This window comes from Chloroflexaceae bacterium (assembly GCA_025057155.1).
Lineage (GTDB): Bacteria > Chloroflexota > Chloroflexia > Chloroflexales > Chloroflexaceae > JACAEO01.
This window is the reverse complement of the sequence record JANWYD010000004.1, coordinates 1-230,686: the sequence shown is the minus strand read 5'-3', so window position 1 is coordinate 230,686 and position 230,686 is coordinate 1. Positions and strand designations below refer to the sequence as shown.

General features: G+C 66.0%; 182 protein-coding genes, 2 tRNA genes, 2 pseudogenes and 1 CRISPR repeat array. Of the genes and pseudogenes, 82 read left to right on the top strand and 104 right to left on the bottom strand.

Annotation, left to right across the window (positions count from 1 at the left end):
* The first annotated feature begins 505 nt into the window (after positions 1-505).
* From NZU74_04900 to NZU74_04855, 10 genes are all read left to right on the top strand, one after another.
* The gene (locus tag NZU74_04900) at positions 506-1,609 is read left to right on the top strand and encodes an STAS domain-containing protein (GenBank protein ID MCS6880649.1); all 1,104 of its coding nucleotides are present in this window, start codon (positions 506-508) and stop codon (positions 1,607-1,609) included.
* Between the two features lie 22 nt (positions 1,610-1,631).
* Positions 1,632-2,066, top strand: a complete 435-nt coding sequence (locus NZU74_04895; GenBank protein ID MCS6880648.1) for a hypothetical protein — start codon at positions 1,632-1,634, stop codon at positions 2,064-2,066.
* 158 nt (positions 2,067-2,224) lie between these two features.
* Positions 2,225-3,571, top strand: coding sequence for a threonine synthase (gene thrC / locus NZU74_04890; protein ID MCS6880647.1), 1,347 nt, complete (start codon positions 2,225-2,227; stop codon positions 3,569-3,571).
* Positions 3,572-3,743: 172 nt separating this feature from the next.
* The gene (locus NZU74_04885) at positions 3,744-4,250 is read left to right on the top strand and encodes a hypothetical protein (GenBank protein MCS6880646.1); all 507 of its coding nucleotides are present in this window, start codon (positions 3,744-3,746) and stop codon (positions 4,248-4,250) included.
* 41 nt (positions 4,251-4,291) lie between these two features.
* Positions 4,292-5,482 (top strand): 23S rRNA (uracil(1939)-C(5))-methyltransferase RlmD, encoded by a 1,191-nt coding sequence (gene rlmD, locus NZU74_04880; protein MCS6880645.1) that lies wholly within the window; start codon positions 4,292-4,294, stop codon positions 5,480-5,482.
* Between the two features lie 256 nt (positions 5,483-5,738).
* Positions 5,739-6,254 (top strand): VCBS repeat-containing protein, encoded by a 516-nt coding sequence (locus tag NZU74_04875; protein ID MCS6880644.1) that lies wholly within the window; start codon positions 5,739-5,741, stop codon positions 6,252-6,254.
* The gene (locus NZU74_04870) at positions 6,251-8,014 is read left to right on the top strand and encodes a peptidoglycan DD-metalloendopeptidase family protein (protein MCS6880643.1); all 1,764 of its coding nucleotides are present in this window, start codon (positions 6,251-6,253) and stop codon (positions 8,012-8,014) included. Before NZU74_04875 ends, NZU74_04870 begins: the two co-directional genes overlap by 4 nt.
* A gap of 177 nt (positions 8,015-8,191) precedes the next feature.
* Positions 8,192-8,710 carry a PspC domain-containing protein gene (locus NZU74_04865; GenBank protein MCS6880642.1) on the top strand — a complete coding sequence of 173 codons (519 nt, stop codon included), beginning with the start codon at positions 8,192-8,194 and terminating at the stop codon, positions 8,708-8,710.
* Positions 8,711-8,761: 51 nt separating this feature from the next.
* Positions 8,762-9,130: a ribosome silencing factor gene (gene rsfS, locus NZU74_04860; GenBank protein ID MCS6880641.1), complete on the top strand. Its 369-nt coding sequence runs from the start codon at positions 8,762-8,764 to the stop codon at positions 9,128-9,130.
* A 43-nt stretch (positions 9,131-9,173) separates the two neighbouring features.
* Entirely contained in the window at positions 9,174-9,890 is a 717-nt protein-coding gene (locus tag NZU74_04855) for an SDR family oxidoreductase (GenBank protein MCS6880640.1), read from the top strand.
* 335 nt (positions 9,891-10,225) lie between these two features.
* Here NZU74_04855 and NZU74_04850 read toward each other — a convergent pair whose 3' ends face one another.
* Together NZU74_04850 and nifJ are read right to left on the bottom strand one after the other, a co-directional pair.
* A complete protein-coding gene (locus NZU74_04850; protein ID MCS6880639.1) occupies positions 10,226-11,299 on the bottom strand; it encodes a dihydroorotate dehydrogenase-like protein in 1,074 nt (357 codons plus the stop codon).
* A 153-nt stretch (positions 11,300-11,452) separates the two neighbouring features.
* Positions 11,453-15,091 carry a pyruvate:ferredoxin (flavodoxin) oxidoreductase gene (nifJ, locus tag NZU74_04845; protein MCS6880638.1) on the bottom strand — a complete coding sequence of 1,213 codons (3,639 nt, stop codon included), beginning with the start codon at positions 15,089-15,091 and terminating at the stop codon, positions 11,453-11,455.
* Positions 15,092-15,528: 437 nt separating this feature from the next.
* Between nifJ and NZU74_04840 the strand changes: the two genes are divergently transcribed.
* A complete protein-coding gene (locus NZU74_04840; protein ID MCS6880637.1) occupies positions 15,529-16,176 on the top strand; it encodes a DUF2064 domain-containing protein in 648 nt (215 codons plus the stop codon).
* Positions 16,177-16,287: 111 nt separating this feature from the next.
* Complete coding sequence (locus NZU74_04835) at positions 16,288-17,355, top strand: nucleoside hydrolase (protein MCS6880636.1); 1,068 nt, start codon at positions 16,288-16,290, stop codon at positions 17,353-17,355.
* A 76-nt stretch (positions 17,356-17,431) separates the two neighbouring features.
* On the opposite strand, the gene NZU74_04830 is transcribed toward NZU74_04835, so the two are convergent.
* From NZU74_04830 to NZU74_04820, 3 genes are all read right to left on the bottom strand, one after another.
* On the bottom strand, positions 17,432-17,569 hold the full coding sequence (locus tag NZU74_04830; GenBank protein MCS6880635.1) for a hypothetical protein: 138 nt from the start codon (positions 17,567-17,569) through the stop codon (positions 17,432-17,434).
* Entirely contained in the window at positions 17,570-18,277 is a 708-nt protein-coding gene (locus tag NZU74_04825; GenBank protein MCS6880634.1) for a zinc metallopeptidase, read from the bottom strand.
* A gap of 167 nt (positions 18,278-18,444) precedes the next feature.
* Positions 18,445-18,663 carry a hypothetical protein gene (locus NZU74_04820; protein ID MCS6880633.1) on the bottom strand — a complete coding sequence of 73 codons (219 nt, stop codon included), beginning with the start codon at positions 18,661-18,663 and terminating at the stop codon, positions 18,445-18,447.
* 156 nt (positions 18,664-18,819) lie between these two features.
* On the opposite strand from NZU74_04820, the gene NZU74_04815 reads away from it, so the two are divergent.
* Positions 18,820-19,608 carry a helical backbone metal receptor gene (locus NZU74_04815; protein MCS6880632.1) on the top strand — a complete coding sequence of 263 codons (789 nt, stop codon included), beginning with the start codon at positions 18,820-18,822 and terminating at the stop codon, positions 19,606-19,608.
* A gap of 52 nt (positions 19,609-19,660) precedes the next feature.
* Here NZU74_04815 and NZU74_04810 read toward each other — a convergent pair whose 3' ends face one another.
* From NZU74_04810 to xpt, 10 genes and pseudogenes are all read right to left on the bottom strand, one after another.
* Positions 19,661-22,678, bottom strand: coding sequence for a DUF6519 domain-containing protein (locus tag NZU74_04810; GenBank protein ID MCS6880631.1), 3,018 nt, complete (start codon positions 22,676-22,678; stop codon positions 19,661-19,663).
* A gap of 100 nt (positions 22,679-22,778) precedes the next feature.
* Positions 22,779-25,670, bottom strand: coding sequence for a hypothetical protein (locus NZU74_04805; protein ID MCS6880630.1), 2,892 nt, complete (start codon positions 25,668-25,670; stop codon positions 22,779-22,781).
* Entirely contained in the window at positions 25,667-28,435 is a 2,769-nt protein-coding gene (locus tag NZU74_04800; protein ID MCS6880629.1) for a putative baseplate assembly protein, read from the bottom strand. Before NZU74_04800 ends, NZU74_04805 begins: the two co-directional genes overlap by 4 nt.
* A 266-nt stretch (positions 28,436-28,701) precedes the next feature.
* Positions 28,702-31,185, bottom strand: a complete 2,484-nt coding sequence (locus tag NZU74_04795; GenBank protein ID MCS6880628.1) for a putative baseplate assembly protein — start codon at positions 31,183-31,185, stop codon at positions 28,702-28,704.
* 172 nt (positions 31,186-31,357) lie between these two features.
* Complete coding sequence (locus NZU74_04790; protein ID MCS6880627.1) at positions 31,358-31,717, bottom strand: GPW/gp25 family protein; 360 nt, start codon at positions 31,715-31,717, stop codon at positions 31,358-31,360.
* Positions 31,718-31,719: 2 nt separating this feature from the next.
* Complete coding sequence (locus tag NZU74_04785) at positions 31,720-32,040, bottom strand: DUF4280 domain-containing protein (GenBank protein MCS6880626.1); 321 nt, start codon at positions 32,038-32,040, stop codon at positions 31,720-31,722.
* Positions 32,040-32,564 (bottom strand): phage baseplate assembly protein V, encoded by a 525-nt coding sequence (locus NZU74_04780; GenBank protein MCS6880625.1) that lies wholly within the window; start codon positions 32,562-32,564, stop codon positions 32,040-32,042. Before NZU74_04780 ends, NZU74_04785 begins: the two co-directional genes overlap by 1 nt.
* Positions 32,561-33,682, bottom strand: a complete 1,122-nt coding sequence (locus NZU74_04775) for a hypothetical protein (GenBank protein ID MCS6880624.1) — start codon at positions 33,680-33,682, stop codon at positions 32,561-32,563. Before NZU74_04775 ends, NZU74_04780 begins: the two co-directional genes overlap by 4 nt.
* Positions 33,683-33,925: 243 nt before the next feature.
* On the bottom strand, positions 33,926-34,225 hold the full coding sequence (locus tag NZU74_04770) for a hypothetical protein (GenBank protein MCS6880623.1): 300 nt from the start codon (positions 34,223-34,225) through the stop codon (positions 33,926-33,928).
* A gap of 328 nt (positions 34,226-34,553) precedes the next feature.
* A pseudogene (xpt, locus tag NZU74_04765) lies at positions 34,554-35,135 on the bottom strand (xanthine phosphoribosyltransferase).
* 572 nt (positions 35,136-35,707) lie between these two features.
* Between xpt and NZU74_04760 the strand changes: the two are divergent.
* Entirely contained in the window at positions 35,708-37,132 is a 1,425-nt protein-coding gene (locus NZU74_04760) for an NAD-dependent malic enzyme (protein ID MCS6880622.1), read from the top strand.
* Positions 37,133-37,260: 128 nt separating this feature from the next.
* Here NZU74_04760 and NZU74_04755 read toward each other — a convergent pair whose 3' ends face one another.
* The 18 genes from NZU74_04755 to mraZ form a co-directional block, all read right to left on the bottom strand.
* Positions 37,261-37,485, bottom strand: coding sequence for a hypothetical protein (locus NZU74_04755; GenBank protein MCS6880621.1), 225 nt, complete (start codon positions 37,483-37,485; stop codon positions 37,261-37,263).
* 299 nt (positions 37,486-37,784) lie between these two features.
* The gene (ftsZ, locus tag NZU74_04750; GenBank protein MCS6880620.1) at positions 37,785-38,951 is read right to left on the bottom strand and encodes a cell division protein FtsZ; all 1,167 of its coding nucleotides are present in this window, start codon (positions 38,949-38,951) and stop codon (positions 37,785-37,787) included.
* A 73-nt stretch (positions 38,952-39,024) separates the two neighbouring features.
* A complete protein-coding gene (gene ftsA, locus NZU74_04745) occupies positions 39,025-40,275 on the bottom strand; it encodes a cell division protein FtsA (protein ID MCS6880619.1) in 1,251 nt (416 codons plus the stop codon).
* Between the two features lie 70 nt (positions 40,276-40,345).
* A complete protein-coding gene (locus NZU74_04740; GenBank protein MCS6880618.1) occupies positions 40,346-41,230 on the bottom strand; it encodes an FtsQ-type POTRA domain-containing protein in 885 nt (294 codons plus the stop codon).
* Positions 41,231-41,282: 52 nt separating this feature from the next.
* Positions 41,283-42,359 (bottom strand): D-alanine--D-alanine ligase, encoded by a 1,077-nt coding sequence (locus tag NZU74_04735; protein ID MCS6880617.1) that lies wholly within the window; start codon positions 42,357-42,359, stop codon positions 41,283-41,285.
* A gap of 293 nt (positions 42,360-42,652) precedes the next feature.
* Complete coding sequence (murB, locus tag NZU74_04730; GenBank protein ID MCS6880616.1) at positions 42,653-43,552, bottom strand: UDP-N-acetylmuramate dehydrogenase; 900 nt, start codon at positions 43,550-43,552, stop codon at positions 42,653-42,655.
* Between the two features lie 77 nt (positions 43,553-43,629).
* A complete protein-coding gene (gene murC / locus NZU74_04725; GenBank protein ID MCS6880615.1) occupies positions 43,630-45,039 on the bottom strand; it encodes a UDP-N-acetylmuramate--L-alanine ligase in 1,410 nt (469 codons plus the stop codon).
* 93 nt (positions 45,040-45,132) lie between these two features.
* A complete protein-coding gene (locus NZU74_04720) occupies positions 45,133-45,789 on the bottom strand; it encodes a hypothetical protein (protein ID MCS6880614.1) in 657 nt (218 codons plus the stop codon).
* Complete coding sequence (locus tag NZU74_04715) at positions 45,789-46,910, bottom strand: UDP-N-acetylglucosamine--N-acetylmuramyl-(pentapeptide) pyrophosphoryl-undecaprenol N-acetylglucosamine transferase (GenBank protein MCS6880613.1); 1,122 nt, start codon at positions 46,908-46,910, stop codon at positions 45,789-45,791. The genes NZU74_04720 and NZU74_04715 overlap by 1 nt, the downstream gene beginning before the upstream one ends.
* Positions 46,867-48,126, bottom strand: a complete 1,260-nt coding sequence (gene ftsW / locus NZU74_04710; protein MCS6880612.1) for a putative lipid II flippase FtsW — start codon at positions 48,124-48,126, stop codon at positions 46,867-46,869. The genes NZU74_04715 and ftsW overlap by 44 nt, the downstream gene beginning before the upstream one ends.
* A gap of 27 nt (positions 48,127-48,153) precedes the next feature.
* Positions 48,154-49,035 (bottom strand): rhomboid family intramembrane serine protease, encoded by an 882-nt coding sequence (locus NZU74_04705; GenBank protein MCS6880611.1) that lies wholly within the window; start codon positions 49,033-49,035, stop codon positions 48,154-48,156.
* A gap of 180 nt (positions 49,036-49,215) precedes the next feature.
* Positions 49,216-50,688, bottom strand: coding sequence for a UDP-N-acetylmuramoyl-L-alanine--D-glutamate ligase (gene murD / locus NZU74_04700; GenBank protein ID MCS6880610.1), 1,473 nt, complete (start codon positions 50,686-50,688; stop codon positions 49,216-49,218).
* The gene (gene mraY, locus NZU74_04695) at positions 50,688-51,785 is read right to left on the bottom strand and encodes a phospho-N-acetylmuramoyl-pentapeptide-transferase (protein MCS6880609.1); all 1,098 of its coding nucleotides are present in this window, start codon (positions 51,783-51,785) and stop codon (positions 50,688-50,690) included. The genes murD and mraY overlap by 1 nt, the downstream gene beginning before the upstream one ends.
* 1 nt (position 51,786) lies before the next feature.
* Positions 51,787-53,310: a UDP-N-acetylmuramoyl-tripeptide--D-alanyl-D-alanine ligase gene (locus NZU74_04690; protein MCS6880608.1), complete on the bottom strand. Its 1,524-nt coding sequence runs from the start codon at positions 53,308-53,310 to the stop codon at positions 51,787-51,789.
* A 78-nt stretch (positions 53,311-53,388) separates the two neighbouring features.
* The gene (locus NZU74_04685; protein MCS6880607.1) at positions 53,389-55,200 is read right to left on the bottom strand and encodes a penicillin-binding protein 2; all 1,812 of its coding nucleotides are present in this window, start codon (positions 55,198-55,200) and stop codon (positions 53,389-53,391) included.
* Positions 55,201-55,280: 80 nt separating this feature from the next.
* Positions 55,281-55,670, bottom strand: a complete 390-nt coding sequence (locus NZU74_04680; GenBank protein ID MCS6880606.1) for a hypothetical protein — start codon at positions 55,668-55,670, stop codon at positions 55,281-55,283.
* A gap of 36 nt (positions 55,671-55,706) precedes the next feature.
* Entirely contained in the window at positions 55,707-56,762 is a 1,056-nt protein-coding gene (gene rsmH / locus NZU74_04675) for a 16S rRNA (cytosine(1402)-N(4))-methyltransferase RsmH (protein MCS6880605.1), read from the bottom strand.
* 140 nt (positions 56,763-56,902) lie between these two features.
* Positions 56,903-57,334 carry a division/cell wall cluster transcriptional repressor MraZ gene (gene mraZ / locus NZU74_04670; GenBank protein ID MCS6880604.1) on the bottom strand — a complete coding sequence of 144 codons (432 nt, stop codon included), beginning with the start codon at positions 57,332-57,334 and terminating at the stop codon, positions 56,903-56,905.
* Between the two features lie 568 nt (positions 57,335-57,902).
* Between mraZ and NZU74_04665 the strand changes: the two genes are divergently transcribed.
* The 4 genes from NZU74_04665 to NZU74_04650 all read left to right on the top strand — a co-directional run bounded on the left by NZU74_04665 (position 57,903) and on the right by NZU74_04650 (position 62,268).
* A complete protein-coding gene (locus tag NZU74_04665; GenBank protein ID MCS6880603.1) occupies positions 57,903-58,571 on the top strand; it encodes a response regulator transcription factor in 669 nt (222 codons plus the stop codon).
* 365 nt (positions 58,572-58,936) lie between these two features.
* The gene (gene htpX / locus NZU74_04660; protein MCS6880602.1) at positions 58,937-59,821 is read left to right on the top strand and encodes a zinc metalloprotease HtpX; all 885 of its coding nucleotides are present in this window, start codon (positions 58,937-58,939) and stop codon (positions 59,819-59,821) included.
* Positions 59,822-60,374: 553 nt separating this feature from the next.
* Positions 60,375-61,838 carry a family 10 glycosylhydrolase gene (locus NZU74_04655; GenBank protein MCS6880601.1) on the top strand — a complete coding sequence of 488 codons (1,464 nt, stop codon included), beginning with the start codon at positions 60,375-60,377 and terminating at the stop codon, positions 61,836-61,838.
* Positions 61,839-61,941: 103 nt separating this feature from the next.
* A complete protein-coding gene (locus NZU74_04650; GenBank protein MCS6880600.1) occupies positions 61,942-62,268 on the top strand; it encodes a hypothetical protein in 327 nt (108 codons plus the stop codon).
* A 47-nt stretch (positions 62,269-62,315) separates the two neighbouring features.
* Here the strand turns inward: NZU74_04650 and NZU74_04645 are convergent, their stop codons facing one another.
* From NZU74_04645 to NZU74_04630, 4 genes are all read right to left on the bottom strand, one after another.
* Positions 62,316-63,431, bottom strand: coding sequence for a hypothetical protein (locus tag NZU74_04645; protein MCS6880599.1), 1,116 nt, complete (start codon positions 63,429-63,431; stop codon positions 62,316-62,318).
* 154 nt (positions 63,432-63,585) lie between these two features.
* A complete protein-coding gene (locus NZU74_04640; GenBank protein MCS6880598.1) occupies positions 63,586-64,590 on the bottom strand; it encodes a S1 family peptidase in 1,005 nt (334 codons plus the stop codon).
* Positions 64,591-65,057: 467 nt separating this feature from the next.
* A complete protein-coding gene (locus NZU74_04635) occupies positions 65,058-65,690 on the bottom strand; it encodes a hypothetical protein (GenBank protein MCS6880597.1) in 633 nt (210 codons plus the stop codon).
* A 636-nt stretch (positions 65,691-66,326) separates the two neighbouring features.
* On the bottom strand, positions 66,327-68,042 hold the full coding sequence (locus tag NZU74_04630) for a hypothetical protein (protein ID MCS6880596.1): 1,716 nt from the start codon (positions 68,040-68,042) through the stop codon (positions 66,327-66,329).
* A 989-nt stretch (positions 68,043-69,031) separates the two neighbouring features.
* On the opposite strand from NZU74_04630, the gene NZU74_04625 reads away from it, so the two are divergent.
* Positions 69,032-71,119, top strand: coding sequence for a polysaccharide deacetylase family protein (locus tag NZU74_04625; protein MCS6880595.1), 2,088 nt, complete (start codon positions 69,032-69,034; stop codon positions 71,117-71,119).
* A 56-nt stretch (positions 71,120-71,175) separates the two neighbouring features.
* On the opposite strand, the gene NZU74_04620 is transcribed toward NZU74_04625, so the two are convergent.
* On the bottom strand, positions 71,176-73,395 hold the full coding sequence (locus tag NZU74_04620; GenBank protein MCS6880594.1) for a CapA family protein: 2,220 nt from the start codon (positions 73,393-73,395) through the stop codon (positions 71,176-71,178).
* A gap of 425 nt (positions 73,396-73,820) precedes the next feature.
* Between NZU74_04620 and NZU74_04615 the strand changes: the two genes are divergently transcribed.
* Positions 73,821-74,855, top strand: coding sequence for a phosphodiester glycosidase family protein (locus NZU74_04615; protein ID MCS6880593.1), 1,035 nt, complete (start codon positions 73,821-73,823; stop codon positions 74,853-74,855).
* 68 nt (positions 74,856-74,923) lie between these two features.
* On the opposite strand, the gene NZU74_04610 is transcribed toward NZU74_04615, so the two are convergent.
* On the bottom strand, positions 74,924-76,513 hold the full coding sequence (locus NZU74_04610; GenBank protein MCS6880592.1) for an LCP family protein: 1,590 nt from the start codon (positions 76,511-76,513) through the stop codon (positions 74,924-74,926).
* A gap of 72 nt (positions 76,514-76,585) precedes the next feature.
* Here NZU74_04610 and NZU74_04605 point away from each other — a divergent pair, with 72 nt between their 5' ends.
* Positions 76,586-78,919 carry a prolyl oligopeptidase family serine peptidase gene (locus NZU74_04605; GenBank protein ID MCS6880591.1) on the top strand — a complete coding sequence of 778 codons (2,334 nt, stop codon included), beginning with the start codon at positions 76,586-76,588 and terminating at the stop codon, positions 78,917-78,919.
* 57 nt (positions 78,920-78,976) lie between these two features.
* Entirely contained in the window at positions 78,977-81,169 is a 2,193-nt protein-coding gene (locus tag NZU74_04600; GenBank protein ID MCS6880590.1) for a Gmad2 immunoglobulin-like domain-containing protein, read from the top strand.
* Between the two features lie 84 nt (positions 81,170-81,253).
* Here NZU74_04600 and NZU74_04595 read toward each other — a convergent pair whose 3' ends face one another.
* Both NZU74_04595 and NZU74_04590 read right to left on the bottom strand, forming a co-directional pair.
* Positions 81,254-81,502 carry a hypothetical protein gene (locus NZU74_04595; GenBank protein MCS6880589.1) on the bottom strand — a complete coding sequence of 83 codons (249 nt, stop codon included), beginning with the start codon at positions 81,500-81,502 and terminating at the stop codon, positions 81,254-81,256.
* 328 nt (positions 81,503-81,830) lie between these two features.
* The gene (locus NZU74_04590) at positions 81,831-83,660 is read right to left on the bottom strand and encodes an NFACT family protein (GenBank protein MCS6880588.1); all 1,830 of its coding nucleotides are present in this window, start codon (positions 83,658-83,660) and stop codon (positions 81,831-81,833) included.
* 132 nt (positions 83,661-83,792) lie between these two features.
* Between NZU74_04590 and NZU74_04585 the strand changes: the two genes are divergently transcribed.
* From NZU74_04585 to NZU74_04575, 3 genes are all read left to right on the top strand, one after another.
* Positions 83,793-84,425, top strand: coding sequence for a guanylate kinase (locus NZU74_04585; protein ID MCS6880587.1), 633 nt, complete (start codon positions 83,793-83,795; stop codon positions 84,423-84,425).
* 10 nt (positions 84,426-84,435) lie between these two features.
* On the top strand, positions 84,436-84,987 hold the full coding sequence (locus NZU74_04580) for a GatB/YqeY domain-containing protein (GenBank protein ID MCS6880586.1): 552 nt from the start codon (positions 84,436-84,438) through the stop codon (positions 84,985-84,987).
* A 76-nt stretch (positions 84,988-85,063) separates the two neighbouring features.
* Positions 85,064-87,253, top strand: a complete 2,190-nt coding sequence (locus tag NZU74_04575) for an HDIG domain-containing protein (GenBank protein ID MCS6880585.1) — start codon at positions 85,064-85,066, stop codon at positions 87,251-87,253.
* Here the strand turns inward: NZU74_04575 and tsaD are convergent.
* The 5 genes from tsaD to NZU74_04550 form a co-directional block, all read right to left on the bottom strand.
* Complete coding sequence (tsaD, locus tag NZU74_04570) at positions 87,246-88,307, bottom strand: tRNA (adenosine(37)-N6)-threonylcarbamoyltransferase complex transferase subunit TsaD (GenBank protein MCS6880584.1); 1,062 nt, start codon at positions 88,305-88,307, stop codon at positions 87,246-87,248. The genes NZU74_04575 and tsaD overlap by 8 nt on opposite strands.
* A gap of 226 nt (positions 88,308-88,533) precedes the next feature.
* Complete coding sequence (gene cobS, locus NZU74_04565; protein ID MCS6880583.1) at positions 88,534-89,328, bottom strand: adenosylcobinamide-GDP ribazoletransferase; 795 nt, start codon at positions 89,326-89,328, stop codon at positions 88,534-88,536.
* A gap of 33 nt (positions 89,329-89,361) precedes the next feature.
* Complete coding sequence (locus NZU74_04560; GenBank protein ID MCS6880582.1) at positions 89,362-89,976, bottom strand: histidine phosphatase family protein; 615 nt, start codon at positions 89,974-89,976, stop codon at positions 89,362-89,364.
* Positions 89,977-90,107: 131 nt separating this feature from the next.
* Positions 90,108-91,064, bottom strand: a complete 957-nt coding sequence (locus tag NZU74_04555; GenBank protein ID MCS6880581.1) for an NAD-dependent epimerase/dehydratase family protein — start codon at positions 91,062-91,064, stop codon at positions 90,108-90,110.
* Between the two features lie 265 nt (positions 91,065-91,329).
* Positions 91,330-92,373: a [LysW]-lysine hydrolase gene (locus NZU74_04550; GenBank protein MCS6880580.1), complete on the bottom strand. Its 1,044-nt coding sequence runs from the start codon at positions 92,371-92,373 to the stop codon at positions 91,330-91,332.
* 116 nt (positions 92,374-92,489) lie between these two features.
* Between NZU74_04550 and NZU74_04545 the strand changes: the two genes are divergently transcribed.
* Entirely contained in the window at positions 92,490-94,688 is a 2,199-nt protein-coding gene (locus tag NZU74_04545; protein MCS6880579.1) for a heterodisulfide reductase-related iron-sulfur binding cluster, read from the top strand.
* Between the two features lie 211 nt (positions 94,689-94,899).
* Here the strand turns inward: NZU74_04545 and NZU74_04540 are convergent, their stop codons facing one another.
* From NZU74_04540 to NZU74_04525, 4 genes are all read right to left on the bottom strand, one after another.
* Entirely contained in the window at positions 94,900-96,498 is a 1,599-nt protein-coding gene (locus tag NZU74_04540; GenBank protein MCS6880578.1) for an ATP-dependent DNA ligase, read from the bottom strand.
* Between the two features lie 165 nt (positions 96,499-96,663).
* Positions 96,664-97,680, bottom strand: coding sequence for a ligase-associated DNA damage response exonuclease (locus tag NZU74_04535; protein MCS6880577.1), 1,017 nt, complete (start codon positions 97,678-97,680; stop codon positions 96,664-96,666).
* A gap of 198 nt (positions 97,681-97,878) precedes the next feature.
* Positions 97,879-98,190: an RNA-binding protein gene (locus tag NZU74_04530; protein ID MCS6880576.1), complete on the bottom strand. Its 312-nt coding sequence runs from the start codon at positions 98,188-98,190 to the stop codon at positions 97,879-97,881.
* A 483-nt stretch (positions 98,191-98,673) separates the two neighbouring features.
* A complete protein-coding gene (locus NZU74_04525) occupies positions 98,674-100,713 on the bottom strand; it encodes a S9 family peptidase (GenBank protein MCS6880575.1) in 2,040 nt (679 codons plus the stop codon).
* A 711-nt stretch (positions 100,714-101,424) separates the two neighbouring features.
* Here NZU74_04525 and NZU74_04520 point away from each other — a divergent pair.
* Both NZU74_04520 and NZU74_04515 read left to right on the top strand, forming a co-directional pair.
* Positions 101,425-102,150, top strand: coding sequence for an XRE family transcriptional regulator (locus NZU74_04520; GenBank protein ID MCS6880574.1), 726 nt, complete (start codon positions 101,425-101,427; stop codon positions 102,148-102,150).
* Positions 102,151-102,364: 214 nt separating this feature from the next.
* Positions 102,365-103,519 carry an iron-containing alcohol dehydrogenase gene (locus NZU74_04515; GenBank protein ID MCS6880573.1) on the top strand — a complete coding sequence of 385 codons (1,155 nt, stop codon included), beginning with the start codon at positions 102,365-102,367 and terminating at the stop codon, positions 103,517-103,519.
* A 191-nt stretch (positions 103,520-103,710) separates the two neighbouring features.
* Here the strand turns inward: NZU74_04515 and NZU74_04510 are convergent, their stop codons facing one another.
* The 4 genes from NZU74_04510 to NZU74_04495 form a co-directional block, all read right to left on the bottom strand.
* Positions 103,711-104,796, bottom strand: a complete 1,086-nt coding sequence (locus NZU74_04510; protein MCS6880572.1) for a sugar phosphate nucleotidyltransferase — start codon at positions 104,794-104,796, stop codon at positions 103,711-103,713.
* Between the two features lie 209 nt (positions 104,797-105,005).
* The gene (locus tag NZU74_04505) at positions 105,006-105,584 is read right to left on the bottom strand and encodes a response regulator (protein ID MCS6880571.1); all 579 of its coding nucleotides are present in this window, start codon (positions 105,582-105,584) and stop codon (positions 105,006-105,008) included.
* 223 nt (positions 105,585-105,807) lie between these two features.
* Entirely contained in the window at positions 105,808-106,890 is a 1,083-nt protein-coding gene (locus tag NZU74_04500; protein ID MCS6880570.1) for a dipeptide epimerase, read from the bottom strand.
* A 98-nt stretch (positions 106,891-106,988) separates the two neighbouring features.
* Positions 106,989-107,945: a DMT family transporter gene (locus tag NZU74_04495; protein MCS6880569.1), complete on the bottom strand. Its 957-nt coding sequence runs from the start codon at positions 107,943-107,945 to the stop codon at positions 106,989-106,991.
* 184 nt (positions 107,946-108,129) lie between these two features.
* Between NZU74_04495 and alr the strand changes: the two genes are divergently transcribed.
* Positions 108,130-110,670 (top strand): alanine racemase, encoded by a 2,541-nt coding sequence (gene alr, locus NZU74_04490; GenBank protein MCS6880568.1) that lies wholly within the window; start codon positions 108,130-108,132, stop codon positions 110,668-110,670.
* Between the two features lie 72 nt (positions 110,671-110,742).
* Here the strand turns inward: alr and NZU74_04485 are convergent, their stop codons facing one another.
* From NZU74_04485 to NZU74_04465, 5 genes are all read right to left on the bottom strand, one after another.
* Positions 110,743-111,459, bottom strand: a complete 717-nt coding sequence (locus tag NZU74_04485) for an ABC transporter ATP-binding protein (GenBank protein ID MCS6880567.1) — start codon at positions 111,457-111,459, stop codon at positions 110,743-110,745.
* Positions 111,460-111,673: 214 nt separating this feature from the next.
* On the bottom strand, positions 111,674-112,459 hold the full coding sequence (locus NZU74_04480) for an ABC transporter ATP-binding protein (GenBank protein ID MCS6880566.1): 786 nt from the start codon (positions 112,457-112,459) through the stop codon (positions 111,674-111,676).
* Positions 112,460-112,635: 176 nt separating this feature from the next.
* Positions 112,636-113,982 (bottom strand): branched-chain amino acid ABC transporter permease, encoded by a 1,347-nt coding sequence (locus NZU74_04475; protein MCS6880565.1) that lies wholly within the window; start codon positions 113,980-113,982, stop codon positions 112,636-112,638.
* Positions 113,983-114,102: 120 nt separating this feature from the next.
* Positions 114,103-115,275, bottom strand: a complete 1,173-nt coding sequence (locus NZU74_04470) for a branched-chain amino acid ABC transporter permease (GenBank protein MCS6880564.1) — start codon at positions 115,273-115,275, stop codon at positions 114,103-114,105.
* Between the two features lie 75 nt (positions 115,276-115,350).
* Positions 115,351-116,709: a branched-chain amino acid ABC transporter substrate-binding protein gene (locus NZU74_04465; protein MCS6880563.1), complete on the bottom strand. Its 1,359-nt coding sequence runs from the start codon at positions 116,707-116,709 to the stop codon at positions 115,351-115,353.
* A 498-nt stretch (positions 116,710-117,207) separates the two neighbouring features.
* Between NZU74_04465 and NZU74_04460 the strand changes: the two genes are divergently transcribed.
* The 3 genes from NZU74_04460 (at position 117,208) to NZU74_04450 (ending at position 119,426) form a co-directional block, all read left to right on the top strand.
* Complete coding sequence (locus tag NZU74_04460; GenBank protein MCS6880562.1) at positions 117,208-117,798, top strand: hypothetical protein; 591 nt, start codon at positions 117,208-117,210, stop codon at positions 117,796-117,798.
* A complete protein-coding gene (locus NZU74_04455; GenBank protein MCS6880561.1) occupies positions 117,795-118,538 on the top strand; it encodes a YggS family pyridoxal phosphate-dependent enzyme in 744 nt (247 codons plus the stop codon). Before NZU74_04460 ends, NZU74_04455 begins: the two co-directional genes overlap by 4 nt.
* 396 nt (positions 118,539-118,934) lie before the next feature.
* Entirely contained in the window at positions 118,935-119,426 is a 492-nt protein-coding gene (locus tag NZU74_04450; protein ID MCS6880560.1) for a Uma2 family endonuclease, read from the top strand.
* Between the two features lie 109 nt (positions 119,427-119,535).
* Here NZU74_04450 and NZU74_04445 read toward each other — a convergent pair whose 3' ends face one another.
* The 4 genes from NZU74_04445 to rpsF form a co-directional block, all read right to left on the bottom strand.
* The gene (locus NZU74_04445; protein MCS6880559.1) at positions 119,536-120,450 is read right to left on the bottom strand and encodes a PH domain-containing protein; all 915 of its coding nucleotides are present in this window, start codon (positions 120,448-120,450) and stop codon (positions 119,536-119,538) included.
* A 21-nt stretch (positions 120,451-120,471) separates the two neighbouring features.
* Positions 120,472-122,052, bottom strand: coding sequence for a peptidylprolyl isomerase (locus NZU74_04440; GenBank protein MCS6880558.1), 1,581 nt, complete (start codon positions 122,050-122,052; stop codon positions 120,472-120,474).
* A 197-nt stretch (positions 122,053-122,249) separates the two neighbouring features.
* Positions 122,250-122,699 (bottom strand): single-stranded DNA-binding protein, encoded by a 450-nt coding sequence (locus NZU74_04435; GenBank protein MCS6880557.1) that lies wholly within the window; start codon positions 122,697-122,699, stop codon positions 122,250-122,252.
* Between the two features lie 49 nt (positions 122,700-122,748).
* Positions 122,749-123,171, bottom strand: coding sequence for a 30S ribosomal protein S6 (gene rpsF / locus NZU74_04430; protein MCS6880556.1), 423 nt, complete (start codon positions 123,169-123,171; stop codon positions 122,749-122,751).
* 280 nt (positions 123,172-123,451) lie between these two features.
* Here rpsF and NZU74_04425 point away from each other — a divergent pair, with 280 nt between their 5' ends.
* Positions 123,452-125,602, top strand: a complete 2,151-nt coding sequence (locus NZU74_04425; protein ID MCS6880555.1) for a hypothetical protein — start codon at positions 123,452-123,454, stop codon at positions 125,600-125,602.
* A 60-nt stretch (positions 125,603-125,662) separates the two neighbouring features.
* Here NZU74_04425 and NZU74_04420 read toward each other — a convergent pair whose 3' ends face one another.
* The 6 genes from NZU74_04420 to NZU74_04395 form a co-directional block, all read right to left on the bottom strand.
* On the bottom strand, positions 125,663-127,033 hold the full coding sequence (locus NZU74_04420) for a CdaR family protein (GenBank protein ID MCS6880554.1): 1,371 nt from the start codon (positions 127,031-127,033) through the stop codon (positions 125,663-125,665).
* 150 nt (positions 127,034-127,183) lie between these two features.
* Positions 127,184-128,002 (bottom strand): diadenylate cyclase CdaA, encoded by an 819-nt coding sequence (gene cdaA / locus NZU74_04415; GenBank protein MCS6880553.1) that lies wholly within the window; start codon positions 128,000-128,002, stop codon positions 127,184-127,186.
* Positions 128,003-128,233: 231 nt separating this feature from the next.
* Positions 128,234-130,000 (bottom strand): dynamin family protein, encoded by a 1,767-nt coding sequence (locus tag NZU74_04410; GenBank protein ID MCS6880552.1) that lies wholly within the window; start codon positions 129,998-130,000, stop codon positions 128,234-128,236.
* Between the two features lie 275 nt (positions 130,001-130,275).
* Positions 130,276-130,620: a hypothetical protein gene (locus NZU74_04405; GenBank protein ID MCS6880551.1), complete on the bottom strand. Its 345-nt coding sequence runs from the start codon at positions 130,618-130,620 to the stop codon at positions 130,276-130,278.
* A gap of 235 nt (positions 130,621-130,855) precedes the next feature.
* Positions 130,856-131,302 carry a response regulator gene (locus NZU74_04400; protein MCS6880550.1) on the bottom strand — a complete coding sequence of 149 codons (447 nt, stop codon included), beginning with the start codon at positions 131,300-131,302 and terminating at the stop codon, positions 130,856-130,858.
* A gap of 333 nt (positions 131,303-131,635) precedes the next feature.
* Positions 131,636-133,063 carry an ATP-binding protein gene (locus NZU74_04395; GenBank protein ID MCS6880549.1) on the bottom strand — a complete coding sequence of 476 codons (1,428 nt, stop codon included), beginning with the start codon at positions 133,061-133,063 and terminating at the stop codon, positions 131,636-131,638.
* A 145-nt stretch (positions 133,064-133,208) separates the two neighbouring features.
* Here NZU74_04395 and NZU74_04390 point away from each other — a divergent pair, with 145 nt between their 5' ends.
* The 3 genes from NZU74_04390 (at position 133,209) to NZU74_04380 (ending at position 134,971) form a co-directional block, all read left to right on the top strand.
* Complete coding sequence (locus tag NZU74_04390; GenBank protein ID MCS6880548.1) at positions 133,209-134,057, top strand: response regulator transcription factor; 849 nt, start codon at positions 133,209-133,211, stop codon at positions 134,055-134,057.
* Positions 134,058-134,061: 4 nt separating this feature from the next.
* Positions 134,062-134,499 carry a SufE family protein gene (locus NZU74_04385; protein MCS6880547.1) on the top strand — a complete coding sequence of 146 codons (438 nt, stop codon included), beginning with the start codon at positions 134,062-134,064 and terminating at the stop codon, positions 134,497-134,499.
* Positions 134,500-134,779: 280 nt separating this feature from the next.
* Complete coding sequence (locus NZU74_04380) at positions 134,780-134,971, top strand: hypothetical protein (GenBank protein MCS6880546.1); 192 nt, start codon at positions 134,780-134,782, stop codon at positions 134,969-134,971.
* A 29-nt stretch (positions 134,972-135,000) separates the two neighbouring features.
* Here the strand turns inward: NZU74_04380 and NZU74_04375 are convergent, their stop codons facing one another.
* From NZU74_04375 to NZU74_04365, 3 genes are all read right to left on the bottom strand, one after another.
* On the bottom strand, positions 135,001-136,164 hold the full coding sequence (locus NZU74_04375; protein MCS6880545.1) for a glycosyltransferase family 9 protein: 1,164 nt from the start codon (positions 136,162-136,164) through the stop codon (positions 135,001-135,003).
* A gap of 6 nt (positions 136,165-136,170) precedes the next feature.
* Positions 136,171-137,478 carry a CpXC domain-containing protein gene (locus NZU74_04370; protein ID MCS6880544.1) on the bottom strand — a complete coding sequence of 436 codons (1,308 nt, stop codon included), beginning with the start codon at positions 137,476-137,478 and terminating at the stop codon, positions 136,171-136,173.
* Between the two features lie 241 nt (positions 137,479-137,719).
* A complete protein-coding gene (locus NZU74_04365; GenBank protein ID MCS6880543.1) occupies positions 137,720-138,349 on the bottom strand; it encodes a class I SAM-dependent methyltransferase in 630 nt (209 codons plus the stop codon).
* A gap of 384 nt (positions 138,350-138,733) precedes the next feature.
* Here NZU74_04365 and NZU74_04360 point away from each other — a divergent pair, with 384 nt between their 5' ends.
* The 3 genes from NZU74_04360 to NZU74_04350 all read left to right on the top strand — a co-directional run bounded on the left by NZU74_04360 (position 138,734) and on the right by NZU74_04350 (position 142,416).
* Complete coding sequence (locus NZU74_04360; protein ID MCS6880542.1) at positions 138,734-139,702, top strand: quinone oxidoreductase; 969 nt, start codon at positions 138,734-138,736, stop codon at positions 139,700-139,702.
* A gap of 10 nt (positions 139,703-139,712) precedes the next feature.
* Positions 139,713-141,113 carry an aspartate kinase gene (locus tag NZU74_04355; GenBank protein MCS6880541.1) on the top strand — a complete coding sequence of 467 codons (1,401 nt, stop codon included), beginning with the start codon at positions 139,713-139,715 and terminating at the stop codon, positions 141,111-141,113.
* 145 nt (positions 141,114-141,258) lie between these two features.
* Entirely contained in the window at positions 141,259-142,416 is a 1,158-nt protein-coding gene (locus NZU74_04350) for a glycosyltransferase family 1 protein (protein ID MCS6880540.1), read from the top strand.
* 73 nt (positions 142,417-142,489) lie between these two features.
* Here NZU74_04350 and NZU74_04345 read toward each other — a convergent pair whose 3' ends face one another.
* From NZU74_04345 to NZU74_04315, 7 genes are all read right to left on the bottom strand, one after another.
* The gene (locus NZU74_04345; GenBank protein MCS6880539.1) at positions 142,490-143,680 is read right to left on the bottom strand and encodes an NAD-dependent epimerase/dehydratase family protein; all 1,191 of its coding nucleotides are present in this window, start codon (positions 143,678-143,680) and stop codon (positions 142,490-142,492) included.
* A gap of 349 nt (positions 143,681-144,029) precedes the next feature.
* Positions 144,030-144,947, bottom strand: coding sequence for an MBL fold metallo-hydrolase (locus NZU74_04340; GenBank protein MCS6880538.1), 918 nt, complete (start codon positions 144,945-144,947; stop codon positions 144,030-144,032).
* A gap of 82 nt (positions 144,948-145,029) precedes the next feature.
* Complete coding sequence (locus tag NZU74_04335; GenBank protein ID MCS6880537.1) at positions 145,030-145,737, bottom strand: hypothetical protein; 708 nt, start codon at positions 145,735-145,737, stop codon at positions 145,030-145,032.
* A 352-nt stretch (positions 145,738-146,089) separates the two neighbouring features.
* Complete coding sequence (locus NZU74_04330) at positions 146,090-148,150, bottom strand: molybdopterin oxidoreductase family protein (protein ID MCS6880536.1); 2,061 nt, start codon at positions 148,148-148,150, stop codon at positions 146,090-146,092.
* 125 nt (positions 148,151-148,275) lie between these two features.
* Complete coding sequence (locus NZU74_04325; protein MCS6880535.1) at positions 148,276-148,806, bottom strand: methylated-DNA--[protein]-cysteine S-methyltransferase; 531 nt, start codon at positions 148,804-148,806, stop codon at positions 148,276-148,278.
* Positions 148,803-149,159 carry a DMT family transporter gene (locus NZU74_04320; GenBank protein MCS6880534.1) on the bottom strand — a complete coding sequence of 119 codons (357 nt, stop codon included), beginning with the start codon at positions 149,157-149,159 and terminating at the stop codon, positions 148,803-148,805. The genes NZU74_04325 and NZU74_04320 overlap by 4 nt, the downstream gene beginning before the upstream one ends.
* A gap of 15 nt (positions 149,160-149,174) precedes the next feature.
* Positions 149,175-149,639, bottom strand: a complete 465-nt coding sequence (locus tag NZU74_04315) for a DMT family transporter (GenBank protein ID MCS6880533.1) — start codon at positions 149,637-149,639, stop codon at positions 149,175-149,177.
* A gap of 546 nt (positions 149,640-150,185) precedes the next feature.
* On the opposite strand from NZU74_04315, the gene NZU74_04310 reads away from it, so the two are divergent.
* Positions 150,186-150,560 (top strand): hypothetical protein, encoded by a 375-nt coding sequence (locus tag NZU74_04310; GenBank protein ID MCS6880532.1) that lies wholly within the window; start codon positions 150,186-150,188, stop codon positions 150,558-150,560.
* 37 nt (positions 150,561-150,597) lie between these two features.
* Here NZU74_04310 and NZU74_04305 read toward each other — a convergent pair.
* A tRNA-Gln gene (locus NZU74_04305) sits at positions 150,598-150,671 on the bottom strand.
* Positions 150,672-150,677: 6 nt separating this feature from the next.
* Positions 150,678-150,764: transfer RNA gene (locus tag NZU74_04300), tRNA-Leu, on the bottom strand.
* Positions 150,765-151,108: 344 nt separating this feature from the next.
* Here NZU74_04300 and NZU74_04295 point away from each other — a divergent pair.
* The 5 genes from NZU74_04295 to NZU74_04275 all read left to right on the top strand — a co-directional run bounded on the left by NZU74_04295 (position 151,109) and on the right by NZU74_04275 (position 157,053).
* Positions 151,109-151,348, top strand: coding sequence for a zinc ribbon domain-containing protein (locus NZU74_04295; protein ID MCS6880531.1), 240 nt, complete (start codon positions 151,109-151,111; stop codon positions 151,346-151,348).
* 160 nt (positions 151,349-151,508) lie between these two features.
* Entirely contained in the window at positions 151,509-152,282 is a 774-nt protein-coding gene (gene cysE / locus NZU74_04290) for a serine O-acetyltransferase (GenBank protein MCS6880530.1), read from the top strand.
* Between the two features lie 204 nt (positions 152,283-152,486).
* Complete coding sequence (gene cysS / locus NZU74_04285) at positions 152,487-153,902, top strand: cysteine--tRNA ligase (protein MCS6880529.1); 1,416 nt, start codon at positions 152,487-152,489, stop codon at positions 153,900-153,902.
* Positions 153,887-154,876 (top strand): 50S ribosomal protein L11 methyltransferase, encoded by a 990-nt coding sequence (locus tag NZU74_04280; protein ID MCS6880528.1) that lies wholly within the window; start codon positions 153,887-153,889, stop codon positions 154,874-154,876. The genes cysS and NZU74_04280 overlap by 16 nt, the downstream gene beginning before the upstream one ends.
* Positions 154,877-155,637: 761 nt before the next feature.
* Positions 155,638-157,053: a DUF1080 domain-containing protein gene (locus NZU74_04275; protein ID MCS6880527.1), complete on the top strand. Its 1,416-nt coding sequence runs from the start codon at positions 155,638-155,640 to the stop codon at positions 157,051-157,053.
* Positions 157,054-157,058: 5 nt separating this feature from the next.
* On the opposite strand, the gene dnaE is transcribed toward NZU74_04275, so the two are convergent.
* The 3 genes from dnaE to NZU74_04260 form a co-directional block, all read right to left on the bottom strand.
* Positions 157,059-160,829 (bottom strand): DNA polymerase III subunit alpha, encoded by a 3,771-nt coding sequence (gene dnaE, locus NZU74_04270; protein MCS6880526.1) that lies wholly within the window; start codon positions 160,827-160,829, stop codon positions 157,059-157,061.
* 497 nt (positions 160,830-161,326) lie between these two features.
* Positions 161,327-162,577: an ABC transporter permease gene (locus NZU74_04265; protein ID MCS6880525.1), complete on the bottom strand. Its 1,251-nt coding sequence runs from the start codon at positions 162,575-162,577 to the stop codon at positions 161,327-161,329.
* Between the two features lie 171 nt (positions 162,578-162,748).
* Positions 162,749-163,957, bottom strand: coding sequence for a hypothetical protein (locus NZU74_04260; protein ID MCS6880524.1), 1,209 nt, complete (start codon positions 163,955-163,957; stop codon positions 162,749-162,751).
* Between the two features lie 721 nt (positions 163,958-164,678).
* Between NZU74_04260 and sppA the strand changes: the two genes are divergently transcribed.
* Complete coding sequence (sppA, locus tag NZU74_04255; GenBank protein ID MCS6880523.1) at positions 164,679-166,406, top strand: signal peptide peptidase SppA; 1,728 nt, start codon at positions 164,679-164,681, stop codon at positions 166,404-166,406.
* A 204-nt stretch (positions 166,407-166,610) separates the two neighbouring features.
* On the opposite strand, the gene NZU74_04250 is transcribed toward sppA, so the two are convergent.
* The 6 genes from NZU74_04250 to carA form a co-directional block, all read right to left on the bottom strand.
* Entirely contained in the window at positions 166,611-168,065 is a 1,455-nt protein-coding gene (locus NZU74_04250; GenBank protein MCS6880522.1) for an MFS transporter, read from the bottom strand.
* A gap of 117 nt (positions 168,066-168,182) precedes the next feature.
* On the bottom strand, positions 168,183-168,341 hold the full coding sequence (locus NZU74_04245) for a Flp family type IVb pilin (GenBank protein ID MCS6880521.1): 159 nt from the start codon (positions 168,339-168,341) through the stop codon (positions 168,183-168,185).
* A 90-nt stretch (positions 168,342-168,431) separates the two neighbouring features.
* Positions 168,432-168,590: a Flp family type IVb pilin gene (locus tag NZU74_04240; protein ID MCS6880520.1), complete on the bottom strand. Its 159-nt coding sequence runs from the start codon at positions 168,588-168,590 to the stop codon at positions 168,432-168,434.
* A gap of 283 nt (positions 168,591-168,873) precedes the next feature.
* Entirely contained in the window at positions 168,874-169,215 is a 342-nt protein-coding gene (locus NZU74_04235; GenBank protein MCS6880519.1) for a hypothetical protein, read from the bottom strand.
* Between the two features lie 128 nt (positions 169,216-169,343).
* A complete protein-coding gene (locus NZU74_04230) occupies positions 169,344-170,195 on the bottom strand; it encodes a DNA methyltransferase (GenBank protein ID MCS6880518.1) in 852 nt (283 codons plus the stop codon).
* A 92-nt stretch (positions 170,196-170,287) separates the two neighbouring features.
* Positions 170,288-171,406, bottom strand: a complete 1,119-nt coding sequence (gene carA, locus NZU74_04225) for a glutamine-hydrolyzing carbamoyl-phosphate synthase small subunit (GenBank protein ID MCS6880517.1) — start codon at positions 171,404-171,406, stop codon at positions 170,288-170,290.
* 192 nt (positions 171,407-171,598) lie between these two features.
* Between carA and NZU74_04220 the strand changes: the two genes are divergently transcribed.
* The 3 genes and pseudogenes from NZU74_04220 to NZU74_04210 all read left to right on the top strand — a co-directional run bounded on the left by NZU74_04220 (position 171,599) and on the right by NZU74_04210 (position 177,473).
* Positions 171,599-172,720 carry a glycosyltransferase gene (locus NZU74_04220; GenBank protein ID MCS6880516.1) on the top strand — a complete coding sequence of 374 codons (1,122 nt, stop codon included), beginning with the start codon at positions 171,599-171,601 and terminating at the stop codon, positions 172,718-172,720.
* Positions 172,721-172,900: 180 nt separating this feature from the next.
* A pseudogene (locus NZU74_04215) lies at positions 172,901-174,379 on the top strand (amidase).
* A gap of 103 nt (positions 174,380-174,482) precedes the next feature.
* Positions 174,483-174,694: a CRISPR direct-repeat array (repeat unit 29 nt; unit sequence GACTCGCCCCCGCGGGAGAGGGAACAGAG).
* Between the two features lie 571 nt (positions 174,695-175,265).
* Complete coding sequence (locus NZU74_04210; protein MCS6880515.1) at positions 175,266-177,473, top strand: UvrD-helicase domain-containing protein; 2,208 nt, start codon at positions 175,266-175,268, stop codon at positions 177,471-177,473.
* A gap of 51 nt (positions 177,474-177,524) precedes the next feature.
* Here the strand turns inward: NZU74_04210 and NZU74_04205 are convergent, their stop codons facing one another.
* A complete protein-coding gene (locus NZU74_04205) occupies positions 177,525-178,406 on the bottom strand; it encodes a LysR substrate-binding domain-containing protein (protein MCS6880514.1) in 882 nt (293 codons plus the stop codon).
* A gap of 308 nt (positions 178,407-178,714) precedes the next feature.
* Between NZU74_04205 and NZU74_04200 the strand changes: the two genes are divergently transcribed.
* The 6 genes from NZU74_04200 (at position 178,715) to NZU74_04175 (ending at position 188,132) form a co-directional block, all read left to right on the top strand.
* The gene (locus tag NZU74_04200; GenBank protein ID MCS6880513.1) at positions 178,715-180,124 is read left to right on the top strand and encodes a VanW family protein; all 1,410 of its coding nucleotides are present in this window, start codon (positions 178,715-178,717) and stop codon (positions 180,122-180,124) included.
* Positions 180,125-180,233: 109 nt separating this feature from the next.
* Positions 180,234-181,295 (top strand): class I mannose-6-phosphate isomerase, encoded by a 1,062-nt coding sequence (locus NZU74_04195; GenBank protein ID MCS6880512.1) that lies wholly within the window; start codon positions 180,234-180,236, stop codon positions 181,293-181,295.
* A 111-nt stretch (positions 181,296-181,406) separates the two neighbouring features.
* Positions 181,407-182,156: a 16S rRNA (uracil(1498)-N(3))-methyltransferase gene (locus tag NZU74_04190; protein MCS6880511.1), complete on the top strand. Its 750-nt coding sequence runs from the start codon at positions 181,407-181,409 to the stop codon at positions 182,154-182,156.
* A 7-nt stretch (positions 182,157-182,163) separates the two neighbouring features.
* Positions 182,164-183,531 (top strand): S41 family peptidase, encoded by a 1,368-nt coding sequence (locus tag NZU74_04185; GenBank protein ID MCS6880510.1) that lies wholly within the window; start codon positions 182,164-182,166, stop codon positions 183,529-183,531.
* A gap of 613 nt (positions 183,532-184,144) precedes the next feature.
* On the top strand, positions 184,145-186,037 hold the full coding sequence (locus NZU74_04180) for a protein kinase (protein MCS6880509.1): 1,893 nt from the start codon (positions 184,145-184,147) through the stop codon (positions 186,035-186,037).
* Between the two features lie 421 nt (positions 186,038-186,458).
* Positions 186,459-188,132 carry a cellulase family glycosylhydrolase gene (locus NZU74_04175; protein ID MCS6880508.1) on the top strand — a complete coding sequence of 558 codons (1,674 nt, stop codon included), beginning with the start codon at positions 186,459-186,461 and terminating at the stop codon, positions 188,130-188,132.
* A 131-nt stretch (positions 188,133-188,263) separates the two neighbouring features.
* Here NZU74_04175 and NZU74_04170 read toward each other — a convergent pair whose 3' ends face one another.
* Together NZU74_04170 and NZU74_04165 are read right to left on the bottom strand one after the other, a co-directional pair.
* The gene (locus NZU74_04170) at positions 188,264-188,866 is read right to left on the bottom strand and encodes a class I SAM-dependent methyltransferase (protein ID MCS6880507.1); all 603 of its coding nucleotides are present in this window, start codon (positions 188,864-188,866) and stop codon (positions 188,264-188,266) included.
* Positions 188,863-189,678, bottom strand: a complete 816-nt coding sequence (locus NZU74_04165) for a hypothetical protein (GenBank protein MCS6880506.1) — start codon at positions 189,676-189,678, stop codon at positions 188,863-188,865. The genes NZU74_04170 and NZU74_04165 overlap by 4 nt, the downstream gene beginning before the upstream one ends.
* Positions 189,679-190,541: 863 nt before the next feature.
* On the opposite strand from NZU74_04165, the gene NZU74_04160 reads away from it, so the two are divergent.
* The 6 genes from NZU74_04160 (at position 190,542) to NZU74_04135 (ending at position 195,235) form a co-directional block, all read left to right on the top strand.
* On the top strand, positions 190,542-191,063 hold the full coding sequence (locus tag NZU74_04160) for an STAS domain-containing protein (protein MCS6880505.1): 522 nt from the start codon (positions 190,542-190,544) through the stop codon (positions 191,061-191,063).
* Between the two features lie 29 nt (positions 191,064-191,092).
* Positions 191,093-192,613, top strand: a complete 1,521-nt coding sequence (locus NZU74_04155; protein MCS6880504.1) for a SpoIIE family protein phosphatase — start codon at positions 191,093-191,095, stop codon at positions 192,611-192,613.
* A complete protein-coding gene (locus NZU74_04150) occupies positions 192,610-193,062 on the top strand; it encodes an ATP-binding protein (GenBank protein MCS6880503.1) in 453 nt (150 codons plus the stop codon). Before NZU74_04155 ends, NZU74_04150 begins: the two co-directional genes overlap by 4 nt.
* Entirely contained in the window at positions 193,059-193,475 is a 417-nt protein-coding gene (locus NZU74_04145; protein MCS6880502.1) for a response regulator, read from the top strand. Before NZU74_04150 ends, NZU74_04145 begins: the two co-directional genes overlap by 4 nt.
* Positions 193,476-193,745: 270 nt before the next feature.
* Complete coding sequence (locus tag NZU74_04140; GenBank protein MCS6880501.1) at positions 193,746-194,510, top strand: Maf family protein; 765 nt, start codon at positions 193,746-193,748, stop codon at positions 194,508-194,510.
* Entirely contained in the window at positions 194,489-195,235 is a 747-nt protein-coding gene (locus NZU74_04135) for a response regulator transcription factor (protein ID MCS6880500.1), read from the top strand. Before NZU74_04140 ends, NZU74_04135 begins: the two co-directional genes overlap by 22 nt.
* Before the next feature lie 58 nt (positions 195,236-195,293).
* Here NZU74_04135 and NZU74_04130 read toward each other — a convergent pair whose 3' ends face one another.
* From NZU74_04130 to NZU74_04115, 4 genes are all read right to left on the bottom strand, one after another.
* Positions 195,294-195,863, bottom strand: a complete 570-nt coding sequence (locus NZU74_04130; GenBank protein ID MCS6880499.1) for a CDP-alcohol phosphatidyltransferase family protein — start codon at positions 195,861-195,863, stop codon at positions 195,294-195,296.
* 112 nt (positions 195,864-195,975) lie between these two features.
* Complete coding sequence (locus NZU74_04125; protein MCS6880498.1) at positions 195,976-196,653, bottom strand: DUF4013 domain-containing protein; 678 nt, start codon at positions 196,651-196,653, stop codon at positions 195,976-195,978.
* A gap of 316 nt (positions 196,654-196,969) precedes the next feature.
* Entirely contained in the window at positions 196,970-197,677 is a 708-nt protein-coding gene (locus NZU74_04120; GenBank protein MCS6880497.1) for a hypothetical protein, read from the bottom strand.
* A gap of 90 nt (positions 197,678-197,767) precedes the next feature.
* Positions 197,768-198,364: a sigma-70 family RNA polymerase sigma factor gene (locus tag NZU74_04115; protein MCS6880496.1), complete on the bottom strand. Its 597-nt coding sequence runs from the start codon at positions 198,362-198,364 to the stop codon at positions 197,768-197,770.
* Positions 198,365-198,619: 255 nt separating this feature from the next.
* Between NZU74_04115 and NZU74_04110 the strand changes: the two genes are divergently transcribed.
* From NZU74_04110 to NZU74_04090, 5 genes are all read left to right on the top strand, one after another.
* Positions 198,620-199,186: a helix-turn-helix domain-containing protein gene (locus NZU74_04110; GenBank protein MCS6880495.1), complete on the top strand. Its 567-nt coding sequence runs from the start codon at positions 198,620-198,622 to the stop codon at positions 199,184-199,186.
* Between the two features lie 271 nt (positions 199,187-199,457).
* The gene (locus NZU74_04105) at positions 199,458-200,312 is read left to right on the top strand and encodes a CPBP family intramembrane metalloprotease (protein MCS6880494.1); all 855 of its coding nucleotides are present in this window, start codon (positions 199,458-199,460) and stop codon (positions 200,310-200,312) included.
* An 84-nt stretch (positions 200,313-200,396) separates the two neighbouring features.
* Positions 200,397-201,698 (top strand): chlorophyllide a reductase subunit Y, encoded by a 1,302-nt coding sequence (bchY, locus tag NZU74_04100; protein ID MCS6880493.1) that lies wholly within the window; start codon positions 200,397-200,399, stop codon positions 201,696-201,698.
* A gap of 12 nt (positions 201,699-201,710) precedes the next feature.
* Entirely contained in the window at positions 201,711-203,219 is a 1,509-nt protein-coding gene (locus NZU74_04095) for a chlorophyllide reductase subunit Z (protein MCS6880492.1), read from the top strand.
* Between the two features lie 85 nt (positions 203,220-203,304).
* Complete coding sequence (locus tag NZU74_04090; GenBank protein ID MCS6880491.1) at positions 203,305-205,314, top strand: DUF2723 domain-containing protein; 2,010 nt, start codon at positions 203,305-203,307, stop codon at positions 205,312-205,314.
* 66 nt (positions 205,315-205,380) lie between these two features.
* Here the strand turns inward: NZU74_04090 and NZU74_04085 are convergent, their stop codons facing one another.
* The 3 genes from NZU74_04085 to NZU74_04075 all read right to left on the bottom strand — a co-directional run bounded on the left by NZU74_04085 (position 205,381) and on the right by NZU74_04075 (position 208,385).
* Positions 205,381-206,337 (bottom strand): stage II sporulation protein M, encoded by a 957-nt coding sequence (locus NZU74_04085; protein MCS6880490.1) that lies wholly within the window; start codon positions 206,335-206,337, stop codon positions 205,381-205,383.
* A gap of 211 nt (positions 206,338-206,548) precedes the next feature.
* Positions 206,549-207,358, bottom strand: a complete 810-nt coding sequence (locus NZU74_04080; GenBank protein MCS6880489.1) for an isopentenyl phosphate kinase — start codon at positions 207,356-207,358, stop codon at positions 206,549-206,551.
* Between the two features lie 58 nt (positions 207,359-207,416).
* Complete coding sequence (locus NZU74_04075; GenBank protein MCS6880488.1) at positions 207,417-208,385, bottom strand: decaprenyl-phosphate phosphoribosyltransferase; 969 nt, start codon at positions 208,383-208,385, stop codon at positions 207,417-207,419.
* A gap of 360 nt (positions 208,386-208,745) precedes the next feature.
* On the opposite strand from NZU74_04075, the gene rdgB reads away from it, so the two are divergent.
* The 3 genes from rdgB (at position 208,746) to NZU74_04060 (ending at position 211,515) form a co-directional block, all read left to right on the top strand.
* The gene (gene rdgB, locus NZU74_04070; GenBank protein ID MCS6880487.1) at positions 208,746-209,354 is read left to right on the top strand and encodes an RdgB/HAM1 family non-canonical purine NTP pyrophosphatase; all 609 of its coding nucleotides are present in this window, start codon (positions 208,746-208,748) and stop codon (positions 209,352-209,354) included.
* Positions 209,355-209,746: 392 nt separating this feature from the next.
* Entirely contained in the window at positions 209,747-210,571 is an 825-nt protein-coding gene (locus tag NZU74_04065) for an MBL fold metallo-hydrolase (GenBank protein MCS6880486.1), read from the top strand.
* A 17-nt stretch (positions 210,572-210,588) separates the two neighbouring features.
* Positions 210,589-211,515 carry a branched-chain amino acid transaminase gene (locus tag NZU74_04060; GenBank protein MCS6880485.1) on the top strand — a complete coding sequence of 309 codons (927 nt, stop codon included), beginning with the start codon at positions 210,589-210,591 and terminating at the stop codon, positions 211,513-211,515.
* Positions 211,516-211,616: 101 nt separating this feature from the next.
* Here NZU74_04060 and rpmB read toward each other — a convergent pair whose 3' ends face one another.
* Complete coding sequence (gene rpmB, locus NZU74_04055) at positions 211,617-211,802, bottom strand: 50S ribosomal protein L28 (GenBank protein ID MCS6880484.1); 186 nt, start codon at positions 211,800-211,802, stop codon at positions 211,617-211,619.
* 86 nt (positions 211,803-211,888) lie between these two features.
* Here rpmB and NZU74_04050 point away from each other — a divergent pair, with 86 nt between their 5' ends.
* From NZU74_04050 to NZU74_03995, 12 genes are all read left to right on the top strand, one after another.
* Positions 211,889-212,737, top strand: coding sequence for a DegV family protein (locus NZU74_04050; GenBank protein MCS6880483.1), 849 nt, complete (start codon positions 211,889-211,891; stop codon positions 212,735-212,737).
* A 52-nt stretch (positions 212,738-212,789) separates the two neighbouring features.
* Complete coding sequence (recG, locus tag NZU74_04045) at positions 212,790-215,324, top strand: ATP-dependent DNA helicase RecG (GenBank protein ID MCS6880482.1); 2,535 nt, start codon at positions 212,790-212,792, stop codon at positions 215,322-215,324.
* A gap of 118 nt (positions 215,325-215,442) precedes the next feature.
* Positions 215,443-216,321: a 2-oxo acid dehydrogenase subunit E2 gene (locus NZU74_04040; protein MCS6880481.1), complete on the top strand. Its 879-nt coding sequence runs from the start codon at positions 215,443-215,445 to the stop codon at positions 216,319-216,321.
* Positions 216,322-216,410: 89 nt separating this feature from the next.
* The gene (locus NZU74_04035; GenBank protein ID MCS6880480.1) at positions 216,411-216,677 is read left to right on the top strand and encodes a hypothetical protein; all 267 of its coding nucleotides are present in this window, start codon (positions 216,411-216,413) and stop codon (positions 216,675-216,677) included.
* A 22-nt stretch (positions 216,678-216,699) separates the two neighbouring features.
* A complete protein-coding gene (locus tag NZU74_04030) occupies positions 216,700-217,173 on the top strand; it encodes an SRPBCC family protein (protein ID MCS6880479.1) in 474 nt (157 codons plus the stop codon).
* A gap of 42 nt (positions 217,174-217,215) precedes the next feature.
* Positions 217,216-217,449: a hypothetical protein gene (locus NZU74_04025; GenBank protein MCS6880478.1), complete on the top strand. Its 234-nt coding sequence runs from the start codon at positions 217,216-217,218 to the stop codon at positions 217,447-217,449.
* 275 nt (positions 217,450-217,724) lie between these two features.
* A complete protein-coding gene (locus tag NZU74_04020) occupies positions 217,725-218,531 on the top strand; it encodes a hypothetical protein (protein MCS6880477.1) in 807 nt (268 codons plus the stop codon).
* A 21-nt stretch (positions 218,532-218,552) separates the two neighbouring features.
* Complete coding sequence (locus tag NZU74_04015) at positions 218,553-219,218, top strand: hypothetical protein (protein ID MCS6880476.1); 666 nt, start codon at positions 218,553-218,555, stop codon at positions 219,216-219,218.
* Between the two features lies 1 nt (position 219,219).
* The gene (locus NZU74_04010; GenBank protein ID MCS6880475.1) at positions 219,220-221,898 is read left to right on the top strand and encodes a hypothetical protein; all 2,679 of its coding nucleotides are present in this window, start codon (positions 219,220-219,222) and stop codon (positions 221,896-221,898) included.
* Complete coding sequence (locus NZU74_04005) at positions 221,895-222,557, top strand: hypothetical protein (protein MCS6880474.1); 663 nt, start codon at positions 221,895-221,897, stop codon at positions 222,555-222,557. Before NZU74_04010 ends, NZU74_04005 begins: the two co-directional genes overlap by 4 nt.
* Positions 222,558-222,595: 38 nt before the next feature.
* Complete coding sequence (locus tag NZU74_04000; GenBank protein ID MCS6880473.1) at positions 222,596-224,695, top strand: glutamate mutase L; 2,100 nt, start codon at positions 222,596-222,598, stop codon at positions 224,693-224,695.
* 107 nt (positions 224,696-224,802) lie between these two features.
* The gene (locus NZU74_03995) at positions 224,803-225,552 is read left to right on the top strand and encodes a methyltransferase domain-containing protein (GenBank protein ID MCS6880472.1); all 750 of its coding nucleotides are present in this window, start codon (positions 224,803-224,805) and stop codon (positions 225,550-225,552) included.
* A 28-nt stretch (positions 225,553-225,580) separates the two neighbouring features.
* Here the strand turns inward: NZU74_03995 and NZU74_03990 are convergent, their stop codons facing one another.
* From NZU74_03990 to NZU74_03980, 3 genes are all read right to left on the bottom strand, one after another.
* The gene (locus NZU74_03990; GenBank protein MCS6880471.1) at positions 225,581-227,554 is read right to left on the bottom strand and encodes a hypothetical protein; all 1,974 of its coding nucleotides are present in this window, start codon (positions 227,552-227,554) and stop codon (positions 225,581-225,583) included.
* Positions 227,499-228,545: a phenylalanine--tRNA ligase subunit alpha gene (pheS, locus tag NZU74_03985; protein ID MCS6880470.1), complete on the bottom strand. Its 1,047-nt coding sequence runs from the start codon at positions 228,543-228,545 to the stop codon at positions 227,499-227,501. The genes NZU74_03990 and pheS overlap by 56 nt, the downstream gene beginning before the upstream one ends.
* Positions 228,546-229,152: 607 nt before the next feature.
* Positions 229,153-229,416: a hypothetical protein gene (locus tag NZU74_03980; protein MCS6880469.1), complete on the bottom strand. Its 264-nt coding sequence runs from the start codon at positions 229,414-229,416 to the stop codon at positions 229,153-229,155.
* Between the two features lie 675 nt (positions 229,417-230,091).
* On the opposite strand from NZU74_03980, the gene NZU74_03975 reads away from it, so the two are divergent.
* The coding region (locus tag NZU74_03975; GenBank protein MCS6880468.1) for an AAA family ATPase at positions 230,092-230,686 on the top strand (595 nt) is incomplete at its 3' end.

Genomic DNA, 230,686 nt, shown 5'->3' with positions numbered 1-230,686 from the left:
GCAGGTTCTGCTGCGAGGAGGTTTGGAAGGCCCGCACCCCTCCGAGCTTTGCGCTTCCCGGTGCGGCGAGGCTTCGCCGGGCCGCACCAGGAAGTGAGGATCTTTGGGGGCTGGCCAGCCCCCGCGCCCCCGCCAGAGGCACGGTGACACGGTAGAAAGAATAAACTCAAGGCTATAATCAGGGTATGAACTACGTTTTTCGCTCAACCCACCCCCTCCCCATTCTCAGGTGTAGGGTTTTTCCGGCCCATCCTCGCGTCACATTCGCCATCCGGGCCATTGGGACGCCCAACGCCCCCCTCTCCCGCGCGCGGGAGAGGGGAGGCCAGAGCCGCGCTCGGGGCCGTCCCAATGCGGTAGCGACGGTATTCGCCCGGGTGTTCTGTCCGCCCTTAAACCCCGCCGGGGGAGGGCGTCCGGCTCCTCCCCCTGTTGGGGGGAGACTGGGGAGGAGGGCGGAAATGCAAGGAAACTTACGTCACAGACTAATGATGAAGAGATGACAATGACGCGGTTCATTCAAACGCTCACTGAAGTCGCGACACCTGATCCCGACACCAGGCGCCGGGGCCGGATCTTGATCACAATCTGTCTCGGCATTATCGTCGTTCTGCTAACGGTCGGGGTGGGGCTGACGCTGCTGCAACCGATGCCCCGGCGGTTCGTCAATCTTGGACTTGCAGTGCTGGTCTTTGCCAGCGCGGGGGCGCTGGCGCGCAAGGGTTTTGTCACTGCGGGAGCGTATGTTCTGATCGTGCTCAGCATCCTCGGCACATTGAGCGGTTTGTTTCTTAATCCGACCTCTCCTTTCAACCTGTTTTATCTGCTTATCGGCGTGTTGTTGTCCAGCATTCTGCTGCCTCCGAATCAGATCTGGATCGTGCTGGGGATGTTAATCGCTGGAGTCCTGGGCGCCTCTGCGCTGGTTCCCGAGGCGACCAGGCAGGCGATCAATCTGCCGCTGGCCATCGGGCATCTCACCGTGCTGCTGGTCGTCAGCGCCTTTATTGCCTTTATCGGGGCGCTGAACCTGCAGCGCGCGCTGCGAGAGGCCGAAAGCACCCGGCGTCAACTCGAAACGACCAACCAGCAGTTGTCCGAAATGAACGCCACGTTAGAGAAGCGGGTCACGGAACGCACGGCGAGGCTGCACCAGATGGTCGAGGAACAGCGCGCCATGGCGTCCCGGCTCGCCGAAAGTCTCCAGGCTCAGCAGCAGTTGAACCAGATGTTTATGGCGGTGGCGACGCCGGTGATTCCAGTAAGTGATGAGACACTGGTGATCCCGTTGATCGGCAACATTAATGAAGGCCGCGCGCACAACCTGTTAACAACGGCCCTCCAGGCGCTTGAGGAGCAGCAGGCCCGCGTCCTGATCCTTGATGTGACCGGTGTGGCGATTGTTGACACACAGGTCGCCGAAGTGCTGTTACAGGTAGCCCGGGCTGCCCGGCTGATGGGCGCCGAGACGATCCTGGCAGGCATCCGCCCCGAACTGGCGCAGACGCTTGTAAGCCTGGGCGCGGATCTCGGCAACCTGCGCACCGCCGCCAGGTTGCAGACCGCCCTGTCGCTGATTCCCAACGGGAAAGGCGAGGCAAGCAGGTAAGCCGAAGGACCAAGACATCACCATGGAGAGCCGCACCTCACTTCCGGGCCGTCTCTGGGCGCGCTGGTGGCACCTCTGGGGCCTCAGCCTGTGCTACATGGGGCATACCACCCACGATCGCTCCTTCTACCACGCCGGAGTCGGCTCGTTTCGGCGCGCCATCCGTTGCTGGCCGGAGTTCGCTCCGGCGTACTACCAGCGCGGCCTCATCCGCGGACGCGAACTGGGGGAGTACGCCGCCGCCGTTGCCGATCTGGAGCGGGCCAGCGCCCTGCGCCCGGAGTGGCCCGAACCCTATCTGCAACGCGGCCTGTTCCATCGCTTCAACGGCAGACCCGCGGAGGCCCTCGCCGACCTGCGGCGCTTCGTCGAACTGGCCCCGGAGGGCTACTGGCGCGATGAGGCCGGCAGGCAGATCGCCGCCATCGAAGCCGAGAACGCCGGGGGCGTGGTATAATCCTCGGCGAAGGTCGCTGCAAGGCGATAAGGTCTGTACAATCGTTCATGCGTCGCATTTCGGGCGCGCCTTAAGCTATGCGCCCTGAACAAACTTTACGTCCTCTGCGGCAAGTATCAGAAGACCCTGTGCATTGAAACCTCGCCGGCAGGTCTCCCATGCCTACGTACCGCGCCTGGTTCGCCGCTCAAGACGATCCCGACGAACGCTACCCGCTGACCGAGGTGGTCTACTACTCGCGCTCCGGCGGGTTGCTCGAGGTGCAGCACGATCTCGACGCTCTGCGCCAGGTAAGCGCTGAGGAGTGGAAGCAACTCTTTGACCGCCGCTGGATGCGCACCGCCTGGCCGTATGGTTCTGGCGTCTGGGGCAAGAAGGAGTGGGTCTGCCCCGAACTGGACGACGAGAACATCGTCAGCATGTTCGAAGGCGGCACCAACCTCTTCTGGGCCGAACGCTTCGGGCGCGAGATCGGCGTTGAGGACTTCTGGATCAAGATGTGCGGCAACAGCCATACCGGGTCCTTCAAGGACCTGGGGATGACCGTGCTGGTGAGCGTCGTCAAGCAGATGATCCGCGAAGGCAAGCCCATCCGCGCAGTGGCCTGCGCCTCCACCGGCGACACTTCAGCCGCCCTGGCGGCTTACGGCGCCGCCGCTGGCATTCCGACAATTGTCTTTCTGCCGCGCGGCAAGGTCAGCGTGGCCCAACTGGTGCAGCCCATCGCCCACGGGGCCACTGTCATCTCCCTCGACACCGACTTCGACGGCTGCATGCGCATTGTGCGCGAGATTACCGCCGATCCTGACAATGGCCTCTACCTGGCCAATTCGCTCAACTCGTTGCGTATCGAGGGCCAGAAGACGGTCGGGATCGAGATTGTGCAGCAGTTCGACTGGGAAGTGCCAGACTGGATTGTCATCCCTGGCGGCAACCTCGGCAATACCTTCGCCCTGGGCAAGGGCCTGCTAATGATGTACGACCTGGGACTGATCTCGCGCCTGCCGCGCATCGCCTGCGCCCAGGCCGAGCATGCCAACCCGCTCTATCGCGCCTACCGCAACGACTGGCGCTACGAGCCGATCACTGCCGGGACCACTGCGGCCTCGGCCATCCAGATTGGCGCGCCGGTCAGTATCAACCGGGCCATCAGCACTCTGCAGCGCTTCAACGGCGTGGTCGAGCAGGCCAGCGAGCAGGAGCTTGCCGATGCCGCCGCCCGCGCCGATCGCACCGGGGCCTACGCCTGCCCCCATACCGGCGTGGCCCTTGCAGCGGCGATCAAGCTGGTTGAGCAGGGCGTGATCCGGCGCAGCGACCGGGTGGTGGTGGTCTCAACCGCTCACGGGCTGAAGTTCAGCCGTTTCAAGGTCGAGTACCACGAAGGCCAGTTGCGCGAAGTGGTCAGCACCTATGCCAACCCGCCCATCGAACTGCCACCTGATATAGACGCCGTGCGCCGCGTGCTCGATGAACGCATGGCCGCGGCGGAACGGGGCAGCTAGGGGGATTTTGGATTTTGGATTGGGTATGCGTCGTTGGATGGGGTCGGCGGGGCGCCGATGCCTGCGCTGGCAGCCTCGAACGGGCGCGATGCCTGCTGCCCGGCAGCGGGTTGAAGAAATCCCGTTTCTTGTTTTCGCGCTGCGGCGCAACCGCGGCGCACGTAAAGCGTGTATGGTCATTACAGGCTACGCCCGGCGCGTCAGCGCCTCGCTCAATCCCCGGCAGATCATTGCTCCCGAAGTGGCCGCCGGCGGCGACCCGGCGGAAATCGCCGCCCTCTGTCTGGCCGCGGTTGATGCGGAGTTTGCCGGGCGCGCCCGCGAGGGTGACGTGCTGGTCGTAGATGGAGACCTCTTCGGCGGCGAGGGCGCCGAGGCGGCGGTGCTGGCCCTGCAAGCCGTGGGCGTCGCGGCGCTGATCTGCCGGGAGGCCGCGGCGGAGGTGGTCGCCGCTGGCGAAGATTATGGCCTGCCCATATTGAGGCTGCCTGCCGCCGCGGCACGGCTGGCCGAAGGGGCGCTGCTGCGGCTGGACTTCGAGCGCGGTCGCCTCGACGGTGATGGGGTTGTGTGGCCCTTCACCCCGCTGGCGCCCGCGGCTCTGGCGAGGGCGCGCCGGGCGCAGATGCTGGCGCGCATGCGCCGCGTGGTCGAGGAGGAGGGCCTGGCCGAAGGGTAGCGCAACCCTCCCGGTTGCGGACGGGGTCCTGGAGAACCAGCATGCGCGCGAAAGAGTTCCGGCGCCTGGTGACCGACCTGGCCCGGTCCGGGGAGGCGGTCCTGCCCCGTTGCCGGCATGCCGTCGAATGCGGCGGCTGCGCATTTCAGGACCGGGCCTACTCGGCCCAGATCGCTGCCAAACGGACTGCGCTCGGGCGCGTCTTCACGGAAGTCGGCGCGCCGACGATGACCGCAGCCGGGGACCTGGAGCTGGTCCCTTCGCCTGACCCCTTCGGTTATCGCACGCGCATGGACTATGTGACCACCAGGGGGCGCTTCGGGTTGCGGGCGCGGGGACGCTTCAGCCAGGTGGTGGATCTGGAGGAGTGCCATCTCATTCCTCCTGTGGCTTTCGCGGCGGCCCGCGCGGTGTGGGCCAAGGCTCGCGCCCTCGATCTGCCCGACTACGACGTGCGGCGTCACGAGGGCTTTTTGCGCTACATCGTCGTGCGCCGCAGCCCCGATAATGAACTGCTGCTGGCGACGGTTACCGCTGCCGGCGAGCCGGAAGAAGCCATGGAGCGCCTGGCCGCCGCGGCGCTGGAGCAGCCCGGTGTGGTCGGCTTTCACTGGCTGCGTAACGACAGCCTGACGGACCTCTCCTTCGGCGTGGCGGTGCGCCACTGGGGCGCCGCGACGCTGAGCATGCGCGTCGGGCGCCTGCGCCTGGCAATAGGCCCCAATACCTTCTTCCAGAACAATGTGCATCTCCTGGAGCGCCTTCTGGACGACGTGAGCGCCGCGGTCGAGCCCGGGTCGCGCGCCGTAGCCGACCTGTACGGCGGCGTGGGCCTCATCGCGCTGACCCTGGCTCCGCGCGCGGCCAGCGTGGTCTGCGTAGAAGCGATAGAGGAGAGCGCGACCCTGGCGCGTGAAAATGCCGCGTCGAACGGCGTCGCCAACGTCCAGATCATCGCCGCTGACGTAGCGGCGTATCTGCGCGCTCAGGGGCCGGGCGCCTTCGACGTAATGGTGCTCGACCCGCCTCGCACCGGTCTGGGTCCCGATGTCTGCCGCGAAGTGCTGCGGATCGGGCCGCGGCGCATTGTCTACGTCTCGTGCAATCCGCTCTCTCAGATCGAAGATCTGCGCATGCTCGCTCCCGTTTACGCCGCGCGTTTCCTGCGCGGTTACGATATGTTCCCCCACACCCCTCATGTAGAAACGCTCGCCGTGCTTGACCGGGCGTGATAGCGACGTTGTTGGAAACGTCCGTCGCGCACGGGGCTCGTCTCAGACGCTCAACGCCGTACCGGATTGACAGGAGTAGAACAAAAGTTCTATAATAAAACAGCCCTCTTGAAAGCAAGGCATGGAGAAAGCACGGTTCTCCCTTAAGCCGGCTTTTCGTTCACTCCGGGCCGCTGTGAGGCGCTGTTGGGCGGCAACGGGATCAACCGGCCAGGAGGGCGCGGTCTGCTCAAACCCCGAGGAAAGGAGGTGACGTATGGCAGTGACGAGCAGAGAATTGGCGGGAAGGTTGCCCGCGGCGCCCCGGCGTCCGGGACTGGGCGTGGCCTACGTTTTAACGTTCCTGCTTGCGGCGCTGGCCGTCCACGTGCTGGTGGGCGCGGTAGTGGAGCGCGCGCGAATCGCCCTTGACGATCTGCGTTATGGCCGGCCCCGCACAGCCCACGTGACGGGGTACGTCGGCCACGGCGCGGAGGGCGCCGGTCGCCCGACGCACATTGTGGCCATGAACCTGGACCGGCAGGTTGTCGTACTTGAACTGCCGGGGAGCGATCCGCAGCAGGCCCGTAGTCTACCGGGTCCGTACCTGTTCGGCTCGCGCCAGGATCTTGAGCCTGTGGTATTATCTCTTCTGGACATGGACGGTGACGGCCTGAACGATCTGGTCCTCACGGTCAGCAACGAACGGGTCGTCTACCTTAATCGCGAGGGCGCATTCCGTCTGCCCACGGCGGAGGAGCAGGCGCTGCTGGCGCAGGAGCAACTTCCGTGAGCGCTTCCGACGACCAGGATCGTCCGGTGGATCGCCAGCGGCGTAAGCTACGTCTCGCTCTGGAGAGCAAGGATGTCGTCCCCAGGAAACTGCCTCCGCAGCCGCTCAGCGACTGGTTCGCCGAAGATGAAGCCGCCTTTCCCACCTTCGCCGAAACCCGTCTCGAGCGTCCGGACCGGCGCGTCAGCGACCCCGATCTGAAGGGAGAGCGATCCGTAGGGCCGCCCCGCGACGGGCGCTACACCTCTGCGCGCGTTCCGCGGCGCGCCGATAGCGAGGATTCGCCGGCGCCCGATGGCAGGCCACGGGCGGAATACAGACGCCCGGCGCCGCCTCCGGAGGCCAGGCCCGCGCCGCCGTTCGAGCCGATCGAAACATCGCCTGCCGGGCGTAGCGACGCCGCGAATCGAGCACGACCGTTTGACGACGAACGGCGCGTCGTCGTGCGGGCAGAGAGCGCGCGCACCCGCACAGATGTGCGCCACCTTCCCTCTGAGGATGCCAGGCCCGCCAGGAAGCCAGCGGGAGCCGCGCACCTGGCACGAGCGCGAGAAATGCCCGGAGCCGGTCACGCGCCTGACCCCGTAGAATGGATCGGCGCGTGGCTGGGCCCACTGGTGCCGTCCGGCACTTCCGGCGCCGGGCATTGGGGCAGGGTTGCCCTCGTTGCCGTGGCAAGCCTGGCGGTCATCCTCGCGCTGCGTGGCGGGCCGGGGGATACGCCCCTGGGCCGCTGGGTGCAGGCGCAGCTCAACGGCTACGACGGCAGCGGAGCGATCACCGGCGCCGTGGCGCGCCCGATCGGCGATTACACCGTCGAAGGGCCGCCGAGCCTTACCCCGCAGCAGATTGACGCCATTCTGCGCTCGTATGGCTCTCCCGCCACGGGCACCGGTAAGGACTGGTACAACCTCGGCCTGAAATACGGGATCGACCCTGCCTTCGCCGTCGCCTTTTTCATTCACGAGAGCGGCGCCGGCACCAACCCCAACTGGGCCGGGCTTAAACCAGGAGGCGGCACGACACATAACATCGGCAACATCATCTGTGCCGGCTACCCGACCTGCTACGGGCGCTTTCGCGACTACGGCTCCTGGGCCGAGGGCATCGAAGACTGGTATCGCCTGATCTCCGTCGAGTACATTCAGGGGCGCGGCGTCCGTACTGTTGCCGAGATCATTCCGATATACGCCCCGGCCTTCGAGAATGATGTTCAGGGATATATCAACGTCGTACAGCGCCTGGTGGACGAGTGGCGGACGCAGTTCAACGCTTCCGCATACTCGCTGCGCGGGCGCGGCCTGCCCGACGAGGCCCGCCCGCAGGGGAACCCGCTGCGGGCGCCGAACACCGTCGTAACGCAGGGCTACGGCGTCGGTACGCACGCCCCCGCAGAGGTCTGGGGCGCGATCGATCTGGCGCTCGATGGCGACGGCGATGGCAGGGCCGATCCTGAGGGTACATGGGAGCGTCCGGTCTACGCCACCCATAGCGGCGTGGTTACGGTCACTGCCAACAGCCACCCGGGAGGCAACCACGTCTGGGTAACCAATGCCGCCTACCGCACCGGCTATGCCCATCTCGCCTCCTTCGCCGTAAGCGATGGTCAGGAAGTGCGCCGTGGCGATTTGATCGGTTACATCGGCTCTACGGGGATGTCGTCAGGTCCCCACCTGGATTACCAGGTCTGGGTGCGGCAGGACGCGCGATGGGTGAACGTTAATCCCCTGGAGTACGGCGCGCTGGAGCCGCTGCCATAGCCGCGCGCCAGGAGAAACTACGGAACAAAGGCGCGCGGGCTTCCCATACCGCACAACCCTTCCATCCATCATCCGGTTGTCGAGTTGCCGGACGGGCTGCAACATTAACCGTTCCCTTACCGTCGTATGCACGGTGATAATGAAGCGACCAACTGCGAATAGCTGTAGGAGCGCGCAATGCAGCCCCGTCTGAGGCGGAGCGCCACCGAGTCAATGGTGGCGGGCGTTTGTGGCGGTCTCGCCGAGTATTTCAATATTGACCCGGCGATCGTGCGCCTGATCTTTGTAGTGGTAACCCTCACCAGCGGGCTCGGATTGCCGGCCTATCTGATCCTGTGGGTGGTGATGCCCAGGGCGGCGCCGGCCAGCATGCGGCAGCTTTCGGGTGCTATGGAACAATCGGCGCAACGCGCCCGCACCGGCGGTGGCGAAGCACCCGATGAGGCGCCGGTTCCGTCTCTCGAACAGTTCGCTGGCCAGCCATCAGGCATGGAAGGCAGCGCCGAGCAGCCGGCGCCACCGCCGGAATCCGCCGGTCAGCCCGAACGTCGCCACGCTCGCTGGCGCACCCTCGGGCTGATCCTCATCGGGATTGGCGGACTGGTCCTGCTGGATCAGTTCGGTATAGATACGTCCTTGCTCTTTCCCGCGCTGCTGATCGTCGCCGGGGTGATCCTGTTGCAACGCCAGCGCTGAGGCTTGCCAAACTGTGTACGATCCGGTATAACGAATCAACAGACTATAACCGTGGCGCTAGAAAGGAGCATTGCTATCGAGACCGGAACTATTGCCCGCCGCGTCGTCGAGCTGGCCGAAGACAAGCAGGCTAATGAGATTGTGCTGCTCGACATTCGCCCGCAAAGCGTTATCGCCGATTATTTCGTGATTTGCTCCGGGGAAAATGATCGCCAGATCCGGGCAATTGTAGACCACATTGACGAAAAGGTGCACCAGGAGTTTGGACTGAACCCGCGCCGCGAAGGCACCCCCGAAACCGGTTGGATCGTGCTCGACTACGACGATGTCGTCGTTCACGTGTTCAGCCCGGCCCAGCGCGAGTATTACCGCCTGGAGCGGTTGTGGAGCAAGGTGCCCCCTGTGGTCGTAGTGCAATGAGACCCGCTGATGAGCGTTAAACGAGATAAGGTTCTTGGAGCATATGAGTCTGAGCGGTAAGGTGGCAATCGTAACGGGCGGAACCGGCGCCCTGGGCAGCGCAGTGGTTGATACGCTACTCAACGCCGGCGCCGCCGTGGCTGTTCCCTATCGCCGCGCCGGTGAACTGGACGCCCTGCGCGAGCGCCTGGGGCGCTCCGGTGACGCTGCACTGTCCGGCGCGCAGGTGGATCTGACGGATGAACAGGGCGTGCGGGCGTACTACGATCAGGTCGCGGCAACGGCGGGCGGTCTGGATATTCTGGTGAACGTAGCCGGCGGCTTCGACGGGGGCAAGCCCGTGCACGAGACCGATTGGGCGCTCTGGCAGCAACAACTCGATATCAATCTCAAGACGGCCGTGATCTCGTGCGCCGCGGCGACACCGCATTTGATCAGCCGCGGAGGCGGGGCCATCGTCAATGTGAGCACTCGCACCGCCACGCAGGCCGGCGCCAACCTGGCCGCCTATGCCGCCTCGAAACGGGCGGTGCTGCAACTGACCGAGGCCCTTGCCGCCGAGTTGCGCGACTACAACATCACTGTCAACTCGATCCTTCCCAGTACTATTGACACGCCCGCCAACCGCCGCGCCGCCCCGCAGGCCAACCACAGTCGCTGGGTGCCGCCGGAGGCCATCGCACGGGTCATCCTCTTCCTCGTCGGTCCCGACGCGCGGATCGTTAGCGGCGCCCACATACCGGTCTATGGCAAGGCGTAATCCCGGGGGTGGGGCGCCAGGAGCCGCTCCCCTTGTTGAAGGAGCAGGGGCTTCTCTGCGCGCGTCACCCCTCGCTGTCCAGGGCAACGGTCTCGTATGCTCAGACAGCGCGGCAGACCTTGTGGCGCCACAGCGCACCGGGTGAGATGAGCAACCGGCATCTCCGTGCTTACTGAGCAGCAGACCCGCAGGGGCGACCGGCCGGTCGCCCCTGCGGGTCTCTGGAACAAGCGGGTCAAAACCTGCTCCTGCAGGCTCAAGTCGCACAGGACCTGCGCGCAAGGGAAAGATGCGCGTCAGGATCGGCAACGGCAAAGATCATCCCGAAGGCGCCATCACTCCTCCACGGGCGTATCGAGGAAGGGGTAGAGCATGCCGCTGGTGAGCGTGGAATGGGCCGAAGACCCTTCGCTGAAGCGGAACGAGCCAAGCACCTTCATGTAGTTGGCGCGCTCGAAGGCGGCCGGCTCGGCCACGGCAATCTGTGACATGCTGCCCTGCATCAGGGTGATCGAGTCGTACTCGTGCTCGACCATCCAGGCCTGCAGGTCGGCAATGATGCTGCGCACAATCTGCTGATAATTGCCCCGTAGCAGCGCCGAGGCCATCTGCGTCACCTTCGCACCGGCCATCATCGCCTTCAGCACATCGAAGGCCGTGTGCACTCCGCCCGAAATGGCGAAGTCGGTATGCACGCGCCCGTGGAGGATGGCGACCTCGCGCAGGGGGAGGCGCAGATCCTCCGAGGTGCTCAGGCGCAGATTTGGCACCACAGTGAGGTTTTCCAGATCGAAATCGGGCTGGTAGAAGCGGTTGAAAAACACCAGCCCATTGGCCCCGGCCTCGACCAGGCGCCGGGCGAAGTTAGGCAGGGCGGTGAAGTACGGGCTGATCTTCACCGCCAGAGGGATGCGCAACTCGGCCCGCACCGCCCGCACCAGTTCGATGTAGGTCTGCTCGAGCTGGACGCTGGTCAGATCCGGGTCGGTGGGAATGTAATAGATATTGAGTTCGAGAGCATCAGCCCCGGCCTCCTCGATCAGCTTGGCGTAGTGGACCCAGCCGCCCTTCGAGACGCCATTGAGGCTGCCGATGACCGGAATGCCGACGGAACGTTTCAAGCGGCTGACGTGCTCCAGGTACTGCTCTGGCCCGATGCTGTAGCGCCCGGTATCGGGCAGATAGCTCAGCGCCTCAGCGAAACTCTCGGCCCCGTGGCTGAGCAAGTAGTCAATCTCCAGACTGGCGTGGATGATCTGCTCCTCAAAGAGTGAGGACATTACTACCGCCGAAGCGCCGGCTTCTTCCAGGCGCTGCACCGTCTCCACGCGGTTTGAAAGCGGCGAGGAGGCGATCACGATCGGGGTTTTCAGGTGCAGGCCGAGGTACTGGGTGCTCAGGTCAACCATCGCAGTAGCTCCTGGATAGGAGAATCCAGAGGACCAGGAATCGGCGGATGAGGGGTCAGGAGCGCTAAGGTCAGCACTGGTCGGTATCCGCCCGTCACACTCCTGGTTCCCCTATCTGCCGGGTTCCTGGTTCCCCCGGCTCTCCAACTTGTCCTAAACTTCCTTATCCAGCATTTGCTCGAGCCGATGATAGTGCTCGGCGTTGGTGCGCATCGCTTCGGCGATCAACTCCTCGGCGCGGTGCGGGTCGCTGCGCTGGAGGATCTGGAAGCGACCCTCTCCCGCAATGTACTGCTCAATCGAAATCGAGGGCGCCTTCGAGTCGATGGTAAGGGGGTTCTTACCCTCGCGGGCCAGGGCCGGGTTATAGCGGTAAAGGGTCCACATCCCCGACTGCACGGCCAGTTTCTGCTGGTCGAGGCCACGGCGCATATCAATGCCGTGGGCGATGCAGTGACTGTAGGCGATGATCAACGACGGGCCTTCGTAGGCGTCGGCCTCGAGCACCGCGCGCAGGGTCTGCACGTCGTCATAGCCCATCGCCACCCGCGCGACATAGACATTGCCATAGGCCATGGCGAGCAAGCCCAGGTCCTTCTTAGGAGTGGTTTTACCTTTGGCGGCAAACTTCGCCACGGCGCCGAGGGGCGTCGCCTTACTGGCCTGCCCGCCGGTGTTGGAGTACACCTCGGTGTCGAGCACCAGAATATTAACGTTGCGCCCCGAGGCCAGTACGTGATCCAGACCGCCGTAGCCGATGTCGTAGGCCCAGCCGTCGCCGCCAATGATCCACACCGAACGGCGCACCAGCACCTCGGCCAGAGAGTCCAGATCGCGCAGCAGCGGCGTGTCAGCGTCCGGTCTGCCCGCCAGTTCGGCGGCGATGCGCTGCTTGAGCAGGGCCACCCGTTCGCGCTGGGCGCGAACGCCGGCCTCGTCGTGCTGATCGGCGGTCAGCAACGCTTCGACCAGATCGGGGCCAAGGCGCCCGGCGAGGCGGGTGAGCAACTCCCCGGCATACTCGCGCTGCTTGTCGATCGTTAGACGCATGCCCAGGCCGAACTCGGCATTGTCCTCGAAGAGCGAGTTAGACCAGGCCGGGCCGCGGCCTTCGCGGTTCACCGTCCAGGGCGTGGTGGGCAGGTTGCCGCCGTAGATTGACGAGCACCCTGTGGCATTGGCGATCACCGAGCGATCGCCGAAGAGCTGGCTGACCAGTTTGACGTAGGGCGTTTCGCCACAGCCCGCGCAGGCGCCGGAGAACTCGAAGAGCGGGAGCAGCAACTGCGAGTTCTTCACCGTGTTAAGCTGGAGCTGGGTCCGGTCCACCTCGGGGATGTTGAGGAAGAACTCCCAGTTGGCGGCCTCTTGCTGGCGCAGGGGAGCCTGAGGGGCCATGTTGATGGCCTTGCGCCCGGTCTGGCGCTTATCCTTCACCGGGCAGGCCTCGACGCACAGGGCGCAGCCGGTGCAATCCTCCGGAGCGACCTGGAGGGTGAACTTGTAGCCCGGAAACTCCCTGAAGCGCGCGTCGGCGCTCTTGAAGGCGGACGGCGCGCCGGCAAGGGCCTCGGGAGCGTAGATCTTCGGGCGGATCACCGCGTGGGGGCAGACGAAGGCGCACTTATTGCACTGGATGCAGATGTCCGGCTCCCAGACAGGGATCTCAATGGCGATGTTGCGCTTCTCCCAGCGAGCAGTGCCGGTGGGATAGGTGCCGTCGAAGGGCAGCTTGCTGACGGGCAGGTCGTCACCGTGCAGGCTGATCATCGCCCCGAGCACCTCGCGCACGAAGGGCGGCGCGCCGGGAGTGACCGGCGGGCGCATATGGTAGCCGTTCTGCTCTGGATCGACCGGCGGGATCGGCACTTCGTAGAGCCGGCTGAGGGTCTGATCAACGGCCATGTAGTTCTGTTTGACCACCGCATCGCCGCGCCGTCCGTAGGTCTTCTTGATGCTGCGCTTGATCTGAGCGATGGCCTCGTCGCGGGGCAGCACGCCGCTGATGGCGAAGAAGCAGGTCTGCATCACCGTATTGATGCGCCCGCGCATGCCAGTGGCCGCTGCAACTGAGGTGGCGTCAATCACCCAGAAGTGCAGACTTTTCTCGCGGATAGTCTGGCGCACCTCAACCGGCAGTCTGGACCAGACCTCATCGGGGCCGTAGGGGCTATTGAGCAGGAAGACGCCGCCGGGGCGGGCGTAGCGCAGCACCTCGAAGCGTTCGAGGAAGCTGAACTGGTGGCAGGCGACGAAGTGGGCCTGGCCGTCGCCGATCAGGTAGGGGGCGCGGATCGGCTCGGGGCCAAAGCGGAGGTGCGAAATCGTCACCGAACCGGACTTCTTCGAGTCGTACACGAAGTAGCCCTGGGCCTCGTAGTCGGTCTCCTCGCCGATGATCTTGATGCTGTTCTTATTGGCCCCCACCGTGCCATCGGAGCCAAGGCCCCAGAAGACACAACGGACCGTGCTCTCCGGCTCGACATCGAAGCTGCTGTCGTAGGGCAGGCTCGTGCCGGTCACGTCGTCGTTGATGCCGATGGTGAAGCGGTCGCGCGGATGGGGCGCATCAAGTTCATCGAAGACGGCCTTGACCATGCCGGGGGTGAACTCCTTGGAAGAGAGGCCGTAGCGCCCGCCGATGATGGTGGGAAACGGCCGATGGGGGCCGCCGCCATTGTGGAAGTGACCGCTGCCATAGCCATAGACCGCCGAGACCACGTCGAGGAAGAGCGGCTCGCCAGCGCTGCCCGGTTCCTTGGTGCGATCAAGGACGGCGATGGCGCGCGTGGTAGGCGGCAGCGCGGCCACGAAGGCCTCGGCGGCGAAAGGCCGGTAGAGTCGCACCCGCACGACGCCTACCTTCTCGCCGCGGGCGGCCAGGAAGCGGACCACCTCTTCGGTCACCTCGCCACCGGAACCCATAATCACAATCACCCGCTCGGCATCGGGCGCGCCGGCATAGTCGAAGAGATTGTAGCGGCGCCCGGTCAGGGCGAAGAACTGGTCCATCGTCTGCTGGACGACGCCGGGGCAGGCGATGTAGAAGGGGTTCACGCTCTCACGGGCCTGGAAGTAGACATCAGGGTTCTGGGCCGTGCCGCGCAGGACCGGATGCTCGGGCGAGAGGGCGCGCGCCCGGTGCGCCCGCACCAGCTCATCGTCAATCATTGCCCGGATGACGCTGACGTCCAGGGGCGTGATCTTGTTGACCTCGTGCGAGGTGCGGAACCCGTCGAAGAAATGCACGAAGGGCACGCGCGATTGCAGCGTAGCGGCGTGGGCAATCAGCGCCAGATCCTGAGCCTCCTGAACCGAGCCGGAGGAGAGCAACGCCCAGCCGGTAGCGCGCACTGCCATGACGTCAGAGTGGTCGCCGAAAATTGACAATCCCTGCGCGGCAAGCGATCGGGCAGCAACGTGGAAGACCGTCGGGGTAAGTTCGCCGGCGATCTTGTACATGTTAGGGATCATTAAGAGCAGACCCTGGGAGGCGGTAAAGGTGGTGGTCAGCGCGCCGGTCTGCATCGCGCCGTGGAGGGCGCCGGCGGCGCCGCCCTCGGACTGCATCTCGTAGACGGTAGGAACAGTACCCCAGAGGTTCGGTTTGCCCGCCGCGGCGAAGGCGTCCGCCATCTCACCCATCGGCGTGGAGGGGGTGATCGGGTAGATCGCCACCACCTCGCTCAGCATATATGCCACATTTGCCGCGGCCTCATTGCCGTCAATGGTTATTTGCGGGATCGGTTCGGCAACGCCAACAGCGCTTTCAAGGTCCGGACGTACATCCATGAGGATGCCTCCTCTGTGAGTATCGAGCAACAAGCATCGTAACAAGGCTAGTATAGGATTTGCGCCGCCTTGCACGAGGTAAAGGCCGTGCAACCTTTGGTAACGATCTCTTTTCTTCCTGTCGAATATGGCATGCGCAACAATATGCAGTGAGCGGCGTGTGCACGACCTATGCGACAACTCAGCCTTCGCATCGAGAACCACCGGTCGATGTATAACGCGCTGTGTTATACTGCTTCCCACAGGGTGACATTTCGCTCATCCCCTCCGCTGCAGGAGAGTGGAACAGCGAGTACGATAGCGGTACTCGATGGTTCGTGCGGCAGGTTCCTGAACGGGAAGGTCCGAGAGGTCAGGGATCCTCGCGGCAAGCCGTGTACCAGAACGATCACCAGCGGCGTGGCGGCGGGTTATTCACGGCATACAGGGAGCAGACTATGACACCAACACTGATCGTCCTTGCCGATACGTTGCGGCGCAGGGATCTGGCTCGTCCCCTTGGCCCGGCAGCCATGTCGCTGTTCGAGGCGCTTATCAGCGATACCGTTGATGTGGCACGGGAGATCAATGGCGCGCGGGTGCTGATTGCCCGGGCTCCGCACGTGGGGCTGGATGTGCTCCCCTCGGCAGACGTGACGGTACGCACGCTGGCGGGAGCGGGACCGAAGTTCCTCGCCGCGCTGCTCAAGGAGACGCTGGAGGGAGGTGAGCCGACGGTGGTGGTCGGCGGCGATCTCCCTCATTTGCCGCCGTGGCGCCTGCGCGACGCGCTCACCCACCTGGCTGCGGGGGCCGGGGTGGTGGTTGGCCCTCAAGATCGCGAGGGGTGGTATCTCCTGGGATTGAGGAGCGCCGAACCACTGCTGCTCCGCACGCTACCCGCGCGGGACGAGAATCCCGAGGCGCTGCTCTGCGCCGCCCGCGGGCTGGACCTTTCCGTCGCCATCCTTCCGAGCTGGTTCGGCGTCAACGACCTGGCCGATCTGGAGGCCCTGGCCAGCATGTTGCGAGACATGCCCGCAACGGTGGCCAGGCGCACCCGTGCGGTGCTGGCCGGCGAGAACGCCCGCGCCGTCGGCGGTTGACGAGATTGTCATTTGTGACGCTGGTTACAGTCAGCCTCCTCCCATCACGTCCCGGTATACTGGTTGCACCATCATCCCGTGACAATACGGCAATACGGAGGAAAGCCGAGTATGAGGCAGGAACCGCACAGCGCGACGACGCCGATGCCCGTATTCATCGACACCGATGTCGGCTGTGATGACGCCCTGGCCATCGCCTGGCTACTGCGCCGTCCCGAGGTCAAGGTGGTCGGGATGAGCAGCGTTTTTGGCAACAGCAGCGTCCAGAATACGACCGCAAATCTCCTCACGCTTCTCGATGCGCTGGGACGCGAGGCGCCGGTGACGATGGGCGCCTCGGCCCCGCTGGTCTATCCCCGCACCAGCGCCGGCGCGCTGACCCACGGCCCCGACGGGCTGTGGGGGGCGCAGCGCCCTCACGATCTGGAAACGCTACCTGCGGGCGCGCCCGGGGCCATCGCCGCAGCGGCGCGCGCGCACCCCGGCCTGACGATCATCGCCCTGGGGCCCCTCACGAACATTGCCCGCGCTGTACAGGCCTACCCTGAAGATCTGGTCGGGGTGCGGCTGGTAGCCCTGGCCGGCGCCCACGGCGCCGGCTCGATTACGCCCGCCGCCGAGTTTAACGCCTTCGCCGATCCGCACGCCCTGGCGCTGGTGCTCGAAAGCTCCCTGCACGTCGAACTGGTCACCCGCGACGCCTTCCGGGCTCTGGAACTGGACCGGACGTTCGCCATGCGGTTACAGCACGAAGGTGGCGCGGTCGGGCGCTTCCTCGGCCAGATATTCGAGAGCTATGCCCGGGCCGTGAACCGCCAGATGGCGCCCGTTCCCGTTCCTGATGCCGCGGCGGCCATCTATGCTGTGCATCCCGACCTGGGTGTGGCCGTACCCGCGACCGTGCGGGTCGTGACCGAGGGTGAACTGACCCGCGGTCAGACGATTATAGCTCTGAGCGAACAACATCAGGCCATGCTGGCGCTTGGAACCCACGGGGTTGAGCACCTGGCGATGAACGTGACGGCGCCTGATTTTGACTATCTGGAGGCGCTGCGCCAGGCCAGCGCTCGCGCGCCGCGGAACGCTCAGGTAGTGCTGGAGATTGATGCGCGGACAATGGCGGAGATGCTGGAAGCCGGCCTGATGGAATGGGGAATGGAGCGCGCGGTTGGCAGGTAGGCGCCCGTAGGGAGAGGCGCGGCAATCGGGCTTCCCTACATTGAAGCCGCAGGGCAACCCTGCGGCTTCGTTCGATTCAGGCTTCGAGTTTCTTTTGCGCGTCCATCGCGCCAAGGATCTTGTTGGTGAGGTAGCTGGCCAGCCAGGCTGCGGCGAGGCCCAGGAGTAGATTGAGCAACCCATAGACGAGCCGGCGGCGCAGATCTTCGTCCATTTAGTCCTCCCGTCGTCCTGCAAGCAAAGTGGCAAAGTAGAGCAACTGAGCGATCGCCTGCGCGGCCGCGGCCACATAGGTCAGCGCGGCGGCGTTGAGCACAGCGTTTACCCCGTTCATTTCCTGGCTGGTGACCAGGCCATTGCGCTGCAACATCGCTCTGGCGCGGGCGCTGGCGTTGAATTCAACCGGCAGGGTAACCAGGGTAAACACGACGGCGGCGGAGAAGAGGATCAAGCCGACGGTTGCGAGGGTGTAGCCGAAGCCGCTGCCGGAGAAGGCGGTTAGCATCAACCCGATGAAGAACAGAATAACCCCCAGGTTCGAACCGAGGTTGGCGATTCCGACGATGCCGGCCCGCGCCCGCAGCCAGAAATAGCCCTCCTGATCCTGAGCGGCATGGCCGAGTTCGTGGGCGACAATGGCCATCGCGGCGACCGAGGGCTGTAAGGAGCCGTCGGAGAGCCGCATCACTGCACCGCGCGGATCGTAGTGATCGGTGAGCATGCCGCCGATGCGCTCCACCTGAACATGGGAGAGATTTTCGTTTCGCATCAGCGTCTGAGCCACATCGAAGCCGTTCAGACCGCGAGCGTTGGGCACCTGCGACCACTTGCGATAGGCCGCCTGGACGCGAAACTGCGCCCACAGCGCCAGGAGCAAAGCTGGCAGGGTAAATACGAAGTAGAGGGGATCAAACCACATCATTATTGCATCTCCGTTCGACTAACGAAGCAATTATCGCGTAAATAGTATACCATTCCAGACGCACGGCACTCATAAGAGCAGCATAAGAACAGAGCGGGAGACATGCAAAACGTGACGTTCCGCTGGTGCAAACCAGAGGGTTGCACCAGCGGAGGAACCATCTGCCCCTACAATGGTGAGCCTTCACCCTCAGTGGGGGGAGAGGGCGCTGGCGGAGGGGGAGGAAGATAGCGCCGGACGACCTGCCGTTCGGCGAGACGCTGCCCGAGCACAACCAGTCCCCCTGCCGCCGCGCCGAGAACGAACCCTACCAGGATGCCCCGCAACAGCGGCCATTCATCCACCTCGGGGATAAGGCGCGCAACGTCTTCGGCGATGGTACTCACATGTAACTCCTGGGCCCCGGTCACGACAGCGGCAGTATAGCACGGGGAGCGGGTTGGCGGCAACTAGGGCGCTGAGGCGCTGAGGCACTGAAGGGGTTTACGCCTGCCGAACAGGCGCTCACCGCAGGGGAGCTAAGGAGTGCAAAGGAGCCAGCTATGCTGACCGACGCCCTTGGGCGGCGGATCGAACTCAACGGGCCGCCGCAGCGGATCGTCTCGCTCGTGCCAAGTATGACGGAGTGGCTGTTCAGCGTGGGCCTGGGGGCGCGCGTTGTTGGCGTCACCGAGTACTGCATCGAGCCTGCGGCGGGGCTGGCCGGGCTGCCGCGCCTGCGCGGCACCAAGAACCCCGACCGGGCGCGGATCGTCGCCCTGCGGCCCGACCTGGTGATCGCCGACCAGGAGGAGAACCGCGAGCGCGATGTTCTGGCCCTTGCTGCCGCCGGCATTCAGGTGTACGTAACCGCCATTCGCAGCGTGGCCGATGTGCCGGAGCAACTCGGGCGCCTGGCCCTGGCCCTGGGGGCGGCTGACCAGGCTGCTCCCGCCCTGGAGGAACTGCGCGCGGCAATCGAGGCGGCGGAGCGCGCCCTGCCCGCCACGCCGCGCCCGACCATCGCCTTTATCTGGCGCGACCCGTGGATGGCAGTTGGCGCCGAGACCTACGCTGGCGATCTGCTACGGCTCGGCGGCGCCGCCAACTGCGCTCTCCAACTCCCTGGTCGCTACCCGCGCGCGCCGCTTGACGCATTCATGGCCCTGCGCCCGGAGGTGATCCTCCTGCCGAGCGAGCCGTACCCCTTTAGTGAGCGTGACCTTGAAGCCTTCGCGCCCTACGCCGATGTACCCGCGGTGCGCGAGGGGCGCATCGTTTTCTGTGATGGGACGCTGCTCACCTGGCCCGGCCCGCGGACGATCACCGCGCTGCGGGTGATGCGCGCGTAGGGCCGAAGGATTGGGCCTGGCGCAGCCAGGCCCAATCCTTTGGCCCTGCCGATTATCCATCGGCAATGCTCAATTCCTGATTGGCGACCCGATCGCTCAGGCGCGCGATGTCGCGTAGCAGCGGGACCCGCTCGCTGGCGCCGTGGTTAGCGACGTAGATGGTCGAATCGGCAATGATGGTCGCGGTCACATCGGGCGCGCCTGTGAGGCCGGCGCTCGCGGCCGCGCCGGTGAACTCGTTGCTCTGCATGCTCAGGTGGCGGCACACCAGCAGGCTCTGCGCGCCTTCAAAGACGTTGTCGCTCCACGGGCAGCGGCTGAACAGGTCGAAGGGGAAGATGAAGCTCTCCTGCGCCATCGCCGCCTCTTGCAACGCCCTGACGATGTCGCGGCTGACCGCCACGCGCGCGATCTGATTGCCGCGCAGGTACAGCGTGCCCAGGAAGCCGGCGTTGAACCGGATCTGGTTTTCGCGCAGGCGCCCGAACAACTGCTTGATGATGTCAACATTCAGCAGTTCATTGACCTCTGAAGGCGGCGTGGGCGGGCCGTAGAGGCTGAGGACCCCGGCGATGTCGTTGTCTGTCAGCCGGTAACGGTCGTCCTGGTCCAGAACGTCAATGCTCGACTGTAATAACTGCAGCCCGGCTTCGTCCATGCGCCGGGCCTGCTCCAGGATGATCGCTGTGCCAGGGCGAACCTTTCCCGCGGCGCGCCGGATATCCAGCAGCAGGTCGAAGATCGTGCTCAGCCGCAGCACATCGGCCGCAAGGGCCAGGATTAGTTTGGCGTAACTGAGCCGCTCGCCCTGGCTCTGCCCGGCGAACTGGCGCAAGGCCTGTTGCAGAGCGCTCTGGATCTCCCTGCGGGTGCGCGGGTCCAGGGTGATCAGAGCCTGGGCGGCCTGCAGCGCGCCCCGGCGAAAGGCGGACAGGCGGAACTCACCCTGCTCGGGGAGGTTGAACGGCTTTGACAGGTCTTCGGCCTGGCTGCGGGCGAAGAGATCGCGCGCGGGCGCCAGGCTATCTAGCAGCAATGCTTCGAAGACGTTCCCCTCCAGGTGCACCCGGTCGGCGTTCATGATCTGGAGCAACGCGCCGTCCTTGTCGGTGACGCCCGACATCTGGCAGGCGCGCACCTCGATGCCGGAGCAATGTTGCATGACTATGGCGCCGTCGCCGGCCACGGGAAAGGCGATGTCAAGGGCCAGATCACGCATGATAACCGACGTGAGGCCAACGAAGCGGATCGGCTCGCGCAGCGTCAGGCGGCTGCCCGGGCCACAGCCGGCGACGCTGAGGTGCAGTTCAGGCTCATTGGGGTTGCGCTCGATGCCGATTGCGCCAATCTCCTGATCTCCCGGGCGCAGGCAGATGCAGATGTTGCGCTCCCCGCGCCCGATCAGGTCCCTGAGGGCCTCATCCAGGCGCTGGTAGTCGCCGCCCGGACCCACGCAGACGCAGCAGCCGCCCCGGGCCAGACTCAGGTTTGCGCCGAAACGCAACACCTGACCGGGTACCGGCGCACCGCCCGCATCGAGCAACACTGCCGTCACCTGCTGCGCCCCGGTCGCGCCCAGCGTCCAGCCGCACTCGGCGATGCCGTCGGGTCCCGTGGTGAGCACTGGCTGGGCAGCGGTGAGGCTGCCCCCGCCCTGGGTGACGGTGAAGCGCACTCGCGCGCCGATCACCGGCGTCGCGCCGTTGAGCACCCGCGCGCGCAGCGGCTGCGGCAGGGGCTGCCCCGACATGGCCTCCTGGCCGTCGCCGCCCACGTAGAGCAGCGTCATCAGTCGGGTGAGCGGGGGGAAGAGTTGGCGGCAATCCTGCGCAACGGTGAAGGCGCCGCCGCTGCGGTTGAGAACGGCCAGTTTGCAGTAATGGTGCGCGATGCCCGCGCGGGGCTGGGGGATCGGGTCGTTGCCCGCGTCGCGGGGCCACTCCACATCGGCGGTGACGGTGCGCGCCGGGATGAGCCAGTAGTCGCCGACGCGGTAGCGACCGGCTGAGAGACGGATCTGCACTCCGTCCTCCAGTTCCAGCCATGTGTTCAGCGCGGGATTGGCGAGCACGCCGTCCCAGCGCCGCGCCTTCGGAAGGTTGGGCCGCCCGGCGACGCTGGGCGGGAAATCGGCGATCTTCACGCCTGTCCAGTTCGGGTCGGTGGTGTCGAGGGTCAGGATCTGGTCCTCGGCGTTCGCCAGGCGCACCAGGATGCCCGCTTCGCCGCGCAACTCGCGTTGCTCATCAATTACCTCGACATACTGGCCGGCGGCGAAGCGCAGCACCTCGTCGCGCCCGATGCTGGCCACGGTCAGGGCTTCGGGTTTGCTGGCCTCCTGAGCCAGCCAGCGGGTGACGATGGCGCCGTTGTCGCGGCTCCATTTGAGGCGCGTAATCTTGCCGTTGGCGTCTACCGCGTGCACCTCGACACGGTAGAGCTGGTTCTCCAGTCGGCGGTAGCCGGCGCCCTCGGGCACGACGCACGGCCCCGGCGCGGTGGCGCTCTCCGCGGCCCGGGCGCTCAGTCTGCCGTTCTGGCTCTGGTCGAGCAGGGCCTTCCATTCCGCCGGTTCGCTGACACAGGTGATGGGATTAAGAAACGGGCCGAGGAGCTTCACCTGCCAGACGGTGCGGGTGCGGGTGGCCGTGTCCGGCCCATTGAGGGCGACCTCGCGGATGTGTTCGTCCTCCAGCGCGGTGATGTGGCGCTGCCAGACGTCCAGGTAGGCCAGGTAGAAGCCGTCGGCCAGGCCGCTCAGGGCCATGCCCGGCAGGTCGGGTTGTTGATCGAGGGCAACCGGGGCCTCATTCTCGCAGAGGATGCCGTTGACGTAGTAGCGTCCGGCGCCGATGGCGGGCATGGCGCCGCCGGTGAGCGCGAAGCCGGCCGCGTCCAGGGGCGCGCCGCAGGCGCCGATTACATCGGCGGCCTCGGTCTCGACGCGATGGGCGGTGATGTCAATCTGCTCGTTCCAGTCGGCGTCGAGTTGCACCCGGCCCTGTTGCAGCCGCACGCCGCTGTAGTGCTTTTCGGGCCTGAAGGTCGATCGGGTAAAATCGCCTTTCATAGCGCTCCTTATTTCGGATTGTGGATTGTAGATTGCCACCTATGGCGTTCCAGTGAGACTGGCGATGATGCGAACGCAGTCTGTGCAACAGGAATAGGTGTTATGTCACAAAGAAGATCCCGGCTTCGAGGCCGAAGCGCAGGTACTCTTCCAGGCTGGTTCGCAGGTTGGCGAGGCGTTGGGGTTGCTTCAAGAAGGCGAAGGCGCCCATTTCGGCGCCATCTTCCGCGCCGGTGCGGATCTCCTCCGCGCAGGTCGGGCCGAGTTGCCCGTAGGCGGGATCGCCGTAGCGGGTGGAGGTGAAGGCGGGCCGCAGCCGGCCTAGCACGCTCCGGGTGATGCTCTCGGCCTGGGCCGCGGTCAGCGCGGCGCCGAGGCGGGCGGCTTCGGCCTCCAGGGCGGCCGCAACGGCCAGCTCCGGCTGGCAGCGGAAGCGGCGCGGGGTCTGCGCGCCGGGCGGGACGTAGCTGAAGCGCGCGCAGCCGGCCTGCCGGCGCGCGACGTGGACGCGGTGGCTGAAGATCGTCTCCGAGGCCAGGGTAAGTTCCTTGACGTGCGCCGGCCCCAGCACGGTCACCCGTTCCAGGGTCGTGGGCGGGCCGGGCAGGGCGCCGGCAGCGTCGCCGCCGATCGCCGGCAGGAAGAGCGGCCCCGCAAGCCCCAACTCGGCCAGGGTGGTGTTGTCTCCGGGGGCGTGATCAAAGGCCGGCACGACCCCGCCGGCGCCGGGGAGGATCACCAGGCGATCGGGGTCGCTCAGGCTGCCGACGAGGGCCCGGGCGAAGGCGGGTGCGGCGCTGACGGCGCGCAGGGCGGCGCCGAGGCGATTGCGGGCCTGGATCAGCGTGGTGGGGGACGGGGTGAGGGTGATGGTGTGCGCCTCCGCGCCAAAGGCCGCGGTCACGGCGGGCGCCGGGGCGCTCAGGGCCGGAAACGGCGCCAGCGGGCCGCTGATGACGGCGAGCCGTTGCGCTGCCGTGTCGCGGCTAAGGCCCAGCAACCTGGCGGAGGGGTCGCCTTCCGCGGCATCAATGGTCACCTCAGCCGGAACGCCAGGAAGGATGACCAGCCGGTTGTCCACCGTAATGACACGGGCCTCGCCAAAGGCGCGCGTCGGGCGAACGTTGCGGATGGCGCTCTGCAGCCGGTCGCGGGCCTGGGTGAGATTGGCCGGCGCCGCGCTCAGGGTGACGGGATGCGGCCCATCGCCGCCGATGGTGACGCGCAGCGCCGGCGCGGCCGGCAGACCTGCGGGAAACGCACTGAGATCGCCCGACACCAGGGCCGGCGTCAGTTCAGCCGGGTGGCCGCGGAGGGGCGACTCGATGATGCTATCCTGGACGCGCAGGGCCGCCATCTGCTCCGGCAGGCGCAGCGGCCCGGTGATGGAGCGGGTCACGTTCAGGGTCAGGGCGGTGTTGGCGGCGCCAACGAGCACCGCCGGCAACACCGGTTGGAGCGGCTCGCCGGCGGCATCGAGCCGGCCGCCCGGCACGAGCGTGCAGTGAACGAGATCGAGCTGGCGCAGACTGGCATCGTCCACCACCGTCAGGTTGCCGGCGACGAGCAGGCCGTTGAGGGCCAGGCGCGCGCGCTGGTTGCCCGTCACGCTAAGATTGCCGATGAGGGCCGGGCGCCGGCGATTGGCGGCCTGGATCACCAGGTCGTTGGCGGCCAGAGAGAGGCTCAGGTTTTCGGTGTAGGTGCGGTTGTCGTCAATCTGGATCACCGCCGCGGGATGGCCGTCGAGCGCCCACTGGTTGAGGGCGGCCTGGATGGTTCCAAAGGCGCTCGCCGAGACGCGGTAGAGTCGCCCGAGGGCCTCGGGAACAGCAACCGTGTTGTGGTATGCCGTTGGCGAAGGATCTCCAGGGCGCGGGGCGAAACGCCGGTCGTAGGGGCCGCCGCCCAGGTCGCCGCTGAAGCCATAGGCGTAGCTGACGGCGACGTCAGCGGGCGGGCTGGTCAGATTGCGCAGCACCGCCAGGCGGCCCAGGGCCGGGTCCACGGCCACCTTCGTCTCGAAGGCGAAGCCATCGCTGGCGCGGGTGAAGCTCCGGCTTAAGGGCGGTTGCCAGCCAGGGGCGCTCCAACCGCTTAGATCGCAGATGCTGATCTCCTCCGGCGCGAGGGCCGCGCCGTCGAAAAACACCTCAATCACCGGCTGGCGCGGGTCGAGATAGGCGCTGACCGGGGCGCCCTGGCCGCTGGTCAGGGCGTGGCGGTAATGCTCCAGGTCATCGTAGAGGGCGCGGCGGCGCAGGCGCCCCGGCACGTTGGCCTCGCCGGCCAGGTGGGTGATGGTGGTCTCGGTTTGCGGGCGGTTGAAGAGCGGCGCGTCGTTGCCGAGGGGGCTGAAGGTGTAGCGCCCGTCGGGCGGGTCAGCCACGGCGCGGGGGGTGGCGCGGGTGACGAAGTAGGCCTGCAGCCGCCACAGGAAGATGCCCACGTTGGGGATGTTGTGCTTGCCGCGGCCGCTGGCGATGCGCCGCACATCGGCGGTGCGGGCGCTGGCGTCGAAGGGCGTGTCAATCAACTCCAGCTCGTTCGTCTGGCGCAGGTCGGGGGTGCGCAGGTTGTGGGGCCGGAGGTGGTTGAGGTACTGGGTCGTACCCAGCAACTCGAAGAACTCGACCACCCGCGCGTTCCACAGCGTGGCGTCGCGCGCCAGTTGTTCGAGCATCGCCGGCGTACCCTTGCGCCGGCGGTAGCCGAGGGTGTTGGCGATAAAGGCGCGGCGGGTGAAGCCGGGGGCCTCGAAGTCGTGGAGGCCGCGCACCCCCAGCAGGTCGCCGATGTAGGGCGTCACCCACTCATCGGCGGTCTCGATGAACCAGTTGGCGTAGAGCCGGGCGATGTCTTCTTCGACAATCCCGATCTCGCGGGCGATGATCGCCAGCAGCGCCTTGAGGGGGTAGCCCTGCTCGGCGTCGCGCAGGCGGTAGATCGCCGGCAGGAGCTGGTAGAGCCGTTCGCTGGTGTACCTGGTCATCGCGCGGCCTCCGTGAGATCAATGCCGCGAGGGTCGAGCAGCAGCAACTGCGCCGGGCGAACGTTGCACGTTCCGGGTGGCGCGGCAGGGTCGCAGCGCGCGCGGGCGGCGAGGAGCGGCGTCTGGCGAGCGGGCGTCTGGCCGCGCAGGTAGAACTGGTCGAGGAAGACGGCCTGCACGCCCTCGACGGCCTGGATGAGCGCCAGAACCTCGCTCTCGTGGGCCGGCTGGCCGAAGGCGCGGCGCTCGAAGGCGTAGGCGTCGCGGAGGGTCGCGGTGACGGCCGCCAGCACCTTATCGGCGAGGTAGGCCGGGTCAATCAGCACGCGCGCCTTGAGGCGGAAGTAGAGCGGCTCGTAGGAGGCGACGATCAGCCGTTGCGCCGTGTCACGGGCGGCGTCCATGGCCGCGGCCAGGTTCGCGAAGAGCTTCGAACGCGGATCGATGGTGTGGTCCACGCCGTTGCTGGCGGCGGCGGCAATGGTGACGTGCACCACGCGCCGTTCACCGTCCCACAGCCAGGTGGCCTGGGCCTTGCCGATGCCGGCGAAGGCCCGGGCGAAATCCTCGAAATCGCGGAGCGAGACGATGCGATCCAGGGTCAGCACGGTGAAGGGGGCGTTCTGGCGGGCCTGGTCGCGCGATTCGGGGTCGGCCGCGCCGGTGGGGGCCAGCGGGTTGGTCACCTTCTGCACCCCCAGGGGCCGGGTGATCAGCAGCGAGAGCTGGCCGGCGCGCACCATGCCCGGCGCGCCGATCCCGGTGCGATAGGTCGCCACGACGTTTTCGTTGCCGGTGGGCAGCCGCGCCCCGGTGAGACCGTCGCCGAAGGTCAGGGTGACGTTGCCCGCGTCATCAATGCGGGTGATGTAGGCGCGCTCGCGCGGCGGCAGGCGGTAGAGCGCGGGCGCCTCCCGCCACAGCACATCGTTCACCCGCACCTGTAGCGTGCTCTCGGCGCCGGCGGGCGTCGCCGCGGAGACATAGGTCAGCGGTTTCTGTTTGAGGGTGAAGGACTGGAAGCCGCGCGCTCCGTCGCCGCTGCCCAGGACCTCCTGGCGGGTTTCGCCGTGGGTGGCGGCGGCAACATTGCCGTAGATGATTACCGTGGCCCGATCGTAGGCGCGCAGGAGCGCATCGGCAAGCACGATCTCGGTAGGGTCGCTGCCGGGAACGACTTCTTTGATCACCACCGCTTCGCTGACAACGGGATCGTCGTCGTGGGAGGGAACCAGTTCCAGGGCGCGGCCGGCCGCGGCGGGGGAGTTGAACGTGACGCTACCGGTAAAGCCGTTCCTGTCGGTCAGTTTCCAGGTCTGCTGTCCCGAAGGCAGGGTGGCCGGCGCTTCCTCCAGCACCGGGCTGTCGCCGGACTGGAGGGCGACCTTGCCGATGCCGTCGGCGGCGATCAGTTCGAGTGGCCGCACCACACGGACGCGCATGCGTTTACCGCTGACGACGAGGGTGCGCCCGGGGGGCAGGTCGGGCAGCGACCGATCCAGGGTGATCCGGTTGCCCTGCAGCGGATCGCGGATGGGCCGGGGGGCCAGGGGCAGTTCTTCGCTCTGGGCGTACACACTGGCGCTACGCGGCGAGAAACGGTTGATGTTCTCGCCGGAGATGCTCAGGCGCGTGGTCTTCAGGCTAAGGGTGTAGTCGGTTCTGGTTTCCTCGGCGACGGTTTGCACCGCATACACCTCGGCCCACTCCGCCGTGGCCAGCACCACCCAGCTTCCCGGCGTGATCTGGCCGTAGACCGCGTCGAGGTTGATAGCTGTCGTACCCGCGGCAAAGGGGGCCTCGGCCCAGCTTTGTTGCCGTCCGGCATACGGGCCTTGCTGGAACACGGGTGGGCCGCTTGCCTGCGGAACGAGTTCGCCGACGCGCAGGGAGGCGGGCAGGGTGTTCCAGGCGGGGGCGTTATGGCCGAAGAGGTTGGCGCGCAGGCGCAGGGCGTAGACGCGGGGATTGAGCTTCGGCGGCTCCTTGTAGGGAGTGAAGGAACCCAGGCCGCGCTCCAGTTCGACCACGGTATAGGCGGCCTCCGGGTCAGCCGCGGGTACCGGCTTCACCGCGGTGACGCGGCGGAAATCCCAGTTTTCGTTGCCGGCGTCCTTCCGGCGCTCGTCGCCGATGAGCAGCACGGCGTCGCCGGGCTTGAGGCCGGTGGCGGTTCCTTTGAGGTACAGGCGGTCCTCGGCGAAGCCCGGCTGCGCCAGGCGGAAGGTCTGGGGACGAAGCTGGTTCCACTCGCGGCGCGCCTCGATTTGCTCAACCGTCTCGAAGGTCTGCGCCTGCTCGTCCGGGCCAGGCAGGCTCTGCACCTTGACGCCAACGGGGAGATTGACCACGGCGGGAGCAGTGGGAGCGGTCTCCAGTTCAAAGGCCAGGTAGGTGCTGGCGGCCACGCCGGGGCGCAGTTCATAGCCAATCGCCCGCGCCAGTTCCAGCACCGACATGCGCTCGGTAGCGGTGCGCAGATAGCCCTCGTTGGCGATGCGCTCCTGGTAGAAGGTCAGCACGTCGAGCATGGCGGCGGCGGCGTCGCACAGGGCGATGCTCGGGTCGTCATCGGCGCGGGTGGTGAGGGTGGGAAGGCCCCCCGGGCTGGCCAGGCCGGCGAGCATGCTGCGCTTGAAGGCGCCGTGGGCGCCAACGCGGTACACCAGGGCCGACAGGCCGGGCGGGTTCGCCGGGTTCCGCGGGGTCAGCCGGGTGAGGCCCTCGCAGCAGCCGCACGGGTTCAGTTGAAGGTCAGCAGGCATGTGATTCTCACATGATAATCATGGTTTCACGGGCACGTTACCGTTCCCAGGGTTCTGCTCCCCCTCTCTGCCTACCCCCGCTGGGGGAGGCGCCCGGTTGTCCCCCGGCGGGGGAGGGTTAGGGAGGGGGAAACCAGGTTTCCCCACGCCCCTGCCCGACAGGGAACCGTTGTAGCGCGACCCTCCGCGTTCCGGGCGGGGAAACCAGGTTTCCCCGCGCCCCGGCCCGGTGGAAGGGCAGAGGACCGCTACACCCTGCCCTATGTTCACGCCATCACCTCAAACTCGATCTTCCCGTTTTCGGGGAAGTTCGGGTCGTTATCCAGGCGAATGACCTCGTAGGGTCCGACGGTGAGCACCCTGGCGGCCAGTTCGCCGCGGGCGGGTTGGCCCCGGCGCTGGAACTTGCGCGCCTCCACCGTGGCGACCCCCTCCACCGCCAGCGCCGCCGCGTAGAGCCGGCTCAGGTAGAGCGGCTGGCCAAAGGTGAAGTTGTCGGGATGGAAGAAGCCACGGCGACCGTCGGGCAGCGTGCCGTTGCTGAAGGCCCGTAGCAGCGCCTGCCTCACGTCGGCGGGGAAGTGCCCGGGCGCGACGCAGATCCGCAGGACGATGTCCAGCGACACGGGAACGGGATCGGTGATCTCCAGGTCGTAACCGGCCAGGCGGTAGCGATTAAGGTAATCGCGCAGGTCGGCCTCGAAACGCGCGTCCACCGGCAGACCGCCCCGGCGGTCCACGGTCACGAAGGCGGTGTACCAGCTACCCGTCCAGCGGTAGCTCGCGGCGGCGCGCTGCACATCGGCGCGGCGCTGGGTGACCTCGACGTAGTCGGCGGGGGTGACGGCCCGCTCCTGCACCCGAAAGGCCGGTGGCGCGAATTGGCGCGCCTGCTCCATCGCCTCGGGCTCGACGCCGCCTGCGGCGGGCAGGGGGTTCCACACCCGCGTGATGTCCTGGTCGGTATGGACGATCCGGGCAATGGCGCCCGCGCCGACGTTCCCGACGGTTCCGTTGCCAACGCGGTACTCGGCCTTGAAGCGCGCCCCCGGCGCGGGACGCTGGCCCAGGATGTCGTCGCCAAAGCGCAGATGGGCCGCGCCGTCACGCTCGACTTCGACCACGAACTCGGTTGCGAACCGGTCGCTGGCGAGCAGGTCGCGCTGAGGGGTCCATACCGTCGTGCCGTCCAGCAGGCGGATGGCGGGCCGGGTGTGGCGCATCTCCCAGCGCATGGCGGCGCTGGCCGGCGCGGCCGGGTCGAAGAGGATCAGCCGGTCGCGATCCTCCGGGTCGGGTACGTGGCCCTGCCGGGTCAGCGGGCCGCGCTGGAGGCGCGGGCGATAGACCCCGCTGGCGGGGACGGGGTCCAGGTCCTCCAACGGGGCAATGCGCAGCCCGTGATCGGCCAGGACAACATTGCCCCGTGCCAGGCTGACATCGCCGAGGGGCTCGTCGCGCTCGGAGATGGCCGAGAGGCAGAGGGGGAACGGCAGAGCGTCTTCGAGGGCCCAGGCGACCTCGAGCACCTCCAGAGGCGGATCGGCGGGATTGGCGCGGGGGATCGGCGGGCCGCCGGGGTTCACCGGGTCGAGCGTATACAACTCGTCCCGGGCAGGCGCGACGGCGGTCAGCCGGACGGCGTGGCGATGGGCCGGATCGGCATCCTGAGGCAGGCCGGTAGTGGGGCTTTTCACTTCCTCAAAGATCAGGACCATCCCCGCCTGGAGGGTCAGGCCGGGCCGGCGCACCAGGGTGGCGCGGGTCGCGCCGGCAGGCAGGCAGCATTCCGCGTCGCCCCAGGTATGGAAGCGGATCGCGCTGCGAGCGGCTTGCAGGGTGATGGGGTGCAGCGTCTCGAAGACCTCGGGGCGCTCTTCGGCCAGTACCCGCTTCAGGGCGCCCGGAGCGACGCGCGGGTCATCGCCCGCACCACGGGTCAGCAGTTGCGTGCCGGCCTCCAGGGTCAGGCCGGCGCCGGCGTACTCGAAGCAGACCCAGGCGCGGGCATTGCAGCCGTCGTGCATGAAATAATCCAGCAGGCGAGCGTGGCGGCGCAGCGAGATGCGCTGGCGAGCCGTGCCCAGGTACGCCTCGGTCGCCACGGCGTCCTGGTAGTAGCTGAGGTGGTCGCCAACGTAGGCCAGCGTCTCGACCAGCATCATCAACACGTCGGCGGGGTTGCGCTCCTGCCAGCCGGGCATAATCACGCTCAGGCGGTCGAGCATAAGCTGGCGGAAGCTGGCGTAATCCTTCGCCAGGTAGTTAATCTCCGGCTCCGGCAGGGCTTCCGGCGGGCAGTCTTCAGCTGGCGCGCAGTCGAAGTCGGCGGGGCAGTCCACCTTGAAGGAGAAGCGCACCTCGACGAGCTGGCGGTCAAAGCCGGGGGGCGGGCGCAGGTCGGTGAGCGCGGCCACCAGGCGCAGGGTATAGGTGGAGAAATCGCCCGGCTGGTTGACGGTAACGCTGATCACCCTGCCGGCGACGGCGACGTTGGCGACCCGCACGTCGCCCTCGGCGACCACTCGCTCCACGCCGGAGTCGCCCTCGGCCACGGTCGCGCCGCGCACCCGCGCGCCCCCGATGATGAGCGCTGCCCCGGTGAAGGGCAGGGCGACGGGGTTGATGCAGACGACACGCAGGGTCCTCTGATCATCGGCGACTTCGAGATAGTCAATGCCGTTAAGGTCCGGCTTGCCGATGATCATCTGGCGGCGGGCCTGGTTTTCGCAGCGATACTGGGTCGCCATGCGGATTGGACACTCCTGTTGCGTCTTCGGGGCTTCGCCCCACGACAAAGGGATGAAAGGAACGTTTCCCGGGAGGGCGCAGCCCTCCCGGACCCTCCCCGCCGGGAGGCGCGCAACCACGGGAGGCAAGCGGCCTTTCCCCGCAGGGCTACGCCCTCCCGTCCTCCTCAGATCAAACCTGGCGCTCGAAACGGGCCACCTGGCGCTGCTGGGTGCGGCGCACCACATACTGGACCGTTACCTGCACCGTCGCTTCCTGGCTCTCGACCCGCACCGCCTCGACCAGGATCACCTCGCCCAGCCATTGCTGGAGCGCCCCCTGCACCGCCAGTTGTACGGTGGCGCCGAGGCTTTCGCTGTTCGGCTCGAAGACCAGTTGCAGCAGGCCGCTGCCGAAGGTCGGGCGGTTGACCCGTTCGCCGGGGGTGGTGAAGAGGACCTGTTCGATCAGGTCGCGGATATGCTCGTCCGGCGTGGTGCTCGCGGTGCGGCCGCGGCCGTCGAAGTGAAAAGGATAATCCACCTGAACCATGGTCACTGTCCCCTGACCCGCGTCTGGGTCATCACAATGGTGAGCGGCGTGCCGTTGGGCGCGCAGATGGCCTGGCTGTCCTGGAGCAGCACGGGCTGGCCGCTCACGCGCACCCGCAGGGCGGCGGTCACCCACTGGGCGGTCAGGCAGGGGCTGGGCGCGCCGGAGACGTTAAAGGGGCAGCCGGCCACCGTATACGGGGCGGCCTGGGTGACCACGGGCTGCCCGGCGACGCGCACGCGCGGGTTGGGCGCGGTGGGTTGGGCCTGGCCGGCGTGGGCGCAGAGCACGCCGGCGCCCTGGTGCAGCAGGAAACCGGGCATCACGTCACCTCCAGCGCACCGTTGTTGATCGAGACCTGCGGGCCGGTCAGGGTGATCGTGCCGCCCATGCCGTTGTCAATCTCAATGCCGGTGGCGCTGAGTTTGAGCTTCTGGCCCCCAGACGTCTCCAGGGTAATGCCGCCGATGCCGGGGGTGTCGTCGAGCAGAATGCTGTTGCCGCCCTCGGTCTTGATCAGCAACTTCTTGTAGGGCGGCGCCAGCAGCACCGGCGGCATCTCGGCGGCCGACCCCCACCAGCAGCCCGACCAGATCGGATAATCCGGGTCGCCGTACTCGAACTCGATCCACACCCCCGCACCGACCGCAGGCAGGGCCAGGAAGCCCATACCGCTGCCGCCGAAGGGGGCGCAGGGCATGGCCCAGCCACTCTCGCGCTCACCCAGCACATCGGGCACGCGGGCCTTGATCCGCCCCATCATCAAGGGGTCCTGAATATCGGTCACCACGCCGCGGTACTTGCCGAAGAACGGCGTCGCGTCCCTTTCGACCATCTCATCGCTCATGAAACCCTCACCACCGGTAGCAGCGTGCCCGTGCCTTCGCGGCTCAGGGTAAACTCCTGGGTGTACTTGCCAACCTCGATCTCGTGGGTGACGCGACGGACGTAGTACAGGCCATCGTGTTTCAGCCCGGCCCCGCGCACGCCAACCAGGCGGCGCGCCCGCAGCACATGCCCGTAGCGCACCGTCTCAAGCTGGCCAGTGGCGCTGAGCGCCTCGGGCGCGCGGGAGGTCGCGGCGAGGGCGGTAGTGGCGGCCTGGCCGGGGTTCTGGCTGGCGGTGCGGCGCAGCAGCGTGGTGCGGCGGGGTGCAGCGGGCGAGGCGGCCAGCGGCGGCACGCGCAGCGACGGCAGCGGCGGGATGCGGATGCTCGTTTTGGTGATCGGTTCAACGATACTGCCCTGCGCCCCGACCGGGGCCAGGGCGTCGTTGGTGAAGCTCAGGCTATTGACATTGGTGGCCGTGCCCATATTGACCGTCAGCGCCGGCTGGGGCAGACCGAGGCGATTCTCCGGCCCGAAGTAGGCCGTGGTAGCGCCCAGGGTCAACGGCTCAAGGTAGAAAACGAAGCCATTGCGCGCGGCCATGCGCCGGATGAAGCGCAGATCGGTCTCGTGCTGCCGCGGCACGCGATGGAGTTCGATTGGCACGTCGGTGGTGGGCCGGGCCTGGGGAACAATCCCGTACTGCGCGTACCGCGCCAGGATCTCGGTCACGATCAAGAAATCGGGCCGGTTGGGGTACTCGGCATTCTTCTCCTCCAGGTCGAGCAGCACACTGATGTCGCGTCCCGAGACCGTCAGGGTGGACGTGCCCGATTCGGCGCCGGGACTCACCTGATGGTGGTAGATCACCCCGTCAATTAGCGGCTCCAGTCTGGCGCCGAGGAGCACGCCGATCACCACGCGCCGGTCGGGATCAAGCGCCCCGCCGGCGAGCAAGCCATACTCACCGAGCCTGTCCTTGCCCAGGGTGAAGGTGATCTGGAAGCCGTCCTGGCCCTCGGCATCATTGATCACCCTGACGCGCTGCAGCGCATTCATCACGCTGGCCGGCGCGGGCAGGGGCACGGTCTTGCCGAGGAGCAGAACGAGGCGAATGCCGAGCTGGCTGGCGAACATTCAGGTGTTCCTCCTCGCATCAAACCCTGTTTGCCAGGGTGGAGCGATTTCTTTCAGAGGGGCCTCCGGCCCCTCCGAACCTCCCCCGGGCGGGTGCGGCGCCGCGCCTCCCGCCTGGCGGGATGGGCTCAGCTTCCGTGCCGGCCCCTCCAAACCTCCCTCGGGCGAGTGCGGCGCCGCGCCCCCTCCCTCTCCACCTACGGTGGAGAGGGAGGGGGTTGGGGGGAGGGTGAGGACCAGACCTCACAACCCCGGCAAGGCGATCCGCACCACGCGGCCCAGTTCCTCCAGTTCGGCGGGATGCAGCGCGCCGTTCGCGTCGCACACCTGCCAGAAGAGCGTCGGGTCGCCCAGGTAGCGGGCAGTGAGATTATCGAGGCGTTCGCCCTGGGTGACCGTATGCTCCACCAGGGTCGTCGCGGCCCCGGCGTCGGGGATGAAGCGCCGGCGCTTGTAGACGATCACCCGCTCGCGCTGATCGGCGTCGCGCGTGGTCAGGCGGGCGTCGGCGACGGTTGCGTAGCGGCTGGTTGGTTCAAACATGGCGCTCCCGCTTGTTCATGACAATGAAAGAGTTTTTTTCTGGGAAGGCTGCGCCCTCCCGGACCCTCCCGCCAGGGGCGCGACGGCGAAGCCCTCCTTCACCCTCCCGCCAGGGGCGCGACGGCGCAGCCCTCCTTCACCCTCCCGCCAGGGGCGCGACGGCGCAGCCCTCCTTCACCCTCCGGCAGGGGTACGGGGAAACCCGGTTTCCCCACCTTCATGGTGTACCGGGGGGGGGGGCGCCCGCCCCCCCCCCCCCCCCCCGGGCGGCCCCGCGCCGCCCCCCAGCCCCCCCCCCCCCCCGGCGCCCCCGCCCACCCCCCCCGCCCCCCCGCAGGACGACTCGCCCGGCCTCCAGGCGTTCGACCTGGACCAGGGCGGCCACGGGCACGCCGAGGGCTTCCAGGGGCGCGCGGCCCCCCTGGAAGCATTTCTCGACCACGAAGCCGGCCGCCGCCAGGGTGGCCCCGGCCTCGACCACCAGTTCAGCCAGGGCCAGGGCGGTGCGACCGTTGGCGAGGAAGTCGTCAACCAGGGCCACGCGGGCAGAAGGTGGCAGGTAGCGCGCCGAGATGACCAGGCGGGCCTGGCCGCCACGGGTCGGCGAGGGGACCAGGCGCGACAGGGCGGGGGCTTCGACCTCGGGGGCGTATTTTTTGGCGTAGACCATGGGCACGTCCAGCGCCAGGGCGGTGACGAGGGCGGGAGCGATGCCGCCGGCCTCGGCGGTCAACACCAGTTCGGGGCGCAGGGGGGCCAGGCGCTCGGCGAGGGCTGCGCCGATTGCGCGCATGAGCGCGGTGTCAATGCGGTGGTTGAGGAAGTGGTCAATGCACAGGATGCGGTCATCGAGCACCGTGGCTTCGGCGACGACGCGCCGCGCCAGCGGTTCAAAGGGGGCGTTGAACATCTCCTGCAAGTCGTCTGGAAGCTGCATAGCGCGTGCCGGCGCAACCGTTTGTGCAATCTGGAACGCAATTGCGCGGTTCTATTGACTATGGTACCATATACGAATGCGCCGTCGCATATTCCGCGACGAGCGTTTTTGTATCCGGTGTCCCGGAGGACGGTGCTGGGGGAGCGCAGCCCTTCCAGACCCTCCCGCGCGGGGCCTGTCTTCATGGAGAGCCTGCCTGAATAACCAGGGCGTCGGCTAACATTCCGGGAGGGCGCGTTCTCAGGTGCAGGGTTTTTCGAGCGAGCAGGGGTTTTCGGCATTCCCATGCGCTTACGATCCTCCCCCCCCGCCCCCCTCTCCCGCTCAGGGAGTTGGGCGTCCCAATGCCCCGGATGGCGCATGCGACGCGAGGATGCGCCGGAAAACCCTACACCTGAGAAGGGAGGGCGCGCCCTCCCGGACCTTTCCGCAGGAGGTATCTGGACAGGTTCTCAGGATGCTCCAGGGGAGGCGACCTTCTAAACCCTGCCGCTGGCATGGTTTTCAAGGCAACGCGTTTGGACGCAGGAAGAGAGAGGGTGCTTATGACGATGGGAGTGGCCTATACCCTTACGCTACGCTGTCAGATCGAGAATCGCCCCGGAATGCTCGGCCGGCTGACCACCCGCATCGGCGAGGTAGGCGGCGATATCGGCGCAATTGATATTGTCCGGGCTGAGCGCAGCGTAATGGTACGCGACATCACCGTCCGCGTGCAGGACGAGGAGCATGGAGCCACCCTCGTCGCAGCGATCAACGACCTGGCGGGAATCCAGGTGCTGCAGGTGAGCGACCGGGTCTTTCTGGCGCATCTAGGAGGCAAGCTGACGACGCAGAGTCGCGTGCCGTTGAAGACCCGCGATGACCTGTCGATTGCCTACACCCCGGGTGTAGCGCGGGTATGCAAGGCGATTGCCGATGAGCCGGAGAAGGTGTTCGCGCTGACCTGGAAGGCCAACAGCGTGGCGGTGGTGAGTGATGGAAGCGCGGTGCTGGGGCTGGGCAACCTGGGGCCGGAGGCGGCGCTGCCGGTGATGGAGGGCAAGGCCATCCTCTTCAAGGAACTGGCGAACATTGATGCCGTGCCCATCTGCCTGCGGTCGCAAGATCCGGAGATCATCGTACAGACGGTCGAGCAACTGGCCCCCAATTTCGGCGGCATCAACCTGGAGGATATTGCCGCGCCGAACTGCTTTCTGATCGAGGGGCGTCTGCACGAGAGCCTGGACATTCCGGTGATGCACGACGACCAGCACGGCACGGCGGTGGTGGTGCTGGCGGCGCTGAGTAACGCTCTGCGGCTGGTGGGCAAGCGCCTGGGCGAGGTGCGGGCGGTAGTGAACGGGGTCGGCGCAGCCGGCACGGCAATCATTCGCGGGTTGCTCGAAGCCGGGATCGGCGAGATCATCGCAGTGGACCGGCACGGGATTCTGCGTGAGGGCGACGACGCCACCCAGACCCCTATGCAGCGCATCGTCGCCTCGCAGACGAACCGCGACGGCCGCCGGGGGCAGTTGCGCGAGGCCCTGGAGGGCGCCGACGTGTTTATCGGCGTTTCGAAGGGTAATCTCCTGACCCCTGACATGGTGCGGAGGATGGCGCCGGATCCGATCGTCTTCGCTCTGGCCAATCCCATTCCCGAAGGCGACCCGGAGATGCTGCGCCAGTATGCCCGCGTGGTGGCGACGGGCCGCTCTGACCAGCCTAACCAGATCAACAACGTGTTGAGCTTCCCTGGCATCTTCCGTGGAGCCCTGGATGTGCACGCCCGCCATATGACCACTGCCATGCGCCTGGCAGCCGCCGAGGCCCTGGCCAGCGTGATTCCACCCGAGGAGGTCAGTGAGGAGTACATCATCCCCAGCGTATTTAACCGCCAGGTGGTGCCGGTCATCGCCCACGCCGTGGCGATGGCGGCGATTAAGGAAGGCGTGGCCCGGCGCGATCATTTGCCTGCCGGGGGTGATTAGAACACTGATGGAAATGATGCTTGGAAGGCCCTGAACCAGGCCACAGGGTTTGCACTACCTACGGTGCTCAACCAGGGAACACGTGGGCTGCTTGCCAACAGCGTTTGAGAAGGCCGGGCCTTCCCCCTTCAGGCGGTATTGATGCGCCGAGGCGGGCGGGGGGCGCGCAGAGCGCGCTCGCGGCCGCCGCGCGCGGCGGCTGCTTGCGGGTTCGCGGGCTTGATGACGGGACCTTGCTCCTGCCGGGTGCGCCCCATCGAACGCCAGTACGTCAGGTCGCGTAACGGAGGCGCCGGCGGCGGGTCAGGGTGCGGGTTGAACTCGCGGCTGCTGTACCAGCGACGTGGCTTCATCGGGGAACTCCACTGCGAACTCCGGAACGCCTGGCGACACCCGTTGTAAAATCCTTTACACCATACGAGCCTGGCTACTACGAATTCGTATCGTACCATGCGCTTAAGGTGACAACGGGGAGGGGTTTTCACCCCTCCCCGTTGTAAAGTTGGACGCGTATTATAGCGAGGTACGGCGGGATTGTCAAGCAGCGAATTGCCATCACCAGGGCTGTCGCCCTCCCACAGCCTCCCGCAGGCAGGGGTGTAAGGAAACGGGGTTTCCCCACCCCCCCCACCCTCCGGTGTAGGACGACGTGCTACTTGCGATGGCGGTTCCGCAGGAAGGGCGGAATGTCAAGATCATCGCCGCTACTGAAGCTAGGAGCGATGCGCGGCTGCGGCGCGGGTTGCGGATGGCGCGACACTGGAGCAGGCTGGGGGTAGTGCGCGGTGGCGTGGCCGGCGCTGGTCGCCACGGTAGGGTAGGAGCGCGAACGCTGCGTGCTGGCATTCGGCTTGCTCAGGTCAAAGCCGGTAGCGATCAGCGTGACCTTGATCTCGCCGGGCGGGAAGGTCGGGTCAATCACTGCACCGACCATAATGTGCGCGTCGGGGTCCACCTGCTTGGCGACGATATCGGCGGCCTCGTAGACTTCAAGAATGCCGAGATCCTCGCCGCCGGTCACATTGAAGAGCACGCCCTTGGCGCCGTCAATGCTGACTTCAAGCAAGGGGCTGGCGATGGCCTGGTTCACCGCATCAACGGCGCGGCTGTCGCCCTTGCCATAGCCGATGGCCATCAGCGCCGACCCCTGCTGGGCCATGATCGTCTTGACATCGGCGAAATCGAGATTGATCAAGCCACGCTGGGTAATCAGGTCGGCGATGCCCTGGATGCCCTGGCGCAGCACATTGTCGGCCATCTGGAAGGCCTGGGTGAAGGAGGTGTTCTTGCTGGCCATCTGGAGCAGGCGATCATTGGGAATGACGATCAGAGTATCAACCACGGGGCGCAACTGTTCGATGCCGGCCTCAGCCAGTTTGCGGCGATGGTTGCCCTCGAAGGTGAAGGGGCGGGTGACCACGCCCACGGTGAGCGCGCCGAGGTCGTGGGCGATGCCCGCGATGATGGGCGAAGCGCCGGTGCCAGTGCCGCCGCCCATGCCGGCGGCCACGAAGACCATATCCGCCCCCTTGAGCTGCTCGTAGATGTCTTCCTGGTTCTCCTCGGCGGCCTTCTGGCCGATCACCGGGTTGCCTCCCGAACCCAGCCCGCGGGTGAGCTTATCGCCGATACGGATGCGGGTCGGCGCCAGGGAATGCATCAGCGCCTGCACGTCGGTGTTGACGGTAATGAACTCGACCCCCTGCACCCCGTCGGCGATCATGCGATCCACGGCATTGCTGCCTCCACCTCCGACTCCTACGACCTTGATCTGAGCGAAATCCTCAAGCGTCAGGCCATTGTTGGTGCGGTCAACCATTGTTATTCCTCCTGGTAGATGATGGTCGAATACCATGGTGCAATCGAGAGAATTGCACCACGGGGCAGGCCCTTCAGGGCAGAAACTCTCGCAACCAGCCCTTGAAACGTTCGTAGACATTACCCCAGCCTTGCCGCTCCTCCGAACGATGGGCAGGTCCGAGCATCGAGAGTCCGTGGCGCGCCCCCCAGCGGAGCAGACCTACGCCGGTAGCGTAGGTGGGGCTGTCAAGGGAGTCGGCCAGGCCGCTGAGATCGGCGGGCACGCCGATGCGCACTGGCATGCCCAGCATTTCGCGCACCAGCTCGTCGAAGCGATGCAACTGGGCCGCTCCGCCGGTAAGGACGATGCCTGCCGGGAGCAGGCCCTCGTAGCCGCTGCGCTTGATCTCGTTGTATATAAGTTCCACCACCTGCTCGGCCCGGGCCTGGATGATCTCGTTGAGCAGGCGCCGGCTTATTTTCTGTTTTTCACCGACCGTCAGGGTGTCAATCTCGACCGTGTCGCCCTCTTCACCCTCGCGCGACGGCTCCTCGGCGATGGCGCTGCCGTAGCGGATCTTCAGATACTCGGCGGTGTTGTGAGGCGTATGCAGCACGTAGGTGATGTCGTTGGTAAAGTGATTGCCGCCCACCGAGATGACGCTGGTGTGCCAGACTCCGCCCTGCACGAAGATGGCGATGTCGGTGGTGCCGCCGCCGATGTCAACGAGCATGACCCCGCGATCCTTGTCCTCGTCGGTAAGCACCGCCTCGCCGGAGGCCAGCGGTTGCAGCACCAGGTCGTCAATCTCCAACCCCGCCTTTTGCACACTGCGGATGAGGTTCTGGATGGCCATCACCTCGCCGGTGACAATATGGGTTTCGACCTCCAGGCGAAAGCCGCTCATGCCGATGGGGTCGCGGATGCCCTCATTGCCGTCCACCACGTAGGCGCGGGGGATCACGTGGATAATCTCGCGCTGGGTGGGAATGGCGACCGCCTGGGCCGACTCGACCGCTCGCGCGACGTCGTTGCGGGTGATCTCGCGGTCGGGTCGCTGCACCGCCACCACGCCGCGGCTGTTGAGCGAGGAGATGTGGCGGCCGCTCACGCCCACGAAGGCGGTAGCGACACGGTAGCCGCTCAGGCGTTCGGCCTTCTCGACGCTGGCGGCGATGGCATTGACGGCGTCGTCAATGTTGACCACCACGCCTTTGTCGAGTCCTTTGCTCGGGGTGAGGCCAACCCCAAGGATGTTGAGTTTGCCCGCGTCGGATACCTGGGCCACAATGGTGCAGACTTTGGTGGTGCCGACATCAATTCCAACGATGGTCCGGTGCATAGCGTTCTCTCATCTTTTCGCAGTTGGCGCGCAACCGCGGAAAGGGTTGCCCTCTTCCACGCTCAGGACCCTAGGGGGCCGGAGTGCTGACCGGGGCCGGCGTGGCAGGCGCCCGGTTCTGGTAGAACGGGTTCGACGGACGTAGATCGAGATAGGTAAATGCAGTTTGATCTTGTAACAATACGTTCAATATGGCCAGTTTACGATCAAGATTCTCACTTCGTCCAAAGACGATCGTCTGTCCAAGGGGGCCGCGCACGAACACGCCCAGGCCATAGTCCCAGCCGATCTGGACCGGAGTGAAGCCCAGTTCCACCGGCAGGCGCAGGGCCAGTTCCTGGGCCAGGTGTACGGCGTCAACATCCACCAGGTCGTTGGGCTTCAATTCGAGGTGCGAGTGGTCAGCGATGACCAGCACGTCGTCGGCGGCGCTTTCGCGGGCCAGACCGAGGACCTTGCCGGTTCCATCCACCAGGTAGTGCATGCCGCCCGCCTGCCAGCGCACTTCCGGGCGACGTTCGACGATACGGATGCGCATCACATCGGGCAGGGCCAGGTCAACCGAAGCCGAGGCGATGTAGGCGTTCTCGTGCAGGCGCGCGGCGACGGCCGCGGGTTTGACGAACCAGATAGGCCGCCCGAACGCGTCGGCCAGGTCGGCCACCAGTTCGGCTTCGAGGATGCGGTTGCCCTCGACGCGGATCTGCCTTACGCTGAAGCGCGGGGAGGTGAGGGCATAGGCCATGATGCCGACGGCGACGATGCAGATCGCCAGGGAGAGGAGCCGGCCATTCGCGAGCCAGGATGTCAGCAGGCGACGGGCGCCCGGCACAGCCTGCTGGCCTGACACCAGCGCTGCCGGCAGCCGCCGCGGCGTCGGAGGGGGTGGCGCGGCCCGCCGTTGCTGGCGGCGCGCCGCGATGCGTTCACGGGTATTGGGGGTGTTATATTCCATAGTCCGATTGTCGCCTTTTGATTGCCGATTGCGAGAGAAGCCAGGTTGAGCGTTATCCGGGCCGCGTGGCCCGGCGTTGCTCGTGGCGCTCCAGCGCCAGTTGAATGAGCCGGTCGAGCAGTTCGGGATAGGCCAGTCCGCTGGCGGCCCACAACTGCGGGTACATGCTGATCGGTGTAAAGCCGGGCATGGTGTTGACCTCGTTCACCCAGAGGACGCCGGTCTCGCGGTTGAGCAGAAAATCAACCCGCGACAGGCCGGCGCCATCAATGGCCAGAAAGGCTCGCAGGGCCAGGTCGCGGGCCTGTTCAGCCAGATCAGCCTCCAGCGGAGCGGGGATCAACAGGCGCGAGTCCCCGGCAAGATACTTGGCGGTGTAGTCGTACCATTCGCCCGACGGCACGATCTCACCGGCCACACTGGCTTGGGGCGCGTCGTTGCCGAGCACGCTCACCTCGATCTCGCGGGCCGGGATGCCCTGCTCCACAACGATGCGCCGATCGTAGCGTGCCGCCTCGGCCAGGGCCGCCCGCAGGCTGTCGCGATCCCGCGCCTTGCTGACGCCAACGCTGCTGCCCATGTTTGCCGGCTTGACGAAGACTGGATAGCGCAGCGCCGCTTCGACCCGCGCGCAGACGGCCTCGACATCGGCCAGGTCCACGCGGCGTACCAGAAGCCACGGGAGTAATGGCAGGCCCGCGGCGGCGAAGGCGGCCTTCATCAGGGCCTTGTCCATCCCCACCGCGCTCGCGGCCACGCCGCAGCCGACGTAGGGCAGGCCCGCCAGTTCCAGCAGGCCCTGCACCGTGCCATCCTCGCCCATCGGCCCGTGCAGCACGGGGAAGACCACGTCTACCTGGCCGGCGGCGTGCAGGAGGTTAAAGTCTTCGATCACCGGCCCGGCAACGTCGGCGGAGAGGTTCACGCCTGCCGGCAGCCGGGCAGGATCAGCAGCGGCGACCAGGGCGGCATGGGCGCCCGCGCCAGCCAGCCAGCGGCCCTCTCTGGTGATCCCCACCGGTAATACCTCGTAGCGCGCAGGGTCCAGATTGGTCATAATGGCGTGAGAGGAGACCAGGGAGACCTCGTGTTCGCCGCTCTGGCCGCCGAAGAGGACGGCGACGGTCATTTTGCCGGACATGCGTTGCTTCTCCTGGGATCAGTCTGTTGATCGCCCTGACCGGGAATGATCGATCCCCTGAGGATGCCGAGCCGCCTGGCTCGCGCTACCATCGTTGGGGTCAATCTTTGCGAGAAACGCTAGAGCGTCTGGCGGAACCCGCATGCCCCGATCCGGTTGAGAGCGATGGGGAAACCGGGTTACCTCATTGCCCCTGCCCGTTGAGGGCGATCTGGTTGTTGCCGGGACCCGCACGCTCCGGTAAGAGAGGAACCCGATGCTTTTTTTCCACGTCCTCGCCCTCACAACACGCACACCTCCAGCTCCAGGGCGACGCCGAACTGGCGCAGCACTTCACTCCGGGCGAGGTCAATCAGGGTCATGATGTCGGCGGCGGTGGCACCGCCGGTATTGACGATATAGTTGGCGTGAACGGGGCTGATAATCGCCCCGCCCGCCCGGCGTCCCTTTAACCCTGCGCGCTCGATGAGGCGCCCGGCGCTGTCGCCGGGCGGGTTCTTGAAGACGCTGCCGCAGGAGCTTCCGGCGGGAGTTTTGCGCTTGCGTTCAGCAGCAATGCGTTGCATGGAGGCCATGAGCCTGGCCGGGTCGTCGCGGGTGAGCCGGAAGGTGGCCGAGAGCACCAGGGGCGGGAGCGCGCCTGGAGACATGCAGGCCTCTTTGAGGGCGCTGGTGCGGTAGCTGTAGGCCAGCCGTTCGACGGGCCAGGTTTCAACCACGTTGTCCACCAGCACCTCAGCGCTGAGCAGCACACTGGCGGTATCGCCGCCGTAGCACCCGGCATTGCCGACCACAGCCCCGCCGACGGCCCCCGGCAGCCCCTCGGCCCACTCCAGGCCGGCCCAGCCCATAGCGGCGAGGCGGCGGGCCAGACCGGCCATCGGCGCGCCGGCTTCGACGTTCAAGGCGGCGGTATCGCCGTGTTCGTCAATCCGCCACTGCTGGGCCCGATACACCGCGACCAGGCCGGGATAGCCCGCGTCGCGCACCAGGAGATTGGTGCCGCGCCCCACCCAGATCGTGGCAAGCGCATGCTCCCGCGCCCAGGCCGCCAGGGCCAGCGCCTCGGCGCGGGCACCGATTTCGGCATAGTAGCGGGCGACGCCGCCAGCGCGCCAGGAAGTGTGGCGGTCCATCGGCTCGTGTTCGCGGATGGGGAGCGGAGCGGTGGTGAGATTCATTTTGGATTTTGGATTTTAGATTTTGGATTTTAGATTGGGCGTGGTGCTTCTGGATTATGGCGCGCTACGGCACTCAATCATCTGGCACGCAAATGCTCCAGCAGCAGGACACCGACGCGGTCGCCATCGCCGGCGCCAAGGGTGAGCACGACATCGCCCGATTGCACCTCGACGGCGAGGAGGCGGGCGGCGGCTTCGAGGCCACCAGCGTAGCGAGCGTCGAGGCCGAGGGCGGCGACCCGTTCGGCCAGGGCGCGGGCAAGGCCCGGGGCGTCGCCCTGCTCGCGAGCGGCGTATACATCGCCAACGCGCACCAGATCGGCAGCGGCGCAGGCGGCGGGCCACTCATCGAGCAGGGCGGCGGTGCGGCTGAAGGTGTGCGGCTGCAGGTAGAGCACCAGCCGCCGACCTGGAAAGCGCATCCGCGCCGCTTCCAGCGTCGCGCGGGCCTCGGTAGGGTGGTGAGCGTAGTCATCAACTACGGTAACGCCCGCAGCTTCGCCCTTGATCTCGAAGCGCCGCGCCGTGCCGCGGAAAGCGGCGAGGGCGCGCGCGCCAGCGTCGAGGGGCGCCTGAAGCAGCGCGCAGACGGCCAGGGCCGCCAGGGCATTGCGGACGTTATGGGAACCGGGCAGGCGCAGGCTGAGGCTGCCAAGGCGCTGCTGGGCGAAGCGTTGCCGGTTGTAGCGCCACAGATCGAAGCGCACGCCGCCGTCAGCAGTGGGCGCCACGCCGCTGGCCGACCAGTCGAATGGCGCCAGGCGGCACGAGACCGGATCGGCGGCCATGGCCTCCTCGATGCCGTAGAGCATCGCCCCGGCCAGACCGAGGCCAAGGGCCCCCGGATCATCGCTGCAGAGCACCACCCGGTCGGGGGAAGGCGCCAGGGCGGCGAAGCGGGCGAAGGCCGCGGCGTACTCCTCGGCGGAGGGGTAGATGTCGGGATGATCCCACTCTACGTTAGTGATCACCGCGATGGCGGGGCGCAGGGCCAGGAAAACCCGGTCGTACTCATCGGCCTCGATCACCAGAGGCGCCTCGGGGCGGCCCCAGGCGGCGTTGCCACCCAGGTCAGGGACTTCGGCGCCGATCAGGTAGCCCGCCTCGATACCGGCCCCGCGCAGGGCCACGGCGATCATGGCGCTGGTGGTCGTCTTGCCATGGGTGCCGGCGACGGCCACCACCAGCCGTTGCCGCGACCACTCGCGCCACAGGTCGGCCCGACCGAGCACGGGAATGCCCGCGTCGCGCGCCGCGACGAGCTCCAGATGGTCGGGACGCACGGCGGCGGTGGCCAGCACTGCATCAGCGCCGGCGACGTGGGCCGGAGCGTGGCCCTGGTAGATTACGGCCCCGCGGACGGCCAGGGCCGCGGTAAGGCGGTTGGCATTCAGATCCGACCCGCTGACGGTGTGGCCCTGGTCGAGCAAGATCGCAGCAATGGCGCTCATGCCCGACCCGGCGATGCCGATGATGTGGTAATGCATGCCTTTGTGCGCGCCCCTCCGAGCGTGCAGGGCAACCGGGTTTCCCCACGCCCCCACCCGATGGCAGAGATTGACCCTTTCGCGCCTCCCGGCTCAGGGTTTCCAGACCTTCGGGAAGTTGACAATCACCAGGATGATCAAGATCAGAAAGAAGATCGTAATCAGCGACGGGATGAAGGCGCGCACGTCGGGCAGGGTGTTCAGGAAGCTGTCCAACGGAGCGAGCCGGGCGCCGCCAGCCTCCCGATACTCTGTCCAGAAGTTCACCGCCGCGTTGGACCAGAGCAGAACCACCAGCGCGCCCGCGAAGAGACCCAGAGGCTGGGCTAGCGGCTCTTTAGGGCTGGGGTTGCCGCGCCAGCCGGCGGTCTTGTTGAAGAAGAAGCCCAGGAACACCAGAGCCACGAAGGTGATCAACCGGAAGAAGAGCGGGATCTGCAACGTCGGGCTGATCAGCGGATCGAGTTGCGGTGCGGCGTCAGGGTCCTGGCCGAGCAAGAAGGCGATCAGGGCGGGGCCATTCTGCCAGAGGCGGTTGATGACCCCGATCACGAAGTTGCCACCCTGCACCGTGAGCACATAGGCGGCAATCGTCCAGAGGGTCACGGTAAGCATGTTGCGAAAGCCCTGCTGGAAGCCCCAGTAGCCGCCGATGGCGAGGACGATCAACAAGAGGGCCGCCCCGGTAAGGGTCAGGGTGATCGAAGCCTGGGCGATTGGTATAAGCTGGCCTGCTCTAGAAAGATCCATCAGCCACCCCTCCTTGCAGCGAGACCAAGCAGTGCCTCAGCCAGGTTCTGCGCGGCGTCAGGCCGGGCCAGCTCCCGACTGCGAGCAGCCATCCGCGCGCGTTCTGCCGGATCGCGGACCAGGCGGAGAATGGTCTGGTAAAGCGGCCCTGCCTGCGGCGGCCCGCTGCCGAGCATTTCCCCGTCGGGCACCTTAACCGCGGCGCCGCGACGCACCAGATAATCCGCATTTTCATCTTGATGAACATACGGGTACGGAACCAGGACAGCCGGGAGTCCCGCGGCGGGCAACTCTGCAAGGGTGGAGGCGCCGCTCCGACACACGGCCAGGTCGGCCGCCCCGAAAGCGCGCACCATTGAATGCGACCCGGCATTGCTGCTGAGATAGGGAAAGAGCCGGTAGCGGGCCTGCAAGCCGGCCGGGAGGCGCTCTGCCGCTTCCCGCAGCCAGACCTCATCGCCTTCGCGGCCGCAGACGTGGATGATCTGGCAGTGGGCGAGCAGATCCGGCAGCAAGGCCTCCATCGCCCGGTTGAGGCTGCGCGCGCCGCGACTCCCGCCGTACACCAGCAGCACCGGCAGATCGTCCGAGAGGTCGAAGGCCCGCCGGCAGGTTGCCCGGTCCTGGGCGAACAACTCCGGGCGCACCGGGTAGCCAGTGACCAGGGCGCGGGGATGGCCGGGCCGCAGGCCGAGGCGCGGCAGAGACTCCTCGACGCTCGTCGCCGTAAGGGTGGCGATGCGTGAGAGGAAGCGCACGGCCAGCCCGGGCACAACGTCGGGCAGATAGATCAGGGTAGGCACGCCGCGGCTGCGCGCGGCGAGGAACAGCGGCACGCAGACGTAGCCACCGGTGCCCAGAATGGCCGCCGGGCGCACCTCGGCGAGCAGGCGCCGGGCCGCGCGCACGCCAGCGGCGATGGTCACAACTCCACGGAGCATACCCAACGGCCCGCGCCCGCGCAGGGCCGCCGCGGGCAGCCCCCGGAAGGGCAACCGGCTCTCGCTGGCCACGATGCGTTCCTCCATACCACCGACGCTCCCCACATACACCAGATGCGGCGCCTCGTAGCCTGGCCTAGCGGCGGCGATAGCCGCGGCGACCGCCAGAGCCGGGTACACGTGACCGCCCGTGCCCCCGCCAGACAAAACGATGCTGCAGGGCGAGGAAAGCGGGGAAGCGCCGAAGAGGCGGGGCATCGGTAATCTCCTGCGAGTGGTGCTGCACAGTATGTTTCGAGATGTTCAACAGGATGCCAACGGCGATCATGCTGGTGTAGAGCGACGTATTGCCATATGAAAGAAACGGCAGCGTCAACCCGGTGAAGGGCAACAGCGAGGTAGTCACCCCGATATTGATCAGCGCCTGGAGGCAGATCCAGCTCGTGACGCCCACGGCCACCAGGGCGGCGAAGGGGTTTGGCGCGCGCCCGGCGATGCGAAACCCGCGATAGGTGAAGACCACGAAGGCCGCAATCACCGCCAGGGCGCCGATCAATCCCAGTTCTTCGCCAATGATAGCAAAAATGGTATCGGTATAGGCCTGCGGCAGCCACTGGAACTTCTGGCGCCCCTGGCCCAGCCCCTGGCCGAAGATGCCCCCGCTGCCCAGGGCCAGCATGGCATGAATAGGCTGGAAGCCGAAGGTGTCGTAGTACTTCCAGGGGTCGAGAAAGGCCAGGATGCGATAGTTGCGCACTCCCATCACAAAGACCAGGAACCAGAAGGCCCCCACCCCCAGCGCGGCGGCGCCGGCCACGTGCCAGAGATTGGCGCCGGCGGCGAAGTAGATCACCCCGCCGATCAGCACCAGCACGACCGTGGTGCCCAGGTCGGGCTGGAGCATCACCAGGCCGCAGACCAGGCCGAGCATCACACTGAAGGGGATCAAACCATAGGTCACATTGCTCAGCTTCTCGCTGCGCCGTGAGAGCCAGTCGGCGAAGTAGATGATAATCGCCAGCTTGGCCAGTTCGGCGGGCTGGACGCTGACCAGGCCGAGCACGCCTTCGCCAAAACGGATCCACGAGCGCGAGTTATTCACCTTCGTCATCGAATCGGGCAGGATCAGCACCAGGAAGAGCAGCAGGAGCGCCGCCGCCATAAGATGCACCGAATACCTTCGCCAGATTCGATAATCGATCCGAATAGCGACATACATTCCGATCGCGCCAATGATAGCGCCGATCGTCTGGCGCACCAGATAATAGTACTGATTCTGGTGATCGCGGAAAGCCTCAATAAAGCTCGCGCTATAGACCATCACCAGGCCCAGAGCCACCAGTGAGCCTACAGTGGCGAGCAGCACATAATCCGGTCGGGAGGTGCGTTCGGTCACAGGTTCCCCCTGATTGCCCAGGCGCGCTCATCTGGCCCCCGGCAGGAGCACGGCGAGCGCGATCATCGCGATGCACAGCGCCGCCGCGACGGCCCATCCCCACGGCGGCGCGCTGCGGACCAGCAGCGGCGCGGAGAAACGCGGATCCAGCCGCAGACGCGGCGCCAGGGCCAGCGCCGCCAGCGCGCCCACGATCAGCCCGCCCAGGTGTCCCCAGTTGTCAATCACCCCCGCGGAGGAAAAGCCGATGATCAGGTTGATCACCGCAATCGCGACCATGCTCTGCAGTTGGGCGCGCCCGAACTCGCCCAGGATGGCGCGGTTCAGGAAGTAGAAGATCCCCAGGCCGCCGATCAGCCCGAAGATCGCCCCGCTGGCCCCGACAGCGGGTGCGGGTGAGAGCAGGTACGACGCCACGCTCCCGCCGATCCCGGCCAGGAAGTAGAGGGCCAGGAAGCGCGGCGTGCCGTAGATCCGTTCCGTTTCGGGGCCAAGGACGTAGAGGGCGAAACTGTTGAAGAAGATATGCACCAGGTTGGCGTGCAGAAACGTGGCGCTGACGAGGCGCCAGTACTGGCCGGCATCAATCAGGCTGTTCTCCTTGGCCCCCAGCGCGAGCAACGCCCGCAGATCGGGCTGAAACAGGGCCCCGCTGAGCAGGACGCTCAGGCCGTACATCAACAGAATCGCCGCCATTAACACCCAGGTAGCCCGGGGCCGCCTGGCCAGCAACACTGGCGTCCGTGGCGGAGGCGGCCCGGCCGCTTGCAGCGGCGGGTCGCTTCCTGGCGGAGAGGGGCGGGGATCCTCATCTTCAGGCTCTTCCGTGAACCGGCGCGTCCCGAATTCCTCTTGCAGGCGCCGCAGAACCCCGTTCAGGTCATCGGATTCGTCAGGTGGTTGTGTCATAGGCTACAGCATAGCCGGAACGGGAACCGGCGGCAACTGGAGGGTCGGAGCGTCGTTCGGCCTCTTCACCGGCCCTCTCCCGCTGGTGGAAGGGGCAGGCCCAACGGGGGAAGGCAGGAGAGAGGGGCTGGCCGGAACCTCGTGTTACGCAAGACCGCGCAGCGACCCCGGATCGCAGCTTTACAACTCGCCCACCAGACGCCGAAATTCCTCGCCGCGATGGAACTCATTGCGGAACATGCCGAAACTGGCGCAGCCGGGCGAGAGGAGCACCGTATCGCCGGGCGCGGCGAGGCTGCGGGCCGTCTGGATCGCCGTCGCGAAGTCGTCATACGGCCCGGCGATAAGCGGCGGGTCGGAGGCTGCGGCGCGCACGGCCTCGAGCAGGCGCGGCGTGGCGCTGCCCTCCAGCAGAACCAGGGCCCTGACCCGCCGGGCAATCGCCGCGCCCAGGGCGGCGAACTCAAGTTGCTTATCGGCGCCCCCGGCGATCAACACCACCGGCGGGGCGATGGTCTCCAGCGCGGCGAGGGCGGCAGCGGGATTGGTGGCGGTCGTGTCGTTGACGTAGCGCACCCCGTCGAGTTCGCGCACCAGTTCCAGACGATGCTCGACGCCGCCGAAGCCGCGCAGGGCGGCGCGAAGGGAAGCGGCGGCGACCCCGAAGGCCCGCGCCAGGGCGGCGGCCATCATCGCGTTGGCTAGATTGTGCGCTCCGGGCAGTCGCACCTCGTCGCGGGCGAAGAGCGCTTCACCTCCCGGCGGCGAGGGCGGGCCAAAGGCGCCGTCCGGGTCGTCCCAGATCACCTGATCATCACGCAACACCACGGTCGCCGCGGGACGTCGCGACGAGCGGGGGTAGCGGCAGGCGGCCCCTGACCAGGCCGGGCCGGCGCAGACCTGGATCAGCCGGCCGCCCGGGTCGGGAGGCGGAAAATACTCGACCGACGCATCATCAGCGCCATTGAGCGCCACGACCCCATCGGCGGTCTGATGCCAGTAGATCTGGCGCTTGGCAGCGGCATAGGCCTCCATCGAGCCGTGCCAGTTCAGGTGGTCGGGCGAGAGATTGGTGACCAGCGCATAGGGCGGACTGAGGCCGGCGGCGCCGAGGCGCTCAAGCTGAAAGCTCGACAGTTCCAGCACTACGGGCGTGGCAGGGCCGATGTTATCGAGGGCCGCCAGGGCCGAGACGCGCATGTTCCCCGCCGCCACCGTATCGGGAAAGTCTTCGCGCAGCATCGCGGCGAGAAGCAGAGCCGTGGTGGTCTTGCCCTTGGTGCCCGTAACGCCGAGAATGGGGCCGCGACAGGCGCGAAAGAAGAGGGTCATCTCCGTCTCGACCGGCGTCCCGGCGGCGCGAGCCAGGGCCAGCCAGGGCGAGTCGGGACGAACGGCAGGATTGGCGACGATCAGATCGTGGGAAGTGAAATCCTCGGCGCGGTGTTCGCCAAGGGCATAAGTTACGCTGGCCCCGATCCGGGCGGCGGCGGCGTTCAGGAGGGCCAGGGGCGCGGCCAGCGCTTCGGGGGAGGCCAGGTCGGTAACGGTGATCGCCGCCCCCTGACGCAACAACCACTGTGCGACCCCCAGACCGCCGCCGTGGACCCCCAGGCCCATCACCAGCACGCGCTTGCCGCGAAGGTCTATCATTACGGGTTGGTCTCAACCACGAGGGTGGTTGGATTCTGTTCGGCCTGTTTTGGCGCCGGCGGAGCAAAGAGAATGGCCAGCGAGATGCCGATCATTGCCGCGACCGTGGCGATCAACACGAACCGCTGAGTCACCTGCACCTGGCTCCAGCCGAGCAACTCGAAGTGATGGTGCAGCGGCGCCATCTTGAAGATGCGGCGGCCCTGGCCATAACGCCACTTCGTCCATTTGAAGTAGCCGGTCTGGATGATCACCGACAGCGCCTCGATGACGAAGACGAAGCCGACTACCGGCAGCAGGAGCCACTGCTGCGACTGCAGGGCGACCAGGGCGAGGGTTGCGCCGAGGGACAGCGCGCCGAGATCGCCCATGAAGACCTGCGCCGGGTGGGCGTTGTACCAGAGAAAGGCGGCGCAGGCCCCGACCAGGGTGAAACTAAAGGCCATCAGGTTAGTGAGGCGCGGCTCGGCCAGGAAGGTCATCACCCCATAGGCGCCGAAGGCCAGGGTCAGGTTCCAGCCGGCGAGGCTATCGAGGCCATCGGTGAGGTTTACCGCATTGGCGATGAAGACGATAATCAGCGTAGCGATGGGGATGAAGAACACCCCGATATCGCGCTCGCCAACGAAGGGGATCTGCAAGCGCCCTTCGTGTCCAAGGCCGAACGGCGGCGGCAGGTAGAGAGCCAGCGAGGCGATGAAGGCCACCGCCATCATCAGCCAGAACTTATAACGAACAGTAAAGCCATAGGTTCTGGAGCGCGAGCCGGTCAGGGTCATCCAGTCATCCACCCCGCCGAGCACGGCGAAGCTCACCAGCACAGCCAGGGGCAGCAGCATTGACCAGCGATCCACCAGATTGAACAGCACGGTGAGTATCACGACCGTGCTGACGATCATGATGCCGCCCATTGTCGGGGTGCCCGTTTTAGCCAGGTGGCTCTGGGGGCCGTCGGCGCGGATCTGTTTGCCGAGTTTATGCCGGCGGGCAAACGGCACGTACCACGCGCCGACGATCAGGGTCAGCGCGAACGCGGCTGCGGCAAGCAGCAGCGCGCGGGCCATATCCTGCACCAGCACCGCACGTAGGACGTCCACCTCACTCCTCCTCCAGTCGCCGTTGTAAAGCTGCGACGATGCGTTCCATCTCCATGGCCCGCGAGCCTTTGACCAGCACGCGAACGCCGGGGGCCAGCAGCGGGCGTGCAGCGGCGACTACTTCTTCGTGACGGCTGCAGACCAGCACCCGTTCGGGAGGCATGCCAGACTTCAGGGCCTCATCGGCGATCCAGCGCCCTCGCTGCCCAAGGGTGATCAGGCGCTCGGCGACGCTGGCGACCCGGCGCCCGACGCGGCGGTGCCCCTCTTCTTCGACGGCGCCAAGTTCCAGCATATCGCCGAGGATGGCAATGCGGGGACCATCGAGGTCGGCCAGCACATCGAGGGCCGCGAGGGTCGAGAGTGGCGCGGCATTGTAGGTGTCGTCAATCAGGGTCGCGCCGGCGGGGGTTGTCATCACGTTGACGCGCGAGTCGGCTTGCCGGTCACAGAGACCCTCGATAATCTCGTGCCAGCTCAGACCGAGCACCAGGCCAGCGCTCGCCGCGGCCAGGGCGGTGTACACATGATGTTTGCCGATCATGGGCAAACGGAGCGGCACGCTGGCGCCGGCGTGATGGGCGACAAAGGCGATGCCCTCCAGGCCGAAGCTGGCGATCGCCTCGGCGCGCAGGTCGGCATCGGGAGAGCAGCCATAGGTAAAGACGCGGGCCGGCGTAGCCGCGGCCATGGCCCGCACGCGCGGATCATCGGCGTTGAGAATAGCCCAGCCCTCGGCGGGCAGACTCTCGGGCAACTCGCTCTTGGCCCAGCCGATGGCCTCGAGGCTGCCGAGGCGCTCCAGATGCGACGGGCCGACATTGGTGACGATCCCGACCTGGGGCCGGGCGAGGGCCGCCAGGAAGCGGATCTCGCCCGGCGCCCACATCCCCATCTCCAGCACGGCGACATCGTGGTCGGGCGTTAACCGGAGCAGGGTGGTCGGAAGGGTGGCCTCGCTATTAAAACTGCGTTTACTTTTTAAGGTTCGGAAGCGGCGGCTCAACACAGCCGCCACGACCTCCTTGGTGGAGGTCTTGCCCACGCTTCCGGTGATACCAACAACGGTAGGCGTGAGCTTTCGGCGATGGTAGACGGCCAGGCGCTGAACAGCCATCAGCGGGTCGTCTACGGCGATGAGCAGGCACGCATCGGGCGGCGCCTCGGCCAGGCCATCGGCGGTGGCAGGTTCGACGATGACCCAGGGGCGGGCGACCCCGTCAAGGGTCGCGCGTCGAGCCTCGACCGCGGCGCGGGTGACCAGGGCCCCCCGCGCGCCGCGCGCCAGCACATCGGGCAGAAAATTGTGTCCATCGGTGCGTTCGCCCGCCAGGGCGAGGAAGAGCGTTCCCGGCTCCACTTCCCGCGAGTCGGTCACCGCCTCGCCGAAGCTCACCGTTTGCCAGAAGGCCGGGAGCGACGGCGTCGCGCGCGACCAGCGCGGCTGCACCCCGATCAAGACATCAATCAACGGCAGCACCTTGCCCTCCAGTCCCGGCAGAAACCAGGGAAAAACCGAGGGCAATTATAGTCCATGTTCTCCTTCCCCATTCGCCGCGGCGCAGCCGCGCCTAATGAGAAGAAGCTGATAAACCGGCGCCCGCTAGGATTGCCCCGGACTGACCAGGGCCGGATCGGGCGGGAGGCGTTCGTAACGCAGCAATTCGTCCATCACCTTATAGAAGACGGGGATGGCCGTGCCGACGCCCCAGATGTCATCTTTGGGCCGATCAATCTTCACCAGTACGGCGAAGTGGGCATTATCGAGCGGACCGAAGCCCAGCACCGAGCCGATGGTGTAGTTGGGGTCGTAGCCCCCACCCTCGATAGGAATGCTGGAGGTGCCCGTCTTCGCGCCCACCTGATAGCCGGGCACGAGCCAGGCATCGGCATAACTGCCGGTGATCGGCGCCCAGACCACGGGCGCGTAATGGTTGGCCGAGTGCACCAGCATCCGCCGCACCGTCCAGGCCACGCCTGGCTCTACCGGCCGTCCCGCCTCCACCGGCTCGGTGTCGGTGCAGACGGGGCCATCGCAGCGGCGTTCAACCACATAGGGCCGCATCATCACGCCATCATTGGCGATGGCCGCCATGGCCTGCACCATCTGCAATGGAGTGACGGAGATGCCCTGGCCGTAGGCGTTGGTCAGGAAGTTCAGGTCGTTGTAGGTCGGGCTGCCCCAGCTATTGATGATCCCCTGCTCCTCGCCGCCGAGCTCAACCCCGGTGGGGCGCCCGAAGCCGAAATCGCGCAGGAGCGCGTAAAACTTCTCAGGACCGATCAGTTCGTTCAATTGCAGCGCGCCGACGTTGCTGGAGAAGTACAGCACCCCTTCGGGCGTGAGCGGGCCATTGGCGCCGCTGTTCCAGTTGCTGAGCGAGTAGCCGTAGCGGTAGATCACGCCGGTGTCGTTCACGGTGGTATCGGCGGTAAAGGCCCGCGCCTGCAACCCGGCGGCCACGGTGACGATCTTGAAGGTGCTGCCTGGTTCATAGAGATTGTTGACCGCCGGATTGCGTCCGTAGATCTCCGGCGGGTAGTCGCCGTAGCGGTTCGGGTCAAAGATGGGCCAGCTCGCCATGCCGCGAATGGCGCCGGTGCGCGGGTCCATGACGATAATCGAGCCGCCGTCGGCGTCATGCTCCTCAACCGCCTTCTTCAACTCACGCTCGATCATGTACTGGATAAAGGGATCGAGGGTGGTCTGGATGTTGATCCCGTGGCGGGGCGGCACGGTGCGCGAGGGGGCGATGGCGATAGGATTGCGGGCGCCGTCGAATTCGGCCTCCAGGGTGCCGGTAATGCCTTTAAGCTGCGAGTTGTAGAAGGCCTCGATCCCGCTGATGCCATCGCCGTTGAAGTTCACCGCACCGACCACGTGGGCGGCGAGGGTTCCCTGCGGATAGACCCGCCGCGGCTCATACTCCAGCCGCAGGCCCGGTTCGTTGAGCGTCTCGATCTGGGCGGCCACCTCGGGTTCGAGCCAGCGGGCCACCGGCAGCCAGTAGCGATCGGTGGCAGTAAGGGCAGCCAGGATCTCTTCGACCGGCTTGCCGACGAGGGTGGAAAGGGTCAGGGCGAGACGGGGCGCCCGTTCCTGGTTCACCTGCGACGGCACCACCCAGAGGCTCTCGCGATCAACATCTATCGCCAGCACGTTCCCCTGGCGATCGGTAATCGTGCCCCGGGTCGGCATCAGGGTGATCTGCCGGGCAATTTCGCGATTGGCCAGGTCGCGCAACTCGGCGTGGCGCAACACCTGCAACTCGCCAAGGCGCAGCACGATGCGGGCCATCAACACCAGGCACAGGAAGAGCAGCAGATTGATGCGCCAGCGCGAGAGGCGCACCCACGGTCTGCCAGCGGCGACCGCAGCGGACTGGTTGAAACGCGATGTGCTCTGGACGCTCATGAACCTTTTACCCAGACGTTGCCGGAGTCACAGGATCCGGGCTTGCAGCAGGGCAACCCGGAGGGTCGCCCTACATCCTGTCAATCGGAACCAGTATCAGGCGCAACGGGCGTGCTCTCCGCCACGGCGGGCAATTCGATGTAGCGGATCTGCCTGTCCTGCACCGGCATCATGCCGATCTGCTCGGCGCGGCGGCGGATGCGTTCGAGCGACTGCGCGCGGGCCTGCCGCTCCTGCAGCCGGGTGCGTTCGCGCAGCAGGCTGACTTTCTGCGCCTCAAGGGTGCTGATGGCGTACCCGCGGGTGGCGACCACGCCGGTCTGCACCAGCACGATCAGGCTCATCAGGCACAGGAGGATCACCATGCCAAGCAGGTAGCGCGCGCCATCAAGGCGCAGGTAGCGAGGCAGGGCCAGGCGCCGTGCACGGGCGCTTTCAATGGATGAGAGACGACGCGTGTTGACGGCCATCTGCGAGCTCCTGTTCCTGTACGCTAGCGCGGGCGCTCACGCGCGCCGTTCGGCGACCCGCAGGCGAGCGCTGCGGGCGCGAGGGTTGGCGGCCACCTCGGACGGCGCCGCTTCGATGGGCTTACGGGTAATGATTGTCAGGCGGGGCGGGCGCTCGCCAGCGCTGCCGCCATAGCCTGACTCGGCGCGGAAGAACTGCTTGACGATGCGATCTTCAAGTGAATGGAAGCTGATCACCGCCAGGCGGCCGCCGGGGCGCAACAACTCCACGGCCTGAGGCAGCGCCGCCTCGAGTTGCTCGAGTTCGCGGTTCACCGCGATCCGCAGCGCCTGAAAGGTGCGCGTGGCCGGGTGAATCCGCTCGCGCCCGCCCCGTCCGACCGCGCGGAGCACCAGGCTGGCCAGGTCGGCGGTGGTCGTGATGGGCGCCTGGCGTCGCCGTTCGACGATCAGGCGGGCGATGCGGCGCGAGGCGCGCTCTTCGCCGTAGCGATAGATCAGATCGGCCAGTTCACGCTCATCGAGCCGGTTGACCAGATCGGCGGCGGTCGGGCCGCCGGTGGGGTCCATGCGCATATCGAGGGGCCCCTCGGCGGAGAAACTGAAGCCGCGTTCGGGAGTGTCGAGCTGGTATGACGAGACGCCCAGGTCGAGCAGAACGGCATCAACCGGCGCGAAGCCGTAGGCCGTCGCAATGGATTGAAGATCAACAAAGCGGCCGTGATGCAGCACAAAGCTGCCCGGAGGCAGACCGGCGGCGTCAAGGCGAGCGCGGGCCGCAGCGAGGGCCGCCGGATCAGCGTCAATCCCCAGGAGCCGGCCGCCGGGCTGGGCCGCGCGGAGCAGCGCCAGGGCGTGCCCGCCGCCGCCCACTGTCGCGTCAATCACCAGGGCCCCCGGCGCCGGGCGCAGCGCCTCAAGCACCGCCTCCAGCAGCACCGGAACGTGGTGGAAGGGGGCTGGCCGGGACTCGTCCAGCGCCCATCTGATGGCGCGACCGGCCGGCAGCCAGGGCGCGCGGGCGCGGGCCAGCCCCGGCGCCGGAAGGCGGCGGGGAGCGAACGTCAGTTGCCAGCTATTGCTCCTGAACATACGGCCCTTTCACGTCCAGTGCGTCGCCCGACCCTGCCAGAACCAGTTCCTGTCGAACGGCCCACAAGCCTCATCCCAAAGTTGCACCGGGACGCCATTAACGCCAATCCAAAATCCAAAATCCAAAATCCAAAATGGCATCAGATTCCCAGATTGGCCCATTGTTCGGCAATCGCCGCGCCATTGTCGGCCAGATTGGCCTGCACCTCGCGCCAGCGCTCGCTCGACCAGAGTTCAAAATAGGTGTTCATCCCGGTAATCACGACCTGTTCGGCCAGCCCGGCGTATTCGCGCAGGTTCTGGGGAATGAGGATGCGGCCCTGACGGTCAATCTCCACTTCGGCGGCGGAGCCGAAGAGGATGCGGCGCATGTTGCGCGCCTCGGCGCTGGAAATTGGCAGGCTGCTGATACGCTCCGAGAGTTGCTGCCAGATCGGGCGCGGAAACCCCTGCAAGCACACATCGAAGCCCCGCGTCAACACAAATCCCTCGCCCAGTTCCTCGCGGAAGCGGGCGGGAATGGCAACGCGGCCCTTCTCGTCAATGGTGTGCTCGAACTCGCCCAGGAACATTGACCCGGCCCCGGACGTTCGCATCACCATGGTGTGACACCCATACTGATGCAAACGTGTGTTCTATCCCCACTTTATCCCACTTTTCCCCACTGTGCCCCACATTATAACCCACTGGCCCCACCATTTCAAGCATTTTTCGGCAACAATTGCCCTTCAGATGTAAATGTCATCTTTATGTTAACTTTACACGGTAACGACAAGGGATCGTAATCTGTTATCAAAGTGCGGGTGAAGCTGTCAGAAGCGCTCTGCCTGCGTTGCCATCCCCGGATGCGCTGTCGGCCCCTGAACCGGGGGGGACAGAGACAGAGCGCCGCAAACGGTGACGAACCTGCACACCTTGCCCAACCATCCTTCAACTGGCGATCAGCGGCTGATGCGGCGCCGTTGCGCCCTCGCAAGGCGAGGAACGTCGAGGCCGGGAGGCCTTGCTCTCCCAAACCCTTCCGAAGGTGGTATCATGGCCTTGAAGACTCGGTTTTCGCGGTTCTCGCGAGGATACCGGCTGTGTCCTGCACCGCGCGATTGAGCGGGCGCCATTCCAGAGCGGGCCAGTGAGGAGCCTATGACCACGAGCAGCGAGCAGATCACCATTCTGATTGCCGATGACCACACCATGTTCCGCCAGGGACTGCGCGAGCTGCTGGAGCGCAAGGGCGGCTTCAAGGTGGTGGCCGAGGTGAGCGATGGTCTCGCCGCGGTGGCTCAGGCCCGCCAGCACCGGCCTGACATCGCCCTCCTCGACATCTCCATGCCCGGCATCACCGGCATCGAGGCGGCGCGGCAGATCGCCGCCATCAGTCCGCGCACCCGCACCGTGGTGCTGACGATGCACCGCGACGAGCGAACGGTGCTCGAGGCCCTGCGCGCCGGGGCCAACGCCTATCTGCTCAAAGACGCCGACTCGAGCGAACTGATCGAGGCCATTCAGGTGGTCCACCGCGGCGAGGCGACCCTGGCCGGCAGCGCCGCGGCTCGCGTGCTCGACCTGCTGCGGCGCGGCGATGCAACTCCGGTGGCCGCCGATCTGCTTACCCCCCGCGAGCGCGACATTCTGGCCCTGGTGGCGCAGGGCGATGATAATCGCGCCATCGCCCTCAAACTGAGCCTGTCCGAAAAGACGGTCGGCAATCGCCTGAGCGAGATCTTCCAGAAGCTCGGCGTGAGCAATCGCACCCAGGCGGCCATCGTCGCCGTGCAGCGCGGTCTGGTCCCCCCGCCGGACATGCTCTGAGGGGCCGGCAGCTCCTGTTTCCCCTTCCGCTCCTGACACTGGGGATAGCCCGAAGGGTTGTCCTCACGGGCCTGTCCGGGACAGGGACCAATGATGAGATTCTCCCCCTGGCACGTAGGGATCAGCGCTCTTTTGTTCATCCCAGGCATCAGGTATATCTACTACCAGACGCAGCGCGCCTTCTCGCCGTTGAGGAGGCTCGGAGGAGCTTCGCCCCTCCGCAATTCTCTCTTGCCGGTGTGGCGGAGCAATGGCGCGCGTCGCACCGGCAAGGGACAAGCAGAGAGGGTCTGCGCTTCTCCCGCTGAGACGAAGTCTCCTCTGGCAACGGACTGATAGTAGTGAGAATGCTCTGGAGCGATGCTATGCAAATCTGGAACACTTTCAAGACAACTATTCTGCTGGCCGGCCTGACGGCGCTGTTCATTGTCATCGGCGGCGCCCTGGGCGGGCAGGCGGGTATGATCATCGCCCTGGTGATCGCCGTGGCGATGAATATGGGCGCCTGGTGGTTCTCCGATAAACTGGCCCTGCGGATGAGCGGAGCCCGCGAAGTCAGCCCGGCCGAGGCGCCGGAACTGCACCAGATGGTCGAGGTGCTTTCACAGCGGGCGGGCATCCCCAAGCCGCGGGTCTACATCATTGAGAGCGAGACGCCCAACGCCTTTGCCACGGGCCGCAATCCCGCCAATGGCGCGGTCGCGGTAACCACCGGCATCGCGCGCCTGCTCACCCGCGATGAGCTGGCCGGGGTCATCGCCCACGAACTGGCCCATATCAAGCATCGCGACACGCTGATCTCCAGCATCGCCGCAACCATCGCAGGCGCTATCACGATGCTCGCCGATATGGCGATGTGGGGGATGATGTTCGCCGGCCTCACCGGGCAGAGTGATGAGGAAGAGGGCGGTGGCATCGCCGAGATGGTCGGTGGCATCCTGATGATGATCCTTGCGCCCATCGCCGCGGTGATCATTCAGATGGCCATCTCGCGCTCCCGCGAGTACCTGGCCGACGCTGGCGGCGCGCGCATCCTCGGTGATCCGCTCCCCCTGGCCAGCGCCCTGGAGAAGCTAGAGTGGGCCGCAGGGCGCCTGCCAATGGAGACCAGCCCTGCCACCTCGCACATGTACATCGTCAACCCCCTGGTGGGCGGGCTGGCCGGTCTGTTCCGCACCCACCCCGACACGGCGGAGCGGATCGCCCGGCTGCGCAGCATGGCCACTCGCACCCCCATGATGGCTGCCTGAAGTCCAGCGAGCAGAAAATCGAGCGGCGGGTCCGGGAGGGGCAATGCTCCTCCCGGACCCGCCGCTTTTGTCCTATGAACTACTCAGAGTCGCCCCGCATTCTGAACGCTGCTCCGGCGAATGGCGCCTGCGGAGCGTCGGGCGCCTTCGCCGGTCTAGATGGGCAGGAATTCGGGGGCGGAACCCGTGCGCCATTTCGGGCTTTTTACCTGGGAGCGCAGCGCCTTCCCAGACGCTCCCGCGCAGGGCTTGCTTGCGCCACAGTTGACAAGAACCCCGCGCCTATGCATAATGCCGCAACAAAAATCCGCCCGGAGGAGGCCCTATGCGCGCATCCCCCATCCGCCGTCTTCTCAGGTATAGGGTTTTCCGGCGCATCCTCGCGTCGCATACGCCATCCAGGGCATCGGGACGCCCAACTCCCCCCTCTCCCGCGCGCGAGAGAGGGTGGCGGGGGAGTGAGGGTCGTAAGCGCGCTGGAATGCCGAAAACCCCTTCTCGCTCGAAAAACCCTACACCTGAGAGCATCCGCCGTCGCCCTTATGTTGCGCTCGTGCTGACCACCTTCCTGTTCCTCGTGATGCTTCTTGCCCCATCCGCCTCCCGCCCGGCGGCGGCCCAGGCGCCGCTCGCGCAACTGCGCGCCTTCTGGGTGGATAACCTTAACCCTGGCTTCTACAACCACCCGCAGGTTGACGAACTGGTCGAGAACGTCGTGCGCGCCGGCGCCAACGTCATCTTCGTGCAGGCTCGCCGTCACGGCGACGCCTGGTACAACCGGGCCTTCGAGCCGCGGGGCGCCGACCCGCGCCTGGCGCCGGCCCACGAGTTCGATCCCCTGGAGTACCTGATTGAAAAGGCCCATTCGCGCGGCGTGCAGGTCCACGCCTGGCTGGTCATTTCGGTGACCTGTCGCCCGTCTGATCCGCTCTGGAACCACCCGCAGCACGTCTGCACCGCCCACGGCCCGGAAGCCAGGGGCGCCGAACGCTGGACCACGGCGACCTACAGCGGCATTCAGGTGGGAGACCTGGATTTTGGGCATCCCGAATCCATCACCTACCTGGAACGGCTGGTCCAGCACCTGCTGCGAGCATACCCGGCGCTGGACGGGATCCACTGGGACTACATTCGCTTCGCCGGCAAGGAGTACGGTTACAACCAGGTGAGTGTGGAGCGCTTCAATCAGGCCCAGGGCCGGCCTCTCGACAACCGCCCCACGCCTGACGATCCGGCCTGGTCGCAGTGGCGGCGCGACCGGGTGAGCGAACTGGCCCGGCGGTTGTACCTGCGCGCCAAGGCCGAAAACCCGGCCATTCAGGTCAGTGCGGCGACCATCGCCTGGGGGGGCCTGGGCAACAACGGCGAGTGGTGGCGCTCGGCGGCCTATGATCGCGTCTTCCAGGACTGGCCGGCCTGGCTCGAGGAGGGCATCCTCGACTTCGCCGTTCCGATGTACTACTTCGCCGAGGGGAACCCCCGGTCGCGCGACTGGTACGACGGCTGGTTGCGCTTCAGCCGCGAGCGGGCGGGGCGGCGGGCGATTGTGCCCGGCATCGGCGCGTGGCTCAACACGCCTGAGCAGAACGTGAGCCAGGTGCAGCGGGCGCTGGCCGCCGACGATCGGGGGCGCGGCACGGCGGGGGTGGCGTTCTTCTCCTACGCCAGGCCCTTCGCCGGTTCCAACGACACCGCGCGGCGAGCGTTTATGGACCAGTTGCGCGCGACCGTGTTCGCGCAGCCGGCCGTGGTCCCGGCCTGGCCGTGGATCGTCGCGCCCACCGGCGGCCATCTGCAAGGCATCGCTGTTATTGACGGGCAGATCGCCCCTGGCGCCAGGGTGACGCTCTTCCACAACGGCGCCTGGCTCCGGGACCTTACCGCGGCGGGCGACGGCTGGTTCGGAGCCGTCGAACTGCCGCCCGGTCTCTACAGCATTGCCTTCACTCATCCCGATGGGCGCCAGGCATGGCGTGAAGGGGTGGAGGTGCGGCCAGGGCTGGTTACCAGCCTGTAGGCATTCCTTATCATTTCGGATTGCGGATAAGCCGCCTTTACGCGAAGGCGACGGACAGTAAGGAGTTTTCAAGAGGACCATGGTCACGCACGAACACCACGTCATGCAGCGAGCAGGAATGAATGCGACGGGCGCGGAAGAGTGGGTGTGCCCCGATTGCGGCCACCGGCTGGAGATTCAGCTTCGACCGGTCTGGCGCATCCAGGTGCTGACGCCGGGGAACACTCGGGCTACTCACTGCGGCGGTCTCGCCGGGACGGCGATGGCGCCATCCCCGGTCGCAGACAAGCTGCACCCCTTCGCGGCAAGCGAAAACCAGGGATCCGGCGGCGCCAGCCCGGACGATGATCGGGGACACGACTGGCTCCGCCCCTGGCTCAAGGCGCTCAAGGCGCTTGAAGACGAAGGCCTCGACCTGACCGGTTTTTAACTGCGGCGCCCGGCAGCGGGGAGATGGAGCAACCAGGTCGCCCCTGCTTACGGCAACACCCGCAACCGCGGCCCTGCCACCGCGGTCGGGGCGGTCATATCGGCCAGCATGGCTACCAGAAGCGTGTGATAGCGCCCCACCGGCGGCAATTCAAAGGTCAGTTCCAGCGGCACGGCCTCGACCGTGGGATCCAGATGTCCGCGCGCGCTCTGGAGCAGGGTTGTCGCTCCGGTTTCGAGATTGGAGGCAACCACGAACACGATGTAGGATGCCGGCGCGCCTGGCCCTCCGCCAGGCGCGGTTACATGGAGGGTCGAACGGGCGCATAGCCGGGTCACGCCAGCCGGCGACGGGTCAGGCAGGCGCTCCAGAGCGAGTTCGTCGAGGAACAATTCATACAGCCCGCCACGCGCCAGTTCGTGCTGCGGGGCCGGCGCCTGGGCGAAGAAGCGCACCAACCGCCCTTCTCCAGGCAGGGGTTCCGAACCGAGCGGCTCGCCCTCGCGGATAATGCGCTGGTCGAGTATGTCGCCAGTAGCGTCGAGATGCACTTCGATCACCACATTCGCGGCTGTCTCTTCCGGAGATTCGGTCAAGCCGGTTGGCGAAACGTGCGCGGCGCCGCTCTCTGCCAGCATTCTAGCCTGTTCGATCCAGCCGCGTTTCGCAATCGACTCCGCCGGTCGCTTAAGCAATTCGCCCAGCTCTTCGGGCGTACTGGCCGCCAGTCGGGCAAAAGTGCCAATTCCGGCCTTGCGCAGTCGCTGCGCCGTCGTGGCGGTGATACCGTTGATGCGGGTCAGATCGTCAACCGGCGTCTCCGGCGCTACGGCTCCAGCCGCATCGCCTGGAGCCGACGCCCCGGTGAGGGTCGCCTCGGAAACCTCAGCCGGCGGACGGCCAGCCTCGGAGGTTTCACTCAGTCCAACCATCTGGATCATCCATTCCAGCAATTCCTGGCCAGGCAGACCTGACCAGACCATCGAGATGCCACGCTCTTCCTGATCGGCCCGCGTCTCCCAGACGAGAGCCTCTCCCTCCACGGTTGCCGAGTGAATGGTGACGTGGAACGCTGCCCGTTCGCGCCAGACTGTCGGCGGACTGTGGCCTTCTGATGGATCCGGCCCGCTCCGGGCCGGGGGCGTTTCCTCAGATTCGCTCATTGCTCGCTCCTGTTCGCATATGAGAGGCTCATCTGCGCATCCGACAAGCGCCAGTACACGAATGGTCGGCGAGGAGGATTTCTGGGATGGCGAAGCCATCCCAGACCCTGCCGTTCGCGACGGCGGGTTTTGCCATATTTCGCAGGCGCGCGGCTCACGCCAGGTCCACCGCCAGCGCGTCGAGGACCGCCTGCATATCCATGCCCTGACCGCGGGTGCCATCGCGCAGACCGGCGTAGTGCACGGCAACGGCCCGCTGCGTGGCGGCGTCGAGCCACCACGATCCCGAGTCGCCCGGCATACTGACCAGAGCCGTACTGCGATCAAGGGGGTAGCGGCTGATGGTGACCACGCGCTGGATAAGCCGCAACCAGTTGCCCTGGTAGGTCATCTTGCCGTACCCTTCAATGCCGGTGACCACGCCAGAGGTTCTGCCGCTGGTCAAGCCGGATTTGACGACCTGCATCCCCAACTGCGGCCTGGTCACTCCGGCGACCGTGCCGATCTCGAGCTGGAAGTTTTCCCATCGCTCGGAGCGGGGGTCAATCAGCTCAGCCACGGCCACATCCAGGGAGAAAGAGCCGGTCACGGGGGCCGAGAGCCGCTCGCGCGCCGCGCGAGCAACGATGGCCGTCTGGGGTTTGCCCGAACGCAAGATTGGCTGGTAGATCGGCTGGCCAGTACGGGCGTTCCGGGTGGCGTAGAGCACGTGCCAGTTGCTCAGGATCATCGGGGCGCCTGTCTGGCGATCGCGAACGATCCCGCCGAGGGTGCCATGAATATCGGCGAAGGCCGAAATGCCCAGCCCGCCGCAGAGCCGCGCGCGGGGCGCTGTGCGCGCACCGGACGGAACCTCCGCCAGGAGGGGCACACTGTACTCGGCTTCGATCACGTCGGTTTCGAACTGCCCGATGCGCCGGGGCAACACTTTGAGCTTCAGGGCCTCAAGTTCATCCAGGGTGTATTTTTTGGTCACATGAAAGCGCAGGCTCACGCTCTCAGTGTCCCAGAAGCGCCGCCGCGTAACCGGATCGGTACGCCGGGGGAACCCGAAGTCAATCAGATTGATACTGTACTCAGGGCTAAGTAGATACTCCTGAACCATGCCCTGCAAGCTGAGACGGGCCTGTTCGATCTGGCGCGGGTCAACGCTTATCATAGGGAGGAGCTTTCTTCAGGCAGGGGGTGCGAGGAGTCTCACAGGTGTAAGGTTTTTTTGAATGAAAAGGGCGTTTTTCGTATTCCTACCCGCTAACGACCCTCACCCCCTTGGGCCCCCTCTCCCGCGCACGGGTTTAGGGGCGGACAGAACGCATGAGCGTAGATGTGTTTCATGGCGCCGGGATGCGCCGTTTCACCCTTTCCTCCTGCCCCTCTCCCGCGTGCGGGAGAGGGGAGGCCAGAGCCGTGCTCGGGGCCGTCCGAATGCGGGAGCGGCAGTGTTCGCTCGGGTGTTCCGTCCGCCCTTAAACGCGCGCTGGAGAGGGGAGCCCGGGCGTTCCAATGCCCCATACGGGCAATGTGCTGTACGGGCTTGCCATAAACCTCTACCCGTATGATGCGGGGAACCCGAGGTTCCCCGCATCCATGCTCGCGCGGAAGGACGTTCGACGCCTGCGGGCATGCCTAGCGGTACACGTCGAAGCGGACCGGGCCCTGGTAGCGCGAGTGCGAACCGAGGGTGAAGAGCGAGCTGTCGAACTCGTAGACCAGGGCGGCGTAGCCCGCGAAGGGAGGCGCCAGTTCGCCATTGCAGCCGGTGATGCGGCCGCGCAGGTTCACCTCGTGGATGCCCTCATGCTCCGGCTTGAGTTCGATGATGTCCACGTACCAGGCCTGGCCGGGCACGAAGTTGCTGGTACGCGAGCCGGAGAGGGCAAGCTCCTTTGACAGGGTCGTAACGTTGTTGGTGTCCCACGAGATGGTGTAGGGCAGAGCGAAGTTGGACAGGATGGACGCGGAGGTCGGCACGGGGAAGAACTCGTTCAGGTAGAGGATCGAGGCGACGTAGACGGTCTCACCCAGCCGCACGACCTGGTTGGGGGCGGGGAAGGGTGGAACGGGGGGCTTGAACGGACCGTAGGCATACATGTCCCACCACAGGGCCGGGCCGGCAATCTGAGGCGCTCCCCCGGCCATCATCTCGTCGTGGATGGCCTGGAGCTTCGCTTCAATCGCGGCGCGGATCTGCTCGGCCGACACCTCGATGGCGCCGCTCCGGCTCACTGCCAACTCGCCACGGGTTGCCACTGCTGTCATCGTTACACCTCCAGTTTGATACGTCTCGAGCGATGCCCGCTGCATCGTCACGGAAGCCAGGATAGGAAGCTCCGCTCACCGGCGTCTCAGTTACGTTGCTAACGGCCACACAAATCCGGCTCGCCGCTGATCAAGTGGAGTGATGAGTCATCTCTGAACGCTGCTTGCTGATCTTCACCGCGGAGGACGCGGAGGGTTACAGAGTCAGTCTGGGGTTGCAAGGGCCATTCGCAGAGCGACTGGATGGTCGTGGCGGGGGGCGGGGAAACCGGGTTTCCCCAGCTCCCAACCCGAAGGGTTGCGTTACCGTCGAAGCGCCCTCAGGCGGGGGCGTGGAGAAACCTGGTTGCGCCACCCTTCTCACCTTGAGCGAGAAGTGAAAGTTTCTGGAAGGGCCTGTCCTTCCCGTTCCGGGTGGTTCGTGACCGACCGGCGAGCGACGCTCTCGCACCCGTTGAGCGTTTCGTGAGCACCGGACGAGCGGGACCACGGGCGGCGATTGCGCATTCAGCGCGCCGTGAGCGTTTCCAAGAGCAGGCAAGGCTCGTCTGAGCGGAAGCTGTGCGAACAGCGGGCGAGCGTGGCCGGGAGATGGGGAAGGAGGCGGAGAGGAGCAGCGGAGCGGGCCGCCGGGGGCTATTCGACCGCGATAACCTGGCGGTAGAACTGTTCGAGTTCGGGAGAGGGATCCAGGCCCAGTTCGGTGCGCAGGGCATTGAGGCAGATCTGGTACTGGCGCACTGCCAGATGGCGCAGGCCCTGGGCCACATAGGCGCGCATCAGCAGCAGGTGGGCCTCTTCATCGCAGCGCTCCTGGGCGAGAATGCGCTGGGCGTACAGGATGGACGTAGCGAACTCGCGCTGGCCGGCGTAGTAACTGGCCAGGCGGTGCAGGGCCTCGCTGATCATGGCCTGATAGGTATGGCGCAACTCTTCGGCCCAGGCTTCGTAACGCTCTTCCTCCAGAAACTCGCCACGTACCAGATCCACCGCGGTTGCATAGGCATTCATCGCTGCCGCATGCTCGCCCGCCGCCAGGTGCGTCCGGGCCGCGGAGATGAGGCGCGTAAACTCCTCGGCGTCAATCCACATCATCGCCTCAGGATTCAGGTAATAGCAGTCATTGGCAAACATGACAATCGCCAGGTCGGGAGCCACGCGTTTGAGGGACTGGCGCAGACAGTAGATCGCCTGGTGCAGGCTGCGCCGGGCGAGGTCCGGCTCTGACTCGTGCCAGAACAGTTCGGCCAGCAACTCTTTCGGCGCCGGCGTAGCCCGACGGACGGCCAGGTACTTAAAGATGGTCCGGGCGCGGCTGCTCTCCCAGCGCTCCACCGGCTGGTCGTCAATCGTCACGCGGAAATGGCCGAAACACGTGACGGCGATCCTGGCCCCGCTGTGGGGCTGTGGAGACGGACGAAGCTCGACCTCAGGCGACATGCTGGCGGGAGGATCTGACGGATGGGAGGGAGAAGAAGAAAGAACCTGGGGAGTGGGGAGGGGTTCGGCGGAGGGAGCAGTATCTGGCGCGGGCGGCAGCGTCGCCGGTGAGGAGGGCGAAGCGCTGGCGAACGGTAGCGGGGGCGCCGTAGGAACCGGCGTCACAACGGGCGGCAAGGTTGCCGGACGGACCTGACCCGCCCGTAAGCCGCGCCACCAGCGCGCCACGCGCTGTCCCAGCGACATGGACGGCACTAGAAGTTCGGAGGCGGGCCCTGGCCCCAGGGTCAGCATCGGCGCCTGGACCGAACACAGACGTTCGCCGGTGTGAGCGCGCAGATCGGCGGCGGCCTGGGCCAGGCGTTTTTGCAGATCGCGTTGCACGGCCTGCGTGACCTCGGTGGCGGTGCCGGGTGCGATTAGACCGTGTTTGTACAGGTCTTGCCAGCGCAGGATCTCCAGGCACAGATGCGCCGCAGTCTTCAGGTCCGATGTCTGGTTGGCGGCCCCGCGCAACTCCAGTGCGCGCGCCGCATGCATCAGGAAGCCAGCGCTCCGCTGATAGTCGCCCTGCAGCACCATCAGCATGGCCATCTGCCAGGCGGTCAACCCGACCCCAAGGATGTCCTGCGCGGTTTCAGCGATGCGAATGGCTGCCGATACGCGGGCGATGGCCAGGGCCGTATCACCCACGCACCAGTGCGCCAGCGCCTGGCCGCTTAAGGAGCGCCACATCCCCGGCTGGTCGTTGTGGGCGCGAAACTCGGTCTCGGCGATTGCTAACGACTGGAGCGCCAGCAACCATTCAGAATGTTCAAGAAGCTCAATTGCTCGGTGGTAGTGTTCCCATCCCGGATGTTGCAGGCGCTCTCGCGAGTCGGGCGGAAAGCGCGACCGGGAGCCATCGCTCATACGCACCTCCTCTCGAGATGGAATGTTTCTGTTGTCGTTGTCCGACAGTCGAGTCGGCGACTTATATAACGATCCTGCAATCAACGGCTGTTAAGAAAACGGCTGGAGACCGGAAATTTGGGAAAGGCTGCGTCCTCCCAGGAGAATGCTGCTTCATCCCGTTGTGATCGGGCGAAGGCGCCCGGCGCCTCACAGGATAAAGAGACGGCTGTAGGGGCGTGGAGAAACCAGGTTTCCTCGCGCTCCTGTCCGATGGAAGTGTAGGGAGAGCTTCGTCTTTCCCGGCACACTCCTTGACGCCGCTTTACCAGTCGGTGAACAGAGTCTCCTTGCATTTCCGGCCTCCGCCCGGCCTCCCCCGGCAAGAGGCGACGCCAGGCGTCCTCACTTTAGCGAGGGAGGGGGCAGGGACGGACAGAACGCATGAGCTTCGAGGAGGTTTATGATGCCGGGATACACGATGTCATCCTCACTCTCTCCCCCTTCGGTTACGCTCAGGGCAGGCCTCTGCCGCGCGGGAGCGGAGAGGGCAGACCCGCGCATCAGGGCGTCCCGATGAGGCAGAGACCACTCTGGCTCGGAGGTTCTGTCAGCCCGCGAAGCGAGAGGGGACTGGGAATGGGGCGGATGTTTACCGAAAAACCCGGTTCACGGACTCATCGAGCGCCTGTGTTGATGTTGCCAAAGACAGGCAGGGATACATGAATAAGGTAGTCCTGCGGACACATTTCTTGCAGTTGCAGCCGCCAGGCTTTGCCATCTAAAGCCGGGAAACAGCGTCATGAAACCTGTTTTTGCAGTGCCTGCGCCGTAATGGCAACCCGGAAGGTTGCCCACAGTGTTGCTCCAGCAGCCAGCAAGGTTCCTCTCTTAAAACCCCTGACAGAAATTCATGCGCCAGGGCTAGTAAAGTTCTTGTTGGTATGCTATAGTAGCTCTACAAGTGTCAACCTTCACCGAGACAACCGTTAACGAATATGAGCTCTGCTGTGATCCCCTTTCAGCTGAGCGTCAGCGGGCGTGGTCCGGCGAACTATGTGGTGCGGGCCTTTGCTGCCGGGCGGGGGGCCGAGGCGCCCCTGGCCCTGCCCGACCCGCAGGCGGACCCCGATGCGCTGAGCCTGGCCGTCGGGCGGTCCTTATTTCCCAATCCGGTGCGGCAGTTGTTGATTGACGTGGCCCGGGGCGCCGACGAGGCCGGCGCGCGCATTCAGATCCAGCTCTATGCTGCGCCGGACCTGGCCGACCTGCCATGGGAACTGGCCACTCTCGGCCAGAGTCGCCTCTGGCGCCCCGCCGTGCGCGAGGATTACACGCTGGTGCGGTCGGGAGAACTGCGCCCGCCGCCGCGCCCTTTGCCCCTCAGCGGCCCGGTTCGCCTGTTGATCGCCTGCGCGCCCGATGCCGAAACGGCCATCGCCCCCCTGGGCCACGCCCTCGCCGAGGCCGCACGCTCCGGGCGCATGGTGATTGACCTGTTGCGCGACGCTGACCCCCTCGCCCTGCGCGAGGCCCTGGCCGAAGAACCCTGCCACATGCTGCACATCATCGCCGCTGATGCCTGGGGCCAGGGAGACGCCGCGCGTCTGCGGCTCGGACGAGGTCTGGACGGGGCAGGGCTGGCCAGCATGCTCTCCGACCATGCCGATCTGCGCCTGGTGACGCTGGCGGCCAGCGCCGACGCCGATGCTGCGGCTCTGAGCGCGGTGGCCAACCGCCTGCACGACGATCTTGGCATCAGCGCCATCGCCCTTGGCGGTCTCGATACCGCGCAGGTTGCAGCGTTCTGCGGGCCGTGCTACACGGCCATCGCCGCAGGCGACCCTGTGGATCTGGCGGTTACCGATGGGCGGGCAGCGCTGGAGGGCCAAGCGGGGGCATGGGGCGCGCCGCGCCTCTGGCTCGTGCCGGGCACTGAGGCGCTGTTCACGTTCGTTCCCCGTCCGGCGCGCGCGGAACCACCGCCAGAGGTTGCTGCCACACCCCCGCGCATGCCCGTCGGCGCGCCCCTGCGCCCGCGCCGCGCCGCGATGGCGATGAGTCGCGCCCTGCAAGCGGCGCGCGCGTTTGTGGTGGATACGACCACGGTGGGCAAGCCGATGAAACACCCGCCTCGGGCAGCACACTCGCACAATCCGCTGCTCCAGCCGCAACTGATCGCTCTGGCCGCAGCCATTCTGGTGCTGATCACCCTGGTGAGCCGGGTGCTGCCATCGAACGCTGCCGGGGACGAAAAACCAGGTCTGACGCCTGTGCCTACCCTGGGCCCGTCGGCCCGGCCGGGTCCGCCGCCCGGTCCCGCCAGCGTCCCCGAACCGCGAACCTTCTTCAGCACCGTGGTCGCCTCCGGTGACACTCTGGAAAGCGTCGCCCGGCGCGCCGGCAGCGACCCTGCCGCTCTCGCCGCCCTCAATCGTCTGGCGCCAGGCGAAGCGCTGCGCCCTGGACGGCCCCTGGTCGTGCCGGTCTACCACGACGGCGAGAGTCTGCCACCTGCGCCGATCATTAAACAGGGCAACCCCGACCAGCCACTGGTGGCGATGACCTTCGATATTGAAATTGACGACGCCAGCCTCTACGCCATCCTCGACGCGCTCGACGCGCGCCAGATCAAGGGCACCTTTTTCGTGACCGGTCGCTGGGTAAAGTCGTTCCCGGAGGCGGCGAAGGCGATCGTGCGTCGCGGCCACGAGCTTGGCAATCACTCGTTGACCCACCCGGCCTTCTCGGCCATTGGCGCCGACGGCGCGGTCAACGAACTGGCGGAAACGGAGCGCATCGTGCGCGAGATCACCGGGGCCAGCACTCGCCCGTACTTCCGCTTCCCCTACGGCGACTCCACCCCGCAGATGGTCGAGACGATCGGCCGGGCCGGCTACATCGCCTACCACTGGAGCGCCGACGACGCAGGCCTTCCAGCCTGGCTGGAGCGCGTCGCGGCTGATCCCGCCCAGGCCAGGGGGGCCATTCTCTTGCTGCACGGACGCCACAGCAGCGCCGCGGCGCTGCCCGGCTACCTCGATCGCATGAAGGCTCTGGGGTTGCAGCCGACTACGTTAAGCGCGGTATTGCGGTAGGGGAAAACGATGCAGGGCAAACCTGAGGCTTGCCCTGCGTTGCCTTGCTCGAAACGTTACTCCTCCAACAGACGCCGCAGCAACGCGTCGTCATCTTCGTCCGGGGCGGGCGGCGGCGGAACGGGCGGCGCCTGGCGGACGGTCGTGCCAGTATGGGCCGAGGCGCGGGTTTCTCGGGGCCCGCGGGCAGACGCATGCTGAACAGGGGAAGCAGGGGCCTGACCCAGCCGTTCAAAGGCGCTGCGTCGGCGCCGGTAGGCGCGCCGCCGTCGGGCGCCGTGGCGGCGGAAGGAGCGCCAGTCGGCCACCGCGAACCCCACCAGGGTTGCCAGCGCCACCAGCAGCGCGGCCAGAGCCAGCATCGGCAACCACCAGCCATCCCCGTTAAACCTCCAGTTGAACGGGCCACCGAACCACCCGCGCCCGCCATCCGCGGCGCTGCGCGGCGCTCCATCACCGTTCCGACCGGCGCGGTCCGTCCCCGCCGGGGCGTTCAGGTCAGTCGCCGGAGCGCCGGGGCAGAGCATAGCCACGCCACCGGCGGCCAGCAACTCGCGCCCGAGCAGGCCGAGGCGCACCTGATCGGTCAACGGCGCGCCGGGAGGGACGTTGGGCGCGACTTCAAAGCGGGCGCGCTCGAAGTACTGCACCGTCACGGGCGCGCCCGTCTCGGGATGATACTCGTTGAGCGGGCCGGAGATGGGATAGCCGAAGATGGGCAGACCGCCGAACTGCTCGTAGAAGGCCCGAAAGCGCGGATCGGCGAAGGCGTCTGCTGCTGCGAGATCGGCGCGCCGCTGGAGCGCCACGCCGGGGTAGCGGCGGGTGAAGGTCTCGACGCCGAGGAGCGAGCCAGAGACGCGATAGGGCCACGGCTCGGCGGCGTGGAGTTCGAGACGCTGCCGCTCGGTGTAGAGCACCGGCACGGGCGTGGCGCAATCACCGGCAGGCTCAGTCACCGGCGGCCCCAGGGGCAACCCCAGCACGGCGATCGCGTCAGTTAGCGGTCGAGGGACCGTTTCGCCCAGTGTGGCGTAGTGCTGGGCAAAGTCGCCGGTGAGCGGCGTTTCTGGCGTTTCGGCCAGGGTGGTCGAAGGGCATACCGGAATGATCGCGCCGGGCGCAGGCGGCTCCGGCGACACCTGCCGCAGGCCGCCGGGATCGCGCATAATCGTTCGCACGTGGGCGATCACGTCGTCGGCGCTGCCAGGCTGAATGGGCGCCGGGCGCGTGTCATTGTCAATGTGAATGATGGGCAGATAGCGGTAGCCCGTCACGCGCACGTGGCCGTCGGCGCCGCGGGCCAGCCCGACGTAGAAGATCACTGACGTGGCCGAGTAGGAGCTGGACTGAAAGGCGCCCTGGGAGGCCAGAAAGTTCGCCAGGGAGTAGATTACCAGCGTCTTGCGCCCGCCAACGTCAAGAATGTCCACCGGTTGCAGGGTATGCGACTGCGCGCCAATGATCACGTCGGCCCCGGCCTCGGCCATGCGCCGCGCGGCATCAATCTGGCTCTCGTGGGGGTAGAACTGATACTCGAAGCCGAAGTGCGCCGCGACCAGCACCAGGTCGGTCTCCCGGTCAGCCTGGGCGATGGCGTCGAGGATGCTCTGGCGCACGCCCCCCTGCTGGCCGTACTCAGTCGACTCGTACAGCAGATTGACCTGCCCGTGGGGATCGGGGATGCCGTTGGTGCCCCAGGTGGCTGAAATAAAGCCAATTGTCAGGCTAACGCCGTCGCGGGTGAGGGTCAGCGGCAAATACGGCGGGCGGACGGCGCCAACCGGGGCCGTGCCGTGTTGCAGGATGCCATTAGCCTCCAGCACGCGCAGGGTGGCGTCGATGCCTTCAGGGCCGCGGTCGAGAATATGGTTGTTGGCAGTGGAGACCACGTCAATCCCGGCGTTGCGCAGCGCCGTAGCCAGGGCCGGATTGAAGTTGAACAGGGGATAGCCGCTGATAGGGGAGCCTTCGAGCATCGCTCCATCGAAGTTGGTATACGCCAGGTCGGCAGCCTGGAGGAAGGGGCGCACGACATCGAAGAGCACGTCGTAGCCCTGGCTCTCGCCGACGGCCTGGATGTTGTCGTGGGGAAAAGTATCGCCGGTGGCTGCAATGGTGAAGTGGGTCTCGGAACCATCGCCCGCGCCGCACAGATTGGCGGCGAGCAGGGGCTGGTCAAGCCCGTCGGCGGGCTGGGCGCGAGCGAGCGCGCCCGGCGGCAGGGCAACGAGCAGCGCGAGCAGCAGCAGGGCGAGGGAGATTGGGCGAGCCATGCGCGCCTCCTCCGGCAGATGATCAGAACTTTTGTGCTATAATATCACATAACCGCGGTTCACGCCTACGTTACCATGTAGCACTGACGCAAGTATGCCCTCGGCAGGAGATCTGGAGCGGCTACGCCATCCGAGGGATTGGGTTTTTTGCCGGTTCTGGCAGCATAGGCGCGAGAAACAGCGAAAACCGGAGGCCAGGACTTGACCATCTGTAATATATGTTCACATCTGCCGAACACATTTGCACTGCAGAGGCTGTGAAGGGCTTCAAAAAGTTCACCCTCTACGTTCATCCGCGTGCTCGGCGGCGCATCTGAACATGCACCCTCTGCATCAACCTTACGCTATCATTCCGAGGTGACACGGGGAGGGCTGCGTTCCGTCTCGAAAAATCCTTTCGCCTCCTGATGGCACAGAGTGCTCGAATGTCGCGGCGAACCATCTATTTTATTGCCCAGATGTTCCTCGCCATCCTGGGGGCGTACTTCCTGTTTGCCTGGTTCACGCCTGACGCCACGGTGCTCTCGCGCTATGGGCTGACGGCGGCCATGGCGAGCCAGGCCGGAACGGAAGGTCTGGTTGACCATCTGGCGCCGCGGCGGGCGCCCCTGGCTGCCCACGAACGCCTGGAAGCGTTCAACCGCGAGAGCGCCCTGCAAGAGCGAGCCGGCGAGGGCCGGGTGGAATTTTACCGGCGCGGCGTCGGCGGCGGCGAGCTGTTGTACGCCGTGGCGCGCCTAGATGAGCGCGTGCACGTCGAGGTGATCAACGCCGACGGGGCCATTCCCGGCAGCGACGCCAGCGGCGACACCATCTGGCTCGATGGGCGGCGGCACCTGCAACCAGTAGTGGAGATGGTCCGCGCACCCTTCGCCGTCCGCGAGGGCATGGACCTCCTCTGGGCAATGGCCTTCGGCTTCCACGGCGCGGTGCGCACCTCCAACGAGGGCAGCGTGGTGATTAACGGCGTGGTGCATCGGGTAAACCCCTGGCGCGGCGCGCTGTGTATCACTGCCGACTGGCGGGCGATGATCGGTCTCTTTGACGCTGAGGAACTGCGGCGTTGCCAGCAGGCCGTGGGCGGCGGGCCGGTGATCCTCTGGAAAGGCAAGATCGCCAATCCTGCCGTCAGCGCTGAGACCGACGAGTTTCTCCCCTTCAATCCGCTGGGGGAGGACTTTGTGCAACTCGACTGGCGTATTACCGTGTACAGCGGCGCCTATCCAAAGACCGCCGTCTGCGTCGGCGATCTGGCGGGCGGGCGTTCGTTCCTGGTGCTGGCCAATTCCGCCGGCATCACGGGGGTGGAACTGGCGCGCGCCATGCGCGATATGGGCTGCTACGACGCCCTCGGCGGCGATGACGACACCTCTACCCAGGCGGTCTGGCGGGGGCAAGCTCTCTGGCCGCGGCCCCAGCGTCCCGTCCCCGATGCCATCGCCGTCTATCTGCGGCGGTGAGGCGCAACCCGGCGGATCGCGGTTGAGCGCAACCGGGAGAGTTGCGCTACTGGTTTCCCGCAGGGCGCTCATTCCCCTCCCTGCACAAACTGCGCCACCACGGTCTCCACTGCGCCCGGCAGGGGCAGCGTCGCATACGGGTCGCCCGGAATGGCCCCTTCATAGACCCGGTTTTCATCAATGGCGTAGCGTTCAATCATCTCCGGGGCAACGTTGCGGAAGGCCCAGGCCAGGCCGATCATCTGCTCCACGCTCAGATCGGTCTGGATATGGTCGCGCAGAGCGGTGGTGAGATCGGCCAGCATCTCCACCTGGCCGATCAGGTTCTGTTCGCGCACGCGCTGGAAGGCGGCGACGAGCACCTGTTGCTGACGCCGATTGCGAGCGTAGTTGCTGTCCATGTGGCGCATGCGGCTGTAGATCAGCGCCGTCTCACCGTCCATATGGTACGGCCCCGGCAGGAAGTGCGCCACCATGTAGCCGTAGTCCATGGTGGGGTAGGCCGGATCGTACAACTCTTGCTCGACCACCACGTCCACCCCGCCGATGGCGTCAATCGCGGCGATGAAGGCGCTAAAATCGGCGCGCACGACGTGATGAATGGGCAAGCCCAATAACTCGCTCACTGTGGCGCGGGCCAGTTCCATCCCGCCGCCAAAATACGGATCAGACTCGCCGTACACAGTGGCGGCATTGATGCGGGCGTAGCCGTAGCCGGGGATGTTCACCACCAGGTCGCGCGGGATCGAGAGCAGGGCGATACGCTGCCGGGCCGGGTCCAGGCGCACGACCACAATCGCATCGGAGCGGGTCTGCCAGCTCTCGCCGGGGCGGCGGTCGCTGCCGAGGAGGAGGATGTTAAGCGGCTCGCGGGGGATCGGCCGCACCGGGACAGTCGGCATCAGGGTGGGGAGGGGCTGCCCGCCGATCGCTGGCAGGCGCACCGGCGTGGCGCTGATTGCGGGCAAGGTGGGAATGGGCCGCCCGTCAATCGCCGGCAGGCGCACCGGCGTGGCGCCGGCGCCGATGGCAGGCAGGGCGGTCACGGAAAGGGTCAACCCGGGCGCCACGGCAGTAGCGAGGCCTGCCTCGGCGGGGGCGGCGCCGGTCGCCGGGCGAACGGGCGGCGCTGTCGGAGTGGACGGCAACGTCGCGACCCCCGGCAACGCCGGTGTCGCCACAACCGGGGGCGCGCCGGTCACCCGCATTGCTGCCAGATTGCTCTGGATGGTGTACGCAGCCACGGCGATACGTCCCACCACGAGACCCAAACCGGCCAGCAGGGCGATCGCCGCAACCCAGGCCGCGTAGCGCCTTTGGGCCGGACGAGCGCGCCCACGACTCGTGCGGGGCATAGGGGGAGGTAGCGGCGCAGGCGGGGCAGGTGGCGGCGACTCCAGCAGCAGCGCGGCGAGCAGCCCCAGATCCCCCGGATGCTCCCGATAAGCGCGGCAGGCGGCACAACGAGACAAATGGAACCCCAACGCCGCGCGACGCGGATCGGTGGACCCTGGCGCCACCCCCGCGTCAAGCAACTGCCGCGCCTCGGCGCACTCCATATCAGCGCTGCCTTCGCGCCCCTGCGGTGACGACCCATCAGGGGCAACACTTGCCGGTGTCGCCGAACCGTAAAGACTATTCGCTACATAGTATACCATTTTCCCCAAAAATTTGATATTATTTATTCGATTCTGCTTTACACTATGTCGTCATGTAAGGAGCACATCTCTATGCACCTCCCGCGGTGGTTGCCCCTGTTGCTGATCCTCGCCTGCTTGGCAGTCGTCGCCCCGGCCCAGGCCCAGCAAGCACGAAACAATGTCCTCAACATTGACGCCTCGCGGTCTGGCCAGCAGCAGGATCTGCTGGAACCCGAGGAGGTCGATCGTCTCGAACGCATCCAGACGCAGACGGCGCTCTACCTGCCCTTCAGCCCGCCCAGTCCCGACGACCAGACGATCCTCGTCGTCTCCGAAGAGCAGGTAGGTTTCATGAACCTGAGCGATGGGACGATACGGACGATTGACCCGGAGGCGTTCGGGCGCCTGACGCCGCTGCCGCTGGCAGGCTTCTCGCGCTTCGCCTGGCTCGACGGGCAGCACCTGGGGGCGCTGGCGATTGATGAACGCGCCGACTCCCTTCAAGAAGCCTTTGTCAAGTTGCGCATCAACCGCGACACGCTGAAGGTAAGCGGCGAACGGATCACCCTGCCGCCAGACTGCGATATCGTCTCAGTCGCGCCCGACCTTGATCGTTTTCTCCTGGTGCTCCTGCCGCCCGAAGCTGAGGAGGACGCGCAGATGGCGCGCCCGATCCGCGTGCCGATTGCCCGCATGGCTCCCGGCGCCGCCCGTGCGGAAGCAATCCCTCTGCCTCCCAGGCTGCAACAGGCTGTTGAGCGGATGCGTCGCCACCCGGCCTTCGATCATCTGTGGATGCGCCACGAGGGCGAGACAGGAGAGGTGGCCGCCACGCCCGAAACGCTTGACCTGACGCTCTTTGATCGCCGCGATGGCAGCCTGCGCTACATGACCACCGTGCCTGCTGCGTCGGTGCTCTTCGGTGAGACCTGGACGCGCGACTCGTCCCGGTTCGCCATATCAATTTTTGGCCTGTTTGACCCGGACCAGGAGCGCCCTGAGCTGGACGGGGCTTTGCTCTCCGAGCAGGTCTACCGCGACGTGACCGGCAACCTGGCCCCGTCCGAGAACCCCATTCTGCAGTACAACAACACCTACATGGTTGACTGGGCCAGCGGCGCGGTGCAGATCATCCAGCCGAGTGGAACGCTGCCGCCCATCCTGGCCGCCCATGCCTGGTCACCGGATCATCGCACGCTGATGGTCAAGGCCTGGCACCCGGCGCGCCTCAAGGGCCGGCGCCACCCGATCTACACGCCGCAGTTTTCGGAACGCACCTCGTTCCGCTTCTACGATCTTTCCGGCCAGGAGGTTGGACGGCTGGAGAGCGATCTGTTTAGCAGCGGGGCCTTCTCGCGCGCCGCGGCGGAATTTATCTCTCCCGACGAGATCATTTTCCGCGCCCAGAAGGGCACCGACCGCCACCCCTACTACTACAACCGCGTCAGCGGCGAGTTGCGTAACCTGGCTGACCGGGCCGGCTCGTACTTCAACATCTACCCCACCAATACCAGCCGTGAGATCGTCTTTATGTTCAGCTCCTACACCGAGCCGCCGGAGATCTACCGGCTCGGCTGGGACGGGCAGGGCCTCAAGCGCGTGACCTGGTTCAACGAGGAGTTGCGGCTGTTCGCCAATCTGCGCCAGGACCCGGTGCGCTTCACTCTGCGCAACGGCCAGACCCGCGTGGGCGTGCTCGTCCAGCCCGCCGATGCTCCGTTTCCGCCCCGTCATGCGCCGCTGGTGGTGTGGCAGGAGGGCGGACCGGGCGTAGCTATGGTGAACCGCTGGCTGGTGAACGTCGAAAACCCCTCCACGCTCCTGCCGGCCATGGGTTTTCCGCTGCTGATCACCCCACTGGCCGGGCGCGCCGGCTATACCCCGGCAGTCTTCAACGCCCTGGCCGACGGCAGCAACTTCGGCGCGCTTGACATTGACGAGCAGGCCGAGATCGTGCGCCAGATGATCGCCCGCGGCTGGACGCGGCAGGGCAGGGTCGGCATTACCGGCTGTTCCTACGGCGGCTACTTCGCCCTGCAGAGCGTGGTGCGCCACCCCGACCTCTACGCCGCGGCCAACCCCCAGTGCGCGTTCATCGATCTGATAACCGATTGGACACGCGGCTACGACCGACTGGTTCCCTACCTGCAGGGCCTGCCGCCCTACAACATCCCGGAGGAGTACCGGCGCGACTCGCCGGCCTACAACGCTGCCCGAATCAAGGCGGCGGTGCTCACGTTTCATGGCACCGAGGACTTCTTACCAATCACCCAGAACGAGAACCTGCACCTGCAACTGGTGAACCGGGGGTTGCCAGCGCGGATGCTCCGCTTCATCGGCGAGGGGCACGGTCTGGAAGATCCGGCCAACCAGCTCTACGCGGCGCAGGAGCAGGTGGCCTGGTTCCGCGCGTACTTGAAGTAGTGTTCCCGCGGTTCATGGCCACGGCAGCGACCGCCGTGGCTACACGAGGTGCCTGATATGTGCCGGTTAACCGCTCGTCCGCGGCGCGAGCTACGATGGCGCATCGTAGCGCTGTGCTGCGTAAGCCTGCTCCTGGCCGGTTGCGGGACCCTGGGCCGCCAGCCCACGGCGACGCCCGCCTTGCCGGGAGGCGCGACCCAGCAGATTACCATCCTCACGCCGTTGAGCGACTCCACCGTCGCCTCGCCCATCGCGGTGAGCGGTACGGTCGCCCTGCAACCCTTCGAGCGCAACCTCAATTACCGCCTCTTCGGCCCCGATGGGGCGCTACTGGCCCAGGGCTACTTCACCACCACGGGGCCGGAGAACGGCCCCGGGGCCTTCAGCGGCGCCGTCCCCTACACGCTGGCACAGCCGGGGATGGGACGGCTCGAAGTGGTGGAGATCAACGCGGCCGACGGCACGATCCGGGCGATCGCCTCGGTGATGCTGCGCCTCAGCGCGGCCCAGGCGCCCACCCCCGGCCCCGGAACAACCACGCCCGTGGCATCGCCCGCGCCACAGCAGGAGATCGTGATTGAGTCGCCCCCGCCGCGCACGGTGGTGGGTAGCCCGGTGGTGATCACCGGGCGCACGGCAAGGCTGCCCGCCGGCAACAGCCTGAGCTATGCCTTCCGCGACGCGGCGGGGGGACTGCTCGGCAGCGGCGCCTTCCCGGTGTCGGCCACGGCGGAGGGCACGAGCGTCTTCAACGCCTCGCTGACCTTCAACCTGCCTCCTAGCGCTGGCGACATCACCCTGGAGGTGTTCGAGCCGGGGGCCGGCGGCGCGCCGCCAGTGGCCCGCGCCAGCCTGGTGCTGGTCATCGCGCCGCCGCAGGCCATTCTGATTGACACCCCGCCGCCGGGCACTACTGTGGGCAGCCCGGTGGTGATCACCGGACGAACGGCGCGCTCCCCCTTCCAGGGCGCGCTGGGCTACCGCATCCTGAACGCCGCCGGCAATCAGATCGGCCAGGGCGCCTTCCCCGTCGCCAGCGCGCCGGACGGGCCGGGCAGTTTCAACGCCAGCCTGACCTTCGCGCTGCCGCCAGCGGGCGGGCGCATTACAATTGAGATCGTGGACCAGGACGCGAGCACAGGCCAGATCGCCGCCAGCGCGCGCATTGACCTGAACGTCGCTCCGCAGCAGCAGGCGATCATCATCGAGTCGCCGCCAGCCAACCAGCAGGTGGGCAGCCCGATGACGGTGGTGGGGCGCACAGTGCGGCTCCCGCTGGGCAGCCAGCTCACCTACCGGGTGCGTGACGCGCGGGGACAACAGATCGGCGCAGGGCAGTTCGGCGTGGCCGGCACCCAGGAGGGCGGCGGGCGCTTCACGGCCCAGGTGTTCTTCAACCTGCCGCCGGGGGGCGGGCCGATCACCCTTGAATTGTTGGAACTCGACCCGGGCAATGGCCAGGTGCGCGCCAGCGCCACCCTGCCGCTGGTGGTGGCCGGGCCGCCGCCGACCGCCACGCCCACGCCGCTTCCGACGCGGCAGGCGATCACCATTGAAACCCCGCCCGCCGATACAGTGGTCGGCAGCCCGGTAGTCATCACCGGTCGCGCCGCCCTGCCGCCGCAGTTTGGCGAGCTGTACTACGTCATTCGCACCCCGGCGCGCGAGAACCTCGGCCAGGGCAGCTTCCCGGTGCGCCCGGCTCCAGGCCAGACCGCCAACGTGCCCTTCGTCGCCTCGCTCACCTTCGCTGAACCGCTTCAGGGCGGGGCAATCATCGTCGAGATCTACGACCGCGACGGGGCAGGCCAGATCCTCGCCAGCGCCAACGTGCGGCTCCAGGTGCGACCGCGAGCCACGGCGACGCCGACCACGGCGCCGGTCGGGCAGGGCGGCAACCAGCGTATCACGATCACCGCGCCGGTCACCGACACGCTGGTGGGCAGCCCGATGACGATTGACGGGCAGGTCGCCCTGACACCCTACCAGGGCCGGCTTCTATACCGCGTTACCCACGGGGCCAACCGCGAACTGGGGGCCGGTGAGTTCACTGTCCCCCAGCCACGCATCGTGGGTGCGCCGATCATCTTCAGCGCCCAGCTCACCTTCACCTTGCCGCCGCAGGGCGGCCCGATCGTGGTGATGATCTTCGACCGCAACGACATCACCAACGTCATCCTGGCCGAGGCGTCGGTGCGGCTCCAGGTGGCGCCGCAACCTTACCCGCGACCGCTTCCGGGGGCGCCATAGTAGCGCAACCTTACAAGGTTGCGCACCTAAGGTTACGCTACTGCAACCCCGAAGGTCGCCCTGCGGCAACCTTGGAAGGTTGCCCTACTGGGCCAGCCGGCGGGCGACTTCCAGGACGCGGGCGCGTTCGCGGCGGTAAACCACCAGGAAGACTAGCAGCAAGAAAGGGATCAGCACCGGCCAGTGCGCGCGCTCGTAGCGGAGCTGGCGCGCCACGGCGCGCATCTGGAACAGAAAAGGGCGCCGGGCGATCTGGGTCTCGATCACCGCCTTTAACTGGCGCAGCCAGAGGCGATCCTGCTCGGTCTCTTTCGGTCTGGGGCGTTTGAACATAACAGGCTCCGCGCAGGAGGTCCGGGAGGGCGTCGCCCTCACAATTGCATCCCGTCTTTGTGCGGCAAAGCCGCATGGGTATTCACAGAGTTGGTTGGAGAGATATGGAGAAACCGGGCTTCCCCGCACCCCTGACCGGCTGGAGGTCGGCTATGAACTGGCGAAACCCGGTGGTCCCGCGCCCCTGCCAGGCAGAAGGGCTGACTATGATCGCGGGGCCACCGGGTTTCCCCGCACCCCTAACAGAGTTAACAGGGTTGGTTGTGATCTGGGGGAAACCGGATTTCTCCATCCCCCTGCCCGATTGTACCGAGGGCAACGGGTAGCGTCAACCCGTCCCGTCCCGGCTGATGGAGCCTTGCGCTGCGCCGCGGGCGCGCGGCGCTCGCGGGGCGACACGCAGGGTACGCTCGGCGCGGTAAGTCACCAGACCGGGGGGGCCGCCGGGCAGCTTGCGCACCAGGGCGCGGCGACAGACATCCACCTCCACCGCCGGCTCGGCCCGCGCCGGGCTAAAGTAGGCTGCCAGACCGGCGGCTTCCACCAGAGTCGTCTCCGGCACATCGCGCCCGCCGCAACGCACAATCACGTGACTGCCAGGGAGACCGCGGGCGTGGAGCCAGAGATCGTTGCCCTGGGCAAGGCGAAAGGTGACGTGTTCGTTCTCGAGGGCGCTCCGTCCTACAGCGATCTCCAGGCCGTCAGCGGAGAGAAGTTGCAGGGGTCGCAGGCGGGCGGGGCGGGCCACACGGCGCGCGGAGGCAATGCCAGTGGCTTCGTGGAGGTAGCCCAGTTCCTCGGCCTCACGGGCAAGTTGCTCGATCTGGTCGTAGCCGTCGCTAAGCTGCAGCAGAGCCTCCAGCTCATCAAGGCCGCGGATACGGTTCTCGACGGCTTCGAGCCGCTCCGGGAGGCCGCTGAGGGCGCTGCGGGCCTTATCGTAGGCGCGGAAGCGGGCTTGAGCCTGCTCGACCAGGTTCTGGCGCGGGTCGAGGGCGATGCGGCGTCCCTCCACTTCGAGCGCCTCCTGGCCGGGGCGCAGGGTATGCATGAAGGCAAAGATCATCTCACCCTCCCAGCGCAGGGTTTCCACCTCACGGGCCTTCTCCAGTTCTGCGGCGATCTGAGCGCGCTGGCGTTCGAGGCGCGCCCGCGCCGCTCGAAGCTGCCCGCTCAGGGCCTCGCGTCGCTGCTGGTGGCCGGTCAACCGCTCGTGAGCAAGGTAGAAACGCTCCAGGGCCTCGCTCATGCTGGCGACAGCGACGGTGCGCGGCAGATGGGTGAGGGCGTAGGGCGCGTAGGCCGCGGGCCGTCCCTCCTCGTCGAGGGCCAGAGTCGGCTCGGGAGGGGCGGCAAACAACTCGCGCAGCCGCGCCGCCAGGATGTAATGGGGCAGCGGCTCATCCACGCTGGCGGTAACGCGCCCCAGGGCGCGGAAGATCGCCTCGCGAGCCACCTGCGGGGAAACCCCGCGATAGGCCGCTACCAACGCTCGGGCCAGGTCGCGCTCGCGCCCGGTGGCAAGGGTGGCGATACCGGCAGCGGTAGCGCGGGCAGGGTCACGCTTATCGGGCGGTGGCGGCAATTCGTAGACGTGGCGCGGCAGCACCACCCTGCTGCTCATGCGCGGGGTGACGCGCTTGACGCTGTCGAGAATACGGTTATCATCATCCACCAGAATAATGTTACTGCGCCGGTCCTGCGGCTCGATAACCAGGTCGCAGCGCAGCACGTCGAGGGCGGTCGAGGGATTGGCATCATCCTCATCGGCCTCGAATTCAGCCTCATCAAAGTCAGGATCGCTGGCAGGCGCATTGCGGTTGCGGAAAGACAGTGGTTTGACTATACTTAACACAAGCACTCGTTCGAGCAGCGGCTGCTCGACGCCTACGATCCGCCCGCCCAGCACATATTTGCGCAACAGCAGGAGCAGTGGCGTCTCCTGTTCAACTCCCCGTGTGAGCCGCTCGCGTACCAGGTGCACGCGGGCCAGTTGCGAATGGGCCGACGCGAGCACCTGCACGCGCTGGCGGTGGGCGTAGACCTCCAGGCCCAGGCTGAGGGGACCGGTAAGGATCACCCGCTGCACCCGTCCGCCGAGCACAGTCTCACGCAGTTCATCGGCAACAGCGGCAAGCGTTAGAGCGTCAAAGTACATACGGGTTTCCACTACTACAAGACCCTGATGGTATCATAGCAAATCGTGAGTGCCAGTGATCATTTGTGACGAGGCTTCGCGCGGGCGCTGAAGCCAGCGACGGCACACCTGAAACGAGGACGCGCGCTACAGATGTCCCCACTGCTCCGCAATCCCCTGCTTGACGGGAAGCCACCCGTGCCGCTGCTGGTTGTCATCTCAGGGCCGTCGGGAGTGGGGAAGGACTCGGTGCTGATGCGTATGCGGGAACTGGCCTTCCCTTTCCACTTCGTGGTGACAGCGACGAGCCGGCCCATCCGTCCGGGAGAGATTGACGGCTACGACTACCACTTTGTCTCGGTGGAGCGTTTCGAGGAGATGATCCGCAACGACGAACTCCTGGAGTGGGCGAAGGTCTATGGCCAGTACAAGGGCATTCCTAAATCCGAGGTGCGCCAGGCAATGGCCAGCGGACGGGATGTAGTGCTGCGGATCAACGTTGATGGAGCAGCCACGATCAAGCGGCTGGCCCCGGAGGCGGTGTTCATCTTCCTGGCTCCCGCCAGCACCGAGGAGTTGCGCTGGCGGCTGACCGTGCGCCGCACGGAGAGCCCGCAGGAGATTGAGCAGCGCCTGGCTATGGCGAGCCAGGAGATGGAACAGGTGCGGCACTTTGACTACGTGGTGATCAACCGGGAAGACCGGCTGGATGAGGCGGTCGGGCAGATCCGGGCGATCATCATCGCCGAGAAGCAGCGCGTATTTCCGCGCCAGGTTACGTTATAGAGGTAGGGCCATGACGATCGACGAGCAACTGGCAGCCGATCTGAAAACGGCGATGAAAGCGGGTGACAAGGTGCGGGTTGAAGCGATCCGCAGCGCCCGCGCGGCCCTGCAGAGCGCCCGGCTCGAAGCGGCGCGGGCGCGCTACGAAGCGGCGGCGCGGACGATAGAGCAGCAATTCGCCCATGATGCCGCCGCGCGCGACGCAGCCCTGGCGGCGATCGAGGCCGGCGGTCAGGAGGCCCTCGATCCAGCCGAGCAGGTAGCGGTGATTGCCAAAGAGGTGAAGCGGCGCCAGGAGGCTGCGGAGATGTATCGCAAGGGAGGTCGGCCTGATCTCGCCGCACAGGAGGAGGCCGAGATCGCCGTCCTTGAAGCCTACCTGCCACGAATGCTGAGCGCCGAGGAACTGCGCCCCGAAGTGGCCGCAATCATCGCGGAGCTGGGACTGAGCGGCCCCGCTGCCATCGGCAAACTGATGCCGGTATTGATAGAGCGCTTCAAGGGCCGCGCCGAGGGACGCACCCTCAACCAGGTGGCGCGCGAGTTGCTTTCAGGCGCATGATTGGTACCTGTGAACGCGGCCACGCGCCGCCACGCGCCGGAGAGGGCCTGCGCCCGCGACCGGCGACACGGGAAATATGAATATCACGCGACGACGCTGGGTTTCCAGCCTGCCACGCTTCCGCCCCCTCCAGCCGGCCGAAGCGTTCTCCCGTCGGTTGCGCCTGACTCTGACCCTCGAGGGTCTGTTGTTGTTCATCGGGATCTGGGTGGCGCTGACCCTCAGTCTCCCTGGCGAGTATGGGCGCCTCGAAGTGGGGCAACCCAGCCCGACGAGCATCTGGGCGCCTAAAGAGGTGACCTACGTTAGCGAGGTGCGTACTGCTGAACGCCGGGCGCAGGCCGAGAACAACCCCGATACGCTGGTCTACGTCTTCGATCCGCTGATCCCGGTACAGCAACGTCATGATCTCAGCGCGCTGATCGAGACGATCACCCGCGTGCGTGATGATCCTTCGCTTCAGCGCGAGGATCAAGTAGCAAGACTGGCGGCGCTGCCTAACGCCACTCTGCAAATCTCGGAGGACCAGGCCGAGCAGATCCTCGCCCTCAGCGACGCTCGCTGGGAGCAGGTGCACCGGCAAACCCTCGCCCTCTACGACCGGGCCATCGAGCGCTACGACTACGCCCTCGACGAACGCGCCCTGCTTCAGTTGCGCGAGCGCTGGCTGGCCTACTGGCTCGCCACCACCGACCTGTCCCCTCCGGAGCGCGATCTGGCTCGCTTCTTCACCGAGGCGTTCCTGCGGGTCAACCGCACTCTCGATGAGGTCGCCACCGCCGAGCGCCGTCAGCGCGCCCGCGACAGCGTGCCGCCGCAGCAGGTGCGGGTGCTGGCCGGCGAGGCCATCGTGCGCGAGGGTGAGATTATCACCCCAGAGACGATCGAGAAACTGCAACAGACCGGCGCCATGCCCGCGCCCCTGAGCTGGGCAGGGATCGCCGGTCGCGGTCTCTTCGCGGCGTTGATGAGCGTTGGGTTCATGGCTTACTTGCTGAGTTTTGAACCCCCCATTGCCCGGCGCCCGCGCGCGTTGCTGGTAATGATCAGCCTGATCGTCTTCACGCTGATCGTCGCGCGCCTGGTGCTGCCCGCGGTCGGCGATTGGACCTTCTTCTACCCACTGGCCGCCGTGGCGATCACGTTCACCGTCGTCTTCAACGGGCGCGTCAGCCTGGCCGCCGCCGTGCTGATGAGTGCGACCATCGGGGTAATGGAGCACAATGCTCTGAGCCTGGCGCTGACGCTGTTTGCCAGTTGCGTGGCCGCCGTGCTGATGACCCACGACGCCGAGCGCCTGCGCTCCTTCTTGCTGGCCGGAGTGAGTGTGGCAGCCGTAGTGCTGGTGGCCGAACTGGCCTTCTGGTTGATCAGCCAGCCGACGCTACCGGCCAGAAGCCTGATGACGCATCTGGCGCCCGTCACCCTCTTCGCGGGCATGAACGGAGCGCTCTCGGCCATCTTCGCGATTGGCGTCTTCAACGTGGTGAGCCGCGCCGCCGGCCTGGTCACGCCTCTGCAACTCATGGAACTGGCCCATCCCTCCCGCCCGCTCCTGCGCAAGCTGATCCGCGAGGCGCCGGGCACCTATTACCATAGCGTCGCCGTGGGCAACCTGGCCGAAGCCGCCGCCGAGGCAGTGGGGGCCGACGCGTTGCTGCTGCGGGTCGCCGCGTACTACCACGACATTGGCAAAACCATCCGGCCCTATTTCTTCACCGATAACCAGATGGGTCGCGAGAACGTCCACAATGACCTGGACCCCTTCACCAGCGCCCAGATCATTATTGATCACGTGCGCGAAGGCATCAAAATGGCCCGCAGCGCGGGCCTTCCGGAACAGATCGTGGACTTCATCGCCACGCACCACGGGACCGGTCTGATCCGCCACTTCTACCAGCAGGCCCTTCAGAAAGAGGATAGCGTGAGCGAGGCCGATTTCCGCTACCCGGGCCCGCGCCCTCACACACGCGAGCAGGCAATCCTGATGCTGGCCGACTCGGTGGAGGCCACGGTGCGCTCGAAGGCGCAGAATGGGAAGCTGGTCGCTGCCAATGGCAACGGCGGTCGCAACGGGGCTCCCGCCGGGGTGCAGGTGCTGGAAGAACTGGTGCACTCGATCATCGAGGCCCGCGTGCGCGAGGGTGAACTCGATAACGCACCGCTCACCATGCGCGAACTGACCCTGATCAAACAGGCCTTCGTCAACAGTTTGCAGTCCATCTACCATCCGCGCGTGGATTACGCGCCACAACTGGTCAAGTAGCCCCCAGACGCAACGCGGGGGTCACATCGAGATCCCAGTCGCTCTGCACTCCCGCGGCGAAGCGGTAGAACGCGGCCCCGGCCACCATTGCCGCATTATCGGTACAGAATGCCAGAGGCGGGTAACGCACCGGAACCGGCGCGCGGCGCGCCAGTTCGTCGCGCAGGCGCAGGTTAGCCGCAACGCCTCCCGCCAGCAGGATTTCGGCGGCCCCGTACCGCTGCGCCGCGTCTACGGTCTTGGTCGCCAGCACATCCACCACCGACTCCTGAAAGGCCCAGGCCATCTGGCGCACGAATTGTGGATCAAGCGCCGGGGCGGGCGTGGCCCCCTGTGTGCGAGGGAGGCGGGACTCACGCGCCTGCCGCTCCTGCACCCGGTGCAGCACCGCCGTCTTCAGGCCGCTGAAAGAGAAGTCGTAACTGTCGCGCAACCATGCGCGGGGCAGGGCTGGCGCACCGGTCACCCCCGCCGCCGCCTGCTGAATAGCCGGCCCGCCGGGATACCCCAGGCCTAGAATGCGCGCAACCTTGTCGAAGGCCTCACCCACGGCATCGTCACGGGTCTGTCCGAGCAGGGTGTAGTCGCCGTGGTCGCGCAGCAGGGCGAGCACGGTGTGACCGCCAGATACCACCAGGGCGACGATGGGAAACTGCGGCGGGGTCGTGTCGAGCCAGTTGGCGTAGATGTGCGCCTCGAGGTGGTTCACGCCGACGAAGGGCAAGCCGCGCTGCCAGGCCATGGCCTTGGCGGCGTTGAGGCCGGTGAGCAACGCCCCGCTCAGACCGGGGCCATGGGTGGCGGCGACGGCATGCACGGCGTTCCACCCCCCCGGCAGGGCCTGCAGAGCGGCCTCCACTACTGGAACGAGGGTCACGATGTGGTGGCGCGAGGCCACCTCCGGCACCACCCCGCCGTAGCGCTGGTGCATGTCCATCTGTGAGGCGACGATATTGGCCAGCACCTCGCGCCCCCCGCGCACCACTGCCGCCGCGGTTTCATCGCACGAGGTCTCCAGGGCCAGAATGGTAAAGCTGGGGGGAAGTTCATTCATACGCGTGATTCCTGAGGTAAGAATACGCCATGGCGGGAGAGCCAGGCCCTCCCGGCGGCGAAGCTGGATTTTCCTAACCCTCCCCCAATTCCCCTCCCTCTCCACCTATAGTGGAGAGGGGGGGAGGAGCGACGCCGATTACCGGTTGGAGGGAGGTGGGGAAACCTGGCTTCCCCACGCCCCGGCCCGCAGGGAGGGTTTGGGAGAACGCCCCCCAGAATCGCCTTTACCCCCCTCCAAAGATCGGCCTGGCGGTCAGGGTCGCCAGGGCTACTACCTCGGCGATCTCACAGAGGGCGCCGTAGGTGTCACCCGTCAACCCGCCAAGGCTGCGCGTCCACCAGCGAGCGAGGAGGTGCGTCGCAGCCCAGACGGCCAGCAGGGCCGCCAGGCCCCCCGCGCCGGCCACCAGCGCCGCCAGCGCCACCGTGGTGGCGCTGGCGACCATGACGTCGGCGCGCCGCGCCTGGTCGTGCAAAGCGCGTCCCAGGCCCCCCGCCGCCGCTGCCGGGAAGAAGAAGATCGCGTAGCAAGCGGCCCAGCGCCCGAGCACCGGGGCCAGGAGCGCGGCCTGCCACCAGGCCGCGCCGCCGCCGGCGAGCAGGGCGACCTTCAACAGCAGCACGGCGATCAGGGCCAGCGCGCCCATAACCCCGATGCGGCTGTCTTTCATGATCTCCAGTTTACGCTCGGGCGAGCGCCAGCTCAACACCCCGTCGAAGGTGTCGCTCAAGCCGTCCAGATGCAGCCCGCCCGTAATTACTTCCCAGCTTACCACGACCAGCGCCGCCGCTACCAGATCACTCCAGAACCAGCCGGCCAGCCAGCCCACCAGGCAGAGCAGCGCGCCAATGACCAGTCCCGCGACGGGGAACCAGGGGATGGCTATGACGGCGCTGCGCTCATGCGTCGGAGGCAGCCAGGGCTGCGGGATGATTGTTAAGAAGCGGATGGCCTCGCCAATGCCTACTACGACTGACCAGGGATTCCAGCGGTAATTGTGATACGGGTCGTGCTGCATAGCTTATTCTTTCGCTGGTCATGTTCTGCCCCGCTATCGCCCGATCCGCGGCACTTCGTTGACCATGCGCACGATGGGTCCTGAAGCATACACATCAATCGCGGTGATGCCGCCGAGGTCAATGCGCCAGTGCCAGTATGCGTCGGGAGCGAGGCCCAGACAGATGCAGAGCGCCAACTGGATGGGCGTGGCGTGGGAGACCACCAGCACGCGCCCCCCTCGATGCTCCTCGATCAGGCGGACCCAGGCTGCCGACACGCGCGCGTGCACCTCGGCGAGGCTCTCCCCTCCCTGAGGCCGTCCATCAAGACCGTCGGCCCAGCGCGCGCGGGCTTCATCGGGGTAACGCGCCAGCACCTCGCGGTAGGTCAATCCCTCCCAGCGGCCCTGGTGCGCCTCGGCCCACTGCGCATCCAGGCGCACGTCCACCCCGGCCCGTCCCGCGAGGATGGCCTCCGCGGTCAGACGCGCGCGCTCGGTCGGACTGACCAGGGCGACGCCAAAGGGCACGGGGCGCAGGCGGGCAGCCAGCGCCTCAATCTGCAGGCGCCCGTAGCTGGTGAGCGGACTGTCGCCGACGCCCAGGTAGCGCCGCTCCAGGTTGGCGCGGGTCTGCCCGTGGCGCACAAGCCAGACGCTGGTTCGCATGCCGGTGCACCTCCTGATGGAAACGCGACCGCGCCACTTCTCACCCTCCCCGCCTCGCTGCGCTCAGCGCCCGCTCCTACTGCATCCGCGGCGGGGAGGCACAGGGTTTGGGGGCGAGTGAGGACAACAAATTACCTCAACGTCACTTCGACTTTCAGCGCCGCCGGGAGGCCCTCACGGTACGAAGGATAGCGCAAGCGCACCCCTAACTCCTCACGCATGCGCCGGTTCGCCATGCGGTGCGACACTGAAGCCATCGCCACCAGATCCACCGGCAGCGGGTTGGACCGGCCGCGCAGGCGGCTCACGGCGTCGATCAGCCGCACCAGGATGCGCCCGGCGAGGGGAGGCATGGAAGGCGGAGGCGGCGCGCCGAGCAGGGCCGCCAGGTAGTTGTAGAACTCGCGGACCGGCGCGGGCTGATCATCGGCCAGATTGTAGATCCGCCCGGGCTGGCCCCGCTCAGGCATGGCCAGCAGGGCCTCGATCAGATCATCAAGGTGGATGTTGGAGGCAAAGCCCTTCCCGCCGCCGATCAGTGGAAAGCGCCCCCGTCGCACCTGCTCGATCATTAACGCCGGGCTGTCCGGGCCATACACGGCGGCGATGCGGGCGATCTGCGCTGGCGTGCCATCGCGCCGGTACGCCTCCAGCAGCACCCCTTCAGCCTCGGCTTTGGCCCGGGCGTAATGAAACGAAGGCGCAGGCGGCGTCTCCTCGGTGAGCCAGCTCGAACTACTGGGGTAGAGCGCCCCGCTGCTGGCGAACACGACCGCGCGCAGGCGCCGGCCCGCGCAAGCTGCAGCCAGGGCCTCCGCGCCACCTACGTTCGAGCGCCGGATCATCTCCGGGCTGCCCAGAGCCGAGCCGGCGAGATGGTACACCACCTCCACATCCTTCAGGGCCGCCGCCAGCGCCGAGGCGTCACTGGCATCGGCGACCAGCGGCTCCACCCCCAGGGCGGCCAGTGCCTCCAGCGCGGCGCCATTGCGGTCGAGACCGCGCACCGCGGCCCCGCGGGCGCGTAGAGCGCGGGCCAGGCTGCAACCAATGTAACCGCCCGCTCCGGTGATCAGGATCACGGACATGCTCCCATGCCCTCCGTCCAGCCCGTTTCACGTGAAACACTTGTTCGCACCAGTTACGCCTCGGTGGGAGGCCGAAGGATTTTCCTGGAAGACCTTCGCCCTCTCGTCTGGCAGGAGCATGAGGAAACCAGGTTTCCCCACGCCCCCGCCCGCACCTCACCCTCCCCTGCCTCGCTCTGCTTGGCGCCCCCTCCCTCTCCACTGCAGTGGAGAGGGAGGGGGCCGGGGAGTGGGTGAGGACTACATTTCCCCTCGTGGGATGTTCTCACTCCAACCCCGCCAGGACCTCGGTCAGCACGGCGATGGCCCGCTGGTACTCAGCGAGATCCAGGTGCTCATCGGGCGTATGGTCCAGCCGCGAGTCGCCGGGGCCATAGGCGACGATCGGGCAGCCCCAGGCCGGGCCAACCACGTTCATATCGGCGGTGCCGGTTTTGTGGAGGAAGCCCGGCTGGCCCCCCTGGGCGCGAATGGCCCGCACGAAGGCGCTCGCCAGCGGCGTGGTGCGGGGGCTGCGAAAGGCGGGACAGGCCCCCTCGAAGCGCAGGGCGGCCTCGCCGGCCAGGGTGGAAAGAGTCTCGACCAGGGTGGCCGGATCCACCCCTTCGGGCAGACGCAACCCCACCGTGGCCTCCACCCAGTCGGTAAGACCGTCGCCGCCGCTGGCTACCCGGCGCAGCGAGGGGGTCAACCGCTCGAAGAGCCGCTCACGCCCGGCATTGTAGACGGCGCAGTGAGCCTCCACTGCCCGCCAGAAGGCCACCATCACCTCGGGGGCTGCGGGCAGCTCGCCAGCGCTATGGGCCGCGGGTTGCTCCAGGCGGTAGTGGACCAGCAACCGACCCTTGTAGCCCAGGGTCACCCGATCCCAGCCGCTCGGCTCGCCGATCACGCAAAAGGCCGGGGCGTAGCGGTCGCGGGCGTAGTGCGCGCCCCGGGAACTGGCAGCCTCCTCCTCCGTAGCACCAATGAGGGCCACACGGCAGCGCAGGCGCCCGGCCAGCTCGACGCGGCGCGTCGCGGCGATGAAGGCCGCGAACGGCCCCTTGGCGTCCACCGCTCCGCGACCGTAGAGCTTACCCGCCTCGATCCGCACCGGCACGGCGCCGGGTACGGTGTCAATGTGCCCCAGCAATACCACCAGCGGCCCCCTCGCGCCAACCAGCCCTACCGCATTGCCCGCCGCATCAACAAAGGCTTCCCAGCCAAACGAACGCATCTGTTCGACCAGGAACCGGGCCGCCGCCTCCTCCTGACCTGAAGGCGAGGGAATGCGCAGCAGGGCTTCGAGCAAACCAGTCTCGTCCAAATAGTGATGATTGTCGCGCATTTCGTTAACAAACCTCGCTTTGACGCTCTACGACGCAGATGTTATGATACGCAAGAATTCCACGACCCGAAGCTCTAGAAAGGTGCAGCGGCACCATGCAGCAAGAGCAAGTCATTGCGCTCCGCGAAATCTACTGGAACATCCCCCAACCCTACGGTTCGCTCTTCCTCTACAGTCTCATCATCGTCACCACGGTCGTGATGTCCTGGGGCATTATCCGCGACATTAGCCGCTGGCGCAAAGGACGTCCAGATCCCCGGCTCGACCAGATCCCCTCCCGCGCGGCGGAGTTTCTGGTGCAACTCTTTGGCCAGAAGAAGGTGCTGCGCGACCGCCGGCCCGGCTCGATGCACGCGCTGATCTTCTTCGGCTTCCTGGCGCTCTTCATCGGCACGGATATCATCGCCGTGGAAGAGGATTTTACCGTTCCGCTGATGGGTGAAGAAGCAGGCAAGATCCTGGTTGGCGGTTTCTACCAGGCGTATGAACTTATTCTCGACACCCTGGGCCTGGTCTTCGTCCTGGGGCTGCTCTGGGCGACCCTGCGGCGCTACCAGCGCAAGGAACCCCGCCTCGACAGCCGCCGCACCGACGCCTGGGTGCTCGCGGTGCTGCTCTTTCTCGGCATTGGCGGGTTCCTGATCGAAGGGCTGCGCATCGCCAACCAGTGCTGGCCCAGCCACGAGCAGTGTCTGACTTACACCTACGAGCAGAGCTGGGCGCTCCTGTCCTTCGTAGGCTTCGGCCTGGCAGGGTTGTTCCGCGCTATCGGTCTGGGCGACGGCAATCCCGTGGCCCTGGGGTTGCATCAGGCGCTCTGGTTCACCCACGCCGGCGCCACCGCCGCTTTCATCGCCACTCTGCCGTTCAGCAAGTTCAAACACATCTTCTATACGCCCCTCAATACCTTCTTCCGCGACACCACCCCCCAGGGCGCCCTCGACCCCATCCCTGACCTGGAGGCGGAGATCGAGAAGGACGAGCCGCGCCTGGGTATCGCCACCCTCGCCGACCTGAGCTGGAAGCAGCGCCTCGACCTGGATGCCTGTATGCGCTGCGGGCGCTGCCAGGCCAATTGCCCGGCTCACGCCTCCGGCGCCGACCTGTCGCCGAAGTATATTATCACCAAGCTGCACGACCTGATGCGCGAGGAGCCGATCCGCTTCAAGGACGGCACGGTCAAGCTGGTCAAGGATCTGGAGGCCGGCGAAGAGCACGGGAAGCGCAACGGGAACGGCAATGGCCACGCCGCGATTGACGTGGAAACCGTGCCGCTCTATGGCAATCTGTTCACCGAGAATGAACTCTGGAGCTGCACCACCTGCTATGCCTGCGTCTACGAGTGCCCGGCGATGATCGAGCACGTGGACGATATCGTGGGCGCCCGGCGCCATCTGACGATGATTGCCAGCGAGGTGCCCGCCGGGGTCAAACGGGTGCTTGAAGGCATCGAGCGGGCCGGCAACCCCTGGCGTCTGCCCCAGCGCGAGCGCACCGCCTGGGCCGAGGGGCTTCACGTGCCGGTGATGGCCGAAAAGGAAGAGGCCGAAGTGCTCTACTGGGTCGGTTGCGCCCCCAGCTACGACGAGCGTAGCAAGCGCGTCGCTCGCGCCTTCGTTCAGCTCATGCAACTGGCAGGCGTGGATTTCGCCATCCTCGGTGAAGAAGAGACCTGCAACGGCGACCCGGCCCGGCGTATGGGCGAGGAACTGCTCTACCAGTCCCAGGTGCAGCAGAACATCGAGACGATGAAGCAGTACCGCTTCAAACGCGTCGTGACGACCTGCCCCCACTGCTTCAACACCATCAAGAACGAGTATCCCCAGTTCGGCGGCGGGGCCGGCACGGAGTATGAAGTCGTGCACCACACCCAGTTGCTCGATGAACTGGTGAAGAGCGGCAAACTCAAACCGCTTCAGCCAATCAACCAGACCGTGGTCTACCACGACCCGTGCTACATCGGGCGCTACAATGATGTGTTCGAACCACCCCGCCAGGTATTGCAGAGCATTCCCGGCATCAAGCTGGTCGAAGCGCCGGAGCGCAACCGCGAGCGGGCGATGTGCTGCGGCGGCGGCGGCGGGAACGTCTGGTTGGAGGGCTGGGGCAAGGAGCAGGTCAATTACCTCCGTCTGGAGCAACTGGTCCAGAACCAGCCCCAGACGCTGGCGATGAGCTGCCCCTTCTGCATGGTGATGTTTGAGGACGCCGCCAAAAATACCGGCCGCGACGAAACCCTGCAACGCCGCGACATCGCTGAGTTGCTGCTGGAGGCGGTGAAGAAAGCCCCGTAGGGCGCGACTGCGGATTGCCAATCGGCGCCTGGAACCGCACAAGACTCATCGCATCCGAAGCTACAGCAGAGAGGGGAGCGTGGCTCCCCTCTCTGCTGCAGCTCGACGCTGCTTAAACCAGTGTTGCACAGGACACATCCATCATCGCCAGATCTCCTCGGGACGCCATGTACGGCAATCTAAAATCCAAAATCCACAATCCGAAATAGCATCACCCCTCCCTCACCATCGCCCTCACCGCGTCCAGGGTGTCGGCTTCACGCGGCGGTTTATCGCGGCGCCAGCGCAGGATGCGCGGGAAACGCACCGCGATGCCCGCTTTGTGGCGCGTTGATGGCTGTAGCCCCTCGAAGGCCAGTTCAAACACCAGCTCCGGGCGCACCGTTCGTACCGGTCCAAACTGCTCGACGGTGTTGCGGCGCACGAAGGCGTCCACCTCGCGGATCTCGGCGTCGGTCAGTCCGGAGTAGGCCTTGGCGAAGGGCACGAGCGCATCCCCGTCCCACACCCCGAAGGTGTAATCGGTGTAGAGACTGGCCCGTTTGCCGCTGCCGCGCTGGGCATAGATCAGCACCGCGTCCACTGTGTACGGCGCCACCTTCCACTTCCACCAATCGCCCCGCACCCGCCCGACCCGGTAAGGCGAGGCGCGACGCTTGAGCATCAGCCCCTCGGCATTCACTTCGCGGCTGCGCTCCCGCGCCGCGGCCAGTTCTTCCCAGGTGCTCCCCGCCACCAGGGGCGAAAGGCGAATGGCATCGTCGCCGGAATCAAGGATCTGTTCGAGCCGCGCACGGCGCTCGTGCAACGGCGCGCCGCGCAGGTCGTGGCCCTCTGCCTCCAGCAGGTCGTAGGCAAACAGCGCCGCCGGAACCTCGGCAAGGATCTTGCGGGTGAGCTGCTTGCGCCCGATGCGGCGCTGCAACTGGCTGAAGGGCAGCACGGCCCCGTCGCGGAAGGGCAATACCTCGCCGTCGAGCACTGTGCCATCGGGGAGACGCGCGGCCGCCGCGACCAGCTCGGGAAAACGTTCAGTGATCAACTCCTCGCCGCGCGACCAGAGAAAGCAGTGCCTTTCGCGGCGGATGAGCTGGGCGCGGATGCCGTCCCACTTCCACTCGGCCTGCCACTCCTCGGGCGCCCCCAGGCTGACCGGGTCATCCTCCAGCGGATGGGCCAGGAAGAAGGGGTAGGGCCGGCTCGCATCGGCGTCGGCCTGTTCAACGGCGAGCAGGCTGCGGTACCAGTCCGCTGACGGCGTCCAGTCGCCCATCAGACGGTGGGCGATCACGGTATCCTCCACGCCGCTTACCTGGGCCAGGGCGCGAACCACCAGCCGCTGCGACACCCCCACGCGAAAGCCGCCGGTGATCAGCTTGTTCCACAAGAACCGCTGCGGCTGGTCGAGTTCGGACCAGGCCCGCAATACTGCCGCCCGCTGGGTGGCCTCATCCGCCTCGCGGAGAGGCAGCAGGCGCTCCTCGATCCAGAAGGCCAGCCCGGCGGGCGCGCCCGTGGCAGACGCCAGCGGTGTATCGGCCAGCAGGAGGGCCACAGTCTCGGCAAAATCGCCCACTGCGTCGTAACACTCCCCGAAGAGCCAGGCAGGCACGCCGGCAGCCTCGATCGCCCACTCGCTCAGACGGCGCGAGCTGATCACCTGGCGCGGCTTGCGCCCGCTAAGAAAGTAGAGCGCCCACGCTGCATCGTCCGCTGGCGCGGCGGCAAAGTAGCGCGCCAAAGCGGCGACCTTCTCATTGGTCCGTGTCGTCTCGTCCAGCGCGGCATACAATTCGGCAAAAGCGCGCATCCATCGATCTCCTGCACTTCTAGGGTATGGAACAACCGGGGTTCCGCACGCCCCTCTACCCGGCAGCGGGGTGCTGCTTCTCACCCTCCCCGCCTCGCTGCGCTCGGCGCCCCCTCCCTCTCCACCTACGGTGGAGAGGGAGGGGGTTGGGGGGAGGGTGAGGAATCACCCCTCCTCACCCATTGCTGCGCCCTGCTCGCCCTCGAAGCGCGTGGCGATCGCGCGGGCGTCAAGTCCTTGCTCTGCCAGCCAGCGGGCCAGCACGGCGCTGTAGCCGTGGGTCACCCACACCCGCTCGGCGCCGGTGGCCGCGATCGCGGCGAGCAGACCGGGCCAGTCGGCGTGGTCGGACAGCACGAAGCCGCGATCCACGGCGCGCCGGCGGCGCGCCCCGCGAATTCGCATCCATCCCGAGACGAAGGCGGTCGAAACTTCGCCGAAGCGGCGCGTCCAGGCGCTCGCTTGCGCCGCGGGCGGCGCGATAATCAGGGCGCGAGACCAGTCTACCTCACGCCCGGCTGCGCCGGTGTAGGCGGCAGGTGGCAGGGCGACCCCGGCGGCGCGATAGACGCCGTTGAAGCGTTCAACTGCCCCGTGGCAGAAAATGGGGCCAATCGAAGGATCGAGGCCCGCCAGGATGCGCTGGGCTTTGCCCAGTGCATAGGCAAACAGCAGGCTGGCGCGCCCGGCCTCCTGATTCGCCCGCCACCACCTATGAATGCCGGCAAAAACCTCGGCCTGAGGACGCCAGCGGTAGATCGGCAGGCCAAAGGTCGCTTCGGTAACGAAAGTGTGGCAACGCACCGGCTCAAACGGGACGCAGGTGGGATCGGCTTCGGTCTTGTAATCACCAGAGACGACCCATACCTCGCCTCGATAGGCGACACGCACCTGAGCCGCGCCGAGGATGTGCCCGGCAGGGTACAGCGACAGTTCTACGCCATTCACGCGCAGCGGCTCGCCGTAGGCCAGCGTCTGGATGGAGGCATCAGGGCCAACGCGGGCGCGGAGTGTCGCCTCACCCTCGCGGACGGTCAGATACGCCCGCATACCGGGACGGGCGTGATCGCTATGGGCATGGGTAACGACCGCGCGAGGCACCGGTTGCCAGGGGTCAACGAAAAAATCGCCCGGCGGGCAGTATAGCCCCTGCGGAGCCAGTTGGAGCAGCGTCTCATACATACTATAAGGTTATCACGAAACGATCGACCCGCTCAGCGTCCTCAGTGCCTCAGCGTCCTCAGTGGTAAAAAATCAAGATGCCTCATTTACAGACCACTAAGCAATACCCATAAGAAAAACCCCCTGTCATGCGACAGAGGGTGAAGGTTGCAAACGCTAAGGAACTGGCCGAGGCGCACTCCAGTTCGATGAGGGCGACTAGTACCGTCGTGGGCCACTATACCCGCCGCGTTCGCCGCTGTCACGGCGGGGACCGCGGAAACCGCCCTTGTCTTCGGCTTCGTTGACACGGATTGGCCGGCCAGCCACGGACAGGCCATCGGTCGCACGGATCACAGACGACACATCCTCAACGTCCATTTCGACAAACCCGAACCCGCGCGAGCGGCCGGTGTCGCGATCATAAATGACGCGCGCGCTCTGGACATCGCCATGCTGGCTGAACACGCCCTCCAGCATTTGATCATCAACGCTCCAGGCCAGGTTGCCGACAAAGAGCTTCACTTGCATTCCGGTCCAACTCCTGCGTGCCAGGCGATCGCCGTAGCACAGCAATGGCAGGGGCATCCCCTGCGCTCCTCACTTCAGCCTATGCCATGCGGCGCACCGCGCACGCCTCGCCTCACAGGCGTGCAACGGCGTCACAACGTCCCGTGCTGTGCCTCGGGCCTGGAGGTCGTGCGGGCGGGGAGACCGGGGGTACCGGGGAAACTCGCGCTGCTACGTGACGCTGCTTGTAACCGAAAGTTTACCACAGCCATGCCCATTTGAGAAGTCCTTTTTTCAGACTAATTGCAAAAATTGTGCAACGTGTGACACTCAGCAGAGCATTGAAGGATGATTCAACAGTAATACTTCAACGAACAGTTGCATATGCAACTGAGCAATCAGGTTTACTGCCAGGAGACCCGCCGGGGAGCACAAAGAAAAAGCCTTTCACTGTGAAGCAAGGCGCGAAGAATATGTGTACGAACGCGGCATGATTCTTTCAGTCTATTTCCTCTTGCAATGACGCTCGAACCAGTCCAGGGTCCGGCGCAGATGGTCGGCGCGATGGTCAGGTTCGCCGCTGCGGGTGAGTTCATGACCTTCGCGGGGATAGCGCACCAGTTCGACGACCTTTTTCTGGCGGCGAAGAAAGGCAAAGAGTTGTTCGGCCTCGCTGATCGGCGCACGATAATCGAGTTCGCTGTGCAACAACAGCAGTGGCGCCTTGATCTTGTGCGCATGCGCCAGGGGCGAGTGCTCCCACAGTTCCTCGGCCAGTTCCCAGGGATAGCCGCCAAACTCAATTTCGATCAATTCATGGGCATCCGAGGTGCCATGCAGGGTGATCAGATTGTAGACGCCACGGGCGGCCACGCCACAGGCGAACTGGTCGGAGTGGCTGAGCAGCCACGCGGTCATGTAGCCCCCATATGAGCCGCCGGTCACCCCGATGCGCTGCGGGTCCACCCGGCCTGTAGCAATAAGCGCCTCCACCCCGGCCAGGATATCCGGGGCATCGGCCTCACCCCAGCGCCCGCGAATGGCGTCGCGCCAGCCATTGCCGTAGCCATCGCTGCCGCGGGGGTTGCAGAAGAATACCACGTAGCCCGCGGCGGCCAGCGTCTGCCACTCATGCCACATGGTGCGAAAGCCTGGGCCCCACATTGTATGCGGGCCGCCATGGATGCAAACAATTAGCGGAGCGGGCGACCCGTTGACCTCCGCGTCCGGCGGATAGAGCACCCACCCCTGCACTTCCTGCTGATCGGGCGCCAGGTAGCGCACCTCCTCAATCGGCACGATAATACGCCGATCAAGAAGCGACTGGTTAATTTCCGTCAGGCGGCGCTCGGCGCCGTCGGGCGCGCGGATGTAGAGATCGCAGGGGTTGTCGGCGCTCCCGGCGATAAAGGCGATGCTCCCATCGCGAGCTACATCAAATTCGCTCACAATGCGCCGCCCGCCGACCACGGTCTCCCCGCCGGGAAAGGTGGGCGTGCCTGGCAGGCCGATGCTGTAGATGTGCGCATCGCCATGCCAGCCGGCGGAGAAGAGCACCCCGGCGCCGTCGGGTCGCCAGAGGAAGCGTTCGACGTCCAGATCGGTATGGGCGGTCAGGTCGGTAACCTCGCCGCCCGCAGCGGGGATGAACGCCACCCGGCAGCCTTCACCGAACAGCCGCGCCTCGCTCAGGCGGCGAAAGGCGATCAGGCTGCCGTCAGGCGAGGGCTGCGGATCGAAGTATGAGAAGCCTGGACCGGTGAGCACGACAGGCTGCTCGCCGGTGAGGGGCACGCGTAGCACGTCGTAGTAGGCAAAGAGCGAATCAGCCTCAGGGTCGCGCATGGCAGTAGTGAGCAGAGCCGTGCCATCGGGCATCCACGTTGGCGGGCCAAAGTGCAGGTCGCCATCGGTGAGACGCCGCGGCGTTGGCAGGGTGTCAATATCTCCCTTCGGCGCCTCTACGAGGTAGAGGTGCCGGCGGCGCCCGTCGAAAAAGCTCGTCCCGCTTCGATAGGGCAGCCGGGTAATAACGCGCGGATCGTTGCTGCGCTCTTCGTCATGCTGGCGCTGCTCCTCGGCCCGTTTCGCTTCCCAGGCGTCGGCGGGCGGCGGCGGCGCGCCGCTATCCTCGCGACGGCGCTCCTCCTCGCTCACTGGTGCGAGGAAGACGATCATCCGCCCGTCAGGACTCCAGACCGGTTCGCTCGCACCGTTGGGCATAGCGGTGAGTTGCTGGGCTTCGCCGCCGTCACGTGCGATGAGGTAGATCTGCCCCCGCGCATCGTCCCGGTCGGAGACGAAGGCCAGGCGCGTCCCATCCGGACTCCAGCGTGGTTGCCGCTCCTGGGGCGCGCCAGCCGTGAACCGGCGCGGCGGCCCGCCCCTGACCGGCGCCAGGTAGATTGCCCGACGGTAGGAATTGGCCTGTCGCTCAACCGTCACCTGGACATACGCCACGGTTCGCCCGTCCGGGCTAATGCGCACATCCTCCAGCCACTTCAATTCGTACAGATCGTCTACGCTAAAGGGTGAACGTGTCATTGTTACGGCATATAGCCTGTTTTTCAGACCCTATGTAGCTGCGCCGCACATCAACATGCCGGGAGGACGAGAACAGGCGGTTGTGTTGCGCTCCGCTAGAGTGCCAGCCCCCTCCCTTCAGGCAGCAGCGCGGGATGCGCGATGATCCTACGTCCACATTATGAACACCGACGCGTGGGGCCGCTCCAGTAAGGCAAACCGATTGTAACACAGCCTGAGCCATACTCGTAGATCATCCTTCTGTGCCCCCTGGCAGCAACGATAGCGACCAGCCACAGAAAACCGTGTTGATCAGCGATGGAAATGATCTTTCGATAAACATAATCCTGTCCAACACTTGACAGGATAGATCTGTTGACGTATACTGCGAATAGTTCGTGATAATAGCTAATACTATTATCTTAGAACCATAGAGGAAGCATATCGCGACCAGGTTAGACGGCGCGCGCCGTGGTTTCCCGCCCGCTATCGGGCCGTTCTCTATACTCGGCGTTGTTTTGCCATGTCTGGCGTCGTGGCAACTTCAGGTTGTCATGTTCTCTATGCGGAAGGTTCGGCAGAGAGAAACGCCTCAGAACGCGACACCCTCTCGCTCGCAGCCGTATGGATGCCAGCTGACAACGAAGAGGCTGGCGCCAGAATGGCGGACAGGTTTTATCGGGTTTTACGCAATGTTTTGAGGGCCGCTCGTGGCTCTGTAGGAGTCTGGCTATGCCATACAATGGCACTATTCCTGAAAATGCGCCCCTGTCGGTCTTGCTCTTTTACGCGGCTATGGAGAATGGGCAGTCGCTCAGCAATTACGCCCAATCAATCAATGTTGGCGCGATCTCGCTCCGCCAGTTTATCAGCGGCACGTCCCAGCGCCCCCGCCAGCGCACCCTTGAATTGATCGGCCAGGCCCTGGATATGCCGGTAGAGGAGGTGCGCCGGCGGATGCAACTCACGCCGACTGCCGCTCCTAACTTCGGCGAGTGGCTCCAGTCGAAAATGCAGGGCCGCTTCTCTCGCGCCAAACTGACCCGTGCGACCAAAATCAGTGATGGAGCGCTGCGCAACTACCTGCACAATCAGACCCTCCCCGATGCCGATCAGGCCCGGCGCCTGGCAGAGGTGCTTGGCGTGCCGGCTTACGAGATGGCCAGCGTGATCATTGCCAACACGGTGCAGCAACACGGCGGCGCCCTTGCCCCCGCCCGATCCGCTACCGAAGAGAGCGCCGCAGCAGTCTCCGCGCCGGCTACCCCCGAGTTTGCCGCCCCACAGCCGGGGCTAAATCATACGCCTCTCTCGAGCGCTCCCGCCCTGCCTGCCCTTCCTCCAACCGCGGTGAGCAGCGCCGACGAGCTTCGGCTGCTCGACCTGTGGCGCCAGTTGCATCCCCAGGCCCGGCGCGCCACCCTCAACTACATCGCTATGCTCCTGGCCGAACGCTAGCGCATCAGGAGTTAGCGACCACCCCCTATTCCTTAATAACGCTCCACCTGATAGGGACGCAGCCCCCCCGTCTTCATAAAACTAGATTCTTCCTGGGAGGGCTGCGCCCTCCCAGACTATTTCGTGCGTCGCCTCCGTTGATGCCCCGCCCCCCTTCACAGGCCGCGTATAATGGACTCACGGCATGACGCAGTGAGCCAAAGGACGGTGGGGTATGCAGGAGTTTTTCGAGTTCGGCCTGAGGGCGCGAGTACAATACAAGGCGGGCCTGGCACGGGAACTGGGCCCCCTGGTACAGGAACTTGCCGCGGAACGCGCGTTTATCGTCGCCGACAAGGGGGTGGTGGCGGCTGGCTTGCTTGAACCGGTGCTGGCGGGCATCGAAGGCTTCGCCGAAGTGGTGGGCATCTACGATAATGTGCCCCCCAATTCGTCGCTGGCAACCGTTAATGAGGCCACCGAGGCGGCCCGCACCGCCCGCGCCGACTTGCTCATTGCCCTTGGCGGCGGCAGCCCGATTGATACGGCCAAGGGGATGCGCATCTTGCTCACCCTCGGCGGCGAGATCCCCCAGTATGAAGGCTACAATACGATCATCCAGCCGCTGACGCCTATGATCGCCGTCCCGACCACCGCTGGCACCGGCAGCGAGGTCACCGTGGTCGCCGTGATTAAAGACGAGGACGAGAACCGCAAGATCAGTCTCGCCAGTCGCTATCTGATGCCCGATATCGCGGTGCTCGACCCCGAGTTGACCCTCACCCTTCCCCCGCGTCTGACGGCTGCCACCGGGATGGATGCCCTCTCCCACGCCATCGAGTCCTTCGTCTCGACCGAAAACAATCCCTTCAGCGATAGCCTGGCCCTGGCTTCAATTGAGATTATTGCCAACCATCTTCGCGATGCCGTGCACCAGGGCAACAACCTTGAGGCCCGCAGCCAGATGCTGCTGGCCTCGTGCATGGCCGGCGTGGCGTGCTCGAATAGCTGGTTCGGCGTGGTGCACGCTATCTCCCACGCCATTGGCGGCCGCTACCCTGTGCACCACGGGACGCTCAATTCGATTATTCTGCCCTATGGCATGGAGTTTAATGCCCCTGTGGCGCCCGAGCGCTATGTGCGCATCGCCCGCGCGATGGGGGTGAATGTCGGCGGGCGCAGCGACGAAGAGGTCATTGCCGACGGGATCACCGCGGTTAAGAACCTGGCCGCCGACTGCGGCCTGCCCCTCCGCCTGCGCGATGTTGAGATCCCTGAGTCGGCCCTTCCTGAACTTGCCGCCCTCTCCGTCGTCGAAGCGGCGATGTTCTGGAACCCGCGCGATGCTACTGAGGAGGACCTGCTTAATCTCCTGCAACGGATGTGGTAGGCGGATCGATCGCGCCCCGGCCTTGCCGGACGCATGGGATGAACGGGATGCGCCGCCCGACCATCCCGGTTTTCATTCCTAATGCAGAGGGCGAGAAAGCCGCTGTCCCTCTGCTCATTCCCGCCGGGATGACCTGAGTCGGGTGGCGGGGGGCGGAGAAGCCGGCTTTCCCCGCCCCCCACCAGATCCGCTCAGGCTCTGATAATGCTCCCCGGCGCCACCGCCGCTCCGTCGGGCACGCTGGCGCCCCGCGCCACTACCGCCCCCCGCGTCATCAACTGCGTGCGGCTCAGCACCTCCCGCGTCTCGGCCACGGGCCGCACTTCCTCGAACACCCGCGCCTCCAGCGTGGCGCCCGCGCCAACACGCGCTTCGTCGTCGAGCCACGAGGAAATCACCCGCGCTCCAGGACCAACGACCGCGCCCGCGCAGAGAACCGAGGCTGCGACAATCGCGCCTTCCCCGACGACGCAGCCGGCGTCAAGCGCCGCCGGACCGATGATCCGCGCCCCCGGCTCTACCCGCGCCTCGGGGTGCAGCCAGACCTGCTCCGCTCCCCGCCGCGCCAGCAAAAACTGCGCCGCGCTCAGCGCCTCCCACGGTGTTCCCACCGGAACCCAGTGGCCCGTGCACCGATGGGCCTGCACGGGCCGCTCCGCCGCCAGGGCGCCGATCAGGTCCGTCAGTTCCAGCTCCCCGCGCGGTGAAGGCTCGATCCGCTCCAGAAGCGGAAAGACCGCTCCATCAAAGTGGTATACACCAGCATTGGCCAGGGCGTCGGGCGGCGGGTCCGCCGGCTTCTCGATGATCCGGCGCACCGTTCCGTCAATCATCTCCAGCACGCCGAAGGAACGGGCATCGGCCACACGTAGCCCGGCCACGCTGTAACGCCCCCGACACACCCCGACGATATCCTCGTGGGCCACCAGATTATCACCATAGAGCAGGAAGAACGGCTCGTCAATCGGGCCGGCCGCCAGCAGCGCCCCCGCGGTGCCGTTCATCACCTCCTGCCGTGCGTAGCGCAGAGCCATGCCGCGATATTCCTTCCCGAACGCCGCCTCGATCATCTCCGCACGGTATCCAACCACCAGCGTGACCCGCTCAACCAGCCCCGCCAGCGCATCCAGGATGTGGGCCAGGAGCGGGCGCCCCAGCAGCGGGATCAGGGGCTTTGGGCGATGGAGCGTGAGCGGGCGAGTGCGGGTCGACTCGCCAGCGGCCAGGATCACGGCATGGCGCGTCAGACAGGGTTGTTTTGGGGCGATGTGAGCCATGGTCGCCTCCTTCGCTTGTTCCGCGAGGTGAGGATACCATAACCATACTCGCCCGCAGCTTTACAACATGGTGAAAGAAGAGCGCGAAAGCGTTCACTTCTCATGAATGGGCGCAGGATCACTGGTTTGCCCTGGAACCATTCCCGTGGGCAGGCGCCTGTACCGCAGGGCCAACAGGGAGATGTTTCGGGGAGAGGATCAGAGCGCTGTCAGGCGCCCAGTTGCCTGGCAAGCAAGATGGCCTGCGCCACCTCGCGCATCGTCTTGCGACTGTTCATCGCCAGTTGCTGGATCTTGCGGAAAGCCTCGGCCTCGCTCAGGCCCTGGTGGTCCATCAGATAGCCCTTGGCCCGGTCCACCAGTTTGCGCGTCTCCAGCCGCTCCTGCAATTGCGCCAGTTCCTTGCGGCGCTGGACCCGTTCGCTCCAGCGAGCCACAGTTACTTCGACGAGCGCCATCAACTCAGCGTCACGCACCGGTTTAAGGAGGTATCCCAGCACTCCGGCGGCCCGCGCCTGCTCAACCAGCTCGCGCGAACTGTAGGCAGTGAGCAACAACACCGGCGCAAGCTGTTCGTTGTGTATCATCTTCGCCGCGGCGATGCCATCCATATGCGGCATCTTCACATCAAGCAACACCACTTCCGGGCGCAGTTGCCGGGTGAGATTCACCGCGCTCAACCCATCGCCGGTTTCACCTACGACCAGATAGCCCTGCTCTTGCAGCATCTCTCGCAGGTTCATGCGAATCAGCGGATCGTCATCGGCGATTAAGATTCGCGTCGTCATACGCCACGCTCACAAAACACAATAAGCTCCTCTCGACGCCAGCCCCGGCGTGAGGGAGCTTCGGTGCGATCAGATCTGGTATTCCTTTCAGTATAGGAAGACCGGCTAGATGTGACTATGGTAAGAAGATCCAAGCGTAGGCGATTGAACTTGGATGGAACATCTACATCCTCGTTGCTCCTTCTGGCCGCAGGAACCCGGCAGCGCGACCCTCTGCGTCGCGTCAGCCTCGGGGCTCAACGCCGTGTCCGGCGGTAATGTGGTCGAGACTGAGCCAGGCGCCATTCTGGCGGAAGCCGCCCATGAAGGGATTCTCGGCCAGAAACATCGGCGTATCGAGATCCACGAAGGTGAAGCCACCCAGGCCGGCGGCGAAGTGGGCCGACATGGTCATTGCGAGCACGGATTCGACCATCCCGCCGATCATCAGGCCCAGACCGGCGGCGCGAGCGATGGCTGCCATCTCCAGCGCCTCAACCACTCCACACTTCATCAGTTTGATGTTGATGACATCGGCGGCGCGCTCGGCGGCCAGACGCAGCACGCTGGCGGCGCTCACGGCGCTTTCATCGGCAGCCACCGGGATGCCAGACAGGCGCGTGAGTCGCCGCAGACCGTCCCAGTCATCGGCGGGCACGGGCTGTTCCAGCAGCGCCGGACGCAGGCCGCGCGCCCGCAGCTCGTCCAGCAGCGTCAGGGCGGCGTCGGCGCTCATGCCGCCATTGCCGTCGAGGAGCAGCGGCGCGTCGGGCGCAACGGCGTGAATGGCGCCGATCCGCTCCAGGTCAAGGGCCGGATCACCCGCGCCGATCTTGACCTTGATCGCGCGAATGCCGCGGTTGCGTATCCCCCGCGCTGCAAGCGCCGCCGCCTCAACCGTGCCGGTGGTGATGGTCATATCGGTCTCCAGCGCGTTGCTGGCACCGCCGAAGAAGACGTAGAGTGGCATCTCCGCGCGGCGGGTGAGCGCGTCCAGAACGGCGGTTTCAATCGCGCAGCGGGCGCTGCCCACGTCTCCGATGGTCTCGCGCAGTGTGGCGGCGATGGTCCGCCATTCGCGCACGTCCGCTCCTTCAATGCGCGGGCGCGCCGCTTCGATAGCCGCCAGAGCGCTGGCCTGCGTTTCGCCGTTGAACGCCGGGAAGGGCGCAGCTTCACCATAGCCGCGCGTGCCGTCGGCCAGTTCCAGCGTCACCAGCAGGTTGCGGGCCAGCTCCTGCGCCCCGCTGGCGATGCCGAACGGCACGCGCAACGGGATGTCCAGCCGCTCAACATTGAGGGCGCTAATGGTGGTTGCTGCTGCCATAGGTTATTCCTGTTCAACGGCCCGCGCGCATGGTCGCCAGATAGCGCCGGGACGCTATACACCAATCCAAAACCCAAAATCGAAAATCCACAATCGCATTACGGCTCATGTGTGGCAACGCCCTGCCGCTGCCGCGAAAGGTAGATGGTAATGGTGACGAGGACGATTCCTGCCCCCAGGGCCTGCCAGAGCGACGTCAGCCGCTCGCCGAGCAGCAGCGCCGCCAGCGCCAGGGTGGCGATCAGTCGCCAGGCCATTGTGCTGCTGACCCGCGGCGCGCCCAGGCGCCGCAGGGCGGCGATCTGCCCCACGTTCGCCCCCAGCAGCACGAAGCCGACGAAGGCTCCAAACACTGCCCAGTCGCCCGCGCCGATGGCGGCGAAACGCCCCCGATCCTCTCCCAGCAGCAGGCTGAGCACCCCGGTGGTCAGGGTCAGGGCGATCAACTGCACCAGCAGCACCGCTTCACCCGAAACGGCCTGCTTCGCCGCGCGCGGCACCAGCAGCATGTAGAAGGCCAGGCACAGGGCCGAGGTCAACGCCAGCCCCAGACCGACCAGGTCGCCCGCGCCGATACGCAGCAGGGAGTCATTGCCGCCAGGATCGCCGCTCATCATCAGCAGTGAGCCAATGAATGAGAGGCCAATGGCGGGCCAGGTGAAGGGCGGCAGGGCCTCGCGGAACAGCCCTGAGCTGAGCAAGGCTACCAGCAGAGGCGTCATCAGGGTGATCAACTGGACGTAGATCGCCAGCGTGTAGCGGGCGGCAAGGAGATTGGTGATCGCCCGCAGCACCACGACCAGGGCGAAGGCCCAGATCACTCGTGAACGCAGCGCGCGCCCGTCCACACGCTGCAGGGCAAACGGCCCGTACACCAGCAGGGCGAGCAGGTTGCCGAGGGAGAGCACGGCCATACTGGGCAGAGCGCTCACCGTCTGAAGGTAGCGCGCCAGCACCGGATAGGCGCCCCAGCCGGTGTGGGCCAGCAACGCCACCCCCATCCACATCCAGGCAGCCCGCTCAACGCGCTGCGGGACGACAGTTGCTTTGTTCATTGGAACCTTGTTTCGACGAGCGACGTGCAAGGTCTTGCATCTCGGCGCCACCAGGCAGGGGGATAGGGAAATCAGGTTTCTCCGTGCTTCCCGCGGTCGCCTGGAGGAGACATTATAATACGCGCGGACGCCCGGCCTTCTGGCAGCGTCCTCGCTTTGAGGCATCACTGCTCCCCTACACGGTATGATTACGCTTAACGAACTGCTCGCCGCGGGCGGGCGTCTGCACGCCGCTCCCCGCGCGACCACCTTCGCCGACTGGAGCTACGACTCGCGCCTCACCACGCCGGGGGCCTGCTTCATTGCCCTGCGCACGGCGCGCGCCGATGGGCACGATTACATCCCCGCGGCGCTGGCCGCTGGCGCAACCGGCGTGCTCTGCCGCTGGCCCCCCGCCGACCCCGGCGCGGCCACCGTAGTGCTTAGCGATGACCCCCAGGCCCTGCTGCAACGCTGGGCCGCCGCGCGCCTGGCCGCCGTCGCGCCACAGGTCATCGGCGTGACCGGCAGCGTTGGCAAGACCACCACCCGCCGCGCCATCGCAGCGGTGCTCGCAACGCTGGCCCCTACCTTTCAGAGCCGGCGCAGCTTCAACTCGCTGCTGGGCCTGCCCATCGCCCTGGCGCGCCTGGAGGCGCGCCACCGCTTCGCCGTGCTCGAGTACGGCAGCGACCGCCCTGGCGAGATTGCTCGTCTCGCGGCCCTCTTTCCGCCCCGCATCGCCGTGGTCACCGCCGTGGGCGAGACCCATCTGCGCGGCCTGGGGGACCTGAACGGCGTCGCCGCCGAGAAGGGCGCCCTGGTCGCCGCCCTGCCCCCCGGCGGCGTCGCGGTGCTCAACGGCGATGATCCCCGGGTGCGCGCCCTGGCCGGGGAAGCGCCCGGGGCCTTTTTCTACGGCCTGAACCCGGAGCTGGATCTGTGGGCCGAGGCGCCACAATATGAACTTGACGGCACCCATCTGCGCCTGCGGCGGGGCGCCGAAACGGTAATGGCCTGGACGCCGCTCCTGGGAGAGCCGGCAGTGTACGCCTCCCTGGCCGCCGTCGCGGTTGGCCTGGTCTGTGGCCTGGATCTGGCAACCTGCGCCGCGGCGCTGGAACGCATCGAGCCACCCGCGGGGCGCCTGCGGCCCCTGCCGGCTGCCAGCGGAGCCACCGTGCTCGACGACAGTTTCAGCGCCACGGCCCCTTCCGTGCGGGCCGCCCTGCGCTTCCTCGCCGCGCTCCCTGCCCGGCGTCGCATCGCCGTCCTGGGCGCCCTCTCCGACCTGCCGCCCGCGGCGGGGACAGCCGTGGCCTGCGAACTTGGCGCCCTGGCAGCTCACTGCGTTGACCGGCTGATCCTCAAGGGCGACTGGGGCGTCGCCGCCGCCAATGCCGCGCGGGCCGCCCGCTCCGATCTGCCCATCAGCGTGGTTGACACGAGCACCGCCGCTATCACTGCCCTGCCGTCCGACCTCGGGCCGGGCGACCTGATCCTGGTCAAGGGCGGGGCCGAGGCGCGTATGGAGCGCGTTGTCGCCCGGCTGGTCGAACCCGGCGCCAGCGCGCACCTGGTGCGCCAGGAACCGGCCTGGCACAGTGTGCGCGTCGGCGCGCCCGACCGCCCGACATGGCTGCGCATTGACCTCGACGCCATTGCCGGCAACGTGTGGCGGTTGCGCGACCTCGCGGGGGCGCCGCTGATGGTGGTGCTCAAAGGCGATGGCTACGGCCACGGCGCCGTGCGCGTGGCCCGGGCCGCCCTGGGCGCGGGGGCGGCAGCCGTGGCCGTCGCCACCCTGGGCGAGGGACGGGCGCTACGGCAGGCAGGCGTCGGCGCCCCCATCCTGGTCCTGGGCTATCTGCCACCGTGGCAGGCCGAAGAGGCCGTGGCCCTGGGGCTGGAATGCACGCTCTTCGACCCCGACGCCGCCGAGGCTCTCCACGCCGCGGCCGTGACCCTGGGCCGCCCGGCGCGGGTGCACGTCAAGGTTGATACAGGCATGGCCCGCCTGGGCCTGCCGCCGGCGGAAACCGGCCCTTTCCTGGCCTGGCTGCGCGGGCTGGCCGGTCTGGAGGTGACCGGCATCTACACCCACTTCGCCAGCGCCGACGCCCCCGACCTGCGCCAGACCGAGGCGCAACTGGCCATCTTCACCGGCCTGCTGCGCGAACTCGCGGCGGCCGGGCTGCGTCCGCCCACGGCCCACGCCGCCAACAGCGCCGCACTGCTGCGCCTGCCAGCAGCGCGGCTTGACATGGTGCGCCCGGGCATCGCCTGCTACGGCCTGGCCCCCGGACCCGGCATCTCACTCCCGGAAGGCTGTCGCGCCGCCTTGAGCTTCTACAGCGAAGTGGCCCAGGTGCGCGACCACCCGCCCGGCACACCCATCTCCTACGGTGGCGCATTTGTGACCGAACGGCCCAGCCGTATCGCCACCATCCCCGTGGGCTACGCCGACGGGCTGCGGCGCGCCCCGCCCTGGCGCGAAGTGCTCATTCGCGGGAGGCGCGCGCCGATCGTCGGGCGCATCTGTATGGATTACGCCATGGTGGACGTGACCGACATTCCCGGCGTGCGCCGGGGCGACGCAGTGGTGCTGATCGGCGCACAGGGCGACGAGGCGATCACCGCTGACGACGTGGCAGCCTGGCTGGGCACGATCGCCTATGAAGTCGTCACCGGCATCCTGCCCCGCGTCCCCCGCGAGGTTGGCGAGGAGTTAACGGGGTGGGGTTGATCTCCGTGCCCTTCATCCTTCTGTGGAGATGTGGAGATGTAGGGATGTTTTTACACCTCCACACCTCCACACCTACTCCAATCCCAGATACGCCTTCTGCACCATTTCATTCTCACGCAGGGCGTGGGCGGTGTCTTCGAGTACGATTTCGCCGCTCTGGAGGACATAGCCCCGATGGGCGATACCCAGGGCCTGAAGAGCGTTCTGCTCCACCAGGAGCACGGTGGTGCCCTGAGCGTTGATCGTCTTCACGATCTCGAAAATCTGCTCGACCAGCACCGGGGCCAGGCCCATCGAAGGCTCGTCGAGCAGCAGCACCTGCGGGCGGGTCATCAGCGCGCGCCCGATGGCAAGCATCTGCTGCTCGCCGCCGGAGAGGGTGCCGCCCTTCTGCGAGGTGCGCTCGCGCAATCGCGGAAAGAGCGTAAAGACGCGCTCAAGGTCGTCTTTGTAGGTCTGGCTGCGGGTGTCGTGCAGGTAAGCGCCCATCTCCAGGTTTTCCAGCACCGTCAGCCGCGGGAAGATCCGTCGGCCCTCGGGCGCCTGGGCGATGCCCAGTTTGACGATCTCGTGAGCCGGCAGCCGGTCAATGCGCCGGCCATTGAAGCGCACCTCGCCGACCCGCGGCGTCAGCAACCCGGAAATGGTGCGCAGGGTCGTGCTCTTCCCCGCTCCATTCGAGCCGATGAGAGTGACGATTTCGCCCTTTTCGACGGTGAGCGAAATGCCCTTGAGGGCATGGATCTTGCCATAGTAGGTATGGACGTTTTTTAATTCAAGAAGCGCCATAATTCTTAGAACATTTCTTGCACACCTTAAACATAGGGTTCCCGATCATCTGTGACCGCCAGGACGCAATGGCGCAAAGGTCTGGCATCACGACCACGAACCCGTTGCGCCTTCGCGCCTTTGCGTCAACCCTTCTAAGAAATGGTCGAGATAAAAGGATTTTCGCAAGGGCTGCGTTCTTCCAGCGCCTCCCGTGCTCGCACTTCCAGCTTCCCTACGCTGCAGCGCCGGCAGCGCCCTTGCCCAGATAGGCCTCGATCACCCGGGGATTGCTGCGGATGGCCGCGGCGTCGCCTTCGGCGATTTTGGTGCCGTAGTCGAGCACCGTAATCCGCTCGGAGATGGCCATCACCAGACGCATGTCGTGTTCGATGAGCACCACGGTGAGGCCCAGCTCATCTCGCAACCGGCGGATCAACTCGGTGGCGGCATCGGTCTCCTGCGGGTTCATCCCCGCGGTCGGCTCATCAAGCAGGATGAGCTTCGGCTCGCCGGCCAGGGCGCGGGCGATCTCCAGACGCCGCTGGTCGCCGTAGGGCAGGTTCTTGGCCAGTTCGTCACGTTTGCCTTCCAGCCCCACATACGCCAGCAGTTCGCGGGCTTTCTGGCGCGCGCGGGCTTCCTCGCGACGCACTCCTGCGGCCCTGGCGATGATCCCCCAGAAGGACGCATGCAGGTGGGTGTGCATCCCCACCAGCACGTTCTCCAGCACGGTCATGTTATCAAACAGACGAATGTTCTGAAAGGTTCGACGCATGCCCAGGCCCGCGATAATGTCAGGGCGGGCGCCCGCGATAGATGTGCCGTCGAAGACCACCGTGCCTTTGTCGGGCTTGTAGATGCCGGTAAGAACATTGAAGAAGGTGGTCTTCCCCGCGCCGTTGGGACCAATGACGCTCACAATACGGCCCTTTTCCACCATCAGGGTCACATCATTCACCGCGACCAGGCCGCCAAAGGTTTTGGTCACATTGCGCGCTTCGAGGATATTTGCGGTCATATGTTCGTTATTCTGTAAATGGAACGGTCTGGGAGGGCTGCGCCCTCCCACGAACCATCGTAAACATCGGGGCCAACCGGGTTGCCCCCTTCCCATACCAGCCGGGGAACAGCCGACAGCGCAATGCTCGGGGTTGCGCCCAGAGTCCGAGAGATCTGCGTCCTCCGGGAACGTCCTTACGCCGACTCGGCGGCTGGACGCGACGCCGGCGGAGCAGTTTCTTCCGCCGGCGGCTCATCATCGGCATGCAGTTCTTCGCTGCGCCGCTCGTCGGGCAGAATGCCTTGAGGCCGGAAAATCATCATCAGCACCAGGAGAATCCCGAACAGCAGGCGCTGGTACTGGGTCGGGTCGAAAGCGGCGGGAATGGGCACCCCTGCCCGCTGGGCATCGCGCAGGACGGCGGCCATGCGGGGGAGGATCTGTAGATCGAGCAGGGTCACAATCACCGCGCCGAGGATGGCGCCGGGGATCGACCCCATGCCTCCCAGAATGACCATGGCCAGAATGTTGATCGAGCGCAGCAGGTCGAAGGTCGGCGGATTGATGAACAACTGCTTGGAGGCGAACACCACCCCCATTGCCCCGGCGAACGATGCGCCCACGGCGAAGGCCATGAGTTTCATCCGCACCCGCGGGATGCCCTGGGCCACCGCGGCGGTCTCGTCCTCGCGAATGGCCTCCCAGGCCCGCCCGATGCGCGAGTTCTTCAGACGGCTCACGACCACCACGGTGAAGATCACGATCAGCAGCACCACGAAGTAGAAAAACTGCTGGTAGAGCTGGCTGTCGCTCAGGTTCCAGCCCAGCGTATCGCGGACGAAGCCGGCCAGGATCAACGGCGGGCGCTCGATTTCGCGGATGCCCTGCGAGCCGTTGGTAATGTTGATCGGGCGATCGAGGTTATTGGCGAGCACGCGGATCACCTCGCCAAACCCCAGCGTCACAATCGCCAGATAGTCGCCCCGCAGGCGCAGCACCGGCAGGCCGAGCAGAATGCCGAAGACCGCGCCGATCGCCAGGCCGAGCACCACGAAGGGGTAAAACATGATCGGCGGCACCGGACTCCAGGCCGGATTGATCTGGGTGATCTGGGGCGTGCTGAGAATGCCCCAGAGATAAGCCCCTACCGCGAAGAAGGCCACGTACCCCAGATCAAGCAGACCGGCAAAGCCCACCACCACATTCAGCCCCAGCGCCAGAGCCACGAAAATGCCCGCCTGGGTGGCGACGTCAATGTAGAACGGGTTGAGCGTGCCGAAGATCGGCAGCACTACCAGTAACAGCACTGCGATAAGCCCGCCTCGGAACCAGAGCGGCGTAGCCGAACGGTAGACCATGAACACCAGCAGCAGGAACAGCACAAAAACAATATCAGTCCGCAGGCTGGTGCGGGGATTGGTGAAGAGTTGCCAGGTGCAGATTGCTGCATAGAGGCCGAAGAAGGCATACGCGCCCGGCCCGTTTGCCAGGGTCGCCTTGATCCGCTCCCAGAAGCTCGCTGTTTGCGTCGCTGGCGTCATAAGGATGTTGCCGGGAGGGCTTTGCTCTCCCATGCCTGCGTGGATTTACACCAGTTCCTGTTGAAAACGATACACCGGATACAGCAATCCAAAATCCAAAATCCACAATCCAAAATAGGATTACACCTTCTGCGTCGTCGCCTCGCCGAGCAGACCGGAGGGCCGGAAGATCAGGATCAGGATCAGAATGCTGAAGGCGGCGATGTCGGCGTAGGCCGCGCCGGAGAAGGCCCCCCCGGTGAATAGCGACAGGTACGAGGCCACGAAGGCCTCCAGAAAGCCCAGCACGATGCCGCCAACCATGGCTCCGGTGATGTTGCCGATGCCGCCGAGCACCGCTGCTGTAAAGGCCTTCAGTCCGGGAATAAAGCCCATATAGGGGTTGACCGTGCCCACATACATCCCGAACAGCGCCCCGGCTGCGCCGCCCAGCGCCCCACCGACGAGAAAGGTAAGGGCGATAATCTGATTCACGTTGATGCCCATCAGACTGGCGGTGGAGCGATCCTGAGCGGTGGCGCGGATGGCCTTGCCCAGTCGCGTGGCGTTGACCAGATAGTTGAGCGCCACCAGCATCACCACCGCCGCGCTCACGAAGATCAACGCCTTGGGGCTGATGATCACCGGCACCGGGCGTTCGCCGAGGTTCATCTCGAAGAGGCGGATCGGCGGGCCAAAATCGGGCGTATTGAAGCGCGCGTTGAAGCCCAGCGGGGTGCTGGTCATGATCAGGCGGGCGACATCTTGCAGCACCAGCGACACGCCGATGGCCGAGATCAGCGGCACCAGACGCGGCGCGCCGCGCAGCGGCCGGTAGGCTACCCGCTCGACAGTCACCGCCAGGGCGCCGCTCACGACCATGCCTGTAGCGATGATCAGCAATACAAACAGCAACCCCGGAATGGCGGGGAGAAGGCCGGCCGTTGCCAGGGCAAGGGCCGCCGCCGCGCCGACCACGCCGCCAACCATGAAGATTTCACCATGGGCGAAGTTGATGAACTCCAGCACCCCGTAGACCATGGTGTAGCCCAGGGCAATGGTGGCAAAGAGAAAGCCGCGCACCAGCCCGTCGATAATCACCTGGGGCAGGATTGTCCACGTGCGCACCAGCAGATCGGGGCGCGCCCCGATCTGGAGGAGCGCCAGCAGCGTCACCAGGAGACTCAGGGCGACAGCGCTCCCGATAACGAACACGAGCATCTGCCCAACCGGAGCGAGCACCGTTCGCAGCACCTCGGCAAGGGAGCGCTGACCGGTTTGTGGAGATGGGGTTGCCTTCGCTTCCGCAGCCATAACCCTCACCGGGTAGCATTCAGGGTCAGGGGGATGCGCACCTCCTCCCTGACCCCTCTGCCGTTGTCTTCCCTACTACGGCGCCGGGATCTCCAGGCGCGACACCAGCTCGTTCTTGTCCCAGTTGTTGATGTCCACCACCTTGAGCACGAAGTAGGTGGCCACTTCGGGGTCGCCCTTTTCGTTAAACTTGTAGGTGCCCGTGATGCCCGCCAGTTCCGGCAGGTCCTTCATCGCCGCCAGCACCTGCTCGCGGGTCGGCTTGCCGCCGGCATCGGCGGCAGCCTTGACAATCGCCGCCACGCAGAAGTGCGACGCGTCATAGGCCTGAGCGGAGAAGGGCGGCGCGTCGGCGTTGTAGGCCGCCTTGTAGTCCTCGGCGAACTTCGCCGCGTCGGGGAACTGGCTCACCGGGGCGGCCACTGAGGTGTAGTGCATATCCTTCACCGCGTCGCCCGCCAGCTTCGCCAGATCCGGAGCGTCCAGCCCGTCCGGCCCGAGGAACTGGGCGGTGATGCCGCGGTCGCGGGCCTGGCGGAAGAGGGGGCCGGCCTGGTCGTAGATCCCGCCGAAGTAGATCAGGTCAGGGTTGGCAGCCAGGATGGGCGTGAGGATGGCCGAGAAGTCACTCTTTTCTTCGGTGCCCTCGAAGCCCAGCACCTCCAGACCGTTCTTCTCGGCGGCCTGGCGGAAGAACTCGGCCACGCCCTGGCCGTAGGCCGTGGTGTCGTGGATGATGTAGACCGACTTCACCTTAAGCTCTTCACGCGCGAACTGCTCGCCCACCGTCCCCTGCACATCGTCGCGACCCACGACGCGGAAGGCCACTTCATAACCGCCCTCAGTGACGTTGGGGTTGGTGTTCGCCGGTGAGACCATCGGCAGCGAGGCGCTCTTGTAGTCGGGCAGCGAGGCCAGGGCCACGCCCGAGTTCAGGTGCCCCACCACGCAGAGGATGTCGGCGTCGGAGACGATGTTCTTGGCGTTGGCCGTGCCAACCTCGGGCTTGGCCTGGTCGTCGAAGGGGGCCAGTTCAAACTGGATGCCGGCATCCTTAAGCAGTTCGTTAGCCTGCTTGATGCCCAGTTCGGCCCCGTTGCGGATGCCGGTGCCCAGGGCGGCCTGTCCGCCGCTGAGCGGGCTTTGCGTGGCAATCTTGATCGTGCCGATTTCGCCGCTCAGATCGGCAGCCGCTTTGGTCACAAAATCAACGATGGTGCCCGCCGCCGCTTCGGGGGCCGGCGTGGGGGAGGGAGGGGCGGTCGGCGCCACGGTAGGAGCCTGTGTTGGAGCCTGGGTCGGAGCTTCTGTAGGCGCCGCAGTGGGCGGCTCAGTAGGCGCAGGGGTCGGTTGTTGCGCCGCGGGCTGGCCGCAGGCGGCGAGCAACGCGCCCAGCAGCGCAACCAGCATGAGCAGACTCATTCGTCGCATCATGGCGTGATCACTCCTTACGACTTGCAGAGCATCTGTGTCGGGCGTAACCGGCCCGCGTCTTCAATCCTCATCGGCGCGACCGGAATGCGGGGCCGCGCCTTACCGAAGATGGGCGCATCGGCGCATACGTGTGGGGCGCCACCCCGGGCCACATGCGCACCGCTCCAACAACAGCGCATCCCACCCCCTTTCGGAGCCTGGTTCCCTACTGGTGGGCAGGCGTCAACTCTGAACGTAAGAGTCGTTCGTGGAATGCGTCGCGGCATCACACGTTACCAATTATTATATACATTTTTGGTTGGTAACGGTTGCGCAGTCTAGCGGATCGGCGGTAGATTGTCAAGTCCGGCGCCCCGGCCGCACGCCTTGTGCCCCGCCCTCCTTGGCGGTACAATACGTCACGTCGTGCTACAGACACCCCTGGCGTCCGCCAGAGGAAAGGTCGAGCGACGCCCCAGGGCCACGCCCCGGCCTTTCCGGTCAAGAAATAGCCGCCATATGATGACCGAACGCTCACGGGGCCTTCCCGTATGGATCTGGGGTGCGCTGGTCGCGCTGCTCCTGATTGTCCTGAGCAGCCGCGGCGGCTTCGGCGTAGCCAACGAGTCCCTCAGGCAGCGCTTTGCAGCGCAGCCCACCCCCGCCGCCGTCGAACTGCCTTTCGACGTGCCGCGTCTGGAGCTCGAGTCGTTGCCGCCCCAACTTCAGGAAGCGGCCCGCGAGTTGCTGGGGGCGCTGAACCGCGGCGAGGCGGGGCGCCCGATCGAGCCTGCCGTCGAGAGTCCCCGCCTGCGGATCGAGGTGCGCGAACTGCGCCGCGTCGGCGATGAGATGCAGATCCGCGGTCAGGTCACCAACATCAGCCGGCGCGAGGTGCAGGTGCCGATCAGCGCCTTTGAGCTGCGCGATAGCGCCGGGGTAAGCTATCTCGCCGGGAGCAGCGGGAGCTCCACGCTCCGCCCCGGCCAGAGCACCCCGCTGGAACTGAGCGTCCCCCTTCCTCCAGGTCGCGGCCTGCTCCTGATCACCAGCCTGCCGCCCGATCCTCCCGTTGAGCAGCGCCTGATCGCCGCCGATACGAAGCTATGAGCATCGCGACCCGTCTCGTTCAGGTGCTCGAGCGCATCGCCCGCGCCGCCGCCCGCGCCAACCGCGATCCCGCCGCCATCACCCTGGTTGCGGTGACCAAGACGCACCCGCCCGAGGTGATCGCCGAGGCCATCGCCGCTGGCGCGCGCGATCTGGGTGAGAACCGCGTCCAGGAAGCCGCGCTCAAGATCCCCCCTCTCGCTGCCGCCTATCCCGACGCGCGCTGGCACCTGATCGGCCATTTGCAGCGCAACAAGGCGAAAACCGCCGCCGAGTTGTTCGATATGATCCACTCGGTAGATAGCCTGCGCCTGGCCGAGACCCTCAATCGCCACCTCCAGGAGCGGGCCGCGGGCCGGGAGCCAGCGCGCCGCCTGCCCATCTTGCTCCAGGTGAACGTCAGCGGCGAGCCTTCCAAGGAGGGCTTCGACCTGCCGGGAGGCGTCGCCAACCGCGCCGGGCTGGAAGCCCTGCTCCCCGAAGTGGAGCGCATCCTGGCCCTGCCTTATCTGGAGGTCCGCGGGTTGATGACCATTGCGCCAATCGTGGCCGACCCGGAACAGGCCCGCCCATTCTTCCGCGCCCTCCGCGAACTGCGCGAAGAGCTGGCGCGGCGCTTCCCTCAGACCACCTGGGCCGAGCTTTCCATGGGTATGACTGACGATTTCGAGGCCGCTATCGCCGAAGGGGCCACTATGGTGCGCGTGGGACGGGCGATCTTTGGAGAGCGGGTGAGGTAGGGAGTGTGGAGGTGTGGAGTGTGAGGGGAAAGCCGGTTCGCCAGGCGAGTTGGAAGCAGGGACGTGCACAGGTTCCGCCTCAGCGCGAAAACCGAGATCGTGCCGTCGGAACGCGCAGAGCGTCAGGCGCAGTTGACGTGCGCTCCACAACAGCAGTATCACAGCGGTAGAAACTATGGCGAAGCATGGTTTTACCATCCTCTCTCGACTGGCCAGTGGGGCGCGATGCCCTCTCCAATCCTTTCCGTGGAAAGCCCGTTTTTCTGGGGAATGACGATGCCCGAAGGCGCAGCCCTGCCAACCCTGACGCTCTGATCGCTGAATGCCGGTTGGATCTACGAACGCTGGGAGCGCGAACTCCCCGATGACGGCAACCGCTACGAGGTGATCGAGGGCGTGCTGTATATGACCACTGCGTCGAGCTATTTCCACCAGTGGATCGTGCGGCGCCTGGACCGGTTCGTCGGCGCGCCGCTGGAACAATGGGGGCCGGCGTATGCCGCGACCGCGCCAATCGGCGTCATAATGCCCGGATGTGATCCGGTGCAACCCGATTTCGTGCCGGTGCGCGCCGAGAATGCCGGCATCATTCACGACCGGCGCATTCGCGGCGCGCCCGATCTCATCGCCCAGGTGCTGTCGCTCTCCAACGCGGAGCAGGACACCGTTGTCAAACGGCGTGTCTACGCCCGCGCAGGGGTTCCCGAATACTGGATCATTCGCCCGGAAACTCGCGATGTTCTGGTGTGCCGCGACCCGGATGCCGACCTGGACGATTACACCTCCACGCAGCGGTTTGACGCGGCTGCCGTGCTCCAGGCCCGGCAGTTCCCAATTGCCCTGCCGGTCGCCGAACTCTTCACCGGCGCGCCTGACACGACGATGTGAATGTCTCGCTTCACAGGTGGCATTCAGCGGACAGCCGCACATGAGCGACTTCAAGCGTCTTCTATAGTAGAGCAACCCTGAGGGTTGCTCTACAGCCTTTCTCTAACCTTTACCCCAGCATCGTCAGGGCCGCGACGCCGAACAACACCTGCACGAGGGCCGAGGTCACCTGTAGCATCCGCGCGCCCGCCGGCTCGCGATTATACAGCCACAGGCCCACCCCGACATTGAGGAAGAGGACCGCCGCCCCGGCCAGGGGCAGCAGGAAAATTCGGTAGCGGGAGGCCATCTCTACAATCGCGCCCGTAGCATCGCTGCGCCAGCCGATCAGTGGCGGCAAGGAGGGATAGAGCACCATCAACACGCCCAGCAGGGCCAGGTTGAGCAGGATGGCCCCGAGCACCCCGCCGCGCGCCAAAGGGTCGCGCCAGAAGCTGTAGGCGAAGATCCGGCCCGTCTCCACGCCCGGCGCGAGTTGCTGCACCGCGCCCAGGCGACGGCGCTGCTCCAGATCCTGCACGAAGCCGTCCACGTCTCGCGGCGAGATGGCGTAGGCCTCAGACGGCGTGTGGATGATCAGCGCGCGCTTCAGCGACACGGTACTGAAGCGGTGCACGTCACGACCCTCGGGCAGGCGCGCCAGTCCGCTCAGGTAGGCGATGCTGGCGAAGGGCGAGGCGCCGCTGACCGGGGCGTTGAGGCCGCTCTCGACGCTCTCAATCCGTCCCAGGGGCACCACGGCGCGATTGCCCAGCCAGAGGATGTAGAGGCCGTTGCGGTCGAGGGTGTAGACCAGGCTCAGCGCCGCGGCCACGCGATAGGCCAGCAAACCGGCGCAGGCGAGGAGCGCCAGCGCCGCCATGTAACGGAGAAACAGGCGCCCATCAATCGGCCAGAGCTCAGGCGGTTGCGTCAGCAAGGCGACCAGGCTTGCCAGCAGGTAGCCCCCCGCCACGAGCGTGGCAAGGCATGCCGCCATAGCCAGCCACAGGCGCCAGGAACGTTGAGGAAGCCAGCGTCGCATCCGTAGCACCAGGAACGCGCCTCACGGCGCGGGCGTAGCCGTGGCCGTCTCAGCCGGCGCGGGGGTGGCCGTCCCGGTCGGCGCGGGGGTTGGCGTCGGCAGCGGCGTCGGCGGGCCGGGCAGATACGTCGGTTCGGGCGTCGGAACTGGCGTCGCGGGCGCGGCCGTCGGGCTGGGAGTTGGCTCAGGGAAGCGCCGGACGCCGAGGGTCGCGCGCTGTTCCTCCACCCAGCGATCAAGAGCCCTGGTGCGGGCCTCGCGCAACTGGTTCTCCTCAGAAGGTATATCGCGGCGGGTCACCTCGAGCACGTGCCAGCCAAAGCGGGTGCGGATCGGGTCGCTGATCCGCCCCTCGGGCAGGTCAAAGGCGGCAGCGACCAGTTCAGGAGGGTAGGTGGCGCCATTATCCGCGCGTCCATCGCGGTCGAAGGCGCCGAGATCGCCGCCCTGCTCCCGCGAACCGGCATCATCGGAGCGCTCGGCGGCCAGGGCGGTAAAATCGGCGCCGTCGCGCAACTCGGCGGCGATCGCATCGGCCCGTGGCCGCGCTTCGGCGAAGGCGGCGTCAATCTGCTCCTGGGCGGCGCCTTCGGGCGTTGTGACGGCGATAAAGATCTGGCGGGCGCTGACGCGCTCCGGCTCCTGGCTGTACGTAAAACCTTCCTCAGGCACCAGGGCCTCCTGCACCCGCGTGGTGACCTCCTGCTCCCGGTACTGGGTCAACAGGGCAGCGCGGAAATCGTCTTTGCGCAACTCGGGTTTGGCGCCGACAGCGGCCAGTTCCAGTTCGTAGCGCCGGAAGATCTCATTAACGATCTCATCAACCTGGATGGCCGCTTCGGCCGGTGCTGGCGTCGGGAGAGGAGTGCTGGTCGGCGCCGGAGTCGCGGTCGGCGCCGGGGTTGCCGTAGGGCCGCCGGGGGTCGGCGTAGCCTCGGCGGTCGGGATGGACTCCGGGGCCGCAGTGGCGCCGGGGGCGCCGGTGGGCAGGGCGGTATCCTCCGGAGCAGGGGTCACGGTACGGGTTACCGGCTCGGTGGGCGGGGGCAGAAAGATCGGGCCGAGATCGATGGCCATGGCCTGGTTGACTTCCTCGTCGGTGACCTGGACACCCATCAGGGCGGCGCCCTGTTCCTTCACCTGGCGGGTGATCCACTGTTCAACCACCGTCTCGTCCACGAGAGCGCCGCGGATGGCGGCGACCTGCTGGTCAATCACCGGGCTCTGGCCGAGAAACTGCTGGGTAAACTGAGCATTGCCGCCGAAGAGGGCCAGAAGCTGAAAGTTCTGCGTAATCTGACGGGCATAGGCCTGGCGCCGCTCGGTCCAGTACCCTGAACGGGAGAGTTCAATCGCGCCGACGCGGGCGACGGGGCGGCTGGGCAACCAGAGGTTTTCGTAGGCCAGGCCGATCAGCACGGCCAGGAGGGCCAGGCCAAGGGCCGCGGCGGTCACCAGGATGACCAGCCGCTGGCGTTGCTCTTCCTGGAGCTTACGGGCAGCGACGCGCCGGGGGCCCGGGGCGCCGCCCGCTGGCTTCGCGCGCGCGGCGGGCGACTTCGGGGCGCCGCCCCGCTGAGGGTTGTTTGGAGTTTCTGCCATGATGATGTATGTAAGGCGCGATGCGGGAAGCGCGCTTCACGGCACGCCTCCCGCATCGCGGAGGCATCAGGAGAGGACGTTGACCATCTGCTGGAGCAAGTTTTCACATTCTGGCGGTGGGCAGCGGGCGGCGCGGCGCCCTGCGCATCATTTGCTGGTCGTTCCGGCGACTGCGCTGCCAGAACGACCACCAAACATCAGAACGGAATATCCTCATCACCAATGTCAGGCGGCGGCGGAGGTTGCGCGCCGCCCCGCTGCGGGCGGTGCGTTTCGCGCGGCGGCGGGTAATCATCGGGCTCGCGGCTGGAACGGCTATCGAGCATGATTAGATCGCTGGCGATCACCTCGGTGCGATAGCGCGTCTGGCCGCTCTGCTGATCCTCCCACGAACGGGTCTGGAGGCGACCTTCCAGGTAAACCCGCGCGCCTCTGGTCAGGTACTGGTTGCAGGTCTCAGCCAGGCGGTTCCAGGTCACAATGTTGAACCACTCGGTCTCATCGTGGATCTCGCCAGCATTGTCGCGCCATTGCCGCCCTACGGCGAGGCGAAACGTCGTCACCGGGTTGCCCGAGGCGGTGTAGCGCATCTCGGGATCGGTGCCGAGGCGTCCGATCAGCATGACTTTGTTCAGATCACGTGCCATTGCTCGCCTCTCCTTAGCGCCTAGGGCATCTGCGCAGCGGAGCGTTGGCTCACCCCTCATCGCTCTCGCCAATCGGCTCGACCGTCTCGGCCTCCTCCTCTACTTCGGCAACCGGCGCGGAGGAAGAACCTTTCTGCTCCACAACGGTGATCAGGTAGCGCAGGATAGTGTCGGTCAGTTTAAGGGTTCGCTCCACCTCGATCACCCTGGCGGCGCTGAGACTGAAGTGCATCAGCACGTAGTAGCCCTCGGTGAAATTACGGCGGCTGGGCTCGCCGGTCACATACTCGCGGATAGGATAAGCCAGCTTGCGCCGGCCCCACGGCGACGAGTGGTTCACTGATTGCACCTCGCCGCCATTCGACTCGATGGCCTGCCGTACCCGTTCCACTACTGCCGCCACCCCCTCGTCGCTCGCTGCCAGGGGGCTGATAATGAACATCAACTCGTAGTCACGACGACGTTCGCGCACGTATTCCTCCTCTGGTGACGTCCCGCTCGACCTATTCTCGCCCGGCTGCGCGGCCCGGGGAGCGCGGCGGAACAGAAAGAAAGATGGGCCGCGCCTGACGGCGCAGCGCCGTACCTGTATCAACGCGAGATTATACCACGGGTCCGGGCGAAAGGGCAACGGAGTTCTTAGTACGATGGTGTTTCCGGCTAACCGAGCACATATCTACCGCAGATCAACAAGCCCGTCCTCTACGCTCCCTGGCACGCTCCACTGTAAGCCCGAAAGCAATCGTAGTACAATGACAGTCCAGACAACGCGGCGCTGCCGCGCCGCGCGCAGCCGCCAGGTGCCGATGGCCAGCTCTCCGACAACCGTTGCCGCGCCCCGCTGGAACACTCGAGGTCGCCGTCTGCTCCTCGCTGTCGGGCTGGGGGTGATCCCCGCCGTGCTGGTCGCGCCCGCCGGACGGCTGATGGTGGCGATGGCGCTTGTGCTCCTTGCACCGGGCTACCTCATCGAGCGACGCCTGGCCCCGCCGCTCCCGTTGCTGGCGCGGCTGAGCCTCTGGCTGGCGCTGAGTCTCAGCCTCGTTCCACTGGCCTACCAGTGGCTCCATGTCGCGCGCGTGGCCCTCGGCGCGCCGGGCCTCTGGCTGGCTGCCGTGCTGCTCGCCTGCGCCACCCTGGTCTGCGCCTGGCGCGACCTGGGGGCCGCCCCCGGCGCCCCTTCCGCTCAGGCGCTCGCCGATCTGCGCCGGGCTGGCGCGCTCACCGCGATCATCTTCGCCCTGACCCTGTGGACCCGCTTCGTGCAGATCGAGGGTCTGGCCTTCCCGCCCTGGGTTGATTCGGTGCACCATGCCCTGCTTGTGCGCGTCGCCGCCGAGACGGGCACGGCCCCGCTGTCCTTAGAACCGTACCTGCCGGTGCGAGACCTGCCCTACCACTGGGGCTACCACGTGACCATCGCCACGCTGCTGCGGCTGAGCGGTACGAGCCTTCCCCAGACTCTGCTCGTCAGCGGGCAGATCCTCAACGCGCTGAATGCGCTGACGGTCGCCGGACTGGCCCTCGCGCTATGGGGCCGCCCGCTGGCCGCGCCGGTGGCGGCCCTGATCGTCGGCCTGGTGTCGCTGATGCCGGCGTACTACCTCTCGTGGGGGCGCTACACTCAACTGGCCGGCCTGCTGATGCTGCCCGGTCTGGCCATTGCCTGGAACGCGGCGCTGCATCACCGGGGACGAGGGTGGTGGCTGGCCGTGGCCCTCTGCCTGGCCGGGCTGAACCTGGTGCACATTCGGATGTTGATCTTCGGCCTGCTGCTCCTCGCGGCCCTCGGCCTGGTCTGGGCCGCCGGGCGACCCTGGGCGGAGCTGCGAGCGCGCCTGCCCGGCGCTGCGGCGGCTGCGGCCGCCGCAGCCGCGCTGACCGCCCCGTGGCTGGCGCTGATCATCAATCGCGCCCTGCTGCCCGCGGCGGCAGCGGGCGAACTGGCCGGCAGCGGCAGTTACAACGCGCTGAACGAGAACCTGCTGTGGATTGCGCCCAACCGCATGCTGGTCGCCCTGGCCCTTGGCAGCGCACTGCTCGCCCTGTGGCGGCGCGAACGCGCTGGCGCCGCGCTGCTGATCTGGGTCGGGTTGCTGGCGCTGGCGACCAACCCCTGGCTGCTGGGCTACGCGCTCCCCGCCGCCGGAGCGGTAACGCTGATCAACGGGGCGCTGCGTCGCAAGCCGCTGCTGGCCCTTGCCGGCGCAGTTCTGCTGCTGCTGAACCCGGCCCTGGTCAAACTCCCCTACCTCTGGCTGCTGCCCAATGATGTGCTGGTCATCAGCCTGTTCCTGCCCCTGGCGCTGCTCATCGGCGGCGGCGCGGCGCTGGGTTGCCGCTGGCTGGAGGCGATGCGCCCGCGCCTGCGTCCCTTCCTGCTCCCGGTCATCGCCATTATGGTGATCGGCCTGGGAGTCTGGGGCGCGATCAACAGCCGCGCAATCATTAACCCCGTCACCCTGCTGGTGCGCCCCGGAGAGCCGGAGGCCCTGGCCTGGGCCGCGGCGGAGACGCCGCCAGAGGCGCGCTTCCTGGTCAATGCCGCGCCATGGCTGCCCGCGGCGCGCCGCGGCGCCGACGGCGGCTGGTGGCTGTTGCCGCTGGCCGGGCGCTGGACCAGCGCGCCGCCGGTCGTCTACGTGTACGGCCCGCCCGACTATGTCGCCCGCGTCAACGCTGCGGCCGATACGGTGATCGGCTACGCGCCCGGCCAGGAACAGGCGATCTTCGACCTGATCCGCGCCGAGGGCATTACCCATATCTACCTGGTAGAAGGCGTAGGGCCGCTACAGGCCGGCCTCTTCGCCGGGCGCCCCGGCTATGTGCAGGTGTATGGCCGCAACGGGGTGACGATCTTCGCCGTGGATCATACGGTTCGAGATGAGCGGTTTGGGCGATAGGTAATGATGCCGGCCACCGTCACTTGCGCCGCGCCCAATCCGCAATCTACCATCCCTCCCTCAGGGCGTTGGCGTCGCCTCGGAGGTGGCGCCCGGCTCGGGCGCGCCTCCCGGCGCAGGCGTGCTGCCTGGCTCTGGAGACGGCGTGATGTCCGGGTTGCCTGGTATGGGCGAGGGCGTCGGAACGGGGACCGATCGCAGCGTGACCTGCACCTCCGGCGGGGGGCCGCTCAGGCTGACGCCAGGTGGCAGTGCAACGCTCACCGGCAGGCGATAGATGCCGGGGCCAAGATCGCTCACGGTCACGACCGCCCGCAGTGGCGTCTGGCTCAGCGTTGCCAGGGCCTGACTCGTGCCCGCCAGCGTCAACTCAACCGTTGACGGGACAACGCTGACCTGCAAGCCCGCCGCAAGGCCCGCTACCGTCACCGGGGCCGGCAACTGGATCTGCAGAGGCAGGTTCACCGGCGCCACTTGCACAGTGACCCGAACCTGATCCGGCTCGCCCTCACGGGGCGAGGTGCCTTCGGGAAAGATGACCGCCACGGTCTGCTCCAACGACGCGCGGGCGCCGCTCACATCAATCGGCGCAGTGCGCAACACCTCTACCAGATCGAGAGGTCCGGAACTGCCGGCCACTGCGATCAGCGGCGGGTTGACGGCCACTCCGGCAATGGCGTAGCCAGGCGCGGGCAGGCCCACCACCACCGGCTGCACCGGCACCAGTTTCAGCCCCACTACCGGTTTGATCGGGATCTCCACCGTGACCGTCGCTGGCGTAAGTTGCACCCCCTCCACCGACTGCCCGCGCGCATCCATCGCCGTAAGCGCCAGGGGCGCCAGATACGTGGCCCGCAACTGCTCAATGTTGGCCGTAGCCACCGCGGCACTCACCCGTTCGACCCGGCTCAGCGGCCCCCGCACCTCGACCAGCTCGATCCGCTGGCCGCCGTAGGTGATGCTCGGCTCACCGCGCTCAAAGCTAAAGGGCAAGTTGCCCTGCACCTGGAGATTGATCGGGACCGGGCGGACGCTGACTTGTTCCAGCCGGACGGGCACCGACGATGGATCGACGAGGCGCGGGGTAAAGGAGATGTTGTTCCGCGTCGGTCGAACGTTCACCGGCACAATATGATCGCCCGGCTCCAGGTTGCTCAGATCGATTACCGCGCGCACGTCCACCGGACGCAACTGCGCCAGTTGGCGACGGTCGGTTACCAGCACCACATCCACCTGCGGCAGCGCCTGAGTCGGCAGACCATTGGCATCAACGATCACCAGCCCCTCCCTGAGACCGGTAACCTCCAGTTGCAGATCAGAAAAGGTCACACTCTCTTCGGGGTTCTGGCTAAACGAGACGAAGGCCCAGAGCGAAAAACTGAGGCCTATCGAGAGCGCAACCCGCAGCAGCATGGCGCGAAAGCTAGACATTCCGCCTCACACCCATCGTTGAACAGGTTGCGGTGACATTCCACGCGCCTGCCTGGAGAGATGGGGGGAAGTTACGCCCTCCGCGCATCCGTGGAACGACTGCACAAAAGGCTCCGCACGGCCATGGAGCCGCTGCAATCGGTAATGACATTACTTCCCTTCAGCTTCGAGCGGCACGCTCAGCAATCCGGCCAGCATGGTACGCAGGCGCGCCTCGGTCAGATAACTGGCCATGCGTCCGTCCTGCACCAGCGAGATCGCTCCCGTCTCCTCAGAGACCACCACCGCCAGCGCGTCAGTCTGTTCACTGATCCCCTTGGCGGCCCGGTGGCGCGTCCCGTAGCGGCGTGGTCCAATCACATCTTCACTGAGCGGCAAGACCACATTCGCGGCAAGAATGCGATTGCCGCGCACAATCACGGCCATATCGTGCAATGGCGCATTGGGATAAAAAATATTCAGCAACAGGGCCGTGGAAATGCGCGAGTCAAGGATGACCCCCCGTTCAGCATACTCCTGCAACCGCGAATTGCGCTCGATGACAATGAGCGCGCCCACCCCCTGTTGCGAGAGCTGGATCGCTGCGCGACTGATGCTATTGATTGTCTCGAGCAGTTCGGAACGATTGGCGCCAGAGAGAGGGCGGCTGAGCAGTTCACTGGAGCGCCCCAGCGACTCCAGGGCGCGCCGCAGTTCCGGCTGAAACAGCACCGGCACGCCCACGATCAGGGCCGGGGTGACGATCGTGCTCAGCAGCCAGGAGAGCGTCTGCAATTGATCACGGGCAACCGTGCCTACAAAGATGGTCAGCGCCAGCACAATGCCAATGCCGCGCAGCAATTGCACTGCCCGGGTGCCGCGCACGACGCCCAGGAGCCAGTAGATAAGGAGCGCAACAACCAGAATGTCGATCAACGCAAAGGGCGAGGTTAACGGATTGAGCCGCGCCCAGAGACGTGAAAGATCCATAATGAGCCAGGAGCCAGCACGGGGCTATGGCCGTTGCGGGCATGGGCAAAGCAATGCTTGCCCCTACAGGGTAGCGTCGGGCGATAGCTCTGTCAACTTTTCTCACCGAATTGAAAGGTTGGAACCGATTCTGAGACAGAGAAGGGCCTGGCGGGTTTCGCGCGTGGCCTTCCCAACCGTAACGCCAGGCAGGCGGAGGTCGCGTGGAATAGGGTGGAGGCTGCGAGCGAGCTACCCTTCAATCTCCTTGCGCAGCCGGCCCAGACCGGTGTCAATCTCGGCGAACGTCTGTTGCAATTCGCTCAACTGGCCCTGCTGGGCGCGCACGAACCGCGTGAACGGGGCGTTGCGCTCGCGGATCTGGCCGACGGAGCGATCCACCTCGCGCTCGAACTGCCGCTCGACGCTGGCACGCAACTGGCTGCGCATCGTTTCGACCCGCTCGCGCAGGGCCTTTTTGGCCTGCCGCTTTTTGGCCGGTAAAAAGGCAAAGCCGCCCAGGGCCAGCGCTGTCGCGGCCAGGATCCCGGTGAAATCGAGCCAGACGGCGTGGGCCAGGGCCACCACAATTGCCCCCAGACCCACGGCGCCCACCTCGGTGATCGCCGTCGCGGCAATCGAGGAGCGCACCTCGTCGGCCAGTTCAGCCGAAGCGGCCTGCTTATCGTAGCTCGCGACCACTTCGGTGGCCGCCCGGCCCACCGTATCCAGCAACGCGCGCCGGTTATACTCGAAGCTCCCGCCCACGCTGCCGATCAACTTCTCGCTATGCTGCCCGGCCCGGCGCTTGATGTATTCGTCCACGCTCTGTTGCAACCGCAGGTTCTTCTCGATCATCCAATCTACAATCGCATTGACCTTCTGGTCAATCTGTTGATCGAGATCGCCGAGGACTTCTTGCTCGAACATAGCCCGCAAACGTTCGCCATTCATCAGGGTGGGCACCTGGCTCAGACGGATATGCTCGTCGAAGAAGGCTTCGCCGCGTTGCACCAGATCATCGAGGATCTGGTCAATCTCGCCGAGGTAGTATTTCAAATCGTGGCGGAGATCGTCCTTAAACAGGCCGAGTTGCTGTTCCACGTTATCGAGGGTGGCCAGGTCCTCGCGGAGCGTAGCCAGGCGGTTTTCGGTGAGGCCCAGGTAGGCGCCGGTCAACTTCTGGGCCACGCCGAGGGGTGAGAGCAGTTTGAGCCGGACGCGCGTCTCTTCATCCAGGGTACTGATAATGTAGTTCTCAACCTCGCCGAAGCGGCTGGCGGCCCACAGGCGCTCGCGTTCCTCGCCCTCCTGCTGGCGCGCACGCATGGCCTGGCGCGCCGAAACGGGAAAGATCTCCGGCGTCAGACCAAGGAGGGTACGGCTGTTGGTATTGATAAAGCCAACCACCTGCTCGAGTTCCTCGGCGCTGAGGATGTCAATCTTGTTGAGCACGATGATAATCTTCTTGCCCCACTCCTTGATCAACTCCAGAAAGCCGCGCTCGCTCTCAGTGAAGGGGCGGTCGGCCGAGGTGGTAAACAGCACCAGATCGGCGCGTGGAATGAACTGGCGGGTCAACTGTTCGTGGCGGCGGATGACCGCATTGGTGCCCGGCGTATCCACGATGCTGAGCTGGCGCAGCACCTCGGCGGGGTAGGTGGTGACGCGCAGGCCGCCTGATCGAAGCTCGCTGCTTATCTCGTCACCGTACTGGAGGAGGGTGATCGTATCGGTGGTTGGCGTCACCCCTTCGGGGAGGATCTGCTCGCCAAGGAGAGCATTAAGAAAACTCGACTTGCCAGAGTTGAACTCACCGGCAATGACAATCAGAAAAAGTTCTTCCAGGTGATCAATAGTCTCGCGCAGGGCCCGCCGGTCGGCGGGGTCAACATCGGCGCCGAAGCGGTCGAAGGCTGCGTCAAGGCTCTCGAGCAGGCCGCGCAGTTCAGCCAGCAGTTCATCCTGGCGCGCGGTGGTCAACCGCCTGCGCTGGAGCAGGCCTTCCATGAAGGGCATGGGTTAAGCCTCGTTGCAAAAGATTAAGCTCAGGTTATGAGATTTGTAATCTAGAACACACCACAGCGTTGCAAAAGGTGGTATACTCATTCCATCTCCTTCTCCTCTCTCCCCAGGGGTGACGCCTCAAGGCGTCACCCCTGAGGATTCAGGGCCGCTTTGCAGCACCCGCATCTCCGTGTGAACCCTCTGCGAGCATAGCCATGTTGAGCGTGGCGCGGGGACGCCGGGTTCCCGCCTGCCGATGGACGCGCCGCGCGCGGCAAGCGACTGCCCTAGAGGGCCTGGACCGTCACGGTAAGTGCGGCCAGCACAAGGATTAACCCTCCCAGGGCGTAGATCACAATCGGCGCTATCGCGCTCAGGGTCTCCGGGCGAACGCGGCGGGGAGGCCCGTGCATTTCAATGCGCTGGCCGCGCCAGTAGGTGACACGGCGCCCGTTCCCGGACCCCCGGCCACCGATCCCCTCCCAGGCGCGCCAGGCCAGCACGAGCAGATAACCGCCAGGCACGCCCAGCGCCAGAGCGGTGACGAACCAGGGGAGCGATTGGGCGTTAGCCAGAACGGCGATGAAGCCAATCAGCACCAGCCAGCGCCAGTCAAAGCGGAATCCACGCATAGCAGCCTCTTCGGACGCCCTGCGCTCATCATACCACAGAGCGGTGCGTCTCGGAGACGAAGCTGCTACGGTCGCAGGGCGTGAACGAATCGCGAGCCGTCAGGTGCGGCAAGCGGCGCGCGTCCATAACGAGGCGTCTGCGCGATTGTCCTACCTGGCGGTTTTTCCGTGCCAGGCGCGGCTCCGCGGCAACCGCGGCGCCTGACAGGCTTCGTTGACGTCGCTCAGACGGCGGCTATTTACCGTGGACGAGACCGGCGCTGATGGTAGCGAGGGAGGGACCTGGAGCGATGCGTGGCGGGAGCGATGCCAGAGCGCTGGTCACCACCGGCAGGAGGTCATGCAGGTCAACCGGTTTGGCGACATACTTATCCACACCGAGGTCACGCATTTTGGCGCGTAACCCGGGCGTATCATAGGCGGTCAGCACCAGCACGGGGATGGATGGCCGAAAGGTGCGCACCGCCCGTACCAGCGAGATGACTCCGCTCGTATGCGGGCTGGGGTCGACAATCAACAAATCCACCCGACCATCGGCGCAGGCCAGCCAGGCCGCATTTGGGGACGGGGCAACTGTAATGGTAAATTGCTCGCCCAGCAACGTTTGCAGCCCGCGCTGCGTGATCAGTGCGGCGGTGGGATCATTATCAACAATATAAATAGCGATCTGCCTCGGTGGCATAGTGCGATCACTCCTCCGGCGTACAGGAACACATCTAGAATTCTCGCCGGTCGATCGCTCCTATCGTAGCAGTCTCACCGTCCCCTGTGATGGGACGAGGCGACAACTACTAGTGGCGAAGCAACAACTTGTGACAAGTCGCGCGAAGAATTGCTTCTACAGCGCCCAGATGCGAAATAACGGCGCATGTCAAGTGCCTGACTTGCGCGTATAGAACGCGTGACTCCGGACCCTGGCCAGCAGCGGCGCCGGGGTGCAGGCGTGGGCCCGCGCCCCGAACAGCCCCCTGCCGTGGCCCCGTGGCTGGTCTGCGGTCGCGCCTGATGGTCGCAATCAGGCTGATGCCGGGTCCTGGGACTCGCTGTTGACGGGAAGAAAGATGGTGAAGGTGCTGCCTTTGCCCACCTCGCTATCAACGGTGATCCGCCCGCCGTGCTGGGTGACGATGTGGGCGCTGATGGCCAGCCCCAGACCAGTGCCCTGGGGCTTGGTGGTATAGAACGGCTCGAAGAGGTGCGGGCGATGCTCGGGGGCAATCCCGACGCCGGTGTCGCTGATGATCACCCCGATGGTAGCAGGCGCTTCCTGGCGCGCCTTGATCAACTGGGTGGTCACCCGCAACTCGCCGCCGCGGGGCATGGCGTCACAGGCGTTGAGGATGATATTGAGGAAGACCTGCCGCAACTGATCGGCGTGGGCCACGGTCAGGGGCAGATCGGGGTCGAAGTTAGTGGTGGCGGTGATGCGGCCGTGGCGCAGGTGCGTCTGCACCAGTTCCAGCGTCTCGCGGAGGATGCTGTTGATGTTGGTGCTGGCAAGCTCGGAGCGCGAAGGGCGGTAGAAATCGCGCATGCGGGTGATAATGCGGGCGATGCGCCCCAGTTCTTGCTGGGCAATCGAAAGGTAGCCGCGCTGCGGCGCGTCCGGCGGCAGATCCTGTTCGATCAGGTAGAGGCTGTTACGGGCGGCGTACAGCGGGTTGTTGATCTCGTGGGCGACCGAGGCGGAGAGTTCGCCGACGGCGGCAAGCTTGGCGCTCTGGAGCAACTGGGCCTGAGCGGTGTTGAGGCGCGCCTGGGCCTCAGCGTGCAGCGACTGGGTGATGGCCAGGTCGCGTTGGAGCGCCGCGGCCCGCGCCCGCTGGGTCACTTCATCAATGGCAATGGCGGTCAGGTCGCCGAGGGCCTGCACGAAGGGCAGGTCGCGCGGATGGTACAGGTGTGCGCTCACCCCGCCGTAGAGCACCAGAGCCCCCAGACGCTGGTTTTCCAGCCGCAGCGGGGTGAGCAGGGCGCTTGAGGGCGGCCACTGCGGCAGCAAGGCCCGCAACGCCTCACGGTCGGCGTCGCTCAACTGATCAAGGGCCAACTCCAGCTCTGGTCCCACCAGTAACATCGCCCGCGGCGAAAGGGTGGCCAGACCGGCCAGTCCTATTACATGGCCGCAGGCTTGCGCGCCTTCGCCCGCGCGAAGCGTCAGGCGCTCAGTCTCGCCATCCACCAGGTACAGATGGGCGACGCTGGTGCCCGGAAACAGGTTGACCGCCTCGTTAACCACCAGGTTCACAATCGCCTCAACGTCGCGGCTCAGCAGCAGCGCCGCGGTGATCGAGAGGATGGCGCTCAAGCGCGCCTGCAGGTGAACGGCCCGATTGTGCTGCAGATCGGCCTCGCAGGCCAGTTGCTCGGCGCGGGACTCGGCTTCCCGCAACTGCGCCTCCAACTGCGCCACACGGGCCCGCAGGGTCTCCAACTCACCCATAATTATCTCCGCATCGGTCAAAAGTGACAGACAGCGCCAGAACGCGGGATGCGCCTCACGTTGACACTCTGAAGATCAGCGCGCTATAATGCGAGCGATGCCAGTGTCCCAACTATAGTGCTTTTCGGCACGGAGTGCAAACAGCATGAGCCAGCCTGCCCAGGTCCTCGTCGTAGATGACGAACAGAATATCCGCCTCACCTTGAGCGCCCTGTTGAGTCGCGCGGGCTACGTAGTGACCGCGGCGGCCACCGGCGAAGAGGCCGTGGCGCTGTTTGACCGCCAGCGCTTTGATCTCATGCTGGTTGACTTGCAGATGCCCGGAATTAATGGCATCCAGGTGGTCGAGGCCCTCCGCCAGCGCAACCTCGATACGGTGGTGATTGTGCTGACCGGCCACGGCTCGCTCGAAACAGCCATTGAAGGGATGCACCAGGGCATCTTCGACTACATGTTAAAGACGAGCGATCCAGAGCAGATCCTCGATCGGGTCGCAGCCGGTCTGGCAGAGCGGGCGAAGCGCCAGCGGCAGTCGGCGCTCATCTCAGCGATCAGCGCCGCGGCCCAGGCCCTCACCAGCGGCGACCCGGCTCCCGAGGCGCTCAATCAACTGATCAGCGGCGTCCAACCCGCAGCCCCGCCGGCGCCCGTCCCGGCCGCCACTGCCAGCGCCCCCAGCAGCGAGCGCCAGTTGACCATCGGCCAGTTGCAACTCGACACCTGGCACCAGACGGCCACCCTCGGCGGACGTTCGCTCAACCTGACGCCGACAGAGTTTCGCCTGCTCCTGTGTCTGGCCGAGCACGCCGGGCAGATGCTCTCCTATACCCAGCTGGTGCGCTGCGCCCAGGGCTATGAGGCCAGCGATATGGAAGCCGGCGAGTTGATCAAGCCCCATATCCACCACCTGCGCCAGAAGATCGAGCCCGACCCGAGCACGCCCCGCTATCTGCTCAACGTCCGCGGCAAAGGGTACATTCTGCAGATCGACTAAACGCATGACCGAGACAAGCGCCATTCCACCACGCCTGCGGGCGATTATTGAGGAGTTCAAGGGCTGCGGGCGCGACGAGAAGCTTGAACTGCTCCTCGAGTATGCCGATCGCCTGCCGCCGCTGCCTGAATACCTGCGCGAACGGGCCGCCGCGGGCATGGAGCAGGTTGACGAGTGCGCCAGCCCGGTGTTCCTGCACACCGAACGCCAGGGCGACGGGCTGGTGTTCCATTTCGATGTGCCGCCTGAGTCCCCGACGACGCGCGGCTATGCCGCGCTCCTGGCCGAAGGGCTGCGCGGGTCCGCTCCCGCCGAGGTGCTGGCGGTGCCGGCGGATTTCTTCGTCGAGATGGGCCTGCACCAGATCCTCAGCCCCCAACGCATTAACGGCATCAGCGCCATCCTGGCCTATATGAAGCGCCAGGCCCTGCGGTTGATGTAAGAACTTCAGGCATGCGAGGGCCGGAGAGCAGCGCCCTCCCCGGCCTTCTTCCAGCGCAAGCTCGCCTCCGCTCCGTAGCCGTTCCTTACCGCTACGTTGCGACTTGTTCTCTCCTCGCCGCCCTGTCCCCTGCTACAAAGAAGGCAGATCCTGCGCCCGTCGCCTTCAACCGCATCGCAAGATAATGCACAGGAATTGCGCGGCAACCGGGGCTTGACGCAGTGCAGCGCAGCCCTTATGATGACTTTGTGAGAGAAGACACGAATACAGCGAGCGACCTATGATCGTTCACCCGTTCCCCGAACCGGCCCCGCACCGCCATCCTTACCGGCGCCTCTGCTCGTTCGCTCCCGCTTCGCTCCACGTCTACCGGCGCGCCCTCCTGCGCCGTTTCGGCTTGCCCGCAGGCAATCGCCCCGCCGCCGTGCTTGACGCCGTGGCGCGCGCCTTGCTGCAGGCCCGCGTATCCTGAGGCGCCCTTCCATTACCGGGGGCTGGCGCTCACCTCAGAGTCAGCGGCAAGTCAGGGCTGGCTTCCAGGCTTACCGCATCTTTCACCATCGCAGCCGAAATGGCCTCCATACACTCCGGACCGAGGGTGCCGCGCGGGCAGCGGTTGACGTTATGGCAGGGGCTGCACGCCAGCCCGGCCCGCAGTACGCGATGGCGGGCCGGGTCGCCCCACGGGCCAAATCGCCCCGGATCGGTAGGACCGAAGAGGCGCACCGTCGGCGTCCCCTGGCTAACGGCAAGATGCAGCGGCCCGCTATCAACCCCCAGCACCAGCGCGGCCTGCGCGAAGAGGGCCGCCAGTTGACTGATACTGGTCGCCCCGGCCAGTTCCAGCGGCGGGTGGCGCATGGCGCCGGCCACCTGGCGCACCAGGGCCTCCTCTCCGGGGCCGCCGGTCAGCAATACTCGCGCCCCGGGGCGCGCCGCCAGAGCATCACCGACGATCGCCCAGCGTTCGGCCGGCCAGAGCTTGGTCACCCCGGCAGTGCCAGGATGGATGATCACCAGGCGTTCGGCGGGAGCAAGGCGGGCGGCAATCCAGGCGTTGGCCCAGGCCCGCTCCGCCGGAGTGAGCGCGAAGCGCAGCGGCGGCGCTCCGGGATACGCAAGTGGTTTCGCGCCGGTAAGCCGGGCCGCCACGTCAAGGGCCTGTCGAGTCACGTGTTCGCGCCCGTCGAAGGGCAACGCCTCGCTGAGCAGCGGCGCACATAGGGGAGAGCCATGGCCGACACGCCGGGGAATGCCCGCCAGCAGCGCCAGCAGGGCCCCCCACCAGTGATCGTCGCGCAGAATTAATGCCGCGTCGTAGCCTTCGCGGCGCAGCAACACGGCGTACCGGAGCAGGGTCAGGAAAGGTTGCAGCCGGTTGCGCCGGCGGGCGCCGTCGCGCTCGAAGCCGGGAAAGGGCAACTCCCGGAGGGTGTCCAGCTCGGGCAGACCCTGCCACATGCGCCGCGCCCAGGGTCCGACCAGCGCGCTGATGTGAGCGTCGGGCAGCGCGGCGCGGAGGGCCTGAAGGGCGGGCGTTGCCAGAAGCAGGTCGCCCAGGTGGTCAGGCTTGATCACCAGGACACGACGCGGCGGGCCAGGGGTGGCCCGCCGGATGAATGGCCGCGCGAGGAGCGCCAGCAAGCGCAGCAAGAACAACTTCATACCCGTTCAGAACAGCATCGCCCCGGCCTCGCGGGCGAGTTGCCGCAGGCGTTCGGCGCCGCTGGCGTTAGCGCGACGCTCCTCCTGGGCGGCCAGTTCATTGAGCTTTTTGACCAGATCGGGGGTGATTTTCGCCACGTTCTTGCGGAGCAGGGCTGTGGCTTCCTTTGGCGTCTCGGCGAGGAGCAACTCATTGATGAAGCGTTCTTCGGGCGAAAGCCGGCTCTGAATGATCTCCACCGCCGCCGCGGCGAGCTGTTCCAGGCGCTGCGCCAGTTCCTCGCGTCCGGAGCGCTGGGCGGCGGCGGCATTGGCCGAGAGGGCGATCATGAAGCCCTCGCCGACCCGCTCGGCCCGCTCGTGGAGCGCGGCGAGCGGGTCGGGAGCTTCGAGCACCTCGGCGAGCAGGGCGTTGCCGGCCTCAAACAACGCCTGCGTTTCGCGGTCCAGTCGCTCTATCAGGGCCAGAATGCGCGCGCGCCGCTCGGTCAGGCGGGCCGCCTCATCGGCCTGGCCGGCGGCCTGCGCCGCTTCGATGCGCTCCGTCCACGCCTGGAAGAAGCTGTAGTCAAGCACCGGGCGCAGTTCGGCTACCGCCTGCTCAAGCTGATCATCGGGGATCGTCAGCAGCCGTTCGATGGCCTGACGCACCTCGTCGGCGGCTGCCGCGGCCCCGCCTTCGCCGATGAGGTTGTTGAGGCGTTCATGCACCTGCAACAGCAATGTGCGCGATTCCGCCTGCGAGTCGGGCAGCGCCTGAATGAACGCTTCGAGAGTGGCGAAGAACTCCGGGGTAAAATCCGCCCGACGCCGGGCGACCAGCGCATTGAAACGCTCCTCACTGTTCACCGCGGTGGCCAGTTCGCTGATCAGATCGACGTAGGCCCGCTGGCGTTCCAGCGTCTCACGGCTGACGCCATCGGCTTCGAGAATCGTATCGAGCAGCGACGCCAGGGTCAGAAAGCGCCGCGGCGCCAGCAGGTATGCCCGTGGCGCATCGGCGGGCAGCGAGCGGAGCAGGAAACTGGTCGCCTCGCCAATGAAGCGCTCTTGCTCCTCTGGCGGCGTGTTCAACTCCTGGGGAAAGTAGACCAGGCAGAGTTGCTTGCGCGGATCGTGGTAGATTAACGGCGCGCCAAGCATGGCGCCTGAACCGCAGTTCGGGCAGACCGCCACATTCAACTGGCCGCTGAGCAAGGCCGTCTTCAGGGCCGGCTGCTCGGCGGCGTCAACCAGGGTATAGAGATTAGCGCGAAAGGGAACGCCACAGGCGGGGCAGGTTATCTGCACAGGCTGAGGGGCGACGGCAGGCATACACTCTCTCCCTGAGGCGAAGGGCGGCAGGCGCACCGCTCCCCTCATTGGCCCCGCGTATGTTTCCAGGGGCGAAGGGGTGAGACAACCACGTTCCCCCACCCATCGTATAGTCCGGGTTTACATCGGCAACGCTGCGGTGATTATAGCAAACCCTTTACGATTGTGTGCAGAGTTTGCACAAATCCGCAGCCTTCAAACCAGCGCCCATCGTATTTGTTAGAGCCGACCTCCGGCCATGTCACCTGACACGACCAATGACAGCGTACAGCGGATCGCTGAGCCAGTGGCAGGGGGACCGGTCAAGGAAGCGAATGTCGGTATAGCATTCGGCCAGTTGAAAATACTGCTGCACCAGTTGACCATGCTGCCGATCGCTGGTCGAAATCCAGATCCGCACCGCCTTGCTGGGGAAGCAGCGGTTGGAGAAGGTGACAATAAACGGCGCGCCGGATCGCAACACGCGCCCCACCTCGGCGAAGACGGTGACTGGATGGACCAGGTACTGCACCGAGACGGTACACACGGCCCCGTCGAACGAGGCGTCGGCAAAGGGCAAACTGGGGTTCTTATTCAGGTCATGAACCAGATACTCGTCAAGTTGCTGATTCAGCCGCATTTCCTCGGCGTTCAACCCCAATCCAACCACATGAGCATAGTGCACCTCCGGGGGCAGGTGGCTGAGATAACTGCTCATCAGGTCGAGGATGCGGCCCCCTGGGGGCAGTTCCTCGCGAAACAACCGTGTCACGGCGGCGCGCGCGGCCTCATCAATATGCGCCGTCAGCCGGGGATAGGTGTAGAAGAGGCGATCATCGCTCTCATCGTAGCGCGTAAAATAACTTCGCGGAAGCTGCTTCTCCCGGCGCACGGCATCTCCTTGGTACGGTTCCAGGCGACCTGTTCGGATGCAAGCGCGACCAGATCGCGTTCCTATGGGTCGCGCCCATCCAACAATCCGCGATCAATCATTCGCACATTCGCAATCTACAATCGCGTGAGGGGGCAGCGCATCAGAGCGCCGTGATGCTGCAAGAATCCTGTTATAGTATAGGCCGACTTTCGATCACGGCGCAAGGGAGGCGGCGCTTTCCAGGATCTGTATCCCCGGGGCAAACTTCGGACGCCCGTTGTTGCGGTGGCGCTGGCAGGTGCGTCACTCCATTCAGCCCGCCGCATGCCGGGCGCTCTGGTTGCCCTGAAGTCTATGGCAGCCGCTTTGCGAGGCCAGAGCAATAATAAGGCGAGAGAGCATATGCACGCAATTCGAGTTCACGAGACCGGCGGCCCCGACGTACTACGCTACGAGGAGGCGCCTGTTCCCGAACCCGCGCCCGACCAGCTCCGCATCAAGGTGGTCGCCACGGGGCTGAACTACATTGACACCTACCACCGCACCGGGTTGTACAAACTGCCGCTGCCGTTCGTCCCCGGCCTGGAGTTCGCCGGAATTGTTGACGCAGTGGGCGCCGAGGTGCAGGGGTGGAGCGTGGGCGAGCGGGTAGCGACGGCCTCGGGGATTGGCGGCTATGCCGAGTATGCCCTGGCGCCGGCGGCAAAGGCGGTGCGCGTACCTGAGTCCATCGACCTCAAACTCGCCGCAGCGGTGATGTTGCAGGGCGCCACTGCCCACTACCTGACCCACAGCACCTATCCGCTCAAAGCCGGCGAGACCTGTGTAGTGACGGCGGCGGCGGGGGGCGTGGGCCTGCTCCTGGTACAAATGGCCAGACGCCTGGGAGCGCGGGTGATCGGGCTGGTTTCAACCGAGGCCAAGGCAGCCCTGGCCCGCGAGGCCGGCGCCGACGAGGTTATCCTGTACACCCAGGAGCGTTTCGACCAGCGCGTGCGCGAACTGACCGGCGGGCGCGGGGCGGATGTCGTCTACGACTCGGTCGGGCGGAGCACGTGGGAGCAGAGCCTCGACTGCCTGCGCCCACGGGGCTACGCGGTTTTCTTCGGCAACGCCAGCGGCCCGGTGCCACCCATCGAGCCGCTGCTGCTGAGCGCGAAAGGGTCGCTCTATCTCACCCGGCCCACGCTGGCCAACTACATCGCCACCCCTGAGGAACTGGCCTGGCGGGCCGGCGATCTGTTCGCCTGGATGGCCGCGGGCGCCCTGCGGGTGCACGTAGAGCGTGAATATAGCCTGCGCGAGGCCGCCGAGGCTCACCGCGCCCTGGAGGGTCGCCAGACAACCGGCAAGGTGTTGATTGTTCCATAGAGGAGAGTGTATGCGCGTCGTAATGAAGTTCGGCGGCACGTCGGTGGGCAGCGCCGACGCTATCCGCCAGGTGGCCCGGATTGTGGCCGAAAGCCGCCGCGAGCACGAGGTGGTGGTCGTGGTGTCGGCAATGAACGCCCCGGATCTGCGCACTACCGACACCCTGATCGCCGCTGCGCGCGCCGCCGCCGAGGGCGACGGCGAGGCGACGGCCCTGGCCGCGCCGCGGCTGCTTGACTTGCACATGCGGGTCGCCGCCGAGCTGCTCAGCGCCGAGGAGCGCGAGGCCCTGGCGCCCGAATTGCAAGCGATGCTCGATTATATGAGCGACCTGTCGCGGAGCATTGCCGTGCTAGGTGAATTGACGCCCCGCGCCCTCGACCTGTTCAGCGGCCTCGGTGAGCGGCTGAACGCCCGCCTGATCGCCGCCGCGCTGCGGAGCGCCGGGGTCCCCGCCCAGGCCGTAGACGCGACCGGGCTGATCATCACCGATGAGCGCTACGGCGCCGCCTCGCCGCTGATGGACGAAACCCGCGAGCGGTCGCGCGAGCGGCTCCTGCCGCTGCTGGCCGAGGGAGTCGTGCCGGTGGTCACGGGCTTCATCGGCGCCACGCGGGCCGGCGTGCCCACCACCCTGGGGCGCGGCGGCTCCGATTACTCCTGCGCCATCCTCGGCGCGGTCCTCGATGCCGATGAAGTCTGGTTCTGGAAAGAGGTTGACGGGGTGCTCACCACCAACCCCAACGTGGTGCCGGAGGCCCGCACCCTGCCGCGCCTGACCTACAGCGAGATGGCCGAACTCTCCTACTACGGGGCCAATGTGCTGCATCCGAAGACGGTGCTGCCGCTGGTGCAACGGCGCATTCCCATCCGCATCCGCAACACCTTCAACCCTGATCACCCCGGCACGCTGATCAGCGCCGAGGAGAGCGCCGGGGCGGCCAAAGCAGTGACGGCAATCAAGGATGTGAGCCTGATCACTGTAGGCGGGCCGGGGATGCTCGGCGTCACAGGGGTTGCCGCGCGCATCTTCGGGGCCGTGGCCCGCGCCGGGGCCAATATTCTGCTCATCTCGCAGGCCAGCAGCGAGCAGAGCGTGTGCCTGGCGGTGCCGCGCACCGAGGCCCCCGCAGCAGTCGCCGAGCTGCGCCGCGAACTCGCCAGCGAGTTTTCGGCCCACGACGTCGAACACATTGATGTGCAGGACTCAGTGGTGATCGTGGCACTGGTAGGCTCAGGGATGCGTGGCACGCCGGGGATCGCCGGGCGCCTCTTCGGGGCGATGGGCGCAGCAGGCATCAATGTGATCGCCATCGCCCAGGGCAGCACCGAGAACAACATCTCACTCGTGGTAGCTGCGGAGGAGGGCGACCGGGCCGTTCGGGTGATCCATCAGAGCTTCGGGTTGTAACCCGCGGGTGCCACCTGGAAGGTTGCACCCGCGGGCAACCCGAGCATCCTCTGCGCGACGGGTCGGTCTGGGAGGGCTTTCGCCCTCCCAGGATTATCCGGAGTTTCATCTGCTGGTGTGCGACGCAGCCGTATGGGTGACCGGTATGAAAATCGCCATCTTCACCGAAACCTTTCTACCCAAGATTGACGGCGTGGTGACGATTCTGTGTCAGGCCCTGGAACGCCTGCAGGAGAAGGGCCATCAGGTGTTGCTCTTCGGGCCGCCGGGAGGGCCAAAGGAGTACGCCGGCGCCGAGATCGTGGGCGTGGGAGGGCCGCCGCTGCCCTTCTACCCCGAATTACGCATCAACATCCCCCGGCGCTTCGTCTGGGAGCGGATACGCAGCTTTCAGCCCGACCTGGTGCATATCGTCGCTCCGTTTTTCCTCGGACCTTTCGGCCTCTCCTATGCGCGGCGGCTGAACGTGCCAATCCTGGCCTCCTTCCACACGCACGTGCCGCGCTACGTGCGACACTACGGCGGGGCCTTCATCGAGCCGGTCATCTGGTCATACCTGCGCGCGCTGCATAATCAAGCGCATCTCAACCTCTGCCCGAGCACTGAAACGCTCAAAGATCTGCGCCGTCACGGCTTCGCGCGGGTGCGCTGGTGGAAGCGCGGGATTGACACGCACCGCTTCAGCCCTGGCCCGCGCGATCCCGCGATGCGTGAGCGGCTGAGCGGCGGGCGACCCGACGAGTTGCTGGTAGTGTACGTGGGACGACTCTCGCCCGAAAAGCGCCTGGAGACGATCCGCGACCCGCTGTTCAGCGTGCCGGGCGTGCGCCTGGCGATGGTTGGCGGCGGCCCCAGCGAAGAGCAGCTCAAGCGCCATTTTCGCGGCACTCCGACCACTTTCCCCGGCTATTTGCGCGGTGATGATCTGGTGGCGGCCTACCGGGCCGCCGATGTGTTTCTGTTTCCCTCCACCACTGAAACTTTCGGCCTGGTGGCCCTGGAAGCCATGGCCTGCGGCGTGCCGGTGGTCGCCGCCAGCGCTGGCGGCGTGCTCGACATCATTACCAATGGGGACAACGGGTTGCTCTTCGACCCCGAACGCCCCGAGCAGATCGGGGCCCTGGTGCGGCGCCTGAAGGACGACCCGGATCTGCGGCGCGGGCTGGCCCAGCGCGGGGTGCTTCACGCTCGCGGGCGCTCCTGGCAGGCCACCATGGACCAGTTGATTGACTACTATCGCCTGGCGACGCGGGTCTTTCAGTGTTCGCAGGCGCGGCGCCGGCGCCTGGCGGGAGCGATGTAGAAAATATGGGGAACCCGGGGTTCCCCATACCCTTCACTGCGCGTTGGGAGGCCCTCACGCCCTCTACAAGCGGCTAATCCGCCGCCGCCTCGCGCTCGACGGGGCGGGCCCCGGTCTCGCGCCAGTTGACGTTTGGCAGGATCAGGTGGGGCTTGACGTTGTGGCGATAGCGCTGCACCACGTGGATGACCGACTCGAGCAGCGTATCGCTGAGGTAGTGAGGTTGCAGGCCGAGGCTCAGCAGGCTGGTATTGACGGCATTGTAGTAGTGCGACTCCTTCTCAACCCGGGGATTGGGCAGATGGTTGATGGCGACCTCGAGACCAAGTTCGCGTCCGGTCGCCTGCACAGCCTGGGCGAGTTGCAGTACGCTGAACTGCTCGGTGAACTGGTTGAAGACCCGAAACTCGCCGGGCGCCGCGGGGTTGAGCATCGCCAGTTCGACACAGGCCAGGGTGTCGCGGATATCGAGGAAGCCGCGGGTCTGCCCGCCCTCGCCATAGACCGTGAGCGGGATGCCAACCACGGCCTGCACCAGAAACCGATTGAGCACGGTGCCGAATACCGCGTCATAGTCGAAGCGCGTGCGCAACCGCTCGTCAATCAGGATCTCATCAGTATCCACGCCATAGACTACGCCCTGGTTGAGATCGGTGGCGCGGAGGCCCCAGATCCGGCAGGCGAAGTGGATATTGACGCTGTCATGCACCTTTGAGGCGTGGTACCACGAACCAGGCATCTTCGGGTAGGGCAGGGTATCGGTGCGGCCCTTATGGGTAATCGTGATATAGCCCTCTTCGATGTCAATGTTGGGCGTGCCATATTCGCCCATGGTGCCGAGCTTGATCAGGTGACAATCAGGCGCGTACTCGGCGATGGCATAGAGCACGTTGAGCGTCCCCGCGACATTGTTCACCTGCGTATACACAGCGTGGCGACGGTCAATCATGGAATACGGAGCGGCGCGCTGCTCGCCGTAGTGCACGATTGCCTCAGGCTGGAACTCCTGCACCACCGGTCCGAAGAACGTATAGTCGCAAATGTCACCGATGTGAGCGGCAATCTTCCGGCCTGTCAGCGCCTCCCAGAGACCGACCCGCTCCTGCAACGAGGCGATCGGCACGAGGCTCTCGGTGCCAAGCTCGTTGTCGTAGCCACGGCGGGCCATGTTGTCTACCACCGCCACATCGTGACCGCGCGCCGACAGGTGCATCGCGGTAGGCCACCCCAGGTAACCATCACCGCCAAGGATCAGCACACGCATCGAAGATTCTCCTCTGCTCTTCCGCGCGAGTTGTCGGCGAGGCGCATTCGCCTTCGCCCGCTCGCAGACGCGGCTGCCCGCGAGCGCGCCTATGATACCGGTTCACGTGCCAGCGCGCAAGTTGGAAGAGACCAGGGTAAACCGTGGAGGACCCTGAAGGGATCACAGCCTGCTGCACCGAAAAGCAAGCTGCACTATCTCAAGAAAACCCGGCCTTCATCGCGGTACTATCGCGATCCGCAGACGGCCAGAGTAAACTGGGGAAGCCGAGTTTCCTTATTACCCTGCCTGATGGGGATCGATCCAGGTTGTTTACGGCCCAATCCGTAATCTAAAATCTCAAATCGCACTACGCGCCGCGCTTCTGCCAGTAGCGCGCCAGACCGCGCCAGCTCAGCGCCAGGTCGCCAGACTGCTGGGCCAGCACGGCTCGTTCGGGCGCGCTGAGGCTGGCTACTTCGGCGGCGCCGAGGGCCTCGAGCGCGGCGATCTGCTCGGCTTCGCTGCGCCCGCTGCGCAACCCCTCGCGCACCAGTTCGGCCCAGCGCAGCAACCGTTCGCGAAAATCGGCCAGGTGGAACTCCACGTCATTGAAGGCGCCAAAATGGGTCAGGCAGAGCCAGCCCGGAGTCAGGGCGGCGATCATGTCGAGGGTTTGCAGCCAGGCCTCGACATCCACATCGGGCGGCGGGGTGGCCGGGCGGGTGAAGGGCCGCCCCGGCAGGCGCACGCCGGTGTTGTCGCCCACGAATGCTGCGCCGCTCTGCTCGTCGAACCAGACCAGGTGGTGCTTGGCGTGCCCGGGGGCATCGTAGGCCCGCAGCGTCCGCCTGCCGAGACGCAGCGTTTCGCCGCCCACCAGGGTCAGGATGGCCGCCGCCGGTACAGGCATGGTACGGCCCCAGAGGGTTTCCAGCCGATCGCCCCAGAGCATCCCTGCGCTGCTGACCAGCCGGGAGGGGTCAATCAGGTGAGGCGCGCCCTTCTCGTGCACATGAACCTGGACGCGGGGGTTGCGGGTGAGGATCATGCCGGTGGCGCCGGCATGGTCGAGATGGATGTGGGTCAGCACAACGTGGCGGAGGTCGTCGAGGGTCAGACCGTGGGCCTGGATCCCGGCCTCAAGGCTGGGCAAGGTGGCCGCCGGCCCCGGATCCACCAGGGCCGGCTCATCGCCCAGAAGGACGTAACTCGCCACCACGTGGGCGCGGCCCATGTGATGCGTGTCAATGACGGCCACGCCGTCGGGGTGGTGTAAGGCTTCCATGGCTGCCATCATACCATAGCCATGGTTCAGCCGTAACAGGGGAATGTCGGGTTTCCTCTACAGAGCAACCCTGAGGGTTGCCCTACTCCTCGCGGCGCTCATCGGGGGCCGGTTCGCGGCGCGGGGCGGCGGCGCGAGCCGGGCGGCTCTGCCACTCGCTGATCAGTGCGCGCGCCTGCTCCCCGCTCAGAGCGTCGCTGTCAACCCCGAAGCGGCGAACCAGCTCCGCGTCCAGATCCAGGCCACGGGAGTGGGCCAGGCGCGCCAGGGCCTGTAACTGCTTCTCGGTCGCCGGAAGCGCGCCTTCATCAACCGCGCGCGCCGCTTCGATGCTCCGGGCCCGCGGCTCGGCAGCGTAGCGGGCGCGCTCTTCGGCCAGTTTCTTCAGCTCGTCAATAAAGCTCGAAGCCTGGCCCTTGGTCATCGTTACCAGGTCCACGCCCTGCTCGCCGGCAAAGGCGGTCAACTGGTCGCTCGTCCAGTTCAACTGGTCCTGAAGCGTTGCGATGTAGTTGCGCTGTTTCTCGCTGGCGGGGGCGTCAGGATCGCGCACCGTAATCGCTGGAGGCGGCCCCTGCGCCTCGCGCACGCCGGCCACCTGCTGCTCAATCGCCTCGCGCTGCGCGCGGTAGATGCGCCAGCCCAGTTCAACCGCCTGCTGCACGTCCTCATCGCTGGCGTCAATGGGCAGGGTGATCGTTTCTTCAAGCGTAATGTAGTCTTCGCCGAGGCGTATGGCCGCGCGATAGGTGCGCGTAACCGTGCGCTCGTCGCCACGGGGAGTGGTCATAGGTGCGCTCCTTCGAGGGCGCCGCTGCCGGTCTCTCTCCGACGCTCCGTGTCTGCTCGCGCTTACCGTCCGAGGATGTTCCCATCCCCCGCGCTGTCGTCCGGCCTGCGGGCAGGTATAGAACATTATAGCACATTTGTGCCATTTAACAAGGAGCCATCGTGTTCACATCTACCGACCGCGTTCGCTCCGCAGAGAACGCGGAGGAGACGGAGGGCTGCAAAAAAGCTCATCCCCTGCGTGCTCTGCGGTTCATCTGAACGCATTCCAGGAGACCTGCGCCACAGCAGAGTCAGGGCCTGTACCAGATCCTCGGGGCGCGCCCCGAACCCGCCGCGGGAAATGGAGTTGCTCAGGCTCTGCGCACCCATGCCAGGTTCGTATGAAAGGTGCTTTGCCCAGCCAGATCGGCCAGATCGTCGGGAGTGGTCCAGTTAATGTTGCGACCATCGGGCGAGAGGCTGCCCCAGTGACCCTTGGGGGCCACGGCAACGCCAGAGGGCACGTCGTCGGTGACCACGGCGCGCAGGCGACACCAGCCACGCTCGTTTTCGACCACCACCTCATCGCCGTCGCTAATGCCGCGCGCCGCGGCATCGGCAGGGCTGATCTCGATGAACGGCGCGCCTTCCTTTGCCTGCAGATCAGGCTGGTTGGCCATGCTCGATGAAACGAAATGGTGCGACGCGCCCGACAGGACGATCAGCCGTTCGTCGTCGGGGCGCGCGGCCCGTTCGCGCAGGGCCAGCGGCTCAACGTAGTCGGGCAGCGGGTCGAGCCCCTGAGCGGCCATGGCCGCGCTGTACAACTCTACCTTGCCCGACGGAGTAGGAAAGACGCCGTTGGCAAACGGCGCCTCGGCGCCCTCCAGGTTTAGCCGCACCGTCCCCTCGGCCTGTAATCGCTCCAAAGTGATACCGGCCAGGAAGGGATTCCTGGCGCGGGTGGCGTCAAGCACCCCGCGAATGGCTTCCTCGGCGCTCTCGCGCAGCCACGGCTCGGTGTAGCCCATCCCTGCGGCCAGGAGGCGCATCACGTCCCAGTTGCTCCGGGCCTCTCCTCGTGGCGGGATGGCGGGGTGATTGTATTGCAAGAAGCGATGCCCGTAGGCTGTGTGCAGGTCGACATGCTCGAGTTGCGTGGTCGCTGGCAGCACCAGGTCGGCGTAGCGGGCCGTGTCGGTGAGGAACTGCTCGTGCACCACCGTGAAGAGGTCCTCCCGCAGCAGGCCCTGGACGATCAGGCCGGCATTGGGCGCGGAGGTCACCGGATTGGCTCCGTAGACGTAGAGGGCCATAATCGGCGGATCGCGCACCTCGCCGGTAAGAGCGGCGCCCAGGCGGTTCATGTTCACGATGCGCGGCACGGGCGGGCAGTCCCGGTGATGCGCCAGCGCCTCGCCATCCCAGGCTACGTAGCCGCCGGTGGAGAAGGCCAGGCCGCCGCCCCGCACGCCGTACTGCCCCACCACGGCGGGCAGGCAACATAGGGCGCGGAAGGTCTGCCCGCCGTTCTGGTGCCGTTGCACTCCATCGGCCGTTTTGAGCAGGGCGGGCTTCGTCGAGGCATACCGGCGCGCCAGGGCCACGATGGCATCGGCAGGGACGCCGGTCAAGGCGCTGGCCCGCTCGGGAGGGTACTGCATGGCCCGCTCGCGCAACGCCCGCCAGCCCAGACTGTGCGCCTCCAGCCAGGGCTCATCGTGCAGCCCTTCGCTGAAGATCACCTGCATCAGGCCCAGCGCCAGGGCCGCGTCGGTGGCCGGGCGCACCTGGATGTGCTCATCCGCCGAGCGGGCGGTAAGGGTGCGGCGCGGGTCAATGACCACCACGTAGGCGCCCTGTTTCTGGGCCTGGCGCAGAAAGGGCATCACGTGGGGCGCGGTGCTGGCGGGATTGTGTCCCCAGAGCAGGATCAGGCGGCTGTGGAGCAGATCGGCGTAATCCGGGCCATGCCTGGCCCCCAGGGTGGCCGCTACCGCGGCGTGTGCCGCCGCGCTACAGATTGAACGTTCCAGCCCGCTCGCACCCATGCGGTTCCACAGGCGCTGGTTGCAGATGAGCATCTGCACCAGGCCCAGGGTGCCGCTGTAAGAGTAGGGCAGGATCGCCGCCGCGCCGTAGGTGGCGATAATCTCGCGCCAGCGAGCGGTAATGGTCGCGATGGCCTCGTCCCAACTGATGCGTTCCCAGCGCCCCGCGCCCTTCGGCCCCGCCCGGCGCAAGGGGTAGAGCAGCCGGTCAGGGCTGTAGACGCGCTTCAGGTAGGGTCGCACCTTGGCGCACAACCAGCCGCGGGTTACGGGGTGATCCGGGTCGGCGTAAAAGCGCAGCGCCTGCCCATCCTGCACCTCGGTGATAGTGGCGCAGGTGTCGGGGCAGTCGTGCGGGCAGCAGCCGCGAATGCGCATCATCAGGGATCCCCTTCCTTGTCTGTATAATCGCCGTAGTCGTCCGTGCGCTGCGCGCACCGCGGGGACGAGAGCAAGTTGTTCCTTCAAGCGAGCGCGGCCCTGCTGGACTTGCCGGTCGCTTCATTTTATGTTGACCTGGAGGAACGCTCCAGTTCCAGCAGCGCCCGCTTGCGCTCGAGGCCCCAGCGAAAGCCCTGGAGGCCGCCGTCGCGGCCTACGGCGCGGTGGCAGGGCACCAGCAGGGCTACCGGATTGGCCGCGCAGGCTCCCCCTACCGCCCGCGCTGCGCCCGGCCCCAGGCCCAGCGCGGCGGCGATCTGCCCGTAGCTGCGCGTCTCCCCATGGGGAATGGCGCGCAACGCCTCCCAGACCCGGCGCTGGAAGGGCGTGCCGGGCAGATCAAGGGGCAGATCGGGGCACGGCCCGCGCCCCGCAAGGTAGTCGGCCAGCCCCGTGGCGATAGCGGCCAGCATGGCATCGTCGCGCGCGATCCGCGCCTGCGGGAAGGCGCGGCGCAGCTCGCTCTCCAGCGCGGCGACGTCCTCCCCAAAGGCAATCCGGCAGATCCCCCGCTCGGTTGCGGCCACCAGCAGCCAGCCCAGGGGGCTGTTGATAATGGTGTAGTGGATGTCCATCGGTGACAGGAGAGCATTCACCGCAAGCTCACCAGCAACACTCCCACCAGCACCGCTACCACCCCCGCCCACTGCGTCCTGACCAGCCGCTCCCGCAGCAGCACCCACGCCAGCAGCACGGTGACCGCGCTGAAGATCGAGGCCAGGGCCGTCACCACGCTGACGTAGGCTGTGGCGATGCCGGTGTTGTAGGCCAGAAAGCCGATGGTGTCGAGCGATGCGGCGATCGCAATCATGCCCAGGAGACGCAGCGAGAGCGGTGCGGGACGCCGCTGCTGCCAGAGGAAGGCCAGGGCGGCGACGCCGCAGGCCATTACCCGCCCGATGAAAATGGGCCAGGCTACACCGAGGCCCGCGGTGACCGGCCCGAGCAAGTAGAAGAAGACCCCTTAGCCCAGCGCCGCGCCAAGGGCCGCCGGCACTCCTTTCAACCCCAGGGGTTCCCCTCTGCTGCCCCGCGAGACCACCGCCACGCCTGCCATCACCAGCGCCACCCCCGCGAGCGTCACCGGGGCGAGTCGTTCGCCCCCCAGCATCGCCAGGCTGGCGGTAACAACGGCGAAACTGGCGCAGATCGGCGAGACGATCATCAGCGTGCCCACTGCCAGCGCCCGGTACAGGAGCAGCGTCGCGGCGACGTTCAACGTGTTCACGGCGACCCCCAGCGCCCAGAGCGCCGGGTCGAGCGGAGGCGGGTCGCTGCGGGCCAGCAGCACCAGGCCAATACTGACGATACCGGCGGCCTGGAGGTACAGCAACGTCGCCAGCGGCCCGATGCGCCGCGAGATGCGGCTCAGGGCGAAATCCCCGGCGCCCCAGCCCAGGGCCGCCAGCAACCCGAAGACCACGCCCATTACTGTCCTCTGCCCCGAAAGTAACCCGCGCGAAAGGCCACCGCCGCTATCAGCGCAACCAGCGCCAGGATGATCAGACACTCAGTCCAGCCAATGGTCATCGCTTCTGATCCTGTAGACTACCGAATGGGCAAGCATCAGGCCTCCGCGGGAGGGTCTGAGAGAGCCTTGCCCTCCCAGGCTCCTACCTGGTCCGAGCGAGGAGGTGGGGAAACCCGGTTTCCCCGTGCCCCTGCCTGATGGGAAACGGGCAGTAGCGTAACTCACCGCGTTGCAGGCGGGCGAAACCGGGTTTCTCCACGCCAGGGCGACTGTTCACACTTCTCCTGGAAGCGAGGGCTTCCAGCCCTCGTTGTGGCTTCGAGGGCGAGACGGCCTCGCTCCCAGGCTCTACTGTTACCCCGAGTATGAACACGTATACGCCAGGGTCGCCTCCCCTATCGAATCAGGACTGCGCTACAATGGCGGGGTTCGCGCAGGCACAGGCGCAGTTGTGCCAGATCCAGGGCGCACCCCGCCGCCAACCGTCCAGCACGGACCGATACGATGTTTGAACGCATCGCGCTGCTCCACAGCCGGCTGCAACTCACCCTCACGGCGCTGATGGCCGTACTGGTCATCTGGGCGCTGCTATGCGCCCTGCGCGGGCGGGTGGGCCAGGGCTACATCGGGGCGCTGTGGATGGCGCAGTTGCTCATCGTGGCTCAGTGCAGCCTGGGCGCGCTGCTGCTGACGCGCAATCTGGCTCTGGCGGGGCCGCTGGCGCTGCACATCATCTACGGCATTATAGCCCCGCTACTGTTGCCCGGCGCCATCGCCTACAACCGCGGGCGCACGGGTCGAGGGGAAGCGCTGGTCTTTGCAACCATCTGTCTTATGCTGCTCGTCATCGTGGCGCGGGCCTACGAAACAGCGCGCTAACACAAGCCGCCACGCGGGCGCGTGGCGGCAATGCGTCTGGCTGGGGGACAGGGACTCGAACCCCAACTACCTGAGCCAGAATCAGGCGTTCTACCGTTAAACTATCCCCCACCGGGATGGTGCCGAAGGTGGGATTTGAACCCACACGGGGTCACCCCCACTACGCCCTGAACGTAGCGCGTCTGCCAGTTCCGCCACTTCGGCATGCAGTTACAGCTTACCATCGCAAATTATACGACGGAGGCGAGGCTTTGTCAAACGGGATCAGCGCCAGGCGCGAGGTTGACGCAACGCCTGCTTTCAGCCAGAGGAGAGGGGATCGGGGCGGCTGCGCCGCCGAAACCATCGAAAAACCCGGGGTTTGGAGGTTTACCCAAAAAACTCCGCAACCGCTCCGGCATCTAACATCTCTCTAATTGCGGAGTTCGCCGCCTTCAGGTACAATACACAGCGTAACAGCGTGTCAACGGTGACCACGGGGAGGGCCAGGCCCTCCCTCGCTCGTTCACCAGGTGCCGTTCGAGAACCAGGGAGGATGTGACGAAGCCATGCCAACCTACGTTTACGCCTGTGATGCCTGTGGCAAGCAGTTCGAGCAGTTCCAGAGCTTCAAGGATGAACCGCTTACCACGTGTCGCTGTGGCCAGGCGGGAAAGGTACGCCGCGTGATCCAACCGGCAGGCATTGTCTTCAAAGGGTCCGGCTGGTACATTACTGATAGCCGTAAGCCCGACACCAGCGAGAAGAGTGCATCGAGTGAGTCCTCTGCTGCCAATTCGGACGACTGAACCCGCTCTCCGCCTCTCCCGGCCGGCTGCCTTCGCCCGCCGGCCCCTGCCTTCTCGCCCTGGGTGTAGCTGTAGCTAGGGGCGTCGCGCGCCGCGGCGCCCCGCTAAGCATTTCGGTCGCCTGTTGCCGTCCGAATTCACCCTAGCGGAAGGTTGTTCTATGTTCCTCTCCTATGCCCTGCGCGTGCTGCGCGACGATGTGCGCGCGATCTTTCGGAACGATCCGGCTGCGCGCAACTTGGCCGAGGTGTTGCTCTACCCCGGCCTGCATGCCATTATTTTCCACCGCATCGCCCATGCCATCCATCGCCGCGGCGTGCCCTTCATCCCTCGTCTGATCTCCCAGCTCTCCCGCTTCCTCACCGGCATCGAAATTCACCCCGGGGCCCGCATCGGCCGCGGCTTCTTCATTGACCACGGCATGGGCGTGGTGATCGGCGAGACCGCCGAGATCGGCGATTGGGTCGTGCTCTACCAGGGGGTGACCCTTGGCGGCACCGGGAAGCAGACGGGCAAGCGCCATCCCACCCTTCACGACAATGTCGTGGTGGGGGTTGGCGCGATCGTGCTTGGCGCGATCACCATCGGCGAGGGCGCCCGCATTGGCGGCGGCGCGGTGGTGGTCAAGGACGTGCCGCCTCACGCCACCGCTGTCGGCGTACCCGCGCGCATCGTCGCCACCCGCGATCCGCGCACCGGGGTGACCCGCCGCGTCGAGGTGCTGCCCGACCCCGAGGGCGAGATGCTCCGCGGCCTCCACGATAAGGTGCTCGAACTTGAGGCGCGCCTCAGCAATCTGGAAGAGGTCACTCATACGCACCACGCCGAGCATCGCCTGACCTACGACGCCCTCCCCGAAAGCCTCTGGCGCATTCTCTATGATAGCCCGCGCAACGGCAGTGACGAGGAGTATAATCTCGGCGCGGGGATCTAGAGCACTGAATATATTGATCCACTGAAGACACTGAGCCGCGTGGCTCGCGCCGCTATCGTTGCGGGTCAATCGTTTCGAGAAACGCTGTAGCGCCGGTCTGAACAACCAGATTACCGGATTGCTTTCCGGTCAGGAACCGCCCTGCTCGCATCTCCCTCCGGGAGTTAGCGAGATCAAATCCGCAATCCAAAATCCACAATCGCCATGCCTATCACCATCTACAACACGCTCACCCGCACCACCGAGCCGTTTGAGACGCTGGAACCCGGCGTGGTGCGCATGTATGTCTGCGGCGTGACGCCCTATGACGAGGCCCATATCGGCCATGCCATGTCGGCGGTGGTCTTTGATGTGATCCGGCGTTACCTGGAGTTCCGTGGCTACACCGTGCGGCATATCGTCAATTTTACCGATGTTGACGATAAGGTCATCGCCCGCGCCGCGCAACTGGGCCGCGATCCCCTGGAACTCTCCTCCGAACTGGCCGAGGAGTTCCTGGCGCAGCTTCGGGAGTTGAACGTCCTGCCCGCCACCGCCTACCCTCGCGTCACGCGCACCATCCCTGAAATTATCGCCTTTATCCAGGGGCTGATTGAGCGGGGGCACGCCTACGTCGCCGATGGCGATGTCTATTTCCGAGTCTCCAGCGACCCCGACTACGGCAAGCTCTCCGGGCGCTCGCTCGAGGACATGCTCGCCGGCACGCGCTTTGAGGTGGACCCGCGCAAGGAATCCCCTGCCGACTTTGCCCTCTGGAAGGCTGCCCGGCCCGGCGAGCCGGCCTGGGACAGTCCCTGGGGCCCCGGTCGTCCGGGCTGGCACATCGAGTGCTCGGCGATGAGCATGCAGCACCTCGGCGAGCAGATTGACATTCACGGCGGCGGCACGGACCTGATCTTCCCCCATCATGAGAATGAGATCGCCCAGAGCGAGTGTCTGACCGGGAAGCCATTCGCCCGCTACTGGGTGCATAATGGTATGCTGCAACTGGTCAACCCCGAGACGCGGCAGGTCGAGAAGATGTCGAAGTCGCTCGGCAACGTGGTGACGGTGGCGAGCTTCCTTGAACGCTACGATGCCGATGTCTTCCGGCTGATTGTGCTGAGCAGCTCCTACCGCAGCCCTCTCACCTACAACGAGGAGGTTGCCGCCGACAACGTGCGTAAGCTCGAACGGCTGCTCACCGGCTTGCAGCCGCCCACCGGCGCTCTCACCGAGGGGCCGCCCGTCGCCGCGCTGGCCGATGCCGTCGCCATGGCCCGCGCCCACTTCGTTGAGGCGATGGACGCCGATTTCAACACTGCCAGCGCGCTGGCGGCGCTGTTCGACCTGGTGCGGGCGATCAACAGCGCCCGCGACGCCGGTGTCGGCGGCGCGCCCTTCGTCGCCGCTCAGAACGACCTGCGCGAACTGGCCGGCGTCCTCGGGCTGCGCCTCAGCCCGCGCCCCAGGCAGAAGCTCCAGGACGTGGCGCCCTTTATTGACCTGCTGGTGGAGGTGCGGAGCGAGTTGCGCAAGGCCCGGCAGTTCGCCCTGGCCGACCTGGTGCGCAGCCGCCTGGCCGATCTTGGCGTTACGCTCGAAGATGGCCCCCAGGGTACGCGCTGGAAACTGTCATGAACTGGCTCGAACTCTCGGTTGAAGTTGACAGCGAGGCGGTCGAGGCGGTCTCTGAGGTACTGGCCCGCTACGGCTACAACGGCGGCGTGGTGGTGGAACCGGCATGGACGCCGGGGGACGAGGGACCGGAGTTTCGCTACGACGCCGCGCGCCCAAGCGTGCTGCGCACCTACGTGCCCCTGGACGAGCGGGCCGAGGATACCCGGCAGCGCGTTGAGCAGGCCCTCTGGCACCTCGGCCAGATGCGTTCCGTTGGCCCCCTCCGGACGCGCGCCCTGCAGGAGGAGGACTGGGCCAACGCCTGGAAGCAGCACTATACCGTGCTGCGGGTCGGCGAGCGGATCGTCATTGTACCGTCCTGGCTCGAGCATCACCCCGCCCCCGACGATGTTGTGCTGCGCCTCGACCCGGGGATGGCCTTCGGCACCGGGCTGCATCCCACCACGCAGCTCTGCCTGCGGCTGCTGGAGCGCTATGTGCGCCCTGGCCAGCACGTGCTCGACCTGGGGACGGGCAGCGGTATTCTGGCCATCGCCGCCGCCCGCCTGGGCGCCGACGCGGTGCTGGCCCTCGACAACGACCCGGTGGCTGTCGCCGTGGCTGCCGAGAACGTCGCCCGCAACGGGGTGGGCGAGCGGGTGACGGTGGCCGAGGGCAGCCTGGGGGCCGGTACGCGCCTGGGCCACTGGCTGAGCGGCGACTTCGGCCCGCCTGAAGCCCCGGCCCCGAGTGCCGCCGCGCCCGGACCGGGGCCGTTCGACCTCATCGTCGCCAATCTGATCGCCAGGGCGCTGGCGCTCCTCGCTGCCGATCTGGCCGCGGCCCTGGCGCCCGGTGCGGCGCTGATCAGCAGCGGCATTCTCGACGCCCGCGAAGCCGAGGTCAGGGCCGCTTTCGACGCCGCCGGTCTGCGCCTGGTCGAGCGCCACGCCGAGGGCGAATGGGTGGCCCTGGTGCATACACTGATGGCTTGACGCTCTGCGCAACCCCTTCGGTACATGCCGTATCCCCTCACATGCGGCATGCAGACCACAGTGCCGGGCTTCGCCATATTTCAACATGCTTGCGCCTCTAAAAAACCATGCACGTGATGAGAACTGTGCCCTCCCTGAGCCCTCTACAGCCGCAACAGGCAAGGGGCGCAGTAGAGTAGCTATGGCATCCGCCCGGATAGGATGTTGGGGAGAGATAGAGCATCCCAGACATACCCTCTTCGATCAGGAAAAAAAGATCTATTTACAACTACTGGCCTAAGATTGCCCTGGCCTGATAAAGAGCGATACTCAGTACGGACTGTAGGGGGGCATCCTGGGCTATATTGCTGTGATTGCGGGTGGAGTATTGAACGTCAGGGATGTGCAGAACGTGCGATTTGCGTCCGTGGGCGATGGGAGTTTGCCTCCCAGTGACGCCAGTTCCCCAACTAGCGGCGCTCGACACACATCTGGCGTCGTCCTATCGACGTGCTCGACGTTCAACCAACGCCTGTTCGTCCAGAACCGGCACGTAGATGAAGCTCGTCGGACATGTTCCAGGTGCGGCAGGATAGGGTTGCTATACGCTACCCACCGCTACCTGGAGCGCTTCCATAGCATCGCATCCCCGCGTTCTTCTCTTCAATGACGTTGCATCAGCCCTGATTCACCGGGTAGATCGGCGACATCCGGATTCTATACGCGGTATACTACATAGTATTCGCTACCTGTGCGCATAGACCTTCCCCGGGGAGAATGCCATGTCTGATCCGGAGACTCGTCTTCCTCCGCCGGCCGACACCCTGCCTCCTGTGCCCCCTGCCGAGAACGTCCGGGCGCCCCATCCTCCGGCTGCGCCAGACGATGCGCCGCGCGGTCGGCGCCGGTTGCTTATCTTGCTGGCCGCGGCCCTTGGCGCCTTCGTCATCGTTGCCAGCATCGGCCTGCTCCTGGTCGTCCTGACCAACCCGGTGCTGCGGGGCCGCCTGGCCTCGCTCACCGCCGGTCAGGTCGGCCCGCCCCCGGAGGGTCCGAACAAGTTCATCGCTGTTCCTGACGGACCCGTGACAATCACCGATGACTTCAGCCAGCTTTCCAACCGCTGGGAGCGCTCGCAGACCCGGATCAACGGCGGCGCCTATGAACTGACGCTCGAACTGCCTCACTTTGACTCCTATGGTCTCTACCTGGGTGTGCCCGATGTGCGCGACTTCGACATGGCCGTGGACGTGCTGCCGGTCAGCGGCGATCTGACCTCCGAATTCGGCATTCGTTTCCGCCAGGCCGCCCCCGATGACCACCTGCTCTTCTCGATCAGCCCCTCGGGCTACTTCCGGCTGGCCCAGGTGCGCGATGAGACCTACACCTCCCTCGTGCCCTGGACCCCCGACCCGCGCATTCGCAGGGGCCTGGGGGTGAGCAACCGGCTGCGGGTGGTCGCCGAGGGAGCGACGATCCGCGGCTTCATCAACGGCGAGCAGGTGCTGGAGTACACCGATGAACGCCAGCAGGCGGGCCAGCTTACCCTGGGGCTGGTGACCTTCGAGCAGGGCGATCTGACGGTGCGTTTCGACAACATCGAGGGCGCGGTGGCGCCGGTTGTTGACGCGCCCCGCAACGAATGGCTCGATCTGCGCGAGGATTTCAGCGACCCGGAACGCGCCCAGTGGAGCGTAGGCGGCGCTACCATCGTGCAGGAGGCCTATGAGGTCTTCGTGGGCGGCCGGGTGGTGTCGTGGCAGCAACCCCTGCCAGTCGGCGCCTCGCGGGTGGAGGGCGACTTCGTGCTGGAAGTGGACGCCACGATGGTGGAGGGCGAGGGCGGCGGCAGCGGCTATGGCGTCATGTTCGGCGACGACGCCGCCTTCAACTTCTTCGCCCTGATTATCTTCCCTGAAGGCGGCTTCATGTTCTACCGAAATGGCGCCGACGGCGGTCTGATCATCCCTCCCGCGCCGGCGCCTGCGGTGCGCGCCGGTCTCAATGCCACCAATCGCATCAAGGTCGAGGTGCGCGACCGGCGGCTGGCGCTCAGCGTCAACGATGACATACTGGCCGAACTGGAGTTTACCGACGCGGTCAGTCTGGACGGCCGCGCCGGTCTGGTCATCCAGGGGGCGGACACCTCGGGGGTGCGCGCGCGCTTCGACAATTTCCGCCTGGAGGAACTGCCCTGAGCCTGCTATCCCTCGACCATCACCCGTTCCGGCCCCAGCACCTGCCTCAGGGCCTCGAGCAAGGCCGGGGACACGGCGATCCGGTGCTGTGATTCGAGGACCACCGTACCCACGCCGTTGGGCAGGTAGAATCTTACCTGGTCGGGACCGCTGCTCTCGCGGAGCACGCTGTACACGTCCTGCATGCGCCGCACGTCGCCATCATGATCGCCGGTGCGGGGCAGACGGATGCGCAGCGTGCGCCCGGCGACCGGCGGATGGCCGGCAGTGTCGTGGCGATGGCCATTGCCGCTCATCATGCGTCCTCCTGCGTAATCGTGGCCGTGGGCGTTGAGCCTCACCTGGCGCCGGGCGCGTGCGGGCGGCGGCGCCGCGGGCGGAGGAGCGACAGGCGGCGGCGTGTCTGGCGGCATCGCCGGTTCCATCATCGCCGGCAGCGACTCCGGCGCCTCGCCAGGACCCTCCAGGTCCATCTCGTTTGGCGCCATGGCCGGGTCCGCTTCCGGCGTGGCCGAAGGGGTGACCATCTCGACCGTTTCGACCACCAACTGGGTGGTGTCGCGGCGCTTATCCACTCGCGCAGTGACCTTGACCGCGGCGTCATCGCGCAGCAGATCGCCGTACTTCGCCAGCGTTTTGGGGAAGGCGACCAGCTCGATCGTGCCCGTAAGATCCTCAAGATTGGCGACCAGCATCGCTTCGCCCTTTTTGGTGCTGATGCGCCGGACGCCGCTGAGCACCCCGATGAAGGTCATGAGCGTGTTGAGGTGCTCCTCGGCAATATCGCCCAGATTGCTCACCCCGGTGCGATCCAGCCCCTCAAGCGCCCGGGCGACCGGGTTGGCGGAGATGGTCAGGCCGAGCAGTTCCTTCTCCCAGAGCAACTCTTCCTTCGCATCGGCGGGGGTGGCGGAAATGGAAGGCATCGGGATGCGCGGCACGCGCAGGTTAGGGGCCCCGCTGCTCTGCTCGCCGAAGACATCGAACAGGGTGCTCTGGCCGATCTCGCGGGCCTTCTGGGCCTCAGCGCCGGCATTGACCGCCTGGTCGAGGATGGCCAGCTTCTGACGCCGCGAGCCGGGGAGCGAGTCGAGGGCGCCGGCCTTGATCAGGCTCTCCAGCAGCCGCTTGTTGAGCACGTGGCGATCCACCCGCGCGCAGAGATCTTCAAGCGACTGGAAGGGGCCATTGGCCTCGCGTTCGGCGATGATCGCCTCGACCGGGCCTTCGCCCACGTTCTTGATCGCCGCCAGGCCAAAGCGAATGCCGCGCCGGTAGGCCACTCCAGGCGGCAGGGGCTGGTTGGGGTCCAGCGGCTCGATGGTGAAGCCCTTGTGGGAGCGATTGACATCGGGGCCGAGCACGGCCACACCAAGGCGGCGCGCCTCGAGGGCGGCCTTGGTCACATCCTCGAGCACGCCGCCCGCGCCGGTAAGCACAGCGGCCATGTACTCCACCGGGTAATTCACCTTCAGCCAGCAGGTCTGATAACTGAGCAAGCCATAGAGGGTGGCGTGGGGGCGGTTGAAGGAATAGCCGGCAAAGGGCAGGATCAGTTCCCACAACTGGTCGGCGATCTCCCGACTGATGCCCTGCTTCAGGCACCCCGCCTTGAAGATCGCCTCGTGCTCGGCCATCAGGGCCTTGTTCTTCTTGCTGATGGCCTTGATGACGATATACGCCTGGCCCAGGGTGTAATCGGCCACCGTCTGGAGCAACTGCATAATCTGCTCCTGGTAGACGATCACCCCGTAGGTGTCTTCGAGGATGGGCTCGAGGATGGGATGCAGGTAGCGGATCTGTTCGGGATGGTGCTTGTTGTGGATATAGACCGGGATCTGCTCCAGCGGGCCGGGGCGATAGAGCGCCACCATGGCGTAGAGATCCTCGACGCGGGTCGGTTTCAACTGCATCAGGTAGCGAGTCATGCCCGGCGACTCCAACTGGAAGACGTTGCGGGTTTCGCCGCGGCTGAGACTCTCGAAGACCTTCGGATCATCGGTGGGAATATCATCGAGCCACATATGCCGCCCGGTAGTCTGCTCAATATACTTGAGGGCCTCGGCCACCACCGAGAGGTTAGTGAGACCAAGGATATCCATCTTGAGCAGGCCCATTTTGGCCAGGGTCGGGCCTTCGTAGGCGGCCATCAGGGCGTTTTCGTCCTTAGTGGTGCGCTGGAGGGGCACGATCTCTTCCAGGGGCGTGCGGCTGACCACCACCCCGCAGGCGTGGGTGCCCACCGAGCGCATACGCCCCTCGACCCGCTGCGCGGCGTCAATCAACTCGCGGAGCTCCGGCTGGGTCTCATAGATCTGCTTCAACTCCGGCACCCGCTCCATAGCCTGAGCGATGGTGATCCCGACCGGCAGGGGCGGGATCAGTCTGGCGACCCGGTCCACCTCACTGAGCGGCAGATCGAGCACGCGGCCCATGTCGCGGATGGCCGCCTTGGCCCCCAGGGTGCCGTAGGTGATAATCTGGGCCACATTCTCGCGCCCGTACTTCTGGGTCAGATAATCGAGGATCTCCTGGCGGCGCGAGTCGGCGAAGTCGGTGTCAATATCGGGCATCTCCAGGCGCTCGCGGGAGAGGAAGCGCTCGAAGAGCAGCTTGTTCTTCACCGGGTCCACATCGGTAATGCCCAGACAGTAGAGCACCAGCGAGGCCCCCGCCGAGCCGCGGGGCAGGCAGGGGATGCCCCGCGAGCGGGCGTATTTCACGTAGTCCCAGACGATCAGCATGTAGTCAGGGAAGCCGGTGGCGTTAATCACGTCCAGCTCATCGCGGAGGCGAGCGACGTAGTGCGCGGGCGGGTTGCCGTTGAAGCGGCGCATCAAGCCTTCCTCGCACACCTGGCGGAGATAGGAGGCGGCGTCGTGTCCTTCGGGCAGGTCGAACTGCGGCAACTGCACGCGCCCGAACTCCAGCTTCAGGTTGCACATCTCGGCGATGCGGCGGGTATTCTCCAGCGGCGCCGTCCCGTAGCGCTTGAACTTCGCCCACATCTCCTCGCCGGACATAATGTGGTAGCTCTCGTCCATGGCATAGTCTTTGGCGCAGAACTCCCGGTAGGTGAGGTTCATGCCCATCGCCATGACCATGTTCTGGGTAACGCGATCCTCCGGGCGCACGAAGTGGGTGTCGTTCGTCACCACCATCGGGATGCCCAGTTCGCGGCTCATGCGCACCAGTTCCTCGTTAATGGCCTCGAGTTCGGGCGCATTGTCGTGGAGTTGCAATTCGAGGTAATAATGCTCCGGCCCCAGCAGATCGCGGAAATAGGCCGCCGTCCGGCGCGCCTCGTCGGCCTGATGGGCCTGGATCTGGCTGATCACCTCGCCGGCGATGCACGAGGAGGTGACGATCAACCCCTCGTGGTACTGTTCGAGCAGGGCGCGATCAATGCGCGGGCGGGCGAAGACCCCCTTGCCCATGCCATCGAGGTGGGCGCGGGTAGTGAGACGGACCAGGTTGCGATAGCCGGTCTCGTTTTTGGCCAGCAAGAGGAGGTGGTAGTAATTCTTCCCGCCACGGACGGCGGGGTCGCTGCGCGATCCGGGGGCGAGATAGGCTTCCATGCCGATGATCGGCTTGATGCCGGCCTTCTTCGCCGCCTCGTAGAACTCCATCGCGCCGTACATCACGCCATGATCGGTGAGTGCGATGCTATCCATGCCCAGCTCGGCCGCGCGGGAGGCAATCGCCGCCGTGGAGGCGTAGCCGTCGAGCAGGCTGTACTCTGAATGGACGTGCAGGTGGACAAAGTCCTTCATGGGACCTTACACTCCCCGCCCCGCCAGGGGGTGCTTCTAAAAAGCGTTTACAGTTAAAAGAGGTTGAAGATGTTCTGGAGATAGGTAAAACGAATGTTTTCCACAATGCGCTGTCAGAATATCCGCATTGCAATCGCATGAATAAACATAATGAACGGCGCGAACAAGTATTCGACACGCAGTTTCCATTATAGCACAGGGCCGGCATGCGTAAAGAGTGTAAAAGGTGAAAAGCAGGTTGCGGTCTGGTTCGTGTCTCGCGGCGGGACGAGGGGCGGCTACACTGCTCTGGAGGGGGCATGCAATTACCTGCATACCGGGGAGGAGCAACTCCAACCTCCCTGCCCGTCCGGGCGGGCAGGGCGACCGGCCGGTCACCCCTGCCGTTGCCCGGCGACGCCCGACGCTCCGCTGGCGCCAGTCCCGTCGCCGCACGCGGCATCCGGACGCGCTCCTGCGGAACAGCACATCCGGCAATCCAAAATCCAAAATCGACATTACTCGTACCGCAGCGCCACCAGGGGATCAAGGCGCGCGGCGCGGGCAGCGGGATAGAGGCCGGCCACGACGCCCACCAGGGCCGCGAAGGCCAGCGCGGCCAGGGCCAGCCACCAGGGAGTGACGAAGAAGGCGCCTTCGAGCGGCAGGCGCTCGCGGGCGATGTACCAGTTGATCACCTTGTTGAGCAGCATACCGATCAGCCAGCCGCCGATGATGCCGATCATCCCGCCGATCAGCCCGATCAGCCCGGCCTCGATCATAAAGATGCCCCGGATGTCGCCGCGCGAGGCGCCGATCGCTTTCAACGTGCCGATCTCGCGAGTCCGCTCGTAGATGGCCATGATCATGGTGTTGACGATGCCCAGGCTGGCCACGAACAGCGCCAGCCCGCCCACCGAGGCCAGCATGACGTTGATGACCGCGAAGACGCGATTGGCCTGTTGCAGGATGAGTTCGAGCGATTGCACCCGGAAGCCCTCGCTCCGCAGGGCGCGCACCAGTTCGGCGGCCGCCGCCACGTCGCTGGCTCGAATGACCGCTTCGTCGTAGCCGTAGCGTTCCAGATAGTCGGGGGTGTTGAACCACCAGGCTTTCATCGCCGCCATATCCGCCGCGCTCGCCTGCACCTCTCTGTCGGCACTATCGTTCACGCCTGCGACGGTGAGCGGGAAGCGTTCGGTTTCGCCCCGCGGGCTGCGCAGCACAATCGCCACCTTACGTCCCAGGAGTTCCTCGGGGCGCGCGCCGGGCGGCAAGGCTCCCGCGGCCAGCACCACCTGCCCGGCCGCTTCAAGCGGGCCAGGCGCGCCAGCCAGGATCGCCGGCGGGGCGCGGAAGGGGTTGGCGATCACATCCAGGCCGGTGACCCGCACGGGCCATGTCCCGCCTTCCGGGAACTCCAGCAGCGTCGTTGTCTGGTCCAGGCTTATCCGCGTCGTCACTTCGCGCACGCCGGGCAGTTGCTCCCACCGGGCCACCACCTCCGGCGTGATCGGCCGGGCGGGCATCGGAGGGCCGAACTGGGTGAAGAAGTCCTGCTCCTGCTGCTGGCCAGGGCGCACAAAGACGTTCTCCAGCCCCAGGGCCGCGAACTGCTCGCGGATCTCGCGCTGCACCCCCACGCCCAGCGACACCATGGTGACGATCGTCAGAATGCCCACGACGACCCCGGTCGAGGTCAGCGCCGTGCGCACCTTGCGCCGGCCCAGGTTCTCCAGGGCGGTCTGAAGCATATCCTGAAGGGTCATGACCTTCTTGCCTCCCTGTGTCGGCGCACCTCCACCCAACGGGATTCTTCCGGGAAGCGCGCGCTCTCCCGGACCCTCCTGCCTGCAGCAGCGGCGGTGCGGGGAAATCAGGTTTCCCCGCGCCCCGGCAAACGGCGAGGGCTGCGCCTGTCTGCGTTTATCTCGGAAGATCTAGAACCCCACCTCGACGATAGTACGCGCGGTGCGATCCTGAAAGAAGCCCACCCCGTCCTGGATCAGGCCGACGTAGAAGCCCATTCTGGTCTCGCGCTGCAGTACGCGCACCCGCCCGACGATGGTAATCTCTTCGCCGGGCATGAAGAAATCTTCGACCCCCGGCACGCTCCATTGTTCGGGGGGCCTGGCGCTGAGGGCCCAGCGGAAGGGATAGCGTTTGGCCCCGCCGCCGCTGTTGGCGTCCCAGTCCATGCCCAGGCGCCAGAAACCGCCGGCCTGGGCGGCGTAGCGCCCGCCCTCGACCGAGGAGAAAACCTCATCGGTGGTGTACTCGAAGCCGCTGGGCGGGCCGTAGGTGCGGATGGGCACGGCGCCGGTGTTCCGCACGCGCACGGTGACGGTGATTACTTCGCCGAGCATGACGCGCTGCGGAGCGATATACGCTGAAACGATTCGCGCCTCGGGCTGGCCTACGTTCGCCAGTTCGATCGATCCCTGGCGTTGCACCTGGTTGCCGAAGCGATCCGCGGCGCGCACGGTGTAGGTATAGACCCCTGCCGGCAGCAGCGAGCCATCAGGGCGTTTGCCGTTCCAGACGTGGTGCTGTTCGTAGGGTCCTTCGTCTTCGCGTGTCACCACGGGGATGATCTCGCCGTCGGGAGCGATCACCTCGATGTCCACCGTAGCGCTTACGGGCAGCCGGTAGGTGAACTCGGCGACGTCGTCAATCGCGTCGGCATTGGGTGAGATGACAGGCGGCGCGACGGTGAGGTTCTCGATGTCGGGCAGGGGGGTCTCGTCACCGGTGATGGTGAGCGGAAGACGGCGCTCGTCGCGCTGCCCGGCGTCGGTCTGAGCGGCCACGACGATGGTGTAGGCGCCGGGTGGCAGCAGGCGGCGCACCAGCACCGGGTCGCCGGTGGGCGCCGTGCCGTCGAAGCGCAGCACGTAAGGCTCGCGGCTAGCCACGCGCGGCTGGGAGCGCCGCAGGTCGTAGCGCGCGCCGCTAGCATCAAGAACGTAGATGTCCACCGTGGCGTCGCGGCCTACAGTGTAGGCGATAGTGAGCGGCGCGCCGGCCTCGGCGGGATCGAAAACGTCGGCGCTGAGGGTGACGTCTCCGAGCAGCGGTCTGCTGCCGCAGCCGGTGAGCAGCAGGGCGATTGCCAGAAGCGTGATCAGAACACCTGCGGTTCGAGTCATATCTATCGTGCAGCGCACCCGGAGGGTGGCGCGCTATTTCCCCGTCTGGAGGGGCGCGGTGAGGACAGCCCTCCGCACTTACGCAAAGGGTGATACGAAAGAGTGCGCAGCGAAATTATATCCTGGTTGCATCAGAGCTTGCGCCAGAGCCATGGGCCAGCCCCACATCCCGGTTTTTTTGAGGTTTTGGCGTCGCAGCCACGCCAAAACCTCAAAAGAACCATATGGGCGGCGTAGCCGCCTCACACTGCGCAGTGGGAGACGGTCTCGGCATAAGCCCTGTAGTGGCGTTCGGTGCAGCCTCGTAAAAGTCTACCATACAACTGGACGCGCCATCCGGCGCGTGGAATGAGGAACAGTGAAGCCGCGTCGGCTCCGAGCGAGCCTGGTATAATGCCTGAGGCGATTTTGGATTGTGGATTTTGGATTTTAGATTGCCTCATATGGCTGCGCATCATTGTATTCAACGGCCACTGATAGATAACAGGCGGTTGGCTGTCTTCACCCTCCCCCGCCTCGCTGCGCTCGGCGCCCCCTCCCGCTCCACTTGCAGCGGATCGGGAGAAGGTCGGGGAAGGGTGAGGAGCCGCCCCCCGGGCAGAGCAAGCGCGGGTCAATCAGATTTGCCCGCACTCCTGCCCGCCGGCGGGACCTGGGAGGGCCGAGCCCTCCCAGAAATATTTTCGTTCCGCCCTGCTGCTGCGCACGCTGCGAATGGTCTATGGCAACACTCACGTATCTGCTAACTGCTCTCTGGCGGAAGAGCGTGAATCTCTGGCGCCGGCTGCGGCGTCGCCGCACTGACTGGGTGCGCATGGAGGTAAGCGGCGCCCTGCCCGAACTGACCGAGCCGCTCGTCTGGTGGCAGGGGCGCCTGGGCGGGGTCGCCTCGCCTCTCAGCCTGCAGATCCTGCGGCGGCGCTTCGAGCGTCTGGCCGACGATCCGCATATTCGCGGCGTGGTGCTGGTCATCCGCGATCTCAGCGCGGGATGGGCCGCCATTCAGGGTCTCCACGAGATCCTCCGCGTCTACCGCGACGCCGGCAAGCGCGTGGTGGCCTATCTGCCCTCCGCCGATACGCGCGCCTATTTCGCAGCCTGTTGCGCCGACAGGGTGGTAATGCCGCCCACGGCCTATCTCAACCTGACCGGCCTGCGAGTCGAGGTGACCTTCTTTGGCGACGCTCTCCGTCTGGCCGGGCTGGAGGCCGAGGTCATCGCCGTGTCGCCCTACAAGAGCGGCGGCGACCAGTTGGCCCGCGCCTCGCTTTCGCCGGAGGCCCGCGAGCAGCTCGAACGGCTCGTTGACGACCGCTTCACGATGCTCGTCGAGACCATCGCCGCTGCGCGCGGTCTCAGCACCGACCAGGTTCGCGCCTTGATTGATCGCGCCCCCTTCCGCGCCGATGCCGCCCGCGAAGCCGGTTTGCTCGATGCGACGTGCTACGAAGACGAGCTGGAAGCATACCTGCGGGGCCTCGACCACCCGGACGCTGCGGAGACCACGACACCCGCCGGAGGCGACGATGGGCTGGCGTTGATTGACTGGCTGCAGGCCGACCGCTGGCTGCCCCTGCCCCCAGCCCGTCGCGAGCGCCGCTTTGTAGGGGTGATCCCCGTCATCGGGGCCATCGCCACCGGGCCGAGCCGGCGCTCGCCCCTGCCGCTGCCGATTATCGGCGGCAACCTCGCCGGCAGCGACACCATCGCCCAGGCCCTGCGTCGCGCCGAGCGCGACCGGCGCATCGCCGCCATCGTGATGCATATCGACTCCCCCGGCGGCGACTCGTTCGCCTCCGACCTGATCTGGCGCGAGGCCCTGCGCCTCAGCCGGCTCAAGCCGCTCGTGGTCAGCATGGGTGACGTGGCGGCTTCGGGAGGCTACTACATCGCTGCTCCGGCGCGGGCGATCATGGCTCGCCCGGCCACCCTTACCGGCAGCATCGGCGTCCTCGCTGTGCGCGTGAATGGCGCCGCCTTGCTTGAACGGGCGCGCATCGGCGTGGGAGTGATCAGCCGGGGAGCCAATAGCGGCCTCTTTTCGCCCCTGCGCCCGCTGGAGGCCAACGAGCGCGACGCTCTCACCCGCACCGTGTTCGAGACCTACGCCATCTTCAAGGACCGCGTGCGCGAGGGGCGCGGCATCGAGGAGGAGCGCCTTGAGCCGATCGCTGGCGGGCGCGTCTGGACGGGGCGCGAGGCGGCCCTGTTCGGCCTGGTGGACGACCTGGGGGGTCTGCCCGCCGCAGTGGCCCGCGCCCGCGAACTGGCCGGCCTGCCCCCCGATCCGCGCCCCACCCTGCTGATGGTGCGCGGCGGGGGCCGGCGCGATCTGCTCCCACGCCCTTTTCCTCCCGCCGAAGCCCGGAGCTTCCTCCCTGCCCTGCTCGAAGAGGCCCTGCGCACCCGCGTGCTTGCCGCGCTGCCCTTCATCTTCCGCGAAGTCTGATCAGCGGGGAAGGGGGTCTCCCTGTCCCCCTGCCCGCCCTTGAACCCTGTAGCGCAACCCTCCAGGTTGGGCCTGGGAAGACTTCGCCCTACAGGAGGCAATCGCCAGCAATCTCAAATCCAGAATCGCATTATAGCGTTTCGCGAAACGATTGACCTGCAACACTGGCGGCGCGAGTGTAGCGAGCCACACGGCTCAGTGTCCTCAGTGGATCAAAACATCAGTGCTCTCATCCGCCCGGGCCGACAGCGCCTGCCGCGCCAGGGCCCGCCCGCCCGCCAGGGAGGGCGCAAGCGCCAGCAGCACCAGACCCGCCGCCACGCGCATCGCCAGATCGAAGCCTGCGGCCAGGGTCGCGGGCGGCGCGGCAGTGATCGGGCTGATCGGGCCGCCGTGGAGGGCGAACACGCGCGAAGCCCAGACCGCTCCGGCTATCGCCACGCCCGCCGTCTGGCCCAGATTGCGCATAATCGCCAGCAGGCTGCTGGCCACCCCCAGGGCTTCGGGCGGCGCGTTGCCCAGCACGGTGCTGTTATTGGGGCTCTGGAACAGACCCACCCCCACCCCGAGCGCGAGCAAGCACCCGATCAGATAGACCAGCGGCGTACCTACCCCGGCAAAACTCATCGCGATCAGACTGGCTGCCGCGATTAGCAGACCGGCCAGGGTGAGGACCTGCGGCCCGATACGGTCGGAGAGGCGCCCGCTGATCGGCGCGACCAGCGAAAGCGCCAGCGGCAGGCCCATCAGCGCCAGTCCAGTGGTCTGCAAATCGAGGTTGAGCACGAATTGCAGCAACAGGGGGGTCAGCAGCAGATTGAAGGACAGTCCGAGAAACAGCAAAAAGCTCGCCAGCAGGTTGAGGGAAAAGGCGGGCGCGCGAAACATGGTCGGCCTGATCATCGGCTGGGGGAAGCGCCACTCCCAGACCAGAAAGGCCGCCCCCGCCGCGCCAGAGAGCGCGAACAGCGCGGCGATGCGCGGATCGTTCCACCCCCAGACCGGCCCCTCGGTGAGTGCGAGGAGTAAGCCCAGCAGGGTGACCATCAACAGCAGCGCGCCCGCCACATCGAACACCTGCCCGCCCGCTGGCGCCCGGTCGGGAGCGATACTGCGCAACGTGAGCCACATCCCTGCCATACCCACAGGCACATTAACGAAAAAGATCGCTTCCCAGCCGACATAGCGCAGCAGTACGCCGCCGAGAGCCGGGCCAATCAGAATCCCCGCCGCCACAAACGAGCCGATCGCGCCCAGCGCCGTGCCCCGCTCGCGCGGTGGAAACGCCATAACCAGCAGGGCCGGCCCCACTGCCTGGATCATCGCCGCGCCCACCCCCTGTAGCACCCGAAAGCCGATCAACGCGCCGATAGTGGGGGCCAGCCCGCACAACGCCGATGCCAGGGTGAAGATCCCCAGACCAGCGTAGTACACCCGGCGTTTACCGAACATATCCCCCAGCCGGCCCATCAGCAGCAGCAAACATGAAATGGTCAGCAGGTAGGCCAGCATCACCCACTCGACCACGTTGAGATTAGCGTTGAACGCGGCAACGAGGGCGCCCAGAGCAATGTTGACAATCGAACCGTCTATCGTTGACAGCAACACGCCGCTGCCCACCGCCGCCAGCGCCCACCACTTGCGTGAATCGTCGTTCACCGGTGCTCCCTCGTCGTTGCAGGGCCAGATTGCCGTATTGTAGCACCGGCGCGTCCCAACGCGAAGCGCCCCGCCGAATGCTGGCGAGGCGCTTGGCATTGAGCCGAGGTGAAGAGGTTAGCGGCTGAGACCGCTGTTGATCTGCGAGAAGACGGTCGAGACCTGGCGGCCGAGCAGCGTCAGAACACCGATAACAACAATGGCGATCAGCACGAGAATGAGCGCGTACTCGACCAGACCCTGACCCTCTTCCTTGGCGAAGAAGCTGCGAAGCATTGGTTGTACTCCTGTGTGCTGGCTAGATTGCTGAGTAGAACGTTGAACCGACAGGCGTACATTAGTTGAACAGGTGTCGCGGATAGCGGACTAGCGGCTGAGACCGCTGTTGATCTGCGAGAAGACGGTCGAGACCTGGCGGCCGAGCAGCGTCAGAACACCGATAACAACAATGGCGATCAGCACGAGAATGAGCGCGTACTCGACCAGACCCTGACCCTCTTCCTTGGCGAAGAAGCTGCGAAGCATCGTTTCACCTCCCTTCAGGTACGAGTGTTGTTGGTAGAGGTTTTGCTCTACGCGTTGGCAGTATAGGTCGTACGATGCAATACGACAATAGTCAGAAGGTACTGTGCATGCGTGAGTACTAAATTTACCGATTCTGCTGCTTTAAAAGGACCTTTGGGGCGGTTGCGACCGTGAATAGTACCATGGTCCTGTAGCACAATCGGGAATCCTGGTTTGCTTATCTCCCCTGTAGAAACCACGGGCGCACAATCTTCCAGGTTGCGCGCGGGGCCTCACCCAAAGGTCACCGTCGCAGGGTCAAAATGTCTATCACATTCAACACGACGGTGACAATTGCCCCGAACGCCAGGGTAAGAGCAACGCTCCAGAGCAGCACACGGGCAGCGTAGCGGTTGCGGCGGCGGGCGAACCACCACCCGACGATCTGCGCCAGCAGCGGCAGCAGGCCGAAGCATAAGGGGGCGCCCAGTTCCAGCCAGCGGGGCGCGCCCCCTGCGGCAGCCATGATGCCGAACAGCCCGAAGGCGTTCACCATTACCAGCAGACTTAGCCCGGCCACAACGCAACCCAGCGGCCAGGCTGCATAGGTCTGCGGCGAACATGGCGGCGTGTCGGATGTAGCCACAGGGCGCTGTTCATCGGGCATGGAGCACCCTCAAACCGCGGAACTGGCGCTCGCTGGCCTTCCCCGCTGCGCAGGATGGTCCGGGAGAGCTGTGCCTGCTCGGAACGATCTTGATCTGGCGGCGTTTTTCACCCCCGCGGCATATAGCGAAAGATCAGAATAAACTGATGCACCTGATTGGCCACAAAGGCAAAGGGATAGCCAAACGGATACAGATTGAGGCTCTGGTCATGCCAGATGCGATACCCGCGGAACTCCAGTCCTGGCGTCTGGCTCAGTGAGACCACAATGTCGGCGTGCAGCATGTTGTGATGCTCGGCGGTTGGTTGCAGATCCTTGGCAAAGAGCACCAGGTGGCCGCCGGGCTTGAGCAGCGGGAGCGCGCCCTCCAGCACCCGGCGCAACTCGCGCAGGAACTCCCAGTAGTCCAGGTTCCCCAGATCGGCGGGGGAGGCGGTGAAGGGGGTCGGGGCGCTCGCGCCGCGCTTCTTGCGCTCGCCGGTCTTCTCGCGAGCCTGCATCGTCGCATAGGGCGGGTCGGTAAGGATCAGATCGAAGGGGCGCTCACGCGCCTGTTCCAGGCGCGCCACCTCCCGCGCATCGGCCACGAGGTAGGGCTGGGGGGCGATCCCGATGCGCTCGCAGACGGCCTGGTAGATCCCGGCGTACTCCGGTGAAAGGTCCACGCCCAGCGCCGTGCGGCCCTCCAGCGAGCAGGCGATCAATGTGCCGCCGACGCCAGCGAAGGGGTCGAGCACGTGGCCGCCGCGACGAGTGAAGAAACGCACCAGTTCGGCCAGCAGTTGCGGAGGCTTGGGCGAGGGATGGACGCGCCGCAACTCGTGGGCGTAACTCTCCGGCCCTCTGGTTGGATAGCGCGTGCTGATCACCGAGCGCAGCGCATAGGTCCACTCGCGACCGGTCAGATCATTCAGGCGGTTGCGCGGATCTACGCCAGGGGTGTTGGCAGGGTCGTTCATTGTGCGGGGCTTGTTCAGGGTGGGCGCGCCGGTGGTTGACACCCGCTGCGAAACCCTGTCCTACGCAACGGGCCACGTTGCGAAACCGGCTCCTACCGCCAGTTGGCCATAAGCGCCGTGAACTCGCGGAACAGGTAGGTCGCGTCGTGAGGGCCAGGGCCGGCTTCGGGATGGTACTGCACGCTGAAGCAGCCGAGGCCGGCGTGACGTAAACCCTCCACCGTCTGGTCGTTCAGATTGATGTGGGTCACCTCCACTTCCGGGGGGAGGGTGTCGGGGTCCACGGCGAAGCCATGGTTTTGCGAGGTGATCTCCACCCGGCCCGTCGGGAGATGGCGCACGGGGTGGTTGGCGCCGTGGTGGCCGAAGGGCAGCTTGTAGGTCCGCGCGCCGAGGGCCAGGCCCATCAACTGGTGGCCCAGGCAGATGCCAAACACCGGCACACGCCCCAGCAGGTCGCGCAGGGTCTCGAAGGCGTAGGTTGCGGCGGCGGGGTCGCCGGGGCCGTTAGAGTAGAAGATGCCGTCGGGCCGCAGCGCCAGGGCCTCGCTCGCCGGAGTGCCTGCCGGCACCACGGTCACCCGGCAGCCGTGGTCCACCAGTCGGCGCAGGATGGTGCGCTTGAGGCCAAAGTCATAGGCGACGACGTGATAGGTTAGCGGCGGCGTGCCGCCGGGGTACACCGGGCCGAAGGGAGCTGAGCCTTCGGCCCAGTGGTAGGGTTCTTCACAGGTGACCGCATGGGTCAGGTCGAGGCCCTCCATCGGCGGGGCCTGACGGGCCTTCGCCAGCAGCGTCTCTATCGGCTCGCCGGTGGTGGAGATGATGCCGCGCATGGCCCCGGCGGTGCGAATGTGCCGGGTGAGCGCCCGCGTGTCCACCTCGCTGATGGCGACGATGCGGTGCTCGCGCAACAACTGGGCCAGACTGCCGCGGGCGCGCCAGGAACTGAAGTTCTCGCTGTAGGAGCGCACGATGAAGCCGGCCACCTGGGGCCGGAGCGACTCGGGATCGAAATCGTTGACCCCGGTATTGCCGATGTGCGGCGCGGTCATGGTCACTAATTGCCCGCAGTACGAGGGATCGGTCAGGATCTCCTGGTACCCCGTCATGCCGGTATGGAAGACCACTTCGCCAATGCACTGGCCCGGCGCTCCGAATGAACGCCCCGGAAAGACCCGGCCATCCTCAAGCACAAGCACTGCGTCCATGTCTGTGTTTCTTGTAGGTGCAATCCTAAGGATTGCACTAGCTTGCCCGGCATCCTGCACCGGCTTTCATTGTATCACGCCGCGGCAGATATAATGCAGTTCCAGGCGACCTGTTCAACATTGGCACGACGCCTGTCCCGTCGAGATCTGACAGGCCCGATCCACAATCCGAAATCTAAAATCCGCGATCAAATGCGTCTGCTGTTGCTCTACAAAGACTATCCCCCGGTCATCGGGGGCATTGAGAACCACCTGCGACTCCTCGCCGAGGGTCTGGCGGCGCGGGGATACGCCGTTACGGTGCTGGTGAGCAGCGCCACGGGCCGCACCCGCGTGACGGAGGAGGGCGGCGTGCGCGTGATCCGGGCCGGTCGTCTGGCAACCCTGGCCTCGACCCCCCTCAGCCCGGCTCTGCCGCTGCTGCTGGCTCGCGCCCGGCCTGACCTGATCCACCTGCACCACCCTTTTCCCCCCGGCGACCTGGCGACCCTCATTGCCGCGCCGGGCGTGCCGCTGGTGGTGACCTACCACAGCGATATCGTGCGCCAGCGCCGTCTGGCGCGAACCCTGTCCCCGCTGTTTCGACAGACCCTGCGGCGAGCGGCGCGCATCGTGGCGAGCAGCCCGGCGTACATCCGCACCTCGCCGATGCTGGCGCCGCTGGCCTCCCGCTGTCGGGTGGCGCCCTTCGGGATGCCGCTGGAACGCTTCGCCACGGCCGACCCGGAACGAGTGGCGGCGCTGCGAGCGCGCTTTCCGGGGCCGCTGGTGCTTTTCGTCGGGCGGCTGCGCTACTACAAGGGCGCCGACCGACTGGTGCGGGCAATGGCCCACGTGCCGGCGCGAGCCGTCTTTGTCGGCGGCGACGCCTCGGTGCGCCGCGCCGATCTGGAGGCCCTTGCCGCTGCTCTGGGCCTTGCGGAGCGCGTCCACTTCGTCGGCGAACAATCCGAAGAGGCATTGCGCGCCTGGTACCATGCCGCTGATGTCTTCGCCCTGCCCGCCGTGGAGCGGAGCGAAGCCTTCGGCATGGCCCAGGTGGAAGCCCAGGCCGCCGGGTTGCCGGTGGTCACCACCGAGGTGGGCACTGGCACCAGCTTCGTGACGCTCCACGGGCGGACCGGCTTTGTGGTGCCGCCCGACGACGTGCCTGCGCTGGCGCGCGCGCTGCGCGTACTCATCGCCAACCCCGAGCTGGCGCGCGCCCTCGGCGCCGCGGGCCGCGCCCGCGCGCAACGTGAGTTCAGCCTGGAGCGCATGCTCGACCGCATGGAGGCCGTGTACGCCGAAGCGCTGGAGGATCCGGCGCGCTAGATAGCCGATAGCCGATAGGACGCCGCCTGAAATTTCATCGCGACGGGCGTCAAGCGCTAACCGGGATTGCGGCATACAGGGTACAATACCTTCCAGTAACCCGGTCTAGGATTTTGGATTTTGGATTTTGGATTGCGGTCAATGAGAATCCAAAATCCAAAATCGAGTAAGCGTAGCGCCATGACTGACCCCATCGACCGGCTGCGGGCCAACCTGCGCGCCGCGGCCATTCCCGCCGTCGAAGACGACCTGGCGGGCATTCAGGCCAGGGGCTTTTTGCAGCGGCTGGCGGATTTTGAGCGCATTGCCGCCAGCGTACCCGCCGAGACGTTGCCCGACCACCTGGACGCCGGCAGCCTTCCTGCGCCAACCGAGGAGGCCCCGGCGCTGGAGGCGCCTGCCGGCTCGACGCTACCGTCTGCCGAGACGCTGCTCGGCGCCGCTGCGGCGATCCGCGCGGGCGCCACCACGCCTACGGCGCTGGTCGAGGCGGCCCTGGCGCGGATCGCCGCCCTGGACAGCTCGCTGAACGCCTTTCAACTTGTCCTGGCCGAGCAGGCCCTGGCCGACGCCCGTCGCGCCGAGGCTGAACTGGCCGCAGGGCAGGATCGCGGCCCGCTCCATGGCCTCCCGGTGGCAGTGAAGGATCTGCTGGATATGGCCGGTTTGCCCACCACTGCCGGCTCGACGATCCTGGCCCACAACCTCGCCGCCGCCGACGCCACCGCAGTGGCGCGCCTGCGTGCCGCCGGCGCGATCATCATCGGCAAGACGCGCCTGGCTGAGTTCGCCTACTCGCCTGGTTCCAACAACGCCCACTACGGCTCCACCGCCAACCCCTTCGATCCCACGCGCGACTCGGGCGGCTCCAGCAGCGGCTCGGCGGTGGCGGTGGCCACCGGCATGGCCCTGGCCGCTCTGGGCACTGACACGGGCTGCTCGATCCGCATCCCTGCGGCCTTCTGCGGGCTGGTGGGCCTGAAACCCACCTGGGGCCGCACCAGTCTGGCCGGGACGATCCCCCTCTCCTGGTCGCTCGACCATCTCGGCCCGCTCACCCGCAGCGTCGCCGACGCCGCCGTGCTTCTGGCGCTGCTGGCCGGCCCTGATCCACGCGACGGGCGCACCCTGCGCCCGGCCCCGCCCTTCACTTCCGCAGGACCAGCGGCGGACGCGCGCGGGCTGCGAGTGGGATTGGTGGGAGATGACGGCTCGGGAAAGCCTCTCGCCGAAGAGGAGCAGTGCGCGGCGGCCCGACGCGGAGCCGCAATCCTGGCCGCAGCGGGCGCCGAGGTAATTGAACTCGACGTGCCCGAACTCGACCGGCTGCGGGTGCTCGGCACGGCCATTCTGGGGATGGAGGCGTCGGCCTTTCACCTGCCCTGGCTACGAACGCGCCTCGACGCCTATGGCGAGTTTCCGCGCCAGCGGCTGCTGGCCAACTTCGCGTATGCGCCAGGGGACTTTATCAGGGCGCAGCAGGGCCGGGCCGTCTTGCGCCGGGCGGTCAGCGAGCGGCTGTCCAGCCTGGATGTGCTCGTGCTGCCCATCCATCCGGGGCCGATACCGGCCCGTGGCGCGCCGGCCAACAATAGCCTGGCCATCCCCTTCAACTGCCTGGGGTGGCCGGCCCTCAGCCTGCCCGCCGGGCGGAGCGGCGACGGGCTGCCGCTCGCCGTGCAACTGGTGGCGCGCCCCTGGCAGGAAGCCACCCTGCTCCGCGCCGCCGCAGTGATCGAACGGGATCTCCAGGCTTCTGTGTGACTCGCCCCCGCGGGAGAGGGAACAGAGCGATCATCGCCCGGACCCGCCCCGACGCTCCCGACTCGCCCCCGCGGGAGAGGGAACAGAGAGCTTGCGCGCTGGTCGCCCTTGGTCGCCCCCGACTCGCCCCCGCGGGAGAGGGAACAGAGGGCGGCAGATCGCCCGCGGCGTCCATGCGCGGGACTCGCCCCCGCGGGAGAGGGAACAGACCATCGTGAGGCGCGGCCCTCCCGGACCAGCCATATCCTCGCCGCAGCGGGCGCAGAGGCAGGGCTTGTTGAAACCTTTTGCGGCGCACTGGAAGCAGGGCCTCCAAACCTCCCCCAGAGGTGTTCTCAAGTGTAGGGTTTTTCCGGCGCATGCTCGCGTCGCACGCGCCATCGGGGGCATCGAGACGCCCAACGCCCCCCTCTCCCGCGAGCGGGAGAGGGGCGGGGGGTGAGGACCGTAAGCGCATTGGAATGCCGAAAACCCCTTCTCGCTCGAAAAACCCTACACCTGAGAGCCCGGGGGTGGCGTTGCCCTGCGCCGCCTATTCCTTGACAGGCATCCGCCGGTACTCTACCATGTCGGCTGTTCGACACGTGCGGCACCGGCGCAGTGCAGATATGAATGTTCCTGGGAGGGCACGGCTCTCCCAGATTGTTGATTATTTCCATTGAGCAGAGGCGTCGTTCCTCACCCTCCCCCTGACCCCCTCCCTCTCTACCGGCGGTGGAGAGGGAGGGGGCGCCGAGCGCAGCGAGGCGGGTAGGGGCGAGCACCCCTCAGGAAACACCCCATGTCCGATCTCCTCGCAGGCTTAAATCCCGCTCAGCGGCGCGCGGTGGAGACCGTCGCCGGCCCGGTGCTGGTGGTCGCCGGCCCCGGCAGCGGCAAGACGCGCGTGCTCACCCATCGCATCGCCTATCTCATCGCCGCCCAGGGCGTTGATCCTCTGAACATTCTCGCCGTGACCTTCACCAACAAGGCCGCCCGCGAGATGCAGGAGCGCCTCGATGCGCTGATCGGCCCCGCCCAGGCTCAGGCCCTGACCGTCGGCACCTTCCACGGTCTCTGCGCGCGCTTCCTCCGCCGTGATATCGTGCACCTTGGGCGCGAACGGGATTTCGTCATCTACGACAGCGACGACCAGGAACGCCTGATGCGCCGCGTGCTCCGCGATCTCAATCTCGACGAGAAGCAGAACCCGCCCCGCGCCATCCACGCCCGCATCTCCAGCGCCAAGAATGAGTTGATCACCCCTCAGGAGTATGCCCGCCGCAACCGCTCGTACTTCGATGAGATCGTCACCCGCTGTTACGAGCGCTATCAGGCTCTCCTGCGCGAGGCTAACGCCCTCGATTTCGACGACTTGCTCGTCGAGACGGTGCACCTCTTCGACCAGCACCCCGATGTCCTGGCAACGTATCAGGAACGCTATGTCTTTCTGCTGGTGGACGAGTATCAGGACACTAACCACGCCCAGTATGTGTTGATCAAGCAACTGGCCGCCAGGCGCCGCAACCTCTTCGTTGTTGGCGACGCCGACCAGAGCATCTACGGCTGGCGGGGCGCGGATGTGCGCAACATCCTCCAGTTCGAGCAGGACTATCCCGATGCCCGGGTCATTCTGCTCGAGCAGAACTATCGCTCCACCCAGAGCATTCTCGACATAGCCCAGGCGGTGATCGCCGCCAGCGAGAAGCGCAAGCACGTCAAGAAACTCTGGACGGCCAACGGCGCCGGGCCGCAGGTGACGCTCCACGAGGGCCGCGACCAGGACGCCGAGGCGTCCTTCGTCGCTGATGAGATTGCCCGCCTGGTCGCCGCTGGCGAGGCGAGCTACCGCGACTGCGCCGTGATGTATCGCACCAATGCCCAGTCGCGCGCACTGGAAGAGGCTCTCTCGCGTCGCGGCGTTCCCTACCAACTGATCGGCGGCCTGCGCTTCTGGGAGCGCAAAGAGGTGAAGGACGCCCTGGCCTACCTGCGTCTGGCCGCCAACCCCTACGACAGCATCAGCCTCACGCGGGTGCTGAACTGGCCCGCCCGCGGCATTGGCGAGCGCACCGAGGCCGAGTTGATCCGCTGGGCGGCCTCCCTCGGCGTGCCGCTCTACCAGGCGCTCAAGGAACTCGAGGATGAAGACGCCCCCTCGCCGTTCGCCCCCCGCGCCGCCGCCGCGCTGCGCGGCTTCCTGGGCCTGGTTGACGGCCTGATCGCCGCGCGCCGGGAGTTGCCCCTGCTCGAGTTGCTTGAAATGCTCATCTCGCGCATCGAGCTGCGCGAGACGCTGATCCGCGAGTATGGCGAGGAGGAGGCCGATGAGCGCTGGGCCAATATTCAGGAGCTTGCCGCTTTCGCCGGACGCTACGCCGGTCTGCCTCGCGACCAGCAACTGCCCCGGTTTCTCGAAGAGGCGGCCCTGGTCGCCGATGTGGACCGGATTGACCCCCAGGCCGACGCGGTGACCTGTATCACCCTGCACCAGGCCAAGGGGCTGGAGTACGCGGTGGTGTTTCTGGTGGGGCTTGAGGAGGGCCTGCTGCCCCACAGCCGCTCTACTGACGACCGCGAACGGCTGGAGGAGGAACGGCGCCTGCTCTACGTGGGCATCACGCGGGCCAGGCGGCGCCTCTACCTCTGCCATGCCTTCCGCCGCGAGAGCTTTAACCGCACCAGCCTGAGCACGCCCTCCCGCTTTCTGGCCGACATTCCTCGCGAGTTGTTGAAACTGCCCCACCAGCGAGCAGCGATCGCCGCTCCGATCCGGCAGCGCCCCGCCCGCCCTCGCGATTCCTGGCGCGCCCCTGCTCCATCACGCGCCGCCAGCGGACCGGTCGAGGTGAGCTTCTTCCCCGGCCAGCGTGTGCGCCATCACGCCTTCGGCGAGGGCGTGGTGGTCAGCAGCCGCCTGGTGGAGGGCGACGAAGAAGTCACGGTTAGCTTCGCCGACCGCGAACGGCGCCTGCTCGCCAGCTTCGCCCGCCTCGAACGGGTCGGCTGATGCCAGTTACTCAGACGGCTTCGCCCCGACCAATCCAAAATCCGAAATCCGCTACTCCTGGCGCAGCCGCTCCACCAGGAACTCCCGCAACGCCCGCGCCGCTGGCGAGGCCACCCGATCCCCGCGCCAGACCAGACCCAGACTGCGGGTGAGATGCTGATCGGAGACCCTGAGCGCCACGAGATCGCCGGTGTTCTGCACGGCCAGGCGCGGCACCAGGGCGATGCCGATGCCCGCGGCGACGAAGCGCAGCAGCGTGTCGGTCTCGCCGCCATCGAGCACCACCCGCGGCGTGAACCCGGCGACCTGACAGGCGCTCAGGGTCGCCTCGCGCAGTTCATAGTTCTGGGGCGAGAGCACCCAGGGTTCGTCACGCAATTCGGTGAAGGCCACCGTCTCGCGGCTCGCCAGGGGATGCTCGCGCCACACGGCGATCACCATCTCCTCGGTGAACAAGGGCACTACCGTGAGATGCTCATCTTCGACCGGCAACGTCACCACGGCGATGTCGGTCAGCCCCGTTTCCAGCAAATCGAGCAGTGTCTGCACGCCCGACTCGTGCAGCCGCAGCTCGATCCCGGGATACTGCCGGTTAAAGGCCGTCAACACCGGGGGCAGCAGTTGCATGCCCACTGTCGGCGGGGCGCCCACCGTCGCCCGGCCTCGCCGCAGCCCGATGCGTTCGGCCATCTCTGCCCGCGCCGCCTCGACCTGGGCCATCACCGCGCGCGCGTGGGGCAGCAACGCCTCACCCGCTTCGGTCAGGCGCACATTACGGCCCACCCGGTCGAATAGCGCCACTCCCAACTCCTGCTCAAGCTGGCTGATCTGCTTGCTCAGCGCCGGCTGGGCGATGTGCAACTCGGCCGCCGCGCGGGTCACGTGGGAATGGCGCGCCACCGCTTCGAAGTACCGCAGGTGTCGTAGTTCCATAAACGCCTCCCCAGACTCCGTGTTCCGGTTCGATGGCACGTGACAGCAACGGCTCTGCCCGCTTCCCTACGAAAATCCTGTCGTAGCTGATTCAAGTATAACAGATTGGATATAGGTGTCGTGCTATAATGGCGGCGTCTGGCATAGTTGCAGCCCAACCCTCCGGGCGGACTACAATCCGAAGGGTTGTGCTACAACCCTTCGGGTTGTAGCCGGAGGAAATCCGGTTTCGCCATTCCTTTCTGCGGGAGGTCCGGGCGCCTCCATCAGGAATACTACCCGCTGACAACTCAAAAAAAGAGGTTTCTATGTACCGCTGGCTGCTGGCGCTCGTGATCGGACTGGCCCTCGCGCCCGCCTCGGCCCTTGCCGCTCCTGCTGAGGCATCCGGCGCCCGTGGTCTCCCCCCAGGCAGTGCGGTCTACTTTCCCGAAACCGGCCACAACGTCGCCATGCAACTCAAGCGCTTCTTCGACGCCTATGGCGGCGTCGCCACCTTCGGCATGCCGCTCACTGAACTGATCGTCGGCGCCGACGGCTTGCAGGTGCAGTACTTCGAACGGGCCAGGCTGGAGTTTCGCCCCGCCGCTCCGCCAGAGGGGCGCATCAGCATCACCCGGGCTGGCGCGCTGCTGACCGAGGGCCGCGGCGACCCCGCCTTCGCCTGGCTTGCCAGCTCTCCCGATCCGGCGCGAACATTCTTTCCCGAGTCGGGCCATACCCTCGGCGGGGCCTTCGGCTGGTTCTGGCAGACCCGCGGGGGTCTCCCCATCTTTGGCTACCCTATTTCCGAGGAGTTCTACGAGTTCGACCCCGACTCCGGTCAGGAACGGCTTGTACAGTACTTCGAGCGCGCCCGCTTTGTCTATTATCCAGAGCGCATGGGCGCCGACAATGAGGTGATGCTCAGCCCCCTGGGGCGCCAGTTGCTGCAACGCGATCCTATCGCCCTCGCAGCCACCGCCCCGGCCCGGCCCATCACGCTCCTCGGCGAGGCCTCCACCGGCTTCTCCACCTCCTCCGCCTCGCGGGTGACCAACATCCAGCGCGCCACTGCCATGGTTGACGGCTATGTGGTGCCCGCCGGGGCAGAGTTCTCCTTCATCAGCATTGGCGACTTCTCCGAGGCCAACGGGTTCGTGGATGGCTACGCCATTGTCGGTGGCAGACTCGAAAAGGTGATCGGCGGCGGGCTGTGCCAGGTCTCCACCACCCTCTTTCGCGCCGTCTCCAACGCCGGGCTGAGCGTGACCCGCCGCGCGCCTCACAGTCACATCGTCTATTTCTACGATGATATTATTGGCTTCGACGCCACCGTGTTCGTCCCTGGAGTCGACTTCCGCTGGCGCAACGACACCGGCGGTCCGGTGTATATTATCGGAACCGTTGATCTGGCCCGCGAACGCCTGACCTTTCAACTCTTCGGCGAGAGCGATGGGCGTAGCGTGCGCTACGAAGGGCCGTTCAAAGCCAACTGGACTCAGCCCGGCCCGCCGGTCTGGCAATTCGACCCCGGCCTGCCCCGGGGCGCTGTGCGCCAGCTCGTCCACGGGCGCCCCGGCGTTGATGTGACCCTGCGGCGCATCGTGACCTTCCCCGATGGGCGGACGCGGATGGACCCGTACATCACCCGGTACACGCCCTGGGAGGATTTCTTCCTCTACGGCCCCGGCGTGACGCCGCCTCCAGGCGCCAGGGTGATCGCTCCGCGCGGATAGACGGGTGAACCAATGCTGGCACAACGCTCCGGGTTGGGCCCGGAAAACCCCGTTTTTCTTCGCCCGCCCGTTAAGCAACACCGCGCCCAATCCCAAATCCCAAATCCCCATGACCACCTCTCTCCCCCCCCTGATCACCAGGCGCAAACTCGTCGAACCGCTGTGGGGCGGTACGCGCCTCGCCGCATGGCTGGAGTTGCCGGAGCCGCGACCCACGCGCCTCGGCGAAAGCTGGCAGGTCTTCGACAGCAATCCGGTAGTAGACGGGCCATTCGCCGGGCGCACCCTGGCCGACCTGGCGCAGGCTTACGGGCCGGCGCTGGTAGGTACGCGCGCCGTCGCCCGCTACGGCGCCGATGTGCCCCTCCTGGCCAAATTCATTGACGCCGCTGATCGCCTCTCCATCCAGGTCCATCCCGACGACGCCTACGCCCATCGCGTCGAGGCCCACACCGGCTTTCACGGCAAAACCGAGGCCTGGTACATCCTGGATGCCGCGCCGGGCGCGACCGTCACCTACGGCCTCAAACGCCCCTGCACCCGCGCCGAATTCGCCGCCGCGGTCGTGGCCGGCACAGTTGAAGATCTGATGGCCCACCTCTCCGTAGCCCCCGGCGATGTCATCTTCGTGCCCGCCGGCACGCTCCACGCCATCAATGCCGGGATCATGCTCTTCGAGATCCAGCAGAAATCCGACCTGACCTATCGGGTGTACGACTATGGCCGCCGCGACCCGAAGACCGGCCGGCCGCGCGAGTTGCACCTGGAGAAGGCTCTCGACGTAAGCATCTTCGCCCCGGCGCCGCGGGGGGTCATTCGCCCTCTCGCCCTGGCGCCCGGCCGCGACCTGCTCGTGGCCTGCCTCTCCTTTGCTCTGGAACGCTGGCGCGTGGCGGAGCGGGCCGATCTCACGGTGCATCCAGGCAGTTTCGAGATCCTGACGGTGATTGACGGCGCCGGCGCTATCGAACCCCGGGACCCCCGGCACGCGCCCCTGGCTCTGCGGCGCGGCGACTCGGCCGTGTTGCCCGCCAGCCTCGGCGCGTGTAGCCTGCGCGGCGCTATGACCGTGCTGCGCGCCAGCATCCCCGACCTGGAGGAACTGAGCGCCACGGCCCGCGCTGCCGGCCACGCCGAGGAGCGCATCGCCGAGGTGCTACAGCCGGGGTAGTCGTTTGTCACGTTGGCCCTGTTGGAAGGACGACGCCTGGCTTACAATCCTGAAGGTTGACAGGTGGGGCGCGGGCAATCCAGAATCCGCCGTCAAAAATCTCCAACCGCCATGTCTCTCCCCAACACCCGCCGCTTCTTTGTCGCCCCTGAGGCGCTGCGCGATGAGCAGGTGCGCCTGAGCGATCCCGACCTGGCCCGCCAGATCGGGCGGGTGCTGCGCCTGGTTCCCGGCGATCACGTGCTGCTGCTCGATGGGCTGGGGATGGCCGCGGAAGTAGAACTGACCGCCGTCAATCGCGACGGAGTGACTGGCGTGGTGGTGCGCCGCGAAGCGGCCGGCGGCGAACCTCCCGTCCACCTGACGCTCTATCTGCCCCTCATCCGCGCTGAACGCTTCGAGTGGGCCGTGCAGAAGGGCGTCGAGCTGGGCGCGCGGCGGCTGACACCGACGCACTGCGCCCGTTCCCTACCCGCCGACCGGAGCGATGCGCGCAAGCTGGAGCGCTGGCGGCGCATCGCCCGCGAAGCTGCCGAACAATCCTGCCGCGGGATCTTGCCCGAGGTGAGCGCCACTCTCTCCTTCGCCGCCGCCACGGAGGCCGCTGCGGGCGCCGATCTGGCCCTGCTGCTCTGGGAAGGCCAGGCGCCCCACCTGCGCTCCGTCCTGCGCGCCCATCGCGGCGAGTGGGACGGGCGGGCCATCCACGTCCTCAGCGGCCCCGAAGGCGGTATCACTCCCGATGAACTGACATGCGCCCGCGAGCGTGGTATCATACCCGTATCGCTTGGCGCGCGGGTTCTGCGCGCTGAAACCGCGCCCATCGCCGCCATTGCGATGGTGCTGTATGAAATAGAGTAAGCCGCCTATGATTCGCACCTCTCGCGCGGTCACCCTGGGAGCGCTGGTTGCCATCCTCGTCGGCGTCGCAGCCTTCGCCGCCGGCTGGGTTAGCGCGCGCATCGTTGGAACGACCCCCATAGACACCCTCATCGCCCGCGTCGCCAACCGTGACCTCCGCCGCGAGACGCCGGAAAACGCCCGCGCGGATTTCGCCGTCTTCTGGGAGGTGTGGGACCTGGTGCAGGCCGAGTTCTACCGCCAGGAGCCGCTTGATCAGCGCAAGATGGTCTACGGTGCTATTCAGGGGATGCTTGCCTCTCTCGGTGACGAGTACACCACCTTTCAGGAACCGGACCTGGCGGCCCAGAACCGCGAGTCGATGCAGGGACGCTTCGAAGGCATTGGCGCCTACCTGCGGGTCCAGGACGGAGCGATTGTCATTGACCGCCCCTTCCCCGGCTCGCCAGCCGAACGGGCCGGGCTCCGTTCGGGCGATGTCGTGGTGGCAGTTGATGGCGTGCCCCTCGCCGAGGTGATCGCCGGTCTGCCCGACAGCGAGGCCACCGCCAGGGCTGCGGCGCGCATCCGCGGCCCCAAGGGCACCGTGGTGACCCTCACTCTGCGCCGCCCTCCCGACACCCAGACCTTCGACGTGGCCATCACCCGCGACGAGGTGCCAATCATTACCGTCAATGCGCAGATGCTCGACAACGGAGTGGCCTATATCCAGATCACCGAGTTCAAGGCCACCACCACCCAGTTGCTTGACGAGGCGCTGCGCCAGTTGATCCCCCAGCGTCCCCGCAGTGTCGTACTCGACCTGCGGAATAATCCCGGCGGCTTCCTTACCACCGCCCAGGAGGTGCTCGGGCGCTTTTATGACGGCGTGGCGCTCTACGAGCGCGAAAACGGCGGAGTGGAGAAAGAACTGCGCACCATCGTCGGCCCCGCCGACACGCGCCTCTACGAGGCGCCTATGGTGGTGCTGATCAACGGCGGCTCAGCCAGCGCCGCCGAGATCGTCGCCGGCGCCCTGCGCGACCGCCGCCCGAACACCGTGCTGCTCGGCGAGAAGAGCTTTGGCAAAGGGTCGGTGCAGAACATCCACCACCTGAGCGATGGCAGCAGCGCCCGTATCACCATCGCCCACTGGCTCACGCCTGACCGGACGGCCATTCACCGCGTCGGGATTACGCCCCAGTACGAAGTGGCCGCTTCGGAAGATCCGCAGTATGCCGTGCCATGCGTTGCGGACCGGCAACCCGCCGAGGGTCAAACCACCTGCGCCGACGCCCAACTGGCCTGGGGGTTGAACGTGCTTGCCGGCATGGCTCCTCCGCCGCCCCCTACCGGCGTGTTTGTTCGCCTTACGCCGCGGCTCAGAGCGGCGTAAGCGATTTTGGATTTTCGATTTTGGATTTTGGATTGTGGTTCATTCACCGGTATCACCGGTGAAGCGGCCCACTTTCCTGCCATCAACCTGTTGCCGCTCACAGGCTCCGGGATCACCCGAAGTCCGCGCGCTGTTCAGGAGCGAACAGCGGCTCCAAAACTAATCGGCCGCCCTGGCTGGGCGGCCGACCTGCGAAGCCCCGGTCGCTGGCTGAGAGAGGGGGTAAATTGGGGACGGCGGCCCGGCGAACCGGTGGCCCTGCGGGATACCCCGCCTCCAGGCGCCGCCGTAGGAGAACAGAGGAGGTGTGTGCGAACCTGTTGTTCAGTTTGGTGCGGCGTGAGCGGCCCCAGGCTAGAACCCTGAGAACTCGCTCCTGTTGGGACAGCCACGACCGCGCTTCACAGCGCTCAGTATAATTGTTTTGACGCTGTGCGTAAGAAAAGAAATACGTACCGATTGTTGCGAATGCGCCACTGTCTTGCTCACCGATTGAACGCCCCTTGAACACACCGAACAAAGGTGCTATAATCTATTTCTGTCGCATTGCGATGCGGCAAAGTGATATACTAGCCCCACCGTGCTCTGGCCGCCTTGCGGTTACTACTGGTCTATGAACACGCGCCCTACCACCCGCTCCGAACAACGGGCAGCCGAGGGCGCCGAGTTGCGCAACTACCGGCTGATCCAGCGCCTGGCCCAGGAGGAACTGGCGACGGTCTTCAGCGCCAGCCACCTTACCCTGGAACGTCCGGTGCAGGTGCACATCCTGCGCCGCAACGACTGGGTCTCCTCGGGGCGCTTTCAGCTTGCCGCGCGCCTGGCGGCGCGTCTCAATCACCCCAACCTGGTGCCGGTGATTGACGCGGGCCACGATGATCGCTTTGGCCACTATCTGGTGACCCCCCAGCTCGATGCCCAGCCCCTCAGCGCGCTCCTCGCCGCCGGCCCCCTTGCGCCGCTGCTCACCGTGCGCGTCGTGACGCAGATCGCCGCCGCTCTCGATTATCTCCATGCCCAGAAGATTGTACATCGCGATGTGCAGCCGGCCAATATTCTCGTTACCGCCGAGGGCGTCGCCTACCTCACCAATCTTAGCCTCGCCGCCGCTCCTGATACGCCCGACCTGAGCAGCCTGGAGGAGGCGGATTATCTGACGCCGTACTCCGCGCCCGAACAGCGCTTCACCGAAGGGGAGGCCAGCCCGGCGCTCGATGTCTATGGTCTAGGGGCCGTGACCTACCACATGCTCTCGGGCGAGGTCCCGCCCGAGCCGGGCGCGCCCCTGCCCAGCCTGGCCGCGGTTGATCCTGCCCTGGCCCCTGCCGACCGGGTCGTGCGCCGCATGCTGTTGCCACAGCCGCAGGCTCGCTTTCCCAGCGCCTCGGCCGCCGCCGCCGCGCTGCGCCAGGCATTGCGCGGCCAGATTGACCAGGCCACCGCCGATATGGAGGAGTCGCGCTGGGAGCCGAACGCCGAGTGGCTGCCTAACCCCTTTGAGACGGCGCTCGATTCTGCCCTCCCCGAGCGCTTCCAGGAGTATCTCTCGCGCGCTCGCAAGCGAGCCGACGAGCTGCACCGCCGCGACGCCATCCGCCGCTTTTTGAACCGCTGGAGCCGCGACGGCTTCTTCCGCCGCCGCGCTCTTGGCCAGCTTGTTCAACTCGAGCAGATCGTCAGCTACAACGTCTACTTCTATGAACTGCGCGTGCTGTATGAGACGCGCACCGAACCGACGCCGCGCGTTCGTCCCCAGGCTCCTACCGATCAGCCGCGCGCCTTCCAGTCCCCTGCTGACGTGTGGCAGGTCCGTGTTCCTGACATGGGGCCGTTGGAGAGCGTCCAGCCCCGTGAGCTGGCGCTGCCCGGCTCGGAGCGCATTTATACCTGCCCTGAGTGCCTGGGCGCCGGCAAGGTCTACTGCGCTGCCTGCAAGGGTCAGGGGGCCGTCGAAAAGGTCAGCCGCGTCTCCAACCGTGACCATACCCGTTCGCCAGAGACGATAATGGCGGAGTGCCCAACCTGCCGCGGGTATGGCAAGCAGGATTGCCCCAGATGCGAGGGCGCCGGCAATCTGGTGGAAGAGCTGGTCTTTACCTGGTCCCGCCGGGCGATGCTGTTCGAGAACTCGGATGATGTCGAGGACCTGCCGCGGATGGCCATCCGCAACTGCCTCGAGCCGGTCTTCGAGGGGCCGATTGATCCGTACAAGGGTCCCTGGTACAGCGTGGCGCCGCTCGCCGAGATGCTGCGGGCGGTGATTGACGCGGCCGGCGATGATACGCGCATCCGCCATGCCGAGCTTACGGTCCGCGGCGCGCCGATTACCGAGGTGGAGTGTCTCCTCGATGACCAGCCGCGCCAGTTCCACCTGGTTGGCTTCGAGCCGCAACTCTTCGGCGACTGGTCGCTCTATAACCGCGAGCGTATCGCCCTGGTCGTGGTGATCGCCATCGTGGCGATGCTTGCCGTCCTGGCGTTCGTCGGGGCCGTCGGGCTGCGTTAGCGCATTTCTCAGAAAGGTTGACGCAAAGGCGCGAAGGCGCAGTGTCCTTGGTAGTGATGCCAGGCCACTGCGCCATTGCGTGCCGGCGGTTACGGGTGAGCGAGAAGCCGCGGTTCGCGGTATGCGAGCAATGCCGCAGGCGCGCATGCGGCTTCGCCATGCGCCAGTGACGTGAATATGGGGCAACCAGGCTTCCCCACCCCCTGTCTGGTGGGGCGAAATACCTTTCGCCCGGCAAGGAGGCCAGTTGCAGGGGAACGCAGCAACCTGATCCCCCGCTTTCCCATGCCTCTCAGCCTCCCCTCAGCTTCCCCTCAGCCGGCGATCATGTCGCCGTAATCAGCCAGACGCCAGTCGCGCGCGCCGCGCTCGTTCGAGTCAGCGCAAGACGGATCCTGTGCTCATCGGATCGAGGTGCCGTATGCGCGTCAGACTCGCTCGTTGCTGGGTGCTGTTGCCCTGCGCCATCCTGTTGCTCTTCCTTACCGCCTGCGGCGCCGGCCAGCCGGTCGCCGTCTCCGCGCCGGCGCCGCTGCCCACGGCGCGTATCCTGCGCGAACCTGAGCCTGAACCGCTGCCGCCGCTGCGCCTCAACGGCGCGCCCGATGCGGGCGTGGGGGGCAGCTCTGTCACCGCCGCCGGAAGCGCCTCCGCCACGGCCGGCCCAGGCGCCTCTGCCACGGCGCACGCCTCCGCCACGGCGCTCCCCGGCGCCCCTGCTGCCGGCCCGCTCAGTGGCGGCCTCCCTGACGAGGCCTGGGGCCGTCGCGGCCCGGGCGCCGGCGCGCAGACAGGGCCAGGCGCGCCTCCAGCGTCGCCCGCCGGCCCCGGTGACGAAATCGTTGTGCGCCTGCCCACGCCTGGCCCTGCGTCACCGGGCGCGCCCACCCTGCCCCCGGCGTCCACGCCTCCAACTGCTCTTCCCTTTCCTGGCGCCACCGTCACCCCGCCACCGCTGGACGGCGCCGCCGCGGCCTCGACGCCGCTGCCGACTGTCGCTCCGCCTCGCGACGGTCCCGGAGGGCTGCCCTACCCGCTTACTCTTACCCGGCTGAACTTTGGCGTCGTCGGCCACCTGTACTACACCGACCGCGTCACCGCCCTGCGTAAGGCGCGTGAAGCCGGCTTCACCTGGTTTCGCCAGCAGATCCACTGGCGCGACATTGAAGATGCCAGCGGGGCCTTCTTCTGGGGCGAGCTTGACAACATCGTCGCCGATGTCAACGCCGCCGGTATGTTGTTAATGATCAACATCACCCGTTCCCCGGCCTGGTATACCGCCAACGGCGGCGATGGACTGCCCCGCGATCCGGCCACGCTGGCGCGCTTCGCCGGGGCGCTGGCCGGGCGCTACAGCGGTCGCGTGCACGCCATTCTGATCTGGAACGAGCAGAACCTGGCCTACGAGAATGGCGGCAGCATCGGCCCCGATGATCCCGGCCATTTCGTCGAGGTTATGGCCGCTGCCTACACCGCCATCAAGGCCGCCGACCCGCGCATCATCGTGGTCGCCGGCGCGCCGGCCTCCACCGCCACCAATAACCCCGCCATCGCGATGGACACGATTTCGTACCTGCGCGCCATGTATAGCTACAAAGGCGGGATGATCCGCGACTACTTCGATGTCCAGGCGCTGCATCCCGGCGGTTCGGCCAACCCACCCGAAACGCTCTACCCCGAAAACCCCAGCAACGCTCAGGGGTGGACGGATGACCCTTCATTTTATTTCCGGCATGTGGAGAACCAGCGCCGGGTCATGGAAGAGGCGGGGCTTGGCAATCACCAGGTGTGGATCACCGAGTATGGCTGGGCCACCCCCAACAATACGCCAGGCTATGAGTTCGGCAACCAGATCACCTTCGAGTTGCAGCGCGACTATATTGTTGGCGCGATCTGGTACACCTTCAACCACTACCCCTGGGTCAGCAACATGTTCCTCTGGAACCTGAACTTCAGCGTCTTGCAGCGCGAGAACGGGCGTGACCCCAACCACGAACAGGGGTCGTTCAGCATCGTCAATGCCGACTGGTCGCCTCGCCCCGCTTTCTGGGGCATCCAGGAAGCAATCGCCCAGGTGCGGCGTCTGCAACCGTAAGGACGGCGTCGTTCCCCGATCCCGCTACGACGCCAACATACAGGGGCGTGGATAAACCCTCTGTCCCACGTCCCACTCTCAATTCCTGTTGACCATGCACATCAATCCAAAATCCAAAATCCAAAATGCAACTACCCCGCCCGTCCGGCGACCAGGACGCGCCAGACCACGCCGGGACGGCCTCCGTCGGCCTCGGCAGTCTGTTGCCAGACCTGAAGGCCATGGCGGGCGCAGGCGGCCGCCAGGGTCTCTGCGGCGATGGGGGTATACAGGCGCCCATCAGGTTCGCGCGGATCGCCGGTCTGGCTGGCGCGGTAGGTGATCAGCAACCGCCCCCCCGGAGCGACGATGCGGGACAGGGCCGCCAGCGCCCTCTCGATGGACTCCGCAGGCAGATGCATCAATACCGCACTGCACAGCACATTGGTGAAGGCCCCGCCGGGGATCCCCTCCAGATCGGGGAGCGCGGCCTGGCGCAGATCGAGGCCCGGATAGTTCGCCCGCGCCTGGGCCAGCATACCCGGAGAGGCGTCGTAGCCGATCGCCGGGAAGCCGCGGGCCACGAGCCAGGCCGTGTCGCGCCCGCTGCCGCAACCGATGTCGGCGGTAGGCGCGCCGGGAACAAAGACGCGCTCGATCAACCGGTAGAGCGCTGCAGGTGTTTTGCCGCGTTGCATTGCGGCATATTCCGCTGCCCGCGCGTCGTAGGTCTCGATGGTCCTGCGATCCATCATTCATGCCCCTGCTGGTAGAGATCCCATCCCTGGAGCAACAGGCCCGGTTGCACCAGAACCAGCCATATGAGCAAAAGGGTGACGCTCCCCTGAAACAGGCCGATCCAGAAGGGCGCCGAGGTGCGAATACCTGCAACCGCGCGCTGAAGCTCCCCGACCACCTCCTGATACTGGCCTACCACTCCGCGCGCGCCGCCTAAATTGGCGCTCAGCGCCTCCAACCCGGTCGCCACTTCATTGAGATCGCCGGCAATCGTAGTGGTGTTTTTCCGGGCCGTATTGATGCCGGAGGCGATCTCGTCAAGCGCCGGCGGCATATCGTCAAGGGTCTCCGCCACGCCCTCGATGGCGACATTTAACGGAACGTCGGGATTGTAGGGCACACCAAAGATGCTTAGGGCGCGCAGCACTGCGTCCACGGCCCTGGCCGTCTCCGCGGCGCTATAGAGCGCCTGACGGGTCGAGGCAATCGTCGCCGGCAGCCGCGTGCCGCTCAACGTTTCGAGGGCAGCCAGGCTGGGTTGAGTATCGCTCACTGCACGCGAAGCGCTGGCAACCGTGGCGCTCAGGTTGCCCACGGTGCGCTCGGCCTCTACCAGCGAGGCCTCGGCAAGGTCCAACCCCTCGCTCGTGGCGTCAAGCGCCTGTTCTAGCGCGTCGAGTTGCCGCCCCAGACCGGATCGCAGCGCAATGCCGGCGTAATTGACGATGATGACGCCCGCCACGCTGATCAGCAACCCCAGGGCGGCGCTAATCATCAGCAGCATACCGGCGACGCGCCGTTGGCGCGGGCCCGCTTGAAACCATTTCATGGCACCTCGATGTGTCCTGAACCCGCCACGACTACTACAAACCTCCACACTTATCCACATACGTGTGTGGATAAGTGTGGAAAACTCCTGTTCCTCGTCTGGAGGGGCGGCGCGCCCTCAACGCTTCCCCGGCGGCACAAGTCTCTATGAACCGGTTGTGCCAGAGCGGAGGACGAAAGGGACACTGCGAGGCCGCTCCACGTGTGGGCTTCAATGCACGCGACAAACGGCGGGCCATGGAAGGACAGAAATCCGATTGACGCGGTTTTGAGCCGCATCACCAGGTCGATGATTGCCGCCGTGTATAAACTTTCATCCACGACGCAAGAGATCGCCGGCGCCGTCCAGCGTTTAGGGCTTTCTGATGCCCCGAGCGCGTCACAGGACTCCGGTTCGGCAGTGGGGCCCGGATTTCGATTGTATCATGCCGAGATGACATCTTCTTCACCCGGTTGCCGATTATCAGCGCTTCGCTCTCCCCCTGAGAGGCGGACCCGCCAGCGGTTCCGCTCGCCCCTCCTTAGCGCGATAGGCGCGACATTGTGCCGCCTTGCAACACAGCAACCATAATAAAGCATGCATGGCGGAACTGGCCTCTTCCCCGCCATTCGTGTTACCAGAACCTACGGCCCGTCACCGGCCCTGATGATCCGCCTCAAGGAATAAACAGACCGGCAGTACGACCACTGGTGACGGATCTGTCATTCTCTTGTCTGGAGCCTGTAAGCGAATTGTTTCCTGGCGCTGTTAGATTGCTACTACGCAACTGTCAGACCGGGGGCGCGCCGGGTCACAGGGTGAAGTTCTCTAGATCCTGAAATTGCCGGGGCTTGATTGCCGGTTACGGTGCATTGGGGAGATTGATGAAACATGCCATTCCCACTGGCAATGCCCGCGCGGCGGGAGCCAGGGCTATTCTCGGCGCGGTACGAGCAGGCTTCGTTGGCGGGCTGCGAAGAACCTTTCCACCGGCAGAGAAGCGAGTCGATGAACCTCCAGGTTCTCCGCGTCTCGCCAACTGGCCAGACTTCACCGCAGGAGACCGTATGGACATGAAAACCTATGTTACCGGAGAGATACACGTTCTTGAGATTGCCGGGCGCTTTGACGCCAGTACGGTTCAGCCCATCGCCAACTGGCTAGAACAGACCACTTCCACTCCCGGCGCGCGGGTGCTGATTAATTTGACCGACACCACCTTTGTTGACTCCACGGCGCTGGCAACGCTGGTACAGGCACTGAAACGCTGCCAGCAAATGCAGGGGGATCTCTATCTATGCGGTATGCGCCGGCCCGTCCACATGATCTTCGAACTCACCCGGCTCGATAGAGCCTTCAACATTTTCTCTGATAAGGAATGTGCGCTGCGGGCATTCGCAAAATAGATCATCCAGACCGCTCTGCAAAAGACGGCATGCTCGTGACGCTGCTCAGTTCGCAGTATGCACGCTTCGCAGCCCTGGCCGAGTCCTGGTTATTATTAGGAGCGACCGCTTTTGGCATTTATCAGGATGGTCGTCCCCTGGTCTACTGGCCCGCGAGCCATCGGCTGATGCGACCAAGTTTGACAGCGCCAATCCTGTCTGGCGACGAGGAGCTTGGCGAGATTCGCGTTACAGGGGTGCAGGGCGAGGCGTTCCAGCAGCGACTACGCGCCGATGCAGCGCTGATCGCCTATGTGCTGCAACTGGAAGAGGAGTTGCAGTTAATGACTGCCGATCTAGTGATCAGCCAGGATCAGCAACTTGCGCTCTACCGGCTTACGCAGCGCATGCGCGACCTGGTTACGGTCGAAGAGATCCTGCGGGTGGCGCTGGCTGAAGCCATCCACGTGCTCAAGGCGCAGGGCGGTTTCGCCGCCTTCGAGTCGCTCGCGCCCGAGCCTCCGCTGCTCATCCAGCTACCAGACGTTGTAATGCCCGAGGCGCTGGCGTGGGATCTCTATCGGCAATGCTGCACCGGTGAGCGCCCGATCATCCGTGGCGAGACCGACCTGGATACGGCCTTGCCAGGGCTGCATAGCCTGCTCCACGTGCCGATCCGTATCCGTGGCCACGTGATAGCTGCTCTGGCAGTGGTTAACCGCTCTGGCGGGTTCGCCGCGCCGGATATCAAGCTGGCGGGCGCCCTGGCCGAGCAGGCCGGCGTTCAGATCGAGCGCACCCTGCTTTACCAGGAGATGTTCCAGCAGACTCGCCTGCGCACCGAGATGGAACTGGCGCGACGTGTGCAGGTCGATCTCCTGCCACGCACCCTGCCCAGAATTGACGGGTTGGAGATCTACGCCGAATCGCGGCCTGCCCGCCAGGTTGGGGGGGATTTCTACGATTTTATTGTTGAACCGGGGAGGCCCTTCATCTTCGTTGTAGGAGACGTGACCGGGAAAGGCATATCGGCGGCACTGTTGATGACAATGACCCGCACCGCCATCCACAGCAAATCCCAGTTTATGCCCTTTCCGACCCCCGAGAGCGTGATGCGGCAATCGAACGAGGATCTGTATGACGATTTCACGCGGGTCGGAGTGTTCGCAACCGCCTTCGTCGGCCAGTATGAGGTGGGACGTCAGCAGATCATCTATGCCAATGCAGGACATGCGCCGGTAATCTATCGCCCGCTGGACGGCGAAGCCGTCCTGTTGCGCGCTGAAAGCACCGCCCTTGGCATCTTGCCTGAGGCTCACTGTCGCAATCAATCCTTGCGTCTGGTCCCCGGCGATCTGCTGGTGGTGGCGACCGATGGCTTTAGCGATATGCGCGACGCCAATGAGGCAACCTTTGGCATTCAGCGTTTGCTGGAATTGGTAGACCGCCTCCACCACCTCGCGCCCAGGGAGCTGGCCCTGGCACTGTTTGAAGAGGTTGAACGCTTTGGCCAGGGACGTGAACAGGACGATGACCAGACGATTGTAGTGATCAAAGGAGCGGCAATGTGACGCTACGGTCCCCTGAATTCGTCCGTCTAGATCTTCCGGCCCGCTACACCTATCTCCATCTCGTGAGCGAGAGTCTTGCCGACATGCTGCAACTGGCTGAAGGGGTCGCTGATCTGGAGACGCTGATTTACAATGTACAACTCGCGACGCACGAAGCCTGCACGAATATTATCAATCACGCTTACAGGAGCTTTGACCAGGGGCGCATTCTTGTCGAGATGATCGTACACTTTGAAAAGCGATTATTGCAGATTGATCTCTACGATACCGGAACAGCGTTTGATCTCGACAGCGTTCCCGCTCCAGATCTGGATCAGGTTCGGGTGCATGGCTACGGCCTGTTTTTGATCCGCCATCTCATGGATACCGTTACCTACACCGCCGCGCCGGATCGCAACCACTGGCGGATGATCAAGACCTTCTATGTCAGGAGATGTCACAGCATATGACTACCGTGCTCCTTGTTGAAGATTACGCGCCCAACAATCGTCTGTTGAGTTTCGTGCTTGAGCAGAACGGTTACGCTGTGATTTGCGCTCGGGATGGTGTGCAGGCGCTTGAGTGTCTCCAGATGATGCCCGTTGATGTGATCATTACTGATCTGCTAATGCCCCGCCTGAACGGGTTTGAGCTGGCTGAACGCGTGCGCGCCGATGCACGATACAATCACCTGCCGATCATCGTGGTGACCGCCAGCGGCAAGGAGAGCGACGCGGTTCGAGCCGAGAGAGCAGGAGTTGACGTGTTCCTGACGAAGCCGGTCGAGTCCGAAGATCTCCTGCAAGTTGTAGCCCGGGCGGTCGCCCACGAGCATATCCAGTCCAGCCAGGTGCGCTTGTGGCGCCACTCACGGGTGGCCTGACGGCGCTTTGCGCTAGAATGGCAACCTGGTTGCTCCTGGTTTGGGTCAGACCGCGGGAGCGCGATGGCGTCCTCCGGCAAGCAACATCCCTCTCTGCCCTGTCGGGGTATCGGACCGTCACAACCGGCGCCGTTGCATCACGTCTGATGTGGGGATCAAACCACCTTGCGCTTTCAAAGGCCGCGTGTTATGATCGGGCGGATTATGTCAGCCAGCCTGTCCGTGAGCCATTCGGGGCCGCTATGGCCTTTTCGCCTGGTTGTGGTTGCAATGGCGCCTGAGCATTCCACGCCCGCTGCGCGCCGACGCCTGCCCGATCAGCCGCGGCTGGTGCTGGCCTCCGCCTCGCCGCGCCGGCGTGAACTTCTGGCGGCCCTGGGGGCGCGTTTCGACATCCTCGCGACCGATGCGGAGGAGGATAACGCCACCCCACCCGCCGAGGTGCTGGCTGCCCTGCCAGTTCTTGATCTGCCCCTTGCCGAACATCCGGCCCTGCGCGCCTGGCGCAAGGCTCACGCCGCCGCGGTTCACGCGGGTGATGCGGTGGTGCTCGGCGCCGATACGGTGGTCGTACTCGATGGCGAAGTGCTGAACAAGCCCGCCAACGCCGGACACGCCTGCGCCATGCTTGCCCGACTCGCCGGGCGGCGTCACATTGTTTACACAGGGGTGTGCGTGCTCCGGGCCTCGCGCCAGGAGGCGCCCGGCCCGCCGCCTGCTCCGCCGCTCCAACTGGCGGTGGCGGCGGCGGAGGTGCTGTTTCGGCCCCTGTCGGACGGAGAGATCGCCGGGTATGTAGCCACGGGAGAGCCGCTGGACAAGGCGGGAGCGTATGGATTGCAGGGCGCCGGCGGAGACTTTGTGCGCGAGGTGCGCGGCAGTTACACCGCTGTGGTGGGCTTGCCCCTTCCTGATGTGTATCGGATGCTGACCGCCGCGGGCATCACCGACCTGCGCGATCCTGGTGCAACGTATCGCGAATGGTTACAGCTACAGGGAAAGGAGCCGCTCCCATGCCCGCCTACCCTGCCATAAGGCTACTGATCGTTGACGATCATCCGCTCTTCCGTCAAGGGGTGCGCTGGGCGCTCGCCGCCGAAGAAGACATCGTGATTGTCGGCGAGGCCGCGAGCGGCGAGGCTGCGCTTGAATGGCTGCAAAACGCCGGTTCGAACCAGGAACCGAATGTCATGCTGGTAGATCTGAACCTGCCGGGGATGAACGGCTGCGATCTGACCCGCCAGGTCCGGCGCCAGTATCCCAATATCGGCGTGGTAATGCTGAGCATGCACGAGAGCGACGAGCGGGCCTTCAATGCATTGCGCGCGGGCGCCGCCGCCTATCGCTCCAAAGACGTGGCTCCGCAGGCGCTTGCCGACACCCTGCGGCGGGTGGCCCGCGGCGAGTACGTGATCAACGACGTGGTGCTGGAGGAGCCTCGTGTGGCCAGCCGGGTGTTGACCCAGTTTCGCAATCTGCCCCAGGCTACCACCACCGACCCCGAAGCGGTTGATTTTCCGATCTTCACCCCCCTCAGCGAACGGGAGATCGAGGTGCTGGAACGCATCGCCGCCGGGGGCAGCAATAAGGAAATCGCCGATGCCCTGGGCATCAGCACACAGACGGTGAAGAACCATATCTCTTCGATCTTGCGCAAACTCTCTTTGAATGATCGCACCCAGGCAGTGCTCTTCGCCCTGCGCCGGGGCTGGATTGAAGCTCCCAGCGAGATCCGCCAGGGCGGCGGCGAACCGGAATAGATTGTGGATTTTGGATTTTAGATTTTGGATTGCCATTCAAATCAAATCCAAAATCGCATTACGTGTCTTCCGGGGCGCGCATCACGGCGAGGAAGCGCCGGCCGTACTGGAAAAACGACAGGGTGAAGGGCAGGAGCGCCAGGTAAAGCACCGGTTTGCCGCTGCGCGGCCCATCGGCGATGTAGAGTAGCGCGGCGGCGGCGAGGAGCGCGGTGGTCAGTTTGCCCGCGCTCTCGGCGGTGGTGATATGGGAGCGGCGGCGCAGCACGACCGCCGCAGCGGTCAGGATGCCCAGGTCACGAAAGAGCAACAGGCCGGTGATCCACCAGGGAAAGCCCCGCGTGCGCGATAGAATGATCGCCGTCCCATTGAGCATGAGTTTGTCGGCGATTGGATCGATCAGTTTGCCCAGCCGAGAGACCTCGCCGCGGGCGCGGGCGATCGGGCCATCAATGGCGTCGGTGAGCATGCCCAGGCCAAAGCAGATCAGCGCCGCCCGCCGCCGCTCGGGACGCGCCAGAAAGTATAGCGTTGGCGCCACCAGCAGCAACCGGAACAGGGTCAGCCAGTTGGACGGATAGCAGAACTCCCGCGGCTCGACAATCGCCGAAACTTTCCGCAGTGCCATGGAATGACCTTATTGCACCATAGTCGGTCGCGCGGCGCGCAACGCTGCGTGAAAGAAGGAAGTTCGCGGGAGGGCCAGGCCCTCCCGCGTTCTTTCGCCCGGCGAGAAGCGGTCAGACCATCGGAGGCGGGGGCATATAGGTGGTAGCCGCCGCCGGGCTGAAGCGCTGCAGCGTCTGCCCCATTGCGTGGCCGAAAACCGCCTGGCTGTAGGGCACGGTGAAAATGAAGCCGATAATGATGATGGCTCCAAGATTAGCAATGATGCCACAGAGCAGCAAAATCAGCCAGAGCACCACCCAGGCGCCCGGATCGGCCCGGACCATGGTGATCACCTCGCCTACCTGCAGGGCCGCGCCAATGCTGCCCATTTGCAGGTAGCGCGCCACCGCGGCCAGGATCACCGGTTGCAGCAGCAAGCTTACGATGATCAGCAGCGGCAAGAAACAGCTAAAACTCGCCAGAGCCGCCGCAGCCCCTTCGTCGCTCCCGGCGCCGGCAGCGAAGAGCGGCACGCAAACAATCAGCATTATTAACACAATCAGCGGTAACGAGTAGACCAGGCCAATAACGAAGTAGGCGAAACCAAGACCAAGCTTCTCGCCGAAGGTGTTCCACTTCGGCAGGGGCCGTGGATTGCCCTGGGCCACGTTCCGCGCTGTCTCCAAAGTGTAGCCAAGAAGGACGATCAGGCCGATGATGGGGATGAGAAGGATCAGACCGCCGATCAGAATGCTGGCGACCCACTGCTCATCCTCGAACACGAACGAGAACGCCTTGCCGATGTCCATGAACGCTGCTCCTCTCAGAAGTTAGGTTGACGACCTGAAGGTTGAGTGTGGAGGAAGCGCGAGACGCGGGCGTTGCCTGCCAGCTCCTTCCGCGCCACGCCCGTGACCTACAAGGCGTCAGTTCAGGATGCCAGGGGCCACACTGACATGAACGTTCCAGAACCAACAAATGCTCACCAATGATAACACGTTACAGCAACGATGAGCCTGCGCTTGTTCGATAACAACTACACAACAACTACACATTCACCGCAGAGGGCGCGGAGAGATGCAGCAGCCCGTCTCGCCGCACCCCCTGCGGTGAGCGCGAAGCGCGCTAGCGCCCGAGGAAGCGCCAGCCGAGGGCCAGGGCGATGAGGGCGATGCCCAGAGCCAGGGTTAATCCGGGGGGGAAGCCCGGGCGGACTACGGGAGCAGGGCTTGCCTCCAGCGGCGACGCCTGAGCGGGAATGGCCGTGGCGCCGGTCTGCGGCACCGCGGCGTCTGGCGGGAGGGGCGGGTCAACCGGCGCGGAGGCCGCGCCGGCCTCGACGGTGGGGAGTGCTGCGGGCGAGCGCGTATCAGCCGCCGGGGTCGGTTGCGCCCCCTTAGTCGAGACTTCCGACGCCGCGGGGGCCGCCGCAGGAGCGACGCCAGCCACCCCGGAGGTCGAGGCAACGATCTGAATGGTGGCCAGCAGCACCAGCGCCAGACCCGCCAGACCGCTGCCCAGTTGCATAAACCAGTTGAGGGGGAAGGCTGGCGCGGGTCGCGGCGCGGTAGCCGGGTCGAGGGTAAAGGAGCGGGGCGGGCGCACAGGTTCAAGTTGCCGCAGGAGCCGCGTCGTCGTCTGGAGTTCCTCCAGCTCGGCGCGCAGGCGCGGATCGGCGGCGAGCCGGCGCTCCAGATTGGCGCGCTCGGCAGGGCTGAGCGCATTGTCAATATACGCCGAGAGCAACTCCAGGTCGCTATCGGACAGGTTGTTGCGGAATGACGGGTGCATATCGGTCAGGTATGCGGCTTCGTGGCCGATTGGTATGCGCAACCCTCCGGGTTGCTCCTGTGCGCAACCCGGAGGGTTGCGTAACTGTATGTTCCCGGGCGGGCGGAGGCTTATCCGCCAGCGCCGTATCAGCTATTCATCATCATGACGAAATTTTGATGGAAGCAGTTCCCCGGCGCGGAGAATGTCGCGCAACCTGGCGCGGCCGCGACTCAAGCGTGACTTGACCGTGCCGAGGTTAGCGCCGGTGACCTCGGCAATCTCCTCGTAACTCAGCCCCTGCAGATCGCTGAGGATTACGACGACGCGCTGGTCGTCAGGCAGTTGCGCCAGGCCCCGCTCGATGGCGCGGGCCAGTTCATGGCGCAGTGCGGTCTCATCGGGCGACTCGGCGGCGTCGGCGAGGTAGGACAGCGGACCGCTATCGCTCGCGTCGGCGGCGTCGAGGGAGAGGGTGGGCCGGCGCTTGCGGGCGCGCAGGGTGTCGTGGCAGGCATTGGTGGCGATCCGTAGCAGCCATGCGCGGAAAACGCCGCCGCGAAAGCGCCGGAGGTTGCGATAGGCAGCGATGAAGGTTTCCTGGGTGACATCGGCGGCGGAGTCGGCGTCGCCGAGCATGCGGTAGCAGAGGTTGTAGACCCGCGCTTCGTACAGCCGCACGAGCTGATTGAACGCCTCGACGTCTCCCCGCTGCCCGGCTTCGATGAGGCGCGCTTCTTCACTGGCCATAGCGCGGCGATGCTCCCGCTGTGTCTCCTGCCGGGCTTCATTATAGCAGAGGCTGCATGGGGCGTCCGTTGGGCGCCCTGGTCAGCGACCGCAGAGGAGGTGGTGCGCCTTGCCCCGAAAGCTCTGCGGCAGCCCCGTGCTATGGGGGAGCAGCATTGTCAGCGATGACACACCTCGGGCTTGACGCGCCAGTCTCAGGGTATTATCATTTCCAATAATGTTATCAATTTCGTTACTATAGAAGGGCGGCACACAATGCCACTACGCCAGTTCGAAGTGATCAATCACCCCGTGCGGATGCGCATTTTCCAGTTGCTGCACCGTACCCGGTTGTCCATCAACCAGCTCGCGCGCCTGTTGCCGGATGTGCCGCGGCCTTCGTTGTACCGGCACATGCACAAGCTGCTCGCGGCGGGCGTAGTTGAAGTTGCGGCTACGCGCCTGGTGCATGGCATTGAGGAGCGTCTGTACACCGCCGTTAGCGAATTGATTGACCCTGATGAGGTGTATCGCCCTGGCGGGCTGGAGAGCTTCGCCGATCATGTTGCCATCTATGGCACGGTCGTAGCCCAGGAACTGGCGCGCCACGTGCTGGCGCACGGCGCCCCCGATCTGAACAACATTGCCGCTCGCGACCATGTGTTCTATGCCACCGAGGGGGAGTTCCTGCACCTGCGAGAGACGATCTACGAATTACTTGCCTCAATCGAGCAACAACCGCCAGCGCCGGGGCGGTCACTGCGCCGGCTGTTTCTGATGGCCCATCCGATGCTCAGCGCGATGGTGGACGCAACGGATGATAGAAAGGAGCACGACGAGTAATGGGATTTTGGATTGCGGATTTCGGATTTTGGATTGCCATATCTGGCGTCTCGAGAAGACCTGGCGATGATGTGCATCATCGCGCAGGAACCGGTATACGCCGTAAACCGGCAATGCGCCTCGACAAGGCGCGCGCACCGGCAACCGACTGCCGCATCAGTTTTCGGAACGATCTCTTTCGAGCGGCCTTCGGGGGCGGATGTACTGCCTCCGCCTCTTGAGCCGCCGGATCAGTCTGGCACAGGTAATCTGAGTTTGAAAGAGGGTCTTTATGCACAGCACCTCATTCCTCGCCCTCGCTGATCAGGGCCGCAACGCCTGGTGGCGCTACGTTCTGGGTACGCTGTTAATACTGCTGGTCTGGATCATCGCTTCAGCGTTGATGTTCATCCCGATCGCGAGCGAGGCCGTCGCCCCGGACTCGCCTCTCGGCCTGGCCCTGCTGCTGCTGTCGTTCGCGCCGATGCTGCTGATGACGTTGCTGGTGAATCGCTGGTTGCATCAGCGGCCAGCCGCCACGCTGCTCGGCCCCGACGGGCGCCTCAACTGGCGGCGGATCGGCCTGGGCGCCGCTCTATGGGCGGCGCTGGCAGGTGTGACAGTGGCCGTCGAAGCGCTGCTGTATCCGGGGCGCTATACGCTGAATACGGCGCTGGTCGAGAACTTGCCGCTGTTGCTGGTGGGATTGCTCCTGCTCCCGCTTCAAACCAGCGCCGAGGAAGTGTTTGTCCGCGGCTATCTGTTACAGGCCACCGGGCGACTGACGCGCAATCCGCTCCTCTTGAGCGTGATCAACGGGGTGCTGTTCACCCTGCCCCACCTCGCCAACCCCGAAGCGGCGGGCCAGTTGCTTTCAGCATCGCTATCGTGGTTCACCTTCGGGGTGTTGTTCACCCTGGTCACGCTCCGCAGCGGCAGCCTGGACTATGCGCTGGGCATGCACGCCGGTAATAACCTCTTTTCGTTTGCTATCGCCGGGTACGAGGGCGGCGCGTTGCCGGCAAGCTCCCTGTTCATCGCCTCAGAACTCGATGCGGTGTACGCCTTCGTGTCCCTGGCAGTAGCGGCGCTGGTCGCCTACGGGATCTTCCTGCGGCTGGAGAGCCAGCGGCTGGCGGCGCGATAATAGGTGTGAAACCGTTTCTTAAGCAAAAACACAACAAACTGTCGTATAATACCGCTACCCAGGTTAGCGGAAAGGCAACCACCCATGACCGAGATTATTCCCCTGACGGCTGGCGAGGCCAGCGCCCCGCAGGAGCCGTTCAAGCCCGGAGCATGCAAACTGCATCCCCAGACGATGTGCCCGGCCTTTGGCGCTCTGCGCGTCCTGTCGCGCATCGAAGGGGCGCAGCCGGCTATGGTCACTGATACGGGCTGTCTCTATGGACTGACGTTCGTGACCCACTTCTACGCCGCGCGCAAGAGCATTGTCGCGCCGGCCCTGGGCACCGCCGAGTTGTCGGGCGGGAAGGTGCAGGAGGCGGCCAACGCGGCCATTGTCGAAGCGGCCAGGGAACAGCATGTCTCGGTGATCCCGGTGATCTCGCTCTGCGTGGCCGAGACGGCCGGCCTGGCCGAGGAGTTGCTGCCCACCGAGGTTGACGGCAAGCCGGTGGTGCTGGTGCGCGTGCCGGCCTATGCCATTCACTCGCATCCTGAAGCCAAGGACATCGCTCTGGCGGCGGTGCTGCGGCGCTTCGTTGATCGCCAGAGCGAGCACGAACCTGGCGCCCTGGTGCTGGTGGGCGAGGTCTTTCCCGCCGACCCGCTGCTGATTGACGGCGTGCTGCGCAAGATGGGCGCACGGGTGCTCGCCACCCTGCCCGGGCGCCACGTGGACGAGTTGCGCCTGGCCGGACGCGGCGCCGCCGTGGCCGCCCTGCACCCCTTCTACCGCGAGACAGTGAACGTGCTGCGCGAACGAGGCGTTGGCGTGGTCACCGGGGCGCCTATCGGCGCGGCGGGCAGCGCGGCCTGGCTGCGGGCCGTGGGCGCGGCGCTCGCCCTTGATGAGGAGGTCGTCGAGCGCGTCGCCGCCGAGGAGGAAGAGACCGCGCGCGGCTTCCTTGCGGCCCGGCCGCTCAAGGGAGCGACCATCCTGGTGTCGGGGTACGAGGGCAATGAGATGCTCTACGCCCGCCTGCTGATCGAAGGCGGCGCCCACGTGCCGTATGTCAGCACTAGCATCGGCCAGAGCGCCCTCACCGCCGCCGATGAGGCCTGGCTGAAGGCCCACGGCACCGAGGCGGTGATCTACCGCAAGGCGATCGAGGACGACCAGGCGGCCATGCGGCACTGGAGCTTCGACCTGGTGATCGGCACTACCACTCTGGCGGCCTATGCCAAGGAGCGCGGCATTCCCTCGGTCTACTACACCAACATTCTCAGTGTGCGCCCCCTCTTCCTCGCCGGGGGGATGATCGCCTCACTGAGCTTCGTGCGCGAGTTGTTGAACCGCCGCTCGCTCTACGAGCGCATGGTCGAGTTCTTCACCGCCGATGGCGCATGACAGGGGGCCGCCATGACCATCCAACTCATTCGCGACATTTCGGATACGAGTTCCTTCTGGGGCGCGGCGTGGGTCTTTGGCTGCTTCCCCGATCTGCACATCGTTTGTGACGCGCCGATTGGCTGCTACAACCTGCTGGGCGTGGCGGTGACCGACTATACCGACGCGCTGCCGCAGATGGCCAATCTGACCCCCACGTCCATCCGCGAGGAGGACGTGATCAACGGCACCGCCGGCGCCCTGGTGCGCACGATTGACGATCTGCGCAGCCTCGGCAGTCTGGAGGGCAGACGGCTGCTGGTGATCTCCACTGCTGAGAGCGAGATGATCAGCGCCGACCATACCCGCCTGGTGGCTCAGATCGATCCGCAGGCGCGCTTCTTCTGGAGCCGCTCGCTGGAGCAAGACGAGTGGACCGGGCGTGACCGGGCGCTGCTCTTCGCCTGGGAGGAGTACGGGCGGCCCTTCGCCGATCCCGCTGCCGCGCCAAAGGCGCCCGACCTGGTGAACATTATCGGCCCCTCCCTGGGCTGCTTCAATGCGCCGGCAGATCTCCACGAGGTGCGCCGGCTGATTGAGGGCATCGGCGGAGTGGTGAACCTGGTCTATCCCTACGAGGGCAGCGTCGCCAGCACCCCGCGCCTGGCCGATGCCGCGGTGAACGTGGTGCTGTACCGCGAGTTCGGCGCGCCTCTCGCCGAGGCCCTCGGGCGCCCCTTCCTCTTCGCGCCCTTCGGCGTCTTTGGCACCACCGCCTTTCTGCGCGACCTGGGGCGCCTGATCGGCGCCGACCCGGCGCGCGTCGAGGACTTCATCGCCCGCGAGAAGCGCACGACTCTCCAGCCGGTCTGGGATCTGTGGCGCGGTCCGCAGAGCGACTGGTTCGCCACGGTGGACTGCGCCATCGTGGCCGGGCGGAGCTATGTCGAGGGCCTGACCGCCCTGCTGAGGGACGAACTGGGCATGAAGATCGCCTGGACCTCCGGGCGCCCCCGCCGGCCCGACGAGCCGGACAATATCGAGATCCGCCGCCGCATCCACGCGAAGGCCCCCGCCTTTGTGTTTGGCAGCATCAATGAGAAGATCTACCTGGCCGAGGCCAATGCCCGCGGCACCCACTACATCCCCGCCACCTTCCCCGGTCCGGTGGTGCGCCGGACCACCGGCACGCCGTTTATGGGCTACGCCGGGGCGGCGAACATCATCCAGGAACTGGTCAACCGGTTCTACGAGATGGTCTTCAACTTCCTGCCGGTCGAGCAGGTGAAGACGCCCGCCGGTCCCGGCGGCCCGCCCCAGGGCGCCACTGCCGGCCCGCCCGCGCCGGCCTCAGCAGAGACGATGCCCTGGACGAAGGAGGCCACCGAGCGCCTGAATGCCGCGCTGGAGCAGGTGCCCTACCTGGCGCGCATCAGCGCCAGCCGTTCGCTGCGCCTGGCTGCCGAGCAGGCTGCCCGCGCCCGCGGCGTCGCCGAGGTGACGGTGGATCTCGTCGAGGCGGCGATTGCCCACGGCGGGTAGGGCGATTTTGGATTTTGGATTTTGGATTGCGGATTGCGGATTGCGGATGGGCGTGGCGCGTCGGGACGACGCCGGTTTTGCGAGTATGCCTGGACGGGCGGAACCGTGGTACACTACCGGCGTTATGCGCCGCTACACGACCATTCTGCTGATCCCCGCGCTGCTCTTTGCCGCCCTCTACCTGCTGACGCTCACCAGGGTCCATACCTTCGACGCCCTCTCGTACATTCTCGACGTTGATCGCAAGCCCTGGCGCGAGTTGTTTCATCCCCACCATCTGGCGTATGGGCCGTTGGGAGCGGCCATACGCCAGGTTGCTCTGTATCTGGGATGGGAGGGGAGCGCAGAGTGGCTGTTGCAGGCGACTAATGCCGTGGCTGGCGGCCTCGGCGTGGGCCTGTTCGCCGCGCTCCTGGCGCGCCTCACCGGGCGCTGGCAGGCGGCGGCGCCGGGCGCGCTGTTGCTCGGCGCCAGTTACGCCTACTGGTACTACGCCGTGGAGGTCGAGGTCTACACCATCGCGGCGCTGTTCCTTATTGCCGCGCTGTGGCTGATGCTAGAACTTGCGCGGCGGCCCGCCGCGCCGCTCCTTGCGCTCGGGTTGGGCGCGATCCAGGGCCTGGCAGTATTGTTCCACCAGACCAATGCGCTGTTAAGCCTCCCGGCGCTGGTGGCGCTGGGCATGGGTCTCCGAGCCGTTCCCGCCACGAGCACGCGCTCGCGGGCCGCCCTGGCGCTGCTGCTGGCCTACGCGGCGCCGCTGGCGCTGCTGGCGGGCGGCGCGTACCTCTGGGTCGGGCTGGGGGTGAGCGGCTTCCGCTCCTGGGAGGCGCTTTTCCGCTGGGCAGCGGGCTATACGACCACGGGCTACTGGGGCGGCCCGGTGGACGGGGCGCGACTCGCCCTGCTGGGGCAGGGGCTGGCCCGTACCATCGCCCATCCTGGCGGCGCGCTGATCGGCCTGGCTTTGCTGGCGACGCTGGCGCTGAACGCCCGCCGCCTGGCCTGCGCGCCACAGGGGGCGCTGGCAATCACCGTGACCTGGCTGGCCATCTACGGAGCTTTCTTCCTCTGGTGGGAGCCTGAGAATATCGAGTTCTGGATCGCCAGCCTGCCCCCGTTCTACCTGCTCGTCGTTCTGGCGGCATATCTGCCCGTCGCAGACCAACCTCTGCCCCGTTTCTGGCCGGCGGTGCTGCTGGTATGCGGGCTGGCGCTGCTACCGCTCAATGGCATCGCCATTATCCGTCGCGGCGACGCCAGCCGCGACCTGCAACGGGTGACGGCGGAGGCTCTGGCGGCTCACAGCACGCCGGGCGATCTGCTGATTGTCCCCGACGGCGTACTGGAGTTGTACCTGCCGTTCTATGTCGAGCGCCCGCAGGCCATCTCGCTGAACCAGGCCATGACCGCCGCCGGCGTCTGGCCCGCCGCCTGCGCCTGGCTCCGCGCGCGCATCGAGACCGCCCAGGGCGCCGGGTATGCCGTGCTGATCGCCGCCGATGCCATCCGGCCCCTCCCCGCCCCTCCGGGCGAACCGCCCACTCCCGCTGAGCGCATGGGCGTTGACCCGGAGACGGTGGCGGAGTGCTACGCGCCGCTGCAACCGGCGCTGGCGCCGCTGGACCTGGGTCCAGGACTGCCCGCCTACTACCGTCTCCCCGCGGCTCAGGAACTGGCCGAAGGCCCCGGCTGGGACTTCACCCGCGGGCGCTGGGGCTGGCGTGTCAGCGGCGCGGCCCCGGTCAGCAGCCCGCTGCCGGGATTGGCGCTGCGCCCGGAGCGCGACCCGGCGCTGACCAGCCCGCCGCTGCGGCTGGACCCGGCGCGCTTCGCCGCCCTGGAGGTGCGCCTGGCCGCCGACACCGCCGCCCGCGACGCGCAACTCTTTTTCCTGGACAGCAACGGCCGTGCCGACGAGTCGCGCTCGCTGCGCTGGACGCTCGAACCCGGCCCCGCGGCGCATACCTACCGCCTCAATCTGCGCGCCGCTCCCGGCTGGGAAGGCGTGATTACCGGCCTGCGCCTCGATCCGGTCAGCGTCGGCGACGGCGGAACCGTGGTAGTGGAATGGCTGCGCCTGGAACCGCGCTGACCGCCGACGACGACGGTAGCGCAACCCTCCGGGTTGCGGGCTGCACCCGGAACCGCGGTGAATCCTCTACCGGCGGCCCACGCCGAGCAGGTACAACCACAGCGCTGCGCCTGACAGCGCCGCCACGGCGAACTTGACCTCCAGTGGCAGGGCCGAGGGCGAAATAAAGCCCTCGATCAGCCCGGCGACGACCAGCAGCGGCACGCATCCGAGGATGATCAGCAGGGCGCGCCGGGCGGCGACTACCAGGGCCGCGCGGCGGCTGAGCAGCCCCGGGCGGAGGATGGCCCAGCCCAGTTGCAGGCCGGCGCCCCCGGCGAGGAATATCACACTGAACTCGATCGCCCCATGGGCCGCCACGAAGCCCCAGAGATTGTCGGCGAAATCGAAGCGTTGCGCCGCGCCCGCCACTACCCCCAGGAAGATCCCATTCGTTACCAGTACAAAGAGGGTGTAGATCCCCAGCGTCACCCCGCCAGCGAAGGCGCGAAAGGCCACACCGATGTTGTTGGTCATAATTTCGGCCGCGGCGATACCGGCGCCCTGTTCATTAATGCGCTGCCACCACTCCTCGCCGTCCCGCACCTGCTCCACCACCGCCTCGGCGCCGGGCACGAGCGCGCCGGCCAGAGACGGGTCGTTATAGGTCGTCACGAAGGCAAAAATCGCAGGGATAAGGAACATGAGACAGGCAGCGAGGGTGGCGGGCCAGGTCTCGCGGAAGGCACGAGGGAAGTCGGCGACAAAAAAGGCGCGAACGCGAGCCGCGCCGCCCGCGCCGCTCTCGCGGTAGATAGCCCCGTGCCCGCGGGCCACCAGCGCGTTCAAATAGCGAGCAACGGGGTGTTCGGATAGATCGCGGCGGGCCACGGCCAGATCGGCGGCAGCCTGGCGGTAGAGACGGCCGAGGTCGCGCAACTCGCTCGCGGAAAGGCCATCCAGACCGGCGCCAGCGCGATCAAGGAGCGCCTCGAGGCGCTCCCAGCGGTCGCGCCGGCGGGCAATAAACTCGTCAGGGCGCATCGTTCGAAGGCGGCTATGCTATGAAGTATAGCGATGGCGGACAGGCGATCCGTCCACGTGCATGGGCAGTATAGCAGAGCGGGGAACGGGGGAGCAGGAGGCAATCAACTCATCTATAGCGTTTCTCGAAACGATTGCCCCGCAACCATGACGGCGCGAGCGCGGCGAGGCACACGGAGCAGGGGCCTCGGTGAGCCAATCATTCAGCGCTCTAGCTCAGCCGCATCGTTGTGCCCACATCAACCTCGTCGCCGCAAAGCACAGCGACGAGGTTGCCCGGATCCGGCCCGATCAGACGCACCTCCAGTTCCGGAATGGCCTCGATGAGGCGCCACATCAACTCCAGCTTGCTGCGCATCCCGCCGGTGACATCCACGGCATGGGAACCGCCAGCGCCGTGGAGCACCGCGTCGAGATTGGCAGCGGTGATCAGCGGCACCCGTTCGGCAGCGGGATTGACGCGGGGATCGGCGGTGTAGACCGCGGCCTCGCCAACGAGCACGATGCGCGCCGGGCGCAGGGGAGTCGCCAGGGCCAGGTGGGCCAGCAGGGCCTCGGTGGAGATGATCGCGCTGCCCTGGAGGCGATCAAAGGCCACGTCTCCGTGAACCACGGGAACCAGACCGCGGTCGAGGGCCTCGGCAACAGGCGCGGTCTCCCAGGCGGCGATGCGCCCGCTGGCGGCCTGCAACGCGGCGGAGGGTTGCAGCGACAGGGCCGGCACCCCGGCCTCGAGCAGCGCGTCAACCACGATGCGATTAAGGCGCAGCGCGGCGGCGGCGGTCAGGGCAAAGCCGGTGTAATCGCCGCCCCGCGGCAGGCCGCGGTGGACGCCATAGCGCGCAGCGTAGTGGTGACCGAATGAGCCGCTGCCGTGACCGAGGATCAGCCGCAGATCGGGGCGGGCGCGGAGAGCGGCGGCCACTTCGGCGGCCAGCCGGGCAATCACGGGAAGGTCGGCGGCCTCGCGTCCGGCCTTGTCGGTGATCACCGAGCCGCCGAGTTTTACGAAGGTGTACATGCATTTCCAGCCTGGCAGTGCGCCGTGCTCGCGATCTTCGCGCCTTCAGGGCGTATGCTCAGTTCGGAAAGAGCAGCAACACTCCGAGCACGGTCAACCCCCAGAGCGCCACGCTCCCGGCGAGCAGCGGATCCTTGAGGATCAACTCGTCAGGCGCGCCGCCCTCCCCACGGATGTAGATCAGATAGAGATAGCGAAAGATCGCGTAGATAACGAACGGAATGGTCAGCATCAGCATCGGGTACGGCTCCTGCGGCGCGACGGGGGCGAGGAAGGCCGTGACGCTGTAGGCCATGATGATGCTGGCGGTGACGATGGCCATCATCTGGTCGAGCATAGGCACCGAGTACTCGGCGAGGATGCGCCGGTGCTCGCCCGCGCCGTTCTCCAGCAGGATCAACTCGTGGCGGCGCTTGCCGATGCCCAGGAAGAGCGCCAGGAGCAGCATGCAGAGCAGCAGCCAGGGGGTGATCAGCACGTTAAGCACCACCGCTCCGCCCACTGCCCGCAAGACGAAGCCCGCGGCCAGGACGAGGATGTCCAGAATGACCACGTTCTTGAGCCAGTAGGAGTAGAGAAAGCCCTGGATCGCCACATAGGCCGCCAGCACTCCCAGAAAGGCCGTGCCGTCACCGACGACATAGGCGAGGGGTATGGCGGCGACGATCAGCACCGTGGCGGCGATAATGCCGACTGTCGGACTGAGGCGCCCCGAGGCGAAGGGCCGGTGGCGCTTCTTCGGATGGGCGCGGTCCTTCTCGATGTCAACCAGATCGTTGACGATATAGATCGCGCTCGCGGCCAGGCAAAAGGCCACGAATGCGCCGACCACGCGCAGCAGCGGCGCCGGCCCTATCCCGGCGTCCCAGAAGCGCCAGAGTCGCTCTTCGGAAAAGGCCAGCGCCGCGAAGACGAAGACGTTCTTGACCCACTGGCGCGGGCGCATCGCGCGCACCAGTTCGCGCAGCATCGCAACGCTGGTCGCTGGCGCGGCGCTGATTGCGCCTTCGATGGACACCTTGCTCATAGATCTCAGTTGTCGGGGTGAGACATCGCTCACCATCTGGAGGCGGAAGAACCGCCTGATTGTACCCGATGGGTCAGGCGAACGTCAACTTCAAAGGCGGATGGTTAAGTATGGGTTCAAGCTGACTGCGGAGCACGCAGGTCTGGCGCTCGCCATGCTCTTTGCAGTGGACGCGCATTCGGCAGATGTGAACGCCATGTACGTTTACCGCAGAGCGCGCAGAGGAACGTAGGAGTAGAGAAGGCGCTTTTTGAAGCCCTTTGCGCCTCGCTGCGGCGCGAACGTGTTCGGTTAATGTAAACGCTATTGAACACCATTTTGTCTTGACAGACTCCCGCTATCCGACGTACACTCCTGCTTATGCGCGAATTGTTGATTGCCACCCATAACCCCGGCAAGCTACGCGAATTCGCGGCGATCTTCAACGGCCTGAACCTGACGCTGCGGTCGCTGGACGAACTGGGGATCACCGAGGAGATCGCCGAGACGGGCGAGACGTTCGCTGCCAACGCGATCCTCAAGGCCCAGGGCTATATGGCCCTGAGCGGCTTACCCACCCTGGCCGACGATAGCGGGCTGGAAGTGGCCGCCCTGCACGGAGCGCCCGGCATCCACTCGGCGCACTATGGAGGCGTGAAGGGTGAGGCGCAGTTGCGCTACTTGCTCGATCAGCTTAAGGACGTGCCCTGGCACGCCCGCCTGGCCCGCTTCGTCTGTGTAATTGCCCTGGTCCGTCCCGGGCATCCGCCGGAACTGGTGGAAGGTACGCTCCCCGGCGTGATCGAGTTCGAGCCGCGGGGGTCGGGCGGCTTTGGCTACGATCCGCTGTTCTACGTGCTCGACGAGAACTGCACCCTGGCCGAGTTGCCTCCCGAACGCAAGAATCGCATCAGCCATCGGGCCATCGCCGCTCGCGCCGCGCGGAACATCCTCGAGCGCTGGATGCTCGAAGATGATCCGCATCTGTGAACGACGGTTTCTGATATTTACCGCAGAGGCGCAGAGAACAGCGGAATCGGTTTGGGGCCGCGCCAGCCGCGGCCCAGACGCATCTGGGTGGCAGAAAACTTCGTTCACGGACAGTGGTGCATCGGCAAGTCCTGATACACGAAAGGGTTGGGAGTCGGGTTTCTGGGAGGGCAAAGCCCTCCCAGACCCTCCCGTTCGAGAACTTGCCGGATGCACCAACCAGTAGAAGCAAGTTTCCTGGCATTTTGCCCCCCTCCCAGCCTCCCGCCGTTGGGGGGAGGAGCCGGAGCCCTCCCCCAGCGGGGGAGGGTTGGGGAGGGGGCGGGGATATAGCGAAAAACTATGCTAATCGGCCCGCATGCGAGACGCGATCCGCACCTCTGGGGTAGCGTATGACCTTGAGCATAACCGCGCTGGCTTCGGGGAGCAGCGGCAACGCCCTGCTGGCGCGCCACGGCGACGCCGCACTGCTCATTGATTGCGGCATCCCGCTGCGGACTCTGGAGAACCTGCTTCGCTACCAGGGAGTAAGCGTCGGCCAGATTGGCGCCGTGCTCCTCACTCATGAGCACGGTGACCACAGCCTGGGCGCGGCGGCCCTGGCGCGGCGCCACGGCGTCCCCGTGGTCTGCAACCTCGCCACGCGCGAGGCCCTTGGCCCGGCGCTGGAAGGTGTGGCCGTCGAAGTGTTGCCGGTCGGCGAACTGGCGGCGATCGGCCCTTTCGAGGTGCGCAGCTTCCCTGTGGCCCACGACGCCGCTGACCCGGTGGGGCTGCGCCTGAGCGCCAGCGGCGCGACCGTGGCCATCGCCGTGGATCTGGGCAGTTGGGACGAGACGACGGTGACGGCCCTGCGCGGCGCCGACCTGCTGGTAGTGGAAGCCAACCACGACCGGGAGCTGCTGCGCACCGCTCCCTATCCGCTGGCGATCCAGCAGCGGATCTGCGGCGCCCGCGGGCATCTCGACAACGTGCAGTGCGGCGCATTGCTGGCACGGGCCTGCGCCGGCGCCGTTTGCGATGTGTGGCTGGCCCACCTATCGGCGCAGACCAACTCGCCGCAGGTGGCTCTGGCAGGAGTGCAGCGCGTGCTGGAACTGGCCGGCGTCAGCGGGCCGCGGCTGAGAGTCCTGCCCCGGCGAGCCGCGCGCGGGGCCGGCGGGGCGCCGACCTGGTGCGCTGAAGAGCGGTTGCTGGTGCAGCGAAGCATGTTTTAACCACGCAGGGGGCGGGTATGGCTATTCAACCGATGGAGTTCATCTGGTTCAATGGAAAACTGGTGCCGTGGAACGAAGCGCGCATCCACGTGATGGCGCACGTGGTGCACTACGGTTCGAGCTTCTTTGAGGGCATCCGCTGCTACGAGACGCCGCGCGGTCCGGCGATCTTTCGGCTGACGCCGCACATCCGGCGTCTGCTCGACTCAGCGCGGATCTACCGCACCGAAGTGCCCTACACGCTCGAGCAACTGGTCGCGGCGGTGAAAGAGACCGTGCGCGCCAATCGTCTCAAGTCCGGCTATATTCGGCCTGTAGTCTACCGCGGCCTGGGCGAGATTGGCGTCAATCCGCAGCGCAACCCGGTGGAAGTGGCCATCGCCACCATCGAGTGGGGCAAATACCTCGGGGCCGAGGCCATGGAACAGGGCGTGGACGTGTGCGTGTCCTCCTGGAACCGCTTCGCCCCCAATACCATGCCGGCACTCTCCAAGGCGGGCGGCAACTATCTCAACTCCCAGTTAATCAAGATGGAGGCTCTGGCCAACGGCTATGCCGAAGGCATTGCCCTGGATCATCAGGGGCAGGTGAGCGAGGGCAGCGGCGAGAACCTCTTCCTGGTGCGCGACGGGGTAGTGTACACCCCGCCGGTGGCCTCGTCCATCCTCAGTGGCATTACGCGCGACACGGTGATCACCCTGCTGGGCGAACTGGGCATCCATGTGCGCCAGGAAGCCATCCCCCGCGAAATGCTGTACATTGCCGACGAGTTGTTCTTCACGGGCACCGCCGCTGAAGTGACGCCGATCCGCTCCGTTGATCGCATTCCGGTGGGACAGGGACGGCGTGGGCCGGTCACCGCCGCAGTGCAGGCGGCCTTCTTCGGCGTGGTGCAGGGTGAACGGGAAGATCGCTACGGCTGGTTAGAGTATGTCGTGGAATAGCAGTTGCGCCCCTCTTGCCGTTCGGCTATAATATGCAAGGCCAGTGTCCTCTGGCGGGACACTGGCCTTTTGTAGTGCACCTTACCCGTCGAACATCGCCCCTAGCGCGCCTTGGTCATCGTGCGCATGCACCGGGTGCACACACGGATCTGAACCGTCGTGCCATCAGCAGTTACAATGGTCGTCTTCTGCACATTCGGGCGCCACATGCGGTTGGTTCGGCGCTTGGAGAAGCTGACGTTATGACCAAAAGACGGCTTTTTTCCACACATTTCACACGTGGCCATGGCTCCTGATCTCCACAGAGATTAGCATTTTCTCTCCGCGAGACTATACCATACCGCGGCCTCTTTGGCAACCGGCAGGTTTGAGCATGGCGAAGATCAAAATTATTACCGATGGTTCCGCCGACATTCCGCCCGATGTGGCGCGGGAGCTTGACATTGAAGTAGTGCCGCTCATCGCCCATGTCAATGATCGCGCCTACCGCATCGGCATTGATGTCAGCGATGATCTGCTCTACGAGTCCCTGGCAGGCTGGCAGCGCTTCAAGGTGTCTTCACCTTCGGCCATGCAGTTCGAGCAGGTCTATCGGCGGTGGATCAGCGAGGTGGATCATATTTTTTCCATCCACCTGGGCGCGCGGCTGGGCGATTGCATGGCGAATGCGGTGGCGGCCCGCAGCCGTTTGCCGGCCAGCACCACGCGCCTGGAGGTGATTGACAGCAAATCGGCCTCGATTGGCGTCGGCTCGGTAGCGATTGCCGCGGCCCGCGCCGCGCGGGAAGGCGCCACGCCGGAGGAGGTCAGCCGGCTGATCCATGCAACCATCCGCCATACTCATGCGGTCTTCTTCGTAGATACGATGGAGTACCTTGAGCAGAGCGGCCGGCTGACGATTGCCGGCTCGGTGCTCGGCTCGATGCAACGGATCAAGCCGCTCATGATCCTGGATGAAGGCGAAATCGTGCCCTACGAGCGCACCCGCACCCGCGCCAAAGCTCTTGAGGGTCTCTTCACCTTCGTTGAGGACTTCCCCCGCGTCCAGGAGGTGACGGTGCTCTACGCCACGACCCCCGAGGACGTTGAGAAGTTGCTCGAGAAGATCGCCCCGGTGTTCCCGCGCGAGCAGGTGCAGTGCATGCGCTTCGGCCCTGCCGTGGCCGCGCATCTGGGGCCGGGGGCCATGGGGGTGGTAGTGTTCGAGGGGTTGGAAGAGTAGGGCCGAAGCACCGGCTACGCCAGTGCTTCGGCCCTCCTCGCGTGATCACCAAATGCGCAATCGTGAGCACATCATTCGCCTCGGGAAGACCCTGGCCGCCGAACTGCGCCGTGGCTGCGATGATAGGGCGGCGGAGGGCGGCATGGAACAGTTTCTCGCCGCCTGGCGGGCCGCCGCCGATGGGGATCTGGCCGAGCCGGCGGTGCGCTCCGCCCTTGAATTGCTCGCCGACTATGGGCGCCAGCCGGTGCTCGAACGGCGCCAGCGCGTCACCCAGGCCCTCGAGTTGCTGCGAGCGCTCTTCCGCCAGCCTCCTCCCCCTGCTGCGCCGCCAGCCTCCCCCGCTCCGCAGCGCCGAAAGGCGCGTCCAACGGCAGCCACAGCGAACCCCGGCAACCATACGCTGAGCCTCGCCGCCCCGCTGGAGGCCCTGCCCGGAGTGAGTCAGCGCGATGTGCGCGCCTTCCGGCGCCTCGGTCTTCGCACCGTCGAAGATATGCTCTATCACTTCCCCCACCGCTACGACGACTACAGCGCCCGCAAGACCATCGCCAATCTGAGCATCGGCGCCACCGAAACCATCGTCGGCGAAGTGACCGATGTGCGCCTGATCGGCGGCGCGCGCAGCCGGGTCGAGGCGCTGGTGAGCGACGCCAGCGGCTCGGTGCGGGCCGTCTTTTTTAACCAGCCCTGGCTCACCAGACAACTGACTATCGGGCGCATGATTGTGCTCAGCGGCAAGGTGAGCACCTACAACGGCATGCGCCAGTTCGCCAGCCCGAAGTGGGAACCCTACACTCCTGACGGCAACACCATCCACACCGGACGGCTCGTGCCCGTCCACCGGCTGACCAGGGGGTTAATTGACCGCAACGCGCGCCGGATCATCAAACAGGTTGTAGACGCAGTTACGCCAACCGTGCCCGATCACCTGCCGGAGGCGGTGCGCGAGCGCGCCGACCTGCTGCCGCTGGGCGAAGCCCTGGCCCAGATCCACTACCCCGACAACCAGGAGCGCCTCGACCAGGCCCGCCGGCGGCTGGCTTTCGACGAGTTTCTCTTCATTCAAATCGGCGTGTTGCAGCGCCGGATGCTCTGGCAGAGCGAGATGGGCTACGCCATGCGCTTCCTGCCCGAGGTGCAGCAGGAGCTGCTGGCGGCCCTGCCCTTCAGTCTCACCGGAGCGCAGCAGCGGGCGCTGGGGGAGATCTTCGCCGACATGGCCCGGCCCGTGCCAATGGCGCGCCTGTTGCAGGGCGACGTCGGCTCAGGCAAGACCGTCGTCGCCGCCGCGGCCCTGGCCCAGGCCATCGGCAACGGCTTTCAAGGAGCGATGATGGCCCCGACCGAGATCCTTGCCGAGCAGCACTACAAGGGTCTGAAAAAGCTCCTGGGCCGTGTTCCCGTGCCACGAGAGACCAGAGTCGCCGCCGAGGGCGAAGATTGGAAGGAGCGCCTCGACCCCGCCGAGGCGGCCCGCCTGGCCGAGATCAAGGCCATCCTCGGCATGACCGACGCCGACGATATGGGCGGAAAGGGCATTCGCGTGGCCCTCCTCACCGGCAGCCTGGGGGCGCGCGAGCGCCGCCGCGTGCTCGACGGCATCGCCGAGGGCGAGATTGACCTGGTTGTCGGCACCCATGCCCTGCTCACCGAGCACGTGCGCTTCCGTTCGCTGGGCCTGGTGGTGGTGGATGAACAGCATCGCTTCGGCGTGGAACAGCGCCAGCGCCTGCGCGACAAAGGGTTCAACCCCCACATGCTGGTGATGACCGCCACACCCATTCCCCGCACTCTCACCCTGACAATCTACGGCGATCTTGATGTCTCGGTGCTCGATGAACTGCCGCCGGGGCGCCAGGCCATTCGCACCCGGTGGATCAAGAAGACCGAACGCGAGAAAGCCTACCGCCATATCCGCCGCGAGATCGCCAGAGGGCGCCAGGCCTTCGTCATCTGCCCGCTGGTCGAAGAGAGTGAAGAAGTGGACCTGCCCTCCGCCGAGGAAGTGTACGCGACGCTCCAGAACGATGTCTTTCCTGACCTGCGCGTGGCGCTGCTGCACGGGCGCATGCTCCCGCGCGAAAAAGACGAGGTGATGCGCGCCTTCCGCGACCACCAGTACGACATCCTGGTCAGCACCGCCGTCATCGAGGTGGGCATCGACATTCCCAATGCCTCGACGATCGTTATCGAGGGCGCCGAGCGCTTCGGACTGGCCCAACTGCACCAGTTCCGCGGGCGAGTCGGTCGGGGCGCGCATCAGAGTTATTGCATCCTCATCTCCGACAAGGACGATAATGACGTGACACGCCAGCGGCTGGAAGCCATGGAGCAAACCGCCGACGGTTTCAAACTGGCCGAGATTGACCTGCAACTGCGGGGGCCGGGGGAGTTTTTCGGCACGCGGCAGAGCGGCACGCCCGACCTTAAGGTGGCCCGGCTCGCCGATACGCGCCTGCTCCACACGGCCCGGGTCGAAGCCGAGCACATCCTGGCGAGTGACCCGCATCTGGCGCGAGACGAGCACGCCCTGCTGCGGCAAAAGGTGGAACGCTTCTGGGTCGAGGCCGCCCCGGCGGGCTGATCACCTCACGGAGACAGACGGCCTCAGCCCTTGCAAGCGCGATGTCAATCGCCAGACTGGCGTTGTGGGTAATGGGTTGTCTGGCGGATGAACCAGGCAGCTTCACTCCAGGATCGCCATGCTACGCGAAGAGCGCGCACCAACGACAAGCGCCGCGGCTCCTCTCCGGGCGACGCCCCTGGCGCGGGCGCTGGCCCGCATCCACGGGATTGATCTGGCAGCCCTGGCTGGCAGCGGGCCGGACGGGCGGGTGATGGCGCGGGACGTGCGCGCGCGCGCCGCCCCGGAGGCGCCGACCACGGCGCTCGCGCCACCCGGCGCCGTACCGTCGCCGATGTCCTCCTCAGGCGCAGCGACTGCGAGCGCCCAACAAGAAGTTGCCCGCGACACAGACGGGCTTGCCTGGCGGGAGGTGAGCGGCGTCGCCCCAGTAGCAACGGTCATGCTGGAGTTCGACGCCGGGCCGGCCCTGGCGCGAGTCGCCGAGCTGGGCGAGGAGTTCGCGCGCCAGGGCTGGCCCCTGCACCTGGGGATCGCCGTGGCCGCGGCAGCAGTGGAACTGCTGCCGGCCCATCCACACCTGAACGGGGGCTGGCTGGGCGACACGCTCGCTCTACAGCGCGCGGTGCACCTGGCTGTGGCCGAGCTAACCCCGGAGGGCCTGCGCTGGAGCGTTCTGCCCGACGCAGGCGATCTAGGTCTGCGCGGTCTGGCGCGCGCCCTGGCAGGCCGCCCTGCCCGAGGCGCGGCAACCTTCGCCCTGGTGAGCCTGGCGGCGGGGAAAAGCTGGTGGAGCGCGCCGCCACCCCTGCCCGGCACCGTCGCGGCGCTGATCCTCGGCGCTCCGCAGCGCCGGGTGGTGGCTGTGGACAGCGGTCTGAGCATGCGCCCGATAGCAACCCTTACCCTGAGCTACGACGCGCGCGCGCTTGATCAACGGCAGGCGCTGGACTTTCTGGAGGCGCTGCGAACACGCCTGGAAAACAAGCCAATCTAAGCATACGAGTGGTATAATCAGCGTACCGCCCCGTTGCGGAGCAACGGTCAAGCTGGACCACGAAGATGCCGTCAAGCTGGACCACGAAGATGCCGCAGGTTTGTGCAGCCCCCCGGCCCGGACGCATGGATACGCTCTGGCTTGGCTACCATGGCCTGGATCTGCCCTTCGACGAGATTGTCGCCGTCCTGCGCTACCAACCTGCCCTCGATGGTCAGATCATGCGAACCTACGGGCGCGTGCCGCACGGCGTGCGATCAGTGGTCGTGACAGGAACGGGAGCATATCTGCCGGCCCGCTTGCCGGCAGAGACTCTGCGCCGGCGCTGGGCCGGCTGGCGCAGGGATGGCCCATAGCGGGCTGTCTGAGTCACCTGGTATGGTAAGCTTCGAGATCAGTGTGAGCGCGATCACCACTGCGCCGCCAGAACGGATCTTCGCCGTGCTCGACGATTTCGGCAACTGGCCCGGCTGGATGCCCTCACTGGAACGCGTGCGCGTGGAGTTGCCCGCTGAAGGCGCTCCGGGCCCGGGCTATCGCTTTCGGCTGCGGGCGGCTATCGTTCACGCCGATATGGAGGTAGTGGACTACACCCCTCTGTCACGGGCGACGGCGTTTCGTATCAGTTTTCCGCCTCTCACCGGTGTGAACCGCTGCCAGGTCGTACCGCTGGAGGATGGCCGTTTTCGGATTGAACGGATCGACTCCCTCAATCTGCCTGAGTTCGTGGTCGGGCTGATCGGCCCACGCCAGCGCGAACGGTTCATCCATCTGGCGGGCGAATTCCTGTCGGCGCTCAAGCAGCAGGTCGAGGGTGAGTCTTCCAATGGATCGTCGGCGCCCTCTACATGACAGAGAGAGCGGCGCCTGTTCTCCAGGGCTTACTGGATGGTTATGGACAACACCGGCCAGGTACTGCAACGGCTCGCTGCCGGCGTGGAACGCGCGGGGTTGCGCGCTCCCGTGGCGCTGCTCCTGGACATCCTCAGCCCAATTGACGTGATCAGCAGCCAGGTGGCGCGCTTCAGCCTGCCCTTCCTGGGAGGCACCCGCGCCGAAGTCTATGTGGCCGCCCTTGGTGAACCGGACGCCTGGCGCGACCTGCGCCGGCTGCTCGACGCCCGCTGAGGAGCGGTGTAACATCCTGAGGGCGACCGTCAGCCTCCCCAACCCTGAGACAGGTCCTGGCGGATCAATCAGGGACATTGATGCCTTCCCAGGCACACATCTCCTGACGGTGATCCGTTCGGCGCATAGAGCGTTGAATCCGGGTTCACGAACCCTGTAGCACACTCTACCGAACGCATCGGTTGACAAAGCCTATCGGCTGAGTTACACTCATTGCCAGGAAACGCATCGCTGTTGTAAAGAATTGTCCTGACCTCTTCACCTGGAGCCAGCCTATGTTACCCGGGTTGAACCTCGCTATCATCCTGATGCTGATGGTTATCCTGGTGACAATCGGGCTGATCTGGCTGCATCACGCCTGGGCCTTGAAGCAGGGCATCCGGCCACAGCGCCCGCTTCCCGCTCTCGATACGTTGCGCGCCGCTATTGACCGGGCGGCGGAGACTGGGCGCGCGGTGCATCTGTCGCCTGGCGCGAGTGTGCTGGGTGCGGGAAGCGGTGTGCGTTCCGCCTCTACTGAACTGGTGGCCGGATTGTTGATGACCGAACGGGCAGCGTCGCAGGCGGCTCTCAATGGCGCGCCGATCCTGGTCAGTTCAGGTGATGCGGTGGCTCATCTCGCGCTGCGCGGCGGGGTGCGCCGGGCGTTTCAAGAGGCGGGCCAGGCCCAGGATTTTAAGCCAGCGCAGGTACAGTTGCTGGCCCATCACGATGAGATGGCCTATGCGACCGGGGCGATCACCCTGTATGGGCGCGAACCTCTGGAAGCCAGCGCCATGCTTGGCGGCTTCGGGCAGGAGTTCTTGCTCGTGGGCGAAGACGGCGCCCAACGGGGGCTGCCGCAGGTCGCCGGCACGACCAGCACCGCCGGCCTGCCGCTGATGCTGTTGACCGCCCCGGCGACGCTGATCGGCGAAGAGATCTATGCCAGCGAAGCCTATCTGGCCCCCTCAGGCCCGGCTCAGGCGCGTCTGCTGACGCAGGACGCGCTGCGCACGGCGGTGATTGTGGTGCTGATTGGCGGCCTGTGCTACAGCCTGATCCATTCCTACCTGGGACTGCCGCCGCTCCCGGGATTGTAGGCCGCGCGGCCCCGGACTGACATGGTGTTATTTCGCGATCCCAAACGCCTGCTTGCCATCCTCATCGCCGGGGTTGCCGGGTTGATTGTCCTGCTCGATTTTGCCGGCGCAGGCGGTCCGCTGGCAGTGCTGGCCAGGGTGCTGGTTGATTGGGCGGCGGTCATCACTGCCGTTGGCCTGTTGCTCGGCGTGATCAGCGTCACCGGCGCGCATGTGCAGCGCGTGCGCGCACGAAGCGCCGACTGGCCTTACAGTTTGATCCTGATTGCGGGTCTGCTGGTGATGATTGTTGCCGGGATCTTCTTTCCGCTGCCTGGCCGCGCAGGCTTTGTGTTGCCCGGCAGTCTGGCCGAGGTGCCGATCCGCATGGTCTTTCGGGCGCTGTATGAGCCTGTTGCCAGCAGCCTGCTCGCATTGCTAGCCTTTTTCAGCCTCAGCGCCGCCCTGCGCGCCCTGGGGCGCGGTAGCGCCGAGGCGCTGGTTATTATCGGTGTCGCGGCGCTCGTGCTGGTAGCGCAGTTGCCGCCCGTGACAGCGCTGCCCGGCGTCGGGGCGACCCTCCAGTGGATCAACGACTATGTGGCGCTTGCAGGCGCGCGGGGCCTGGTAATCGGCGCCTCCATCGGCGCGTTCGTGGCGGGGTTGCGGGTGCTGCTCGGCTTCGACGCGCCTTACCTTGATCGGTAATATGGAACACCTTCCCCCCTGGCTCCGTAATCTGCCGCTCCCCTCTCCACCAACCAGTCGCGATCAGCCAGGGTCGCCCGCGGAGGATGAGGGCGTCCCCGAGTGGCTGCATGATCTGCGCCGTGAGGTGCGCGAGGAGGCCGGAACCGGCCCTGCCGAAACCCCTGAGTGGCTGCGCGATCTGCGCCGTGAGGTGCGCGAGGAGGCCGAAACCGGCCCTGCCGAAACCCCTGAGTGGCTGCGCGATCTTGATCAGCCCGCTCCGCCCGTTGAGCCTTCCCCGCGCACGCCGCCGCTCGGAGCGACTTCCTGGCTCAGCAGTCTTGGCAGCGACGAGCCGGCTGCGCCGCAGGAAGCACCTCCTCCTGCCGATCAACCAACGACCAGTTCGCGCATCAAGATGCCTGAGGGAGTAACCGACTGGCTCCGGTCAATTGGCGACGACCCTGACGCGCCGTCGGAGCCGGTCTCCGGGCCAGTCTCCGAACCCCTCGATCCGAGCGGTTTGCCTGACTGGCTGCGCGAGTTGCACGTCGATGAGCTTGACCGGGCGGTTGAAGGCGAGTCGCCGCCACCTCTAGAGCGTGAACAGACCGGTGCCCTTCCTACGGAGAAACCTTCCGCCGATGTCAGTACGGTTCCTGCTCAGCAAAGACCATCGTCGCCGCTTGCTCAACCCTCAGAGCCGCTCCCCGAAGAGCCTGACTGGCTGCGCGAGTTTGTGACGCCCGAAGAGCAAAAGGTTGCGCCAACCCTCGAAGCTCAGGCTGATCTCGCCGCAGAAGCCGAAGTCCCCACATGGCTGCGTGAAATCACTGATGCGTCCCGGGACGCATTGCAGGCCGAGAACCCCGCGGCAGCGCCGATGGCGGATCAAGAACTCCCTGCCTGGCTGCGGGAAGTTGCTCAGACCAGCGATACATCGGCGCCAGCGGAGGGGCAGGAACTTCCCGCCTGGCTGCGGGAGGCTGAGCCGGCCAGGCCCCCGGCCTCCGGCGACGAGCTTCCGACGTGGCTGCGGGAAGCTGCCGAGACCGCTGAGAGGCCGCCTGTGGCGGAGGGCCGGGAGGAGATCCCGGCCTGGCTTCAAGACGCTGCCGAGCCTCCATCCCAACCCGCGGGCCAGAAGGTTCCCGCCTGGCTGCGGGAGGCTGCCGAGACCGCTGAGACACCGCCTGCCGTGGAGGGCCAGGAGATCCCCGCCTGGCTCCAAGACGCCGTCGAGCCTCCACCCCAACCCGCAGTCCAGGAGGTTCCGCCTTGGCTATATGAGACGCCTGCAGCTCAGACGCCGGCAACTGAAGAGCCGTCGGTTCCTGGTGATGATGTACCTCCCTGGCTCCTCGCGGCGGAAAGCGCCGATCAGGTTCCTGCGGCTACAGGCGGTGCGAAGCTCGATCTGCCAGCCTGGTTGCATGATGCGCCCGCCGAGCCTGCCCCGTCGCCAGTCGCCTCTGCTCCGGAGTCCCCGGGCAGGGTTGAGCCTGGCGTTGAGGAAGGAGATAGCGGCGGGTTCCTGCGCGGCGCTGAATTGCCAGGCTGGTTGCGGGTGCCAGAGCCTGAATTGCCTGCTGAAACCGCCGCCGGCCAGCAACTCGACTGGTTGCGGCGCCTGGGCGGCATAGAGGCAGAAGAGAGCGAGATAGAAACGCCAGTAGCCGCTGCGGTAGTGACGCGCTCGCGTCGAATGTACCAGCCAACCGCCGAGCAACTCGGAGCGATGCGGCTGCTTGAGCAACTTGCCGCGACGCCCTATCCAACCCCGGCGCCGGCAACCGCTCCCGTCGAGGAGACTCGACGACGCCTTGATCTGCACCGCCTTCTCTACGCTCTGCTGGCACTGGCATTGCTCATCGCTCTGCTGGCGCCTCAGATCACGCTCCCGTTCCGTTCAAGCGCGCCGGTCACGGAGAACGCCACGGCTCTTGGAGCGCTGCTCGACGGTTTGAACGACGATGATGTGGTGCTCATGGCGTATGAGTGGGCCGCCCAGCGAAGCGGTGAACTGCGCCCCCTGGAAGAAGCTGTCACGCGCCGGCTCATTGCCAACCGCACCAAACTGATCCTGGTCAGCACCGATCTCCAGGGCGCCTTGCTCTCGTTCGACCTGATCGAACCGCTACGGGCGGCCGGCTACAACAATGAGAACGGAGTGTCGTTCGGCGGTCGCGACTATGTGTTGCTCGGCTACCGTCCCGGCGGCGATCTGGCGGTGCGGGGCCTGGCCCAGGACCTGCGCGGCGCCCTGGCATCGGATTTTGACGGGCAAGATGCTTCGCAGGGCCTGGTGGCCAATTACCCTGACGGCACGCCCCGGATCAGGGGGATCGAGGATCTGGCGCTGATCGTAGTGCTGGCCGACCAGCCCCAGGACGTTCAGGTGTGGATGGAGCAGGTGCATCAACAGGTGCGCGATCAAGTGCCGATTGCGTTTCTCTTGCCCCAGGACGCCCAGCCTCTCGCCCAACCCTATTTGCGCCTGCCCAATGTCTACGCTATTGCCGGACAACAGGGCGCGCTGGCGCTCCTCGCCAGCGATCCTACGGCCGATCCGTCCGCGTTGAGCCGCGCCACCGGACAACTGGCATTTGCAGTGGCAGCGTTTCTGGTTCTGCTGCTGCTTGGCGCCAGCGCGAGCGCGTTCATGCGCCAGCGCGCCGCTTCGGGAGGTGCGAGGTGACCGACGACCCTCTTACCACGTTGAGCGTCGGGCTGATTGCCGTGGTGCTAACCCTGCTGGTCTTCAGCCGCCTGCTGGGCGATAATCCCGCCTTTCGCGCCGTGCAGTACCTTTTCGTCGGCGCGTCGCTGGGCTATGCCTTCGTGGTGGTGTACCATCAGGTGCTGCGCCCCGAGGCGCTGGCCCTGCTGGCGAGCGTAGCCGATCCGCTACTATTCGGCCTGCGGCTGGCGCCCTGGCTGCTCGGTCTGTTGCTGCTCACGCGCCTGACCCGGCGCCAGACGCTTTCGTGGCTGGCGAACATTCCGCTGGCGCTGCTCTTTGGAGTCGCGATGGCGCTGGCGGCGGCCGGCGCCCTGGCAGGCACAATTATGCCGCAACTCCTGGATACTGCGCGGCCGCTCGGCAACGACCCGCTGCAGATCGTCGGGGCGCTGGCGCTGGTTATCGGGGTAGTGTTGACGCTAAGCTCCTTTTACTTCACCGTTGCTCGTGAACGCGCCGGGGGGCGGTTGCTGGCCCTGAGCGCGCGCGCCGGGCGCTGGCTGCTGATGATCGCTTTTGGCTTCTTCTTCGCGGGAGTGCTGTTGACCTATCTCACGGCGCTTAATACACGGCTGGAGTTCATCGTGAACTGGCTGCGGGCGCCGCTGGGATGAAGCACATGAGAGCCGTTCCGGATGCGGCGGAGGTTGGCATGACAGACGACCTGGGGGCGGTGCTGGTGGCCGAAATCGGCAGCCTGATCACCCGCGTAACCCTGGTTGATGAGGTAGACGGCGAAAGCCGTATGGTTGGGCGCGCGGAAGCGATCAGCAGCGCCGAACCACCCTACCAGAATGTGCTTTACGGCGTGCTGGAGGCCGTAAAGCGGATTTCGGAGATGACCGGGCGCCAGTTGCTGCGCGAAGGTCAACTTATTATGCCTCAGAACAGTGAAGGCAACGGCGTTAACCACGTTATAGCAGTGACCAGCGCCGCCGGTCCGTTGACGCTGGTCGTTATGGCGATTTCCAGCGCGTTCTCGGGCCGTAGCGCCCTTCGCGCCAGCCGCGCGACCTACACTGCCGTGCGCCAGATCGTGACCCTCGATGACGCGCAAGGCAGGATGGTTCAGAAACCAGACGATCGATCCCGGGCCGAGCGCCAGGTGGAGGAATTGCTGCGTCTGCAGCCTGATGCGGTGCTGATCGCAGGGGGACTTGAAGCCGGCGCCAGCGATGCCGTGAGGCGGCTGGCCCATCTGGCGGGGCTAACGGCGCTCCGAGCGAGGATTGATCAGCCAGGCCCGCAGGGGCGACCGATGACGGCCCACCCGGTGATCTATGCCGGCAATAGCGCCGTCCGCGAGCAGGTGATTGCAGCGCTCTCCGATCGAGCCGAGATCTTCGTGGTTGACAACCTGCGCCCCGCCCTCGATCACGAACGGCTCGATCCCGCGCGCCAGGAACTGGCGCGCCTCTACGAGAATATGATCCTGCCGCGGCTGCCCGGCTGGTCCGATCTGCGGCGCATCTCCGCCGCGCCGACGCGCACGGTCTGCGAGGCAGAGGGGTTGCTGACCCGCTTTCTGGCCGAGCGGACGGGACGGCGGGTGCTGACCGTAGATATTGGCGCCAGCTCCAGCGCCATGCTGTACGCCGCGCCGGGGCGCTTTCACCCGGCAATCCTTGGCACAGCGGGCGTCGGGTACGGGTTGACCGAACTGCTGGCGCAGCGCGGAGTTGAATCTATCGCGCGCTGGCTGCCGTTCCCGATTACGACCGAGACGCTGACCGACCGGCTGCTCAATCGCGCTCTCCGCCCGCAGGTGCTGCCCTCCACTCGCGAGGACCGGTACATCGAGCACGCGCTGCTTCGCGAGGCGCTGCGGCTGGCCCGCGACACGCTGCTGGACGAGATTCGCTCCGCTGACTATGACTGGCTGATAGCTACGGGCGGGAGCATGATCCACGCGCCTGAGCCGGGGCTGGCCCTGCTGACGCTGCTTGATGGCCTGGAACCTGACGGCGCGCACGATCATCCTGTGATAGATGTCTATCTGGACGCTCTGGGATTGGTTCCGGCCAGCGCAGCGTTGGCCGGGCTGAGTCCCGCGGCAGCGGTTTCGCTGATTGATCGCGATCTGCTGCGCAACACCCCCCTCGCGGCAGTGCTGGTGCTGCTGGGTGAAGGAACCGTCGGCGCCCCGGCAGCCGAGGTGGAACTGACCACTGTCGGCGGCGCTACCCAGCGCCTGGTGGTGCGTCACGGCGATATCGCCCGGCTACCGCTGCCTCCGAAGCACTTCGGACAATTGACGGTGCGGCCCGGGCCGGCAGTGCGAGTTGGTCTGGCGGCGCCAGGTGAAACGGTTTCGTCCGAAGGCGGCGATATCGCCGGCAGTCTGCTGGGTCTGGTGATTGACGCGCGCGGGAGGCCCCTGCACCTGCCCGAGGATGCCGCGATCCGGCGCGCCCGCCTCTGGGAATGGCTCGCGGCGCTAGGGGTCGAGCGAGGAGATGGTCTGGATGCCATGGGCGCACCCCGATCGGTTGAATCGGCATCGGCGACCAACGGCTCGCTGGCCCTGGCCCTCGTCGGCGAAGGGCTGGCGCTGAATGCACCGCTCGCCGGAACCAGCGAAGTGGCCGCTGGCGCGACCGGCGGGCAGCGTATCGCGCTCGATGCACTGCCCGCAGAGCCGGGCGGAACGGCCCGGCCACCTTCCAATCCCCTGCCAGCCGAGGACGATCTGGAGGCGCTGCGAAAGACGATAGAGCCGCCGAAGAAGGGCCGCTGGTTCGGGCGGAAGTAGGGGACCTGGTTTTTCCGGCTTTTCGCTTCCGGCGCCGATGGAGTTGCAGGGCAACGCTGAGAGTTGCCTTGCAACCTGAACGGATAGCTGTTTCACGTGGAACATGTATGGAATGGTGGCGCGCCTATTTCGACGAGACCTACCCTCGTCGCTACCATATCGAACCAGAGGAGACAGTCGCCGAGGTGTTGATGCTCCGCGATCTGCTGCCCGAGCCGCCTGCCGACATCCTCGATGTCGCCTGCGGCAGCGGGCGGCACAGCCTGGCCCTTGCCAGGGCCGGCTTCCACGTAGTGGGGGTGGACATCTCGGAGCCGCTGCTGGCTCTGGCCCGCGCTGCGGCGGCGGCGGAGCGGATCGAGGAAGTCGAGTTTGTCGCCGCCGATATGCGCGCTCTGCCTTACGTGGCCTGTTTCGACGCCGCGATCAATATGTTTACCGCCTTTGGCTACTTCGACGCCGAGGAAGACAATCAGACCGTTCTGACCGGCATCGCCCGCGCCCTCAAGCCCGGCGGGCGCCTGGTTATGGAACTGGCGCACCGCGACCGGGTCGTGCGTAGCTTCCAGGAGACCGATTGGTACGAACTCGAAGACGGCGCCATCATCTGGCGCCGTCATCACTTTGACCCGATCCGCGGCCTGCTGACCTCCCTCGACCGCTGGCGCACCCCCGATGGCGAGGAGCAGGAACGGTTCCACCGCATCCGCATCTACACCGCTACCGAGCTTGCCGCCATGCTCCGCGCCGCCGGCCTGACTCCGACGGCCTGGTACGGGAGCACCCAGTTGCACGCCCTCACCATCGACTCCCCTCGTATGATTGTCGTGGCGCAGCGCCCCCTGCGGGAAGCGTAGGGCTATAATCGAAAACCCGAAGTCCGCTTCAACTCCCTTCAGGACGCCATATACCGCAATCCACAATCCAAAATCCAAAATCCGAAATCGAATTAGTCACTTCAACCACGCCCACCTCGGCATAATCGCCGCCCTCGCGCCCGTCGGCGAACCAGACCGGCTGGCGCTGGCCGTTGTGTTCAGGGCTGAAGAGGCCCACCCGGAGCCGGTAGCGTCCCGGAGGCAGCTCCGCGGGCAACGGCAGGGCGTGGGTGTCACGCACCCAGTCGCCCGGCGTCCACAGGGGAAACGGCAGCGCGCCGCCTCGTGGCGCGCTGTCGCTCTTGGCGACAATCGTCCCGGCGCCATCCACCAGGTGCACGAAGACCATCCAGTTGCGCGGGATCGGTTCCAGGCTGTTCCAGGTCAGGGTTACCGCCAGAGGTTGGCCGGGGCGCGCCGGAGTGTCCAGACGCCATCCACGCAGCACCACCCCTCGCTCCCACGCTGCGGCAAAGCGCGCCTCGACCGGCGCGCCCAGTTCAGCCAGGGCCTCCCGCGGCGCCAGGGCCGTCCAGGGGTAGGCGGGCCGGATCACCGCCAGGGGCATCGCCGCGGCCAGCAGGAACAGCATTGATACGAGGAGGACGGTTGTGGCAGCGCGTAATGCCACGAACGGAGCGCGCCCGGCATTTGCGAACATTCCCGATAGCGGCTGCGCCGCTTCCGGGACGGTTGGCTGCGACGGCGCGGCCAGCCCGGCGGCCAGCAGCACGCCCGTGGCGGCCAGCGCCGGGAAGAGCATACGCCCCTGCCAGGCGACCAGACCGGCGGCGAGGGCGAAAGCCAGCGTCCAGACGCCGGCCATCACCAGGGCAAGGAGCGGCCCGCTCCAGGCAGGGTCGGGCGCGCCCCGCGCCAGCCTGAGCAGCCAGCCTGCCACCGCCAGAACACACAGCGCCGCGTAGAGCCAGAGCGTCCAGTCCGGGGGGCGCAGGCTCATCCACCCGAAACGGGCCCAGAACGAGGCGGCAAGCTGGCGCAGGGCCCCACTCCAGGCCAGAGGGTCGCGCCAGGCGAAGGGCTGACCGGCGAACTCGGCCCGGAAGGAGGCCAGAGCGAAGGGATCGCCGTAGAGCAGCGCGTTGCGCCCGAACCACCAGCCGGCGATGAGCAGGGCCACGCCCCCCCAGAGCAATGTGAGGACCACGAACCGGCCGGCCCGCCTCTCGGCCGCGCGCCAGGCCCCCCAGAGCAGCAGCGGCCCGAAGAGCAGTGCGCTCTGCTTGGTGAGCAACGCCAGGCCAAACAGCGCCCCCGCGCCCACTGCCCAGCGTTGCGCAGCGACGGACGACGGGGGCGTCAGGCACCACCAGAGGAGGGTGGCGCCGAGGGCGGCCAGCAGCGCATCGTTGGACACCAGGGCGCTAATGAAGAGAAACTGCGGATTAAAGGCCACCAGGGAGGCCGCCATGAGGGCCAGGAGCGGTTCCGCGGGCGCCAGGCGCCGCGCCGCCAGGTAGGTGCAGAGCACCACCACCGCGCCCCACACGCCCGACACGGCGCGAGCGATGTGCCACCCCAGGCTCAGACCCGTCCACGGCCAGCGTTCCCAACTGCCGCGCATAAAGGCCCCCGGTTCATCACCGCCGGTCCAGAGGAAGCGAGGATTGGCGGTGAGCCGGATCTGCCGCTGGTCGGCGGGCAACCAGGCCAGCGCGGGAACGGCCATCAGGTAGGCCAGGGGCGGCTGATGCCCCTCGCCGGGCACATCGGGCGCCTGGGGAGCGGCACGCTGCACGGGCAGGCGTCGCTCTGTCGCCAGAAATAACACATAGGCAACGTGGCCCGGCTCATCAGGGCCCTCGCCAAGGGGCACGGCCCAGTTGTAGAGCGCGTGGAGGACCAGAAAGGCGACCAGGATCAGCGCGAGGCCGGCATGCCGCCCGGCGATCGCCAGCGGCACGCTAGCCGAACTGCTCCACGAAGCGGGCATCGCCCGAATAAAAGCCGCGAATATCATCAATGCCGTACTTGAGCATCGCGATCCGTTCGGGACCGAAACCGCCCGCGAAGCCGCTGAAGTGCGCGGGGTCGTAACCGCCGTTGCGCAGCACCACCGGATGCACCATGCCACAACCGCCGATCTCCAGCCAGCCGGCGTACTTGCAGACGCGGCAGCCTTTGCCATCGCAGAGGAAGCAACTCACGTCCATTTCGGCGCTGGGCTCTGTGAAGGGGAAAAAACTCGGGCGCAGGCGCACCTGCGTGCCGACCCCGTACATCCGCTCGGCGAAATAGACCAGGGCGCCCTTGAGGTCGGCCATGGTGACGTGCCGGCCAACCGCCAGAAACTCGAACTGGTGGAACATCATCTCGGAGCGCACGGTCACCTGTTCATTGCGGTAGACCTTGCCGGGGAGCAGCACGCGCAATGGCTGGGGCGCGTAGCGGCGCATGGCGTGGATCTGGCCGGGGGAGGTATGGGTGCGCAGCAACACCGACGGCGCGCCCGGAGGCATCTCTACGTAGAAGGTGTCCTGCATATCGCGGGCCGGATGATCCTCAGGGAAGTTGAGCAGCCCGAAGTTAAACTCGTCCAGCTCCACCTCGGGGCTTTCCCAGACCTGGAAGCCCATTTCACTGAAGATCTCCTGCACCTGGGCCAGCACCTGGTTGGTCAGATGGGCATACCCCAGGGCCGGCCGGCGTCCGGGGAGGGTGACATCCACTCGGTCGGCGGCCAGTTCGCTGGCGATGGCGGCGCGCTTGAGCTCGGCCTCGGCAGCGGCATAAGCGGCTTCGAGTTGCTCCCGCAGCGCATTGACGCGCCGGCCCGCCTCGGGGCGCTGCTCGGCGGGCAGGGCCCCGAGGCCGCGGCTGAGACGGGTAAGCGCCCCGGTCTTGCCGATATACCGGCTCTTCCACTCGGCCAGACCGGCGAGATCGCGCACGGCGGCCAGAGCGGCGGTCGCCTCCTGCTCCAGGCTGGAAAGTTCGTCGGTCAGGGTCATCGCACGTTCCTCAGCGAGAATCACGCGGCGTCGCCGCGCACCACACCCGCCCACGGTCAGGAGGACGGGGGAATCCGATTTCTGCAAACCCCTCCAGAAACCATGTGCACGTTAGGATGCCCGATCCGGGCCAATTTGTCAATGCGCCCGCGCGCCGCACGTAGAGACGGCCCGCCGGGCCACCGGGACGCCAGACACCCATGGTCACGCATGTGGCGCGTTGCGCCACGTCGCGGGGGGTGTGGGCCGCGTCCGAGGCCGAGACACCCATGGTCACGCGCGTCGCGCGTCGCGCCACCCGGCCAGGCCGCCGAATACGCCGATGCAGGCCACCCATGGTCACGCGCGTCGCGCGTCGCGCCACCGGGACGTCGAACCGCAATGCCAATGCGCCGCCGCCGTTCGCCGGGCGCACCGAACCACGGCGCGTGGCGCGACGAGAGAGCGCGGAGCAAGGGGGAGCAGCAGAGGATTTCGGATTATGGATTTTGGATTTCCGCATATAGCGTCTCGATGGGACCTGGCGATGATGCGCGCCTTCCCGGATTGGAGTAAAACGATGAACACACCGCGCATCAAGTCCGTGAAGCCTTTAGCAGAGCAACGTTTACTGGCAACTTTTATCAACGGTGTGCAGAAGATATACGATTGCCGGTGACTTCTCGATCTTGATCGCTTTCAGTTGTTCGACGCCTTCTTCAAAGCGGTCAGGGTTGATCCTGGCGGCCATGGCATCTCGTGGAATGATGACATGGATTTGAGCGAATACGAGTTGTAGCATCAGGACGTCGCAGTTGAGGCGAGCGCCGATGAGTTTGAGGAACTCGCCGCCGTACAACGGATGGAATAGCGTATCCACCTTGCGCGTCAAGCAAATACGCCGGAGCATTTCTCAGAAAGGTTGACGCAACGGCGCGAAGGAGCAGAGGGCGTGAAAGCAGAGAGCTTGCCGCGTGCAGCGGGGGCGCTGCCGGCAGGCGCGCCGTCGGACTGACGCGAAGGCGCCGAGACGCAAATGCCGGTACGAGTCCGTGTCATCACAACCTTCGCGTCTTTGCGTCTTCACGTCAATCCTCTTCCGCAAGGCGCACAGCGCGGCGGCGCCGATGCTCGCGCACTACGCCCGTCCTGGTTAATAGCAGACGCCGTGGCAACCCTGAGGGTTGCCGCGGCGTTATTATAGAGTGATGAGATCGTAATACGTGTATGCTACTATCGTGAGGAATAGGGGGCTGGCGCTCTATGTTCCTCCAACGATCACCTTTGCGACGATCGACAATCTGCGCAAAGGAATTCGTCCAAGGAACGCCCGGACATATTGATCGCACGACTTTCACAACGATCTCTGTGCGCATCTGGAGCACTGCCAAAGCGAAGAACTCACATCTCAACAGTGATAGCAAGTTGAGGTTATAGTGGCTTGGCAACAATTGACTGTCAGCAAGCAGCGCTAACCGCCTTGAAAGTTTGTCCTGTCTGTGCTTGGCGATCAACGCCGCTTACTATTGGCGTTGAGCCTACACAAATTGTAGAGGAAGCGCTGGCAATGAAGATTGAAAGCATCTTTGTAAAGAACTTTCGCTGTTTCGGTCCTGGTGGCGTCAGGATCGAGCTGGAAAAGGGCGTTACTGCATTTGTTGGCGGGAATGGCTCCGGCAAGACCGCCGCATTCCAGGCGCTTTCACGGCTTTTTGGCGTTACCCCTGCCCAGCGCAGCGTCCGCAAGCAGGACTTCCATGTGCCTCCCGACCCGCAGGAGCTTCCGTCTGGCGCCACCCTCATTATTGAGGTTGTCTTCTCATTTCCCGAGCTGGGTGAAGCCGATGATGAAGGGACGGGAGATGCAGTTCCAGAATTCTTCCGTCACATGGCCGCTACCGGGCCGGGTGGTCCGCTGAAGGCGCGGATGCGGCTGCAGGCGACATGGACCGATGACGGCACGCTGGATGGCATGGTTGACGAAGACCTGCGCTGGATTACGACGCTCGATGATACGTTCGATTGGGAGCAGTGCCAGCGAGTGCAGTCTGCAGACCGCAGTGCAATCCAGCTCATCTACGTCCCGGCGACACGCGATGCTGCGCCGCAGGTCACGGCCCTGTTGCAGGGCCGTCTCTGGCGCGCTGCGAGATGGTCCGACG

Excerpts from the sequence above, each read along its gene's own strand:
- NZU74_04900 (MCS6880649.1), top strand. The coding sequence starts at position 506 with ATGACGCGGTTCATTCAAACGCTCACTGAAGTCGCGACACCTGATCCC.
- NZU74_04895 (MCS6880648.1), top strand. The coding sequence starts at position 1,632 with ATGGAGAGCCGCACCTCACTTCCGGGCCGTCTCTGGGCGCGCTGGTGG.
- thrC (MCS6880647.1), top strand. The coding sequence starts at position 2,225 with ATGCCTACGTACCGCGCCTGGTTCGCCGCTCAAGACGATCCCGACGAA.
- NZU74_04885 (MCS6880646.1), top strand. The coding sequence starts at position 3,744 with ATGGTCATTACAGGCTACGCCCGGCGCGTCAGCGCCTCGCTCAATCCC.
- rlmD (MCS6880645.1), top strand. The coding sequence starts at position 4,292 with ATGCGCGCGAAAGAGTTCCGGCGCCTGGTGACCGACCTGGCCCGGTCC.
- NZU74_04875 (MCS6880644.1), top strand. The coding sequence starts at position 5,739 with ATGGCAGTGACGAGCAGAGAATTGGCGGGAAGGTTGCCCGCGGCGCCC.
- NZU74_04865 (MCS6880642.1), top strand. The coding sequence starts at position 8,192 with ATGCAGCCCCGTCTGAGGCGGAGCGCCACCGAGTCAATGGTGGCGGGC.
- NZU74_04855 (MCS6880640.1), top strand. The coding sequence starts at position 9,174 with ATGAGTCTGAGCGGTAAGGTGGCAATCGTAACGGGCGGAACCGGCGCC.
- NZU74_04850 (MCS6880639.1), bottom strand. The coding sequence starts at position 11,299 with ATGGTTGACCTGAGCACCCAGTACCTCGGCCTGCACCTGAAAACCCCG.
- nifJ (MCS6880638.1), bottom strand. The coding sequence starts at position 15,091 with ATGGATGTACGTCCGGACCTTGAAAGCGCTGTTGGCGTTGCCGAACCG.
- NZU74_04840 (MCS6880637.1), top strand. The coding sequence starts at position 15,529 with ATGACACCAACACTGATCGTCCTTGCCGATACGTTGCGGCGCAGGGAT.
- NZU74_04835 (MCS6880636.1), top strand. The coding sequence starts at position 16,288 with ATGAGGCAGGAACCGCACAGCGCGACGACGCCGATGCCCGTATTCATC.
- NZU74_04830 (MCS6880635.1), bottom strand. The coding sequence starts at position 17,569 with ATGGACGAAGATCTGCGCCGCCGGCTCGTCTATGGGTTGCTCAATCTA.
- NZU74_04825 (MCS6880634.1), bottom strand. The coding sequence starts at position 18,277 with ATGATGTGGTTTGATCCCCTCTACTTCGTATTTACCCTGCCAGCTTTG.
- NZU74_04815 (MCS6880632.1), top strand. The coding sequence starts at position 18,820 with ATGCTGACCGACGCCCTTGGGCGGCGGATCGAACTCAACGGGCCGCCG.
- NZU74_04810 (MCS6880631.1), bottom strand. The coding sequence starts at position 22,678 with ATGAAAGGCGATTTTACCCGATCGACCTTCAGGCCCGAAAAGCACTAC.
- NZU74_04805 (MCS6880630.1), bottom strand. The coding sequence starts at position 25,670 with ATGACCAGGTACACCAGCGAACGGCTCTACCAGCTCCTGCCGGCGATC.
- NZU74_04800 (MCS6880629.1), bottom strand. The coding sequence starts at position 28,435 with ATGCCTGCTGACCTTCAACTGAACCCGTGCGGCTGCTGCGAGGGCCTC.
- NZU74_04795 (MCS6880628.1), bottom strand. The coding sequence starts at position 31,185 with ATGGCGACCCAGTATCGCTGCGAAAACCAGGCCCGCCGCCAGATGATC.
- NZU74_04790 (MCS6880627.1), bottom strand. The coding sequence starts at position 31,717 with ATGGTTCAGGTGGATTATCCTTTTCACTTCGACGGCCGCGGCCGCACC.
- NZU74_04785 (MCS6880626.1), bottom strand. The coding sequence starts at position 32,040 with ATGCCCGGTTTCCTGCTGCACCAGGGCGCCGGCGTGCTCTGCGCCCAC.
- NZU74_04780 (MCS6880625.1), bottom strand. The coding sequence starts at position 32,564 with ATGAGCGATGAGATGGTCGAAAGGGACGCGACGCCGTTCTTCGGCAAG.
- NZU74_04775 (MCS6880624.1), bottom strand. The coding sequence starts at position 33,682 with ATGTTCGCCAGCCAGCTCGGCATTCGCCTCGTTCTGCTCCTCGGCAAG.
- NZU74_04770 (MCS6880623.1), bottom strand. The coding sequence starts at position 34,225 with ATGTTTGAACCAACCAGCCGCTACGCAACCGTCGCCGACGCCCGCCTG.
- NZU74_04760 (MCS6880622.1), top strand. The coding sequence starts at position 35,708 with ATGACGATGGGAGTGGCCTATACCCTTACGCTACGCTGTCAGATCGAG.
- NZU74_04755 (MCS6880621.1), bottom strand. The coding sequence starts at position 37,485 with ATGAAGCCACGTCGCTGGTACAGCAGCCGCGAGTTCAACCCGCACCCT.
- ftsZ (MCS6880620.1), bottom strand. The coding sequence starts at position 38,951 with ATGGTTGACCGCACCAACAATGGCCTGACGCTTGAGGATTTCGCTCAG.
- ftsA (MCS6880619.1), bottom strand. The coding sequence starts at position 40,275 with ATGCACCGGACCATCGTTGGAATTGATGTCGGCACCACCAAAGTCTGC.
- NZU74_04740 (MCS6880618.1), bottom strand. The coding sequence starts at position 41,230 with ATGGAATATAACACCCCCAATACCCGTGAACGCATCGCGGCGCGCCGC.
- NZU74_04735 (MCS6880617.1), bottom strand. The coding sequence starts at position 42,359 with ATGACCGTCGCCGTCCTCTTCGGCGGCCAGAGCGGCGAACACGAGGTC.
- murB (MCS6880616.1), bottom strand. The coding sequence starts at position 43,552 with ATGAATCTCACCACCGCTCCGCTCCCCATCCGCGAACACGAGCCGATG.
- murC (MCS6880615.1), bottom strand. The coding sequence starts at position 45,039 with ATGCATTACCACATCATCGGCATCGCCGGGTCGGGCATGAGCGCCATT.
- NZU74_04720 (MCS6880614.1), bottom strand. The coding sequence starts at position 45,789 with ATGGATCTTTCTAGAGCAGGCCAGCTTATACCAATCGCCCAGGCTTCG.
- NZU74_04705 (MCS6880611.1), bottom strand. The coding sequence starts at position 49,035 with ATGACACAACCACCTGACGAATCCGATGACCTGAACGGGGTTCTGCGG.
- murD (MCS6880610.1), bottom strand. The coding sequence starts at position 50,688 with ATGATAGACCTTCGCGGCAAGCGCGTGCTGGTGATGGGCCTGGGGGTC.
- NZU74_04685 (MCS6880607.1), bottom strand. The coding sequence starts at position 55,200 with ATGAGCGTCCAGAGCACATCGCGTTTCAACCAGTCCGCTGCGGTCGCC.
- NZU74_04680 (MCS6880606.1), bottom strand. The coding sequence starts at position 55,670 with ATGGCCGTCAACACGCGTCGTCTCTCATCCATTGAAAGCGCCCGTGCA.
- rsmH (MCS6880605.1), bottom strand. The coding sequence starts at position 56,762 with ATGTTCAGGAGCAATAGCTGGCAACTGACGTTCGCTCCCCGCCGCCTT.
- mraZ (MCS6880604.1), bottom strand. The coding sequence starts at position 57,334 with ATGTTCCTGGGCGAGTTCGAGCACACCATTGACGAGAAGGGCCGCGTT.
- NZU74_04665 (MCS6880603.1), top strand. The coding sequence starts at position 57,903 with ATGACCACGAGCAGCGAGCAGATCACCATTCTGATTGCCGATGACCAC.
- htpX (MCS6880602.1), top strand. The coding sequence starts at position 58,937 with ATGCAAATCTGGAACACTTTCAAGACAACTATTCTGCTGGCCGGCCTG.
- NZU74_04650 (MCS6880600.1), top strand. The coding sequence starts at position 61,942 with ATGCAGCGAGCAGGAATGAATGCGACGGGCGCGGAAGAGTGGGTGTGC.
- NZU74_04645 (MCS6880599.1), bottom strand. The coding sequence starts at position 63,431 with ATGAGCGAATCTGAGGAAACGCCCCCGGCCCGGAGCGGGCCGGATCCA.
- NZU74_04640 (MCS6880598.1), bottom strand. The coding sequence starts at position 64,590 with ATGATAAGCGTTGACCCGCGCCAGATCGAACAGGCCCGTCTCAGCTTG.
- NZU74_04635 (MCS6880597.1), bottom strand. The coding sequence starts at position 65,690 with ATGACAGCAGTGGCAACCCGTGGCGAGTTGGCAGTGAGCCGGAGCGGC.
- NZU74_04630 (MCS6880596.1), bottom strand. The coding sequence starts at position 68,042 with ATGAGCGATGGCTCCCGGTCGCGCTTTCCGCCCGACTCGCGAGAGCGC.
- NZU74_04620 (MCS6880594.1), bottom strand. The coding sequence starts at position 73,395 with ATGGCTCGCCCAATCTCCCTCGCCCTGCTGCTGCTCGCGCTGCTCGTT.
- NZU74_04615 (MCS6880593.1), top strand. The coding sequence starts at position 73,821 with ATGTCGCGGCGAACCATCTATTTTATTGCCCAGATGTTCCTCGCCATC.
- NZU74_04610 (MCS6880592.1), bottom strand. The coding sequence starts at position 76,513 with ATGGTATACTATGTAGCGAATAGTCTTTACGGTTCGGCGACACCGGCA.
- NZU74_04605 (MCS6880591.1), top strand. The coding sequence starts at position 76,586 with ATGCACCTCCCGCGGTGGTTGCCCCTGTTGCTGATCCTCGCCTGCTTG.
- NZU74_04600 (MCS6880590.1), top strand. The coding sequence starts at position 78,977 with ATGTGCCGGTTAACCGCTCGTCCGCGGCGCGAGCTACGATGGCGCATC.
- NZU74_04595 (MCS6880589.1), bottom strand. The coding sequence starts at position 81,502 with ATGTTCAAACGCCCCAGACCGAAAGAGACCGAGCAGGATCGCCTCTGG.
- NZU74_04590 (MCS6880588.1), bottom strand. The coding sequence starts at position 83,660 with ATGTACTTTGACGCTCTAACGCTTGCCGCTGTTGCCGATGAACTGCGT.
- NZU74_04585 (MCS6880587.1), top strand. The coding sequence starts at position 83,793 with ATGTCCCCACTGCTCCGCAATCCCCTGCTTGACGGGAAGCCACCCGTG.
- NZU74_04580 (MCS6880586.1), top strand. The coding sequence starts at position 84,436 with ATGACGATCGACGAGCAACTGGCAGCCGATCTGAAAACGGCGATGAAA.
- NZU74_04575 (MCS6880585.1), top strand. The coding sequence starts at position 85,064 with ATGAATATCACGCGACGACGCTGGGTTTCCAGCCTGCCACGCTTCCGC.
- tsaD (MCS6880584.1), bottom strand. The coding sequence starts at position 88,307 with ATGAATGAACTTCCCCCCAGCTTTACCATTCTGGCCCTGGAGACCTCG.
- cobS (MCS6880583.1), bottom strand. The coding sequence starts at position 89,328 with ATGCAGCACGACCCGTATCACAATTACCGCTGGAATCCCTGGTCAGTC.
- NZU74_04560 (MCS6880582.1), bottom strand. The coding sequence starts at position 89,976 with ATGCGAACCAGCGTCTGGCTTGTGCGCCACGGGCAGACCCGCGCCAAC.
- NZU74_04555 (MCS6880581.1), bottom strand. The coding sequence starts at position 91,064 with ATGTCCGTGATCCTGATCACCGGAGCGGGCGGTTACATTGGTTGCAGC.
- NZU74_04545 (MCS6880579.1), top strand. The coding sequence starts at position 92,490 with ATGCAGCAAGAGCAAGTCATTGCGCTCCGCGAAATCTACTGGAACATC.
- NZU74_04540 (MCS6880578.1), bottom strand. The coding sequence starts at position 96,498 with ATGCGCGCTTTTGCCGAATTGTATGCCGCGCTGGACGAGACGACACGG.
- NZU74_04535 (MCS6880577.1), bottom strand. The coding sequence starts at position 97,680 with ATGTATGAGACGCTGCTCCAACTGGCTCCGCAGGGGCTATACTGCCCG.
- NZU74_04530 (MCS6880576.1), bottom strand. The coding sequence starts at position 98,190 with ATGCAAGTGAAGCTCTTTGTCGGCAACCTGGCCTGGAGCGTTGATGAT.
- NZU74_04525 (MCS6880575.1), bottom strand. The coding sequence starts at position 100,713 with ATGACACGTTCACCCTTTAGCGTAGACGATCTGTACGAATTGAAGTGG.
- NZU74_04520 (MCS6880574.1), top strand. The coding sequence starts at position 101,425 with ATGCCATACAATGGCACTATTCCTGAAAATGCGCCCCTGTCGGTCTTG.
- NZU74_04515 (MCS6880573.1), top strand. The coding sequence starts at position 102,365 with ATGCAGGAGTTTTTCGAGTTCGGCCTGAGGGCGCGAGTACAATACAAG.
- NZU74_04510 (MCS6880572.1), bottom strand. The coding sequence starts at position 104,796 with ATGGCTCACATCGCCCCAAAACAACCCTGTCTGACGCGCCATGCCGTG.
- NZU74_04505 (MCS6880571.1), bottom strand. The coding sequence starts at position 105,584 with ATGACGACGCGAATCTTAATCGCCGATGACGATCCGCTGATTCGCATG.
- NZU74_04500 (MCS6880570.1), bottom strand. The coding sequence starts at position 106,890 with ATGGCAGCAGCAACCACCATTAGCGCCCTCAATGTTGAGCGGCTGGAC.
- NZU74_04495 (MCS6880569.1), bottom strand. The coding sequence starts at position 107,945 with ATGAACAAAGCAACTGTCGTCCCGCAGCGCGTTGAGCGGGCTGCCTGG.
- alr (MCS6880568.1), top strand. The coding sequence starts at position 108,130 with ATGATTACGCTTAACGAACTGCTCGCCGCGGGCGGGCGTCTGCACGCC.
- NZU74_04485 (MCS6880567.1), bottom strand. The coding sequence starts at position 111,459 with ATGGCGCTTCTTGAATTAAAAAACGTCCATACCTACTATGGCAAGATC.
- NZU74_04480 (MCS6880566.1), bottom strand. The coding sequence starts at position 112,459 with ATGACCGCAAATATCCTCGAAGCGCGCAATGTGACCAAAACCTTTGGC.
- NZU74_04475 (MCS6880565.1), bottom strand. The coding sequence starts at position 113,982 with ATGACGCCAGCGACGCAAACAGCGAGCTTCTGGGAGCGGATCAAGGCG.
- NZU74_04470 (MCS6880564.1), bottom strand. The coding sequence starts at position 115,275 with ATGGCTGCGGAAGCGAAGGCAACCCCATCTCCACAAACCGGTCAGCGC.
- NZU74_04465 (MCS6880563.1), bottom strand. The coding sequence starts at position 116,709 with ATGATGCGACGAATGAGTCTGCTCATGCTGGTTGCGCTGCTGGGCGCG.
- NZU74_04460 (MCS6880562.1), top strand. The coding sequence starts at position 117,208 with ATGATGACCGAACGCTCACGGGGCCTTCCCGTATGGATCTGGGGTGCG.
- NZU74_04455 (MCS6880561.1), top strand. The coding sequence starts at position 117,795 with ATGAGCATCGCGACCCGTCTCGTTCAGGTGCTCGAGCGCATCGCCCGC.
- NZU74_04445 (MCS6880559.1), bottom strand. The coding sequence starts at position 120,450 with ATGCGACGCTGGCTTCCTCAACGTTCCTGGCGCCTGTGGCTGGCTATG.
- NZU74_04440 (MCS6880558.1), bottom strand. The coding sequence starts at position 122,052 with ATGGCAGAAACTCCAAACAACCCTCAGCGGGGCGGCGCCCCGAAGTCG.
- NZU74_04435 (MCS6880557.1), bottom strand. The coding sequence starts at position 122,699 with ATGGCACGTGATCTGAACAAAGTCATGCTGATCGGACGCCTCGGCACC.
- NZU74_04425 (MCS6880555.1), top strand. The coding sequence starts at position 123,452 with ATGACAGTCCAGACAACGCGGCGCTGCCGCGCCGCGCGCAGCCGCCAG.
- NZU74_04420 (MCS6880554.1), bottom strand. The coding sequence starts at position 127,033 with ATGTCTAGCTTTCGCGCCATGCTGCTGCGGGTTGCGCTCTCGATAGGC.
- cdaA (MCS6880553.1), bottom strand. The coding sequence starts at position 128,002 with ATGGATCTTTCACGTCTCTGGGCGCGGCTCAATCCGTTAACCTCGCCC.
- NZU74_04410 (MCS6880552.1), bottom strand. The coding sequence starts at position 130,000 with ATGCCCTTCATGGAAGGCCTGCTCCAGCGCAGGCGGTTGACCACCGCG.
- NZU74_04405 (MCS6880551.1), bottom strand. The coding sequence starts at position 130,620 with ATGCGTGGATTCCGCTTTGACTGGCGCTGGCTGGTGCTGATTGGCTTC.
- NZU74_04400 (MCS6880550.1), bottom strand. The coding sequence starts at position 131,302 with ATGCCACCGAGGCAGATCGCTATTTATATTGTTGATAATGATCCCACC.
- NZU74_04395 (MCS6880549.1), bottom strand. The coding sequence starts at position 133,063 with ATGGGTGAGTTGGAGACCCTGCGGGCCCGTGTGGCGCAGTTGGAGGCG.
- NZU74_04390 (MCS6880548.1), top strand. The coding sequence starts at position 133,209 with ATGAGCCAGCCTGCCCAGGTCCTCGTCGTAGATGACGAACAGAATATC.
- NZU74_04385 (MCS6880547.1), top strand. The coding sequence starts at position 134,062 with ATGACCGAGACAAGCGCCATTCCACCACGCCTGCGGGCGATTATTGAG.
- NZU74_04380 (MCS6880546.1), top strand. The coding sequence starts at position 134,780 with ATGATCGTTCACCCGTTCCCCGAACCGGCCCCGCACCGCCATCCTTAC.
- NZU74_04375 (MCS6880545.1), bottom strand. The coding sequence starts at position 136,164 with ATGAAGTTGTTCTTGCTGCGCTTGCTGGCGCTCCTCGCGCGGCCATTC.
- NZU74_04370 (MCS6880544.1), bottom strand. The coding sequence starts at position 137,478 with ATGCCTGCCGTCGCCCCTCAGCCTGTGCAGATAACCTGCCCCGCCTGT.
- NZU74_04360 (MCS6880542.1), top strand. The coding sequence starts at position 138,734 with ATGCACGCAATTCGAGTTCACGAGACCGGCGGCCCCGACGTACTACGC.
- NZU74_04355 (MCS6880541.1), top strand. The coding sequence starts at position 139,713 with ATGCGCGTCGTAATGAAGTTCGGCGGCACGTCGGTGGGCAGCGCCGAC.
- NZU74_04350 (MCS6880540.1), top strand. The coding sequence starts at position 141,259 with ATGAAAATCGCCATCTTCACCGAAACCTTTCTACCCAAGATTGACGGC.
- NZU74_04345 (MCS6880539.1), bottom strand. The coding sequence starts at position 143,680 with ATGCGTGTGCTGATCCTTGGCGGTGATGGTTACCTGGGGTGGCCTACC.
- NZU74_04340 (MCS6880538.1), bottom strand. The coding sequence starts at position 144,947 with ATGGAAGCCTTACACCACCCCGACGGCGTGGCCGTCATTGACACGCAT.
- NZU74_04335 (MCS6880537.1), bottom strand. The coding sequence starts at position 145,737 with ATGACCACTCCCCGTGGCGACGAGCGCACGGTTACGCGCACCTATCGC.
- NZU74_04330 (MCS6880536.1), bottom strand. The coding sequence starts at position 148,150 with ATGATGCGCATTCGCGGCTGCTGCCCGCACGACTGCCCCGACACCTGC.
- NZU74_04315 (MCS6880533.1), bottom strand. The coding sequence starts at position 149,639 with ATGGGCGTGGTCTTCGGGTTGCTGGCGGCCCTGGGCTGGGGCGCCGGG.
- NZU74_04310 (MCS6880532.1), top strand. The coding sequence starts at position 150,186 with ATGTTTGAACGCATCGCGCTGCTCCACAGCCGGCTGCAACTCACCCTC.
- NZU74_04295 (MCS6880531.1), top strand. The coding sequence starts at position 151,109 with ATGCCAACCTACGTTTACGCCTGTGATGCCTGTGGCAAGCAGTTCGAG.
- cysE (MCS6880530.1), top strand. The coding sequence starts at position 151,509 with ATGTTCCTCTCCTATGCCCTGCGCGTGCTGCGCGACGATGTGCGCGCG.
- cysS (MCS6880529.1), top strand. The coding sequence starts at position 152,487 with ATGCCTATCACCATCTACAACACGCTCACCCGCACCACCGAGCCGTTT.
- NZU74_04275 (MCS6880527.1), top strand. The coding sequence starts at position 155,638 with ATGTCTGATCCGGAGACTCGTCTTCCTCCGCCGGCCGACACCCTGCCT.
- dnaE (MCS6880526.1), bottom strand. The coding sequence starts at position 160,829 with ATGAAGGACTTTGTCCACCTGCACGTCCATTCAGAGTACAGCCTGCTC.
- NZU74_04265 (MCS6880525.1), bottom strand. The coding sequence starts at position 162,577 with ATGACCCTTCAGGATATGCTTCAGACCGCCCTGGAGAACCTGGGCCGG.
- NZU74_04260 (MCS6880524.1), bottom strand. The coding sequence starts at position 163,957 with ATGACTCGAACCGCAGGTGTTCTGATCACGCTTCTGGCAATCGCCCTG.
- sppA (MCS6880523.1), top strand. The coding sequence starts at position 164,679 with ATGGCAACACTCACGTATCTGCTAACTGCTCTCTGGCGGAAGAGCGTG.
- NZU74_04245 (MCS6880521.1), bottom strand. The coding sequence starts at position 168,341 with ATGCTTCGCAGCTTCTTCGCCAAGGAAGAGGGTCAGGGTCTGGTCGAG.
- NZU74_04240 (MCS6880520.1), bottom strand. The coding sequence starts at position 168,590 with ATGCTTCGCAGCTTCTTCGCCAAGGAAGAGGGTCAGGGTCTGGTCGAG.
- NZU74_04230 (MCS6880518.1), bottom strand. The coding sequence starts at position 170,195 with ATGAACGACCCTGCCAACACCCCTGGCGTAGATCCGCGCAACCGCCTG.
- carA (MCS6880517.1), bottom strand. The coding sequence starts at position 171,406 with ATGGACGCAGTGCTTGTGCTTGAGGATGGCCGGGTCTTTCCGGGGCGT.
- NZU74_04220 (MCS6880516.1), top strand. The coding sequence starts at position 171,599 with ATGCGTCTGCTGTTGCTCTACAAAGACTATCCCCCGGTCATCGGGGGC.
- NZU74_04210 (MCS6880515.1), top strand. The coding sequence starts at position 175,266 with ATGTCCGATCTCCTCGCAGGCTTAAATCCCGCTCAGCGGCGCGCGGTG.
- NZU74_04205 (MCS6880514.1), bottom strand. The coding sequence starts at position 178,406 with ATGGAACTACGACACCTGCGGTACTTCGAAGCGGTGGCGCGCCATTCC.
- NZU74_04200 (MCS6880513.1), top strand. The coding sequence starts at position 178,715 with ATGTACCGCTGGCTGCTGGCGCTCGTGATCGGACTGGCCCTCGCGCCC.
- NZU74_04195 (MCS6880512.1), top strand. The coding sequence starts at position 180,234 with ATGACCACCTCTCTCCCCCCCCTGATCACCAGGCGCAAACTCGTCGAA.
- NZU74_04190 (MCS6880511.1), top strand. The coding sequence starts at position 181,407 with ATGTCTCTCCCCAACACCCGCCGCTTCTTTGTCGCCCCTGAGGCGCTG.
- NZU74_04185 (MCS6880510.1), top strand. The coding sequence starts at position 182,164 with ATGATTCGCACCTCTCGCGCGGTCACCCTGGGAGCGCTGGTTGCCATC.
- NZU74_04180 (MCS6880509.1), top strand. The coding sequence starts at position 184,145 with ATGAACACGCGCCCTACCACCCGCTCCGAACAACGGGCAGCCGAGGGC.
- NZU74_04175 (MCS6880508.1), top strand. The coding sequence starts at position 186,459 with ATGCGCGTCAGACTCGCTCGTTGCTGGGTGCTGTTGCCCTGCGCCATC.
- NZU74_04170 (MCS6880507.1), bottom strand. The coding sequence starts at position 188,866 with ATGATGGATCGCAGGACCATCGAGACCTACGACGCGCGGGCAGCGGAA.
- NZU74_04165 (MCS6880506.1), bottom strand. The coding sequence starts at position 189,678 with ATGAAATGGTTTCAAGCGGGCCCGCGCCAACGGCGCGTCGCCGGTATG.
- NZU74_04160 (MCS6880505.1), top strand. The coding sequence starts at position 190,542 with ATGAAACATGCCATTCCCACTGGCAATGCCCGCGCGGCGGGAGCCAGG.
- NZU74_04155 (MCS6880504.1), top strand. The coding sequence starts at position 191,093 with ATGCTCGTGACGCTGCTCAGTTCGCAGTATGCACGCTTCGCAGCCCTG.
- NZU74_04145 (MCS6880502.1), top strand. The coding sequence starts at position 193,059 with ATGACTACCGTGCTCCTTGTTGAAGATTACGCGCCCAACAATCGTCTG.
- NZU74_04140 (MCS6880501.1), top strand. The coding sequence starts at position 193,746 with ATGGCGCCTGAGCATTCCACGCCCGCTGCGCGCCGACGCCTGCCCGAT.
- NZU74_04135 (MCS6880500.1), top strand. The coding sequence starts at position 194,489 with ATGCCCGCCTACCCTGCCATAAGGCTACTGATCGTTGACGATCATCCG.
- NZU74_04130 (MCS6880499.1), bottom strand. The coding sequence starts at position 195,863 with ATGGCACTGCGGAAAGTTTCGGCGATTGTCGAGCCGCGGGAGTTCTGC.
- NZU74_04125 (MCS6880498.1), bottom strand. The coding sequence starts at position 196,653 with ATGGACATCGGCAAGGCGTTCTCGTTCGTGTTCGAGGATGAGCAGTGG.
- NZU74_04115 (MCS6880496.1), bottom strand. The coding sequence starts at position 198,364 with ATGGCCAGTGAAGAAGCGCGCCTCATCGAAGCCGGGCAGCGGGGAGAC.
- NZU74_04110 (MCS6880495.1), top strand. The coding sequence starts at position 198,620 with ATGCCACTACGCCAGTTCGAAGTGATCAATCACCCCGTGCGGATGCGC.
- NZU74_04105 (MCS6880494.1), top strand. The coding sequence starts at position 199,458 with ATGCACAGCACCTCATTCCTCGCCCTCGCTGATCAGGGCCGCAACGCC.
- bchY (MCS6880493.1), top strand. The coding sequence starts at position 200,397 with ATGACCGAGATTATTCCCCTGACGGCTGGCGAGGCCAGCGCCCCGCAG.
- NZU74_04095 (MCS6880492.1), top strand. The coding sequence starts at position 201,711 with ATGACCATCCAACTCATTCGCGACATTTCGGATACGAGTTCCTTCTGG.
- NZU74_04090 (MCS6880491.1), top strand. The coding sequence starts at position 203,305 with ATGCCTGGACGGGCGGAACCGTGGTACACTACCGGCGTTATGCGCCGC.
- NZU74_04085 (MCS6880490.1), bottom strand. The coding sequence starts at position 206,337 with ATGCGCCCTGACGAGTTTATTGCCCGCCGGCGCGACCGCTGGGAGCGC.
- NZU74_04080 (MCS6880489.1), bottom strand. The coding sequence starts at position 207,358 with ATGTACACCTTCGTAAAACTCGGCGGCTCGGTGATCACCGACAAGGCC.
- NZU74_04075 (MCS6880488.1), bottom strand. The coding sequence starts at position 208,385 with ATGAGCAAGGTGTCCATCGAAGGCGCAATCAGCGCCGCGCCAGCGACC.
- rdgB (MCS6880487.1), top strand. The coding sequence starts at position 208,746 with ATGCGCGAATTGTTGATTGCCACCCATAACCCCGGCAAGCTACGCGAA.
- NZU74_04065 (MCS6880486.1), top strand. The coding sequence starts at position 209,747 with ATGACCTTGAGCATAACCGCGCTGGCTTCGGGGAGCAGCGGCAACGCC.
- NZU74_04060 (MCS6880485.1), top strand. The coding sequence starts at position 210,589 with ATGGCTATTCAACCGATGGAGTTCATCTGGTTCAATGGAAAACTGGTG.
- rpmB (MCS6880484.1), bottom strand. The coding sequence starts at position 211,802 with ATGGCCACGTGTGAAATGTGTGGAAAAAAGCCGTCTTTTGGTCATAAC.
- NZU74_04050 (MCS6880483.1), top strand. The coding sequence starts at position 211,889 with ATGGCGAAGATCAAAATTATTACCGATGGTTCCGCCGACATTCCGCCC.
- recG (MCS6880482.1), top strand. The coding sequence starts at position 212,790 with ATGCGCAATCGTGAGCACATCATTCGCCTCGGGAAGACCCTGGCCGCC.
- NZU74_04040 (MCS6880481.1), top strand. The coding sequence starts at position 215,443 with ATGCTACGCGAAGAGCGCGCACCAACGACAAGCGCCGCGGCTCCTCTC.
- NZU74_04035 (MCS6880480.1), top strand. The coding sequence starts at position 216,411 with ATGCCGCAGGTTTGTGCAGCCCCCCGGCCCGGACGCATGGATACGCTC.
- NZU74_04030 (MCS6880479.1), top strand. The coding sequence starts at position 216,700 with ATGGTAAGCTTCGAGATCAGTGTGAGCGCGATCACCACTGCGCCGCCA.
- NZU74_04025 (MCS6880478.1), top strand. The coding sequence starts at position 217,216 with ATGGACAACACCGGCCAGGTACTGCAACGGCTCGCTGCCGGCGTGGAA.
- NZU74_04020 (MCS6880477.1), top strand. The coding sequence starts at position 217,725 with ATGTTACCCGGGTTGAACCTCGCTATCATCCTGATGCTGATGGTTATC.
- NZU74_04015 (MCS6880476.1), top strand. The coding sequence starts at position 218,553 with ATGGTGTTATTTCGCGATCCCAAACGCCTGCTTGCCATCCTCATCGCC.
- NZU74_04010 (MCS6880475.1), top strand. The coding sequence starts at position 219,220 with ATGGAACACCTTCCCCCCTGGCTCCGTAATCTGCCGCTCCCCTCTCCA.
- NZU74_04000 (MCS6880473.1), top strand. The coding sequence starts at position 222,596 with ATGACAGACGACCTGGGGGCGGTGCTGGTGGCCGAAATCGGCAGCCTG.
- NZU74_03995 (MCS6880472.1), top strand. The coding sequence starts at position 224,803 with ATGGAATGGTGGCGCGCCTATTTCGACGAGACCTACCCTCGTCGCTAC.
- NZU74_03990 (MCS6880471.1), bottom strand. The coding sequence starts at position 227,554 with ATGATATTCGCGGCTTTTATTCGGGCGATGCCCGCTTCGTGGAGCAGT.
- pheS (MCS6880470.1), bottom strand. The coding sequence starts at position 228,545 with ATGACCCTGACCGACGAACTTTCCAGCCTGGAGCAGGAGGCGACCGCC.